This window comes from Hyphomicrobium sp. CS1GBMeth3 (assembly GCF_900117455.1).
Lineage (GTDB): Bacteria > Pseudomonadota > Alphaproteobacteria > Rhizobiales > Hyphomicrobiaceae > Hyphomicrobium_C.
In genome coordinates this window covers 1,811,393-2,034,717 of record NZ_FPHO01000003.1, presented here as the reverse complement: position 1 = coordinate 2,034,717, position 223,325 = coordinate 1,811,393, and the positions used below count along the sequence as shown (strand labels likewise).

Annotated in this window: 210 protein-coding genes, 4 tRNA genes and 1 pseudogene (2 of these 215 running past the window's edge); 110 read left to right on the top strand and 105 right to left on the bottom strand. The window is 64.7% G+C overall.

Features of this window, described 5'->3' with window-relative positions; genetic code table 11:
* The 4 genes from rsmH to CS1GBM3_RS16915 form a co-directional block, all read left to right on the top strand.
* On the top strand, positions 1-932 hold the 3' portion of the coding sequence (rsmH, locus tag CS1GBM3_RS16930) for a 16S rRNA (cytosine(1402)-N(4))-methyltransferase RsmH (protein WP_072396711.1). Its footprint begins 61 nt before the window's first position; only the last 932 of its 993 coding nucleotides appear in the window; its start codon lies off the left edge, out of view; the stop codon is at positions 930-932.
* A 62-nt stretch (positions 933-994) separates the two neighbouring features.
* Complete coding sequence (locus CS1GBM3_RS16925) at positions 995-1,285, top strand: cell division protein FtsL (protein ID WP_072396709.1); 291 nt, start codon at positions 995-997, stop codon at positions 1,283-1,285.
* A gap of 20 nt (positions 1,286-1,305) precedes the next feature.
* A complete protein-coding gene (locus tag CS1GBM3_RS16920; RefSeq protein ID WP_072396707.1) occupies positions 1,306-3,018 on the top strand; it encodes a peptidoglycan D,D-transpeptidase FtsI family protein in 1,713 nt (570 codons plus the stop codon).
* An 81-nt stretch (positions 3,019-3,099) separates the two neighbouring features.
* The gene (locus CS1GBM3_RS16915; RefSeq protein ID WP_072396705.1) at positions 3,100-4,257 is read left to right on the top strand and encodes a GNAT family N-acetyltransferase; all 1,158 of its coding nucleotides are present in this window, start codon (positions 3,100-3,102) and stop codon (positions 4,255-4,257) included.
* A gap of 44 nt (positions 4,258-4,301) precedes the next feature.
* On the opposite strand, the gene CS1GBM3_RS16910 is transcribed toward CS1GBM3_RS16915, so the two are convergent.
* From CS1GBM3_RS16910 to CS1GBM3_RS16885, 6 genes are all read right to left on the bottom strand, one after another.
* Positions 4,302-5,282 (bottom strand): hypothetical protein, encoded by a 981-nt coding sequence (locus CS1GBM3_RS16910; protein WP_072396703.1) that lies wholly within the window; start codon positions 5,280-5,282, stop codon positions 4,302-4,304.
* On the bottom strand, positions 5,279-7,183 hold the full coding sequence (gene dxs, locus CS1GBM3_RS16905) for a 1-deoxy-D-xylulose-5-phosphate synthase (RefSeq protein ID WP_072396701.1): 1,905 nt from the start codon (positions 7,181-7,183) through the stop codon (positions 5,279-5,281). Before dxs ends, CS1GBM3_RS16910 begins: the two co-directional genes overlap by 4 nt.
* 272 nt (positions 7,184-7,455) lie before the next feature.
* Positions 7,456-7,716, bottom strand: coding sequence for an exodeoxyribonuclease VII small subunit (locus CS1GBM3_RS16900; RefSeq protein WP_072396699.1), 261 nt, complete (start codon positions 7,714-7,716; stop codon positions 7,456-7,458).
* 88 nt (positions 7,717-7,804) lie between these two features.
* Positions 7,805-8,755, bottom strand: coding sequence for a histone deacetylase family protein (locus CS1GBM3_RS16895; protein WP_072396697.1), 951 nt, complete (start codon positions 8,753-8,755; stop codon positions 7,805-7,807).
* A gap of 150 nt (positions 8,756-8,905) precedes the next feature.
* Positions 8,906-10,426, bottom strand: a complete 1,521-nt coding sequence (locus tag CS1GBM3_RS16890) for a hypothetical protein (RefSeq protein WP_072396695.1) — start codon at positions 10,424-10,426, stop codon at positions 8,906-8,908.
* Between the two features lie 15 nt (positions 10,427-10,441).
* Positions 10,442-12,223: an acyl-CoA dehydrogenase family protein gene (locus CS1GBM3_RS16885; protein ID WP_072396693.1), complete on the bottom strand. Its 1,782-nt coding sequence runs from the start codon at positions 12,221-12,223 to the stop codon at positions 10,442-10,444.
* Positions 12,224-12,327: 104 nt separating this feature from the next.
* Between CS1GBM3_RS16885 and CS1GBM3_RS16880 the strand changes: the two genes are divergently transcribed.
* The gene (locus tag CS1GBM3_RS16880) at positions 12,328-13,290 is read left to right on the top strand and encodes an L-threonylcarbamoyladenylate synthase (protein WP_072396691.1); all 963 of its coding nucleotides are present in this window, start codon (positions 12,328-12,330) and stop codon (positions 13,288-13,290) included.
* 455 nt (positions 13,291-13,745) lie between these two features.
* Entirely contained in the window at positions 13,746-15,185 is a 1,440-nt protein-coding gene (locus CS1GBM3_RS16875; RefSeq protein WP_072397612.1) for an FAD-binding oxidoreductase, read from the top strand.
* A gap of 6 nt (positions 15,186-15,191) precedes the next feature.
* Here the strand turns inward: CS1GBM3_RS16875 and CS1GBM3_RS16870 are convergent, their stop codons facing one another.
* The 3 genes from CS1GBM3_RS16870 to CS1GBM3_RS16860 all read right to left on the bottom strand — a co-directional run bounded on the left by CS1GBM3_RS16870 (position 15,192) and on the right by CS1GBM3_RS16860 (position 17,898).
* Positions 15,192-15,536 carry a hypothetical protein gene (locus CS1GBM3_RS16870; protein ID WP_072396689.1) on the bottom strand — a complete coding sequence of 115 codons (345 nt, stop codon included), beginning with the start codon at positions 15,534-15,536 and terminating at the stop codon, positions 15,192-15,194.
* 186 nt (positions 15,537-15,722) lie between these two features.
* The gene (locus CS1GBM3_RS16865; RefSeq protein ID WP_072396687.1) at positions 15,723-16,322 is read right to left on the bottom strand and encodes a response regulator transcription factor; all 600 of its coding nucleotides are present in this window, start codon (positions 16,320-16,322) and stop codon (positions 15,723-15,725) included.
* Entirely contained in the window at positions 16,297-17,898 is a 1,602-nt protein-coding gene (locus tag CS1GBM3_RS16860; RefSeq protein WP_072396685.1) for an ATP-binding protein, read from the bottom strand. Before CS1GBM3_RS16860 ends, CS1GBM3_RS16865 begins: the two co-directional genes overlap by 26 nt.
* A 226-nt stretch (positions 17,899-18,124) precedes the next feature.
* On the opposite strand from CS1GBM3_RS16860, the gene CS1GBM3_RS16855 reads away from it, so the two are divergent.
* Positions 18,125-18,343, top strand: coding sequence for a hypothetical protein (locus CS1GBM3_RS16855; protein WP_072396683.1), 219 nt, complete (start codon positions 18,125-18,127; stop codon positions 18,341-18,343).
* Between the two features lie 173 nt (positions 18,344-18,516).
* Here CS1GBM3_RS16855 and CS1GBM3_RS16850 read toward each other — a convergent pair whose 3' ends face one another.
* The gene (locus CS1GBM3_RS16850) at positions 18,517-19,425 is read right to left on the bottom strand and encodes an SGNH/GDSL hydrolase family protein (protein ID WP_083567700.1); all 909 of its coding nucleotides are present in this window, start codon (positions 19,423-19,425) and stop codon (positions 18,517-18,519) included.
* On the bottom strand, positions 19,386-20,468 hold the full coding sequence (locus CS1GBM3_RS16845; protein WP_072396679.1) for an OpgC family protein: 1,083 nt from the start codon (positions 20,466-20,468) through the stop codon (positions 19,386-19,388). The genes CS1GBM3_RS16850 and CS1GBM3_RS16845 overlap by 40 nt, the downstream gene beginning before the upstream one ends.
* A 232-nt stretch (positions 20,469-20,700) precedes the next feature.
* On the opposite strand from CS1GBM3_RS16845, the gene CS1GBM3_RS16840 reads away from it, so the two are divergent.
* Positions 20,701-21,528, top strand: coding sequence for a tellurite resistance TerB family protein (locus CS1GBM3_RS16840; RefSeq protein ID WP_171946518.1), 828 nt, complete (start codon positions 20,701-20,703; stop codon positions 21,526-21,528).
* 32 nt (positions 21,529-21,560) lie between these two features.
* Here the strand turns inward: CS1GBM3_RS16840 and CS1GBM3_RS16835 are convergent, their stop codons facing one another.
* Positions 21,561-22,472, bottom strand: coding sequence for a hypothetical protein (locus CS1GBM3_RS16835; RefSeq protein ID WP_072396677.1), 912 nt, complete (start codon positions 22,470-22,472; stop codon positions 21,561-21,563).
* Positions 22,473-22,606: 134 nt separating this feature from the next.
* Here CS1GBM3_RS16835 and CS1GBM3_RS16830 point away from each other — a divergent pair, with 134 nt between their 5' ends.
* Positions 22,607-23,038 (top strand): low affinity iron permease family protein, encoded by a 432-nt coding sequence (locus tag CS1GBM3_RS16830; RefSeq protein WP_072396676.1) that lies wholly within the window; start codon positions 22,607-22,609, stop codon positions 23,036-23,038.
* A 24-nt stretch (positions 23,039-23,062) separates the two neighbouring features.
* Here the strand turns inward: CS1GBM3_RS16830 and CS1GBM3_RS19870 are convergent, their stop codons facing one another.
* Entirely contained in the window at positions 23,063-23,212 is a 150-nt protein-coding gene (locus CS1GBM3_RS19870) for a hypothetical protein (RefSeq protein ID WP_171946517.1), read from the bottom strand.
* Between the two features lie 150 nt (positions 23,213-23,362).
* On the opposite strand from CS1GBM3_RS19870, the gene CS1GBM3_RS16825 reads away from it, so the two are divergent.
* The 4 genes from CS1GBM3_RS16825 to CS1GBM3_RS16810 all read left to right on the top strand — a co-directional run bounded on the left by CS1GBM3_RS16825 (position 23,363) and on the right by CS1GBM3_RS16810 (position 28,470).
* The gene (locus CS1GBM3_RS16825; protein ID WP_072396675.1) at positions 23,363-23,719 is read left to right on the top strand and encodes a hypothetical protein; all 357 of its coding nucleotides are present in this window, start codon (positions 23,363-23,365) and stop codon (positions 23,717-23,719) included.
* A 517-nt stretch (positions 23,720-24,236) separates the two neighbouring features.
* Entirely contained in the window at positions 24,237-24,998 is a 762-nt protein-coding gene (locus tag CS1GBM3_RS16820) for an HAD family hydrolase (protein WP_072396674.1), read from the top strand.
* Between the two features lie 14 nt (positions 24,999-25,012).
* Complete coding sequence (gene ggpS / locus CS1GBM3_RS16815) at positions 25,013-26,539, top strand: glucosylglycerol-phosphate synthase (protein WP_072396673.1); 1,527 nt, start codon at positions 25,013-25,015, stop codon at positions 26,537-26,539.
* 200 nt (positions 26,540-26,739) lie between these two features.
* A complete protein-coding gene (locus CS1GBM3_RS16810; protein WP_072396672.1) occupies positions 26,740-28,470 on the top strand; it encodes a bifunctional protein-serine/threonine kinase/phosphatase in 1,731 nt (576 codons plus the stop codon).
* A gap of 193 nt (positions 28,471-28,663) precedes the next feature.
* Here the strand turns inward: CS1GBM3_RS16810 and CS1GBM3_RS16805 are convergent.
* From CS1GBM3_RS16805 to CS1GBM3_RS16770, 8 genes are all read right to left on the bottom strand, one after another.
* A tRNA-Pro gene (locus CS1GBM3_RS16805) sits at positions 28,664-28,741 on the bottom strand.
* A 37-nt stretch (positions 28,742-28,778) separates the two neighbouring features.
* Positions 28,779-29,516 carry a 4'-phosphopantetheinyl transferase family protein gene (locus CS1GBM3_RS16800; RefSeq protein ID WP_072396671.1) on the bottom strand — a complete coding sequence of 246 codons (738 nt, stop codon included), beginning with the start codon at positions 29,514-29,516 and terminating at the stop codon, positions 28,779-28,781.
* Between the two features lie 136 nt (positions 29,517-29,652).
* Positions 29,653-30,198 (bottom strand): MerR family transcriptional regulator, encoded by a 546-nt coding sequence (locus CS1GBM3_RS16795; protein WP_072396670.1) that lies wholly within the window; start codon positions 30,196-30,198, stop codon positions 29,653-29,655.
* Between the two features lie 412 nt (positions 30,199-30,610).
* On the bottom strand, positions 30,611-30,937 hold the full coding sequence (locus CS1GBM3_RS16790; RefSeq protein WP_072396669.1) for an integration host factor subunit alpha: 327 nt from the start codon (positions 30,935-30,937) through the stop codon (positions 30,611-30,613).
* Between the two features lie 188 nt (positions 30,938-31,125).
* Complete coding sequence (locus CS1GBM3_RS16785) at positions 31,126-32,103, bottom strand: beta-ketoacyl-ACP synthase III (RefSeq protein ID WP_072396668.1); 978 nt, start codon at positions 32,101-32,103, stop codon at positions 31,126-31,128.
* 48 nt (positions 32,104-32,151) lie between these two features.
* Complete coding sequence (gene plsX, locus CS1GBM3_RS16780) at positions 32,152-33,201, bottom strand: phosphate acyltransferase PlsX (protein WP_072396666.1); 1,050 nt, start codon at positions 33,199-33,201, stop codon at positions 32,152-32,154.
* A gap of 161 nt (positions 33,202-33,362) precedes the next feature.
* Positions 33,363-33,893: a YceD family protein gene (locus CS1GBM3_RS16775; protein ID WP_072396664.1), complete on the bottom strand. Its 531-nt coding sequence runs from the start codon at positions 33,891-33,893 to the stop codon at positions 33,363-33,365.
* Complete coding sequence (locus tag CS1GBM3_RS16770; protein WP_171946516.1) at positions 33,890-34,390, bottom strand: ubiquinol-cytochrome C chaperone family protein; 501 nt, start codon at positions 34,388-34,390, stop codon at positions 33,890-33,892. The genes CS1GBM3_RS16775 and CS1GBM3_RS16770 overlap by 4 nt, the downstream gene beginning before the upstream one ends.
* Before the next feature lie 192 nt (positions 34,391-34,582).
* Between CS1GBM3_RS16770 and bamE the strand changes: the two genes are divergently transcribed.
* Together bamE and CS1GBM3_RS16760 are read left to right on the top strand one after the other, a co-directional pair.
* Positions 34,583-35,083 carry an outer membrane protein assembly factor BamE gene (gene bamE / locus CS1GBM3_RS16765; RefSeq protein ID WP_244534680.1) on the top strand — a complete coding sequence of 167 codons (501 nt, stop codon included), beginning with the start codon at positions 34,583-34,585 and terminating at the stop codon, positions 35,081-35,083.
* Positions 35,084-35,132: 49 nt separating this feature from the next.
* On the top strand, positions 35,133-35,756 hold the full coding sequence (locus CS1GBM3_RS16760) for a DUF6891 domain-containing protein (RefSeq protein ID WP_072396660.1): 624 nt from the start codon (positions 35,133-35,135) through the stop codon (positions 35,754-35,756).
* Between the two features lie 82 nt (positions 35,757-35,838).
* Here CS1GBM3_RS16760 and CS1GBM3_RS16755 read toward each other — a convergent pair whose 3' ends face one another.
* From CS1GBM3_RS16755 to CS1GBM3_RS19630, 6 genes are all read right to left on the bottom strand, one after another.
* On the bottom strand, positions 35,839-37,995 hold the full coding sequence (locus CS1GBM3_RS16755; protein WP_072396658.1) for a sodium-translocating pyrophosphatase: 2,157 nt from the start codon (positions 37,993-37,995) through the stop codon (positions 35,839-35,841).
* A 307-nt stretch (positions 37,996-38,302) separates the two neighbouring features.
* A complete protein-coding gene (locus CS1GBM3_RS16750) occupies positions 38,303-38,641 on the bottom strand; it encodes a hypothetical protein (RefSeq protein WP_072396655.1) in 339 nt (112 codons plus the stop codon).
* A gap of 174 nt (positions 38,642-38,815) precedes the next feature.
* Positions 38,816-39,163 (bottom strand): RidA family protein, encoded by a 348-nt coding sequence (locus CS1GBM3_RS16745; RefSeq protein WP_072396653.1) that lies wholly within the window; start codon positions 39,161-39,163, stop codon positions 38,816-38,818.
* An 86-nt stretch (positions 39,164-39,249) separates the two neighbouring features.
* The gene (locus tag CS1GBM3_RS16740; RefSeq protein WP_072396651.1) at positions 39,250-39,819 is read right to left on the bottom strand and encodes a GDYXXLXY domain-containing protein; all 570 of its coding nucleotides are present in this window, start codon (positions 39,817-39,819) and stop codon (positions 39,250-39,252) included.
* On the bottom strand, positions 39,816-40,910 hold the full coding sequence (locus CS1GBM3_RS16735) for a DUF2157 domain-containing protein (RefSeq protein WP_072396649.1): 1,095 nt from the start codon (positions 40,908-40,910) through the stop codon (positions 39,816-39,818). Before CS1GBM3_RS16735 ends, CS1GBM3_RS16740 begins: the two co-directional genes overlap by 4 nt.
* A gap of 210 nt (positions 40,911-41,120) precedes the next feature.
* A complete protein-coding gene (locus CS1GBM3_RS19630; protein WP_072396647.1) occupies positions 41,121-41,354 on the bottom strand; it encodes a hypothetical protein in 234 nt (77 codons plus the stop codon).
* Between the two features lie 204 nt (positions 41,355-41,558).
* On the opposite strand from CS1GBM3_RS19630, the gene CS1GBM3_RS16725 reads away from it, so the two are divergent.
* The 5 genes from CS1GBM3_RS16725 (at position 41,559) to CS1GBM3_RS16705 (ending at position 47,174) form a co-directional block, all read left to right on the top strand.
* Positions 41,559-42,956, top strand: coding sequence for a cytochrome ubiquinol oxidase subunit I (locus CS1GBM3_RS16725; RefSeq protein ID WP_072396645.1), 1,398 nt, complete (start codon positions 41,559-41,561; stop codon positions 42,954-42,956).
* A 3-nt stretch (positions 42,957-42,959) separates the two neighbouring features.
* The gene (gene cydB / locus CS1GBM3_RS16720; protein WP_072396643.1) at positions 42,960-43,973 is read left to right on the top strand and encodes a cytochrome d ubiquinol oxidase subunit II; all 1,014 of its coding nucleotides are present in this window, start codon (positions 42,960-42,962) and stop codon (positions 43,971-43,973) included.
* Positions 43,974-44,055: 82 nt separating this feature from the next.
* Positions 44,056-45,459, top strand: a complete 1,404-nt coding sequence (gene trmFO, locus CS1GBM3_RS16715; protein WP_072396641.1) for a methylenetetrahydrofolate--tRNA-(uracil(54)-C(5))-methyltransferase (FADH(2)-oxidizing) TrmFO — start codon at positions 44,056-44,058, stop codon at positions 45,457-45,459.
* Complete coding sequence (locus CS1GBM3_RS16710) at positions 45,426-46,640, top strand: GNAT family N-acetyltransferase (RefSeq protein WP_072396639.1); 1,215 nt, start codon at positions 45,426-45,428, stop codon at positions 46,638-46,640. The genes trmFO and CS1GBM3_RS16710 overlap by 34 nt, the downstream gene beginning before the upstream one ends.
* A 105-nt stretch (positions 46,641-46,745) precedes the next feature.
* Positions 46,746-47,174: an HIT family protein gene (locus CS1GBM3_RS16705; RefSeq protein ID WP_072396637.1), complete on the top strand. Its 429-nt coding sequence runs from the start codon at positions 46,746-46,748 to the stop codon at positions 47,172-47,174.
* 107 nt (positions 47,175-47,281) lie between these two features.
* Here CS1GBM3_RS16705 and CS1GBM3_RS16700 read toward each other — a convergent pair whose 3' ends face one another.
* From CS1GBM3_RS16700 to CS1GBM3_RS16690, 3 genes are all read right to left on the bottom strand, one after another.
* Positions 47,282-47,494, bottom strand: coding sequence for a hypothetical protein (locus CS1GBM3_RS16700; protein WP_072396635.1), 213 nt, complete (start codon positions 47,492-47,494; stop codon positions 47,282-47,284).
* A 290-nt stretch (positions 47,495-47,784) separates the two neighbouring features.
* Entirely contained in the window at positions 47,785-48,270 is a 486-nt protein-coding gene (locus tag CS1GBM3_RS16695) for a hypothetical protein (protein WP_072396633.1), read from the bottom strand.
* A 117-nt stretch (positions 48,271-48,387) separates the two neighbouring features.
* Complete coding sequence (locus CS1GBM3_RS16690) at positions 48,388-49,809, bottom strand: alpha/beta hydrolase (RefSeq protein WP_244534679.1); 1,422 nt, start codon at positions 49,807-49,809, stop codon at positions 48,388-48,390.
* 234 nt (positions 49,810-50,043) lie between these two features.
* On the opposite strand from CS1GBM3_RS16690, the gene CS1GBM3_RS16685 reads away from it, so the two are divergent.
* The gene (locus CS1GBM3_RS16685) at positions 50,044-50,730 is read left to right on the top strand and encodes a pyroglutamyl-peptidase I (RefSeq protein ID WP_072396631.1); all 687 of its coding nucleotides are present in this window, start codon (positions 50,044-50,046) and stop codon (positions 50,728-50,730) included.
* 20 nt (positions 50,731-50,750) lie between these two features.
* Here CS1GBM3_RS16685 and CS1GBM3_RS16680 read toward each other — a convergent pair whose 3' ends face one another.
* Positions 50,751-51,407, bottom strand: coding sequence for a hypothetical protein (locus tag CS1GBM3_RS16680; RefSeq protein ID WP_072396630.1), 657 nt, complete (start codon positions 51,405-51,407; stop codon positions 50,751-50,753).
* A gap of 323 nt (positions 51,408-51,730) precedes the next feature.
* Between CS1GBM3_RS16680 and CS1GBM3_RS16675 the strand changes: the two genes are divergently transcribed.
* From CS1GBM3_RS16675 to xrtE, 6 genes are all read left to right on the top strand, one after another.
* Positions 51,731-53,830, top strand: a complete 2,100-nt coding sequence (locus CS1GBM3_RS16675) for an AsmA family protein (RefSeq protein ID WP_072396629.1) — start codon at positions 51,731-51,733, stop codon at positions 53,828-53,830.
* Positions 53,831-53,928: 98 nt separating this feature from the next.
* The gene (locus tag CS1GBM3_RS19360) at positions 53,929-55,392 is read left to right on the top strand and encodes a M23 family metallopeptidase (protein WP_139247956.1); all 1,464 of its coding nucleotides are present in this window, start codon (positions 53,929-53,931) and stop codon (positions 55,390-55,392) included.
* A 63-nt stretch (positions 55,393-55,455) separates the two neighbouring features.
* Positions 55,456-59,547, top strand: a complete 4,092-nt coding sequence (locus CS1GBM3_RS16660) for a M4 family metallopeptidase (protein WP_072396628.1) — start codon at positions 55,456-55,458, stop codon at positions 59,545-59,547.
* 26 nt (positions 59,548-59,573) lie between these two features.
* Positions 59,574-60,584, top strand: coding sequence for a hypothetical protein (locus CS1GBM3_RS16655; RefSeq protein WP_210186220.1), 1,011 nt, complete (start codon positions 59,574-59,576; stop codon positions 60,582-60,584).
* A 208-nt stretch (positions 60,585-60,792) separates the two neighbouring features.
* Complete coding sequence (locus tag CS1GBM3_RS19625) at positions 60,793-61,032, top strand: hypothetical protein (RefSeq protein ID WP_139247955.1); 240 nt, start codon at positions 60,793-60,795, stop codon at positions 61,030-61,032.
* A gap of 5 nt (positions 61,033-61,037) precedes the next feature.
* Positions 61,038-62,729, top strand: a complete 1,692-nt coding sequence (gene xrtE, locus CS1GBM3_RS16650; RefSeq protein ID WP_072396627.1) for an exosortase E/protease, VPEID-CTERM system — start codon at positions 61,038-61,040, stop codon at positions 62,727-62,729.
* 52 nt (positions 62,730-62,781) lie between these two features.
* Here xrtE and otnI read toward each other — a convergent pair whose 3' ends face one another.
* Together otnI and arfB are read right to left on the bottom strand one after the other, a co-directional pair.
* Positions 62,782-63,558, bottom strand: coding sequence for a 2-oxo-tetronate isomerase (gene otnI / locus CS1GBM3_RS16645; RefSeq protein WP_072396626.1), 777 nt, complete (start codon positions 63,556-63,558; stop codon positions 62,782-62,784).
* A 36-nt stretch (positions 63,559-63,594) separates the two neighbouring features.
* A complete protein-coding gene (arfB, locus tag CS1GBM3_RS16640; RefSeq protein ID WP_171946515.1) occupies positions 63,595-64,017 on the bottom strand; it encodes an alternative ribosome rescue aminoacyl-tRNA hydrolase ArfB in 423 nt (140 codons plus the stop codon).
* A 138-nt stretch (positions 64,018-64,155) separates the two neighbouring features.
* Between arfB and CS1GBM3_RS16635 the strand changes: the two genes are divergently transcribed.
* Complete coding sequence (locus tag CS1GBM3_RS16635) at positions 64,156-64,515, top strand: hypothetical protein (RefSeq protein WP_072396625.1); 360 nt, start codon at positions 64,156-64,158, stop codon at positions 64,513-64,515.
* Here the strand turns inward: CS1GBM3_RS16635 and CS1GBM3_RS16630 are convergent.
* The 4 genes from CS1GBM3_RS16630 to CS1GBM3_RS16615 form a co-directional block, all read right to left on the bottom strand.
* Complete coding sequence (locus tag CS1GBM3_RS16630; protein WP_072396624.1) at positions 64,512-64,847, bottom strand: hypothetical protein; 336 nt, start codon at positions 64,845-64,847, stop codon at positions 64,512-64,514. The genes CS1GBM3_RS16635 and CS1GBM3_RS16630 overlap by 4 nt on opposite strands.
* A complete protein-coding gene (gene rfbD / locus CS1GBM3_RS16625; protein ID WP_072396623.1) occupies positions 64,844-65,746 on the bottom strand; it encodes a dTDP-4-dehydrorhamnose reductase in 903 nt (300 codons plus the stop codon). Before rfbD ends, CS1GBM3_RS16630 begins: the two co-directional genes overlap by 4 nt.
* Before the next feature lie 157 nt (positions 65,747-65,903).
* The gene (locus tag CS1GBM3_RS16620) at positions 65,904-66,326 is read right to left on the bottom strand and encodes a hypothetical protein (protein WP_072396622.1); all 423 of its coding nucleotides are present in this window, start codon (positions 66,324-66,326) and stop codon (positions 65,904-65,906) included.
* 164 nt (positions 66,327-66,490) lie between these two features.
* On the bottom strand, positions 66,491-68,089 hold the full coding sequence (locus CS1GBM3_RS16615; RefSeq protein ID WP_072396621.1) for a phytoene desaturase family protein: 1,599 nt from the start codon (positions 68,087-68,089) through the stop codon (positions 66,491-66,493).
* 524 nt (positions 68,090-68,613) lie between these two features.
* On the opposite strand from CS1GBM3_RS16615, the gene CS1GBM3_RS16605 reads away from it, so the two are divergent.
* A complete protein-coding gene (locus tag CS1GBM3_RS16605; RefSeq protein ID WP_072396620.1) occupies positions 68,614-69,078 on the top strand; it encodes an AAC(3)-I family aminoglycoside N-acetyltransferase in 465 nt (154 codons plus the stop codon).
* A 342-nt stretch (positions 69,079-69,420) separates the two neighbouring features.
* Entirely contained in the window at positions 69,421-70,128 is a 708-nt protein-coding gene (locus CS1GBM3_RS16600) for a class I SAM-dependent methyltransferase (protein WP_072396619.1), read from the top strand.
* Positions 70,129-70,221: 93 nt separating this feature from the next.
* Here CS1GBM3_RS16600 and CS1GBM3_RS16595 read toward each other — a convergent pair whose 3' ends face one another.
* Together CS1GBM3_RS16595 and CS1GBM3_RS16590 are read right to left on the bottom strand one after the other, a co-directional pair.
* Entirely contained in the window at positions 70,222-70,635 is a 414-nt protein-coding gene (locus CS1GBM3_RS16595; protein ID WP_072396618.1) for an SRPBCC family protein, read from the bottom strand.
* A gap of 210 nt (positions 70,636-70,845) precedes the next feature.
* Positions 70,846-71,742: a branched-chain amino acid aminotransferase gene (locus CS1GBM3_RS16590; protein WP_072396617.1), complete on the bottom strand. Its 897-nt coding sequence runs from the start codon at positions 71,740-71,742 to the stop codon at positions 70,846-70,848.
* Between the two features lie 147 nt (positions 71,743-71,889).
* On the opposite strand from CS1GBM3_RS16590, the gene CS1GBM3_RS16585 reads away from it, so the two are divergent.
* From CS1GBM3_RS16585 to CS1GBM3_RS16570, 4 genes are all read left to right on the top strand, one after another.
* Entirely contained in the window at positions 71,890-72,489 is a 600-nt protein-coding gene (locus CS1GBM3_RS16585) for a MarR family winged helix-turn-helix transcriptional regulator (protein WP_083567692.1), read from the top strand.
* On the top strand, positions 72,486-73,211 hold the full coding sequence (locus tag CS1GBM3_RS16580) for a response regulator (RefSeq protein ID WP_072396616.1): 726 nt from the start codon (positions 72,486-72,488) through the stop codon (positions 73,209-73,211). The genes CS1GBM3_RS16585 and CS1GBM3_RS16580 overlap by 4 nt, the downstream gene beginning before the upstream one ends.
* Before the next feature lie 6 nt (positions 73,212-73,217).
* On the top strand, positions 73,218-74,657 hold the full coding sequence (locus CS1GBM3_RS16575) for an ATP-binding protein (protein WP_244534678.1): 1,440 nt from the start codon (positions 73,218-73,220) through the stop codon (positions 74,655-74,657).
* A gap of 82 nt (positions 74,658-74,739) precedes the next feature.
* A complete protein-coding gene (locus tag CS1GBM3_RS16570) occupies positions 74,740-76,002 on the top strand; it encodes an MgtC/SapB family protein (RefSeq protein ID WP_072396615.1) in 1,263 nt (420 codons plus the stop codon).
* A 360-nt stretch (positions 76,003-76,362) separates the two neighbouring features.
* Here CS1GBM3_RS16570 and proC read toward each other — a convergent pair whose 3' ends face one another.
* The 3 genes from proC to CS1GBM3_RS16555 all read right to left on the bottom strand — a co-directional run bounded on the left by proC (position 76,363) and on the right by CS1GBM3_RS16555 (position 78,368).
* Positions 76,363-77,187: a pyrroline-5-carboxylate reductase gene (gene proC, locus CS1GBM3_RS16565; RefSeq protein ID WP_072396614.1), complete on the bottom strand. Its 825-nt coding sequence runs from the start codon at positions 77,185-77,187 to the stop codon at positions 76,363-76,365.
* Positions 77,188-77,279: 92 nt separating this feature from the next.
* Positions 77,280-77,777 carry a type III secretion system chaperone family protein gene (locus CS1GBM3_RS16560; protein WP_072396613.1) on the bottom strand — a complete coding sequence of 166 codons (498 nt, stop codon included), beginning with the start codon at positions 77,775-77,777 and terminating at the stop codon, positions 77,280-77,282.
* A 303-nt stretch (positions 77,778-78,080) separates the two neighbouring features.
* Positions 78,081-78,368 (bottom strand): accessory factor UbiK family protein, encoded by a 288-nt coding sequence (locus tag CS1GBM3_RS16555; RefSeq protein ID WP_072397602.1) that lies wholly within the window; start codon positions 78,366-78,368, stop codon positions 78,081-78,083.
* A gap of 239 nt (positions 78,369-78,607) precedes the next feature.
* Here CS1GBM3_RS16555 and lgt point away from each other — a divergent pair, with 239 nt between their 5' ends.
* From lgt to CS1GBM3_RS16530, 5 genes are all read left to right on the top strand, one after another.
* On the top strand, positions 78,608-79,459 hold the full coding sequence (lgt, locus tag CS1GBM3_RS16550) for a prolipoprotein diacylglyceryl transferase (protein WP_072396611.1): 852 nt from the start codon (positions 78,608-78,610) through the stop codon (positions 79,457-79,459).
* Positions 79,456-80,565: a class I SAM-dependent methyltransferase gene (locus CS1GBM3_RS16545; RefSeq protein WP_072396609.1), complete on the top strand. Its 1,110-nt coding sequence runs from the start codon at positions 79,456-79,458 to the stop codon at positions 80,563-80,565. The genes lgt and CS1GBM3_RS16545 overlap by 4 nt, the downstream gene beginning before the upstream one ends.
* Before the next feature lie 81 nt (positions 80,566-80,646).
* Positions 80,647-81,420 carry a peptidoglycan editing factor PgeF gene (gene pgeF / locus CS1GBM3_RS16540; RefSeq protein ID WP_072396607.1) on the top strand — a complete coding sequence of 258 codons (774 nt, stop codon included), beginning with the start codon at positions 80,647-80,649 and terminating at the stop codon, positions 81,418-81,420.
* A 202-nt stretch (positions 81,421-81,622) separates the two neighbouring features.
* Entirely contained in the window at positions 81,623-82,651 is a 1,029-nt protein-coding gene (locus tag CS1GBM3_RS16535; protein WP_072396605.1) for a hypothetical protein, read from the top strand.
* A gap of 186 nt (positions 82,652-82,837) precedes the next feature.
* Positions 82,838-83,770, top strand: a complete 933-nt coding sequence (locus tag CS1GBM3_RS16530; protein ID WP_072397601.1) for a ribose-phosphate pyrophosphokinase — start codon at positions 82,838-82,840, stop codon at positions 83,768-83,770.
* Between the two features lie 150 nt (positions 83,771-83,920).
* Here CS1GBM3_RS16530 and CS1GBM3_RS16525 read toward each other — a convergent pair whose 3' ends face one another.
* Complete coding sequence (locus tag CS1GBM3_RS16525) at positions 83,921-86,260, bottom strand: TonB-dependent receptor (protein WP_072397600.1); 2,340 nt, start codon at positions 86,258-86,260, stop codon at positions 83,921-83,923.
* 397 nt (positions 86,261-86,657) lie between these two features.
* Positions 86,658-86,891 (bottom strand): hypothetical protein, encoded by a 234-nt coding sequence (locus CS1GBM3_RS16520; RefSeq protein WP_072396603.1) that lies wholly within the window; start codon positions 86,889-86,891, stop codon positions 86,658-86,660.
* Positions 86,892-87,072: 181 nt separating this feature from the next.
* Between CS1GBM3_RS16520 and CS1GBM3_RS16515 the strand changes: the two genes are divergently transcribed.
* Complete coding sequence (locus tag CS1GBM3_RS16515) at positions 87,073-88,005, top strand: hypothetical protein (RefSeq protein WP_072396602.1); 933 nt, start codon at positions 87,073-87,075, stop codon at positions 88,003-88,005.
* Here the strand turns inward: CS1GBM3_RS16515 and CS1GBM3_RS16510 are convergent.
* Both CS1GBM3_RS16510 and CS1GBM3_RS16505 read right to left on the bottom strand, forming a co-directional pair.
* Entirely contained in the window at positions 88,002-89,027 is a 1,026-nt protein-coding gene (locus tag CS1GBM3_RS16510; RefSeq protein WP_072396601.1) for an aldo/keto reductase, read from the bottom strand. The two genes, CS1GBM3_RS16515 and CS1GBM3_RS16510, sit on opposite strands and share 4 nt — an antisense overlap.
* A 45-nt stretch (positions 89,028-89,072) precedes the next feature.
* Positions 89,073-90,602 carry a P-loop NTPase gene (locus CS1GBM3_RS16505; protein ID WP_072396600.1) on the bottom strand — a complete coding sequence of 510 codons (1,530 nt, stop codon included), beginning with the start codon at positions 90,600-90,602 and terminating at the stop codon, positions 89,073-89,075.
* Between the two features lie 180 nt (positions 90,603-90,782).
* On the opposite strand from CS1GBM3_RS16505, the gene CS1GBM3_RS16500 reads away from it, so the two are divergent.
* The 3 genes from CS1GBM3_RS16500 (at position 90,783) to CS1GBM3_RS16490 (ending at position 94,408) form a co-directional block, all read left to right on the top strand.
* Positions 90,783-91,397, top strand: coding sequence for a TRAP transporter small permease subunit (locus tag CS1GBM3_RS16500; protein WP_072396599.1), 615 nt, complete (start codon positions 90,783-90,785; stop codon positions 91,395-91,397).
* A gap of 52 nt (positions 91,398-91,449) precedes the next feature.
* The gene (locus CS1GBM3_RS16495; protein WP_072396598.1) at positions 91,450-93,381 is read left to right on the top strand and encodes a TRAP transporter large permease; all 1,932 of its coding nucleotides are present in this window, start codon (positions 91,450-91,452) and stop codon (positions 93,379-93,381) included.
* Between the two features lie 274 nt (positions 93,382-93,655).
* Entirely contained in the window at positions 93,656-94,408 is a 753-nt protein-coding gene (locus tag CS1GBM3_RS16490; protein WP_072396597.1) for a M48 family metallopeptidase, read from the top strand.
* Between the two features lie 4 nt (positions 94,409-94,412).
* Here the strand turns inward: CS1GBM3_RS16490 and CS1GBM3_RS16485 are convergent, their stop codons facing one another.
* Positions 94,413-96,545, bottom strand: a complete 2,133-nt coding sequence (locus CS1GBM3_RS16485; RefSeq protein ID WP_072396596.1) for a transglycosylase domain-containing protein — start codon at positions 96,543-96,545, stop codon at positions 94,413-94,415.
* Positions 96,546-96,672: 127 nt separating this feature from the next.
* Positions 96,673-96,954 (bottom strand): hypothetical protein, encoded by a 282-nt coding sequence (locus tag CS1GBM3_RS16480; protein WP_072396595.1) that lies wholly within the window; start codon positions 96,952-96,954, stop codon positions 96,673-96,675.
* 184 nt (positions 96,955-97,138) lie between these two features.
* On the opposite strand from CS1GBM3_RS16480, the gene CS1GBM3_RS16475 reads away from it, so the two are divergent.
* Both CS1GBM3_RS16475 and CS1GBM3_RS16470 read left to right on the top strand, forming a co-directional pair.
* Entirely contained in the window at positions 97,139-97,696 is a 558-nt protein-coding gene (locus CS1GBM3_RS16475; RefSeq protein WP_072396594.1) for a DUF4112 domain-containing protein, read from the top strand.
* Positions 97,697-97,759: 63 nt separating this feature from the next.
* Entirely contained in the window at positions 97,760-98,092 is a 333-nt protein-coding gene (locus tag CS1GBM3_RS16470; RefSeq protein ID WP_072396593.1) for a hypothetical protein, read from the top strand.
* Positions 98,093-98,136: 44 nt separating this feature from the next.
* Here the strand turns inward: CS1GBM3_RS16470 and CS1GBM3_RS16465 are convergent, their stop codons facing one another.
* Positions 98,137-99,654: a DUF2779 domain-containing protein gene (locus tag CS1GBM3_RS16465; RefSeq protein ID WP_072396592.1), complete on the bottom strand. Its 1,518-nt coding sequence runs from the start codon at positions 99,652-99,654 to the stop codon at positions 98,137-98,139.
* A gap of 138 nt (positions 99,655-99,792) precedes the next feature.
* Between CS1GBM3_RS16465 and msrP the strand changes: the two genes are divergently transcribed.
* From msrP to CS1GBM3_RS16445, 4 genes are all read left to right on the top strand, one after another.
* Positions 99,793-100,743, top strand: a complete 951-nt coding sequence (msrP, locus tag CS1GBM3_RS16460) for a protein-methionine-sulfoxide reductase catalytic subunit MsrP (RefSeq protein WP_072396591.1) — start codon at positions 99,793-99,795, stop codon at positions 100,741-100,743.
* Positions 100,744-100,810: 67 nt separating this feature from the next.
* Positions 100,811-101,425: a protein-methionine-sulfoxide reductase heme-binding subunit MsrQ gene (msrQ, locus tag CS1GBM3_RS16455; RefSeq protein ID WP_139247954.1), complete on the top strand. Its 615-nt coding sequence runs from the start codon at positions 100,811-100,813 to the stop codon at positions 101,423-101,425.
* On the top strand, positions 101,422-101,808 hold the full coding sequence (gene msrB / locus CS1GBM3_RS16450) for a peptide-methionine (R)-S-oxide reductase MsrB (RefSeq protein ID WP_072396590.1): 387 nt from the start codon (positions 101,422-101,424) through the stop codon (positions 101,806-101,808). The genes msrQ and msrB overlap by 4 nt, the downstream gene beginning before the upstream one ends.
* Positions 101,809-101,886: 78 nt before the next feature.
* Positions 101,887-102,312 carry a nuclear transport factor 2 family protein gene (locus CS1GBM3_RS16445; RefSeq protein ID WP_072396589.1) on the top strand — a complete coding sequence of 142 codons (426 nt, stop codon included), beginning with the start codon at positions 101,887-101,889 and terminating at the stop codon, positions 102,310-102,312.
* A gap of 156 nt (positions 102,313-102,468) precedes the next feature.
* On the opposite strand, the gene CS1GBM3_RS16440 is transcribed toward CS1GBM3_RS16445, so the two are convergent.
* The 6 genes from CS1GBM3_RS16440 to CS1GBM3_RS16415 all read right to left on the bottom strand — a co-directional run bounded on the left by CS1GBM3_RS16440 (position 102,469) and on the right by CS1GBM3_RS16415 (position 107,109).
* Complete coding sequence (locus CS1GBM3_RS16440; RefSeq protein WP_083567690.1) at positions 102,469-103,053, bottom strand: YcgN family cysteine cluster protein; 585 nt, start codon at positions 103,051-103,053, stop codon at positions 102,469-102,471.
* Positions 103,054-103,064: 11 nt separating this feature from the next.
* Positions 103,065-104,102, bottom strand: a complete 1,038-nt coding sequence (locus tag CS1GBM3_RS16435; protein ID WP_072396588.1) for a P1 family peptidase — start codon at positions 104,100-104,102, stop codon at positions 103,065-103,067.
* A gap of 152 nt (positions 104,103-104,254) precedes the next feature.
* On the bottom strand, positions 104,255-104,641 hold the full coding sequence (locus CS1GBM3_RS16430; RefSeq protein ID WP_072396587.1) for a DCC1-like thiol-disulfide oxidoreductase family protein: 387 nt from the start codon (positions 104,639-104,641) through the stop codon (positions 104,255-104,257).
* The gene (locus CS1GBM3_RS16425; RefSeq protein ID WP_072396586.1) at positions 104,625-106,259 is read right to left on the bottom strand and encodes a hypothetical protein; all 1,635 of its coding nucleotides are present in this window, start codon (positions 106,257-106,259) and stop codon (positions 104,625-104,627) included. The genes CS1GBM3_RS16430 and CS1GBM3_RS16425 overlap by 17 nt, the downstream gene beginning before the upstream one ends.
* A 377-nt stretch (positions 106,260-106,636) precedes the next feature.
* Positions 106,637-106,723 (bottom strand) — tRNA-Leu (locus CS1GBM3_RS16420).
* Between the two features lie 77 nt (positions 106,724-106,800).
* On the bottom strand, positions 106,801-107,109 hold the full coding sequence (locus CS1GBM3_RS16415) for a hypothetical protein (protein WP_072396585.1): 309 nt from the start codon (positions 107,107-107,109) through the stop codon (positions 106,801-106,803).
* Between the two features lie 756 nt (positions 107,110-107,865).
* Here CS1GBM3_RS16415 and CS1GBM3_RS19865 point away from each other — a divergent pair.
* Positions 107,866-108,030, top strand: a complete 165-nt coding sequence (locus CS1GBM3_RS19865; protein WP_171946514.1) for a hypothetical protein — start codon at positions 107,866-107,868, stop codon at positions 108,028-108,030.
* 14 nt (positions 108,031-108,044) lie between these two features.
* On the opposite strand, the gene CS1GBM3_RS16410 is transcribed toward CS1GBM3_RS19865, so the two are convergent.
* Positions 108,045-108,395, bottom strand: a complete 351-nt coding sequence (locus CS1GBM3_RS16410) for a hypothetical protein (protein WP_072396584.1) — start codon at positions 108,393-108,395, stop codon at positions 108,045-108,047.
* A 74-nt stretch (positions 108,396-108,469) separates the two neighbouring features.
* Positions 108,470-108,886: a Fur family transcriptional regulator gene (locus CS1GBM3_RS16405; RefSeq protein ID WP_072396583.1), complete on the bottom strand. Its 417-nt coding sequence runs from the start codon at positions 108,884-108,886 to the stop codon at positions 108,470-108,472.
* Positions 108,887-109,137: 251 nt separating this feature from the next.
* On the opposite strand from CS1GBM3_RS16405, the gene CS1GBM3_RS16400 reads away from it, so the two are divergent.
* From CS1GBM3_RS16400 to CS1GBM3_RS16380, 5 genes are all read left to right on the top strand, one after another.
* Complete coding sequence (locus CS1GBM3_RS16400) at positions 109,138-109,836, top strand: 50S ribosomal protein L25/general stress protein Ctc (RefSeq protein ID WP_072396582.1); 699 nt, start codon at positions 109,138-109,140, stop codon at positions 109,834-109,836.
* 72 nt (positions 109,837-109,908) lie between these two features.
* Complete coding sequence (gene pth / locus CS1GBM3_RS16395; RefSeq protein ID WP_072396581.1) at positions 109,909-110,655, top strand: aminoacyl-tRNA hydrolase; 747 nt, start codon at positions 109,909-109,911, stop codon at positions 110,653-110,655.
* Between the two features lie 108 nt (positions 110,656-110,763).
* Positions 110,764-111,588 (top strand): hypothetical protein, encoded by an 825-nt coding sequence (locus tag CS1GBM3_RS16390; protein ID WP_072396580.1) that lies wholly within the window; start codon positions 110,764-110,766, stop codon positions 111,586-111,588.
* A 96-nt stretch (positions 111,589-111,684) separates the two neighbouring features.
* Complete coding sequence (gene ychF / locus CS1GBM3_RS16385; protein ID WP_072396579.1) at positions 111,685-112,782, top strand: redox-regulated ATPase YchF; 1,098 nt, start codon at positions 111,685-111,687, stop codon at positions 112,780-112,782.
* A 96-nt stretch (positions 112,783-112,878) separates the two neighbouring features.
* Positions 112,879-113,154 carry a hypothetical protein gene (locus CS1GBM3_RS16380; RefSeq protein WP_072396578.1) on the top strand — a complete coding sequence of 92 codons (276 nt, stop codon included), beginning with the start codon at positions 112,879-112,881 and terminating at the stop codon, positions 113,152-113,154.
* 22 nt (positions 113,155-113,176) lie between these two features.
* On the opposite strand, the gene CS1GBM3_RS16375 is transcribed toward CS1GBM3_RS16380, so the two are convergent.
* The 6 genes from CS1GBM3_RS16375 to prmB all read right to left on the bottom strand — a co-directional run bounded on the left by CS1GBM3_RS16375 (position 113,177) and on the right by prmB (position 117,300).
* Positions 113,177-113,545 (bottom strand): PilZ domain-containing protein, encoded by a 369-nt coding sequence (locus CS1GBM3_RS16375; RefSeq protein ID WP_139247953.1) that lies wholly within the window; start codon positions 113,543-113,545, stop codon positions 113,177-113,179.
* A gap of 123 nt (positions 113,546-113,668) precedes the next feature.
* Positions 113,669-114,496, bottom strand: a complete 828-nt coding sequence (locus CS1GBM3_RS16370) for an SDR family NAD(P)-dependent oxidoreductase (RefSeq protein ID WP_072396576.1) — start codon at positions 114,494-114,496, stop codon at positions 113,669-113,671.
* A gap of 46 nt (positions 114,497-114,542) precedes the next feature.
* On the bottom strand, positions 114,543-114,983 hold the full coding sequence (locus tag CS1GBM3_RS16365) for a hypothetical protein (RefSeq protein WP_072396575.1): 441 nt from the start codon (positions 114,981-114,983) through the stop codon (positions 114,543-114,545).
* A gap of 122 nt (positions 114,984-115,105) precedes the next feature.
* Positions 115,106-116,107 (bottom strand): TRAP transporter substrate-binding protein, encoded by a 1,002-nt coding sequence (locus CS1GBM3_RS16360; protein WP_072396574.1) that lies wholly within the window; start codon positions 116,105-116,107, stop codon positions 115,106-115,108.
* Between the two features lie 11 nt (positions 116,108-116,118).
* Positions 116,119-116,346, bottom strand: a complete 228-nt coding sequence (locus CS1GBM3_RS16355) for a hypothetical protein (RefSeq protein ID WP_072396573.1) — start codon at positions 116,344-116,346, stop codon at positions 116,119-116,121.
* An 18-nt stretch (positions 116,347-116,364) separates the two neighbouring features.
* A complete protein-coding gene (prmB, locus tag CS1GBM3_RS16350; RefSeq protein ID WP_072396572.1) occupies positions 116,365-117,300 on the bottom strand; it encodes a 50S ribosomal protein L3 N(5)-glutamine methyltransferase in 936 nt (311 codons plus the stop codon).
* Positions 117,301-117,602: 302 nt separating this feature from the next.
* Here prmB and CS1GBM3_RS16345 point away from each other — a divergent pair, with 302 nt between their 5' ends.
* Positions 117,603-119,279: a formate--tetrahydrofolate ligase gene (locus CS1GBM3_RS16345; RefSeq protein WP_072396571.1), complete on the top strand. Its 1,677-nt coding sequence runs from the start codon at positions 117,603-117,605 to the stop codon at positions 119,277-119,279.
* A gap of 22 nt (positions 119,280-119,301) precedes the next feature.
* Here CS1GBM3_RS16345 and CS1GBM3_RS16340 read toward each other — a convergent pair whose 3' ends face one another.
* On the bottom strand, positions 119,302-120,207 hold the full coding sequence (locus CS1GBM3_RS16340) for an EamA family transporter (RefSeq protein WP_072396570.1): 906 nt from the start codon (positions 120,205-120,207) through the stop codon (positions 119,302-119,304).
* A 69-nt stretch (positions 120,208-120,276) separates the two neighbouring features.
* Complete coding sequence (locus CS1GBM3_RS16335; RefSeq protein ID WP_072396569.1) at positions 120,277-121,956, bottom strand: acyl-CoA dehydrogenase family protein; 1,680 nt, start codon at positions 121,954-121,956, stop codon at positions 120,277-120,279.
* Positions 121,957-122,351: 395 nt separating this feature from the next.
* On the opposite strand from CS1GBM3_RS16335, the gene CS1GBM3_RS16330 reads away from it, so the two are divergent.
* Positions 122,352-123,203 (top strand): YihY/virulence factor BrkB family protein, encoded by an 852-nt coding sequence (locus CS1GBM3_RS16330; RefSeq protein WP_072396568.1) that lies wholly within the window; start codon positions 122,352-122,354, stop codon positions 123,201-123,203.
* Between the two features lie 77 nt (positions 123,204-123,280).
* Positions 123,281-124,537, top strand: coding sequence for a signal peptidase I (lepB, locus tag CS1GBM3_RS19620; protein ID WP_139247952.1), 1,257 nt, complete (start codon positions 123,281-123,283; stop codon positions 124,535-124,537).
* A 46-nt stretch (positions 124,538-124,583) separates the two neighbouring features.
* Here lepB and ccrA read toward each other — a convergent pair whose 3' ends face one another.
* On the bottom strand, positions 124,584-125,903 hold the full coding sequence (ccrA, locus tag CS1GBM3_RS16320) for a crotonyl-CoA carboxylase/reductase (RefSeq protein ID WP_072396567.1): 1,320 nt from the start codon (positions 125,901-125,903) through the stop codon (positions 124,584-124,586).
* 594 nt (positions 125,904-126,497) lie between these two features.
* Here ccrA and CS1GBM3_RS16315 point away from each other — a divergent pair.
* A complete protein-coding gene (locus CS1GBM3_RS16315) occupies positions 126,498-128,504 on the top strand; it encodes a protein meaA (RefSeq protein WP_072396566.1) in 2,007 nt (668 codons plus the stop codon).
* A gap of 188 nt (positions 128,505-128,692) precedes the next feature.
* Positions 128,693-129,043 (top strand): hypothetical protein, encoded by a 351-nt coding sequence (locus CS1GBM3_RS16310; protein ID WP_072396564.1) that lies wholly within the window; start codon positions 128,693-128,695, stop codon positions 129,041-129,043.
* A 76-nt stretch (positions 129,044-129,119) separates the two neighbouring features.
* On the opposite strand, the gene CS1GBM3_RS19985 is transcribed toward CS1GBM3_RS16310, so the two are convergent.
* The gene (locus CS1GBM3_RS19985; protein ID WP_072396562.1) at positions 129,120-129,464 is read right to left on the bottom strand and encodes a hypothetical protein; all 345 of its coding nucleotides are present in this window, start codon (positions 129,462-129,464) and stop codon (positions 129,120-129,122) included.
* Positions 129,465-129,704: 240 nt separating this feature from the next.
* On the bottom strand, positions 129,705-131,996 hold the full coding sequence (locus CS1GBM3_RS16300) for an AsmA family protein (RefSeq protein ID WP_072396560.1): 2,292 nt from the start codon (positions 131,994-131,996) through the stop codon (positions 129,705-129,707).
* Between the two features lie 412 nt (positions 131,997-132,408).
* Here CS1GBM3_RS16300 and CS1GBM3_RS16295 point away from each other — a divergent pair, with 412 nt between their 5' ends.
* The 4 genes from CS1GBM3_RS16295 (at position 132,409) to CS1GBM3_RS16280 (ending at position 134,778) form a co-directional block, all read left to right on the top strand.
* On the top strand, positions 132,409-133,125 hold the full coding sequence (locus CS1GBM3_RS16295) for a thermonuclease family protein (RefSeq protein WP_072396558.1): 717 nt from the start codon (positions 132,409-132,411) through the stop codon (positions 133,123-133,125).
* Between the two features lie 115 nt (positions 133,126-133,240).
* Entirely contained in the window at positions 133,241-134,050 is an 810-nt protein-coding gene (locus CS1GBM3_RS16290; protein WP_072396557.1) for a quinoprotein dehydrogenase-associated SoxYZ-like carrier, read from the top strand.
* A gap of 196 nt (positions 134,051-134,246) precedes the next feature.
* Positions 134,247-134,420 (top strand): DUF1328 domain-containing protein, encoded by a 174-nt coding sequence (locus CS1GBM3_RS16285; protein ID WP_020084680.1) that lies wholly within the window; start codon positions 134,247-134,249, stop codon positions 134,418-134,420.
* Between the two features lie 160 nt (positions 134,421-134,580).
* On the top strand, positions 134,581-134,778 hold the full coding sequence (locus tag CS1GBM3_RS16280) for a CsbD family protein (protein WP_072396556.1): 198 nt from the start codon (positions 134,581-134,583) through the stop codon (positions 134,776-134,778).
* A 99-nt stretch (positions 134,779-134,877) separates the two neighbouring features.
* On the opposite strand, the gene CS1GBM3_RS16275 is transcribed toward CS1GBM3_RS16280, so the two are convergent.
* The gene (locus CS1GBM3_RS16275) at positions 134,878-135,288 is read right to left on the bottom strand and encodes a hypothetical protein (protein WP_072396555.1); all 411 of its coding nucleotides are present in this window, start codon (positions 135,286-135,288) and stop codon (positions 134,878-134,880) included.
* A gap of 124 nt (positions 135,289-135,412) precedes the next feature.
* Between CS1GBM3_RS16275 and CS1GBM3_RS16270 the strand changes: the two genes are divergently transcribed.
* The 3 genes from CS1GBM3_RS16270 to CS1GBM3_RS16255 all read left to right on the top strand — a co-directional run bounded on the left by CS1GBM3_RS16270 (position 135,413) and on the right by CS1GBM3_RS16255 (position 138,012).
* The gene (locus CS1GBM3_RS16270) at positions 135,413-135,943 is read left to right on the top strand and encodes an adenine phosphoribosyltransferase (protein ID WP_072396554.1); all 531 of its coding nucleotides are present in this window, start codon (positions 135,413-135,415) and stop codon (positions 135,941-135,943) included.
* Positions 135,944-136,192: 249 nt separating this feature from the next.
* Positions 136,193-137,296 carry an S-methyl-5-thioribose-1-phosphate isomerase gene (gene mtnA / locus CS1GBM3_RS16260; protein ID WP_072396552.1) on the top strand — a complete coding sequence of 368 codons (1,104 nt, stop codon included), beginning with the start codon at positions 136,193-136,195 and terminating at the stop codon, positions 137,294-137,296.
* Positions 137,293-138,012, top strand: a complete 720-nt coding sequence (locus CS1GBM3_RS16255) for a class II aldolase/adducin family protein (RefSeq protein WP_072396551.1) — start codon at positions 137,293-137,295, stop codon at positions 138,010-138,012. The genes mtnA and CS1GBM3_RS16255 overlap by 4 nt, the downstream gene beginning before the upstream one ends.
* A gap of 45 nt (positions 138,013-138,057) precedes the next feature.
* Here the strand turns inward: CS1GBM3_RS16255 and CS1GBM3_RS16250 are convergent, their stop codons facing one another.
* Positions 138,058-138,456, bottom strand: coding sequence for a YbbN family protein (locus tag CS1GBM3_RS16250; RefSeq protein WP_083567686.1), 399 nt, complete (start codon positions 138,454-138,456; stop codon positions 138,058-138,060).
* A 139-nt stretch (positions 138,457-138,595) separates the two neighbouring features.
* On the opposite strand from CS1GBM3_RS16250, the gene CS1GBM3_RS16245 reads away from it, so the two are divergent.
* Positions 138,596-138,937: a cupin domain-containing protein gene (locus CS1GBM3_RS16245; protein ID WP_072396550.1), complete on the top strand. Its 342-nt coding sequence runs from the start codon at positions 138,596-138,598 to the stop codon at positions 138,935-138,937.
* 98 nt (positions 138,938-139,035) lie between these two features.
* On the top strand, positions 139,036-139,353 hold the full coding sequence (locus tag CS1GBM3_RS16240; RefSeq protein WP_139247951.1) for a hypothetical protein: 318 nt from the start codon (positions 139,036-139,038) through the stop codon (positions 139,351-139,353).
* Positions 139,354-139,499: 146 nt separating this feature from the next.
* Here the strand turns inward: CS1GBM3_RS16240 and CS1GBM3_RS16235 are convergent.
* Both CS1GBM3_RS16235 and CS1GBM3_RS16230 read right to left on the bottom strand, forming a co-directional pair.
* A tRNA-Ala gene (locus CS1GBM3_RS16235) sits at positions 139,500-139,575 on the bottom strand.
* 133 nt (positions 139,576-139,708) lie between these two features.
* Positions 139,709-140,095 (bottom strand): TIGR02300 family protein, encoded by a 387-nt coding sequence (locus tag CS1GBM3_RS16230; protein WP_072396547.1) that lies wholly within the window; start codon positions 140,093-140,095, stop codon positions 139,709-139,711.
* Positions 140,096-140,301: 206 nt separating this feature from the next.
* Between CS1GBM3_RS16230 and aroA the strand changes: the two genes are divergently transcribed.
* The 11 genes from aroA (at position 140,302) to CS1GBM3_RS16175 (ending at position 151,638) form a co-directional block, all read left to right on the top strand.
* The gene (aroA, locus tag CS1GBM3_RS16225) at positions 140,302-141,636 is read left to right on the top strand and encodes a 3-phosphoshikimate 1-carboxyvinyltransferase (RefSeq protein WP_072396545.1); all 1,335 of its coding nucleotides are present in this window, start codon (positions 140,302-140,304) and stop codon (positions 141,634-141,636) included.
* Entirely contained in the window at positions 141,633-142,268 is a 636-nt protein-coding gene (locus CS1GBM3_RS16220) for a (d)CMP kinase (protein ID WP_072396543.1), read from the top strand. The genes aroA and CS1GBM3_RS16220 overlap by 4 nt, the downstream gene beginning before the upstream one ends.
* A gap of 211 nt (positions 142,269-142,479) precedes the next feature.
* Positions 142,480-144,201 (top strand): 30S ribosomal protein S1, encoded by a 1,722-nt coding sequence (gene rpsA, locus CS1GBM3_RS16215; RefSeq protein ID WP_072396541.1) that lies wholly within the window; start codon positions 142,480-142,482, stop codon positions 144,199-144,201.
* A gap of 178 nt (positions 144,202-144,379) precedes the next feature.
* Positions 144,380-145,351, top strand: a complete 972-nt coding sequence (gene sppA / locus CS1GBM3_RS16210; protein ID WP_072396539.1) for a signal peptide peptidase SppA — start codon at positions 144,380-144,382, stop codon at positions 145,349-145,351.
* A gap of 30 nt (positions 145,352-145,381) precedes the next feature.
* Positions 145,382-145,666, top strand: a complete 285-nt coding sequence (gene ihfB / locus CS1GBM3_RS16205; RefSeq protein WP_072396537.1) for an integration host factor subunit beta — start codon at positions 145,382-145,384, stop codon at positions 145,664-145,666.
* 49 nt (positions 145,667-145,715) lie between these two features.
* Positions 145,716-146,078: a hypothetical protein gene (locus tag CS1GBM3_RS16200; protein ID WP_072396535.1), complete on the top strand. Its 363-nt coding sequence runs from the start codon at positions 145,716-145,718 to the stop codon at positions 146,076-146,078.
* A 77-nt stretch (positions 146,079-146,155) separates the two neighbouring features.
* Positions 146,156-146,818: a phosphoribosylanthranilate isomerase gene (locus CS1GBM3_RS16195; RefSeq protein ID WP_072396534.1), complete on the top strand. Its 663-nt coding sequence runs from the start codon at positions 146,156-146,158 to the stop codon at positions 146,816-146,818.
* Between the two features lie 43 nt (positions 146,819-146,861).
* Complete coding sequence (gene trpB / locus CS1GBM3_RS16190) at positions 146,862-148,133, top strand: tryptophan synthase subunit beta (protein ID WP_072396533.1); 1,272 nt, start codon at positions 146,862-146,864, stop codon at positions 148,131-148,133.
* Positions 148,130-148,960: a tryptophan synthase subunit alpha gene (gene trpA, locus CS1GBM3_RS16185; RefSeq protein ID WP_072396532.1), complete on the top strand. Its 831-nt coding sequence runs from the start codon at positions 148,130-148,132 to the stop codon at positions 148,958-148,960. Before trpB ends, trpA begins: the two co-directional genes overlap by 4 nt.
* Positions 148,961-149,104: 144 nt before the next feature.
* The gene (gene accD / locus CS1GBM3_RS16180; RefSeq protein ID WP_072396531.1) at positions 149,105-150,166 is read left to right on the top strand and encodes an acetyl-CoA carboxylase, carboxyltransferase subunit beta; all 1,062 of its coding nucleotides are present in this window, start codon (positions 149,105-149,107) and stop codon (positions 150,164-150,166) included.
* Between the two features lie 170 nt (positions 150,167-150,336).
* On the top strand, positions 150,337-151,638 hold the full coding sequence (locus tag CS1GBM3_RS16175; RefSeq protein WP_072396530.1) for a bifunctional folylpolyglutamate synthase/dihydrofolate synthase: 1,302 nt from the start codon (positions 150,337-150,339) through the stop codon (positions 151,636-151,638).
* A 76-nt stretch (positions 151,639-151,714) separates the two neighbouring features.
* Here the strand turns inward: CS1GBM3_RS16175 and trxA are convergent, their stop codons facing one another.
* The 12 genes from trxA to CS1GBM3_RS16115 all read right to left on the bottom strand — a co-directional run bounded on the left by trxA (position 151,715) and on the right by CS1GBM3_RS16115 (position 169,844).
* Positions 151,715-152,059 carry a thioredoxin gene (gene trxA / locus CS1GBM3_RS16170; protein ID WP_072396529.1) on the bottom strand — a complete coding sequence of 115 codons (345 nt, stop codon included), beginning with the start codon at positions 152,057-152,059 and terminating at the stop codon, positions 151,715-151,717.
* A 75-nt stretch (positions 152,060-152,134) separates the two neighbouring features.
* The gene (gene addA / locus CS1GBM3_RS16165) at positions 152,135-155,713 is read right to left on the bottom strand and encodes a double-strand break repair helicase AddA (protein ID WP_072396528.1); all 3,579 of its coding nucleotides are present in this window, start codon (positions 155,711-155,713) and stop codon (positions 152,135-152,137) included.
* Positions 155,714-155,715: 2 nt separating this feature from the next.
* Positions 155,716-158,817, bottom strand: coding sequence for a double-strand break repair protein AddB (addB, locus tag CS1GBM3_RS16160; RefSeq protein ID WP_244534712.1), 3,102 nt, complete (start codon positions 158,815-158,817; stop codon positions 155,716-155,718).
* Positions 158,818-158,907: 90 nt separating this feature from the next.
* Positions 158,908-159,633, bottom strand: a complete 726-nt coding sequence (locus tag CS1GBM3_RS16155) for a nucleotidyltransferase family protein (RefSeq protein WP_072396526.1) — start codon at positions 159,631-159,633, stop codon at positions 158,908-158,910.
* Positions 159,633-161,210 (bottom strand): tRNA (adenosine(37)-N6)-threonylcarbamoyltransferase complex ATPase subunit type 1 TsaE, encoded by a 1,578-nt coding sequence (gene tsaE, locus CS1GBM3_RS16150; protein ID WP_139247950.1) that lies wholly within the window; start codon positions 161,208-161,210, stop codon positions 159,633-159,635. Before tsaE ends, CS1GBM3_RS16155 begins: the two co-directional genes overlap by 1 nt.
* The gene (locus tag CS1GBM3_RS16145; protein ID WP_244534676.1) at positions 161,164-163,623 is read right to left on the bottom strand and encodes a sensor histidine kinase; all 2,460 of its coding nucleotides are present in this window, start codon (positions 163,621-163,623) and stop codon (positions 161,164-161,166) included. The genes tsaE and CS1GBM3_RS16145 overlap by 47 nt, the downstream gene beginning before the upstream one ends.
* Before the next feature lie 390 nt (positions 163,624-164,013).
* The gene (ahcY, locus tag CS1GBM3_RS16140) at positions 164,014-165,420 is read right to left on the bottom strand and encodes an adenosylhomocysteinase (RefSeq protein ID WP_072396521.1); all 1,407 of its coding nucleotides are present in this window, start codon (positions 165,418-165,420) and stop codon (positions 164,014-164,016) included.
* Between the two features lie 284 nt (positions 165,421-165,704).
* A complete protein-coding gene (locus CS1GBM3_RS16135) occupies positions 165,705-166,010 on the bottom strand; it encodes an HPr family phosphocarrier protein (RefSeq protein WP_072396520.1) in 306 nt (101 codons plus the stop codon).
* A 19-nt stretch (positions 166,011-166,029) separates the two neighbouring features.
* Entirely contained in the window at positions 166,030-166,434 is a 405-nt protein-coding gene (locus CS1GBM3_RS16130) for a PTS sugar transporter subunit IIA (RefSeq protein ID WP_072396519.1), read from the bottom strand.
* 196 nt (positions 166,435-166,630) lie between these two features.
* Positions 166,631-167,110: an HPr kinase/phosphorylase gene (locus CS1GBM3_RS16125; RefSeq protein WP_072396518.1), complete on the bottom strand. Its 480-nt coding sequence runs from the start codon at positions 167,108-167,110 to the stop codon at positions 166,631-166,633.
* Entirely contained in the window at positions 167,085-169,049 is a 1,965-nt protein-coding gene (locus CS1GBM3_RS16120; protein ID WP_083567682.1) for a stimulus-sensing domain-containing protein, read from the bottom strand. Before CS1GBM3_RS16120 ends, CS1GBM3_RS16125 begins: the two co-directional genes overlap by 26 nt.
* Positions 169,050-169,136: 87 nt before the next feature.
* Complete coding sequence (locus tag CS1GBM3_RS16115; RefSeq protein WP_072396516.1) at positions 169,137-169,844, bottom strand: response regulator transcription factor; 708 nt, start codon at positions 169,842-169,844, stop codon at positions 169,137-169,139.
* 141 nt (positions 169,845-169,985) lie between these two features.
* Here CS1GBM3_RS16115 and CS1GBM3_RS16110 point away from each other — a divergent pair, with 141 nt between their 5' ends.
* From CS1GBM3_RS16110 to CS1GBM3_RS16100, 3 genes are all read left to right on the top strand, one after another.
* Complete coding sequence (locus CS1GBM3_RS16110; protein ID WP_072396515.1) at positions 169,986-170,765, top strand: HugZ family pyridoxamine 5'-phosphate oxidase; 780 nt, start codon at positions 169,986-169,988, stop codon at positions 170,763-170,765.
* A gap of 126 nt (positions 170,766-170,891) precedes the next feature.
* A complete protein-coding gene (locus CS1GBM3_RS16105) occupies positions 170,892-172,697 on the top strand; it encodes a phosphoenolpyruvate carboxykinase (GTP) (RefSeq protein WP_083567680.1) in 1,806 nt (601 codons plus the stop codon).
* Positions 172,698-172,878: 181 nt separating this feature from the next.
* Positions 172,879-173,271, top strand: coding sequence for a hypothetical protein (locus CS1GBM3_RS16100; protein ID WP_072396514.1), 393 nt, complete (start codon positions 172,879-172,881; stop codon positions 173,269-173,271).
* A gap of 39 nt (positions 173,272-173,310) precedes the next feature.
* Here the strand turns inward: CS1GBM3_RS16100 and CS1GBM3_RS16095 are convergent, their stop codons facing one another.
* Positions 173,311-174,123: a pentapeptide repeat-containing protein gene (locus CS1GBM3_RS16095; protein WP_083567678.1), complete on the bottom strand. Its 813-nt coding sequence runs from the start codon at positions 174,121-174,123 to the stop codon at positions 173,311-173,313.
* A gap of 118 nt (positions 174,124-174,241) precedes the next feature.
* On the opposite strand from CS1GBM3_RS16095, the gene CS1GBM3_RS16090 reads away from it, so the two are divergent.
* The 5 genes and pseudogenes from CS1GBM3_RS16090 to CS1GBM3_RS16070 form a co-directional block, all read left to right on the top strand.
* Entirely contained in the window at positions 174,242-174,976 is a 735-nt protein-coding gene (locus CS1GBM3_RS16090; RefSeq protein ID WP_072396513.1) for a peroxiredoxin family protein, read from the top strand.
* 116 nt (positions 174,977-175,092) lie between these two features.
* On the top strand, positions 175,093-175,551 hold the full coding sequence (locus tag CS1GBM3_RS16085) for an Rrf2 family transcriptional regulator (protein ID WP_072396512.1): 459 nt from the start codon (positions 175,093-175,095) through the stop codon (positions 175,549-175,551).
* Positions 175,544-176,455 carry an NAD(P)/FAD-dependent oxidoreductase gene (locus tag CS1GBM3_RS16080; protein WP_072396510.1) on the top strand — a complete coding sequence of 304 codons (912 nt, stop codon included), beginning with the start codon at positions 175,544-175,546 and terminating at the stop codon, positions 176,453-176,455. The genes CS1GBM3_RS16085 and CS1GBM3_RS16080 overlap by 8 nt, the downstream gene beginning before the upstream one ends.
* A gap of 100 nt (positions 176,456-176,555) precedes the next feature.
* A complete protein-coding gene (locus CS1GBM3_RS16075) occupies positions 176,556-177,524 on the top strand; it encodes an HAD family hydrolase (RefSeq protein WP_083567899.1) in 969 nt (322 codons plus the stop codon).
* A gap of 586 nt (positions 177,525-178,110) precedes the next feature.
* Positions 178,111-178,587 (top strand): annotated as a pseudogene (locus tag CS1GBM3_RS16070) (FRG domain-containing protein); the annotation flags it as partial.
* Between the two features lie 18 nt (positions 178,588-178,605).
* On the opposite strand, the gene CS1GBM3_RS16065 reads toward CS1GBM3_RS16070, so the two are convergent.
* Positions 178,606-179,478 (bottom strand): hypothetical protein, encoded by an 873-nt coding sequence (locus CS1GBM3_RS16065; protein WP_072396508.1) that lies wholly within the window; start codon positions 179,476-179,478, stop codon positions 178,606-178,608.
* Positions 179,479-179,676: 198 nt separating this feature from the next.
* Positions 179,677-180,066 carry an SH3 domain-containing protein gene (locus CS1GBM3_RS16060; protein ID WP_139247948.1) on the bottom strand — a complete coding sequence of 130 codons (390 nt, stop codon included), beginning with the start codon at positions 180,064-180,066 and terminating at the stop codon, positions 179,677-179,679.
* Between the two features lie 207 nt (positions 180,067-180,273).
* Between CS1GBM3_RS16060 and CS1GBM3_RS16055 the strand changes: the two genes are divergently transcribed.
* The 4 genes from CS1GBM3_RS16055 (at position 180,274) to CS1GBM3_RS16040 (ending at position 182,002) form a co-directional block, all read left to right on the top strand.
* The gene (locus CS1GBM3_RS16055; protein WP_072396506.1) at positions 180,274-180,477 is read left to right on the top strand and encodes a hypothetical protein; all 204 of its coding nucleotides are present in this window, start codon (positions 180,274-180,276) and stop codon (positions 180,475-180,477) included.
* Between the two features lie 221 nt (positions 180,478-180,698).
* A complete protein-coding gene (gene pqqA, locus CS1GBM3_RS16050) occupies positions 180,699-180,788 on the top strand; it encodes a pyrroloquinoline quinone precursor peptide PqqA (protein WP_020087993.1) in 90 nt (29 codons plus the stop codon).
* A gap of 501 nt (positions 180,789-181,289) precedes the next feature.
* Positions 181,290-181,379 carry a pyrroloquinoline quinone precursor peptide PqqA gene (gene pqqA / locus CS1GBM3_RS16045; RefSeq protein WP_020087993.1) on the top strand — a complete coding sequence of 30 codons (90 nt, stop codon included), beginning with the start codon at positions 181,290-181,292 and terminating at the stop codon, positions 181,377-181,379.
* A 185-nt stretch (positions 181,380-181,564) separates the two neighbouring features.
* Entirely contained in the window at positions 181,565-182,002 is a 438-nt protein-coding gene (locus tag CS1GBM3_RS16040; RefSeq protein WP_072396505.1) for a GNAT family N-acetyltransferase, read from the top strand.
* Positions 182,003-182,008: 6 nt separating this feature from the next.
* Here CS1GBM3_RS16040 and CS1GBM3_RS16035 read toward each other — a convergent pair whose 3' ends face one another.
* Complete coding sequence (locus CS1GBM3_RS16035; protein ID WP_072396504.1) at positions 182,009-182,527, bottom strand: hypothetical protein; 519 nt, start codon at positions 182,525-182,527, stop codon at positions 182,009-182,011.
* Between the two features lie 369 nt (positions 182,528-182,896).
* Here CS1GBM3_RS16035 and CS1GBM3_RS16030 point away from each other — a divergent pair, with 369 nt between their 5' ends.
* The 3 genes from CS1GBM3_RS16030 to CS1GBM3_RS16020 all read left to right on the top strand — a co-directional run bounded on the left by CS1GBM3_RS16030 (position 182,897) and on the right by CS1GBM3_RS16020 (position 187,726).
* Complete coding sequence (locus CS1GBM3_RS16030; protein WP_072396503.1) at positions 182,897-185,599, top strand: SEL1-like repeat protein; 2,703 nt, start codon at positions 182,897-182,899, stop codon at positions 185,597-185,599.
* 229 nt (positions 185,600-185,828) lie between these two features.
* Complete coding sequence (locus CS1GBM3_RS16025) at positions 185,829-186,758, top strand: sulfite exporter TauE/SafE family protein (RefSeq protein ID WP_072396502.1); 930 nt, start codon at positions 185,829-185,831, stop codon at positions 186,756-186,758.
* Positions 186,755-187,726 (top strand): TIGR02186 family protein, encoded by a 972-nt coding sequence (locus CS1GBM3_RS16020; RefSeq protein WP_083567675.1) that lies wholly within the window; start codon positions 186,755-186,757, stop codon positions 187,724-187,726. The genes CS1GBM3_RS16025 and CS1GBM3_RS16020 overlap by 4 nt, the downstream gene beginning before the upstream one ends.
* A 9-nt stretch (positions 187,727-187,735) precedes the next feature.
* Here the strand turns inward: CS1GBM3_RS16020 and pdeM are convergent, their stop codons facing one another.
* Positions 187,736-188,476: a ligase-associated DNA damage response endonuclease PdeM gene (gene pdeM / locus CS1GBM3_RS16015; protein ID WP_244534675.1), complete on the bottom strand. Its 741-nt coding sequence runs from the start codon at positions 188,474-188,476 to the stop codon at positions 187,736-187,738.
* On the bottom strand, positions 188,421-191,126 hold the full coding sequence (locus CS1GBM3_RS16010) for a ligase-associated DNA damage response DEXH box helicase (RefSeq protein WP_083567898.1): 2,706 nt from the start codon (positions 191,124-191,126) through the stop codon (positions 188,421-188,423). The genes pdeM and CS1GBM3_RS16010 overlap by 56 nt, the downstream gene beginning before the upstream one ends.
* Positions 191,127-191,380: 254 nt before the next feature.
* On the opposite strand from CS1GBM3_RS16010, the gene CS1GBM3_RS16005 reads away from it, so the two are divergent.
* Positions 191,381-191,653: a DUF6460 domain-containing protein gene (locus CS1GBM3_RS16005; protein ID WP_072396499.1), complete on the top strand. Its 273-nt coding sequence runs from the start codon at positions 191,381-191,383 to the stop codon at positions 191,651-191,653.
* Positions 191,654-191,720: 67 nt separating this feature from the next.
* Here the strand turns inward: CS1GBM3_RS16005 and CS1GBM3_RS16000 are convergent, their stop codons facing one another.
* Genes CS1GBM3_RS16000 through CS1GBM3_RS15990 form a run of 3 tightly spaced genes read right to left on the bottom strand, consistent with a single transcriptional unit; the run spans position 191,721 to position 194,678 of the window.
* Complete coding sequence (locus CS1GBM3_RS16000) at positions 191,721-192,803, bottom strand: HlyD family secretion protein (protein WP_072396497.1); 1,083 nt, start codon at positions 192,801-192,803, stop codon at positions 191,721-191,723.
* Positions 192,796-193,548 (bottom strand): ABC transporter ATP-binding protein, encoded by a 753-nt coding sequence (locus CS1GBM3_RS15995; RefSeq protein ID WP_072396495.1) that lies wholly within the window; start codon positions 193,546-193,548, stop codon positions 192,796-192,798. Before CS1GBM3_RS15995 ends, CS1GBM3_RS16000 begins: the two co-directional genes overlap by 8 nt.
* Positions 193,545-194,678, bottom strand: coding sequence for an ABC transporter permease (locus CS1GBM3_RS15990; RefSeq protein ID WP_072396493.1), 1,134 nt, complete (start codon positions 194,676-194,678; stop codon positions 193,545-193,547). Before CS1GBM3_RS15990 ends, CS1GBM3_RS15995 begins: the two co-directional genes overlap by 4 nt.
* A 377-nt stretch (positions 194,679-195,055) precedes the next feature.
* Here CS1GBM3_RS15990 and CS1GBM3_RS15985 point away from each other — a divergent pair, with 377 nt between their 5' ends.
* Positions 195,056-195,571, top strand: a complete 516-nt coding sequence (locus tag CS1GBM3_RS15985; protein ID WP_072396491.1) for a DUF2147 domain-containing protein — start codon at positions 195,056-195,058, stop codon at positions 195,569-195,571.
* A gap of 79 nt (positions 195,572-195,650) precedes the next feature.
* Here the strand turns inward: CS1GBM3_RS15985 and CS1GBM3_RS15980 are convergent, their stop codons facing one another.
* A complete protein-coding gene (locus tag CS1GBM3_RS15980; protein WP_072396489.1) occupies positions 195,651-196,529 on the bottom strand; it encodes an alpha/beta hydrolase in 879 nt (292 codons plus the stop codon).
* A gap of 928 nt (positions 196,530-197,457) precedes the next feature.
* Between CS1GBM3_RS15980 and CS1GBM3_RS15975 the strand changes: the two genes are divergently transcribed.
* The gene (locus CS1GBM3_RS15975) at positions 197,458-199,173 is read left to right on the top strand and encodes a hypothetical protein (RefSeq protein ID WP_072396487.1); all 1,716 of its coding nucleotides are present in this window, start codon (positions 197,458-197,460) and stop codon (positions 199,171-199,173) included.
* Positions 199,174-199,300: 127 nt separating this feature from the next.
* Complete coding sequence (locus CS1GBM3_RS15970) at positions 199,301-200,983, top strand: lysine--tRNA ligase (RefSeq protein WP_072396486.1); 1,683 nt, start codon at positions 199,301-199,303, stop codon at positions 200,981-200,983.
* A gap of 3 nt (positions 200,984-200,986) precedes the next feature.
* Here CS1GBM3_RS15970 and CS1GBM3_RS15965 read toward each other — a convergent pair whose 3' ends face one another.
* Complete coding sequence (locus CS1GBM3_RS15965; protein WP_083567672.1) at positions 200,987-202,636, bottom strand: DUF262 domain-containing protein; 1,650 nt, start codon at positions 202,634-202,636, stop codon at positions 200,987-200,989.
* A gap of 308 nt (positions 202,637-202,944) precedes the next feature.
* On the opposite strand from CS1GBM3_RS15965, the gene CS1GBM3_RS15960 reads away from it, so the two are divergent.
* Together CS1GBM3_RS15960 and CS1GBM3_RS15955 are read left to right on the top strand one after the other, a co-directional pair.
* Entirely contained in the window at positions 202,945-203,286 is a 342-nt protein-coding gene (locus tag CS1GBM3_RS15960) for a DUF952 domain-containing protein (protein WP_072396481.1), read from the top strand.
* A complete protein-coding gene (locus CS1GBM3_RS15955) occupies positions 203,283-204,368 on the top strand; it encodes a quinone-dependent dihydroorotate dehydrogenase (protein WP_072396480.1) in 1,086 nt (361 codons plus the stop codon). The genes CS1GBM3_RS15960 and CS1GBM3_RS15955 overlap by 4 nt, the downstream gene beginning before the upstream one ends.
* Before the next feature lie 2 nt (positions 204,369-204,370).
* Here CS1GBM3_RS15955 and CS1GBM3_RS15950 read toward each other — a convergent pair whose 3' ends face one another.
* The 4 genes from CS1GBM3_RS15950 to bcsS form a co-directional block, all read right to left on the bottom strand.
* A complete protein-coding gene (locus CS1GBM3_RS15950; protein ID WP_072396478.1) occupies positions 204,371-207,475 on the bottom strand; it encodes an efflux RND transporter permease subunit in 3,105 nt (1,034 codons plus the stop codon).
* A complete protein-coding gene (locus CS1GBM3_RS15945) occupies positions 207,472-208,725 on the bottom strand; it encodes an efflux RND transporter periplasmic adaptor subunit (protein ID WP_072396476.1) in 1,254 nt (417 codons plus the stop codon). Before CS1GBM3_RS15945 ends, CS1GBM3_RS15950 begins: the two co-directional genes overlap by 4 nt.
* The gene (locus CS1GBM3_RS15940) at positions 208,722-209,393 is read right to left on the bottom strand and encodes a TetR/AcrR family transcriptional regulator (RefSeq protein WP_072396474.1); all 672 of its coding nucleotides are present in this window, start codon (positions 209,391-209,393) and stop codon (positions 208,722-208,724) included. Before CS1GBM3_RS15940 ends, CS1GBM3_RS15945 begins: the two co-directional genes overlap by 4 nt.
* A gap of 200 nt (positions 209,394-209,593) precedes the next feature.
* Positions 209,594-210,433, bottom strand: a complete 840-nt coding sequence (bcsS, locus tag CS1GBM3_RS15935) for a cellulose biosynthesis protein BcsS (protein WP_072396472.1) — start codon at positions 210,431-210,433, stop codon at positions 209,594-209,596.
* A gap of 584 nt (positions 210,434-211,017) precedes the next feature.
* On the opposite strand from bcsS, the gene murA reads away from it, so the two are divergent.
* Positions 211,018-212,310 (top strand): UDP-N-acetylglucosamine 1-carboxyvinyltransferase, encoded by a 1,293-nt coding sequence (gene murA / locus CS1GBM3_RS15930; protein WP_072396470.1) that lies wholly within the window; start codon positions 211,018-211,020, stop codon positions 212,308-212,310.
* A 61-nt stretch (positions 212,311-212,371) separates the two neighbouring features.
* Here the strand turns inward: murA and CS1GBM3_RS15925 are convergent, their stop codons facing one another.
* Positions 212,372-212,743, bottom strand: a complete 372-nt coding sequence (locus CS1GBM3_RS15925) for a Crp/Fnr family transcriptional regulator (RefSeq protein ID WP_072396468.1) — start codon at positions 212,741-212,743, stop codon at positions 212,372-212,374.
* Between the two features lie 223 nt (positions 212,744-212,966).
* On the opposite strand from CS1GBM3_RS15925, the gene CS1GBM3_RS15920 reads away from it, so the two are divergent.
* From CS1GBM3_RS15920 to CS1GBM3_RS15900, 5 genes are all read left to right on the top strand, one after another.
* Positions 212,967-213,434 (top strand): DUF992 domain-containing protein, encoded by a 468-nt coding sequence (locus CS1GBM3_RS15920; RefSeq protein WP_072396466.1) that lies wholly within the window; start codon positions 212,967-212,969, stop codon positions 213,432-213,434.
* 81 nt (positions 213,435-213,515) lie between these two features.
* Positions 213,516-213,959, top strand: a complete 444-nt coding sequence (locus CS1GBM3_RS15915) for a DUF2948 family protein (RefSeq protein WP_072396464.1) — start codon at positions 213,516-213,518, stop codon at positions 213,957-213,959.
* A 137-nt stretch (positions 213,960-214,096) separates the two neighbouring features.
* Complete coding sequence (gene hisD, locus CS1GBM3_RS15910; protein ID WP_072396462.1) at positions 214,097-215,392, top strand: histidinol dehydrogenase; 1,296 nt, start codon at positions 214,097-214,099, stop codon at positions 215,390-215,392.
* A gap of 3 nt (positions 215,393-215,395) precedes the next feature.
* Entirely contained in the window at positions 215,396-215,905 is a 510-nt protein-coding gene (locus CS1GBM3_RS15905; protein ID WP_072396460.1) for a UPF0262 family protein, read from the top strand.
* 4 nt (positions 215,906-215,909) lie between these two features.
* Complete coding sequence (locus CS1GBM3_RS15900) at positions 215,910-216,371, top strand: arsenate-mycothiol transferase ArsC (protein ID WP_072396459.1); 462 nt, start codon at positions 215,910-215,912, stop codon at positions 216,369-216,371.
* Positions 216,372-216,400: 29 nt separating this feature from the next.
* Here the strand turns inward: CS1GBM3_RS15900 and CS1GBM3_RS15895 are convergent, their stop codons facing one another.
* On the bottom strand, positions 216,401-217,735 hold the full coding sequence (locus CS1GBM3_RS15895) for an adenylate/guanylate cyclase domain-containing protein (RefSeq protein ID WP_244534673.1): 1,335 nt from the start codon (positions 217,733-217,735) through the stop codon (positions 216,401-216,403).
* A gap of 200 nt (positions 217,736-217,935) precedes the next feature.
* Positions 217,936-218,631 (bottom strand): Crp/Fnr family transcriptional regulator, encoded by a 696-nt coding sequence (locus CS1GBM3_RS15890; protein WP_072397588.1) that lies wholly within the window; start codon positions 218,629-218,631, stop codon positions 217,936-217,938.
* Between the two features lie 213 nt (positions 218,632-218,844).
* Between CS1GBM3_RS15890 and CS1GBM3_RS15885 the strand changes: the two genes are divergently transcribed.
* From CS1GBM3_RS15885 to CS1GBM3_RS15875, 3 genes are all read left to right on the top strand, one after another.
* Positions 218,845-219,591, top strand: coding sequence for a Maf-like protein (locus CS1GBM3_RS15885; protein WP_244534672.1), 747 nt, complete (start codon positions 218,845-218,847; stop codon positions 219,589-219,591).
* Positions 219,592-219,691: 100 nt separating this feature from the next.
* Entirely contained in the window at positions 219,692-219,910 is a 219-nt protein-coding gene (gene yacG / locus CS1GBM3_RS15880) for a DNA gyrase inhibitor YacG (protein WP_072397584.1), read from the top strand.
* A gap of 102 nt (positions 219,911-220,012) precedes the next feature.
* A tRNA-Phe gene (locus CS1GBM3_RS15875) sits at positions 220,013-220,088 on the top strand.
* Between the two features lie 55 nt (positions 220,089-220,143).
* Here CS1GBM3_RS15875 and CS1GBM3_RS15870 read toward each other — a convergent pair.
* The 3 genes from CS1GBM3_RS15870 to CS1GBM3_RS15860 form a co-directional block, all read right to left on the bottom strand.
* A complete protein-coding gene (locus tag CS1GBM3_RS15870) occupies positions 220,144-221,262 on the bottom strand; it encodes a tyrosine-type recombinase/integrase (RefSeq protein ID WP_072396457.1) in 1,119 nt (372 codons plus the stop codon).
* On the bottom strand, positions 221,259-221,498 hold the full coding sequence (locus CS1GBM3_RS20180) for a hypothetical protein (RefSeq protein WP_072397581.1): 240 nt from the start codon (positions 221,496-221,498) through the stop codon (positions 221,259-221,261). The genes CS1GBM3_RS15870 and CS1GBM3_RS20180 overlap by 4 nt, the downstream gene beginning before the upstream one ends.
* 104 nt (positions 221,499-221,602) lie before the next feature.
* Positions 221,603-223,325, bottom strand: the 3' portion of a protein-coding gene (locus tag CS1GBM3_RS15860) for a hypothetical protein (protein ID WP_072396455.1). It continues 722 nt past the right edge of the window; the window shows 1,723 of its 2,445 coding nt (coding positions 723-2,445); its start codon lies beyond the right edge, outside the window; its stop codon occupies positions 221,603-221,605.

The following is a 223,325-nucleotide window of genomic DNA, read 5'->3' as shown; positions in this document are numbered from 1 at the left end:
TGCTGCTTTCAGAAGTGCTGCAGGCGCTCAAGCCGGCGGACGGCGAGACCTACATTGACGGCACGTTCGGCGCGGGAGGGTATTCCCGCGCCATTCTCGAGGCGGCCGACTGCCGCGTGATCGCGATTGAGCGCGATCCCACAGCCTTCTCCAATGGACAGCCACTCGTCGCCGCGTTCGGCGGACGCCTGAGCCTCGTTCCCACGACCTTCAGCGACATGGAGCACGCGGCGCGCGAAGAAGGCGTCGATCGTGTCGATGGCGTCGTGCTCGACATTGGCGTGTCGTCGATGCAGCTTGACGATGCGGCGCGCGGATTCTCGTTCCTGCGCGAGGGTCCGCTCGACATGCGCATGTCGCAGGAAGGCCCCTCGGCGGCCGACGTCGTCAATCACGCCGAGGAGGAGGATCTCGCCAACATCCTCTACGAGCTCGGCGAGGAGCGGCGCTCGCGGGCCATCGCGCGGGCCATCGTCAAGGCGCGCGCAGAGAAGCCTTTTTCGACCACGAAAGAACTCGCCAATCTCGTCGAGCGCGTGCTCGGCCGACCGCGCGGCGACGAGAAGCATCCGGCCACACGCACGTTCCAGGCGTTGCGCATTCACGTTAACGACGAGCTGGGTGAACTCGAGCGAGTGCTCTCGGCAGCCGAGAGGCTTCTCAAGCCCAGCGGACGGTTAATTGTGGTTACTTTTCATTCTCTTGAGGACCGTATCGTTAAGCATTTTCTGCAGGAGCGATCCGGAAAAAGTGCTGGAACTTCGCGGTATTTGCCGGGTCCGAGCACGCCGGAGCGCCCGCCGAGTTTCCGAATTGTTAACACTCGAGGCGTTAAACCTAACAAAATGGAAACGGATGCGAACCCGCGGGCCCGCTCAGCGCGATTGCGCGTTGGGGTCCGAACGGACGCTCCAGCGTGGGACGCGCGTTAACGAAAGCCCCCACGCACCTGCCGTCGTCTTGACTTGGTATTTCGTTGGTTGAGGTCGATCCGATGCACCCGATTACAGTCTCGGCCGCGTTTCTGGCCATCTCGAGCGCCTTTCTGCTTTACGGGCTCAGCTACGAGACCCGCCAACTCGAGGCACGCGTTACGGCGCAACAGCGGCTCGCCGACCGCACCCGCTCCGATATCTCGATCCTCAAGGCGGAGCGCGCGCATCTGGCGAGGCCCGGGCGCATCGAGCCGCTGGCACGGGCTCAGGGTCTCGTGCCGATGGCAGACGGCCAGATCGTCGATCCGGCCGGTGAAAGCAACATCCTGACGGGCGCGATCGCACGCTGATCGCAGAGCCGAGGGCGAACATGAGAGGCGCGACGCGGGCAAGGCGGGACCAGGGCTTTTCCGAGCCGGTCTCCCATCGTGCGCTTCCGCTCCAACCGCGACACCGCGAGCCCGGCGCCGGTTTGCGCACGCGCCTCGTCATGCTCGGCATGGCGTTGATGTTCATGAGCGTCGCGGGGCAGCTCGCGCGTCTTGCGGCGAGCAACACCAGCGACATGGTGGTGACGCTCAGCGAGCCCATCGCGCGCAGCTATGTGCGGCCGGACATCCATGACCGCAATGGGCGCCTGCTCGCGAGCGATATCGAGATGCCGTCGCTCTATGCCGATCCCTCGCTCGTGCAGGGGCTCGACAATACGATCGAGCAGCTCAGCACCGTGCTGCCGGACATCAACCGGAACGAGGTGCGCCAAGTCCTCTCGGATCGCAACAGGCGCTTCGTGTGGCTGAAGCGCGGCATTGCGCCGAAGCTCGCCCAAGAGGTTCACGATCTCGGCTTACCGGGCCTCGAGTTCCGCAGCGAGCTGCGGCGAGCCTATCCGCTCGAGCGCCTGGCCGGGCACGTGCTCGGCTCGGTCAACGTCGACAATAAGGGCACCGGCGGCATCGAGCGCGCCATCGACGAAACCGTTGGCGTCGAGGCAACGCACGGCGCTCCGACGGACGCGGGCCTGCCGGTGGCACTGTCACTGGACCTCGGCGTGCAGTACGCGCTCGAGGACGAACTCGCGCAAGCGATGGCGCGCTACGAATCGAAGGGCGCTGCCGGTCTCGTCATGGATGTCAGGACCGGCGAGATGCTGGGCGCCGTTTCGCTGCCGGGCGTCGACCCGGCGCGGTCGTCAGAGATTCTCGATCCGGCGCGGCTCGACAAGATCCAGGGCGGCACCTACGAGCTCGGCTCGGTGTTCAAGATCTTCACCGTGGCGATGGCGCTCGATGGCGGCAGCGTGAAGTCCGATACCGTGATCGACGTCACCAAGCCGCTCACGGCCGGGCGCTTCACATTCAAGGATACGCACCCCAAACGCCGGCCGCTCACCGTTTCGGAGATCTTCATCTACTCCTCGAACGTCGGCTCGGGCATGCTCGCGCTCGCGGAAGGTCCGCAGAAGCAGCGCGCGTTCCTCGACAAGCTCGGGCTGACGACGCCCATGCGCACGGAGGTCGGTCCGGTTGCGGCGCCGCAGCTTCCGCCTAAGCTCGGGCGCGCGGAGCAGATCACCGTCTCCTATGGCCACGGCATCGCACTGACGCCGATCCAGTTCGCGGCGGCAACGGCCGCACTCATCAACGGCGGCACCACCGTGACGCCCACCTATTTCCGCAAGCGCGGCGAGGCTCCGGATGCCGGGCGGCGCGTGGTCAGCGAGGAGACCAGCCGCAGTCTGTCGGTGCTGTTCCGACGTAACGTCGCCGAGCAGGGTGGCACAGGCCGGCGCGCCGACGTGCCGGGCTACCGCGTCGGCGGCAAGACGGGCACCGCGGAGATGCCGGGCCGCGGCGGCTATCAGGAAAAATCCGTCGTGGCTTCGTTCGTGGCCGGCTTCCCGATGGACGAGCCGAAGTACCTCGTGATGGTTCTCATCTTCGAACCGAAGGGCACGGATGCCGCGGCCGGCGAGGTCTTGGCCGGACGCAACGCGGCGCCGACTGCCGGCAATGTGATCAAACGCATCGCGCCGCTGCTCGGCGTCAGACCCGTCAATGACGTGGCGCAGCTCTCGGACTGAGCTTAACACAATCGACACTGCTCATACGGATAGTTCTTCTCGGTCCTCACATAACGCCGAGTTGAAGGCACAATCTCCGCCATGGACGCCCTGGAGATCGCATCCGGCCTCGATGCCATCACGCGCCTGCGTCCGCTTTGGATGGACGCGGAATCCCGCGCACAGGTTGGCGCGTTCGAAAAATTCGAGCTGGTCGTGGCGGCGGCGGAGCTTGCCGAACGGCAGGGCTCCGAGCCGCTGGTCGCCGTCGTTCGACGGGACTGCAGCACATCGCTGATGCTTCCACTTCGCCGCGAGCGGCTGCTTGGCGCGCGCACCGCAGTGCCACTCGTCCATCCGCTGTCGCAATACACCGACGTCGTCGGCGGCGCGCTCGAGGCAGACGAGCTCATCAGGATTTGCAACGCGCTGCGCCGCAGAGGCATCGATCTCATCCTGCTGCGCAAGGTCCGGCAAGATGGCGGGCTGCACATGGCCCTCGCACGCCATGGCACATCCCAGTCTGCGCGAGAAACGTCGCATTACATCGATCTCGCCGGCTATGGAGCGTTCGCGGCCTACGAGGCTTCGTTCTCGAGTCGAACGCGGCGTAACCGCCGTCAGAGGCTGCAGCGTTTCGAAGCGCAAGCCGGACCGCTGTCGTTCGAGGTGCTACGCGGCGCAGAGGCAGCGACCGCGTTCGATACGGCCGTGCGCTGGAAACGCGATTGGCTCACGCAGCGCGGTGTCTCAAGTCCGGTGTTCAACGGCGGAGAGTGGGAGCGGATTCTGCGCGGGGCGGTTCTTGCCGGCAGCACGATCGTCACCGCGCTCAAGGCGGGGCAAGCCCTTATCGGCGTTGAAATGGGGTTTGCGAACCGGTCTGACTATATGGCCTATCTCGGTGCGTACGACGAGACGTACAGTTCCCTGAGCCCCGGGCAGGAGCAGATGCTGCGCACCATCGCATGGTGCTTCGAGCAGGGTTTCCGTCGCTACGATCTCCTGGCACCGAGCGACGACTACAAGCGTCACTGGACGCGAGCGAACACGGGTGTCGAGATCGACGACTATGCCCTTGCGCTAACGCGCGTCGGGCGTGGCGTTGCCGAGGTGCGCCGACGCGTGCGGCCGCTGGCGCGGGACTTCTATCATTGGCTGACGCCGGAAATGCGCGTCGCGGGCGGTCGCTACGGCGTTCCGGCCGCTGCTGCGGTAGCAGCAGCCACTGCGAGCGCTCTGATCTCATCCATCGAATAATGCCAGGAGAGATCGGTAGAACGCGGCCTGACCGCGAGACGGACCTATGTTCGGCGCGGGTAGACCGGCACTTCGAATGCGCACGCGAACATGTTCGCATCCGGCGCTGTGGTTTCGACGTGCAGCGTCCAGCGGATGCCGTTGCCCTGGCTGTCCAGGCTCGATTCTAAACCACGCTCCGGCAGATCAATCTCGACGGGAATGCGCACGCTACGGCGCGACACGAGCAGGCGCGACGGCGGAATCTCCGCGGAGGCGCGCACCAGCTCCTCCACCTTGAGCTTCGATGTCTTCTTGCCCCCGCTGAGCTGGCGTATCCACTCCAGACGCTCGCACACAAGCTCCGCCTTGAGGGGATTAGCCGGGCGTCCTGTCAGCCGCGCCTCGACTGTGCCGCGGAACCGATCGCCGAAGTAGGCCGGCAAGGAATCGAGCAAGAGTGTCGTTCGCCCAAAGCGCCAGTAGGTGCGCGTGGCCGCGAACGCAAAGTGCAATCCCAAGAGCCCGGCGCCGAGGAAGATCGCAGCTACGATCCAGCTTCCCCACGACTCCGCGAGCGCGGCCTCGATCTTGGCTCGATTGACCGTGCCGATAAAGGCAATCCCACCCCACCAGCCGATATTCCAGATCCAGAGGAGCGCGGCGACGCCGGCATTCGAATGAACGATGCGCCGGGCCGCCCAGTCCTTGCGCAGCATCCATGGCTGGCCCGGATATCGGGCGGCGAGGCGTCGCTCCTCAGCGTCCCACAGCGGCTTCTTGACGAAGCGGAAATAGAAGAAGCCGAAGCCGATTGTTGTAAAAATCGACCCCATGGCGACCAGGAACAGCGCCATCGGGAGCGAGAAATCGCCCGCGAGGAAGCCACGGGCGCCGGACCACAGCGTGAGGAGCCCGACAAGCCCCGTGATGGCGAACATGGCCAGCACCAGCGCAACGCCGATCCACTCTCCAATGGTCTCGGGCTTTGCGGGAGGCTCGGGCGCGTCGCTCTTGACGGGCCCAGCGCGAAGTTTTGAGATCACGCGCGGCTAGCCAGCACGTCCCGGCCGAGAGCGGCGAGCGCAGTCTTGACGATGTCCGGTGCAGCGAGGCCCGCACGCTCGTACATCTTCGCAGGAGCATCGTGATCGATGAAGGCATCGGGTAGCACCATGGTGCGCACCTTGAGGCCGCGATCGAGCAGCCCGGCCTCCGCCAATTCCTGCAGCACATGGCTGCCGAAGCCGCCGATCGAGCCCTCCTCGATCGTGATCAGCACCTCGTGCTCCTTGGCCAGACGCGCGATCAGATCGCGGTCGAGGGGCTTCATGAAGCGCGCGTCCGCGACCGTCGTCGACAGACCCATGGCGGCAAGCTGGTCGGCGGCCTTCGTTGCTTCGCCGAGCCGCGTGCCGAGCGACAGGATGGCGACGGCAGTGCCTTCGCGGACGATGCGGCCCTTGCCGATCTCGAGCGGAACACCCTCCAACGGACGCTCGATGCCCATGCCCTCGCCGCGGGGATAACGGAGGGCGGACGGGCGATCGTCGATTGCAGCGGCGGTGGCAACCATGTGCACAAGCTCGGCCTCGTCGGCGGCGGCCATGATGACGAAGTCCGGCAGGCAGCCGAGGTAGGCGAGATCGAAAGATCCGGCGTGGGTCGGGCCGTCGGCGCCGACGAGGCCGGCGCGGTCGATGGCGAAGCGGACCGGCAGGCGCTGGATGGCGACGTCGTGCACGACCTGATCGTAGGCGCGTTGCAGGAATGTGGAATAGAGCGCGCAGAACGGCTTCAGGCCCTCGGTGGCAAGACCGGCGGCAAACGTGACGGCGTGCTGCTCGGCGATGCCGACGTCGAACGTGCGGTCGGGAAACTCCTTCCCGAACAGGTCGAGCCCCGTACCGTCGGGCATGGCTGCCGTGATGGCGACGATGCGCTTGTCCTTGCGGGCCTCCGCGATCAGGCTGTCGGCGAACACGCGCGTGAACGTCGGCGCGTTCTGCTGCGGCTTGATCTGGGCGCCGGTGACGATGTTGAAGCGCGCCACGCCATGATACTTGTCGTCGGAAGCCTCGGCGGGCGCGTAGCCCTTGCCCTTCTTGGTAACGACGTGGACGAGGATCGGCCCCTGCTTGGTGTCGCGCACGTTCTTCAGCACGGGCAGAAGCTGGTCGAGGTCGTGCCCGTCGATGGGACCGACGTAATAGAAACCCAGCTCCTCGAACCACATGCCGCCCTGCCACAGGTGGCGCGTGTATTCCTCCATGCGGGCGGCGCGCCGCTCCCAGCTCTTCGGCAAGCGCTTGGCAAGCTGCTTGGCGAAATCACGGAGTTGCAGGTACGTGCCGCTCGACGTGACGCGGGCGAGATACGACGAGAAGGCGCCGGTCGGCGGCGCGATCGACATGTCGTTGTCGTTCAGGATGACGATCAGGCGCTCGTCGCGGGCGCCGGCGTTGTTGATGGCCTCGTAAGCCATGCCAGCGCTCATGGCGCCGTCGCCGATCACGCAGATGACGTTGTTGTCGCCGCCCTTGAGATCGCGCGCGACGGCCATGCCGAGGCCGGCGGAGATCGACGTCGACGAGTGGGCGGCGCCGAAGGGATCGTATTCGCTCTCGGCCCGCCTGGTGAAGCCTGACAGCCCACCGCCCTGACGGAGCGTGCGGATGCGGTCGCGGCGGCCGGTCAGGATCTTGTGCGGATAGGACTGGTGGCCGACGTCCCAGATCAGGCGGTCGCGCGGCGTGTCGAAGACCCAGTGCAGGGCCACCGTCAGCTCGACCACGCCGAGGCCAGCGCCCAGATGGCCGCCGGTCACGGAAACGGCGTCGATGGTCTCGAGGCGCAGCTCGTCCGCGATCTGCCGGAGGGCGGTTTCGGGTTGCTGGCGGAGATCCTCGGGGGTCCTGATCGTATCGAGGAGCGGGGTCTTGCTCACGGCAGGGCATCATCCTTCCAAAGCGGAGCCGTGGCCCCGGCGGACCGCCACCTCTCCGGCCGTATCCGCATTCAAACTACTCTAGCGCCGAAAGGGTGGCGGATGAAGGGCCGAGACCGGACGTTCGTGTCGCGGTTCCTGCGGCAGAAGATGCGCCCCCGGAGCCCTTGCGGGCGGTGAAGGGCGCATCGAACGGCCAAAGATCTTGGCTTCAAAGCGGGCTCCGCCGGAACGCCTGTTATTCCAGGCTCGTGCGGCCTCGCCGGTGGTTCCTATTCCGGATCGAGGGGCTCTGTGCCGCGCGGGGTTCCGTCGGCGCCGACAGTCAGCTTCTCGACACGGGCCTCCGCCTGCTTCAACAGGCGGTCGCAATGCTCGCGCAGCGCCTCGCCGCGTTCGTAGATGGTGATGCTCTCCTCGAGCTCGACATCGCCCCGTTCGAGGCGGCTGACGATGGTCTCGAGCTCCTTGAGCGCCTTCTCGAAGCTCAGCTCCTTGATGTCGGCGTGATTCTTGTTCGTCAGCTTGCTCATTCCTTCTCCGGATCATGATTCTCGGAGCCAAGTCTAGAGCCTCGGACGCCGCCGCGCACGCCTCGTTTCATTGCGTATAAACAGTAGCTTAGCTGCCGAGGTCCATGAGCGTGCGCACGTGCACCGCAACCGATGTCGCCAGCGCGTCGAGGTCGTAGCCGCCCTCCAGCATGGAGACGATGCGCCCGCGGCAGTGCTTCTCGGCGATCTTGCCGAGCTCCTCCGTCGCCCACATGAAATCGGCTTCGACCAGGCGCAGGCCGCCGAGCGGATCGCGCTTGTGGGCGTCGAAGCCAGCGGAAATCACGATCAGGTCCGGGCCGAAGTCGTGTAGCGGTTGCAGGATGCGCGAGGTGAAGGCATCGCGGAAGGTATCGCCGGCATCGCCCTCACGCAGCGGCGCGTTCCAGATGTTGCCGACGCCGGTCTCCGACAGGGCGCCGGTGCCAGGAAACAGCGGCATCTGGTGCGTCGAGCCGTAAAAGAGATCCTTGTCGGACCAAAAGATATCCTGCGTGCCGTTGCCGTGGTGAACATCGAAATCCACGACGGCGACGCGCTCGGCGCCGTAGCGCGCGCGGGCGTAGTAGGACGCGATCGCCGCGTTGGAGAAAAAGCAGAAGCCCATGGCCCGGTCGGGCTCGGCGTGGTGGCCTGGCGGGCGTACCTGACAGAAGGCGTTGGCCACGCGATTGTCCATGACGGCATCCACGGCTTCGAGGCCAGCGCCCACGGCGCGCAACGCCGCCTCTATGCTGCCACCTGACATAACCGTGTCGCCATCGACCGGAACGCCGCCGTTGCGCTTCTTGGCGATCTCGCCGGCGTTCTTCATACGATCGAGGTGATGCTGCGGGTGAACGAGCAGGATCTGCTCTTCAACATCTTCGCGCAGCGGCGCCTCCGCCCGCTTCAGGGCGTTGTAGCTCTCGTGGGCGAGAACCTTGTCGATTGCGCGCATGCGATCGATGCGCTCCGGGTGGCCGAACCCCGGATCATGATCGAGAAACGCCGAATGCGTGATGAGAAGAGTTGCCATGTTAACCGTAAGTCCTGAGCGTTTCCGAAGTTTCTTGTTGCGACCATGATAGCGAAGTCGCGCGAGCTGACCAGCCTGGAATGCCAGCCCCCTTGCACGCCAAGGCTGCGTGCGTCGCGCCCTTATCGCGTGGGTCTCATCTAGATCGCTTCAGGCGCTCTGGTGGCGGACGTGGCCCCAGAGCCAGCGCACGGCCCGGAACGGCGCCGTGATCAACCCCCAGACCTGCAGCATGCCAAGCCACATCAGTGCCGGCATGCCGGCAAGCGGAAGGAATATGACGATCGCCACCATAACGCGTGCGAAGCGCGCCGCGACGTAGCCAAAGCGGCTTGCATACTCGTGCCGCTGCTCGGGCGGCCAGATGCGGCGCCACCAGGCGAACGAGACCTGCCACGCCAAGAGCCCCGCCACGAGCGAGCCCAGGTAGACGTACTGGATCGCCGATGGGATGCCGGGCACGATGCGCGCGTCCAGCTCGCGCTCGTGGGCTTCATCGCGCGCGAAGACCTGGATCGCGTTGACGGCCACGTTGCCGGTGATCTCACCGATCCAATTGCTCAGGCCGATCCAGCCGCTGACCGTCTCGCTCAGGGGGGCGGATGCGGATGGTGCGGGCGTTGCTGAGAATACGACGCGGCCGGTCGAGCCCGGCGTAGCGCGGACCGTAAGCTCGCTACCGGCGCCGCCGAGGGCGCTCAGGAAATCGCCGAACGTGGTGCGCTTCATCGCATCGTCGAGGCCGGAGACGGAGACAGTCTGCCAGAGCCAATTACGCCCGCCCGGCTGGTGGGTCGATGCCGTCTGCAAGAGCACGAGATTGACGTCGGCGTCTTCCGCCGCTTTGACGAGCGTCGCAATGTCGAGCGTCTGCTCCGGCCCGCGCGAGGCGCGGAAGACCAGCCGGTTGCCGTCGATGCGGCCCGTGACGAGCGCCGTCTGCCCCTTGAGCCCCGCGAGGGCTACAGGAAGCGCTGCCGGCTCCACATGATCGACGAGTGCCGCCTTCGTCGCCGGATCGTAACGCGGCGCGGAGGACAAGCGCGTCGGTCCGCCGGTCTCCAGCGCCAGGACACGGATGTTGGAACGGTTCAGCGGTTTCGCGAGCCGGTAGACGGTTTCCTCGAACAGGGCGCGGTTGTCGATCGCGGCCACAAGGCCCGGACGAATCTCGGCGGCGAGGCCGGCCGGCGCATCGGAGCGGCGCAGGCGGTAGGCGTCCTTGCCGACAACGACATGCAGGTCTGCATCGCGCGGCAGATCCTTCAAGGCGCTCCGTTGCGCAAAGATGGTGTCCTGGCTGAGGTAAAGCGCGAGCTTGCCGCCGGGCGCCGCCTCGGGCGTGAGCGTCGCGCTGACACGGGCCAGCTCGTCGGGCGTGGCGGCGGTGAAGACTTGGCCTTCGCGGTTGACGAACTTCCAATGGCCTTCGGGCGTCACATGCGCGGCGAGTGCCGCGGCGCTGCCCGGCATTTTCGGCAGCGTCGCGACATGGGCCGCCGCGTTGTCGAGCGCGCCAAAGCCGGACTTGCCGACTTTCGAGACGACGCCTCCGCCGCCCGCCTCACCGGCCTCGCGCAAGATCCGCGACAGCCAACCGGCGTCCGCCGAGCCGATGCCGGCGGCCAACACCAAGACCCACCCGAGAGCCGCCAGCCGGCCGAGCCGCATCCCCCACCTCCCCTGCTATGCCGGCGTTGTCTCCGGCAGCGCATCCAATACCGCGTCACCACCCGAGGTCACGACAGCCGCGAGGCCCGGCGCCGTCACTGACAGGTTCTCGGCAAAGAAGCGCGTCAACGCTACGGCCTCCATTCCCTCCGCGCCACCCTGCTCGAGACCAAACAGCGCGCCTTTTGCAAGATAATGACCGCCCGCTACGATGCCGAACAGCCGCAGGTAGGGTGTCGCGCCGGCCAAAGCCAGATTGGGGGTGTGCTCAAGGGCCTCGCCCATCCATGCGGTGGCCTCGGAGAAGGCGACGACCGCGGAGGCCAAGCGCTGGCCCGTGCGACCGAGCTCGAGCCTGTTGATCGCCTTCACCTCACGCGCCGTCGCCTCGTATTCGGCGATGACGTCCTTGATCAGGCGTCCGCCGGCAAGCGGCAGCTTGCGCGTCACAAGGTCGATGGCCTGGATGCCATTGGTGCCTTCGTAGATCGGCAGAATGCGCGCGTCGCGATAGAACTGCGCCGCGCCTGTCTCCTCGATGAAGCCCATGCCGCCGTGCACCTGCACGCCGAGGGACGCAACCTCGCAGCCGATGTCGGTAGAGAAGGCTTTGGCGACGGGTGTCAGGAGCGCGGCGTGATCGGCTGCGGCCTCGCGCTCGGCTTCCGTTTCGGCGTGATGCGATTTGTCGATCTCGGCGGCCGTCGCGTAGCAGATGGCGCGGGCCGCGCGCGTCAGCGCCTTCATGGTGAGAAGCGTGCGGCGAACGTCAGGGTGCTCGGCGATGGGCACCATGCCGGCGGTGCGCGTAGCCGTGGAGCGGCCCTGACGGCGCTCCTTGGCGTAGGCGACCGCGTGCTGCGTCGCGCGCTCTGCGATCGCGACGCCCTGAATGCCGACGGCGAGGCGCGCGGCATTCATCATGATGAACATGGTGTTCAAGCCGCGGTTCTCCTCGCCGACGAGGTAGCCGACGGCACCATCCTTCTCGCCGAACTTCATGACCGCGGTCGGGCTGCCGTGGATGCCGAGCTTGTGCTCGAGCCCAGCGCAGACGACGTCGTTCTCGGCGCCGATCGAGCCGTCCTCGTTGACGAGACGCTTCGGCACGAGGAACAGCGAGATGCCACGCGTGCCCTCGGGCGCGTCGGGCAGGCGGGCGAGCACGAGATGCACGATATTGTCCGTCAGGTCGTGGTCGCCGTAGGTGATGAAGATCTTGGTGCCGAACAGGCGATAGGTGCCGTCGGACGCGCGCTCCGCGCGGGTGCGTATGACGGAGAGGTCGGAGCCCGCGTGCGGCTCCGTGAGGTTCATCGTTCCGGTCCACTCGCCGCTCACCATGCGCGGCAGGTAACGCTGCTTCAGCTCCGCCGAGCCGCCCGCGCTCAAGGCGTCGATAGCACCCTGGGTCAGAAGCGGGCAGAGGCCGAACGACAGGTTGGCAGCGTTCCACATCTCACAAACGGCGACGGCCACGGTTTCCGGCAAGGCCTGGCCGCCGAACGCTTCGGGGCAGGGCAGCGCGCTCCAGCCTGCCGCACAGAAGGCCTCGTAAGCGGCCTTCCAGCCGGGCGGGGTGACTACGCGGCCATCTGTCCAGCGGGAGGGCGTGCGGTCGCCGGCCGTGTTCAGCGGCGCCAACTGCTCCGCCGCGAACTTCCCGGCCTCCTCCAGGATCGCCTGCAGCGTGTCCGCATCCAGGCCGCGCACCGGACTTTTATCCATCTCGCCCGAAACATCGGACACCGACTTGAGTGCGAAGAGGATGTCGTCTACTGGAGCCACGTAGCTCATGGATTTCCCTTCCGTGACCCGCGTCGATTCGGATGATGCCAAGCAAATCCGATCATCGTGCGGAAGCCGTGTCAGCGTAACGGACCAAGCGCCGAACCGCCAGAATGCCAATACGACCCGCTGATCAGGCCGCAATCGAAGACGCGGGACGTCTCGTCCGTGCCGGCGCGCTCGTGGCGTTTCCGACCGAGACCGTTTACGGGCTCGGGGCGGACGCGACTAACGGGCGGGCGGTCGCAGCGATTTTCTCAGCCAAAGGACGGCCGCAGTTCAATCCGCTCATCGTGCACGTGGCCGATCTCGCGGCCGCAGAGCAGATTGCGGTTTTCACGCCTGTTGCGCGGGCTCTCGCCAAGGCCTTCTGGCCGGGTCCGCTGACGCTGGTTCTGCCGCGGCGGGCTGAAGCCGGCATTTCCGATCTCGTCACGGCGGGGCTCGACACCGTCGCGGTTCGCGTGCCGGCGCAGCCAGTTGCACAGGCTCTGCTGGTGGCCGCGGGGCGACCGCTCGCAGCACCTTCGGCCAATCGCAGCGGTCGTGTCAGCCCAACGACCGCGCGCCACGTCGAGGAGGATCTCGACGGCAAGGTGGCGATGGTGCTCGACGGCGGCCCGACGCAGCATGGACTCGAAAGCGCCGTGGTGGCCGTGACGGCCGAAGGAGAGGTGCGGCTTCTGCGTCCCGGGGCCGTTGCACGGCAGGACATCGAAGCCGTGCTCGGTGCGTCGCTAACGAATGAGCCTCTTAGCGACGACACGCATCCGACGTCGCCAGGGCAGCTTGCGAGCCATTATGCTCCGAACGCGAAGCTGCGGCTCAACGCTTCCGACGTTCGTTCCGGAGAGGCGCTGCTCGCGTTCGGCTCGGAAGCGCCGGTGACGGACGGGCCGTCGTTCAACCTCAGCCCGAGCGGCGATCTCGCCGAGGCGGCGGCAGCGCTATTTGCGGCGCTGCGCGATCTCGACCGCACGGGCGTCAGGACCATTGCCGTCATGCCGATCCCGGAGCACGGGCTCGGCGAAGCGATCAACGACAGGCTGCGCCGTGCCGCCGCGCCCCGCCCTTAGTGGGCTCAGCACCGAGAGGAGCAGGAGGCACGGCAGTTTTGCCGAATGGACGCGCAGCGAGATACATTGAGACCGGAGCAGTCCACCATCTGACAGCGCGCGCCACAGCTGGAGTAGCAGTTGGGGCCTCTCGTGCCCGGGCACACCATCGAAGGGCCGATGCCAATACCGCCCGGCGGGATGCGCCTTGGGATGACGCCGGGCGCGGGCCTCGGAGGGATTTTCTGGGGCGCGATGCCGGTTGGCGGAGGGCGGACGCCTGGAACCACCGGCTCAAGTCTTTGCGCGGCGACCGGTGCGCCCAGAATCGCGGCAACGGCCAGCACACCGAAGAAGGCCAGCCAACCGGCGCGTCCCGTTAACTGCGATTTTTGCTTCATGGCGCGAAAGCCTGATATGCACAGCCGGACGCGAAGATGCTTGCGCCCCATACCGATGCCAGCGGCAGCCCGTTCATGACGTCGACCTCCGATCGCCGTACCAAGATGCCCGACGCCGACTTGATCGCCCGCTTTGCGGCAATCGTGGGCGCCGACCATGCAATCACGGATGCTGCCGAGCAAGCCCCGCACCTCCGCGAATGGCGCGACCTCTATGTGGGGCGTACGCCACTGATCGTGAAGCCCAAGACTACGGAAGAGGTCGCGCGTCTTCTCGCTTTGGCTAACGCAGAAGGTATCGGTGTGGTTGCCCAAGGCGGCAACACGGGTCTCGTCGGTGGGCAGATCCCACGCGAGAGCGGACACGAGATCGTGTTGTCGCTCACACGCATGCGGCGCATCCGCTCCGTCGATGCGGCCGGCGGCACGATGACGGTGGAAGCGGGGCTCACACTCGCCGAGGCTCAGGTTGCAGCACGAACCGCCGGACGACTGTTTCCCCTGAGCCTCGCCTCAGAGGGCAGCGCCACCATCGGCGGCACGCTTGCGACCAATGCGGGCGGCGTGGCGGTGTTGGCCTACGGCACCGCGCGCGCGCTTGTCTCCGGGCTCGAGGTGGTGCTCGCCGACGGCCGTGTGTGGGATGGATTGCGCGCGCTCAAGAAGGACAACACCGGCTACGACCTGCGCGACCTGTTCGTCGGATCGGAAGGAACGCTCGGAATCATCACGGCGGCGACGCTGCGCCTCTTTCCACAGCCCGAGGAGCGGGCGACTGCGTTCGTCGCGCTGCCGAGCCTCGATGAGCTCTTGCCGTTCTTCCAGCTCGCAGAGGCGCAGGCGGGCGGCGCACTGACCGTGTTCGAGTTCATGAGCGGCGAGCTTCTCTCGTTCGTCACACGGCACATCCCGGGGACTCGCAAGCCGCTTGCCGGGGAGGTGCCATGGTACGTGCTGCTCGAAATCTCGAGTGCTGCCGGGCGCGCTTCGCCGCTGCTCGACGAATTGCTGGTGAAGGCCGCCGAGGGCGGTCTTATCAGCGACGCGGCGGTGGCAACGTCGCTCAATCAAGCCGCGGAGCTGTGGCGCCTGCGTGAGGCCGCGTCAGAAGCGCAGAAAGGCGAAGGCGGCTCCATCAAGCACGACGTTTCGGTGCCCGTCGGCCGCATTCCGGAGTTTCTGGTGAAGGCTGCCGCGGTGGTGCAGCGCGTATGCCCCGGTGCGCGTCCGGTTCCGTTCGGACATTTTGGCGACGGCAACGTGCACTACAATGTCTCGCAACCGCCGCCGATGGCACGCGATGCATTCCTGGCGTTGTGGGAGGAGATGGCGCGCGCGGTACACGATGTCGTGGTTTCGCTCGGCGGATCGATCTCCGCCGAGCATGGCATCGGTCAGTTGAAACGTGAGGAACTCGTGCGCGTGAAGAGCGCGGTCGAGATCGAGCTCATGCAGAGCATCAAGGGCGCGCTCGATCCAAAGGGCATCCTCAATCCCGGTAAGCTCCTCAGCTAGTCGCCGCTACCTGCGGCAGGGACGCGCCTCGACCTGACAGCTATAGCTGCCACCCGACTGCGAGCAGCTCACGCGCTTAGCGGCCGCGTTGCTGAAGCGCGCCCAGGCGCTTCCGTACTCGAAGTCGGTGAAGCTCTGCCACGACCCGATGGCGGAACGCTGCGCCAGCGCCTTGGTGCGGCCCGTGCCGCTGCCGTAGTGATAGTGATCTGTCATGCACAGCTTCCCTCCGACGCGCGCCTGATTGTGCATCGATGCAAAGCCGGTTTCAGTGCTGGCCAGCGCGGGAACAAGCCCTGCGCCGAGCACGATCGCGGCAAAGCCCAGGCGGAACGCCGCATCCTTTGTCATGTCGACTCCTCCATCTTTCCGGGCTCATTTTGGCAGATTCAAATCGCGCTCTCGACGGCGCTCGAGAGAAATGCCCACAGGAGAGGTAATCGCATCACACCGTTCACGCGCGCGCCGTTACCCTCAGGAAAAACCCTTCTGGGTTCGGCGGGCAGGAGCTGTGTTTTTGCGGAAATGCGGTGGAGATCACTCGATGCCGAGCGCCATCGCCATGCGCACGAGATCGGCGATTGAGCGGGCCGACATCTTGGTCATCACCCACGTGCGATGGATCTCGACCGTTCGCGGACTGATGCCCAGCTGCTGGCCGATTTCCTTGTTCGAGAGGCCGCGAACAAGCAGCTGCATGGTGTCGCGCTGACGCTCGGAAAGCGCTGCAAACCGGGCTTTCAGATCGTCGAGCTCGAGGCGCTCCTTGAGCGAACTCTCCGAAGCCACGAGTGCATCCTCTACGCTCGCGATCAGGCGCTCGTTGGAAAACGGCTTCTCCACGAAATCGAAGGCGCCGAGCTTGATGGCCTGCACGGCGAGCTCGACGTCGCCATGGCCCGTCATCAGAAGCAGCGGACGCGGATCGCCCGAACTTCTGAGCGTGCGCAGAAGATCGAGCCCCGAAATCTCCGGCATGCGCACGTCGCTGACGATGCAGCCGGCCGCAAACGGCGCGTCGAGGAAGGTCTTCGCGCTCTCATAGCAGGAGACGGCAAGTCCGTGCGTCTCGAGCAGCATCGCGACGGCATCGCGCACCGAGGCCTCATCGTCAATGATGCTTACGGTCTTGCTCATCGTCCTCCCTTTCGATCGGCAGCTTCAGGACAACCCGCGCGCCGCGCGGCGATGTCGCGATGGACAGGCTGCCTCCGTGCGCTTCGGCGATCGATCGCGCAACCGCCAGGCCAAGCCCCGATCCTTCCGGCTTCGTCGTCGTGAACGGTGCCGGCTCGTTGACGTCGAACCCAGGCGGAAATCCGGGGCCATCGTCCTGCACCTCGATCAGCACCTCATCGCCTCCAGACAGGCGGAGGTGCGTCGCGACTGTGCCGACGCGGTCGGCTCCCAGAATGGCCTCGGCGGCGTTCACGATCAAGTTGTGCATCGCCTGCTGCAGCTGAACGCCGTCGGCACGTATGATGGGAAAACCCGGCGCGATGTCGACGGTGAGGCGGATTCCCTTCTTCTGGAGATCCTCGCGGAGCAGCTCCTCGAGCTCTTCGAGCTTGGCCTTGAGGTCGACATAGCGCTTCGACAGCGTGCCTTGGCGCAGAAGCTCGCGAATCGAACGCAGCACCTCGTTGGCGCGCATGCTCTCGGTGCCGATCTTGTCGATGGCCCTTTTCACAAGATCCGGTTTTCCATCCTCGAGGGCCTTGGCTGCTATGCCAGCATACGTGTTGAGCGCCGTCAGCGGCTGGTTGATCTCGTGGGCAATGGTCGCTGCGACCTCGCCCGCTGAGCGGATGCGCAACGCACGATTGATCGACGCCTGCTGGTCGCGCAGGCGGGCCGCGGCGTCCTCACGCTCGGCAACGATGGTGCCGACGATGAGCCCGGTGATGGCGAGCGCGATCATCAGAACCTGCAGGGCGCCAAGACCTGGATCGGGCCCGAATCGGATCTCGGCACCGACGATCAGACCGACCTGGATGCACAGCAGACTGACCGCGGCGCCGGGCGGCCCGTAGCTCAGCGCGATCCACAGCAACGGCAGGAACAGAAGGTAGAAAAGCTGGAAGGCCGTTGCTTCCTGATATCCGAAGACGACGGCCAGCGCGCCGAACAGGGCCGCGAACTGGACGAACACCATGGTATCGGGGTTTGGCCAGGGCTTGAAGGTGAAAGCCATGAGCACGAGCGGCGCGATGACGAGGATGCCGATCAGATCTCCCACGGCAGCGCGCCAGGCGACGGCCACGACCTCATTCTGAAAGATCGTGCCGGAGAAGCGCAGGATACCCACATAAAGCGCGGCGGCCACCAGGGAGGCCGATATCGCTACGCCGATCAAGGTCAACGCATCGCGGACGTAGCGGAAGCGCGGATCGAAGTTCGCAATACGGCGCAGCGCGAGCCCGCCCGCGAGATAGGTGCTACCGAGCGCAAGCGACAGAACGATCTCAAGCTTGGGGCCGAGAGCGCCGCCGCGCACGATCAAATCCGCGACTGCGGGCGCAACCAAAACGAACGGTGCAAAAATCCATCCGCCGAGAAACACGGCCGCGATGCTGAGGCCCGGCGGCGGGTTCCAAGGCGTGATTCCCAAGCCGCGGTAGGGCTTAACGTAGCTCAGGTAATCCATCGCCACGTAGGCCGCGACGAACGCGCAGCCGATCAGAATCCGGCGGTAGAGGCGGGCGTCCGTCATGGGGTCCGGGATCGGGCCGTCCTTTATTGCTCGCCCTGTGCGCCGAAGTTGATCAACGGCGACAAGGCCTTGGCCATATTCCATCGATGCGGAGCGGGGGCGATACGTAGTTTACCGTATGTGATGTTCCTACGTACTCATGCCAATTGCCGCCCAGGGGCAATCGCAGCAATGTCCTCCGTGTCGCAAACATACCTCTGGCAATAGAAAATTAACGGAGGACACGATGATCGACCATCCCTCCACGTCCGGGGGCGAGCTTGAGCAACGGCTTCCCGCAGCTTCCTCGCAAGGCTTTGCGCACGTCCGTATCCTGACGGCCATCAATCCTGATGATCCTGGCCCGCTCGGCGGTCCGGATGATGATCTTGAGCTGGGTTTGCCCTCGGCAGCGATCGAGATTGCGCCCCGCGCGCCGCTCGATGACCTGCTGCGCGCAGACTGACCTCGTCATGGCCATTCGGAGACGTCTAGCGATGCCGACCGGTACGAAGCTTTTCGACCTGTTCCTAGTGGCTTCGGCCATCGTCATCATGACCGTCGTCCACCTCGCCTAAGCTTCGGCGGCTCCTACTACATCGGAGACAAGAAACGGACGCCTCGCTTGATCGCGAGGCGTCAGTGTGTGGCGCCGTTCTCGGCGTCAGCCTGCAACACGCCGGCCACGATGGCGCGGGCCGCGTACTCGGCCATGCAGCGATAGCCGAGATCGTTCAGATGAAAGCGGTCGTTGGACAGGTACGACGAGCCAGGATGCTGGCGCGCGAGGTCCGCCATGGCGTCATAGCGGTTGACCAGCAGTACGCGCTTTTCGCTAGCGACAGTCGCCACCTCGTTCACGATGCTGGTGTAGCGCGTGTCTTTCGCGAGACGCTCGACATACTGCGGGTCGATCAACACGACGTCGATCTTATGGCTCGCGAGCCATGACAGCGACTCACGCAGGAGATCGCCGAACGTTTTGGCATCGATCCGCGCCAGGGCATCGTTGGTGCCGGCCTGCCAGACCACGAGATCGGGTCTGATGGCAGCAACCTCTGCCTTGATACGCTCACCGGCTTCCTCCGCCACCTCGCCAGGCAGGCCCCGCGTGAACATCTCGACGCGCAGGCCTTCGATGGTGCTTTCAAGATCCTTCTCAAGTCGGACAGGATAGCTGGCGCGCGGCGAGGATGTGGCGGTTGCGCCCGCGGTCGATACCGCGCCGAGCGCCATCACGCGCACAGGCCGTTTCTGTAGCAGGGCGCGACGTACGGCCCGCAGGGGTGCGCGGCCTTCGTAAGCCGGGCCCTTGACCTTGCATTCGACGGACGTATGGCGCGTCGCGACGCGCAGCGCATTGCGCTTTACCGTCTGCGCCGCAGCACCCGACGACCCGGGTGCGGCGAGCGGCACGACGCGCGCTGGCGTTTCCTTCCGAGCGCCCTCAATCGGCTTTGCCTGCTCGGCTGCCCCAGCATGCGTCACCAGTGCGGCCGACAGGCCGATCAAGATGACGGCGGAGAATACTGATACTCGGCGACCCATGCTGTAACCCTCAACACAACCAATCCGAATATGACGATCGCCGTGTCGAGTAAAAAAGTGGGCTCGCCGATATAGCGAATGATCTGGCCGGTCAGCGCGAGCAACGATGCGACACAGAACACAGGCAACGAGTTGCGGCCCAAGCAGCTAAAATAACGCACGGCGGATCCTAACCACTCCGAAAGTACAGGAAAGGCTGGATAGAATGCAATCGCGATCGCCAGCATGTTTATAACACGTGCAGGTGAGAGAAATTCTTTATCAAAGATGAAGAAATAATGGGGCTGCGGGACGCGCATCGGGTCCGGACGGTAGCCAATCCATACGATGACAGCGCCGATGGCGACAATTGCGACGGAAAACGGCCATAGACGGCGCAGCATTGCATCCCAAGCCGGGTAACGGCGCTTCGCAACCATGGAAACGAAGCCCAGCATGATCAGGATCTGCCAGGACAACGGATTGAAGAACCACGCGCCACCGACGGGCCAGCTCGGCAACTTCCACATAAAGGCGAGCGTCGCAGCATAAAGCGCCACCGAAGCCGCAACGGCCAGCAGCAGCGACCACCGCGAGAGGACGACGAGCGCGACGGCCATCAGCATCAGGACCACGTAGAGCGGCAGAATATTGAAATAGCCGATCTGATAGGTGAGCAGCACGAGGCCGATCGATGACCGCACGGTATCGGAGAATGCCGGCCCGGCTCCATGCCAGTCCAGCAGCAGCGGGTCGGTGAAGTAGATGGCGCTCGCGGCCAGAATGGCGATGGCCACCGAAATGGTCGCGATCTGCGCCTGCCAGATCTCGAAGGCGCGCACCAGGAGACGCATCACAACCGCGCCGAGCGGCTTCACAGTCGCCTGTCCATTGGCGACGAACGCCACCGAGCAGCCTGCCAGGAAGACGAACAGCTCGGCAGCATCGGAGATCGCGTAGTTGCGCAGTGTGAGGATCGAGTAGTCGAGTCCCGGAATGTGGTTGATGAAGATCATGACGAGTGCGACGCCGCGCCAGAAGTCGATCGCATTGGGGGGTCGCATGGGCGTTCTGTCGTCTTTTTATGATAATCTCAACCCTCGTTGAGGCCAGTGCCTTAAAGCCTACCTCGCGACGCGAGACAAGCGGATGATCGCGTTCATTCATGCCGTTGTGCAGTGCGCCTCACAAGTGATCATTGCTGCGCCCATTTTTTGCACTGCACCTTGTGCTCTCGGCACCGATCCCCATCTACGGCGCGTTCAGGAGATCAACTCAATTTGGCTGGAGACCTCAATGATCGATGCCTCAAAGCTTCTCGACTTGCTGGTGGGAGGCTCGGCCGCAGCACCAACGACGGGCTCAGTGCCTGTAACGCACCCTCGCGGCGATGTGGCGTCGGGCGACGTGGCGCCGGGCGACACCGCTGCGCCGCAGGGCGCCTCTCCCGACCTGCTCGAACAGGCCAAGAGCTTCCTCGGCGGCCGCGCCGGCAGCTTTGCCGGCGGTGCGGCGGCGGGCACTCTGGCGACGCTGTTGCTCGGCAGCAAGGATGGGCGCGAAGTGGCCGGCGACGTGTTCAAGCTCGGTGCCGCTGCCGTGATCGGCGGCCTCGCCTATAAGGCGTATACGAACTACAAAGACGGCAAGCCGGTGCTCGGCACGCGCGCGGCCGAATTTCTCGCTGCCGCGCGCCAAGGCGCAACGGTTCCCGGCGCACCGCCCGCGGATGCGCATGCCTTGCTGCTTCTGCGCGCCATGATCGCCTCCGCTCTTTCCGACGGCCTCATCGACGCCGACGAGCGCCATCGTATCGTTGGCCGGCTTTCGGCGCTCGGTGTCGGCTCGGAGGAGCAGTCGTTCCTGGAACACGAGATTGCCGCTCCCTGGTCTCCGCAGCAATTCGCGGCTGCAGCCGCGACGCCAGAGGTCAAGAGCGAGATCTACCTGGCGTCGCTGGTCGCCATCGAAGCCGACACACCGGCCGAGCAGGCCTACCTGCGTTATCTGGCAGCTACGCTCGGCCTCGAAGACGGGCTCGTCGCGCACCTCGAAACGGCGGTTGCCTCGGCGAAAAATCCGGAGGCAACGTCTTCCGTACCGGCCTCCGGAACCCGCGCCTGACGCGTCGTCCGCTCGTCGTTGCGCGCGGGCGCTCAGATTTCCTCATCGGCGTGGACCTCAACCACGCCGCCGGCGGCATCCATCACGTAGATCATCAGATCCGGCCGCTCGCGCGCGAGGCGGACAGCGAGCGGCCGTGCCTTGGCCTCATGGGCGCTGTTCTGGTCTGCGCTCCATAGGCTCGCGGCGGGATCGTCCGGATCGAGAGAAGACGTGTAATCCTCGGCCCATGCGTTGAGGTCTCGCGTCAGCTCGGGCGAGAGACCGAGGGCCTCTGGCGGAAAGTCGCCGTACGAATGCTCGTCGAGCGTCCAAAGCGGATGTGCGTAATAATCCGTCATGACCTTGACGCGTTTCGATTTGGAGGGGTCGAGCCCGGGGGGTGTATCGCCGCTCGTCGCCTTACCCGCGGACTTTGACGCGCGTGACGCAGGCGTACCGACCAGGATGCGGATCACGTAGCCCACATGCGCCGCCAGGACGACGGCAAGCCCTGCGAGTGGAAGCCAGCCCGCGTCCTGCCAGTTCGTCAGTCTGTCGGTCGACAACGCCCATAGGACGAACGCGGTTGCGAGTACATAGAGAACGAACGCGTTCGTCGACTGGCGGCGGCCCCGAGGATCCGGCGGGTCCTCGGTGTCGAAGTACCTCGGGGCGACGTAGAACAGATAAAGCGCCTGGCCGATGGCCGACGCGAGGAACAGCCACGCGGCGATGTCGAGCAGAAAAACCAGCGCGACGCCGCCGGCCAGCACCACCGTGGCGGCCGCTAGCAACCACATGCTCTGTGCGGTTTCTCTGTTGCTCGGCCTGGTGCTCGCGATGGCGGCGATGGCGCGATCCAGAATATGCGAGGTGAGCGCTGCCCTTGTCGCTACGTACCCCGCAAAGGCATAGAACGCCCCGACCACGCAAAGCGTGATCTGTACCCCGTCGACCGACATCTACGCCCCCCTTGGCAGCGGGAACCCGGCACCCCGCGTTGTACTTATGAGCTGGCTGACGGCGGCGCCCGTTCCGGCTGCCGTCCAGCCCAGAAAAACAGGTCCGCGACCAGCGGCAGCTTCGGGAGCATGCGATGAATGATTTTTTTCGTCGATTTGCAGAGAGCACCGCGCACGCGGTCGGCTCTTATTGGTCGTTTCTCGCCGCGCTTTCAATCGTCGTCGTGTGGGCCGCGTCCGGGCCAATCTTTGGCTACTCCGACACGTGGCAGCTCGTCATCAATACCGGGACGACCATCATCACGTTCCTCATGGTGTTCCTGATCCAGAACACGCAGAACCGTGACGCCCGCGTGGTGTCGCTCAAGCTGGACGAGCTTTTACGCAGCATCGAAGGAGCACGCACGTCGATGGTCGACCTCGAGCAGTTGTCCGATGAGGAACTCGAGCATGTGCACGGCGAATTCGCGCGTTTGCGCGAGAAGTACGCGCCGCTGATCGACGACGACCTTGCTCACGTGGCGAGAGAACTCAAAGCTCGAAAGGGATCGCGTCGATCCAGGTGATAGAGGGACGTGTTGCGTGGCACGTCAGCCCGGCGTCTGCAGGTAGAAATACGCATACACGATCGCGGCCGCGATGATCGCAATGAGCAGAGATCGCGTCAGGACGCGATAGTTCGTGCGCTGCGGCGTAGCCTGACGCGACTCCGTCGGATTTACGGTTTTGCGATCAGACATACCTTTTTCCTCCTCGTGAGTTTGATTTGTGAACGCCGCCCGATCGGGTTGAGTTCCGGATTCCGGCCGGGGTGAGGGCCTGGACTTAGCGGTTTATTCACCACGTTCAGCCATCCTCCCGATGGCTTTTTGTCAAAGGAGGGGAAGGCAATGGCCCTATGGAAGACGCTCGTGTCCTCCCTATCCGGGGAGGCGCCGCGCAGGCACGAGGCGCGCTCGCTCACGCCATCGGACTTCCGCACGCCGCGACGCATGCAAGAGGGCTATCTGTGGGGCGAGAGCCTGATCATGCCGCGCCCGTGCACGATCCGTGACGTGTCTCCGCTCACGGCGCAGATCGTGCTTTGGCACGACGACATCAAACCGCAACTCCTGGCTCGTCCGCTCAAGCTCTTCACGAGTTCCGATCGCAAAGAGGCCGACTGCGTGGTTACAGGGCGTGACAACAACATTCTGTCGCTGCGGTTCACGAGCGCGTTTCGCGCACCGACGCGGACATATCCGTAGCAGCTTCTCATCCAACGACAGACGCCATAGCCATCGCGCAGAATGTGATGGTCTCTCCTCGTGCGCAGAGCTGAATGCGCCGATCTTGTCCGTATGCGATCATTCATATCCGTGACGCTTTCGCTTACGAGACCGCCGAACGCCGCAATTTGTGGTTGCTCGAGGGGTTGTAATCATTTGCCACTTGGGGCACGCTCACGGTCTAGATCATCCGACGCTATCCGCTTGAGCTGGATAGCGTCTTCAATCTCTCCCAACGACAAAGAGGTGCTCGCGCATTGAGAGGCAACAGGCGCATCGTGACGGGAAATTTTCGCACTCGATCATCAGAAATCACGCTTACCGGTTGGACCAAGACGGTCAGCGGCATCGACGCAGCAGCAGCTCCCCGCTCTGCACGAGACTCGCAGCTCACTCCCCCGCGCGTCCGATGGGAGTCGCTCTTTCAAACTGGTCCGGACCCCACATCCAGCAGGTTTCCACCCGAGGTCGTCCGACACCTGGTCGCACGTTCGAAATGACATCGGACGTCATCAGAACGCTCGCGTCGCGACGGCTGTTTCTTGCCGTTGACCTGGACGGCACCTTCCTTGGGGGCTCGGACTCCGATCGCCAGGCGCTTTACGGCCTCATTAGCGCGCGACGCAATGATATCGCGCTGGTGTTTGTGACCGGCCGTGACATCCCCTTCGCCTCCAATGTGCCGACCCTCTTCGGCACGCCTCAGCCAGACCTGATCGTCGGCGACGTTGGCACGTCCGTCGTTGTCGCTCCGGGCTGGGAGCCCCATCCCGAGATAGAACGCTGGATCGATAGCCGCTGGCCGGGGCCGGAGCGCGCCAGCAAGATCATGCTCGAGCGGCCGGAGATCGAGCTTCAGACCGCATTCGGCGGACGGCGGCTCTCCTACTTCTATCGCGATCGCATGTTGGCCAGCGCAGCCGCTCGCGAGATCGAAGAGGCGGGCTACGCTGCGTTGATGTCGGCCGATCTTTTTTTCGACGTCCTGCCGCGCGGCGTCGACAAGGGGCAAACGCTGCTCAAGCTGTTGGCGCATGAAGGCATCGGGCACGATCGCGTGCTCTGCGCCGGCGACACACTGAACGATTTTTCACTCTTTTCGACCGGCCTCAGGGGTGTCGCAGTCGCGAACTCCGAGCCGTATCTGAAGGCTGCGCTTCAGGCGTTCACCAACGTCTACATGGCAACGCGAGAGGGAGCCGGGGGGATTCTCGAGGCAATCGAACATTTCGAGCTCCTTTCCCCTGGGCCGGGATAAAGGGAACACGCTGCATGGCTCAATCCATCAAAAAATCGTCGTTCGTCATTGTCTATCACCGGCAGCCCTATGAGGAGGCCGTGGAGAACGGCAAAGTCGTCTACAAGGAGAACAAGAGCCCGAACGGCATCGTTCCTGCCCTGAAGGGGTTTCTGGGCAGCGCCGAAGATGCGGTGTGGGTGGCGTGGAAGCAGGTGCCCTCTTCAGGCTCACACGACTTCCCGCGCTCCGTTCGGATCAACGATTCCTATGGAAGCTACGACGTCGTGCGGCTGCCGCTCAAAGCCGAGCAGGTGAAGGCGTTCTATCACGTGACGTCGAAGGAGGCGCTCTGGCCGATCCTGCATTCGTTCCCGAGCAAGTTCAATTATGCGCCTGTCGATTGGGACAACTTCCGCAACGTCAATCGTCTGTTCGCGGAAGCCGCATGCGAGCAGGCCAGCGACGACGCCTTCATCTGGGTGCACGACTATAACTTGTGGCTCGTTCCCCATTTCATTCGTCAGATAAAGCCCAATGCGCGGATCGCGCTGTTCCATCACACGCCGTTTCCGTCACCGGACGCGTTCAACGTGCTTCCCTGGCGTGAGGAGATTCTGGGCAGCCTTCTCGACTGCAACATCGTGGGCTTTCACATCCCTCGCTATGCCGAGAACTTTGCGTCGGTCGCCTGCTCGCTGATGGGCGCGGAGCGCCACCACGTGCGCGACGTGAAGGGCCCGTTCAGTCCGACAGGCACGGCTTTGTCAGAACCGCAGGTGACGACGGCCCTCAAGTACAAGGGCCGACTCGTCGAAATCGATGCCTGGCCGATCGGCACCAATCCGGCTGTCATCGAAAAGCACCTCTCGAGCTTCGAAGCCGGGCAACGCGTGGCGGAGATCCACTCCGAGATCGGAGACCGCCGCCTCATCATATCCGTGGGCCGTGTCGACTACGTCAAAGGCACGAAAGAGATGCTCGAAGCGTTCGACCGACTGCTTCAGCGGCGCCCCGATCTCAAAGAGAAGGTCAAGCTCTTCTGCATTTGCGTTGCTCCGGCCGACGGCATGAGCGCCTATCGCTCGGCGCAGCGCGAGGTCGAGCGTCTGGTCGGTGCGATCAATGGAAAATATGGAAATCTGCGCTGGACGCCGATCATGCTGTCGACCCGCGGCGTGCCATTCGACGAGCTCGTCTGCTACTACCGGGCCGCGGATGTTTGCTGGATCACGCCACTGCGCGACGGGCTCAACCTCGTTGCGAAGGAGTTCATCGGCGCCCAGAACGGCGATCCGGGGGTTCTCATTCTTTCGGAATTCGCCGGCGCCGCCGTGGAGCTAACCGAGAGCGTCAGTGTCAATCCTTACTCCGAGCGCAGCATGGACGCGGCCATCGATGCCGCTCTCAACATGCGGGAGGACGAGCGCGCGCGGAGGCTTGCAAAGATGAAAGAGCGCGTGCGGACGTGGGATGTCGAGCATTGGGCGCAGCACGTTCGGGGACGCTTCGAAGGATTGAAGGTGGTCAAGCCCGGGCAGGTGCGCAACGTCGCTAGTTGAGGCTGTCGCGCGGCGAGTCGCTGCCCCCCCAGTGCCCCAGAGAGTATCTAATTAATACGAACAGGGGTGCTTCAGTTTCGGTCAACAAACCGACCTGCGGACGCTGAGTTCGCCTGCGGCGGGAGACAAGGCCTCATTGACGAACAACAGCACCCTGTCACATTGCGGGAGCCCAGCCTGTTGCCTCGAAATGGAGCTTCATGTTGACTCGATCTTCCGCTGCCGGACTTTCTTTGGCGATCGGTCAGTGTTCCGAAGCCGGGGCAAAACCCACCAATCAAGACTTCCACGGAGCACTTGTTCCAGACGGAACCGACCGCGCTTTGAAGGGGATTGCAGTTGCTTTGGCAGACGGCATCTCATCGAGCAAAGTCAGCCAAGTCGCGGCGGAGATCGCCGTCAAGAGCATCCTGACAGATTACTACTGTACCTCTGATACCTGGTCAGCAAAGACGGCCGGCGAACGCGTCATCCGTGCCGTGAATGCATGGCTCTACGCTGAAAGCCAGCGCAACTGGCTCTATGACAATCAGGGCTACATCTGCACCCTCAGCGCGATCATCTTCAAAGGCAGAACCGCGCACATCTTCCACATCGGAGACAGCCGCATCTGTCAGGTTTCCGGCGACAACTTCGAGCAGCTGACGCGGGACCACCGCATGGCGGTCTCGAAGACCGAGAGCTATCTCAACCGCGCTTTGGGCGTCGAACCCAATGTGGAGATCGACTATCTCGCCGTCGATTTGCATCCCGGCGATGTCTTTGTCTTGAGCACCGACGGTGTGCACGAGTTTGTGAGCCCCCGCGAGATGGCGGCCCTCATCACCTCGGCTAATAACCTCGACGCTGCTGCCGGCGAAATCGTGGCCCACGCCCTCGCCAATGGCAGCGACGATAATCTGACGTTCCAAATCGTACGTGTCGACAGCCTTCCTGAAGAGAGCGCGCAGGACGTTCTCCTGGGTGCCGAGCAGGCGCTGGCAGCCGAGGTGCCGCGCATCCCCTATGATCTCGATGGCTTTCGCATCGTGCGCGAGATCCATGCCACGAGCCGCAGCATCGTCTACGTCGCGATAGATAGCGAAACCGGGGAGCGTGTCGCTCTCAAGGTCCTGTCATCGGATCTGCGCGACAACCTGGGCGCTCGCCGTCGGTTCGCCATGGAAGAGTGGGTTGCGCGCCGGTTGAACTCGCCCCACGTCGTCAGATCGGTAAAGGCGCAACGCCAGCGTAACAGCCTGTACACGGTCTCCGAGCTGATCGAGGGGCAAACGTTGCGGCAATGGATGCATGACAATCCGCAGCCTAGTTTGGAGACGGTGCGTGACATCGTCGAGCAGATCGCGAAGGGACTGCGCGCCTTTCACCGGATGGAAATGCTGCATCAGGACATCCGCCCCGACAATATCATGATAGACGCCTCCGGCACCGTGAAGATCATCGACCTCGGCTCGGTGCGTGTTGCAGGGGTCCGCGAGGCCATGCCCGAGACCGAAACGGGCGACATCCTCGGAACGCATCAGTATGCAGCGCCCGAATATTTTCTAGGTCTTCCGGGCACCGAAAAGTCCGACCTCTTTTCTCTTGGTCTCGTCGCCTACGAGTTGCTCACGGGTAGTCTGCCTTACGGCGACAGCGTGGCCGGCGCGACGACGCCGAAGGCGCAGGCATCGCTTTTCTACATTCCTGCCTCCGAGTTTTCGTCCCGCGTGCCCGAATGGATGGATTTGGCGATCCGCAAGGCCGTGAGCATCGATCCATCGCGGCGCTATGAGGCCATCTCGGAGTTTGTTGCCGATTTGCGCCGGCCAAGGGAAGCCCCCAAACGCCGATCGGTCACGCCGCTTATCGAGCGCAATCCACTGCTGTTTTGGAAAATGCTGTCCGGCGGGTTGGTTCTGATTGTCCTATGGCTACTCGCAACGAGATAGGAACAATACTTCAGCAGCTACCGTCACTGATGGCCGCCCGCGCTGAGGCTCCTCGACAACCACGGCATCGTTGAGATCTCAGCTGCCGGCTTACGTTCCCAACAATGCGCGTGCAACCGGCCGTTTGCGGCACTCGGTTGGCACCTAGCCTAACCGGCGGCGCCCTGGAGATCGATCAAAGCCTTGAAAATATTGGTCGGAGCGAGAGGATTTGAACCTCCGACCCCCAGTCCCCCAGACTGGTGCGCTAACCAGGCTGCGCTACGCTCCGACTTCGGCCCCCCTTATGTCCGGCAACGGGGCTCCGGTCAACGCCTCGTTCCCTGCTTCGCTAAAAGAAGGCCGTCGAGGCCGGCCGCGGTGTCCGGCAGATGACGCAACGGCGGCGGAGAAACGCCAGCCGCGAGGGCCAAGGCTGCATATACGTTACGCTCGGTCGGTACGTCGTGGACGATGACCGACGGCGGACTGTTCTTTTTCGGCGCGGCTGCGCTGGCTGCCATCGCCGCTGCACGGCTGGGCCTCAGAGGCTCGAGAAGGGCGCCGATACCGCGGCCCTGGGCCTTGGCCGCCGCCTCGAGGCGCACCCACGCTCTCAGAAACCGCGCGTCCGGACCAGCGCCGTCGAGTGGGGCGCCTCCGGCCAGGGCAATGGCTTCCGCCTCGATCGGAGCCCGCCGATGGGTGGGCATGCGCACCGGCCTCGCCACCTCGATATCGACGCCGAGCGGGTCACGGTCGGCGAGCGCGATCAGGGCCAACCCTCGTGTGTGAGAGAGGCTAAAGGCGGTCTCGCAGCCGGCCAGCAGGGGCTTGTCCTGCGGGGTTCTTATGAAGGGCGTCACCCGAATGCCGGGGCCGAGCCGCGCCTCGAGCAGGATGCGCAGGGCGATGTGCGCGAGCCGCCGCTCGCGGCGCGTTGCAGTGTCGGCCATGCGGTCGATGCGTTCTTGGACATCGATGGACAGGCGCGGTGTCGCTGCCTCGAGCGTTTCGAGGGCACCTTCAGTCCTGTCCAGATCAACGAGCCAGAGCTCCGTCGCCATCACCAACCTGCCCTAGGGGCCTCGCAACAGACGCGCGTGGTTTAGCGCGCAACTGCCGAAGTTAGAAGACGGTGGCACGCGTCGAAGCGCCAAGATCGCCCAAGCTGATTCGTCTCGGGCGATCAGACCTGCGCGGCTAGGCGCCAACGGCGCGGGCGCGGCGTGGGGCACGAACGGGCTCGGCCTTGCCGAGCGTCTCCAGCAGGATCGCGCGGCACTGCTCAAGCTCCTTGATCGCGGCCTCGACGACGGCGAGGTGCTCGATGGCACCTGCGCGGGCGCGTGCGCCGCCGCGGCGCGAGGAGACGGGAACGGGACCCGAAGGCCGTGCCGCTCCGATCGCCGGAACGTTTGCCGGCAGAGCGCGTGCATCCGGCCGGGCGCCGCGCGTGGTAGCGCGCGGTTCAACCGCGACGCGACCGTGCTGCTTGACGTGGTCAATCCCCTGCTCGCGCAGGATCTTCTGGACACCCTTGATGGTGTAGCCCTCGGCGTGCAGCAGATGACGGATGCCGCGCAGCAACTCCATGTCTTCCGGCCGATAGTAGCGACGGCCGCCACCGCGCTTCATGGGCCGGACCTGCGGGAAGCGCGCTTCCCAGAATCTCAGAACGTGCTTTTGCACATCGAGCTCATCAGCGACCTCGCTGATGGTTCGAAAAGCCTCCGCTGCCTTGCTCATCGTTACCCCTCGATGCCATGGCCATCGACGATCCGGATCGCTCCGGCCTGCGCTTCGCTGATGTACGGCGCCGGCCCGATAGGCCGGACGGCACAACCGAGCCCCCTCTGCATCTCGAACTGAGTGAAGATGCGCGAACGCCAACGCTACAGCTTGCTTCAACAAGCATACCGCCAACACTGCACGCCGTCTCGATCAATCCGAGTGAAAGGCCACAGCTTTTTTTTCGACGCTGTGCAGAACTCCCACACAGCACCGATCAAAGCTTCACTGTTGTCTCGCGGTTTTTTCGCGGCGACGCGCCGATTGCGTGAGAACTTTTTTCGTCTGTGTGCTCATCGCATCGCGCAGTGCGCGTGGTTGCGCGCGCGGCAGCGCCGACTACGCTGCTCAATGCTCGAAATGAAGGGAACTACTCGGCGGCCTTGGTGCTGGCGCGGCGCGTGCGACCGGAGTTGATCCGGTCCTTCATGATGTTGCTGGGGCGGAAGACGAGAACACGACGCGGCGTGATCGGCACCTCTTTGCCAGTCTTCGGATTGCGACCGATGCGCTCGCCCTTCTGACGGATACCGAAAGAGCCGAATGAGGAGAGCTTCACCTGCTCGCCACGCGCCAAGCTGTCCGAGATCTCGTTCAGCACCAGCTCAACGAGCTCTTGAGACTCGTTTCGCGGCAGACCGACCTTACGGACCACTGCCTCGGCCAAATCGGCACGTGTCAGTGTTTTCCCGCTCATAACGCACGCCTCCCCGTAGCTAGGTATTGTTCCTGATGCTACCGGGGGATGAGCGCGCGGTCAATGCTAGATCGCAACAACCGCCTGAAATCGCACAAGGAATTAGCGCTACCTTTAACCGCAAGTTTTGCAACGTTCAGTTGGCAGATTTGTGCGGCGCACCTATGTGCGATTTCGCATCTGCGAGATCACCAGCGGGCCAGCGCAGCACCCCATGTAAAGCCACCGCCCATGGCTTCCATCAGCACGAGGCTACCCTCCCGCACACGGTGTTCCTCAAAGGCTTGGTTAAGAGCCAGCGGAATCGACGCAGCCGATGTGTTGCCGTGCTTTTCCAGCGTCTTGACGATCTTGTCCTGCTCGATGCCAAGCTTCTTGGCGATGCCGTCGAGAATGCGGATGTTGGCCTGGTGGGGAATGAACAGATCGATCTCGTCTGCGGTGTACCCCGACGCGACCAAAGCCTCCTCGATCACGCCGGAGATTTTTTGCACTGCATGACGGAATACCTCGCGCCCGTTCATGCGCAAATGGCCCACGGTTTTCGTCGAGCCGGGACCGCCATCCACGTACAAAAGATCCTCGAAGCGGCCGTCCGAGCGGATCAGCGTGGTCAGAACCCCGCGATCGTCGCGCGCGCCGTGTTGAGGCTGCGCCTCGAGCACGACGGCGCCGGCGCCGTCGCCGAAGAGGACGCAGGTTGCGCGATCCGTCCAGTCGAGGATGCGCGAGAACGTCTCCGCGCCAACTACCAGGGCGCGGCTCGACTGGCCCGTCTTGATGAAGTTGTCGGCGACGGCCAATGCGTAGACGAAGCCAGAGCACACCGCCTGGACGTCGAAAGCCGCACCCTTAGTAATGCCAAGCCCCGACTGAATACGAACGGCAGTCGAAGGGAATGTACGGTCGGGAGTTGCCGTGGCGCAGACAACGAGATCGATATCAACCGGGTCGATGCCAGCGCGGACCAGGGCCTGATGGGATGCAGCGATACCGAGCGTCGAGGTCAGCTCATCGTCGGCGGCAATATGGCGCTCGCGGATACCGCTGCGCTCGACAATCCATTCGTCGGATGTGTCAACGATCTTCGCGAGGTCGGCGTTGGTCATGATGCGTTTCGGCAGATACGCGCCGACACCGCGGATGACCGATCGAATGACTGCCAAGGTGGCCTCTTCTTTCCTGCTTATTGCGGCCCCTTTTGAGCCCGTACGCTAGCTCGATGAGTGCGTATCGGCGCCGAGCCGGTGGTGGAAGGTCTCTAGATCGGCGGCAAGCCGCTCGATCAGTCCGCTTTCCGCCATTTCGTAGCCGAGATCGACGGCGCTCGCAAAGCCCAGGGCATCGGTGCCGCCGTGGCTCTTGACCGCAAGCCCGTTTAGGCCAAGAAACGTGCCACCGTTAATGCGGCGCGGGTCCATTTTCTCTTTCAAAACCCGAAAGCCTCCGCGCGCAAGGAACGCGCCCAGCTTCGATAAGGTCGTGCGCATCATGGCGTCTTTCAGATAGTAGCCAATCTGCTTGGCGGTTCCCTCGGCGGTCTTGAGAGCGATGTTGCCGGCAAAGCCCTCGACCACCACGACGTCGACCTTGCCCTGTCCGATCTCGTCGCCTTCGATGAAGCCGCGATAATCGAGCGGCAGTTCCTCGCCCTTCTTGAGCTGGGCGTTGGCCTCCTTGACCTCCTCGGCACCCTTGATCTCTTCCACGCCGACGTTCAACAGGCCAACCGTCGGGCGCTCAACGTGGAACAGCGCACGCGCCATGGCGGCGCCCATGAGGGCGAAGTCGGTCAACTGGCGCGCGGAGGCGCCGATGTTTGCGCCCACGTCGAGCACAACGCATTCGGCCGTTGTCGTGGGCCATAGAGCCGCGATGGCCGGACGCTCGATCCCAGGCATGGGGCGCAGGATGAGCTTTGCCATTGCCATCAGGGCGCCGGTATTGCCGGCCGAGACGGCCGCGTGGGCCTCGCCCTTCTGCACGGCTTCGAGTGCGAGCCACATGCTGGAGCCCTTGCCGCGGCGCAGCGCCTGGCTCGGCTTCTCCTGCATGGAGACGACCTGGCTGGTGTGCACGACGCGCGAGCGAGCGGCGAGAGCAGGATGGGCAGCAAGCACCGGCGCAATGCGCGCCTCGTCTCCGAAAAAGATAAAGCTCTGCGCCGGATAGCGTTCGAGCGAGATCGCAGCGCCAGGCACCACGACCTCCGGGCCGTGATCGCCTCCCATGGCGTCGAGCGCTAATGTCCGCGGCTGAGCCATGTGGCCCTTCTTGAACCTGTCGACAAAGGTTCCCGTCTCCAAAGAGGAATAGGGCTGCCGTCCCCCCGGAGGCAAGCCGACGGGAAAATACCCGTTTGGATCGCTGAAACAACAGGCTTCCGCGTCGCAACCGGGGACAAGAAGGCCCTGTGGCCGGGCGGTCAAGAGCCAGGTTTCAACTTGGCCAATGCCGCGAAGGGGTTGGTTGCCTCCGCGCCAGCCTCGATCTTGGGGTCGACCCAATCGAAGGCGGCACCATCTTTACGCGGATAGGGGGGCAGCGCCGACGACAGGACGCCGAACACGATCGTGCCGACATCGATGCGGCCGTCCTCGATGGGTTCGATGTCCGGAATGGAGGACACGACGCGATCGCCTGCGACCGATGGCTCGTCCTCAAGGTCACCAGCAGGGGCCAGCTCGACGGAAAACGGCTCGGAAAGCCGGGCGGGAACCGGCTCGAGCGTCACCACGCACGCCTGTGTGATCCCGGCATCAAGCGTGCCGGAGAGGCGATAGCGGCCCTTGCCGAGTCCCTTGATCTCGTAGGCGACGCTCAAAGCTTCGCAAGCAGGGATATCGAGTTCACGCGCCAACTCGACGCGCTCCTCATCCGTCGCTTGGCGGCGCTCGCTGAGGCCACGCTCCGGGATGTCCGTTACGAGGTGCGTCCAATCGCGAAGGGCTGTCATCGGACACCTCCAATCTCTTCTCTGGTCATGCCGGGAAAATCGGGCAACGCGCTTGGCTCGGCCAACAGCTTCTCGGTCTCTATGCCTTGCAGGGCGGCCCTAAAGCTCAGCGTTGCGTGGGCGATAGCCTCGGCGCCGCTGGTGCGCGAGTCGAGCCCCGGTATGGTTATCGCGAGCTCGTGGCTGAGCGCCTCAGGGGGCTCTTGGGATGCGACGGCGCGACTATAGGCGAGGCACCGCTCGCCGAGCGCTTGCGCGGCGCGCTTGACCTTTTTGGGCACGGACAGATCCCCGACGCCCATCTCGCGCAGGCTATCGTCGACGTCGGTGATGAACGTCTCGCACAATAGACGCGCTGCGTGACGCTCTCCCGTGCCGGCACCCTGGAGGCGCTCCAACACGGGAAACATCGCGAGGATGATCAAGGCGGTGCGGCCTTCCGGGGTATCCTGGACACCATGAACGTCAAAAAACGCAGGCTGGCGGGCGCGGGTCACGATCGCGCCATAAAGGTCGATTGCTGTGCGCCGATCTTCGGCTCTGCGTCTAAACCAGGAGAGCACGCGGGTTTTTCAACCTCTTACGAAAGGGGATTGGGACGATCCCGGCGTTGCCTTGCGGCCTCCTTTTAGCTAAGGGCGGGACTTGAGCACAGGGGTTTCATGAGTCTCCGAGGGGGTCATCGCAGCATGCGCCGTCACCATGCGCCAGGGAGAGATGGCGAGCCGACGCGCGCCCGCGACGTGGCGCTCCGTGCGCTGATGCCCGTTCTGCTGGCCGTCATGGTCGGCATATCGGCCTGCAGCGAGCAAATCACCAAGCACGGCCACCTGTTCCGCGAATCCGATATCGCCCAGGTACAGCCCGGCATGGGGCAGGAGCAGGTCAAACTCATCCTCGGCACGCCGACCACCACTACGACCTACGGCAACGGCTCGGCCTACTATTACATCTCGAGCACGTCGAAGCGCACCGCCTTCATGAAGGGCAACGAGGTCGATCGGCAGGTGCTTGCGGTCTATTTCTCGCCAAACGCCACCGTCGACCGGGTTGCCAACTACGGTCTCAAGGACGGCAAGGTGTTCGACTTCGTGTCGCGCACGACGCCGGCGCCGGGCGGAAAAGAGGACGGCATCTTCAAGCAGCTGTTCCGCAACCTCGGCACCAAGCAGATCTTCGGCGAGGACTAAGCGGAGGCCGCGCGGCGGTGCGCAGCGCCGTCTGCTCGAAGAGTACGGAATGGACGAGAAAGACGACGCAGCGTTCATCGAGGAAGTTCAGGCGTTCGCGCGGCCACTCGTAGCGCGCGGTGACCGGACATTCGCGGAGGTCGTCGAGGAGGCGGTGGAACACCTCCTCGAGGAGAACGAAGACGCGGATCCGACCGCGGTGGAACGCGTGTGCGAGACGGAAATCGACAAGATCTTCGCCGCGCATCTCGCAGCGCAGGCGACGTGGCCTCAGGTTACCGACTGCGACCGGCTTGACCGCGCGTTTGATGCGCTGAACGGCAGTGGCATCGTCGCGCGGCAGGACTTCACCTGCTGCCAGAACTGCGGGCTTGCCGAAATCGGAGACGAGATCCAGGCCGCGGTCAACGCTGGCTTCGACGTGTCGGGGTTCACGTTCTACCACGCGCAGGACACGGATCGTGCCACCGAAGGACACGGCCTCTACCTCACCTACGGCCACGTGGACGGCGACGAAGCCAACAGCGTCGCGATCGGACGGACGATCGTCGCCGCACTTCGCGAAGCCGGGCTCGAAACGGACTGGGACGGCACGATCCGGCAGCGCATCGGAGTGCGCCTCGACTGGCAGCGCCGCATCCCGGCCTCGGCCGTCATCCGTGTCGTAAAATAGGATCGCGCTGCATCGTAGGAAAAGAAAGGCCCCGGCAATTGCCAGGGCCTTTCGCTTGTCAGGGCGATCCTGGTGCGCGCGCTTAGCCGTGGGCCAAGACGGCGAGCAGCAGCAGCGCCACGATGTTGGTGATCTTGATGGCCGGGTTGACGGCTGGGCCGGCGGTGTCTTTGTAAGGATCGCCGACGGTGTCACCGGTCACGGACGCCTTGTGCGCCTCCGAGCCCTTAACGTGCTTCACGCCATCCTTGTCGACGAAGCCGTCCTCGAATGCCTTCTTGGCGTTGTCCCAGGCGCCGCCGCCCGAGGTCATCGAGATGGCGACGAACAGGCCGGTGACGATGACACCAAGCAGCATGGCGCCGACGGCCGAGAAAGCTGCGCCGCGTCCGCCGATGGCCTCAATGACGAAGAACAGAACGATCGGCGACAGCACCGGCAGCAGAGACGGGATGACCATTTCTTTGATCGCCGACTTGGTCAGGAGATCGACGGCGCGGGCATAGTCCGGCCGCTCCGTGCCTTTCATGATGCCGGGCTTGGCCTTGAACTGGCGGCGCACCTCCTCGACGATCGAGCCCGCCGCGCGGCCAACGGCGGTCATGGTGATGCCGCCGAACAGATACGGGATCAGACCGCCCAGCAGCAGACCGACGACGACGTATGGGTTGTCGAGGCCGAAGTTGGTCTCCACGCCTTTGAAGAACTGGTAGGACGTCGAGCCTGCCTCGTTGGCCTTCTGGATGAAGTGCTGGAGGTCGTAGTTGTAGGCGGCGAACAGCACCAGCGCGCCGAGGCCGGCCGAGCCGATCGCGTAGCCCTTGGTGACGGCCTTGGTCGTGTTACCGACCGCGTCAAGCGCATCGGTCGAGCGGCGGACCTCCTTCGGCAGGCCGGACATCTCGGCAATGCCGCCTGCGTTGTCGGTCACGGGACCGAAGGCGTCGAGCGCAACGACGACGCCAGCGAGGCCGAGCATGGTCGTCGTGGCAATGGCGGTGCCGAAGAGGCCCGCCAAGTTGTAGGTCACCAGGATGCCGGTAACGATGACGAGGGTCGGCAGCGCGGTTGCCTCGAGCGAGACGGCGAGACCCTGGATCACGTTGGTGCCGTGGCCGGTGACGGACGCCTGGCTGATCGAGCGCACGGGGCGATAGCCGATGCCCGTGTAGTACTCGGTAATCCAGACGATAAAGCCCGTCACCGCGAGGCCGACGAGGCCGCTGATGAACAGGTTCTGGCCCGTAATCGCGAAGCCGGCTGCTGTGCCGACCTCACCCCAGGTGCCAAGCACGTACTCGGTCGCGATCCAGAGGCCGCCGATCGACAGCACGGCTGTGGCGATGAAGCCCTTGTACAGCGCGCCCATGATCGAGTTGTTGGCGCCAAGCTTGACGAAGAAGGTGCCGATGACCGAGGTCACGATGCAAGCGGCGCAGATGGCGAGCGGGTAGACCATCAGAGACTCGAAGTTGGCCTGACCGGCGAAGAAGATGGCGGCAAGCACCATGGTGGCAACAACAGTCACCGCATAGGTCTCGAACAGGTCGGCCGCCATGCCGGCGCAGTCGCCGACGTTGTCGCCGACGTTGTCGGCAATCGTCGCCGGGTTGCGCGGATCATCCTCGGGAATACCGGCCTCAACCTTGCCCACGAGATCACCGCCGACGTCTGCGCCCTTGGTGAAGATGCCGCCCCCGAGACGGGCGAAGATCGAGATCAGCGAAGCGCCGAACCCCAGCGCCACGAGCGCGTCAATCACCGTGCGGTCGGACGCAGCGTAGCCCAACACTTGCGTCAGGATGTAATAGTAGATGGAGACGCCGAGCAGTGCGAGGCCGGCAACGAGCAGGCCGGTCACAGCACCTGACTTGAAAGCAATGTCGAGGCCCTTGCCGAGCGAAACGCTGGCGGCCTGAGCGGTGCGGACATTGGCGCGCACAGAGACGTTCATGCCGATGTAGCCGGCAAGGCCCGAGAGGACGGCGCCAAGGAGGAAGCCGGCGGCGACAGCCGCTCCGAGCAGGACCCACGCGAGGATAAAGATCAGGACACCGACGACGGCGATGGTCTGATACTGGCGGTTGAGGTAGGCCTGCGCGCCTTCACGGATAGCGCCGGCGATCTCCTGCATGCGCGCATTGCCGGCGTCGGCTTTCATCACGGATTGGATTGTGAAAACGGCGTAGACGATCGCCAACGCCCCGCAGGCGATAATCCCCCAGAGTACCTCTGTCATCGATCCTTCCCCTGTTTGGCCAGCTTTGGCTGCGGCCTTCGTGTGTACGCCCGCTCGCGGCTTAGAGCCCAAAGCGGTCTCGCCCCGATTCAGAGACGCGCGCGGGACCATGCCAAAAGAGCGCAGGCGTTGCAACACAGGCACAGGAGGTAAAAAAGGCGAAGACGCGTGCTGCGGCTTATACACACCGCTGCCTCGCGTCTTCGTTATGCCTGACGTTGCCCCCCAAAGAGCCCAGCAAAGATCGTACGCAACCCACTCCGTGGCTGCGCTTCAAACGCTTCCGAACGGTGGCTATCCGGCCGAGCTATTTACAGGGGCGTGCCTGGATCTGGCAATCAATGGAGCCGCCGCCTTGCGAGCAACTGATCCCCTTGCTTGCCGCACGCGAGAACCGTGCCCAGTCGCTACCGTACTCGAAATCGGTGAAGCTCGCCCACGAGCCGATCGCCGCTTTCTGCGCAGCCGCCTTTGTTTTCCCGGAGCCACTGCCGTAGTGGTAGTGGTCGGTGAAGCACGTCCTGCCGCCTTCGCGGCGCAGGTCGTGCATATAGGCGAAGCCGGTATCATCCGCCAACACAGGTGCCACGCTAGCGACCAGCAGAGCAGCTGCAGCCGCCGTTTTCAGAATTCCGATTGCCGACATGTTAGCCTCGTTCGCATTCAGCCGTGCGCGCGGATTCTGCCCGATTCAGAGACAAGCCTCGATAGGCGTCGCGCCGCAGCGCTGCGAATCATGAGCCGCCGCGGCAAACGAGTTACAGGGAAGGTTAACTGGAGTCAGGAAGTCGGGAAATTCGCCCCCCCCCTCGCGCACCGCCTATTTGACGGCGACAACGCTGATCTCGACCAGCATGCGCGGATCAACGAGCTTGGCCTCGACGCAGGCGCGCACAGGCGTGTCCTTGCCGCCGGTCCAGGCTTTGTAGGCCTCGTTCATCTGCTCGCGGTGGCGGATGTCGTTGAGCCAGATGGTCGCCTGCACGACCTTGGACTTCGAGGTGCCGGCGAGCGCGAGCAGCCGATCGATCTCACGCAGCACCTCCTCGGTCTGGCCCTTGACGTCGCGGGAGAGATCCGACGGCACGATGCCGGCCGTGAACACGAAGCCGTTGGCCTCGGCGGCCTTGGAGTAGATTTCCGTTTCCTCGTGACGCGTGATGCTCATGGCGCGGCGGGCTCCTTTTGTTTGTGAAAGCCCGTCCGCTTAACAGAGCGGAGCGCGTGGCGCCAGTGCGCGCGCGTGATCGGCACTCAGAGCAGCGGTTCCACGGCGACGCGCTTTCCGTCCACGACGAGGGCCTTGATGGCGACGTTGCCCGTATCGCCCACGGCGAGAACAGCCGAGATCTTCTTGTCACGGACCATCGTCTCGAGCTCGCGGCCCGTTCCTTCCGGCACGAAGTAGCTTTCGATGCCGTAGCGCACGGAGGCCGTGGGCTGGGCGTCGCCGGTGGGCCGATAGATGTAGTCGACGATGCCCTTCAGCACGACCTCGGATGGGTTTGCGGTCGCCTCGTAGTGGGTGGCGGCTTTTTGCGCCTCCCACTTTTCAGGCTCCGTCTCCTTGAGCGTGACGTAGATCGTGTCGCCTTGGACGACGCCCTCCGGCACCGGCACGTTGGTGCGGCTGAAGGCATAGCCCAGGATGACGTAGTCGCCGCGGAACAGGTCGCGCGGATCGACAGGGATGACCTCGGCTACGATCTCGCGTCCGTCGCGCAGCAGCGCGATGCGGCCGTAGACCATGCTGGCGAGCGCCACGGTCTGCACCAGCGCGACGATGGCAATTGCGATCCAGGACAGGGGAGACAGCTTGATCATGGCGTGGCCCCCTGCGGCTCGACACGGCTGCTTAGCCTGTAGGCGACGGCGGCAAGGCCGGACACGATCAGGCCGGCGACCAGGAAGAAAAGCGCGCTATTCAAGAGCGTGCCGATGGTCTTTGTGTAAACCGCCATGACCTCGATCGAGAAGCCCGTGTAGCCGAGCCACAGTGCGCCGCGGTTGCCTGCCTTCAGGCCCCACCAGATGGTGGCGATGAGCAGCGCGAGCGCCAGCACGGCGAGAAGGATGAAAACGTCGAGCTTCGGCTCCTCGAAGAACTGCAGCGCCAGCAGGCCGGCGAAGGCGATGATCAAGCCGTAGTTCAAGACGCCGGCCCAGAGTGCGGGCAGCTCAGGCTTCAAACGCTCGCCAGCGACGGAGGCTGCCATGACGACGAGGCCTGCCGCCACCACAAGGCCGTGGGCGTGGCCGTCATTCAACCGATAGCCGAGGCTGATGATGAAGCCGGTGAGCGCGATGCCGGACAGATGCACGCCGGGGCGCCAGCGCTGCCAATAGAATGCGGCCGAGATCAGCGCCCAGGGGATCAGGAACGGCCAGAACACTCGCTCGAGGCGAATCGCCTCGCTGATGCCCCAATAGACGACCAGCACCATGGCAAAGGCGAGCGATGGATTGGAGCGCAAGACGACACCCGCGAGCAGCGCGCCGCCGGCCCAGAGCAGCACCGCATCGGCCGGGTTGCCGTCCATGTGGTACATCTGCGAGACCAGCATTATGGAGCCGCCGAAGATCGCGACGCCAAGTAAGATCGCCGCGCTGGCGAACCCCGGCATACCGCGCCGCGCAAGGAAGCCCGCCAAGCCATAGGCTGCCCACAGCGCCGCGACCAGCATGCCGAGGCGCATGATGCGCGGCATGTCCTGCCAGTTGGCGGCGACGAAGCTCATGATTGCGAAGCCGATCAGTACTGCGGACAGGATCGCCAAAGCGTTGGCGAGACCGATGGTGTGCACGCCGCCCTTCTCGACGTCGCGCCGGATTGCTGCTTCGCCCTCGGGCGTGATCCAACCGGCCTCGCGCCAGCGCGTGAGGTCTTGGTCAATGCGTTTGCGGTAGCTCCACATGGAGGGAAGGGGTCCTGGGCTAGCGTCGTAGGTGGGCGGTCTGCGTTCTTCTCATGGATGCATCTCTCTCATGGGACGCATCCGACCGAACCTAATCGCCGGAAATATTTATGTCATGAGCATGACCGGGACGCAGGTATACTTACCCGCGTCCCGGAATCGTAAACCGGGATGAACAGCCCAAATCTCAATCCATTCCCTCGAAAAAGATCAGGGACTGGGCGACGGCGGTGTCTCTGGCGACGGCGTTTCTTCCGGCGCAGGGGTCGGAGCGGGCTCCGGTGCTGGTGTTGGCTCGGGCGCAGGCGACGGGGCCACCGACGGAGCCGGCGATGTCGCCTCGGGCGTTGTCGTAGTAGTGTCCGGTGCCGGCGAGAACGCCGTATAAGCGATCACCGCCAGAGCGATCGCAGCTGCAATTGCGACGACGACTTTTGTATCCATGGGTTTTCTTTCCTCCTTCGTGCTCCTGAACAACACGAAGCGGGGGTCATATCATGCTTTGTACTTTCAAGCCAGAAACGCAGCATAAATGCTTATCGTCCGGAAGGGCTCGACGGCAGCGGCGACGCACGCCACAATGCGCTTCGGATCGATGATGCTCCGTGTTGCGCTGCATCAATAACTTTTCGTCAAGAATGGTGCTCCATGGATCTCGACGCAACGTTTCTGGCGCGCATCCAATTCGCGTTTACGGTCTCGTTCCACATTATCTTCCCGAGCTTCACAATCGGGCTCGCCGCTTTCATTGCGACGCTGCTCATTCGCTGGCGCATGACAGGGGAAGATCATTTTCACCGGCTGGCCCGCTTCTGGACGAAGATCTTCGCCGTCTCCTTTGCCATGGGCGTGGTGTCGGGCATCGTGCTTTCCTACGAATTCGGCACTAACTGGAGCGGATTTTCGCGCGTGGTCGGCAACGTGCTTGGGCCACTGCTCGGCTACGAGGTGCTGACCGCGTTCTTCCTCGAAGCCTCTTTCCTCGGCATCATGCTGTTCGGCTGGAATCGCGTGCCGCCCAATCTGCATGTGGCGTCGGCGGTTCTCGTCGCCATCGGCACCTCGATCTCGGCGTTCTGGATCCTGTCGGCCAACAGTTGGATGCACACGCCTGCGGGCCACGAGATCCGTGACGGAATCGTGCATCCTGTGAGCTGGCTCGAGATCATCTTCAATCCGAGCTTCCCCTATCGGTTCGCGCATATGTTCACGGCGGCCTTCCTCACGACGTCGCTGGTCGTGGCGGCGGTGGGGGCGCGCTATCTGCTCAAGAACCGTTACGCCGTGGAAGCGAAGACGATGCTGCGCATGGGCATCGGGATGGTGGCCGTGCTGGCGCCGCTGCAGCTTTTCATCGGCGATCAGCATGGACTCAACACGCTTGAGCACCAGCCGGCGAAGGTCGCGGCGATGGAAGCTCACTGGGACGGCAGCGAGCCCGCAGATTTGGTGCTGTTCGCATGGCCCTCCGAAAGCGAGGAGCGGAACCTCTACGAGCTTTCCATCCCCAACGTCGCCAGTCTGATCCTTACGCATCAGCTCGACGGCCGCATTCAGGGTCTCAAGGATTTCGCGCCTCAAGACCGTCCGCCCGTGAAGCCGGTGTTCTTCGCCTTCCGCGTCATGGTCGGCCTCGGCATGCTCATGATCGCGGCGGGCCTGATCGGCGCCTTCCTTTGGTGGCGCGGCAAGCTTTTCAGCTCGCGCTGGTTCCTCACGCCGCTCGCGTTCTCGTGGCCGGCGGGCTTCATCGCCATCCTCGCCGGGTGGTGGGTGACGGAGACGGGCCGGCAGCCGTGGCTCGCGCACGGCATCCTGCGCACGGCGGACGCGGCCTCGCCCGTGTCGGCCAACGCCGTGCTGACGACGCTGATCCTGTTCGTGGTCGTCTACTCGATCGTGTTCTCGATGGGTATCTACTACATAAACCGGCTGATCGAGAAAGGACCAACAGGCGCCTCCGTGAAGCCGTCGGAAGGCGTGCCGTCGCGGCCGCTTTCGGCTGCCGAGGAAGCCGCCCACGAAGCCATCGAAGGGACGAGGTGAGCCATGGAAGGTCTGGCCTACTGGCTGCCGCTCGTCTGGGTCGTCGTGCTCGGCGTCGCGGTGGCGCTCTATGTGGTGCTCGACGGTTTCGATCTCGGCATCGGCATCCTGTTTCCCGCGAACCCGGAGGAATCCCATCGCGACCAGATGATGAACTCGGTGGCACCGTTCTGGGACGGCAACGAGACGTGGCTCGTGCTCGGCGGTGGCGGGCTGCTGGTCGCCTTTCCGCTTGCCTACTCGATCATCATGCCGGGCGTCTATCTGCCGGTGCTGATCATGCTGCTCGCGCTCGTGTTCCGCGGCGTCGCGTTCGAGTTCCGCTGGGTGGCGAAGCCGCGCCACCAGATCTGGGATCTGGCGTTCGCCGGCGGCTCGATCACGGCAGCATTCATGCAGGGCATCATTCTCGGTCACATCCTCGAAGGCATCATGGTCGTCGACAACGCCTTCGCGGGGGGCACGTTCGACTGGTTGACGCCGTTCGCCCTCTTGACCGGCGTGGCGGTGGTTGCGGGCTACGCGCTGCTCGGCGCGACCTGGCTCGTCATGAAGACCGACGGCGAGGTGCAGGCTCGGGCGCGAGAACACGCCAAGTGGCTGCTGCCGGTGGTGCTGGCGGCGCTGGCTATCGTCAGCGTTTGGACGCCGCTCGCGATCCCGCGCATTTTCGAGCGCTGGTTCACGCTGCCGAACTTCTTCTGGCTGGTGCCGGTGCCGCTGCTCACGGCCTATGCCGCGTGGCGCTGCTGGTCTGGGCTACACAAGAGCGAAGACACGACGCCGTTCGTGGCGACGATCGCGCTTTTCCTGCTCGGCTTCATCGGGCTCGCGGTGTCGAACCTGCCGTATATCGTGCCGCCGACGCTCGATGTCTGGCAGGCGGCGGCGCATCCGTCTTCACAGCTCTTCATGCTGGTCGGCGTGCTCATCCTGCTGCCGATCATCCTCGCCTACACGGTGTTCGTCTATTACACGTTCCGCGGCAAGGTACGGCACGGCGAGGGCTATCACTGACCTGCCGGCCTTGCGGAGCGGGCGGTCTGTCGCAGGGGCGCCGCTTGACGTATCCCGGCGCGGGCTGTGATAGGCTCGGCCCATGACAACCATAAAACCCATCCACGTCATCGGCGGGGGCCTCGCCGGCTCGGAGGCCGCTTGGCAGATCGCCGAAGCGGGCGTTCCCGTCGTGCTGCACGAGATGCGGCCAACTCGCATGACGGATGCGCACAAGACCGAAGGTCTCGCCGAGCTCGTGTGCTCGAACTCGTTCCGCTCCGACGAGTGGGAAACGAATGCCGTCGGCCTGTTGCACGCCGAGATGCGCCGGCTGGGATCGCTGATCCTCAAGGCCGGAGACTTGCATAAGCTGCCGGCGGGCGGCGCGCTTGCCGTCGATCGCGACGGCTTCTCGGCCGAGGTGACGGAACGGCTCGGCACGCATCCGCTGGTCAGCATCGAGCGTGGCGAGGTTGCCGGGCTTCCTCCCGGCGAGTGGGACAGCGTGATCGTGGCGACGGGGCCGCTGACGTCGCCCGCACTCAGCGACGCCGTGCAGAAACTCACCGGCGAAGGCGAGCTCGCGTTCTTCGACGCCATCGCGCCGGTCATACATCTGGACAGCATCGACCAGTCGATCGCGTGGCGCCAATCGCGCTACGACAAGGCCGGGCCGGGCGGCACGGGCGCGGACTATCTCAACTGCCCGATGTCGAAAGAGGAATATGAGGCCTTCATCGACGCGCTGATCGCGGCCGAGAAGACGAGCTTCAAGGACTGGGAAGCCTCGACACCCTACTTCGATGGCTGCCTGCCTGTGGAGGTGATGGCCGAGCGCGGGCGCGATACGCTGCGCTTCGGGCCAATGAAGCCCGTCGGTCTCACCGATCCGCGCACCGGGCGGCGGCCCCATGCCGTGGTGCAGCTCAGGCAAGACAATGCGCACGGCACGTTGTGGAACATGGTCGGCTTCCAGACCAAGATGAAACACGCCGAGCAGGTGCGGGTGCTGCGCATGATCCCGGGGCTCGCGGACGCCGAGTTCGCGCGGCTCGGGGGGCTGCATCGCAACACCTTCCTCAACTCGCCGAAGCTCATGGACGGCGCACTGCGCCTCAAGGCCGAGCCGCGGCTGCGCTTCGCGGGCCAGATCACCGGCGTCGAGGGGTATGTCGAGAGCGCGGCGATCGGGCTGCTTGCGGGGCGCTTCGCGGCTCAGGAGTGCAAGGGCGAACCGGTTGGGCCGCCGCCTCCAACGACGGCGCTCGGTGCGCTGCTCGCGCACATCACGGGCGGACATATTGAATCGGGCGCCGGTTCGTTCCAGCCCATGAACATCAACTACGGCTTGCTGCCACCGCTCGACGAGACGCCTACAGCGGGCGCAGACGGACGCCGGCTCAAGGGCAAGGAGCGCGGCCAGCAGAAGAAGCGCCTCATGTCGCGGCGCGCGCTCGCGGACCTCGATCAATGGCTCGCCGAGCGGGAGCCGGCGGAGGCGTAACGAGGAGCAGACACCTGGGCGACGCCGAACAGACCATCGTCAAAGTCGTGCCGCGTATCGATCTTGTCGGGGCGCAAGCGTGGGAGGCGTGTGCTAACCCCGATCCCGCGACGTTCAATCCGTTTCTAAGCCATGCTTTTCTCGATGCGCTCGAGAAGTCCGGTGCGGTCGGGAAAGGAACGGGCTGGGTTCCGCAGCATCTGGTGCTCGAAGCGCCCGGCGGCGACGTGCTCGGCGTGATGCCGCTTTACGCCAAGACCAACAGCCAGGGCGAATACGTCTTCGATCACGCCTGGGCCGAAGCGCTTCACCAAGCGGGCGGACGATATTATCCGAAGCTGCAGAGCGCGGTGCCGTTCACGCCGGTGCCGGGGCGGCGCCTGCTGGCGCGGCCTGGTCTGCTTGAGACGGAGACGGAACGGCTGCTTGCGCACGCGGCCGTGGCGTTTGCCGACCGCATCGAAGCCTCGTCGGTGCACATCACCTTTCTGACCGAGGGCGAGTGGCGACGGCTCGGCGCCGACGGGTTCCTGCAACGCACGGGCCAGCAGTTCCACTGGCGCAACGAGGGCTACCGGAGCTTCGACGATTTCCTGGCGACACTCGCGTCGCGCAAGCGCAAGCAACTCCGCAAGGAGCGGGCGGAGGCGCAGGCGGCCGTCGAGATTTTCTCCGTCACAGGGCGCGAGATCACGGAAGCGTATTGGGACGCGTTCTATGCGTTCTACATGGACACCGGCTCGCGCAAGTGGGGTCGGCCGTATCTCAACCGCCGCTTCTTCTCGCTGCTCGGCGCGACGATGGCGGATCGCTGTCTTCTCGTCTTCGCGCGGCGCGCGGGCGAGCTCGTGGCTGGCGCGCTGCATTTGATCGGCGGCGACTGCCTTTACGGGCGCTATTGGGGCGCCACCGAGCATCACCCGTCCCTGCATTTCGAGCTCTGCTACCATCAGGCGATCGACTATGCGATCGCGCACGGGCTTGCGCGGGCGGAAGCAGGCGCCCAGGGCGAGCACAAGCTTGCCCGCGGGTATCTGCCGGAGACGACCTATTCGCTGCACTGGCTCGCCGACCCGCGGCTCGAGTCGGCGGTGGCGCGCTATCTCGCGGAGGAGCGCGGCGAGGTCGCGGAGATCAACGCGCTGTTGCGCGACCACGCCCCATTCAAGAAGGACGGCTGACTTCCGCCGTCCAACTTCGGCGGATGTGACAGTCGGACAAGGAGCTTGCCGTCTGCGGCATGCAATGCTTTTAGAAGGCGGCAACCGCAGACGGGGATACGCACCATGGCCTACGATGACAATAACGTCTTCGCCAAGATCCTGCGCGGGGAGGTCCCGGCGCACAAGTTGCTCGAAGACGACGACGTGATCGTGTTCATGGATGTCATGCCGCAGGGGCCGGGCCATACGCTTGTTGTGCCGAAGGCGCCGTCGCGGAACCTGCTCGATGCGGACCCCGCTGTGCTGGCAAAGCTGCTACCCGTTGTCCAAAAGGTGGCCGCTGCCGTGAAGAACGCCTTCGCAGCGGATGGCGTCAGCGTCTTCCAGTACAACGAGCCAGCCGGCGGGCAGAGCGTGTTTCACCTCCACATCCACGTGGTGCCGCGCTTCGAGGGCGTGGCGCTGAAGCCCCATTCCGGAAAGATGGAAGACCAAGCCGTGCTCGCCGCCAACGCAGAGAAGGTGCGCGCGGCGCTGGCGGGCTCGTCATGAGCTCGTAAGGCCGCACCCCGTGAGGGCTGCGCCGTGGCTTCGGCTGTCGGAACACGGTGGGAATCCAGCTCGCTCTTCGTTGGCCGCTCCGCAGTTGAGGGGGCAGGTCAGACGCCGCTACGGTCGCGCCGCGGTAGTCGTTTTGACCGTTTCTCCTTGCACTCGGCAATGAGCCGCTGCTCGTCCTGCCATCCCATCTCCCAGCGGCACCGGCGAAACCAGCCCTGGTAGGGATTTTCTTGAAATGGCTTGCCTTCGCGGCTTGCCTTCCGGCCGGCCTCGTAATCACGCATGGCGGCAGGGTTTCCGTGATAGTTCATGACACCGCTCCTTCGGGTGGAGCCGTCGCTGGATCAGGCCAGTCGGCTCGCTCGGTGCATATTTCGGGTCAACGCCATAGGTTTTCGAGATGGATAAACCGGCGCGAACATAAGAATCCCATAAAGAAAGGAAGGCACCTTGTGCGGCTCGCACATATGGCGGCCTTTAAGGACGCAACCTTACCCTATGCGCGCATGGGCTAATGTGTCGAAGCCTTGCGGTCGGCATTTCGGGCGAGCCCAAATTTTTCAATCCTCTGCAGGATTAGCGCAACGCGCGTCAGCGGCTCTTACCGGACGGGGGACAGTGCGTCGCGGACTGGCGGGTCCATGCGCTCGACCTCGACCTTTGCTCGCGGCGACGGCGCGGCATAAACTGCGGCTTTCTCGCCGTAGCACCCGGCGATGCAGGTGATGCTGGCCGCTTGGCTCGCGTCCGACAGCGAAGCGGAGGTCGGCACCATGATGGCTTGCCGTTCCTCGGTCGCGACCGGGCGCTCGCGCGAGAATACGACCAGTGCGCCTGAGCCATCGGCGCAACCAGCCTCGCAAACGACGATATCTTGATCGGGATGCGCAGCCGCGAGCGGATGCGGCTTTGCCAGCCTGGCCTTCTCTCTGTCGAGGATGGTCCTGGCGCGGCGCGTGTAATAGTCGGCGGTGTCTGCTCGGGCCGCAGACACCGGCTCGGCGCGGGCTTCTTTGCAATCGAGAGCTAGAACGACGAGCGCGCCAAGGCTCGCAAGCAATGACGCTCGAATTCCGACGGCACGCATGACTTCCCCCACGCCACAACGCTTTGCGAACCCGGACATTCGCAAGGTGGAGTTAAGGAAGGCTTGCGCGATACAGTACCCTCGCCCGCAAAGCCGGTTCGCGCTCTTCCGGACGCCCTAACGTGCCAAGGCAGGGTAGCGCCAATAGGCGCCGTGGTCGGTAACGACTTCCTCCAGGGCCGGCGTACGCAGCTTGGGCGGCCTGACGCCGGTCGCGATCAGCGCGGCAATATCCTCGAGCAGCTTGTTGTTCTCAGCATATCCCGAGTGGTTGAGCCCCAGGCTGTCCATACTCGCGGCCGAGACGTCGATGGTGTCGATGCCCGGTAGCACGAGAGGTCCGGTCACCGGCACGTCGCCCGCACGCGGGATGCCACCGTAAAAGTTGCGCGAGACGATGAGCGCGCGATCGTTGCCGGCGGCATAGAGCGTCACGCCGCCGGCGAGACCCTTTATGTCGGCTGCTATGTTGGCGAAGTTATCACGATCGACGTCGGGTGCAGCGAGGATCACCTGGCTGATGCGGACGCTGTCGGGCGTCGAGCGGCGCAGGTCGCGCAGAACCTGCAGCGTCGGCTGGTTGCCCATGCTGTGGGCGATGATGCTGACCGACTGGGCGCCGGTTTTCTTGATGACGAGCTCCATGAACTGCTTGAGGTATGGCTCGGACTGACCCGAGCTTTCGCGATCATAGGTGTAGCTCGCAAGGCCGCCGCCAGAGGGCCAGCTGTAGGAAAAGGCCGCGCCGTCGAACTTCAGGTCGTAGGCGATCTGCGCCGTGCGATAGATGGCGTAGTCGAAGCTCGTATTGTAGCCGTGCACGAAGATGAAGGCATGGTTCTTGTAGCGCTCGGACACCGCCAGGCGATCGCGCACCAGGGTCAGGAACTCATCCTCGGAAAGAGACTTGATCTCCTCCATCGTGAAATGACGGTTCGGATCCTCCTTCTCCTCGTACAGCGTGATGTTGAAGACGCGGATGGCCCACGGCCGCTCGATGGCCGGCACCTGATGTACCTTCGGGACCGTGACGAGCGCACGGCCAAGCTCCAGCCGGCGGCCGCGATCGCTGCCGTAATCGAGCCGATTGCCGTCCGTCTTCCTGGCGCGATCGGTTCCGTAATATACCGGAACGACATCCCACGCGCCGCGCGGCGCAGGGGGCGCTGCCGCGGCCGGAGGCCCGCTGCCACCGCCGCCGACGGCATCGGGCGCGGACGCGGCTGGCGGGGGAGCAGGCGCAGGAGCAGGCTGTGGTGGCGGCGCAGCGGAGCGCGGAGCGCCGTAGCGCCGCCGTTCCAGCGCGCGCCCGTCGTCCGCCGCGGGCGGAGTTTCGTACTCGAACGTGTCGGATCCAGGCGCCGCGCTCTCCTCGGGCGCGCCGTCCCCGTTCGCGGCCGCGGGAGGTGCGCCGGCCGACGGCACCTCTTCCTGAGGTGCGGGGGCGGACGGCGCTTGTCCACTCTTTTGAGGGGCTTCCCCACAAGAGGCCAGCGCCATTGCCGTAAAGCAGAGCGCAACCAGACAGACCCTACGCACTCTCGCCTCCCCCGATCGCCTCCCATGCGCCATTGAAGGAGCGCTCCGGCGTTCCCACTTTCCAAATGGTACAAAGGCGGCCGAAGCGTAATTCCGATCCTGAGCGGGATCAACGAGGCCGCTCGCGAATTTCTGGTATCATTCTGTGGCGAAATCGTGCGGCCCGGCTACCCCTCGAGGCGAGCCAGAAAGCAGAGGCACGGCGCATTTTTACAACTGGCTATCACTCGAGTGATGCGGAGGCGTGACACCATTCTCCTGACGGGCTTCGGCCCTTTTCCGGGCGTTGCCGAGAACGCCAGCGAGAGGCTTGTGCCGAAGCTTGCGCATCTCGCTGCCCGTCGTTTCAGCGCGCACCGTGTCGTGTCGCGCATCCTGCCGACGGAATGGGAGCGAGCGCCGGCCCGCCTGCAAGACCTTTATGAGCGCGAGCGGCCGAAGCTCGTCCTGCATTTTGGCGTCTCGGCGGGCGCCAACTCCTATGTCATTGAAACACTGGCACGCAACACGCGTAAGTCTGCTCAGGATGCGTCGGGGGCATTGCCGCGTGACGATGTCGTCGTCAAAGGCGGTCCGGAGGAGCTCAGCGCGCGCATGCCTGCAACGCAGATTGTCGAGCGTTTGCACGCGATCAACGTGCCGGCCGTGCTCTCTCGCGATGCCGGCAGCTATCTCTGTAACGCCATCCTCTACCGCTCGCTGATCTTCGCCGAGCAGATCACGGAACCCGAGGCCGTCGGGTTCCTGCACATCCCGGCTTCGATCCCGCCGGCGCTTCTCAAGTCGCAGGCTACTCCGGGCGAGATGCGGTTCGACTGGGGCACGGCGCTGATCGGCGGTCTCGAGATCATCCGCACGTGCCTCGGCAGGCCGCCGCCGTCGCGCCGCCACGTCAGGGGCCGACCGCGCGCGGATGCGTGAGGACGCTACTCTTCTGGGGTTTACGGCGCGGGCGGCGTGGCACGGATCAGCTTCAGGAGCTCGCTGTCCTTGGCGATCTGCGTGGTGTCCTTGCACTCGGCCTTGGCGACCTCGCTACACTCGACCGTCACCGTGTAGGGCACGCCATATTTGACGACCGTGTACTCGGCGAGATAGCCCTCCTCGCCACCGGACTCGCGATCGTCGAAGACGGATACGGTGGGGCCGGCCTGAGGAGCCGCGCCGCGTGTTTTGTTCTCGTAGATCGGGAACTTATCCACCGCAAACTCGTGCTGCACTCGGAGATCGGCTGAGACCGAAACCGTGACATCACCGTAGTTTTCCACAATCTGGTACCAGACCGGGTTTTCCTCATCCATGACGACGTCACGCTCGGTCGCCGGGCGCGGTCCGAGACGGAACGTCTGCTCGACAACGCCGGGCGTTGCCTCAAAAGCGAGCACAGGCAATTTCAGCTTCGAAAGCTGATCGTCGGCTGTCGGACCGAGAGAGCGCGGCGGCGCGCTCGAGGCGACGAAGTTCTTGATCTCGGGATCAGACCACTGGACCTCGATGAGCTTCTCCGACGCCGCGGCGGGTGAAGCAGAGAGGACAGCAAGCGCTGCGAGGAGCGCGGAGTGGGAAGCCGCCAGAGAGGACAGGCCCGAACGCGACATGGAACACATCCTTGTTTCTCAAGCCAATCTTCGCCAACCCGGTGCGATCTGAAACGACTTTAGCTGATGATTGCGGCGGAACCTTACCCGGCGCCGCGCAAGCCAATCAAGTCCACTCCCGCCAAGCGTAGCACACGCGCAACGCACCTAGGCGCAAGCGCGTCGGGGATGCCGTGCGGGTTGAACAGTGTGCCTTCCGATAGTATTCCGCTCGGAGCCTGCTCCCGTGGGGGGAGGACCACGACCTGTGGACGGAGCCGTCATACTCCAGACAGTTCCTTCCCAGACGATCTCGTGGTCAGACGTGTTGCGTGGAGACCCGCATGGCAACGGATCCTGGGACGCCGGCTCAACCGCCTCGACGGCGCAGCACGGCTTGGCGGACGGTCCGTCTGGTGCTGATCGGCATCGCCGTCTCGCTGGCGCTTCTCATCGCGTTTCCACCGACGGGCTTGATCAAGGATCAGCTTGCCGCCAGCATCGGCCAGTCCATCGGGCGCACAGTCGCGATCGGCGGCATGCATATCCGCTACTGGCCGAAGCTCGAAGTGGCGTTCGACGCGGTCGCCGTCTCCAATCCGCCGAACCTGCCGGCGCGTGACGTGTTCCGTGCCGAAACGGTCAAAGTCCAGGTCGAGCCGCTGCCACTGCTCAAGGGCCGGTTGCGCCTCCAGGCTCTCGATCTGATCAAGCCTACGATTGCGCTCGAGGAAGGTGCGGACGGAACGAAGAACTGGGTGTTCGATACCGCGGGAGCGGCCGATTCCGGTGCCGTGCCGGCCGAATTCAGCCTTCCGCCGGTGTCTACGATCGCGGACGGCACGCTGACGTTCCAGAGTGCCGTCACGGGGGCGTCGTACGCGGCGAGCACCATCAACTCCGCACAAACGCTGGATCTCGTGTCGGGTGCGCTGGTCGCGAAGGGCAACTTGGCGGCAGGGGGCGAGATGGTGACGTTCGACGCGACCGTCGGCGACTTCAACGCCATTACGTCCGGGGCATCGACCACACTCAAGGCGACTGTCGATGCGCGGCCCTTGCGGGCGAGCCTCGATGGCGATGCGCTCTTTGCAGCAGCGGCTGAATTCAAAGGTGCGCTCACGGCTTCATCACCTTCGCTGATCCAGCTCGCGCGCTGGCTCGGCTCGGACATCGCCGAGCAGGGCACGCCGCTCAGAAGCTCTCTCGAGGGCAAGATCGTCGCCACCACGCGCGACGTGACGTTCTCGGAGACCAACGTACAGGTCAACACCACCAGCGGGCGCTTCGATGGCACCCTGGACCTCGGCGGAGTGCGGCCGAAGCTCGCCGGAGAAGTGGCAAGCGAGCACCTCGATCTTGCGCGCATTGCGGGCGCCGTGCCGCGGACCTCGTTCGCGCCGACGCCGGCTCCCGATTTCGATCCTCTCGTGACCTCCGGCTGGGAGCAGCTGCTCGGCGACCTCACGGCGCTCGAGAAAGGCGCGCAGGCGGCGCCTGAACCGGCGCCGGCCGCGGCGAGCCCCAGCGCCGCGCCGGGCTGGAGCGAGCAGCCTTTCAATCTCAAGGCGTTGCAGGCGTTCGATCTCGATCTCATCATCCAGGCCGCGGCTATCACGTATGGCGGCCTCGATCTCAAGCAGGGACGCGTCAAAACGGCGGTCGCCGATGGGGTGCTCGACGCCAATATCGAGCAGCTGGCGGTCGGGGCCGGTGCGGCGGTCGGCACGGTGAAGGTCGACAGCCGAGCAGAGCCGCCGCGCGCTGCCGTGAACCTCACGCTCACCAACGTCGCCGCCGAGCCGATCGTCACCGAGTTCACCGGCAGGCCGCTGCTCGCCGGCACGTCCAACGTGGAGATCACGGCGACGGCCGCGGGACAGAATCAGAGCCAGCTCGCGCAGACGCTCGACGGCAAGGCGCATTTCCGCATGGGACAGGGCGCACTGCGCGGCTTCGACGTGCGGCGCATGATCTTCGAGTGGTGGAAGAGCTGGAAGTTCGACCTTGCCTACAAGACGGGCTTCGAGCGACTCGAGGCGAGCTACGACATCAAGAAGGGCGTGCTGCGCAGCCAGCCTGGCCTTTCGCTTGGCGGATCCGAAGTCGAGATCGACTCTCAGGGCACGGTCAGCGTGCCGAGCCGGCAGCTCAACCAGGAAATCCGCGTTAAGGCGATCCCGCCGCCGACCGCACTTCCTATTCCGGTGCGCATCTCGGGAAGCTGGGAGAAGCCGTCGGTCGGCATCGACTGGTGGGGACTTTTCTCGGCGGGACCGAGCGTTGGCGGACCTCAGGCTCTTGCTGCGGCGCCGGAGCCGCCGCCGGCGAACGTGCAGGCGGCAATCCGGCGCGTGCTGGATGCGGATCTGCCGCAAAGCCGGCTGACGCCGGAAGCGCGCAGCATGTTGGAGTCGCTGCTCCCTCGGGAGACGGCGCCGTAATTATGCTCGGCGGGTTCGTTGCCAGATAGGGCCCCGTTGGGCATTATCCGGCAGGGACCCGGTGCACAGTGCGTTGCAACGGATACGGGGGTGTGGGCGTGAAAAAAGCTGCTCTACTGGCGTCGTGCGCCGTTATCGCAGCCGGCGTCGGTCTCCTCGCAAACGCCCCCCATCCTTCCGCGCAGGAGCCTGTTCAGCTCGCTCAGGCTTCGCCGCTGATCGGGCGCGACATCGCCACCTACGCTTTTGTCAGAAGTCTCGCCGGCCCGAGCCTCGGCTCCGGTGCAAACCGGCGCGGGACGATGCCCGACGCGTCGTGTCTTAGCCGCGATGCGGGGGGCAATCTCATCCAGCTGGCGCGTTGCAGCCTCCTTCCCGAGGAAGGGCCTGCTCCGACGCCAACGCCCGAAGAGCCGACGACCGGCGAAGGGCCGACGACCCCGGAACAGCCGCCGGCAACAGGCGGCGGCACGATAACGGATCCGGCGAAAGCGGGCTTCGCCTACTACCCGCCTGGCGACCTCTTCGAGCGCGACAAGGGCCGCGGCCGCGAAGACCGCTACGTCTATATGCCGAACATCATCTTCCCGCTGAAGCTCAGCGACGGCCTGTTCCCGCATATGAACTCGCAGATCTGGGGCTACGGCGGCGGCGGCTACGGCGGCAAAGGTGCGGCTGGCGGCAGCGAGAACGATCCACGCAACTTCGATCCCCTGAAGCAACGCGACAACTATTGCGAAGTCCGAAGCTGGGACATGCCGCTTTGCCCCGGCGGCGCGGGCCATCAAGGCCAGGACATCCGTCCGCCCTCCTGGAAGGACAATCATTGGGAGGCAGTGGCGGTCGCCGACGGGCAGATCGTCAACGTGACGAGCAACACCACGGTGCAGCTCAAGGCCAATGACGGCACCGACTACTATTACCTCCACATGCACCCGAAATCGATCACCGTGAAAACGGGCGCCAAGGTCAAACAGGGCCAGGTGCTCGGCAAGGTGTCACGCTACATGGGTGGCAAGGTGGCTACGAGCCTGCATCTGCATTTGCAGGTCCGTCAGCGCGTCAAGGTTGGTGACAAGACGCTGCAGGTCTACGTGCCGACGTTCACGTCGTTGATCGCGGCGCTGCGGCGAGAGAAAGGTGTGGATCCCGGGATCGGCTCCGACGGCAATCTGATCGTGGACGCTGGCCTAGAAATCGGCGCGCCGCAACCACCGCCGGCACCGGAGCCCACCCCGCAACCGGAACCGACTCCACCGCCCGCGCCGGAGCCACAGCCCGAGCCGACGCCGACGCCAGAACCCGCTCCCGTGCCGGAACCCGCGCCCCCGCCGGAGCCCACTCCGGCTCCCACGCCGACGCCTGAACCGGCGCCTGCTCCTACGCCCGAACCGACGCCTCAGCCCGAGCCGGAGCCCGCACCTGCTCCTACGCCCGAGCCAGAGCCCACGCCTCAGCCTGAACCGGAACCTACGCCGGCTCCGCAGCCGGAGCCTGCTCCCGAGGCCGAACAGGGGTGGTGGGATTGGGCCAAGAGCAAATGGAACGACTGGTGGCAGTAGCCTGCAAAGATCCGCCGTGAAGCTGATGTTCAGTTGCGCCTATTGCACGAGTGAGGAACCGTCATGATGCCGAGACATACGCCAGCAATTGCCGCGGCGGTGCTCTTTGCACTTGCCCCGCCGCTCACCTCTGTGGCGCAGGCCCAGTTGCCGCCATCGCAGTACGACCGGCTGCAACGCACGCTCGAGGACAAGTTCGCGCCCAAGCCAGCCCCGCCGAAACCGTCGCGCAGCACGGGCAGCGGAACGGGCGGCGGACAGAAAGACGATTTCATTTTCGTCGATCCTAAGGGCGACAAGACAACCACCACACCGACGCCAAAGCGCTCCGACGCCTCCTGGAGCGAGTCCATCTCGACGTTCATCACCTCGGCGCTAAAACGCACGCCGGCTCCTCCGACGACCGAGCCAGCCGGGGCGTTCAGCGGGGCGGCGACGGAAGCCGACCTTTTCGCGCGCATCAAGGAGCGGCGCCGTGAGCGGCGGCGTGCCCGCATGGGCAAAGGACCGCATGACAGAGCCGGAAAGCCGGTGCCCGTCGCCAAGCCGAACAGCTTCGTGATCCAGCTCAGCCCCAACGCGACCGAATCCGACATCGAGGCGCTGCTCAAGAAGTACAATCTTACGATCACCAAGATGATCGCGCCGCTCGGCGTCATCACGGTCGAGCAGGCTGATCCGGCACGGCAGCGTAGCGTGCAGCCCACTCCAGCCGCGGCGGCTCAGGACAGCAAGGCGCAGTTACAGAACGTGCTCGAGCCGCCGATCATTCGCGAACTCCGCGAGGAGAAGATCGTCGACGGTGCGTTCGTCAACTCGACGATGGAGGCCAAGCAGCTCCGCAAGACGACCGGCGCGGCGATCACCGTCGACGACGAAGTGTTCGCGTGGCGCTGGAATGCCGGCGACAGCCTGGACGGAAACTGGGGTCTCAAGGCGATCCGCCTGCCACCGGTGTGGACCATCCTCGACCGGCATCGTCAGGCGAACCCCAGCGTGACGCGTCCCAAGATCGCCGTCATCGACAGCGGCTTCGCCACCCATCCCATGGTGCCCTTCGCGTCGGTCGAGAACGTCAAGCCGCGCATTTTCCATACGCCGGGATGCGGCACGCACCACGGCATGCATGTGGCCGGAATCATCGGTGCCGCCGCAGGGTCGCAGCCGGGCATCGATGGCATCATTCCGGACGCGCGCATGGATGCCATTGCCGTCGACGACGCGATCGTGGGCGATTCCGGCATCGTCGGCGTGGATGAGGGTTGGCAGGTACACGCGCTTCTGTTCGACGACGTGCTCGCTAAGACGCTCGACTATGTTTATGCGAACCTCATCACGCCCGATAACCTGCGCGTCATCAACATCAGCCTCGGCTACAATTTCGTGGCATCTAACCTGCTCGGCGACGACGAACCGGAGGAAGTGCCGGGGCTCGCCTTGCATATCATGCATCAAGCGAACCTTATCCGCCTGATGGCGAGCCGTGTGCAGGATCATGTGCTGTTCGTCGTAGCGGCCGGCAACGACTCCGACGACCGCGAATCACCGATTGCGGCCAAATGGGCTTCGCCGTTCGCGTGGGCCGGCACACAGCCTTCGGCGGCTGGTGACAGCCCGACCAACATTCTCGTCGTCGAGGCCGTGGACCGCGACGGGCTGCGTGCCGAGTTCTCGAACACGGGCGGCCACGTGTCGGCGCCGGGTGTCGACATCATGAGCACGCTCGCTGCCGACAAGCTGCCGCTCGGTGTCTGCAGCGGCACCTCGCAGGCGGCGCCGCACGTGGCAGCGCTTGCCGGCATCCTGTTCGAGCTTGCCCCCGACAAGTCGCCGGCGGAGATCGCCGAGGTGCTACGCGCAAGCGCCCACGCGCCGGGCGGCACGACGGGTCAGGCCCCGACGGTCGACGCGCTGGAAGCCGTGGCCGCCGTGGCGCCCGAGCAGATGAAGCTGCTGGGCGATCTCGACGGCGACGGCACGGTGGATGCCAGCGACCTCGCCATCTTCGCGCGCCAGCTTGAGACGCTGAAGGCCGCGGCCACTGCCAATGCAGCTTTCACCGAAGACCTCAACGGCGACGGCGTCATCGACGACAACGAGTGCTTCTGGCCGCGCATCGACCTCAACGGCAGCGGGCATGGGACGCTGTCGGCCACCGACGCACGGCGCGTGCGCGGAGCCGATAAGACCGATCTCGCGGCGATGGAGCTTTTCTGGTCGGAGACGGCGACACCCTTCCCGATCGCCTCGGCCTATGCGGGCCTTTCGACTCCAGCGGAGGTGATCGCGGCTTCTGATGTGGCGCCGGCGCCGATCCGGCAATGCCGGGGCCTCGCTCCCGGTGTGATCAATGTGGCCGACGGCGCGGGGGCCCAGCCATCCGGCGCGAGCGGCAGCGGTGCGGGTCAGCCGCGCTCACCCATCGCGGCGACCACGGCCAGCGGCACCGAGGCCGGGAGCACGCGGGCGGAAGTCCAGCGTGCCGTCGAGGAGTTGCGCAAAACTCACCCCAACCTGCGCGTGACGATCAATCCCGCTACAGGTATGCCGGGGTCGGTAATGGGAATCTCCCCGCAACCGGGAGCGGGCGCCCCTTCGATCGGCGCCTCCGGCGCGAGCCGCGAGCAGACGGAGGAAGAGACCAAGCGCGCGGTCGAAGCCTTCTTCGGCAGCGGCGGTCTCGGATCGCTCTATCCCGCGAGGAACAAGGGTGCGAAGCCCGAATACGTGCGACGGCGCAAGGATCCCGATCTGCCGAACCGGTATGTCGCGGACGTGGAGCAGCGCGTCGACGGGGTGCCGGTGTTCGGGTCGACGGCCAAGCTCAGCGTTGACAGCGTGCTCGGCGTCACGAAGTTCAGCGGCACGGTCTCGTCGGTGTCGATCGACGACACGACGCCGAAGATCGCCGAAGGGGAGGCCATCGCAGCGGCCCGGCTCAAGCTCGGAGACGTTCTGCGCAGCTCACCCGACGCCTCGCGCGCGTTCCCCCTGGCCCCGAACCCGGATAAGGCCGAGGTCGGCAAGCCATCGCTCGTGGTGTTCGACCCGGCGCTCATCGGCAAGGCGCCCTCGGGCAAGACCCGGCTCGCGTGGCTCATCTCCATCGACTCGTTCCGCATCTTCGTCGACGCGGTCACGGGCGAGGCCTTCTACTACTACCGCGATCAGCCGTCGGGCGGCATGCTAAGGCGGATCTACGATCTCGGGCAGGCGACAACCTTCCCGGGGACGCTGGGCATCGACGAGGAGAAGCGGCAGCGCGCGGATAAACTCGAGGTCGAGGCGCTGATCGCGTTCCGCAACGCGGGCATCGTACGCGATTACTTCTTCCTCAACTTCGGACGCGACGGCTTCGACGATAACGAAGGCGAGGGTGGCTCGCCGATGGAAGCCTACGTGCGCCACGGCCGCACGCAGAACGCCTACTGGTGCATGAGCAAATCCTATGACTGCCCGAAGGGCAACGTCATGGTCTACGGGCCGGGCTATGCGGGCGCGCTCGACATCGTGGCGCACGAGATGACGCACGGCATCATCGCGCACGAGAAGAACCTGCTCTATCTCAACGAGCCTGGCGCGGTGAACGAATCTCTTGCCGATATCTTCGGAGCGCTGATCGAACTCGATGCGCGCGGGGATGCGGGCAATTGGCTGATCGGAGAGGCCTCGCCCGGCTTCTCGGTCACGGTGCCGCTGCGCAGCCTCGCCGATCCCAACCTGCGCGATACCAACGGCCGCTCGATGTTCGACCGCGCCGCGCGTTTCTCGCTCAGCAACCGGGGCCAGCCCGATCACTATTCCGAAGTGCTGACGCCGGATGACGCGATGTGCGGTTCGACGGCCTACAACGACAACGGCTGCGTGCACTTCAACAGCGGGATCCTGAACAAGTTCGCTTACCTAATCTCGGAAGGCGGCACGCACCGGGGCGCCACGGTGACCGGTATCGGGCGGGCAAAGCTCGCGCGCATCACCTACCGCGCCATGACCGTGGGGCTCAACCAGAGCTCAACGCTCTCGCACGCGGCGAATGCGTTCGTCGAGAGCTGCTATGAGCTCGCGAGCGGCGAGATCGCCGGCATCACGCTTCCGAATTGTGATCAGGTGGTCGCTGCGCAGCGGGCGGTCGGGCTCGAAGTACCTTCGAGCTGAGCGATCAAGTGAAGGGAAGGCGCGTCATGACGACGGGGGACGACAGCATGAAACGGGTCACACTCACGCGCCGGCAGTTCGGCACCGGTGTCGCTGCCGCGCTGGCCATGCCCTACGTGCTCCGGTTCAACACGACGGAAGCCACGGCGCAGATTGTGCGCGGGACGTGGTCGCAGCTCTACTCGCTTTCGGAGGAAGCGCAGCGGCTCGGCCTTTCAGTGCCGCGCATGGGGCTCGCGCCGGCGGCGGCGGAAGAGGATTTCACCGAGCTGCAGCCCGCGATCGTCGACTTCATGGATGCGATCACGGCGTCGGCGCCCGATGCGCCCGGCGCGACGTCCGTCGAGATCGACGGCCTGCTCGATCGCGCATCCGAGCTTCTGCGCACGTCGCGCAATGCGGAGCGCCCGCCGCGCGACATTCCGGAGGGTCCGCAGGCTGCCGCCGTGACGCCGCCCAAGTTCGAGGACGTCGCGGACGACTACCGCCGGCTGTTCGAGACGTGCCAGATCCGCTCCGAGAACCGCTCGACGGTGCAGTGGTACGTGTCGAAGATCGTGGATGCGGCGCGGCGCAAATCCTACGAGCAGGTGTTCGAAGAAACCTGCGTGCCCTGGTATGCGGTGGCGATCATCCACGGCATGGAATGCAGTTTCGATATGACGTCGCATCTGCACAACGGAGATCCGCTGAAAGCCAAGACCGTGCAGGTGCCGAAGGGCCGCCCCAATCCGTGGCTGCCGCCATCCGACTGGGTATCGAGCGCCGTCGACGCGCTGCGCTACGACAAGTTGCACGAGCAGGCCGACTGGAGCCTGCCGCGCATGCTCTATCGCTGGGAAGGCTACAACGGCTGGCGTAGCCGGCTGCTCTATAAGATCAACACGCCGTACCTCTGGAGCTTCTCGAACCACTATTCGAAGGGCAAGTTCGTCCGCGACAACGTGTGGGATCCGAATGCCGTCTCGAAGCAGTGCGGTGCGGCCGTGATGTTGAGAGCGCTGGTGGAAGCCGGGCACATCGCGCCGCCGGCTTGAGCGGCGCGGGCTGCAAAGGCTGCCCCGTCTGCAGGTGTGTTGGCCACGGGCCAGAAGTTGCCGCGGCTGGGCCCGCTGCCGCGGCAAACTTTAAGATTAATTAACCGGATTTTACCTGTTCGTCGTCTTCGGTGCTACGTTCAGACATCAGACCAAATCGCGATAAGTGCACCGCGACTAGGCCATTGATGACGGGAGAGATGACCCAATGAAGACCAAGTTCACACCGTCTGTTGCAATAGGCGCAATTCTGGTGAGTTCGACCTGGTCGTACCCTGCTGCTGCGGGCCCACTCGGCGACATCATCTGTGGCATTTTCAGTTGTGGCGGTGGCGGAACCGGCGGCGGAACAGCCGGCGCGCCTGAGATTGATGGCGGAGCAGGTCTTGCTGCAATGGCCCTCGTGGCCGGTATTGCCGCGATTATCTACCGGAAGATTAGAAACTAGGCCGGATGCCCGACGAGGCTGCTGGGAGCGCCATTAAAACACAGCCATCTCATTTCGAGGTGGTTGTGCCGAGATCGGTCCCAGCCATCCCCGGTGCGCGCGATTTCCAGCTGGCGCGCCGATTCATGCTCTTTGCATTAATCGCCGCGAGCGAGATTTTTTTCGCGTCGTTTCTCTTCGGTTTTGATACGGGGCTTCCCTTATGGCGAAGCCCTCACTTTTACGCAAACTCGTTTGCGCAACTCGCGTTTCTCGCCTTTCCTTTGTTTGTCATGATGGCGTGGCCAATACGCACGCAAATCTTGGCGATATATCAGACGCGAGCGACCGAGCACGCTTGGCGCGCGTGCCTTTCGGCGAACGTCGCTCTATTCGCTGCGTTGCTTCTAACCCGGCATGCCCTGTCAAGCATGGAGCAGCCGTCTCCCTACATCATGTCGGCATACAGCGGGCTTCTTCTGGCAACTGGCGTGTCCCTGGCCCTGGTAGCCGCGCCCATGTCGTTTTGGCGACCGCTCGTCAAGCTAGCCCCAATGGAGATCGCGCTGGCGGCGGCCGGCGCAGCTTTCATTCTTGCCGCGAGCCGTTTTAGCCAGGACGGCTGGAATTCCCTCTCTTTTGCGACACTTACGCTCTCGTATTGGTTTCTCACCCTCTACGAACCTAATGTGTTGCTCGACAGCGAGCATCACATTCTCGAGGTGAACGATTTTAGAGTCGAAATCTTTGCGCCTTGCTCCGGCTACGAGGGGATAGCGCTCATCCTTGCCTTTCTCTCGATTTACACTTGGGTGTTCCGTCGTGAATTACGGTTTCCGAATGCGCTGCTGCTCTTTCCGATCGGTATCGCCGCAATCTGGATTTTGAATGCCGCCCGGATCGCTGTGCTTGTAAGCATAGGCGGACACATCTCCCCGGCCATCGCTCTCGAAGGATTTCACTCACAGGGTGGATGGATCGCATTTCTGATCGTCACGCTAACGGTCATCTGGGTCTCAAGGAGCGCATCTTTTTTCACCGCCACGGCGGTCCCCATAGCAAGTCCCGTGGCAGCGGCGAGTGAGAATACTGGAGCGCGAATTACTCTCGAATATCTGGCTCCCTTCCTAGCGCTCATGGCGGCGAGTGTCATAGCTTCCGCCTTCGCGCCACACGAGGAAGGGCTGTACGCGATCAAGGTTGCGGCTATTGCGATAGCGCTGTGGTGGTTCCGCGACGCATATGTCTCGATGGTTACGAACGTTTCTCCGCTCTCGATCGCCGCCGGCGTTGGAATCGGGATCGCCTGGATCGCAACTGATCCAGTTCAGGGAACTGATACAGCGCTTGGCGCATGGATCACGTCACTGCCCGTTTGGCTGGCCGGCGTGTGGCTGGCACTGCGTGTAGTCGGGGGAGCTGTGCTCGTACCCGTTGCCGAGGAGCTAGCCTTCCGCGGCTTTCTCAGCCGAGCGCTCATCTCTACACGGTTTGAAACCGTTGGCATTGGCGAGTTTCGGTTGTTGGCGTTCGTGGGATCGTCGCTGGCATTTGGACTCATGCATGAACGCTGGGTAGCTGCTTGTCTCGCTGGCGCCGTCTACGCTCTGCTCATGTACCGAACAAAGCGACTGTCCGATCCTATCGCGGCCCATATGGCTTCAAATGCCATGATCATAATTTGGGCGGTCGCGACACGACAGTGGTCGCTACTTTAGTGACGACCTTGACCACACTGATTCCTCTGAGGGTCAAAAGCGCTGTTGATGCTCATCCCAGCGTGACGCCGCACGCAGCGGTCCACGCGAGGCCGTCTAGGGTCGCGCCGCGCGGCTTGTATTCGCAGCCAATCCAGCCCGTGTAGCCGGAGGCGTCGATCAGGCGGAAGATGCGCGCGTAATCGAGCACCGACATACTCGGCTCACCGCGGTCGGGCGGGTCGGCGCATTGGTAGTGCCGCGCGAGCGGGCCGAACTCGGCAAGGGCGTTCTCGATGTCTCCTTCCATCAGATGGCGGTGATAGAGGTCGAACTGGAGCCCCAAGTTCGGTGCGCCGACCTCGGCGATCACATCGCGCGCCTCCGCCGTGCGCGTCAGGAAGTAGCCCGGAATGTCACGCGTGTTGATCGGCTCGATCAGAATGTCGATACCAGATGGTGCTGCCCAATCGGCTGCGAGGCGCAGGTTGGCAATGTAGGTTTCGCGCGTGGCGCCGTGTGTCGCGAGGCCAGCCATGACGTGCAGGCGCCTGCAGCCGAGCGCTTCGGCGTACGTTAGCGCGAGATCGACTGCGGAGGCGAACTCGTCCTCGCGACCGGGCAAAGCGGCAAAGCCGCGCTCACCCTTGTCCCAGTGGCCCGGCGGCAGGTTGAAGAGCACGAGCTCGAGGCCCGTCGCGTCGAGGCGGGCACGGATCTCGTCGGCGGGCACCGCGTACGGAAACATGAACTCGACGCCCTTGAAGCCGGCGCGCGCAGCGGCCTCGAAGCGATCGAGGAACGGCAGGTCGGTGAACAGGAAGCTCAAGTTTGCGTCAAAGCGCGGCATCGGTCGTCCGGTTGCTTAGGGAGTGTGGAACGAGGCTTAGTCGAAGGATGGGCGGGATTGACGAAGCTTTTTCACTCCGCCACGCCGCACCTTGGCATCGACGCGGCGCGCTCTTGCAGCGCGGCTCGGTTTGGTTGCGACGCGCTTCTTCGGCACATGCAGCGCTTCGCGGATCAGCTCGATGAGGCGCGCGCGGGCATCCTCCCGGTTGCGCTCCTGCGTGCGAAAGCGCTCGGCGCGGATCACCAGCACGCCCTCGTCGGTGATGCGCCGGCCGGCGATGCGCACCAGCCGATCCCGGACGGCCAGCGGCAGGCTGCCGGAATGGCGCACATCGAAGCGCAGCTCGACCGCTGTCGAAACCTTGTTGACGTTCTGCCCGCCTGGCCCCGAGGCGCGGATGAACCGCTCCTCGAGCTCGCGCTCGTCAATCGCAATCTTGTCCGTGATCTCCAGCATGGCTGGGATGTAGCAGATTTCGCGGGCTCATACAGTGGCGCTTGTGTCCCGCTTCCGCGTTCCGGCGGGAACTGACGCTCGGGGAACCCCGCCGTATTTTTGCTTCCTCCGCCGGATCACCCCCCACGAGGTTCAGCCATGCTGTCGCCCTTCGAACTCGTCATTTATGGCTTCTGGGTGCTCGTTCTTCTGCCCATCACCGTCGTGTCGCTGTTTGCCGGCCCCAAGCAAGCGGAAAAGACCGTCTTTGCGGATTACTACAAGGCCCAGCCTCTCCTGAGCCTGGTCGGCGGGTTGTTTTTGCTCACGCTCTGCGCGCGCGCGATCGCGAAGCTCGCAGCGCATTTCGGGGCCGTCTCTCCTCAACGCGCGGCGGAGATCATCGACTGGATCAACGCTCCGTTTCTGGTGCTGCTCTTGGCCGTGATTGTGCTGTGGTCGTGGGCCGCGCTGAAGGTTCGGCGCGCCCGCCGGGCTGCGAAAGGCGACCCCACCTAAAGAAGTGCGAAGATGGCCAACGCGACGGCGAGGACGATCGCGGCGTCGTACCAGACTTCACCGCCCTCGGTGAGGGCCAACGCAGAGGCGGCTAACACCAGAACCGGCAACACCAGCTCGGCCGCGATGAAGGCCGACGTGCGAAGGGTAACCGGCCGTTGATACCGTGTGTGACGCTCGCTCCAGGCATCGACGAATACGACGAGCGCGAGCGCGGCACCGAGCAGCACCATCCACCACCACGCGGGCGAAGCGCTTTCGCCATAGGCGAAGATGCCGAGGGCGAGCACAGCAAAGGCCAGCACCATCTCGAGCGTCAGTCTCTCTTTCATGCGGGGCGCGTCTCCGCCGGGATCAACCGCTCGACGCAGGCTGCCGCTCCTTGCTGCCAGGCCGGCAGGCGCAACCCGAACGTGTCCTCGAACCTGCTGCAGTCGAGCTTGGCATTGGCAGGACGCGGTGCCTTGGCCGGGTAATCCGCCGAAGCGATAGGCGTCAGCTCGGCGCCGGGGCGGCCGCGATCGGCGGCGCGGGCGAGGATCTCATCCGCGAGGCCGTGCCAGGACGCGGCACCCGTGCCGGCCGCGTGGTAGGTCCCCCACACACTCTCGCCCAGCTCACCCGCCGTCAGCATGCGCGCGACATCAAGGATCGCCGCCGCCAGATGCGGTGCGTAGGTGGGGTTGCCGTGCTGGTCCGCCACGATGCGCAACGGCGCGTCGCCGGCTGCAGCATCTAGAATGCGAGCTGCAAACGTTTGCCGCATGGGGCTGAACACCCAGCCGGTGCGAATGATGATGTGGCGCGGGTTGGCTTCGCGGACCGATTCTTCGCCTGCGAGCTTGGAGCGGCCGTAGACGGTCGCCGGCGATGGCGAATCCTGCTCGCCATAGGGCTCCGATTTGGTGCCGTCGAAAATGTAGTGCGTCGAGAGGTGAATGACGGGAACGTTGCGGCGCGCCGCGGCCTGGGCCAAGAGCCGCGCGCCATCCCGGTTCAGCGCAAAGGCGTTTTCTGCATCAGTCTCGGCCTTGTCGACCGCAGTGTAGGCCGCGCTGTTGACGACGATGGTCGGCTCGAGATCGCCAAAGGCGCGTTCGATCGAGCGCGGATCGCCGACGTCGAGCGCCGGGCGACCGGCCGCGAGGGCCCTGATCTCCGCGCGCGACGGCGCCGCCTCGATCAGCGCGCGGGCGACTTGTCCGTGCCAACCGGCAATCAGCAACCGCATCGAACTCTAGACTCTCCCGGAGTTGCGGGGTAGACGACATCATAACAGGTTCGTGGCCATGCGATGATCGGGGGCATCGCCGCGCCACGCAAAAATGAAACGGCGCGGCTCGGCCGGGGTTCCGGGAAAGCCGCGCCGCGTATCCTTACAAATCCCGTCAGGCGGAGAAGGCAAGGCGCACGCTGTTGCCGGCATCCGGCATCGGAACATGCTGATGCGGCGGCTGGACGTGCTGCTGCGGTTGCGGCTCGCGCATGGGACGCATGTTCTGGAACGGCGCGTGACCACCGAGCGCGCTGCTCACCGTTTCCTGGTCCATGCCGTGCTCAAGGCACTCGTGGGCAAGGTCGTGCGCGTATTTGACCAGTGCCTCATGTGTGGCGGCATGGAACGCCTCGATGAAAGCGGCACGTGCGCGGCTGCCCGCCACGAAGCCCTCGTTGCCCACCATCTCGATCGTGTACTCGGAGCCGGACAGGCGGGTGACGCCCAGGATCAGATTGCGCACCGCGCGCAGCTCGCGCTCGAATTCGAAGGCCAGATCGCGCTTCATGGCCATGTAGACGGAAAGCTTGCCCATCTCGCCGCTCCTCAGAATCGTCCCGATTCATTTGGATACAGGCTCGACCCATTCGCTTTATAAAAGGTTAAGCTGCGGCCCGTTTCGGGACGCGGCGCGGTTGTTTATTTTTTGGCGATTTTTCAGTTGCTTGGTGTCGATTAGCAAAAGATGAAGACCGCTTCTCAGCGCCACAAGCCCTTGAGGTCGCGGACAATCTCGCGCGCCGCGTTGTGGCCGGGCGCGCCAGTGACGCCTCCTCCGGGATGGGCGCCGGACGCGCAGAGATAGAGGCCCGGCAGGGGCATGCGATAGTCCGCGTGACCAAGCACGGGGCGGAACGCGAACAGCTGATCGAGCGACAACGCGCCGTGGAATATATCACCGTCGATCATGCCAAAGCGCTCCTCGATATCGAGCGGCGACAGGATCTGGCGCGCAAGGACGCTTGATTTGAAGTTCGGCGCGTGGCGCGTCACGGTATCGATGACGAGATCCGCGAAACGCTCCTTCTCCGTCGGGTCGGCCCAGGAGCGTGGTGTCGGCAAATGCGGCGCGACGTGTTGAACGAACAGGCTCGTCACGTGACGGCCGGGCGGCGCCAACGTGTCGTCGAGCGTTGACGGGATCAGCATCTCGACGACCGGCTCCTTCGACCAACCGTCGGTGCGCGCATCGAGCCAGGCGCGCTCGAGATAGTCGAGTGTCGGTCCGATGACGATGCCGGACGCCAAATGATTGGTGCCGCCGCTGTTCGGACGGCAGGTGAAGTTCGGCAGCTCCGAGAGCGCGACGTTCATGCGAAACGTGCCAGATCCCGATTTCAGCGTCGTGAGGCGGCGGTGCAGCTCGGGCGCGACGGCGCCTTCGGGGACGAGACGCGAGAACAGGAGCTTCGGCGGCACGGCAGCGGCGATGGCAGCCGCGTGCACGACCGTACCATCGGCCAGCAGCACACCCGCGGCGTGGCCCTTCTCGACGATGATCTTGCTCACGGGCGCATCGGTCCGGATCTCGGCGCCCTTCTCGCGCGCGGCGCTTTCTATGGCGGCGCTGATGGCGCCCATACCACCGATGGCGTGGCCCCAAACGCCGGTCTTACCGTTCACCTCGCCAAAGCAGTGGTGCAAGAGCACATAGGCGGTGCCGGGCGTCGATGGCGCGGCATAGGTGCCGACGATGCCATCGAACGCAAAGGCCGCCTTGACGGTGTCGTTCTCGAACCAGCGGGCGAGATAATCGGCGGCGCTTTCGGTGAAGAGGCTGGCGAGATCACGCTGCGTTTCGCGCGGCAGTTTCAGGATCGAACGCGAGAGGCGGGCGGACTTCCAGAGCGCGGCGAGACCGTCGCCGGCGTTGGGCGGCGTTTCGAGGACGAGACCCTTCAACACGCTCGCGGCGCGGTCGAGCGCGGCGTCGTACTCCGGCAGGCGCGCGGCATCGCGCTCCGAGAACGCGGCGATAGCGCACTGACGGTTGGCGAGCCCGTAGGGCATCAGCAGCGCGCGGCTCTCGTCGACCGGCCAGAAGTTGGCCACGGGTCGCTCGACGACGCGCAGCCCGTGACGGGGCAGCTCGAGATCACGGATGACCTTCGGATTGAGCAGGCTCACGGTGTAGGCGGCGACGGAGTTACGAAAGCCCGGCGCGAACTCCTCCGTGTACGCGGCCCCGCCCACGTGCGCGTTCTTCTCCAGCACGACAACCTTCAAACCGGCGTCTGCCAGATAAGCCGCCGCCGTGAGGCCGTTGTGTCCGCCACCGATGATCGCTACGTCGTGCACTTAAGCCGCCCTCTCGTTTCGTTTGAAGAGAGGACTACATCGGGCTCAGCCCCAAGTGCAAACAGATGTGTGGCACCGCCGACGCGTGTTGCCGATCGCGCAGTTGGCTGGCACGTAGCGGCAGACCCGACAGCTATACGACGACAGGCACCCACGATAGCTGCCCCCTTTTGTAAAGCGGCAGGTGAGGATGGTCTGGCAATCGCGTCCGGGATTGATGGATCCGCCGGGACCCTCCTGAGTCCTCCCAGGGGTGGCGGTCAGTGTTGCCGCTGCGAGAAGAAGCATCGCGCCCGCGGCACTCATCGTGGCATTGCGCAGGATCGGCATGGCTCAGCCCTCGGCTTCATCCACGCTGCCCAGTTTCTGCCACTTTTCAGGGGCTGGCAATCGCGCATCGGTGCGGAGCGGTGCATGCCCGCGCTTAAGGTAACCGGATGGTGACGCACGAAGCGGCTCCCAACAACCGCCCGACTGCGCGTCTTCAATTCCGGCGCAGTTGAAACAGCAGTGGATTTCCGAAAATGGCGCCGGTTCTTCCCGCACTCGTCCGTCAGCTCGAGGCGGATGACGCCGACCTATTTCGGGCGATGCTCGCGATGTTCGGCGATGCTTTCGGCGACGCGGATACTTATACGCGCGCGCAGCCGGATGACGCCTATCTGACAAAGCTCATTGGCGGCGATACGTTCATTGCCATTGCTGCGCTGCGGGACGGCGTCGTGATCGGCGGGCTTGCGGCCTACGAACTCAAGAAGTTCGAGCAGCCGCGCAGCGAGGTCTACATCTACGATCTCGCGGTGCGCGATGACTTTCGCCGCCAGGGCGTTGCTACTGCGCTCATCTCGCGTCTCAAGGAGATCGCGCACGCCCGCGGTGCCTACGTCATCTTCGTGCAGGCGGATCTCGTCGATGATCCGGCGATCACGCTCTATACGAAGCTCGGGCTGCGCGAGGATGTGCTGCATTTCGACATTTCCGTGCCGTAGCTCGACCGGAGCGGATATGGGCTCGATCAGCACATCGTCGTTCAAATTTTTCATCTGAACGGCGGCATCGGAATTGCCGCGCCCGCTGCATGAGATCGCGGCTCAGGTGGGCGGAACTTTACCGGATCGGTGCCGTTCAGCCGGCATCGCCCGCCGGAGGGGTAACGGCGTCCTACCCGACCAGATCTCGACATACTTCGAACTTGAACGCTGACGATGGCATGAAGGACAGCACCCATGCAGCTAAGGCGTGCCTTGAAAACTTTTGCGTCGCGGACTCTGCCTCCGCACGTTTCCGCAAACCTGCAGCGTCGTCTCGACCCGTATCGCGGGAACGGGCCGTTGCTTTCGCTTTTCGCGGGACGCACATTCCCCGCCTGGTTCGATGCGTGGCACCGGCGGCGGGCGTTCCAGGGTGCTTATGGCCGCCGGCAATGGGGCGAGGGAAAAGATGGGGAATTCTTCTCCGGCGCCGGCTCGCGCGGCGCCTGCGCAAATACGTATGTCGAGTGCATCTCGCGAATAGTTGAGAGCCGCAGCAAAGAAAGCGATCGACCACTGGCCGTGGTCGATCTTGGATGTGGAGACTTTTCTGTCGGCCGTCGACTGATCGAGCGCACGGCGAACGTGAGGTACATCGGCTGCGATATCGTTCCGGAGCTCGTTCAAGCGCATCGGGCGAACGTGAGCGATACCCGCGCTTCCTTCCAGGAGCTCGACATCGTCGCGGGCGACTTGCCGGACGGCGACATTGTTCTCGTGCGGGAGGTTTTGCAGCACCTTTGCAATGCCGACGTCAGCCGTGTCTTGGAAAAGCTCGGCAAGTACAAAGAGGTCTACATCACCGAGGCGCGTCCCCTGTTCCTCGAGGGGCCGTCCAATCCCGACAAGCCAAGCGGACCCGGCGTCCGCTGGGATTGGAGAACCGGGCGAGGACGCGGCATCGATCTGGACAAGCCCCCGTTCGAGCTCAAGATCGAAGAGGTCTGTCGCAGCAGACATAACGACCTTGAAGAGGTGGTGACCTTTCGCGTCAGCTGCGCGTCGTGACGATCGCGACTTGCAGCTCTTGCTGCGGCGACTGGATGTAAGCGGCGCCCGCAACAATTCAGATGTTGCGGGATGCCAGCTCTCTCCCGCACGTCAGCCCCGCCCTTTCGCCTCAACATGGCGCGCGAAGTTGTTCAGAATCGCCTGCCAACCTTCGCGCTGCTGATCGACGGAATGTGTCGACTCGCTATCGAACGTAACACGCACGCCGACACCGTCCGGACTGGGTGCAAACTCAACCTGGGCCGTGCGGTCGCCGAACGCATATTCGATGAGCTTGTGCGGAATGATCTTTGTGTAGGTTCCGGCAAAGTCGAACCCCATGCTTCCGTCCTTTGCTTCCATGCGGGAGGAAAAGGCGCCGCCCTCGCGTAGATCCACGGTCGCCGCGGTCGTGTGCCAATCGTCGGAGGCCGCGTTCCACTGCTTGATGTCCTCAGGCGACGTGTAGGCCTGCCAGACCTGCTCGATGGGTGCAGCGACTTTCGTATCGACGGTGATCTTCATGGCGTTCCTCTCGTCTGGAGCATGGATTGTGGTTCCACGTATGTAACCGGCGGGTGTGACCAACAGGTGCCACGCTCCGAGGACGAGCGTAGGATCTCTATCCCGACATTACGCGCGGAATTTAAAAGACGGCGGCCCTTTGCGGAAACAAAAACCGGGGCGCCTCGCGAGAGACGCCCCGATTGAAACTCTGCGTTTTCGGTGCCCGCCCTATTCGGCGGCGAGCTTCTTGTCCGGCTGCACAAGCGCCATGTAGTCGTTGAGCAGCGTTTCAGAAATCTGTCCCGGCTTGAACTTGTACTGGCCGATCTCGGAAACCGGCGTCACCTCGGCAGCGGTGCCCGTAATGAAGCATTCCGAGAAGGAGGGCAGCTCCTCCGGCATGATGGCGCGCTCGCGTACCTCGTAACCGCGCTTCTTTGCCAGCGCGATGACCGTGCGGCGCGTGATGCCGTCGAGGAAGCAGTCTGCCTCTGGCGTATGGATGACGCCGTCCTTGATCAGAAAGATGTTTGCGCCCGTGCACTCCGCGACGCGGCCGCGCCAATCGAGCATCAGCGCGTCGGCATAGCCCGCGCGTTCGGCGCGATGCTTCTCGATGGTGCAGATCATGTAGAGGCCGGCGGCCTTGGCGCGGGTCGGCGCCGTGGCAGGATCCGGGCGGCGGTACTTCGCGAAATCGATGCGGATGCCCTTGAGGCGCTGCTCCATCGGGAAGTAGGAGCCCCAGTCCCAGGCCGCGATGGCGAGGTGAACCTTCGTCTTCTGCGCCGAGACGCCCATCTGCTCGCTGCCGCGCCAGGCGATCGGGCGCACGTAGCAATCGACGAGCTTGTTGGCCGCCACGACGTCACGGCAGGCCTGATCGATCTCTGCCACGCTCTGGGTGATCTCGAACTCGAGGATGCGAGCGCTCTCGACGAGACGCTCAGAGTGCTCGGTCAGCTTGAAGATCTCGCCGCCGTAGGCGCGCTCGCCCTCAAACACCGCGCTGCCGTAATGCAGGGCGTGGGTGAGGACGTGGATCTTGGCGTCGCGCCAGGGAACAACCTCGCCATCAATCCAGATGAAACCGTCGCGATCGTGAAAGGGAACGATCTCAGCCATGATGACGTCCTATTCGGTTCCGTATTCGGGCTGGCCGACGCATGCCTTGCGTTGCGCGACCCTGCGGCCGCGCGGGAGCTTCTGGCCCCTCGGTTTCCCGGATCAGACCGGGCAGCCTTCCTTGAAAATGACTTGCCAGGAGTATCAATGGCCTTCAAATATGTCAACATGACTGACATAACTCGCGACCCTTCCGTAGTTCGGCGTCCTGGGCGCCCTCGCACCGGCCTCGAAGCCGACGAGGCGGGCGACGGAGCCGCCGGACGGGCGGATCTCATCGCCCACGTCGAGCTCCTGTTCTTTGCCTACCGCGATTTTACTGGGGATCCCGATGCCGTGCTCGCCCAGTACGGCTTCGGGCGCGCCCATCACCGGGTGCTGCATTTCGTCCACCGCAATCCCGGCCTCAGAGTTGCCAACCTTCTCGAGATTCTGAAGATCACGAAGCAGTCGCTGGCACGCGTGCTGAAGCAGCTCATCGGAGAGGGCTTCATCACGCAGAAGGCCGGGGCCGAGGATCGGCGCGAGCGGCTTCTTTATGCTACGCTTAAAGGTGGTCGGCTCGCAGAGCGGCTCACGACGCTGCAGGTGAAGCGTATCGAAGCGGCGCTCGATGCCGCCGGCCCCGAGGCGGAAATGGCGACCAAGAAGTTCCTCTTGGCGATGATTTCGGACGAGGACCGCGCGCAGGTCGAGGCGCTCGTCCGCATGCTGCAGCAGGGAGGGAGCGAGGAGAGCAGGTCATGACCTCGTTATCCGGCCAACGCGCCGAGCCGCTGCCTGACGACGCTCCGCATGTGCTGATCGTCGACGACGACCAGAAGATCCGGGACCTCCTGGCGCGCTATCTCTATTCGCAAGGCTTTCGCGTCACGACGGCCGCGGACGCGGAAATGGCGCAGGCATCCCTGCGCGGCCTCGACTTCGACATCGTGCTGCTCGACGTGATGATGCCAGGCATCAGCGGGCTCGAGCTTGCGCGCGAGATCAAGAGCCAACGCGACATCCCGATCTGCATGCTCACCGCGCGCGCCGAACCGGAGCAGCGCATCGAGGGGCTCGAGGTCGGCGTTGACGACTATGTGCCGAAGCCGTTCGAGCCGCGCGAGCTGCTGCTGCGGCTGCGCAACATCCTGCGGCGCGGGCAGACGGCGCAGAACGGCCCCGCCCCGCAGTCCGACGAGGTGCGCATGGGCACGATGGTGTTTCATATCGCACGCGGCGAGCTCAAGCGGAACGACGAGACGGTCAAGCTCACCGAGCGCGAGCGCGACCTGCTGCGCCAGTTCGCGCAGAAGCCGGGCGTGCCCATTCAAAGGCATGAGCTTTCGACAGACGAGACGACGGGCAACGACCGCGCCATCGACGTCCAGATCAATCGCTTGCGGCGCAAAATAGAAACGGATCCCTCGAACCCGGTCTACCTGCAGACCGTGCGCGGCAAGGGATATATCCTTTACTCCGACTGAGGGACCGTGGATCTCCTAGGCCCCTTCACCAACGCCTCAGGCCGCGCCGGACAGGCGTTTCGGTCGTTCGCCGATGCGGCCAAGCCGGTGCTCGTGCAGCTTCGCGAATGGCACAAGAGCTTCGTGGGGCTGCTTGCCGAATCCATGCCCAAGGGCCTCTACGCCCGCGCGCTCATTATCATCATCGCGCCGATCGTGGTGCTCGAGGGCGTCATCGCCTTCGTGTTCATGGAGCGGCACTGGCAGAACGTGACGCGGCGCCTCTCCGAGACGACAGCGCGCGACATCGCTGCGCTGATCGATTTCTACGACAAGGCCGAGACCTCCGAATACGACGACATCATCCGCATCGCGCGCGAGAAGCTCAACCTTTCGATGCAGATCCTGCCGCCGGGGAACCTGCCCGAGGCGCGGCAGAAGCCGTTTTTCGACCTGCTCGACCGCGCGCTCTCGAAGGAGATCTCGCGGCAGGTGAAGCGGCCGTTCTGGATCGACACCGTCGGCCAGTCGCGGCACGTCGAGATCCGCGTGCAGCACGCGGACTCGATCCTGCGCTTCCTGGCCGTGCGCACGCAGACCTACGCTTCGAACTCGCACATCTTCCTGCTCTGGATGGTGGGTTCGAGCGTCATCCTGCTCACCGTCGCCATTCTGTTCCTGCGCAATCAGATCCGTCCGATCCTCAGGGTTGCGGAGGCAGCCGATGCATTCGGAAAGGGGCGGCCGGTGGTCGACGACTTCGAGGTGCGAGGCGCGCGCGAGGTGCGCCAAGCGGCAATTGCGTTCATGGAAATGCGCAACCGAATCCGCCAGCACGTCGATCAGCGAACCACGATGCTTGCGGGTGTCAGCCACGATCTGCGTACCGTGTTGACGCGCTTCAAGCTTGAACTAGCGTTCCTCGGCGAGGGGCCCGAGGTGCGATCGCTCAAGGCCGACGTCGACGAGATGCAGCACATGCTCGAGGATTACCTCGCGTTCGCGCGCGGCGACGGCGGCGAAGAGGCGACAATGACCAATCTCACCGAACTGCTCGAGGAAGTGCACGAGGAGAGCGAAGTCTACGGCACGTCGATCGACCTCAAGCTTCGCAGGCGGCGCGGTGACATCGTGCTGCCGCTCAAGCGGCAGGCCTTCAAGCGGGCAATCACCAACCTCGTATCCAACGCCGTGCGCTACGGGGACCAGATCGTCATCCGGGCGGCGACGGAGGGGTCGTGGCTCCGCGTCGAGGTGGACGACAACGGGCCCGGCATTCCGCCTTCCGAGCGGGCCAACGTCTTCAAGCCGTTCTATCGGATCGACCGGTCGCGCAACCAGGACGACGGCAACAGCGGCCTCGGCCTAGCCATCGCGCGCGACATCGCGAAGAGCCACGGTGGCGATATCACGCTCGGCGAAAGCTCCATGGGCGGCCTGCGCGCCATCATCTCGGTGCCGCTGTAGGCCGAGGCGCGACAGCCCGATTCAATTCACGAACAAAAGGCGCTAAGGAGTTCATCGACTCAGCACTGATGGACCTTGGCACATGGACCAGGAAGAACTTTTCCGCCGCCTTGCCGTCGCGCTCGCCATCGGCCTCCTGGTCGGGCTGGAGCGCGGCTGGCAGACGCGTGAGGACAGCGACCACCAACGCGCCGCGGGCCTGCGCACGTTCGCTCTCACCGGATTGCTCGGCGGAATCTGCGGGCTGCTGTCGCTCACCAGCGGGCCGATTATCCTTGGCGCGGGGCTTCTGGCGCTCACCGCCGCAATCGGGTCCTTCAGCTATCTCGAAGCCAAAAGCGAATCCAACTTCAGCGCCACCGGCGTGGTGGCGGCCATTCTTACGTTCGTGCTCGGCGCCTACGCGACGCTCGGCAACGAGGTCGTGGCGGTGGCGGCGGCCGTTGCCATGGCGATCCTGCTTGCGCTGCGGGAGTCGCTTCACAGCTGGGTGCGCAAGCTGACCTGGCTCGAGATACGCAGCGTGTTGATGCTGCTGGCGATGACGTTCCTTCTCTTGCCGATCCTGCCCAACCGTCCAGTCGATCCCTGGAACGTTCTCAACCCGGCCGAGATCTGGCTGCTCGCCATTCTGATCGCCGCCATCTCGTTCGCCGGCTACGTGGCGGTGCGCGTGTTCGGCGAGACGAAGGGCGTCGCCGTCGCGGCCGTAGCCGGCGGGCTCGCTTCCTCGACGGCAACGACGCTCTCCTTCGCCCGGATGGCCCGTGAGCACCCGGAGAGCACGCGTCTCCTCGCCGGCGGCATCCTGCTTGCGGGCGCGACCATGCTGGCGCGGCTCATAACCCTTGCGGTCGTGCTTAAGCCGGCCCTGCTTCTTACGCTGCTGGGGCCGGCGGTGGCTGCCGGCGCGGTTCTGCTGGCGGGCAGCGGCTTTCTTCTGCGAAACAGTTCCGGCGAGGGCGGCGAAGCCCCCACGCTCACGCTGCGCAACCCGTTCGACCTCGGCACGGCGCTGAAGCTCGCGGGGCTCATCGCCCTCATCATGGTCGCTGCCAAGGCTCTGGCCGATCAGGCCAGTTCGGCAGGGATCTACCTGCTCGCCGCAGTGTCCGGTCTCGCCGACGTCGATGCGCTGACGCTTTCCATGGCGCGCTTCGCCGGATCACAGGTGAGCCTTGAAAGTGCCGGTTACGCCATCCTCGTCGCAGCCGGGGTCAACACCATCTCGAAAGCCGTAATGGCCGCCGGAGTCGGGGGCGCTCGGCTCGGCAAGATTGTCGGAGGACTGAGCGCGGCGGCTCTGGCTGCGCTCGTAGTCGTAGCGCTCTTATCCGCCAAATAATTTTTATGTTTCAATGCGTTAAGCGGCGTCTAGCGTCGCCGCTGCCGCGGCTACACAAGTCCGTGAGTGGGAAAAATGCCGCGTTGCGTCAACTGTTACAGTATAGCATAACTAGGTCGTGAGGGTGACGCTGCACTTGCGGCGGCGTCGAAACCCTCGGGGCCGGATCGGTGAGCCGCCACTCGCCCCCGGTCCCTGACGCGACGGGCGGTTGCAGCGCGACCTCAAGGGCTATCCTCCTTGCCTGGAAAGGTCCCCACCGCCCCGAGGTCAGAAGACCCGGTCGCCGGAGCCTTCGGGCTCATTCGGGTCTCGTAATGAGGTCACGTGGCCGCGGGCGTGCGATCTGACACGCCATGATCATTTCGCCAGCTCGCGGCTGCGCCCCTCACCTGCCAGCACAGCCTTCGTCAGCAGATCCTCCAGACCGCCGTCGGCCATCAGAACCGCGAGGGCGGCCGCCGTAGTGCCGCCGGGCGAAGTCACGTTCTGGCGCAACACGGCGGCGTCCAGCTCGGAACGCACCAGCAGCTCGCCCGAGCCCGAGACCGTCGCGCGGGCGAGCCGGCGGGCGAGCGCCGGATCGAGGCCTGCGCTTACGGCTGCTTTCTCCAGCGCCTCGGCAAGCAGAAACACGTAGGCCGGGCCCGAGCCGGAGACGGCCGTCACCGCGTCCATCAGCTCCTCGTTGGCGACCCAGGCGACGTCACCGACGGCGGCCATCAGGGCCTCGCAGAGTTGCCGATGCGCCTCCGTGACGTGCGCGTTGGGGGCGCAGACGGTGATGCCGCGCCCGATCGCAGCCGGCGTGTTGGGCATGGCACGCACGACGGGCGCGCCGGGCGCGAGATGGGCTTCGAAGCTTTGAAGCGTGCGGCCGGCCGCGATGGAGATCGTCAGCGTGCCCGGCCCGGCCAGCGCAGCGACGGGCGGGAAGACTGCATCCATGACCTGCGGCTTGACGGCGACGATTATGACGCCGGGCGGCTCGGACAGCGCCGCGATCTGAGGCTCTGCGGTAATTCCGTGACGCGAGAAAAGGGCCGCGATCTCCGCCGGCGGGGTCGGATCCTGGACGCGCACGCGACGCGGATCGAGGCCGCGCGCGATCAATCCTTCGAGCAGCGCGCCGCCCATCTTGCCCGCTCCTACAAGAAGGAGCGGTCCATCAAACGAAAATGCCATCACGATACCTGACCGGTTTAACAGCCCGCTGAGGTATCTCAGACAATGATCCGTTCGTCAGATTTTCAATCTGAGAAGATCAAGGCGCGGGCTCAGGCTTGGCCCTCGGTCTGGAACATCGTCGAAACCAGGGCCTCCCGGCTCTCCTTACCCGCCCAGACGACGAACTGGAAGGCCTGATAGTAGCGTTCACACGCCTCCAGCGCGGCCTTCAGGATCGCCTCGCACTGGCCCGGCGTCACAACGGCGCCGTTGAGCAGAAGTGCGTGGCGGAACATCACCAGCCCTTCCTGGGTCCAGAGGTCGAAGTGGCCGAGCCAGAGTTGCTCATTGATCTGAGCGATGAGGCGGTACATCTCGGGAAGGCGCGTCTCAGGCACGCGGAAGTCGAAGGCGCAGGCGAGGTGCAGCGCCTCGAGGTCGTCGCGCCAATTGAGCGACACGTGATAGTCGGTCCAATTGCCGCCGACGACCAGCGTGAGCTCATCATCGCCCATGCGATCGGTCGCCCAGTCGTAGGTGGCTGCAAGCTGCTCCACGAGATCAATCGGATGAATGATGCGCTCGTGGCCCTTTTCGGACGATGCCATTCTGGCTCCTTGAAAACCGGCGACGCTTCGCTACCGGCCCCCGCTTTTAGCCACCGACTGCACGCGCGGTCCATGACGGGATTGGGGCAGAACGCGACTTGTCCTTGGTTTCCTTCACCGGTGGCGGGACGAAAACAGACGAGGCCACGAGTCGCAAGGCGATGACGTTCTTGTCCACGAGCAATATGGCGGCGCGCAGCATTTGCGCATCGCTCCGAAATCAAAAACGAAATGGAAGCTTCGTGAATGTGGAAACTGCTGCGCGCTGCACTCGACAAGCGAGCACGAAGCAGTCTTGGCGGCTCAGAGACCGGGCTGCGGCGGCTTAGTAGCGCCTTCGAGGGCCGCAACGCGCGCCTCAAGCGCCGCGACCAGGCCGGCGAGCCGCTCGTTCTCGCTGCGCGCTTTCTCGGCCATGGTGCGGACAGCCTCGAACTCCTCGCGCTTCACAACATCCATGTTCTGAAGCATGCGCTCGGTCTGGGCCCGCATGAACCCTTCGGCCTCCTGGCGCAATCCCTGCGCCGCACCCGCCGCGTCGGTCATCAGCTTCGCGACCTCGTCCAGCAGGCGGTTCGACGTCTGTGTCATCAGCGTTCCTTCAAGCTCGCGTCGCCCAACGGCGATCGCCTTGTCATCTGACCGGACTATGGTGGCTCGCAGCTTGGCGTTCAAGCGCGCTGCCGCCGCCGCTTGACTCCCACCCCGATACCCGGCAGCGTCCGCGGCGAATTTCAAACGCTTAGAAGCATAAGAGGGGCGAAAGGTAACATTGGCTGCGTCCTGCCCAAGCGGCTGCCTGCCCGGTCCCTTCCAACCAGATCTGAGACATGAGCCTTCTCGCCATCCCGTTCCCAGACTTCGACCCGGTTGCCTTCTCGATCGGGCCTCTGTCCGTCAAGTGGTATGGGCTCGCGTACCTCGCGGGGCTCATTCTCGGCTGGATCTATATTCGCCGGTTGCTCAGGCTTCCCAAGCTCTGGCGCAACGAGACGCCACCGTTCGACGTCGCGAAGACGGATGACCTCCTGCTCTACATCACGCTCGGCGTGGTGCTCGGCGGACGCCTCGGCTACATCCTGCTGTACGAACCCAGCAGCTACCTCGCCAACCCGCTCGAGATCTTCGCCGTCTGGAAGGGCGGCATGAGCTTCCACGGTGCGTTCTTTGCCTCGGCGATCGCGATCCTGCTGTTCGCGCGGCGCCACGGCGTCAGCGTGCTTAGCACGGGGGACCTGGTCACGGCGTCGCTGCCGATCGGCCTCTTCTTCGGCCGCGTCGCGAACTTCATCAACGGCGAGCTGTTCGGCCGCGTTTCAGACGTGCCGTGGGCCATGGTGTTCCCCTACGCCCGGGCCCTGTATCCCGACGTCGAGCCTGCGACGCGCCACCCGAGCCAGCTCTATGAGGCGGCACTCGAAGGGCTCGTCCTGTTCATTATCTTACGTGTAATGACGCACAGCTTCGGCGCACTCAAACAGCCCGGCTTGGTGACGGGCACGTTCCTCACCGGATATGCGCTGGCTCGCTCGTTCTCGGAAGTGTTTCGCGAGCCGCACGAGGTTCACTTCTTCAACATCGGACCGTTCACGGCGGGGCAGGTCTACTCGCTGCCCATGCTGCTGCTCGGCCTCTACTTCATCTGGCGCGCGCGGCGTGAGGCGGCGCCGGCCGTTCGATGACGGAGACCGCGCTCGCCGCGAAGCTCAAGGCGCGCATCCGCTGCGACGGCCCGATGTCCGTCGCGGATTACGTCGCGGCCTGCCTCTACGATCCCGAGCATGGTTATTACCGGCGCCGTGCGGCGATCGGCGCCGCAGGCGACTTCGTGACGGCTCCCGAGATCAGCCAGGTGTTCGGCGAGATCATCGGGCTGTGGTCGGCGGTTGTCTGGGAGCAGATGGGGTCGCCGTCGCGCTTCAACCTCGTCGAGTTGGGGCCGGGACGTGGCACGCTGATGCGCGATGCGCTCAGAGCAGCGCGGGTCGTGCCGGGATTTCGCGCGGCGCTGGCCGTGCACCTCGTCGACAGCAACGCGACACTGAGGGCGGTGCAGGCCGAAACGCTGGCGGACGCGGGCGTGCCGCTCACTTTCCACGAGGACATCAACGTGCTGGGGTCTGCCCAACACGTGCCTGAGGGGCCGACGCTGGTGATCGCGAACGAGTTCCTCGACGCGCTGCCCATTTCGCAGCTCATCTATTCTGCCGGCGCCTGGCACACACGCCTGGTCGCTCTAGACGAGGAGAGAGGCGCGTTCAGCTACCAGCCTGGTTCAGAAAGAGCCCCAGAACCTAGCGCGCTCCCAACCGATCGGGCGCCACGCGACGGCGATATTCTCGAAACGTGCGCTTCGCATGCCGCGGTCGCTTACGTACTTGCCCGGCGGGCGGCGCTCGCTCCCTTCGCAGCGCTGTTCATCGATTACGGACATGCGGCGACCGGCTTCGGCGATACGCTACAGGGTGTCGCCGGCCAATCCCACGTCTCGCCCTTTCACGCACCGGCCGAGACGGACCTCTCGGCGCAAGTGGATTTCCAGCAGTTCGCCGACGCCTGCTGCGGCGTGGGGCTCGTCGTGGACGGGCCGGTGCCGCAGGCGGAGTTCCTAGGCCGCCTCGGCATCGTCGAGCGTGCCTCACGCCTCATGTCGGCTAATCCCGAGCGCGCGGCCGAGATCGAGGCCAGCGTGTTGCGCCTCATTGCGCCGACTGGCATGGGCTCCCGTTTTCTCGCGATCGGCGTGCGCTCGCCAAGCGGGGCCACGCTTCCCGGCTTGGAGCGGTGAACGGCGTGATGAGCGCATTGCCATAACGGCTCTCTCCACTTAGATGCCAGCCAACGCAATCCCGACCGAGCAGAGACATCCATGCTGAGCCCCTTGCAAGCCGATAGCCTCTCTATTCTGCCCGGCATCCGTCACGGCTTCTTCACGCGCCAGGGCGGCGTCTCGCGCGGGCTCTACGCCAGCCTCAACTGCGGGCCGGGATCAAAGGACGACGCCGTGTCTGTGATCGAGAACCGGTCGCTAGTCGCGCAGCACCTCGGCAGCTTCTCCGACGACGTGCAGACGGTTTACCAAATCCACAGCGCGACGGCGCTGACCGTGGATCGGCTCACGGCACGGGACGAGCTGCCGAAGGGCGACGCCCTCGTCACACGCGCGCGCGGCCTCGCCATCGGCGTGCTGACGGCGGACTGCGCCCCGGTGCTGTTCGCAGATCCCGAGGCGGGCGTGGTCGGCGCGGCGCATGCCGGGTGGCGCGGTGCGCTCGGGGGCGTGCTCGAAGCAACGGTCGCCGCCATGGAGGAGCTGGGGGCAGACAGGCAGCGCATCTTTGCCGCGCTCGGGCCAGCCATCGGGCCCAAGTCCTACGAGGTAGGGCCGGAATTCGTCACCGCTTTCGAGGCTGCTAGCGCCGACAACGCGCGCTTCTTTACCATACCGAAAGGGCGCGCGACGCCCCATTTCGACCTGCCGGGCTTCGTCATGGATCGCCTCGGCCGGCTTGGTCTCAAGCATTCCGAACGGCAATCACCCTGCACTTACGAGAACGAATCGATGTTCTTCAGTTTTCGGCGCACTACGCACCGAAAAGAGCCCGATTACGGGCGCCAAATCTCCGCCATTGTTGTGACCTAACTGCAAAATCCACAGCTGCGTTGTGGATGTTGCGGATAGAATTAGCCACGTCGCCGCTTTGATCTCGATTCCGGCTGGACGCTGGCCGGGCCTCTGGGTACACGAATCCAGAGGGTACCGGCAGCGTTACGCAGAGGGATGGCCGCAAAGTTTGTACGCCGGCCGCCGGAGAACAGCGGATCAGTCATAGGGGGACGTCATCGTGACGACCATTGATGCTGCTGCGGCATGGCGTGGAAACAAGTCAGTCGTGTTCGCAGTTGTCGCAGCTTTCACCGGGCTTGGACTCGGCGGGTGCGAGACGGGTGCCAGCCTTTTCGCGAACAGCTCTGAGCCCGAGTCGCTCTCGATAACCGGACAGCCCCCCGCGACAGCCTCGCAGGGCGCCAGGATCGCCGTCGCGCCCATCATCGGCGCGCCCGATAACGTCGCCAAGCAGCTCGAGGCCAAGCTCGCCAGCACCATCGAGGCGCAGCGGATCCCCGTGGCCAAGGACCCCAACGCGAAGGCCGAGTACACGCTGCGCGGCTACATCGTGTCGGCACGCGAGAAGGGCCGCACGAAAGTTTCCTATATCTGGGACGTCACCGATCCAGCCGGCAAACGCGTGAACCGCATCACGGGCGAAGAGGTGCTGTCGGGTACGCAGTCGAAAGATCCGTGGGCGTCGGTCACGCCGCAGGTCATCGACACGATCTCTACCAAGACTGCGGGCTCGCTCGCGACGTGGCTGCCGTCACAGGGTGGAGGGGCCGTTGCCTCGGCGGCGCAGCCGACCTCGGCAGGCGCCGCCCCGACCAGCTACACGCAGACCGCCGCCGTATCGGCTCAGCCGACGGCAACCGCCACCACCACCGGCAGCATCGGCCGAGAGGGCAAGGTTACTGCCATGGTCCCGAGCGTCGTCGGCGCCCCGGGCGACGGCAGCGTGGCGCTGACCAGCGCCATCCAGCGGGAGCTCAGCCGCAGCGGCGTGTCGCTCACGGATGCCCCCTCTGCGCAGACCTACAAGGTTGAGGGCAAGGTCGTCGTCGGTCAGGGTCAGAACGGCAAGCAGCCGATCCAGATCGACTGGGACGTCAAGGATCCGCAGGGCAAGAAGCTCGGCACCGTCTCGCAGAAGAACGAGATCCCGCAGGGCTCGCTGGACGGCTCCTGGGGCAAGACTGCCGATGCGGCTGCCTCGGCAGCGGCACAGGGCATCGTTAAGCTCCTGCCGAAGGTCAATTGATCCTATGGCCGGGCCGGCCGTTCTGATGGGCCGCGGCCACACCGAAACAAAGTCTGCTAAACATGCCGGGCTCGGGTGGTTTACACACCCGGGCCCGCACGTTATTAGGCGCGTCATCGAAGTGTCGCATGAGGAGCGTTCATGCCATTCGATGTGCGCGGTGAGAGTGGCAGGGACGGCCAGACCATGAAGATCGTTGCCGGAAACAGTAACCGGCCGCTGGCGGAAGCCATTGCAAAGTATCAGAAGATCCCGCTGGCCAAATCCCAGGTGAAGCGTTTCGCGGACATGGAAGTGTTCGTCGAGATCCAGGAGAACGTGCGCGGCCAAGACGCGTTCGTGATCCAGTCGACCTCCTTCCCCGCAAACGACAACCTGATGGAGCTGCTGATCCTGATCGACGCGCTGAAGCGCTCGTCGGCGCGGCGCATTACGGCGGTCATTCCCTATTACGGCTATGCGCGCCAGGATCGTAAACCCGGCCCGCGCACGCCGATCTCGGCGAAGCTCGTCGCCAATCTCATCGAGCGGGCCGGCGCCAACCGCGTGCTGACCGTCGATCTGCACGCAGGGCAGATCCAGGGCTTCTTCGACATCCCGACCGACAACCTGTTCGCGGCGCCCGTCATGGTGCGCGACATCGAGGAGCGCTACGGCACCGAGAACCTCGTCGTCGTGTCGCCGGACGTCGGCGGCGTGGTGCGCGCGCGCGCCCTTGCCAAGCGCATCGACGTGCCGATCGCCATCTGCGACAAGCGGCGCGAGCGGCCCGGCGAATCCGAGGTCATGAATGTCATCGGCGACGTGGACGGCAAGCGCTGCGTTCTGATCGATGACATCGTCGATAGCGGCGGCACGATCGTGAACGCTGCCGACGCGCTGCTCGAGAAGGGTGCCACCGAGGTGATGTGCTACGTGACGCATGGCGTGCTCTCGGGCGGTGCCGTGTCACGCATTCAGAACTCACGCCTCAAGCATCTCGTCATCACAGACTCGATCCTGCCGACCGCGGCCGTTCAGGCCGCGCGCAACATCCGTGTAATTTCCATCGCGCCCCTGCTCGGCGAAGCGATTCTGCGCACCTCGCGCGAGGAAAGCGTCTCCAGCCTGTTCTACTGAGGCTTTGCCTTTTCTCCTTCGAACCTGCAGGGCGCCCTCATCAGAGCGCTTCATGCCGGCGCATAAATGCGCCGACCTCCCCCCGGACGGGGAGAGGTCGGCAACGCGCGCAGCGGGGAAGGGGGTCGAGGCGCCGCGCAGTCCACGTTGTCAGTTGAGCGAGATCGAGCCGAACAGGCGCACGCTCGCCCCCGGGAGAAGCACGTCCTCGCGGCGCTTGAACGAGGCGTGGTTCAGGACCTCGTCGTCTGCCAGGTTCTCGCCCTTGAGGCCGATGGTCGCCACGGGCGCCACGCCATTGATGGTCTCAGCCTGGAACGTATAGCTCAGCTCTGCTGAGACCAGCGTGTAACCCGGTGTTGCGATCTCTTCCTCTCCAAACTGATCCTGATCGAAGGCGTGGAGCACTCCTGCGCGCGCGAACCAGTTGGGATCGCGATAGTAAATGCCGCCGCCGAGGCGATGCGGCGGAATCCGCGGAACATATCCACCCCCATCAAATTTCGCGTGGACGAAGTCATACTGGCCATCGATACCCCAGAGGCCGCGCCAGATCGGCGCCACGTCGTATTGGAACGCCAGCTCGACGCCGTAGAAGTTCGCATCCCGCTGCTGGAAGTACACGAGATCGAACATGTGGGTATGGTCATGGTCGTGACCATCGTCATCATCATCGTGCCCGGCCTCGACGCAGTTGAACTCGCCGCCGTGAGATACGGGGTCGCACTCGAGTCCCTGCAGCGCCCGGTAGATGAAGCCATTGTAGCGCGTGTAGTAGGCCGAGGCGTCGAACCGGAAGGCGCCGTTGGCTTTCTTCAGGCCGACCTCTGCGGTCGTCGCTTTCTCAACGTCGAGGAAGGGATTTCCCACCTCGAACGTGCCCGTCGCTTCGTGCATGCCCTTGGAGAACAGCTCCGCCGCGTCAGGCGCGCGCTCGACATACGAGCCCATCAGGCGGGCAACCGTGTCGAACGGTAGCTTATGGAGCAGCCCGAGGCTGCCGCTCACCGGCGTGAAGCTTCTCTCGCCCTCGAACGTGTGGGGATGAAAATGGCCGTGGTCGCCATGGACCTCACCGTGAAGCTCCTCCCAGCCGGTGCCGTCCACGGTCGTGTGCTCGATGCGCGCTGCGGCCTGCAGGCGCAGGAACGGGTTGAGCTCCAGCTCCTCAAACCAGAATGCGGCGATGCTCTGCGTGTGGGCCGGCTCGAGCAGCGATTCACCTGCGTCCGGATCGGGCACGATGCCCGATGTCTTGCGGTTGACCAGATGCACGCCGAGCGCGCCCGACGCGGGGCCGAACGATGTCGCGACGGGCACGTGCTGGACCTCGATACGCGCCTCCTGCTCCTTGTTCTTGAAGCGCGAATGGACCTCGAAATCTACCTCGTGCTCGTGGTCGTGATCATCATCGTCGTCATGGCCATGGTCGTGCTTTGCCCATTCGTTGTGCCTGTAGTCGGAGGCACCGAACCAGAAACGAATGGCGTCGATGCCGGAGTCGCGGACGCGCCATTCACCCTTGGCCATGATCCTGTCCTGGACCAAACCGATGTACGGATCGACACCCTCCTCGGCTTCCTCGCCCGGGATGCCATAGGTGCTCTCGATGCGCGAGTAGGACACGCCAAAGAAGCCGTCGCTGCCGATGATCGACGCGCCCAACGAGCCGCCTTTGCTCTCGACGAAGCTGTTCACCACCGTGCCGCGCGGCGAGTCGTAATCGTCGGCGTCACGCCAGAAGCCGTCGGCGTGCACGGCGAAGCCATTCGAGCCAGCCGTAGCTTTGAACGAGCCGTCCTTGCCTTCATCCACCGACGTGCCGGCGCCCCTGATGGTGCCGCTGAATCCACCCTTCGGGATGTAGGTCGGAATGCGCTGGTTCTCGACCGAGACGACGCCGCCGATGGCTTGCGAGCCGTAGCGCAGTGTCGCCGGCCCGCGCACGACCTCTATCTGATCGGCAGAGTTCGGATCGACGGGCACAGCGTGGTCCTCGGAGATGGCGGCCACGTCGTGGGTGCCGATGCCGTTTTCCTGCGTGCGCACGCGGTAGCTGTCGAGGCCACGGATGATCGGGCGGTTGGCGCCGGGGGCGAACGTCGAGCCGATGATGCCGGGTTTCGTCTGCAGAGAGTCCGTGATCGTTTGGCCGCTGGTTGCCAAGATCTCGCGTTCGGTGGCGACGGTGGTGGCGACAAACGCATCTTCGGACACGATCAGGGTGCCGGGCGGCACCTCGAGATCGGGCAGCGGCTCTTCCTCGATGCTGGTGCTTTGTGCTGCAGGTGCCGCGGGTGCTGCTTGCGGACGCGCGGCGCGACGCGCCGACTTCCGGACGGGGCTGTGCGTCGTCGTGACCTCGATGGCGGGCAACTCGGTCGCGGCCGCGGCTTCGCCAGCCTCCTGAGCGCGGGCCTCGCTGCTACCGATGACCGCGATCAGCGCGGCAGCAGCGACCGTGAGAAACAAGGGAGAGCGCAGCGACATCTGTACAGAATGCCGAGTCGGCGCCATTCCGGAATGCGTTGGTGAAGCTTGTTCACGGATATTATAGTATAAGTTCCGCTGCGAGCCGCGAGAAATGGCCGACCGTGCTTCGTTCACCGCGCCTTCTGAGACCGGCACCTCGTCACGCTTGCGCGCGGAACCAAGCGCCTCGCCCTGCTTGCTTTTTTCCACGCGGCCTACCTGCTTGCCCTCGTTGACCTTCGACACAGACAACCCCCAACGTCCTGCAACTGGATGTTATATTATCCGGATTACGGGAGCTTGAGGCGCGGGGCAACAACGTCCTGGGCGCAGACAGCTATTCGAGCTGAGGAGCGTGGCGCATCGGACACAGAAACGTCCTCCGCGGCATGCGTGGTAGGTTGCTCTGAGGTGGTTAGGCCTCGACTTCGGACACGTCGCTGATTTGCGGCGGATAAGATGCTCTGAGGTCGTCTGCATTCCAGACGCCTTCGGCGTACCGTGTGCCGCCCTCGCCTTTTACAATGACGTCGGCGAAACCGGCTGCGCGAAATTTCTCGGCAATCGTATCGTTGCTTGCGAGGCGTTCGACAAAGCCCAAGTTGATTGTCGTCTTGTAGCGTTTGCCGCGTTCGAGCTTAAAGATCATGGGCAGTGCCTCCCATTTATCTTCAATCGTTTATAGCAGAGATAGGTCTCCGCATCAGCACATACCAGACGACGGATACTGTTAACGCGCGTGCGATCTCGCGGGTCGCGTCCAAGATCTGTCGAACTGCGGTGCCTTGATAGGCCGTCTCGCCGCTTAGGGCCGAGTAAGAGTAAGAGGCATGGCAGATCAGTCTGCGGTCAGCGCGTGGTTGCTCGACGCGGATCCGTCGATCCGGTGGCAGGTGCTGCGCGACATCCTGCACGAGCCCGAGGAGGTCGTTGCTGCCGAGAGGGCGCGCGTCGCCAGGGAAGGCTGGGGTGCCGCGTTGCTGGCGCTGCAGACGCCGGACGGTCACTGGAACGATGACACGCAGCACGGCTGGATGCCGACCACGGACGCGCTTCATCTTCTCATGACTCTGGGGCCCGACCCGGCGGACGCCCACGTCACGCGGGCGATCGATCTCGTCAAAGACCGCATCACATGGTTCCAGCTCGACGGTCGTCCCTTCTTCGACGGCGAGACCGAAGCCTGCATCAACGGTCGCATTCTGGCTGCGGGCGCGTACTTCGGCGCGGATGTCGATCGGTTGCTCGCGCTCTTGCTCAACGATCAACTCGATGACGGGGGGTGGAACTGCGAGGCCCCGCCCAGCACGCGCTCCTCGTTCAACTCCACGATCTGCGTGCTCGAGGGATTGCTCGCTTATGAACAGGCGCGTGGCGCAACGCCCGCCGTGACGCAATCACGCGAACGTGCGCATGCCTATCTGCTCGAACGGCACATGCTGCGGTCGCTCACTTCGGGCGAGGTGATCAATCAGAGTTGGGCCAGGTTTTCGTTTCCGGTCGTCTGGTACTACGATGTGCTGCGGGGGCTCGACTATCTGCGCAGCGCTGGCGTCGCCCCCGACGAGCGCGTCGCAGAGGCCGTCAGTCTGGTGGCGGCGCGCCGGCAGCCGGACGGCTTCTGGCTGCTCGACGAAGCTCGGCGAGATCAGTCGCGTATCCCGGTCACGTTCGAAACGGAGGTCGGCGCGCCGAGCCGCTGGAACACGCTGCGGGCGCTGCGGGTGCTCGAGTGGTACGCGGGAAATGAGCCAGCACGCTAGACCGGCGGCGGATTGCGCTCGGCGAAGAACCGCTGGTGCCAGTAGGGATAGGGAAGCGTCGCCTCGCTTGCAGCGTCGAGCTTGGCAACCTGCTCCTTGGTGAGGTTCCAGCCCACAGCGCCGAGGTTTTGACGCAACTGCTCCTCGTTGCGGGCGCCGATGATCACCGTCGACACCGTTGGGCGCTGCAGAAGCCAGTTCAGCGCGATCTGCGGAACCGTCTTGCCGGTTTCCCTGGCGATCTCATCGATGACGTCGACGACCTTGTAGACGTGCTCGTCGGGGACTGGCGGGCCGCTTTCGGCCGTCGCGTGCAAGCGGCTCTTCTCGGGAAGCGGCTGGCCGCGGCGGATCTTGCCCGTGAGGCGGCCCCAGCCAAGCGGGCTCCAGATCACGGCGCCGACGCCCTGCTCGACGCCGAGCGGCATCAGCTCCCATTCGTAATCGCGGCCGATCAGCGAGTAGTAGGTCTGGTTGGCCACGTAGCGCTGATAGCCGTAGCGGTCGGCGACGGCCAGCGACTTCATCAAGTGCCAGCCGGAGAAGTTCGAGACGCCGAGGTAGCGGATCTTGCCGGCGCGCACGAGATCGTCGAGCGTAGACAGCGTCTCCTCGACCGGCGTCTTAGCGTCGAAGCCGTGCAGTTGGAAGAGGTCGATGTACTCGGTGCCGAGACGCTTCAACTGGGCATCGACGGTTTTCAGCAAATGGGAGCGCGAGGAGCCGACGTCATTCGGCTTGTCGCTGAAACGGAACGTCGCCTTGGTCGAGATCAGCACATCCTGGCGGCGGCCTTTGATCGCCTCGCCGAGGATCCTTTCCGACTCGCCTCCCGAATAGACGTCGGCAGTATCGAACATCGTCAAGCCGGACTCGAGGCAGATGTCGACCAAGCGCCGCGCCTCGGCAACGTCGGTGTCGCCCCAAGCGCTGAACAGCGGCCCTTTGCCTCCGAATGTGCCGCAACCAAAGCTCAGGGCGGGAACCGTCAAGCCGGATGCACCGAGTTGGCGATACTCCATGATCCTACTCCTCAATGCAGCTCGATGATGTCGGTGGATCTTGCTCTAGCGCGACAGGCCCTTGGCCTTGAGCTCGCCGAGGTATTCGCCCCAGCGCTTGTCCTTCTGCAGCGACAGCATGTGCAGGTAGGACCAGGTGAACAGCCCGGTGTCGTGGCCGTCGTCGAACACGATGCGCACCGCGTAGTTGCCGACGCCGCGCAGCTCGCGGATCTTGACGTTCTTCTTGCCGGCGACCGTGACGCGCTGCTCCCTCGAGTGGCCCTGAACTTCTGCCGAGGGGCTCAGCACGCGCAGGAATTCGGCCGGTAGTTCGTGCTCGTCGCGCGTTGCGAACGCGACGCGCAGGGCTTCGCCGCCATGCACGATTTCGAGCTTCGGCGGTCTCATGCCACGGCCCTGGGCCTTCTCCAGTTCGGCCCATGCCTTGGCCGCAATCTCGCGGAAGGCTCCGGCGCTCGGGCTCTCGGGCGCGGTGGCCGTGATCGGACGGCCGGCATCGGAGGTCTCGCGTACCTCCATGGTCAGCGGCACTTCGCCGAGGAATGGCACGTCGAGCTTTTCGGCCTCGGCGCGGGCGCCGCCGTGGCCGAAGATGTCGTAGCGGGCGCCGGTATCGGGCGCGATGAAGTAACTCATGTTCTCGACGATGCCGAGCAGCGGCACGCTGACCTTGCGGAACATGGCGAGCCCCTTGCGGGCGTCGATAAGGGCCAGATCCTGCGGCGTCGAGACGATGACGGCGCCCGCGAGCGGCACCTGCTGGGCAATGGTGAGCTGCACGTCGCCGGTTCCGGGCGGCATGTCGATCACCAGCACGTCGAGGTCACCCCAGGCGACCTCGCGCAGCATCTGGTTCAACGCGCCGACGACCATCGGGCCGCGCCAGACGATCGGCGTGTCCTCCTCAACCATGAAGCCCATCGACATGGCTTTCAGGCCGTAGCCCTCCATGGGTGCGAGCTTCTTATCGGAGGTTTGCGTGGGCTTGCCCGTTATTCCGAGCAGGCGCGGCTGCGAGGGGCCGTAAATGTCGGCATCGAGAATGCCGGCCTTGAGACCGATGGCCTGGAAGCCCAGCGCGAGATTGACCGCGACCGTCGACTTGCCGACACCGCCCTTTCCGGAGGCGACGGCCACGATATGGCGCACGCCGGGCACGCCCTGCGTCTGGCGCACTGGCGCCGCGGCTGGCGCAGCGGCAGGACGGCGGGCACCGTCGCCTGCTGTGCCGCGCGCGCGCGCCTCAGTCACGCGCGGGTGCTCGCGGCCATTGCCGGAGGAGGCTTGCGTCGGCTGCGGAGGGGGGGATTTGGCTTGCCCCGGCGCCGCCTCGGCCGTCAGAACGGCAACCACACCGGCAACGCCCTCGATTTCCTTCACGACTTTTTCTGCCGCGCCGCGCAGCGGCTCCAGCTCCTCGGCGCGCGCGGCCGGAACCGTGATCGAGAAATAGACGCGCCCGTCCTTGATCAGGACATCCGATACCAACCCCAGATCGACGATGTTGCCATCGAGATCCGGGCCCTTGACGCGCCGCAGCCGCTCAACGACCTGTGCTTTCAAATCGGACATCCGTTGCCTCTGGTTCTTTATCTCCCGACGGCGGCGATGCCGGACGCGGGGCCGGCCAGGCCTACGTCATGCGCCCCAAACCCGCAAGGTGGGTTCTCCGGAGTTCTCCCCTACCGCCCTTTGCGATATAGGAAGCCTGCCTAAGCTCCGCCACTGAGACCGGGGCACACGGGAGGACGCATGGAGAAGCTCTTGGCGCTGAGCCGCCTCATCGATCGCGCCACGGGCGTGGTCGGACGCTCGGTGGCGTGGCTGGTCGTCGTGGCGGCCGTCATCAGCGCTGGCAATGCGGTCGTGCGCAAGGCCTTCGACTGGAGCGCCAACGGGCTGCTCGAAATTCAGTGGTGGCTGTTCGCCGTCGTGTTCCTGCTGGCGGCGCCGTGGACGCTGGCCGTCAACGAGCACATCCGCATCGATATCGTGAACAGCCGGCTCTCCAAGAGCAAGCGCAACATCATCGAGCTCATGGGCCACGTGCTCTTCCTGCTGCCGATGGCAGGCATGATCGTCTATACGTCATGGCTCTTCTTCGCCTCCTCCTATGCGCAAAACGAGCAGTCTCCCAATGCCGGGGGACTACCGCTGTGGCCGATCAAGTTGCTGATCCCGATCGCGTTCGCGCTGCTCTTTCTGCAGGGCCTCTCGGAGTTGATCAAGCGCATCGCGATCATGCGCGGCGATCTCGACGATCCGACCTCGCAGGGCGGCTACCATGATGCGGCCGTTGCCGCCGGCAGCGATCTCGCGCCAAACGCAAACCCCAACAGGCCCAATATCGGGGGCGCGTCTCAATGAGCCGGAACGGGGAGACGGTAGGCGACGGGCGCGGCGGAGAGGGCCGGGGGCCATGACAGCGTTCCTGGCTCAAAACCTGGCGCCGATCATGTTTGCGTCGCTGGTCATCTTTCTCTTGCTCGGCTACCCGGTCGCGTTCTCGCTCGGCGCGGTTGGCCTCGCGTTCTTCTTCATCGGAGTCGAGCTCGCGCCTCACTCGGACGGGGCCATCACGCTATCCTGGCATCTCCTGCAATCCATGCCCGGGCGCATCTTCGACGTGATGCGCAACGATACCCTGCTCGCGATCCCGTTCTTCACCTTCATGGGGCTGATCCTCGAACGCTCCGGCATGGCAGAGGACCTGCTGGAAACCGTGGGGCAACTGTTCGGCACGGTGCGTGGCGGTCTCGCCTATGCTGTCGTCTTCGTCGGCGCGCTGCTCGCGGCGACGACGGGCGTGGTTGCCGCGAGCGTCATTGCGATGGGCCTGATCTCGCTGCCGATCATGCTGCGCTACGGCTACGACCGGCGCCTTGCGACCGGCGTCATCGCGGCGTCGGGGACGCTGGCCCAAATCGTGCCGCCGTCTCTGGTGCTGATCGTGCTCGCCGACCAGCTCGGCCGCTCCGTCGACGATATGTACAAGGCGGCTCTACTGCCCGGCCTGATGCTGGCCGGCCTCTATGCCGCTTATGTCTTTATCGCCTCCCTCTTCTATCCCGACTCCGCACCTGGATTGCCGGCTGAGGACGTCGGACACCGCGAGCCCGATGGCTCGCGCGGGCTGCTTTCGCTTGGCGTGCAGGCGCTACTCTCGGCCGGCTTTGCGGCCTGGATCATGCACGGCTCCCACTACGTCGGCATCGATCGCGGCATCCTCGCTATGGCGTGGGGAATTTCTTTCGCGCTTGTCGCGGCGCTGCTCAACCGCCTGCTCCAGCTTGTCTCAGGCAAGAGCCTACTGTCGGCCATCGCCGAGCGCGCAACCTTCGTCATGGTGCCGCCGCTCCTCCTCATCTTTCTCGTGTTGGGGACGATCCTGGTCGGTCTCGCGACGCCGACCGAAGGGGGCGCTATGGGCGCAGTCGGCGCGCTGGCCCTCGCCGCTGTGAAGCGCTACAGCGACGGCGACGCGCGGCGCTTCAACCTCTCGATCGTACGCCAGGCAGCGGAAGCGACGACCAAGCTCGCCGCCTTCGTCATGTTCATCCTGATCGGCGCCCGAATCTTCACCCTCACCTTTTACGGCGTCAACGGCCATATCTGGGTCGAGCACCTCATGACCTCGATGCCGGGTGGCATGTATGGCTTCCTGATCGCCGTAATGGTGCTGATTTTCCTATTGGCGTTCTTCCTCGACTTCTTCGAGCTGTGCTTCATCCTGGTGCCGCTCCTGAAGCCTGCCGCGGAGGCGATATTCCGCGTCTCGCCCGAAGCCGTGGCGATCGCAAAGAGCTTCGGATTCGCTGTGGTCAGCTCGACGGATGCCTCCGGCGCGGTGGTCGAGATGGTGGCGGATGTTACACCATTCATCGTCTGGTTCGGCATTCTGCTGGCCGTCAACATGCAGACGAGCTTCATGCATCCGCCCTTCGGGTTCGCGCTCTTCTACCTGCGCAGCGTGGCACCGCGATCGCCCTATCGCGACAAGGTTACGGGGCGGCTCATGCCTCCGGTCAAAACGGGCGAGATCTACTGGGGCGCCGTGCCGTTCCTGTGCATCCAGCTCTTGATGGTCGCCGTGCTCATCACGGTCCCGTCGCTTGTCATGAGCAGGCCGGAGGCGCGCCGGCTGCCGACACCGCCCGCGGCCTCTGCCCCGGTTTCCAAGCAACCCTCAGAGGTCTCCGGTCAGCGCGGGTTCTCGCTGCCATCGTCGCCGCCCGTGATCGAAGGCGCACCCCAAGTGCCGCTGAGCGGGCCCGGCGCGCCGACGCTCGACATGCAGGAGCTGCCGAGCTTCACCGCGCCGGAGCGCGCGCTTCCGCAACGTGTCCACTGACGCCGACGATGAGCCCCCTCGCCGCATTCAAATGCTTCTTATTTTTTCGGCTTTCGATCAGCAGCCGTATCATGGCCGGCGTGCCACAGTTGCGGGACCGGTTTGTGCCACGTCACAATTTCACGCTGGAGATGCGCTTCACTCTGTTGCTAAGTGGGTGACGGGATCGAGCGTGGCGCTAACTGCCTCCAGGATGAGGAGAAGCCGCTCAATCCGTAGCATCCAACTCAACGTTCCCGCGTCCCTAGCCTAGCGTGTGTTCCGAAAGTCATTCATGCGGAAGACGAGAAGAAGCGCGTCCTCGACGCTCAACGGCGACAACATCGGTGACATCGGCGCTCCGGTGGAAGTCCGTCGTCATCCGGCCGCGCGTCGGCTTACGTTGCGCGTGAGCCGGACGCGGCGCACCGTGATCGTTACGCTGCCCGTGCAGTGCGATCTCGATGAGGCGGACTCGTTCATCACGCGCAATATCGACTGGGTGCGAGCGCGCCTCGACAGCTTGCCCGATCCGGTGCCGTTTCTGGATGGCGCGTTCATCCCACTGCGCGGGGAGGCACACCGCATCGTGTTCGCCGGCCCCGGCCGTCGCGGGCCGGTGGAGCGCAAGGTCGCTTCTCCTTATCCCGAGCTGCGCGTCTCGGGCCATGTCGAGCATGCGCCGCGTCGGCTTAAGGACTGGCTGGCCAAGGAAGCCCATCGCTGCCTCGACGAGCGCGTTCGCTTCCACGCTGGCCGGCTCGGAGTCACGACGAAGCGTATCGCCGTGCGCGATCAGAGCAGCCGCTGGGGCTCCTGCTCGACGACGGGCGTGCTGTCGTTCTCCTGGCGGCTCATCATGGCACCGCCCGAGATCCTCGATTACGTGGCGGCGCACGAGGTCGCCCATCTGCGCGAGATGAACCATGGGCCGCGCTTCTGGGCGCTGGTACAAAAGACCATGCCCGACCTCGAGGAAGCCAAGCGCTGGCTGCAGATCTACGGCATGGACCTGCACCGCTACGGCGCGACAGCAGACGAGGCGTGAGCGCTCAGGGCTGCTGGGATTGCGGAGGCGGCATCACGAGGATGCGGCCTTCGGGCGTGACGCTGGATTCGCCGCGGGCCTGATCCGATGGTGGCTGGCTCGCCGGCTGCGTTTCGCTGTCCTGCTTCCGCTTGCGGCTCCGCGCCTCATCGAGGGCCTTGGTCACGGACTCGACGTCACCGACGGTTCCTGTCGGCGATGAAAATGGGTGCGTCCTTTCCACCGCTGCCGTCATGACCTCGCGCCAGATCTCGGCCGGCAGCGTGCCGCCCACGACCTTCTTCATGGCGCGCCCGTCGTCGTTGCCGACCCAGACGCCGGCGGTCAGCTCGTCCGTGTAGCCGATGAACCAGGCGTCGCGGTAGTCTTGCGAGGTGCCCGTCTTGCCGGCGACGCGGCGGCCGCGGATGGCGGCGCGGCGGCCCGTGCCGTCCGTCACGACGGCGCCCAACAGATCATCCATGGCCGCGACCGCGGCGGGGGATATCGCCGTCCCTGACTTTGCGTCGATACGCTGGAACAAGACCTTGCCGGCTCCTGTGCGCACCTGGCGTACGGCATAGGGCGCGTTGACGTAGCCACCGTTGGCGAAGGCGGCGTAGGCGCCGGTGAGATCCAACAGAGACACCTCGGACGTGCCGAGCGCGAGGGAGGCATCTCGGCGCAGCGGCGCCGTCATGCCGAGGCGACGCGCGGTGGCTAAGACGGCGTCCACGCCCGTTCCGAGCAGAAGGCGCACGGCGACGGTATTGATCGATTGCGCGAGGGCGTTGCGCAGCGTCGTCGGGCCTACGTTACGGCCGTTCTCGTTGCGCGGCGACCACGACCCCGCGGTGATCGGGGCGTCCTCGACGATGCTGTCGGGCGCGAGGCCCTGCTCGATCGCCGCCAAGTAGACCACGGGCTTAAATGCCGACCCCGGCTGGCGATGTGCTCTTGTGGCCCGGTTGAACTGGCTGTCCGCGTAGGAGCGGCCGCCGACAAGGGCACGGATACCGCCGTCAGGCCCCACCACGACGATCGCGGCCTGGGAGGCGTCGAGCGCCTCACCGCGTTCGGCCAGAGAGCGCTCGACGGTTTCAGCGGCGCGGCGCTGAAGCGCGGCATCGAGGGTCGTCTCGATCACGATCTCGTTGTTATCGGCGTTCTCGAAGCGCGAGGCGGCGTCGAGCACGAGGTCGACGGCGTAGGCCATCTCGGGTTGGCCGGGGACGCGCATCAAGGGAGAGAAGCGAATTTCAGCGGCAAGAGCCGCTGCCGCCTCGTCGTCGCCGATGAAACCGGCTTCGCGCATTTTCTCGACCACAACGCGTCCGCGGGCGATGGCCTGCACGGGGCTTGCGCTCGGCGCATAGCGGGAGGGTGCTTTCAGAAGCCCCGCGATCACCGCCGCCTCGGGCAGCGTCAGGTGGCGTGCCGACTTACCGAAGTAGCGCTGCGACGCGGCCTCGATGCCGTGCGCGCCACCGCCGAAGTAGACGCGGTTGAGATAGAGCTCGAGGATGTCGCGTTTGGACAGCCTGAGCTCGAGCCAGATCGCCATCAGAACCTCCTCGGCCTTGCGCTCGAGTGTGCGCTCGGAGGAGAGGAACAGGTTCTTGACGAGCTGCTGCGTGATGGTGGAGCCGCCCTGCACGACCCGCCCGGCACGGGCGTTGGCGACGGTGGCGCGGACGAGGCCGAACGGATCGACGCCGGGGTGATCGAAGAAGCGACGGTCCTCGATCGCAACCACCGCGTCGGCGGCGTGCGGCGGCAGCATGTCGAGCGGGATGTAGTCGCGCGAGACGCCGCGTTCGGCGAGCGGTGTGCCGTCGCGCGCCATGATGCGGATCACGGGTCCGGTGCCCTGCGGCCGCATGCCCAGAGGGTCCGGATAGGTGAAGGTGTAGTAGACGAACAGCGCGCCGATCAGGACGGCGGCGACGCAGAACACCCGGATCGTGACGGCGAGAAAGAAGCGGATGAGCTTGCGCACCCCGCGGCGCGGCCGGCGCCTAGGAGGCTCGGGCGGGGCAGGTCTCGGCGGCTCCGGCGGCAGCCACTCCGGATACGCGTGCGGATAGGCGTACCAGTGCGGATCCGGATGATCCTGCCGGTAATGGTAGAAGCGTGGATCGCGGCCGTCGTAGCCCATGCGCTTTCGGCCCCTCGCGCGAAGCGGATTGACGCGGCGTTGCGGCCGGCACCATGCGCGGCCCGCGGGGATTATCGGGCGCTCGCGCTAACGGGGCGTTAACCAGGATGGGGTGCGCCGACGCGCGTCAGCGGCTCGAGAACGGCGCGAACAAGAGCGCCAGAAAAATGCGCGCGGCGATGGTGAAGAACATGAAGAGCAGCTGGCGCTCCTCGAGCAGCAGCTCGACCCAGATGTTGTATTTAGGATCGAGGCCGGTCGAGGTGATGACGCTTTTGAGGTCGCGCGCCCAGCCCAGCATATCGGACAGCGTCTGGGGCCAGTTGTAGCCCACCACGGCCAGCGCGAATGCGCCGAGGATCATGGAAAAGAAAAGCGTGCTGGTGCTCAGCAGGAGACGCAGAAGCATAAAAGGCCGTCCTTCCCGCAGCATCGCTTCGTCGGCGCCATAGGCGCACGATGCCACCCACCCTTGACCGGGACCCCCGTTGTCCCAACATGAACCGGGCGTTTACCACGCCCGGATTTCACCCTAGGTCCCGGACTGGTCGGACACAAGCGCCCTTTGAAAGGGGGACGACGCCATCAACTCGATGAAGACCGACACTGTCGAGCGTTACGAGGATCCGGCGGTCGCGGCCGCCGTTGCCCGCATCGAGGGCGTGTCGAGGCTCATGGACGATCTGTTCGAGATCCCCGGCACGAATGTCCGGGTGGGCCTTGATGCGATCATCGGACTGGTCCCGATCATCGGCGACCTCATTTCGCAAGGCATCTCGAGCTACCTGATCTGGGAGGCGCGTCAGCTCGGCGTGTCGCGCTTCACGCTGGCGCGCATGATCGCCAATACCGCTGTCGATACGGTCGTCGGCATCGTGCCGTTCGCGGGCGACGCGTTCGACGTGATGTTCCGCGCTAACCGCAAGAACGTCACGCTGCTCAAGGCGCATCTGGAAAAGCACGGCCACGTGCGCCGTGCGGGGACAGGCGCGGCCCGGTTATCGACGTCAAGGCGCGGCGGGTCGGCTGAGCGGAACGCCGTTGTTGCCCTGCTGCGTCAGGCCTTGAATTTCGCATCCGCAAGCCTCGAAAAACACTGTGGATTCTTTGCCGGTTCCGTAGTTGCGCGCGTGCGACTCAGAGATGAGTAAAAGGGTTCATTCCAAATCCCGCTCGGACGGTGTTGCGTCGGCCCAGCCTACCCAAGGATCGCAATGCCAAGGCTTTCTCCTTTCATCCTCGTCGCGGTCGCGATCTTTGCGGCCGGGTGCACCCGTGAGGCGGTTCGCGAGATGGGATCGCTCAAGGACGACCAGATCGCACCCGCGAAGCGGAGCGCAGAAACAGCGTCCTCGCGGAAGACCGAGGCGGCTGAGGTCGAGGCGCAGGGCGACGGAGACGCGCTCGAGACCGGCTCTATCGACAAGATCGACTGCCAGGGCGAGCACCTCGCCTATCAGGCGACCAAGGAATACCTGAAGAACTTCGGACCGAAGCCGCAGGATCTGCCGGGCGAGCGCGGCCCTTGCCGCCCCGGCGCGCAGTGACTGATTTCTCCACACTGCCTCGGCCCAATTAAGGTGTAACGCTGTCAGCCGGCTTGGCGGATGTCGTGGGTGGCCGAGATGTCTTGCAACGCGCGCCAGATTTCCAGCATCGCGAGCGAGTCGAGCCCGCAGTAAGTCAGAAGATTCTTCGCCGCCGCGCGCGCTTCGTCCGGCTCGAGTTCGCCCGTCACCATCGCATTCCAGGTTTCGCTTGCCGTCGCGCCTTCCTGGATCGCGAGCCCCTTGTAGGAGAGGTCTGGCACCAGCGCCGGCAGCACCCACTTGATCGACGTGCGACCGCGGAAACCCGGATGCACGACCATCTGCTGCGTGAACACGTCCATCAGATCGACGACGCGATCGTTGACGGATGTGAGATAGGCCGCCTCGTGCGGCAAGCGCTCGGCGAGCTTGGCGTTGATGCCGCGTTCGAACGGCTTGTTCCAGACGACGACGGCGCCGTCTTCCGGCAGCGCGCTTCTCAACGCGCCAACGAACGGGACATCGGGACAGGTTGCCTCGGTGAACAGGAACTCGCGATGTACCGGCTCGGCGCCGGGAGCCTCGATCGTGTGCAGCGAGAACTGGAACGGGACGTGGTTGAACGGCGCGTAGCCTGCAAAGCGCGGCAGTGCGCAAGGATACGTCTCGTAGTCGAGGAACGCGATCGGATAGCGGATCTGATCGAGAAAGGCTGCGAGCGGCGGCAGATCAACGTACGGCTGGCGGCGACGCGCGGTATCGACCTGATGACGCTGCGGGATCGTCAGCTCGAAATCGATCGGCACGTCCGTGATCGAAAGAATGCCGTCGTCGATCAGCGCGCGCAGGCGCTTTGGCGAGGTGCCGATGCGCGTGAGATCATGGACGCTGTACTCCGGAACATCCGGATTGATGTGGGCAAACGACGTGCAGTGGCTGCTGCGACCTTTGTAGATGCAGGTGCAGGGCGGCGCGGGCAAAGCTGCGAGCTGGATCAAGTCGTGCGCCGCATCCATCTCGGACTCGACCTTCTCGAGGAGAGGCGTCACGCGGTCCGTGAAATCCTCACGCGTGAAGAGGCGCGCGAGATCGAGCGTGCCATCCGAGACGTAGTCACCATTCAAGCGCACGAGGTGCAGGCGGGCGAGCGGCAGGCCGTTGGCGCGCAGCACGAGCGCCTGGAACGCGATGTCGTGAGCGTAAAGATCATCCTTGGCCTTGCGGTCATCGCCGCTCGTCGAGGCCTTGACCTCGTAGAGGTCGTAGCCGCCGGCGGCCTCGTTCCAGGCCAGAACGTCGCAGGCCGTCGTGTAGCGCTCGGTCTCGAAGACCGGCTGATAGAGGACGGACGCGCGCTCGGAAACCATTTGCGCCGTGCCGACCGCATCGCCACGCCGGATCAAAATCCCGCCTGGGAACAGGTCACGGGCGCGCACGTCGACGTCGTTGCCGACCTCTATGATCGCACGCTCGAAAACAGAAAGCGGCTCGGCGTGATAGACGTCGGGCTTGTGAACCTTGACCCAGGCGTTGTGGGCGCAGTCGCGGTAGACGAGGTAGTTCGTCTTGCTGAGCTTCATGTCGTCCGGCCGCTTTGCGGCCGCCCCCGATTGAAACGCCCCCTCGCCATAGAAAATCGGCGACCCTATGTAACCAAAGCCACGGCGACAACGTACTAAAGTCAGTAAGATCAGCCAAACCCGTAAGGGGCTTTTCCCATGCTAATCCGCAAGGCGCGCGACATCCCGGCCTCCGAAATTACGCCAAGGAGCGTTTATTTCCGCCGCCGCGAGCTTTTGACCGGTGGTCTCGGGCTTGCGGCCCTGGCGCTCTTGCCGAAAGATCGGTCGCAGGGCGCGCCCATCGCCACACAAAAGAGTCCCTTCTCGACCGACGAGCCGGTGACGCGGCGCGAGGACGCCACGACCTACAACAACTTCTACGAGTTCGGCACCGACAAGGCCGATCCGGCAGCGTACGCCCACACGCTGACGACCAGCCCATGGTCGGTCAAGATCGACGGGCTTGTCGGCAAGCCGCAGACGATGGCGATCGAGGATATCCTGAAGCCTGTTGCGCTCGAGGAGCGCGTCTATCGGCTGCGCTGCGTCGAGGGCTGGTCGATGGTCATCCCGTGGATCGGCTTTCCGCTCGCAGACCTGCTTAAGCGCGTCGAGCCGCTCGGCAGCGCGAAGTACGTGGCGTTCGAAACGCTGGTGCGGCCCGAGGAGATGCCGGCGCAGAAAGGGCTCTTCCAGCCGCTGCCGTGGCCTTATCTCGAGGGGCTCCGGCTGGACGAGGCGATGCACCCGCTCACCATTCTCGCGACCGGCATGTACGGCGAGACGCTGCCAAACCAGAACGGCGCGCCGTTGCGGCTCGTCGTGCCCTGGAAGTATGGGTTCAAGAGCATCAAGTCGATCGTCCGCATTTCGCTCGTCGAGAAGCAACCGCCGACGACATGGCAATCCTCGCAGGCCAGCGAGTACGGCTTCTATTCGAACGTCAATCCGGAGGTTGATCATCCGCGCTGGAGCCAAGCTACGGAGCGGCGGATCGGCGAAGGAAGCGGGCTGTTCGCCAAGCGTCGGCCGACGCTGATGTTCAACGGCTACGGTGAGCAGGTGGCGCAGCTTTACGCGGGCCTGGACCTCCGTGCCAACTATTGAGCGCTCCCAGATTGCGGCAGACCCGGTGCGGACGCGGCCAGGCCGTGCGCGTTCGGGATGGTGGCGCGTGTGGTTTGGCCCGGGCGGCTGGGCGCTTTACGCGATCGGACTCGTGCCGGCTGTTTGGACCTTCCATCTCGCCGTTTCGGACCGGCTCGGCGCCGATCCGCTGAAGGTGCTGGAGCAGACGCTTGGGCTCTGGGCGCTGCGGTTCCTCGTTGCGTCCCTCGCCATCACGCCGCTGCGGCGCCTCGGCGGGCCGAACCTCATGCCCTACCGGCGCACGATCGGGCTGCTCGCGTTCTGGTACGCGCTGTTTCACGTCACGGTGTATGTGTGGCTCGATCAGGGGCTCGACACCGGTCTGATCTGGAAGGATATCGTCAAGCGACCCTATATTACGGTCGGGCTTCTGAGCTTTTTGATCCTGATCCCGCTGGCGGCGACGTCGAATGCGACCATGATCCGAAGGCTCGGCGCCGCCGCGTGGCAGCGGCTGCACCGCTGGGTGTATCTGGCGGCAGCCGCCGCGGCGCTGCATTTCATCATGCTAGTCAAGGCTTGGCCCGCGGAACCGTTCGTCTATGCCGCCTTCGTGGCGGCGCTGCTGCTTTGCCGCATCGCCGACGGCTGGCGCAGAACAAACCACAGAAACGTCAACACGAACCGAGGACGTCCATGACCGACCCCCACGACGAGGCCTATTGGCGTGAGAAGCTTTCGCCGGAGCAGTACCGCGTGCTGCGCCAGGGCGGCACCGAGCGCCCGTTTACGGGCGAGCACCTCAACACGCATGCGGCAGGCACGTTCACGTGTGCTGCGTGCGGCGCGCAACTCTTTGCGTCCGATACCAAATTCGAGTCCGGCACCGGCTGGCCCTCATTCGATCAGGCCCTACCGGGCGTGATCGAGTACCATCAGGATACGTCGCACGGAATGGTGCGGACGGAGGTGCGATGTGCCAACTGCGGCTCGCACCTGGGTCATGTCTTCGAAGACGGACCAACGGAATCGGGCAAGCGCTATTGCATCAATTCCGTCTGTCTCAACCATCAAAAAGAGTAGTCCGACAGCAGACGAGGTTGCCCAAGACCAAATGCCGTGCCAGCATCGGAGCAGTCTTTCCACTCGCTCCGGTGCCGGATGCAGTCTCCGCACGACGTCGTACACGCCCTTTTGCACCAATGGGCCGCCGATCCCGCAGGCGCAATGAAGACGAAAGTCGCGCCGGACGTGGTCTATACGTTGAACGTTTCACCCGATGCCTTGCCGCTCGGCGGGGAGACGGTGGGCTGGGATGCCGTGAACGAGATTCTGCTCGGCATCCGAAAGATCTTCGACTACCTCGTCTATAAGCCGCGGATCCTATCCGTCGATGGAAACGTCGTGCGGGCGCGCATCGAGCTGGTTTTACGCCACAGGCCGAGCGGCGAGGTGTTCACCGGCCAGATGCGAAGCGTCTTCACAGTACGGGACGGCTTGGTCACGCGCGTTGACGAGTATGTCGATGCGCCCATGGTCGAGACCTTCATGCGGCTCGTGTCGGGCGGAGAGGGCGAATCCGGCTAGACGTGCGCTTACCTATGCGCTTCCCCTAAAAAGACATACCCCGCCGAGGCGTCTTGCGACGCCGGAGCGGGGCAGCACCTTTCGGCGCCTGACGGTCCCCATTGCTGACGACCGTCTGCGGCTCTAACGCATTGCCGTCCCGGCGGGTTCCGCCGATCAGCCGACCTCGCCGATGATGTAGCGCTCGATCTCGTCTTGCTTGACGCCCTTCTCGCTGCGGGCCCAGCCGCGAACGGAGATGCCGGCCTGATGCACGGTTTCCGGATCGCCTGAAATCAGCGGATGCCACCACGTCAGCCCGCGGCCTTCGTTGAGGCGGCGGTAGGCGCAGCTCTCAGGCAGCCATTTCAGCTTGCGCACGGCCTTCATGTCGATGGAGAGGCAATCGGGCATGCGCGCAAAGCGGTTCTCGTAGTCCTTACAGCGGCACGAATTGACGTCGAGCAAACCGCAGGCGAGGCGCGTGAGAAAAATCCTGCCGGTGTCCTCGTCCTCGAGCTTGTTGAGGCAGCACTGGCCGCAGCCGTCGCAGAGCGAATCCCACTCTTCCGGCGTCATCTCCTTGAGACGCTTCGTTTCCCAGAACGGCTTCTCCTCGCCCTCCGCAGCCCACACGGCATCGTCGGTGAAGCGATCGGCCGGAACGTGACGCACCCTCCGCGCCGCGCGCCTGGCAGCGGCGTCGCGTTTGCGAGACGCCTCAGTCTTCGCCTTCGATGTCGGTCTCTTGCGGTTGCTCACGGCTCAGCCTGTCAGAGGGGATATTTCGACTTGTAGCTCACGGCATCGCCAAGGTCGGATGCGGCGTAAACGCCCCGGGCCACGGCGCGCGCAACCGTGTCAGCTGCGACCGCGCCAATTCGGAGGAGTTGCATCAGGCGCTCGAGCGGGGCTTCGGGAAGCACGTGGGTCCCGGTCGCCAACACGAAGATGGTATCACCATCCACCTGTGAGTGTATGGGGCGAATGGCGCGGGCGAGCCCGTCCTGCGCCATGATGGCGATGCGGCCCGCCTCTGCCTTGGTCAGCGCGGCGTTTGTGGCGACGACGCCGATGGTCGTGTTGCCGCCGGGTGCGGGCGGGGCGATGTCCAAGCGTGTGCCATGGAAAACGTCGGCGGCGGAGGCCGCAGGGAGCGCGCTCGGCCAGCCGCGGCGGCCGAACTCGCCATCTAGCTCGTAGGGTGCGGCCCAGAAGTGCCCCGTCGCCGGCATCACGACCGAGCCGAATGGGTTCACCGCGATCAGCGCGCCGACCTGCAGATCGCCGTCGCGCGCGCTCGCGGAGCCTAGCCCGCCCTTGAGATTGCCGGCCATGGCGCCCGTGCCGGCACCGACGTTGCCGAGCGCAAACTCGCGTGCTGCCGACGCGCACGCTTCGCGGCCCCAGTCGCGGTAGGGCGGGGTCTCGCCCCAATCCTTGTCGCCGCCGTTCGGCAGGTCGAACAGCACGGCGCCCGGCACCACCGGGGAAACGACGGGCGTTTCGCCGAGCGCGAAGCCGCGCTTGCGTGCGCCGAGCCAAGCGACGGCGCCGGACATGGCTTCGAGGCCGTAGACCGAGCCGCCGGAGAGTACCAGGCCCTCGACGGCATCGACGAGGCAGGTCGGATTGAGCGCATCCGTCTCGCGCGTGCCAGGCGCGCCGCCGCGCACGTCGCAGGCCGCGACCGCGCGCTGGTCGGGCAAGACGACTGTGACGCCGCTGCGCACGGTTTCCGACTGCGCATTGCCGACGGTGATGCCGTCCACGTCTGTGATGAGGTTCAGCGGTCCCGGGCGGATGGCCATCGGGATCGATCCTTCCGGTCAACGTTTCAACACCAGCGTCTGTGCCCGACTCGACCGGACGCCAGACCTGAACGTTCTTCAGGCATGTTTGGGCACGAGAGGCAAGCCGTCATCGCCCTGCTGACGTGTCCGTCCCCGGTGTTTCGCCGGCACTAGGACGCGCTCAGCGGCTCGCGACCGAGCAGGCGCAGCGTCAAATTGCGGAAGGTCCTGAGGATGGGATACGCAAACCGCGAGACGGTCGGCGATGAGAACGCAAGCGCGTTGAGCCTGTTGAAGACGCCCGAGCGCGTGCTCATCAATGCCAGGCGATTGATGCAGGCTGCCCCGGAGTAGACCTCGCCGCCTTGAATGAGCGCCATCTCCTGGTCGAGGACAACGCCAGCACGCGCCACGTAATCGACTGCGGCATGAGGCGTGCGCGCATCGATGAGCTCGACGTGTCCGAGCGTATCGCGCAGCCGAAGCAGCTTCACGTACTGCGAACAGAACGGGCACTGGCCGTCGTAGACGATGTAGGTTTTATCGGTGGGCAACATCAAAGCGTTCAACCGTCCTGCCGACGACCCTTTTCACCACCTGGCCCTCGCGCAACTGATAGCACGCGGATTCAATTACAAGATTGTAGGCACGAACGTCCTTCAGGTCCAGGCGACCGAACTCGGGAAAGAGATAGGGATTGCTCGGGTGATGGTGAATGCGGAAATAGAAGTTATTTTTTCCGAGTGCCGCCGCCCGGTCGAGCATTTTGTCGTGATGGGCGCGGACAAAGCCCCCAAGCTTGGCCAGCCGCATCTCACGCTGTCCCGCTGTCTCCTCGCCTTTGGCAGGACCGCTTTCGGGGGCAGGGCACGTGCCCGACGTTAACTGTCGCGTGTAGTCGCGGACCGTGTTCCAGTTGCTAGGTCCGTAGTGGCCGGAGCGGGGGAGCGTATCGACGTACCCTAACGAGACGCCGTACGAATGGCTGAGGAAGAACGATGCCGGTACTCGGACCTCGCCGTTGTCGGTGACTGCCTCGAAATAGATCTGCCGCGCGTCGGCGACGTCGAACCATCCGAGCCGCGCCGAACCGTAGAGCCCGGCCCATGGGTTGCCGAGCAGAATCGTGAATACGCACGCGGCTTTTGCGGCTTGCGAAATTCTTTCCTTGAACGCATTTACGGCAAGCAGGATCGTGAAGTTGTTCCAGATCCAGGTCCAGAAAAGGATGCCACCGAGGACGTAGATCCCGATGTGCATCAAGTCATAGAACAGGGTGGTTACGACCAACCAGCTTCGCCGCAGCACACACGCGATGGCAAACAACTGGAACCCGACGATCAGGATATTCAGCGGCACGATCATCAGCGCCGAGCCGGAATGCGCGACATCGACGAGAAACGGAAACTGGCCAAAGACTAGCGTTCCCTTGTCGATCGCATAGGGAATTAGGTTGTGCGTCTTGTTTTCAAGCGGCCATGTCCAGAAGTAGGGGCCGACTACGATCTTTGCCACGCCCGACCAGAAATAATTGCTGAGATGCAAACCGAAGCCGATAAATGCCAGCGTTTGCTGGTGTCGCTGCTGCTCGAATGATGCTCCGAGACGGCTCGCGATCAGGCGAAGGCCGATCGGAAAAACGGTCAGATAAACGGCCATGTCGACCATGTACCGGATATCGAGCGTCGAGGAGGGAATACCGGATATCGGCGCGATCAAGGCCGTCGTCGAGATGATGTAAATCGCGACCGGGATGTTGAGGGCGGGAAAGACAACGCTCGCGACCGCCAAGCCGACCACGAGGTAGTAGGCATAGCCGATGTAAGCGGCCGCGCCGGAGAAAGCCGGATCCGAGAGGGTGTAATCTGGCCGCTCGAACAGAAGGTACGCGAGCATCCCCAAGCTTGAAGAAATCAGAGCTATCCTCAAGAGCGGGATGAAGTGCGTCCCGCGGACGCGTAAGAAAGGTATGGCCATCAGGGTCGCCGCGCCGATCGGCAGAAATCCGACAGCCGCGCTTTGCGTCGCCGCGAATTTGTAGAAGGCCTTTACGGAGCTGTTGAACAGACCAATCGACAGCAGCGAGACAATAACCAAGCCAGCGATACACGCGAGCTCGATCGCAGCCCGCCTTTTTTCATCGGGGGCTTCGAGTTCCAGCACGCCAGAAGACATGGATCCCCTCCGTTCCGCAGCCTCCGGTGCTTGCGGCAACATGCAGAACGCTTCACCGCATTCGTTGCTAGGCAGATTGAAAGACTAGCGGGCGGATCATCGGCGGGCAAAGATGAAGAGTTGCCCAGAAGTCAAACCGTTCGCGGGTGTTGCAAAGCTGCGCGCCGCCTTGGCACGGTGCTTGTTCAGTAAAGGTTCGGAATTTTGGGGGGCAACCGGTCTCTATTTAAGGCAGCCCAGCCAATACGGACTGGCGCTCGGCGCCAAATAAGACGCCGTTCAAACTGCTACATAAAACGTTTGGTGTGGTGGTGCCCCTGGCCCGACTCGAACGGGCACGTTGTTGCCAACAACAGATTTTGAGTGTTCTGCGAGCGTGGTACGGGCGGCCGGACTCGAACCGGCATGTCTTTGAAGGACAATGGCTTTTGAGGCCACCGCGTCTACCGTTCCGCCACGCCCGCCTTCCACACAGCGGGGCAAGTGCTACAGCGTTTGCCACGGCTTGAAAAGGTCTACCGTGCAGGTAGATAGTTTTAAATCAGCGGACGTGAACGGGCAGGCCAAACACACCTGTATCAATCTCGACCTTGTTCCCAATGTCGACGGTTCCGGTGACATTGACGGTCCCTACCACCCCGACATCGTTGCCGATGTCGACAGTGCCTTTCACATCAACGGTATCGCTAATCTCCACCGTGCCTTCCACGTAGCAGGGGTTCATGATGCTCTCTCCGCACGAACTTCCTTGAGCGATTGCGGGGCCGAAAACGGCAGAGCCCCTCACTGCGATCAAGCAAAGGGCGACGGCAATCACGGTAAGCACGGCCTTGGTGTAAAGATCGATCATGGCAACTGCGCCTCCCTCCTGGCAACTTGAACGCTTCGTCGTCTCGCTCCGTCGCGGCATTTCGCAACTTGTGGTATTTTAACGAGAATCATGGAGGCGGCTATGTCCATTCCACGCGATCTACTTCACGGCTTAGCGGGCTGGTGCGAAGACGAACGAGACCAATTGCAGTTCTATGCGGATCGAATTGCAGGCGGCAGCATGAAAACAGGTCACAATGATGGGTCGGGTTATCGCGACACCTCGGAAGCGACGCTTGCTGACTGCCAAGCCAGGGTCGCTTACCTGACAAATTTCATTTTGGAATTACGGAATCGATCCGCATGTGCGCGAACCCTGTAGTTAATCTGCCTCTACCAATCGCGTTTGCTACACGATTTGCCACAGGAAGCGGGGTGCACGAAAATTTGCTCGATTAATTCAACAGTTCGACCGTCCGCTAAGTAGATAGGGACGAAAGACTTCCAGTCTGCTTGTGGCAAGATCGCTGAAATAACTGCGGTAGATTGCAAATCTTTTTGAGTCTGCCGCGTCTACCGATTCCGCCACAGAGGCCCTCGCATCAAGCCTCTGCCTCTAGCCGGGCTCCGCCAGGGATGCAAGCCTTGCCTCGGGCCGCCCGGCGATGTCCCACGCCGTCTCAGCATCCTCGGCCCAGAGCGGAGTCTTAACGGCCGGGCACTCGGCTTATCAGGAGGCTGTCAGGCACGGGCCGCTATCGATCCTCCCACCCGACACTGCGGAAGGAGGCCGATCATGAACGATACCTACGCGCCGCACGCGCAACCGATCAACAGCACGCGCGAAGAGCCGCGCGCCGCCCGGCGCGACGAATATGTTCTGCGCTTCGACCGGAGCACCCCTCTCGTCGCCGCTGCGGCGTTTGCCGTCGGCGTGCTCGTCGGCTTCGTGCTCGACTAGGGCTTGCCGGCCGTCTACCGCCACGAATAGGTGACGCGGCCGGTGCCGTGCACGTGCTCGGCGATCTCCACCCGATCGCCGACGTGCGGGTCGGTCTTCTTCATCGCCATGACATGCACCTGGCGACCGTCGTCGAGCTTGACGTCGACGGAGAGGCCTTCCTCGTTGGCGCGGATCGTGCCGCCCACCAGCGGCCCCACGGCGGAGACGATGCCCGGCACGTGGCGCGTCTCCACGGTGGCGTCGAGACCGGTCGCCCAGATGCCGCCCGCGATGCACACCAGAATGGCAAGGCCGGCGGCCGCCCACTTGGCCCGGTCGAGCCAGAGCTGCCGCTCAAGCCGGCGTCTCGTTTCCTCGCGCATGCGCGTCCCCCTGCGGGGCCGTTCCAGCCCCTTGTCCTTATCGCGAGGTCATATAATCGGGATTGCCCGCTGCGTCACGTGATCCGTGCGGAGCAGGTGGCGCAGCGCCCCCGCAGCTCGAGCGTCATGGCCCGCACCGTGTACTTGGCCCGCTTCGCCCAGCCCGCCAGCGCCTCGACCGCGCGCGGCTCGGAGAACTCGGACACCGTTCCGCACTCGTCGCAGATGGCGAATACCGCCGCGCCCTGGTGCTGGTGGTCCGACTGGCCGCAGGCGACGAAGGCATTCAACGACTCGAGCCTATGGGCGGAGCCGGAGGCGATCAGCCGGTCCAGCGCGCGGTAGACCGTCTGCGGCGCAAGCGTTGCCTGATCGCGCAGCCGATCGATGATCTCGTAGGCGGAGACCGGGCGGCCGGATTCGCGCAGGGCGGCAAAAATGAGCTTGTCCTGCTCCTGCGCCGGGCGGCGCTTGGTGACTTTCCGGGCCATGCGTTTCCCTTCGAGGCGGTCGCGTTTAATAAGTGTACCATAGGCGGTCAAGGCGGGTCAGAGACCCCGCCCTCGGCCCGGGGGGAGGCCTTAACTCTTTGGCGGGCAAAGCGGCTCGATTGCCATTCCGGGGCGGGACGGCTATAACCCGCCGATCTCAAGCATGAGCGTGAGACCTGCCCGGCACCCTTGGAGGCCGTGCGCAGTAGGTGGGCCTATCATAAGGCCCTTTTTTCATTGGAGAAAATGCCATGACCGAGATCATTGAGATCAAGGCCACGGCGCGCCCGCGTGCCGGCAAGGGGGCCGCACGCCAAGCCCGTCGTGAGGGGAACGTTCCCGCAGTCATCTATGGAGAGAACGAGCCCGCAGAGATCATCGCCATCAACGGCAACGATCTGTGGAAGCAGTTCATCAAGGGCCATTTCACCTCGACAGTGCTCGACATTGCGGTCGGCGAGCGGAAGGTCCGCGTCATTCCCCGCGATATCCAGGTGGATCCGGTCAAGGATCACCCCATCCACGTCGATTTCCTGCGCATCGGCAAGGACGGCATCATCCGCGTCGCCGTGCCGGTCCGCTTTACGAACCACGCTCTTTCGCCCGGCCTCAAGCGCGGCGGCGTGCTTAACATCGTCGCCCACGACATCGAGGTCTTCTGCCCGTACGACCGCATTCCCGATCACTTCGAGATCGACCTCGAAGGGCTTGAGATCGGCCGCTCGATCCACGTCTCCTCCATCGCGCTGCCCGACAACGTGCGGCCGGTGATCGGCAACCGCGACTTCACCATCGCGACCATTGCCGGCGCCAAGAAGGAAGACGAAGAGGCCGCCGGCGCTGGCGGCGCAGAGGCTGCGGCTCCGGCCGGCGATGCCAAGGCTGCGGCGCCCGCCAAGGGCGGTGCCGCTCCGGCCGCGGGCAAGGCTGCACCGGCCGCCAAGAAGTAAGACGCCGAACGAGAACAGGCCGGCGGCGCCAGAGGCGTTCGCCGGCCTTTCCTTATCATCCAAGGCTTTGCCATGAAGCTATTCGTCGGCCTCGGCAATCCCGGCAGCGAATACGCCGGCAACCGTCACAACGTCGGCTTCATGGCCGTCGACGAGATTGCGAGCGCGCACGGCTTCGGCCCCTGGAAGCGCAAATTCCAGGGTCTCGCCGCAGACGGCGAGATCGGCGGCCGGAAGGTGCTGCTTCTCAAGCCCACGACCTACATGAACGAAAGCGGCCGCTCGGTGGGCGAAGCCGCGCGCTTCCTCAAAATCCCGGAAGCGGACATCGTCGTGTTCTACGACGAGATCGATCTCGCGCCGGGGAAGCTCAAGGTCAAGACGGGCGGCGGCAACGCCGGGCACAATGGCCTGCGCTCGATATCAGCCCATCTCGACAACGATTACGTGCGCGTGCGCATCGGCGTCGGGCATCCCGGCACCAAGGAGTTCGTGGCCCGCTGGGTGCTGTCCGATTTCGCCAAGGCCGACCAGGAGTGGCTGGCGCCTCTTCTCGCGGCGATCGCGGCTGCCGCGCCGCGGCTCGTGCGCGACGATCAATCCCGCTTTCTGACCGATGTCGCCAAGGCGCTTGGCGAAGAGGCTGACCCGCGCAAGAGCAAAGCGCGAGGAGATGCTGGAAGCGACACGGCAAAGGACGCGCCGGCCGCGCCCAAGAAGCCGCGCGCGCATCCCGCGGGCGAGCGGGCCGGCAAGAGCGCCAACGCGCTCGCCGAAAATCTCAAGAAATGGCTCGCCGGCCGCAAACCGGACGCTTGATAACTGCGCGGGCTGCGCGGCGGCTGTCTCGTCTCTGCTGTAAACTCAGGCTATATCCGATGTGGAGCCGGTGGGGCCTGTCGAAGCAGCAGCCAGGGGGAGCGGCGCATGTCTCTTGATGCAGCGGAGTCCCAGGACGAGTCTCAGAAGTCTAAGAGACTTCGCCAAGCGTGGGGCACCTACAAATGGTACGACCGCATCGCGAGCTGGAACGACTGGTATAACTGGATCGCCTCCTTCTTTCAGACCAAGGCCGGCGCAGCCGTGGTGCTCGGTTCGACGGCGGTGATCACGACGTCCGCCGTGCTGGTGCACAATGCGGTCATTGATCCCTACGCGGAGCCCTACGTTCAGACCGAGATCGCGCCGCTCGCCGAGCCCATGCGGCAGACGCGCGGCACGCTCATCTACGCCATCGAGGGACACGACAAAGCGGGCCGGCGCGGGACCTTCGACGTGGTGGTGGCGCGCAAGCAGTTCCTGTGGGTGCGCGGCAGTGCCGACCAGCTCGAGAAGGACGGCCGCGTGATCAGCGGTGACGAGCTTGCGCGCGACGTGCTCGATCAGGAGGTGCGGGATGGGCTTGCCAACGCGCAAGAGATTGTCGCTGTCGGCACCGCGTCGCAGGAGGGCGATCCGGCGACCGAGAAAGCACGCGCGGGGCGGCGCGCGGCACGGACAGCCGATATCGTCGACACCGCCATCGACGCCGAGATCCCGATCTCGACATTGAACCTTGGGCAATACCGCGAGGCCCGAGCGGCGAGCGCATCCGGCACCACCGACTGGCAGCGACCCTTCATGGTCATCGCCGTCAAGGAGCTCGAAGACGACGCGGTCCTCGCCGAAGCGCTGGCCGACGCCATGAGCGGCAAGGAGCAGCTGCCCAGTCCCGCGAGCTATTCCGCCTTCGAACTCAGCAAAGTGCACTGAGATGCGGGCGTCTGCCGATCCGCGTCCCTTTACACGTTGATCGGGGCGCCCTCTCGGTGTAGGGCGACCCCAGACAAATCGAAGGCAATTCTCTCCATGGGCTTCAAACTCGGGATCGTGGGCCTGCCGAACGTCGGCAAGTCCACCCTCTTCAACGCGCTAACGCAGACCGCGGCTGCGGAAGCCGCCAACTATCCGTTCTGCACCATTGAGCCGAACGTCGGCGAGGTCGGCGTGCCGGACGAGAGGCTCGACAAGCTCGCGTCGATCGCCAAGTCCGGGCAGATCATTCCGACGCGGCTGACCTTCGTCGACATCGCGGGCCTGGTGCGCGGCGCGTCGAAGGGCGAAGGGCTCGGCAACAAGTTCTTGTCGCACATCCGCGAGGTGGATGCGGTGGCTTACGTGCTGCGCTGCTTCGAGGACAACGACATCACGCACGTCGAGAACCGCATCGATCCTCTGGCCGATGCCGAGGTGGTCGAGACCGAGCTGATGCTCGCCGACATGGAGAGCCTTGAGAAGCGCGTCGCGACGGTCGAGAAGAAAGCCAAGAGCGGCGACAAGGATGCGAAGGCGCAGCTCGCGCTCATGGAGAAGGCTCTGGCGCCGCTGCGCGAGGGAAAACCGGCGCGCATGGCTGACATCACGCCCGAAGAACGCCCCGCGTTCGCGGCGCTGCAGCTTCTGACGTCAAAGCCCGTCGTCTACGTCTGCAACGTGGAGGAAGCGTCTGCCGCGACAGGGAACGCCTACTCCGCGAAAGTCGAGGAACAGGCAAAGGCGGAAGGCGCGGTCACGGTGGTCATCTCGGCCAAGATCGAATCCGAGTTTGCCGGTCTGCCGGCCGAGGATCGCGCCGAGTTTCTCGCCGAGATGGGCCTCTCGGAGCCGGGCCTCAACCGGCTGATCCGCGCCGGATACCAGCTTCTCGACCTCGTTACCTATTTCACGATCGGCCCCAAGGAGGCACGCGCCTGGACCATTTCGCGCGGCACCAAGGCGCCGCAAGCGGCGGGCGTCATCCACACGGATTTCGAGAAGGGGTTCATTCGCGCCGAGACCATCGCGTACGAGGACTACGTGGCGACCGGCGGCGAGGTGGGCGCGAAGGACGCCGGCAAGATGCGGCTCGAAGGCAAAGAGTACGTCGTCCGCGACGGCGACATCATGCACTTCCGCTTCGCGAACTAGAGCAGCCCCACTCTTCCGGCGGGCCGCTCGTGGGCGCGCAGCTCGCGATCCGGCGACGTTTCGTGATAACATCTCCCAAAAACTCGGGAGGTTACGATGAAGCTCAGCCGCACGCTTTATCTCGTTGCCGCGCTGTCTCTTTCCGCTGGAGCCGCGTTGGCCGAGGCTGCCAACCCAGCGCTCAGCGCGGACGACTGCCGCGCCATCTGGAATACCGCTGCGGGACGCAGCGATCTCTCGGCCGATGGCGCCAAGCCCTATATCGACGACTTCGAGGCCGTCGATACCAACCGGGACAAGAAGATCTCGAATGCCGAATTCAAGGCTGGCTGCGCGGCCGGCCTAGTGCACGCGTTCCGCAAGCAGCAGTAGGTGCGCGGCGCGGGTGCCGAGCCTAGCGATACCTGCGTGACGGCGGACGCGGGCGGCCTTCGAATTTGAGCCCCATCATGCGGCCTTTCATCCAGGCCACCGAGCAGGGCACCTCGTGCTTCTCGGACTCGAAGTAGAGCCTCAAGCCGTCGATCAGCAGGCTCGGCTTGATCGGCTCACCGAGAACCTCGACGCGTGCGCCGCCTACCGACAAGTCGCGGAACATGCAGGCGCGCGGCGTGATCAGCTTATCGGTGTAGACGTAGCCGCTGCGCATGCGCTGCGGGATACGCCGCACCCTGCGATTGTCCGGCCCGGCCGTGCCTCGGGCGCGGCTCGCGCGCGTTTCCTTGCCGAACAGAACGCGCCTTATGGTGTCGAGAAACGACATTGGCGACAAAATCCACGTCAACATGACGGGACGCAGCGTGAGCGAGCGCCCGCGTCCCTGTGTACTATCAGCTAACGAATTATATGCGCCGCAGGTTGAAGATTGGTGAACCGAGTCCGGCGCTTAGATCCGCTGGACCAGCCAGTCGGCAAGCGGCCCCGGCAGCAGGCGCCGGCCAGCCGCGGCGAGGTAGGTCGGCACCGTCACCATGTAGTGGCGCCTGGGGCGCGGGCTCTCGACCGCGTGGACCAGCTTCTGCGCCACCGCTTCCGGCTCGAGCTTAAAGGTGGATTTGCCCCCGTTTTCCATTGCGGCAAGGCGAGCGCGATACGTCTCGCGGTGCGGTGAGCCCTCGATATCGATCGAGGTGCGGAAATTGGCGAGCGCGTGCTCGACGAAGCGCGTGCGGATCGGGCCGGGCTCGATGACGGACACGTGGATCCCGGTGCCGGCCAGCTCGTGGCGCATGGCGTCGCTCAGGGCCTCGAGTGCGAACTTCGAGGCGCAATAGGCCCCGCGATAGGGTACCGACACGAAGCCCAGCACGGACGAGCATTGCACGATGCGGCCGCGGCCGGCTGCGCGCATGGCCGGGATCAGGCGGCGCGTGAGGTCGTGGGTGCCGACCACATTGACCTCGAGTTGCCGGCGCAAGAGATCCGGCGTGATGTCCTCGACGGCGCCGATCTGGCCGTAGGCTGCGTTGTTGAAGAGCGCGTCGAGATTGGCGTCGACAAGCTGCAAAGCGTCGAGCGCGCAACGCGCGATCGAGTCCGGATCGGCAAGCTCGAGGTGCAGGGTCTCGACACCGACTTCACGCGAAAGCCGCTCCCGATCCTGCTCCGTGCGTGCGGTGGCGAGCACGCGCCAGCCGCGCGCCTTCATCACGCGCGCCGCAGCAAAGCCGATGCCCGACGAGCAACCGGTCATGAGGATGGATTTCTGTGTCATGAGGCAGCATTAGCGGCGCTGCCGCGCGAAGGGAAGCTTTCGCGCGCTATTCCGGCGGGCCGCCCATGAAGAAGTAGACCGATCCCGTGAGGGCCATCACGCCGGGGCCGAAGGTGAGCTTGGACGGATGTCCGTAACAGCGGATCTTCTCGGCCGCGTGAGAGTCGAACGACAAGAAGATGCCGTTGACGCGGAAGCTGTCCTCGGGGACCTCGAATGTGCAGCCCTTCGAGACAAACAGGTCGCGCATGAAGGCCTGCAGCGCCTCGCCCGCGGTTCCCTTTCCGGGATTGGCGATGGCTTCGAGAATGGGACGCGCGGCGTTCTTGCAGCTCACGTAGCGACCGGCCTGCAGCTCGCACGAGGAAAACCAGGTGCGGCCAGCGCCCGGCTTGAACGGGTCGGCGCCCGTCAGTCCCTCCTGGGCTTGTGCGGATGCGAGGGCGAGCGGGAAGAGCGCCGCGACCAGGACAACGACAGCGCGCATTGGAACTTTTCCTCGTTGGCGGGGAACACTTGGAAGCGATCCGTTCATGATAAGCCATTGCTTAGGAAAGGAAAATCAACTGCGCGCGAGCTGATTTCCAGGGTCGCGAAGACGGCCGGCGCCTACTGGGTCAGGCGGCCGGTCGCCGCGTAGATGCGGTCGATCAGGTCGCGGCCGACGCGGCTCGCCATCTCGTCGTGGACCGGCGTCAGGGCCGCGATCCAGGCGGCGCGTTCTTCAGGCGTTGGCTCGTGGAACGTCGTGTGACCGTCCGCTTTCATCTCCTCAAGCGCCTGCGTGTTCTCCTCCAACGCGAGGCGGTTGGCGACCGGTGTCGTGTCCGCGATCGCGCGCTCGAGCTGTTCCCGGATGTCGGACGGCAAACCCTGCCAGAAGCGCGCGTTGGAGATCACGGCGTAGCCGAGGTAGCCGTGGTTGGTCATGGTGGCGTGTCTCTGAACCTCGAACATCTTCTGCGTGTACATGTTGGCCGGCGTGTTCTCTGTGCCATCGACGACGCCGGATGACAGGCCATGGTAGGCCTCGGAAAATGCCATCACCTGCGGCAGGCCACCCATCGCCCACATCTGCGCCTCAAGCACCTTCGAGGCCTGGATGCGCATCTTGAGGCCCAAAACGTCGTCCGGACCGTAAAGCGGGCTGTTGGCGGACAGGATCTTGAAACCGTTGTTCCAGTACCCGAGCCCGACGAGCCCCTTGGATTTGAGCTTGTCGAGCAGCTCGCGGCCAATCTCGCCTTCGGTGATTTTGGCGAGCGCCTGATAGTCGGCGAAGATGTACGGCAGATCGAACACCTCAAAGGCGCGGATGCCGAGCGGGCCGAACTTCGAGACCGATGGGGCGAGCATCTGCACGGCGCCGAGTTGCAGCGCCTCTAGCTCCTCCTTATCCTTGTAGAGCTGCGAATTTGGATAGAGTTCCACGCGCACTCGTCCGTTCGTGTAGCTCTCTGCGAGCTTCTTGAAGTGCTCGGCCGCACGGCTCTTATGCGCCTGCGGCGCGGCGACGTGGCTGAACTTGATGACGATGGGCGGCGCCTCGGCACGCGCCGGCGAAGAGAGCGCGAGCCCGAAGCTGGTTAGGATCCACAAGGCACGACGCATGGCGGGCTCCCTCACTCGCGGTTGACGATTCGGCTCTCGACCTGGGCTTTCTCCTGGACCCTGCGCCCTCGATCCCAGTCGCGCTCCAGGCGGCGCGTGACGCGAAAAACACGCTTGGCGCGCCGGCGATCCTCTCTTGAGAGGCGTATGCAGCAGCAGGAGAACTCGGGGCTCCGCGCAACCCGTACCATCAGCTCGCGCTGTTTGCGAATGACGTCCTCGGGTATCTCGCGGGGCATGGAGCTCAAATCCTCTGGTCAACGCCGTTTCCTTAGGGATCGGACTGCGTCAGCCGTAAGCGCGAACAGCTCGCCTTCGCTTTGCTCCGTGTCCAGCCAAAGAAACGGCAGATCGGGGTATTCGGTTTCAAGCGCCTCGCGCGCCTGACCGACCTCGACGACGATCGTGCCCCAGGGCTCGAGATGCGCTGAGGCACCCGACAGAATGCGGCGCACGAGGTCGAGCCCGTCCTCACCACCCAAGTGCGCAAGCTCAGGCTCGGCGCGATGCTCGGGCGGGAAGGCCGCGACCGCTGCGGCCGTTACGTAGGGGGGATTCGAGATGACGAGGTCGTAGGCCCTGTCACCGAGGGCAGAAAAGAGATCCGACTTGTGCAGTGCGACGCGGTCGCCGAGCCCATAGTCGGCGACGTTGCGCTTCGCGACCTCCAAGGCATCGGGCGAAATGTCGACCGCATCGACGGTGGCGTTCGGAAAGGCCAGCGCGGCCAGAATTGCGAGGCAGCCAGATCCGGTGCAGAGGTCGAGCACGCGCGTGACGCCCTCCGGGTCCGCGACGACAGCCGACAGGCTGTCCTCGCTCAGGAGCTCGCCGATGTAGGAGCGTGGGACGATCACCCGCTCATCCGTGTAGAAGCGGTGGCCCTTGATCCAGGCGGCGTTAACCAGATAGGGCGCGGGCTTGCGCGTCGTGATGCGTGCGTCGATCAGGGAAGCGATGCGCGCGCGCTCGGCGCGCGTCAGGCGGGCCTCAAGCCAGGGCTCGAGCTGGTCGATCGGCAAATTGAGCGCGGTCAGGATCAGAAACGCCGCTTCGTCGAGCGGCGTCTCGGTGCCGTGCCCGAAAACGAGGCGCGCTTCCGTGAAGCGGCTCGTCGCGTAACGCAGCCAGTCGCGGAGCGTTACTAGATCCTCCAGGTCGGCGCTCGCGGGGGGACTCTGGGACTGGCTCATAGGTTCTCTGGTGTTCACGTGTTCGCAAATTGAAGCCCGATGTCCGGCCTCGCGATTGGCGTCCATTTAGAGCGGAACCCCGCACCCTGCAAACCCCGCAGATGTGCAGGTTGCCGCGGCAATCGCCAATAGATTCACCTTCATTCAATTACGCACCTGCGAAGCCACCTTCGCCTCGCGTCATCGTGTCCCCTTCTCGCGACCCGCTTGGCGAACCACACACAAACGGCCAATATCGCCCGCAGCTTGGCCCGCCTTGCAATGGGGCCGGGTCAAAGAAACGTCCATTCGGAGGGAAGCCCGTGACGGTGAAATCAGATATCGAGATCGCACGCGAAGCCAAAACGAAGCCGATCGCGGAGGTGGCGGCCAAGCTTGGCATCCCGGCCGATGCACTCGTCCCTTACGGGACCACCAAGGCCAAGGTCTCGTTCGATTTCATCAACGCGCTGAAGACGCGTCCGGATGGCAAGCTGATCCTCGTCACGGCCATCAGCCCGACGCCCGCCGGCGAGGGCAAGACGACGACGACCGTCGGCCTCACGGATGGCCTCAACCGCATCGGCAAGCGCGCCATGTGTGCGTTGCGCGAGCCGTCGCTCGGGCCGTGCTTCGGCGTCAAGGGCGGCGCGGCCGGCGGCGGTTATGCGCAGGTGGTGCCGATGGAGGACATCAACCTGCACTTCACCGGCGACTTCCACGCCATTACCAGCGCGCACAACCTGCTCTCGGCGCTGATCGACAATCACATCTACTGGGGCAATGCGCTCGGCATCGACAGCCGCCGCGTCGAGTGGCGCCGCGTGCTCGACATGAACGACCGCGCGCTGCGCTCGATCGTCAACTCGCTTGGCGGCGTCTCGAACGGCTACCCGCGCGAGGATGGCTTCGACATCACCGTCGCGTCGGAAGTGATGGCCATCCTGTGCCTCTCGTCGGATCTCGCCGATCTCGAGAAGCGCCTCGGCAACATCATCGTCGCCTATACGCGCGACAAGAAGCCCGTTCGTGCGCGCGACGTGAAGGGCGACGGCGCCATGACCGTGCTGCTCAAGGACGCGCTGATGCCGAACCTCGTGCAGACGCTCGAGAACAATCCGGTGTTCATCCACGGGGGTCCGTTCGCCAACATCGCGCACGGCTGCAACTCCGTGCTCGCGACCCAGAGCGCGCTCAAAGTCGCCGACTATGTAGTGACGGAAGCGGGCTTCGGTGCCGACCTCGGCGCCGAGAAGTTCTTCGACATCAAGTGCCGCAAGGCCGGGCTCGCACCGTCTGCGACCGTGATTGTCGCGACCGTGCGCGCGCTCAAGATGCACGGCGGCGTCGCCAAGGACGACCTCAAACACGAGAACGTCGCGGCGGTCGCCAAGGGCTGCGAGAACCTCAAGCGCCACATCGAGAACGTGAACAAGTTCGGAGTGCCGGCTGTGGTGGCGATCAACCGCTTCATCACCGATACGGACGCCGAGATCCAGGAAGTTATGAAGGCCGCCGAAAGCCTCGGCACGCGTGCCTTCATGTGCACGCACTGGGCCGACGGCGGCGCGGGCACGGAAGCGCTGGCGCAGCACGTGGTCGAGGTCGCGGACTCGGGCAAGGCCGCATTCAAACCGCTCTATGCGGACTCGATGCCGCTGCGCGACAAGGCCAAGACGATCGCCACCGAGATCTATCGCGCCGCCGACATCTCGTGCGATTCCGCCGTCGAGAAGCGCTTCAAGGAGCTCGAGGATATGGGCTTCGGCCATCTGCCGGTGTGCATGGCGAAGACGCAGTACTCGTTCTCGACCGATCCGACGAAGCGCGGCGCGCCGACCGGGCATATCGTGCCGGTGCGCGAGCTTCGACTCTCGGCGGGCGCCGAGTTCGTGGTCGTCATCACGGGCGAGATCATGACCATGCCGGGCCTGCCGAGGGTGCCGGCTGCCGACAACATCCGCCTTAACGCGGCGGGCCAGATTGAGGGCCTATTCTAAGCGGTTGTTCGGGGGGCGGCGCTCACACCGTGTTGAGGAGCGCCGCGACACCCGCGACCAGCAGAAGAATACCCAGCGCCTCACGACCTCCGAGGCGCTGGTCGAATATCCGGCGCGAGACGAAGAGCGCGAACAGGATCTCGACGAGCGCCACCGTGCGCACGAGCGCAGCGCTCTGAAGCGCAAACGCCAAAAACCAGAACTGAGACGCTAAGGCCCCCATGAAGCCCGCGAACAGCGAGGGGCGCCAGGCGCGTGCGATCGCCACCAGCGTCTGCCGATCGCGCACGGCGAGATAAGCAGAGAGGACCGCGGTCTGGAACGCGAGCGCGATGGCGAGCGCCACGGTCGCCGCTGTCAGGAACGACGGTCCGCCGAGGGCGCCGATGCCGCCGCGATAGCCGATGGCGGCGAACCCGAACAAAGCGCCAGCGCCGAGGCCAAGCAACGCCGACTGCAACGACGGCGCGCGTCCGCCGTGGCTCGCGCGCGGCCAGGACATCAAAAGCACGCCCAGCGTCGCGACGGCGATGGTGGCCATCATCGGTGCCGTCAGGGGCTCATGCAGAAACGCGGCGCTCGCGAATGCAACCCACACCGGTTCGACCTTGGCCAGTGCCGTCGTGACGATGAACGAGCGCTCGCGCATGGCCGCGAGCATCAAGGCGGTTGCCGCGACCTGAGACAGTGCGCCACCGCCGATCCAGGCGAGCGCGGTCGCATTCGGCGCAGGCAGCGGATCGGGCGAGACGATGGCAATCAGCGCAAGGAAAAGGAGCGAGAATGGAAGGCCGAACAGGAAACGGACGTGGGTCGCGCCGATGGTGCCGAGCGTCTCGATCAGCTCGCGCTGCATGGCCGTGCGCGCCGTCTGCGCGGCAGCGCCGATGACGGTGAAGACGATCCACAGCCAGGCAGGCGCGACCATGCGAGCATTTCCATAAAAAAGGGGCCAGACCGGTTGGCCTGACCCCGATTGGTGCAACCGATCCTAAGATCAGCCTTTGTCCTCGAGCAGGCGGCGGGCGATGACCTGGGCCTGAATCTCGGCCGCGCCCTCGAAGATGTTCAGGATGCGGGCGTCGCAGAGGACGCGCGAAACCGGATACTCCAGTGCGAAACCGTTGCCGCCGTGGATCTGCAGCGCGTTGTCGGCGTTGGCCCAGGCGACGCGGGCGCCGAGCAGCTTCGCCATGCCGGCCTCGAGATCGCAGCGATGACCTTCATCCTTCTCGCGGGCTGCGAAGTAGGAGAGCTGGCGCGCGATCATGGTCTCGACCGCCATCATCACGACCTTGTTGTAGACGCGCGGGAAGGCATAGATCGGCTTGCCGAACTGGTTGCGCTCGAGCGCGTACTTGAGGGCCAGATCCATAGCGCACTGGGCAACGCCGACGGCACGTGCGGCCGTCTGGATGCGCGCGCCCTCGAACGTGTTCATGAGCTGCTTGAAGCCTTGGCCCTCGACTCCGCCGAGCAGGTTCTCGGCCGGCACCTCGAAGCCGTCGAAGGAGATGTCGTACTCCTTCATGCCGCGATAGCCGAGCACCTCGATCTCGCCGCCCGTCATGCCCTTGGCCGGGAACGGCTCGTCATCCGAACCGCGCGACTTCTCGGCGATGAACATCGAAAGACCCTTGTAGCCCTTCTCATCGGGGTTCGTGCGCGTCAGCACGGTCATGATGTCGGCGCGCACGGGATGCGTGATCCAGGTCTTCTGGCCGGTGATCCTGTAAACGTCGCCGTCCTTGACCGCGCGCGTTTTCAAGGACGCGAGGTCGGAGCCCGTGTTCGGCTCGGTGAAGACAGCCGTCGGCAGCCACTCGCCGGTGGCGATCTTCGGGAGATACTTCTCCTTCTGCTCGGGCGTGCCGTTGTTGTGGATCAGCTCGCCCGCGATCTCGGCGCGGGTGCCGAGCGAGCCGACACCGATGTAGCCGCGCGACAGCTCCTCGGAGACGACGCACATGGCGAGCTTGCCGAGGCCGAGTCCGCCGTACTCCTCCGGCAGCGTCAGGCCGAAGACGCCGAGCTCGGCAACCTTCTCGACGATCTCAAGGGGGATGTAGGCGTTGGCGAGATGCCACTCGTGCGCATGCGGCACGACCTCGGCCTCCGAGAAATCGCGCATCTGCTCGTGAATGGCAGACATCGTTTCGTCGAGACCGGAGTTGCCGAACGTCGTCGCGCCCTGGGCGTGCTCGATCAGCGTTGCAAGCTTGGCCTTCACGCTCTCGGCGCTGCCTGCTGCGACGACATCCGCCACGGCGTCTTCGTATTTACGGATCTCAGACTTCGGGACGCCGAGCGCCTCGGGCCGAATGATCTCGAGCTGGCTCATGGGGATGCCGCTCGCGACCTGGGCGCCATACTCGCCGAACGCGGCGAGCAGGATCAGCTGCTCGAACTCGCCGAACGAGCCTTCCTCCTGAAGCCTCGCGGCCCACAGGTTCATCTGACGCAGCGCCTCTACCGTGGTGGCGAGCCAGGCGAGGCCATGCGCCGCATGCTGGGCCGCGTCGACGCCGCCCGCCTCGCTGACCTTGCCGCGAACACCGTCCTTGGCGAGAGCGAGAATGCGGTCCGCGGCCTCGACCACCTCGGCTGTCCGCGCGATCAGACGCTGCGGGCCGGCTTCGAGAAGGTTGTTGTCCGCCTTGACCTCAACAGCCGTCATCGCTTTCGTCTCCTCCGCTCGCCACGTTTCGGGCAATGCTTCCCTCGGCGGGCCCTGCCCTGCCGTTTTTCACGACGCCATCTGCAAATTTCCGAGCCCCGGCGTCAAGACACTCTCGCGCCCCAGCGACACAACGCACGCGCACCGAGCATGTTGCCCGTGCGGGCGCCAGGTTATTAACGGCTCGGGGCATTTCGACGCCAGGCGTTGCCTTCAGGACATGGACCTCGAGGTGCGCCTTGGACTAGGGTCCTTTCGCTTTCATTGTATCGCGAAAAAGACCCTAGCGCGTTGTTTGACCGCGTTTCTCGTCGGAAAAGCGGTTTCCACTTTTCCGGAAGCGCTTTAGGGTCGCGACCCGAAACCTGACCAAGTCCCCATCAGATTGCCCGTCGATGAAGCGTTATCGAACCCTGCTGACCGCCATCTACCGCCTCTACGAGCACTCGGGCTTTGCCATGGCGGGCGCTGTGGCCTTCTCATTCGTGGTCTCGCTGTTCCCGTTCTGCATTTTTCTCGGTGGACTGGCGGGTCTCTTCGGTGGACGGGAGCTGGCAGCGGTGGCCGTTGCGCAACTGTTCCAGAACCTGCCGCCTGCGGTGGCGGAAGCGCTGGCGCCGCAGGTCGACGCCATCATGGGCCGCACGCGCATCGACCTTCTGACCTTCGGCGGGTTTCTTGCGCTCTTCTTCGCGACCAGCGCTGTCGAGACGCTGCGGGCGGCGCTCAACGGCGCCTATCGCGTGACGGAAACGCGCTCCTATCCCGCGTGTCTCGCGCTCAGCATGTTGCTCGTGCTGATCAGCGGCGCCTCCATGCTGGTTCTGACCTGGGCCGTGGTCGTGGGGCCGGCGTTCGCCGCGCAGTTCGAGCCATCGTGGGTGGAGCCTTCGTTGATCCGATCGCTCCTCGATTCGACGTGGCTCGCACCGGTGGTTCGCTACACCCTTGGCGCGGCCGTGATCGGCGTCCAGCTTCTCGCGTTCCATCTCTGGCTCGCGGCCGGCAAGCGCCGCCTCGCCGACGTGTGGCCCGGCGTCGCGCTCTCCGTCGTGCTCTGGCTCGCGATCGCGGGCTTCTATTCCTACTATCTCTCGATCAGCAACTACGCGCGCTTCTATGCAGGCCTGTCGCAGCTGATGGTGGCGATGATCTTCTTCCAGGTTACCGCCGTGATCATCCTGTTGGGTGCCGAGCTCAACCGCGGCATCATGGAGTTCAAGAAGCTCGCAAATGGGAACCACTAACCTTATCGGCTTTCGTTGAACCGCGGACGTAGGGACGCGAGCGTGGGGCGGAGCTGAGACATGCAGGGGAAGGCACAATGGAGACCAACCGAGAATCCTCTGCACAGACCCTGACCGCCTGGTACTCGATCTGGTGGCGACCTCAAGCGACTATCAAGGCTCTCCTGCGACGCGATGTCAGAACGACTACGCTGATTCTGGCCGCGCTGGCGGGAATCGCTACGACGATCGGCATCGGCAGCATGGCCCCCAATCTTCACTGGTTCGCCTTGACTACCGGCGCCGTTCTGATCGGTTCTGTCTTCGGTCTCTTGGCGCTTTATGTCGAAGGCGCTCTCCTGGCGTGGACAGGCCGTCCCTTGGGAGGTAGGGCGAGCCAAAGTGCCCTACGCATGGCGATTGCCTGGGCAGAGCTGCCGAATGTCGCGGCGCTCTTGATCATCCTCGCAACGTTCGCTGTATTCCACCAGGAGTTCCTGCGCGCCTACGCGCGTGTGTCGGGCCTAGGGAGTCCGATCCTCGACGCCGTGATCGTTGTCCTGGCTCTGCTGTCGCTGTGGGCCATCCTTCTCCGCGTCCGAACCGTGGGCGCAGTACAGCAGTTCGGTCTTGTCCGCTCGGTCACCAATGTGGCTGCAGTCCTGCTCATGATGGCTGCGGCAGCCCTCTCGATCCGGACCTTCCTGTTCCAGCCGTTCGTGATCTCGGCTGGTTCCATGGAGCCGGCGCTCCGCATTGGAGACTACGTTTTCGTCGACAAGCGCAGCTACGGTTACAGCCGTTATTCTTTTCCGATCGATGCGCGCTTCGAGGGCCGGCTCGGCGGCAAAGCGCCGGCCCGCGGTGATCTCATCGTTTTCAAGCTGCCGAGCGATCCCAGGATCGATTACGTCAAGCGCATCATCGGACTGCCGGGCGACGAGATCCTGATGGAAGGCGGCGTGTTGCACCTCAACGGCAAGCCGGTGCCAAAACAGAGGTCCGCAGACTTCGCATCCTCATCATGGCACGGGGCGAACGATACGATCCTGGCCTTCGAGGAGAGCTTGCCCGAAGGCAAAACAATCACTGTCCTCGACAGTGAGCCGGACGGCCCCTTCGACACCGCCGGGCCGTTTCGCGTTCCGGCCGGCCACTATTTTGTCATGGGCGACAACCGCGACAACTCCGTCGACAGTCGGGACCCACAACAGGTCGCTCTCATCCCCGCCGACCTCGTCGTGGGGCGCGTGTCTCTGATCTATTTTTCCGCGGACGAACCGCGCGAGACGGAGTCTATCGCGAACGCGTTCGCCAACATCCGCTGGAGTCGGATGTTCCTCGCTCCAGAATAAGAAAGCGCGGCAGTGACGCCGCGCTTTCCTGTCGTTCCTTGGTTTCTCAGGCGGCGCCGAAGCGCGCCTGGCTTGCTTCCAGCACGTCCTCGAAGGTGCGCAGGCCCGTGGTCGGCGCGGAAACCAGCACCGCCATGTTGCCCGGCTTGTGCTCGTTTCTCATCATGCGCATGTGCGCTTTCGGAATCTGAGCCCAGGAAAAGACCTCCGACATGCACGGGTCGATGCGGCGCTCGACGACGAGCTTGTTGGCTTGGCTTGCCTGCTGGAGATTCGCAAAGTGCGAACCCTGTACGCGCTTCTGGTGCATCCAGAGGTACCGCGCGTCCATGGTCAGGTTGTAGCCCGTCGTGCCGGCGCAGATGACGACCATGCCGCCGCGCTTCACGACCTGCACCGAGACCGGGATCGTCGCCTCACCCGGATGCTCGAACACCATGTCGACGTTGACGCCCTTGCCGGTGATGTCCCAGATCGCCTTGCCGAAGCTACGCATCTCCTTCAGCCACGTGTTGTACTCGGGCGTGCCAACCTTCGGCAGCTGGCCCCAGCACTTGAAGTTCTTGCGGTTGATGACGCCCTTGGCGCCGAGCTGCATTACGAAATCGCGCTTGTCATCTTCGCTGACGACGCCGATGGCGTTGGCACCCGACGTTGCGCAGAGCTGCACGGCGAACGAGCCGAGGCCGCCCGATGCGCCCCAGACGAGAACGTTATGGCCCGGACGCAGCACGTGCGGACGATGGCCAAAGAGCATGCGGTAAGCGGTGGCAAGCGTCAGCGTGTAACAGGCCGCCTCTTCCCAGGTCAGATGCTTCGGACGCTCGAGGAGCTGGCGGTCCTGCACACGGCAGAACTGCGCGAAGCTGCCGTCCGGCGTCTCATAGCCCCAGATCCGCTGCGAGGGCGAGAACATCGGATCGCCGCCGTTGCACTCCTCGTCGTCGCCGTCGTCCTGATTACAATGGATGACGACCTCGTCGCCCACCTTCCAGCGCTTCACCTTGGAGCCGACAGCCCAGACGATGCCCGACGCGTCTGAGCCAGCGATATGGTAAGGGTGCTTGTGCACATCGTTGATCGGCGAGATCGGCTGACCGAGCGATGCCCATACGCCGTTGTAGTTCACACCCGCGGCCATCACGAGGACGAGCACGTCGTGGCTATCGAGCTCCCACGTGGGAAGCACCTCGACCTGCATGGCCTTGTCCGGCTCGCCATGCCGCTCGGCGCGAATGGCCCAGGCGTACATATTTTTCGGCACATGGCCGAGCGGCGGAATCTCGCCGATCTCGTAGAGATCTTTTTTGGCCTCAACCACGTTCGGCGCAGCCGAGGCGGCGGTTGCGGCGCTTTGGCTTGACATGCTCTCGTCTCTCCCTGACGCGAATATCCGGTTCCCCTGAAGGCCGGCAGAGCTGCCCGTCCGGCGCTCTCCCGTACCTTTCGGCGACGTTTCAAGCACTTTTTCGCGGCGCAATAAAGGGTTTGTGACAGCCGCAGCCGGGACGCGCCCAGCAAAATTGAGCCGTCGCCGCGAAAATGCGGCTTCGGCGGCGCTTCGGCCCGCAGCCGCGATCGCGGGAACAGTTAAGATGGCGCAGCCAGAATTACGAGATGCGCGGCGTTCAGTATGGCGCGCGGTCAAGCGGACCCGCCGTTCGATGTTCTCACCGACACTACAGCGATCGATGACGACGGAGACGGCACCGCAGCCCGTGCCGGCGTCCCTCTCGCACGTCATGCCGCCGCTCGATGGGAGTAGCCGCCGTCTTCACGCACTTCATTTTTCCGGTAGCCTTACTGGCATCTACACTGCGAGCCGCATCATCTCCGGCAGCCAAACGGCGGCCATCCTCGCCGTCCCGATATCTCGCCCCCGTGACGAATTAGACTTTTGCCTTGCGCGCCGTGGCCGGTACGCTATGGGGACACAAAAGACTGCGGGCGAGGATTAGGCATGTCGGAAAAAAAGGCCAAGGATGGGGTAGGCAAAGGGCCGCAGCGGGATAAGCCCTGGCTGTTCCGCACCTATGCCGGCCATTCGACGGCCGCCAAGTCGAACGAGCTGTACCGGAAGAACCTGGCCAAGGGCCAGACGGGTCTTTCGATCGCCTTCGACCTGCCGACGCAGACCGGCTACGATTCCGACCACGAGTTGGCCAAGGGCGAGGTTGGAAAGGTCGGCGTGCCGGTTTCGCACCTCGGCGACATGCGCCGCCTGCTGGAGGGCATCCCCCTCGACCAGATGAACACCTCGATGACGATTAACGCGACCGCGGCGTGGCTGCTTTCGCTCTACATCGCCACCGCGGACGAGACCGGGGCTGCTCGTACGAAGCTCACCGGCACGATCCAGAACGACATCATCAAAGAGTACCTTTCGCGCGGGACCTACGTGTTCCCTCCGGAACCGTCGCTGCGGCTGATCAAGGACACCATCGTCTTCTCTTACCGGGAAGTTCCCAAGTGGAACCCGACGAATGTCTGCTCCTACCATCTGCAGGAAGCGGGTGCGACGCCGGTGCAGGAGCTTTCCTACGCGCTCGCCACCGCGATCGCCGTGCTCGATACCGTGAAGGCCTCGGGCGAGGTGCCGGCGTCCGAGTTCGGCGATGTGGTCGGCCGAGTGTCGTTCTTCGTCAACGCCGGGATGCGCTTCATTACCGAGATCTGCAAGATGCGCGCATTCAGCGAGCTGTGGGTCGAGATCTGCCGCGAGCGCTATGGCGTTACCGACGAAAAGCAGAGCCGCTTCCGCTACGGCGTCCAGGTCAACAGCCTCGGCCTCACGGAGCCGCAGCCGGAGAACAACGTTTACCGCATCCTCATCGAGATGCTGGCGGTGACACTCTCCAAGAATGCGCGGGCGCGTGCCGTGCAGCTTCCGGCCTGGAACGAGGCGCTCGGCCTGCCGCGCCCGTGGGACCAGCAGTGGTCGCTGCGCATGCAGCAGATCATGGCCTACGAGACCGATCTTCTGGAATACGGCGATGTCTTCGACGGCTCGACCGAGATCGCGCGCAAGGTAGATGCGCTCAAAGAAGAGGCGAAGGCGGAACTCGCTACCATCGAGCGCATGGGCGGCGCGATCGCCGCTATCGACTACATGAAGCGCCGCCTCGTCGAGAGCAACTCGGCACGGCTGCGCCAGATCGAGACCGGCGACCAGATCGTGGTCGGCGTCAACCGCTGGACGGAGACGGAGCCTTCTCCGCTCACCGCTGGCGAGGGCGCGATCATGGTCGTCGATCCGGCCGTCGAGGCGGAGCAGGTCGAGCGGCTCAAGGCTTGGCGCGCCTCGCGTGACGCGAAGGCCGTCGAGAAGGCCATCGCCGATCTCGAAGCGGCGGCCAAGGAAGGCCGCAACATCATGGAAAGCTCGATCGCCTGCGCCAAGGCCGGTGTCACGACGGGCGAGTGGGGCACGACGCTGCGGCGCGTGTTCGGCGAGTACCGCGCGCCGACGGGAGTTGCGCAGGCCGCTCCCGAGAAGCCGGGCACTGAGCTCGAAGGTGTGCGGGCGTCGGTGGAAACCGTTTCCAACAAGCTCGGCCGGCGCATCAAGTTCCTGGTCGGAAAGCCGGGACTCGACGGCCATTCGAACGGCGCGGAGCAAATCGCTGTGCGCGCGCGAGATGTCGGCATGGAGGTCGTCTACGAAGGCATCCGCCTGACGCCGACGCAGATCGTGCGCGCGGCCGTGGACGAGAGCGTGCACGTCGTGGGCCTGTCGATCCTGTCGGGCTCGCACCTGCCGCTGGTCGGCGAGGTCATGGAGCGGATGCGCAAGGAGGGCCTGTCGGACGTGCCGCTGGTCGTCGGTGGCATTATTCCGCCCGAGGATGAGGTCAAGCTCAAGGGATTCGGCGTCGCCGCTGTCTATACGCCTAAGGACTTCCAGCTCAATGATATCATGGCCGACATCGTGCGCCTGGTCGATGGCCAGCAGGAAAAAGCCGCCTAACGCGGGCGGGGCCGCGGAACCAGAACGCGATCGCGGCGTTTGGGGGAACAGTTCGCGGCCAGACTTTGGCCAAGAATCAGGAACATCATCGCCTGGGTCGGGGGGCGACTCCAGGGAAGAGCTATCACCGCTCTGGGGGAGGGGTCATGCGAAGCTCGCACGCGCGGCTCGACCGCAGACATCGATTTATGCGCAGTGGAGTGATTACCGCGCTTGGCTTAGCAGCCATCGCGCTCGGTGGCGCGTTCGTCGTGCATCAATCCGGCCGCGATGCGCGCCATATCGCCGGCACCGTCGAAACCGCCGACTGGCGGCTCAATGACGAGACGGGCCACGTCTATCCCTTTATCGAGGTCAGGCTTGAGGACGGCTCGGCGGTTCGCGTGGGCAATGCCGCTCCGGTGCTTCCAGCCATTGGCGATCGCATCACGCTGCGTGAGCGGGGCATGCTGTTCGACACCATGACCGTCTACGAATGGGATGGCCCCGAGCAGGGTGAGGTCCAGCGGGCCACCTACACGCAAGCCTCAGCGCCCTGATCGTCTCGTCGTCAGCAGAAACAGGCGCGTGCCTCGCGGCACGCGCCTCCATCTGATCGCTGGTGTCGCTTGGCGCCTAGGCGGCTACCCTCGCCTTACCACGCTTCGCGGGCTCACTGGCCACGCGCTTTGCCGTCCCCGCAGGCTCAGCGCCGCGAAGCTGCATGGTGACGCGCACTTCGGCGGCGCCGAAGGCTTTGCGCAGGGTTTCTTCAACGCGCTCGATGTCGTCGAGCGTCCGTGCGTCGAATATATCGACACTCAAGTGCTGGCCGGCGTTGCCGCTCCCAGCACGGTTCCCAGGCGTCTTCCTAAGAGCGGCGCGAGCACCCTCGGCGCGCGCAGCGAGATCTTCCTTTTGGGCGGGGCTTGAACGAGTCAAGTCCATCCCCAATTGGAAGAGGGTGTCATTAAAGGCCATATGACCCTCCCCAACCAGCAGACAGATGTGACCCGTCCGCTCCTTACCTGGGGGTTTGGGGATTGTGGTCCTTGACCTTAAGGGCAGGTGGACGAACGGAGACCGCTCATATGATGCAAGCGCCCCCCTGTCGCAAGTGAAAAATGGGCGCGCGGCACCAATTATTTGCGTTCGATCGTCACATCCATTTCGATGCCGTGGCGGAGGCTCGCCGCTGGTAAGCTTCTCGCCCTTTGGGCGCTAGTCCTGTTTCAAGAACTGCTCCAGCAGCTCCTTGCCTTTCGCCTTGCGCGTCTTGCTGTCGCCGCTCAGGAGATCGTTGACGATCTCGTCCGTTTTCTTGCCCTTGAACTGCTTTCCGATCTCCTTGATCGCCTCGACGGTCTTCGGGTTGTTGAGCGCGCCAGCGACGTCCGGCTTGAAGTTCGGATTGTCCCACGGCCCCTGCACGTGGACCGGAATCTCGACGCCGCCTGCATCCGGCTTCGCGCTGCCCTGGCCTTCGAGGCTCGCCACGATGCGCGGGCGCAGCGTGTAGTCCAGCTCGCGCGTTGGAAGCGTGACGCGGCCAGAGCCCGCGAGGCGCAGCAGCGGGCTCACGAGCTTCAGGTCCTGGTTCTCGGCGACGCCGCCATTCACGGTCCAGGTGGACGTCATCTCGCTGAAATCGGTCTTGTCGGTCGGGGCCGTGCTGAGGCCGCCCAGATTGCCCTTGCTCAAGTTGCGGATCATCTCCGGGACGTTGATGCCGATGATGGCACCATCCGCGAACGCGAGCGATGCGCGGCCGTTCAAGGTCTCGATGATCTCGCGCTGGTTCGTGCCCTGGCCGACGAGCGTCAGCGCGACGCGCCCTTTGCCGGCCAGCCGGTCGATTTCGAGCATGTCCTTGAACAACGGCTGGGCGGAGACGCCCTCGAGCTTCACATCCACGGCCAGGTTGGCGCGCGTCCCAGCCGTGCCGTCGAGCATGACGGTGCCGATGCCGGCGCCCTCGTAAAGACTGACGCGATCCAGCGTCGTCGTCATGACGCGGTTCTTCAACGCAACGTTCAGGTCCGATTGCCCGAGGCGCAGCGAGCCAACCGTGAGCTTGTCGACCGAGAGGCGCGCGTTGGCATCGACGGCTCCGAGCAAGGCAAGATTGAACGCATCCTCATCCCATCCATCACGCTTGGTGTAGCCCTTGACGCGTGGACCTGGTGGCGCCGTGTTCCCGATCAGGTCTTCGATCGAGCGGGGTGATCCTTCGCCCGAGCTTGCGGGGGCCGTCGGCGCGGCGCGCGGGGGCGCGTCGCCCTCTGATTCGTAAATGTTGAGGTCGAGCTCGGTAAGCTTGAGGTCCGCCTCGATGAAGGGGCGGGCGCCGCGCGTGTCGAGCTTGATGTCGCCAACCGCCGTCGTGCTGTCGAGCACGATCTCGGCCGTCGTGAAGGTGTAGCTGTCCGGCGCGCTGCGCCACAGGCCTTTCGCGGTCAGGGCACCGAAGCCCCGCGACGGCGGCAAGTCGGTACCAAGCCAGCCGAAGAGGGCTCGCGCCGAGGACGTGTTCGCCGACAGGATGCCCTCGGTCGAGAGTGTCTCAAACGTTGCCTTGCCTTCGAAGGAGGCGTCGAGCACGTCGGCGCCGAGCGCGAGCCGCAGCTTGGCGGGACGCTCCTCAAGCACATCGGAGAGGGAGGTCAGCGCGCCGTTGAAGTGCACCGTCTTGCCTTTCCAGGCGGCGTTGCCCTCGAGATCGAGAGGTGCGGTGAGCGCCGGCGTGGCGAGCTGCATGTTGATCGCCGAGAACTCGGATGTGCGCCCTGTGCGCGCGTCGGAGTAGGTCACGCGGCCGTTGTCGACGCGCACGTTGTCGAGCTTGAGATCCGAAACGCGAAGCGTCGTCGTAGAGGCGCCGGAGGAGGCCGCCGGATCGGCATCCGAAACCGTGCCGGTGGACGCCTGAGCCATCCTGATACCCGAGCTTTGGCGCGCGGCGGCGAAATCCCATGAGCGGCGGCCCTCGGCGTCGACCTCGAGGTTGATCTCAGGTTCGCGCAGGGTCAGTGCGTTGACGCGGATCTCGCGCTCGAGCAGCGGCCAGAACGCGACGCTGACGTCGAGGTTTTTCGTCGTCAGGAGAGGCTTGGCCCCGGATCCGGGCATGCCGGACAGCGTGACGTCGGAGAACGAGATCGCGAGCGACGGGAAGAGCGAGAACGACGTCGGGCCGGCGATGACGAGGTCACGGCCCGTCGCCTCCTTCACGGCTGCGACGGCGCGGTCGCGCACGAAGCCAGCCGGCAGCGCCATGACGGCGAAAGCGGCGGCGCCCGCCACCATCGCGCCGAGGCCGAGACCTGTGTAGAGCAGGATGGTGCCGAAGCCTGCTTTTCGACGCGGTTTCGCCGGGCCGCCAGGATACGGGTGTGCCGGAGCGCGTTGCGAATGGGCGGGCATCGGCGGCGGTGGAAGACCTGGACCGCGTCTCGGCGGGTACGGCTCTCCCGGGAGCCCGTGCGGCGGGTAGCCCGGCGGCGGAGCCTGCATCGGATGGCCTTGCAGGGGTCCCGTCGGGGGGCCGCTCCGCTCGTCCGAGGGGCGATAGCTGTCCAAACGGGGCGGCGGCCCCGGGGGCGGTCGTCTGGTGGTCATCAGGTTCCGGACCTCGTGGCGGCCGCAAACGGGCGCGGCCGCAGCATAAACTCCTAGCCAGAAATTGTGTCAGCGCGGCGCCGTTCGCGTGCGTTCCTGGCCCCTCTTATCCCCAAGCGTCACGACCTTTCAACTCGGCCTCGCGCCGCCCTCGCAACCTTCGCGAGCATATCCCTGACACGGCGGTGAGTTGTATTTAATCCTTTAAATATTCGTAACTTAGCCGACAGATTCGAACACAGCATTTCCGAAATGGCGTCACGATGGGGTCCGCTTTCGGTCACGCGACTCTGGCATACCGCAACCTATGAGTGAGCATATCCGCACCACCCGCCTCCGGCCCGTGGCGCTTGCGCTGGCCGCGATTCTTTCGCTTCAGATGGTGCCCCAGGGCGCCGCCCTTCCCCCAGGCAACACCGGATCCTTGATCAGCGGCCGCGCGACCGTGATCGATGGCGATACGATCGAGATTGCCGGCGAGCGCATCCGCCTCGAAGGCATCGACGCGCCCGAAACCGGACAGACCTGCGGTGGCGGCTGGTTCGGCACCTGGGCCTGCGGACGCGCGGCGACGGACCAGCTCCGCTGGCTCGTCGGCGGGCGCCGTGTCGACTGCTACTCGGCCGGGCGCGACAAGTACAATCGCATCCTCGGCTGGTGCGCGGCGGACGGCCGCGACATCAGTGCCGAAATGGTCCGCACCGGGCATGCCTGGGCGTTCGTCCGCTACTCGACGCGCTATGAGGGCGTCGAAGCCGAGGCGCGGCGCGCGAAAGTCGGCATCTGGAAAGGCGAGGCGGAACCGGCCTGGGCCTACCGCGCGCGACAGTGGGAGGTTGCCGAACCCAAGGCGCCGAAAGGCTGCGCCATCAAAGGCAACGTGTCGGCGAACGGGCGCATCTATCACATGCCGTGGAGCCCCTGGTACGCCAAGGTGCGCGTCGAGCCCGCCAAGGGCGAGCGCTGGTTCTGCAGCGAGGCAGAGGCCGCGAAAGCCGGCTTTCGTCCGGCGAAAGGGCCATAGCGCGGTGCAATAGGCACGGAGCGGCGATTGACTTCCCTCAGGGGCGAGGAGAAAGTCCTGCCAGTAATATGCATATTGCTGTTTCGCTGCGCGGGTCTCGAGAAGGGAAAGCCCCATGGTCCGTCGTCCGGCCCTCCATGCCTTCTTGTGCATGCTCGTTGCTGTGGGCGCGCCAACTACCGCACTTGCCAGCGATAGCTGGCCCGGCATCCACGCCGAGGCATTCGCCAACCGGCCGATAGAGGACGGGCGCAGCGTTATAAAACTCACCGCGCCTTATCGTCCCGACGACGTGCGCAGCGTGCCGCTCGCGGCCGACATTACGCTTCCGGCCGGGCGCACGATCAAGGCGGTGTCGTTTGTCGTCGATGAAAACCCTTCGCCGGTCGCAGCCGTGTTCCGGCTCGGCGAGGCCCGCAACAGAGCGCATCTCGGCACGAACATCCGTCTCGACCAGCAATCGGACGTGCGCGTCATCGTGGAAGCGGACGACGGGGCGCTCTACATGGCCGAGCAGCTCGTCAAGTTCGCCGGGGGACAGGCTTCGTGCTCGGCGCCACCCGTCGGCGATCCGGCCGAGATCGCGGCGAACATGGGCAAGATGGATTTCGCGAGCGAGGGCCAAAAGCCCAACGGCTCACGCCAGGTCGGCCGCGCCCGGTACGCGCTCAATCATCCCAATCACACGGGCATGGTGCTCGATCCGGTCACGCTGCTCTACATTCCGCTGCTCATGGTGGAGCGGATCGAGGCGCGCCAGGGCGACGCGGTCGTCTTAGAGATGACCGGATCGATCACGCTGGCGCAGAATCCGACCATCGTCTTCGATTTCATGACCAACGGTGCAGGCGAGATCACCATGACCGCCCGTGACACCAACGGTTCGCAGTGGACGAGCCGCTTCCCGATTGGCCCGGCAGGCTGACGCGCTTTTCTCCGCAAAGTCCCGTTCGCGGTATTCCGTGTCCTGGAACCAAATTTTGGGACCGGCGTTTTTTTGGCACCTAGGGTGCTGACAATTCGTTTCAATTTTGTGCAGCGCCCACGCCTTGATGGCTGACGCAATTGCGTACGGCGATCAGGCGACAAAACAATAAACGACGAACGCTCGGGAGTTCTAAATGGGCAATCTCTTGCATTGGGCCGTTGTTTTTCTCGTGGTCGCGCTCGTCGCCGCATTCCTGGGCTTCGGCGGAGTTGCCGGCACGGCAATGGAAGGCGCGCGGCTTCTGTTCTGGGTGGCCATTGTCTTCCTTGTGATCTCGCTCGTCCTTGGCCTTATTCGCCGAGCGTGACGAGAGGGAGAAGCAGGCCTTCGCAGCAGCACGGCCTGCCTCTCCCGGCCCAGGTTTCTGCCCGGTCGCGCGCGATTGACGGCGTAGCAAGTTATGCGCGGCACAGCTCGGGCACCCGTTCACTACGCACGTTCCATCCACCCAAGAGAAGGAGTTCGCAATGAACTGGGATCGCGTTGAAGGTAACTGGAAGCAGTTCTCGGGCAAGGTCAAGGAGCGGTGGGGCAAGCTCACCGACGACGACCTCGACGTTATCAACGGACGCCGCGAGCAGCTCGAGGGCAAGCTCCAGGAGCGTTATGGATACGCCAAGGATCAGGCAAAGAAGGAGCTCGACGACTGGTCGAACTCGCTTTGATGACCCGAACCTAAATAAAGATCCGGCATTAAAGCCGGGCATTCGAAAACTTCAGCGTCGGCGAACCCTCTTCGCCGGCGCTTTTTTACGCGAGAGAGATCAGGAGCCAAAGGCGATCAAGATCTTCATGGTTGCAAGATCCGGATAAAAGATCGCCACGCCCTTGCCGATGTAATAGAGGGCTGCCGCCAGAAAGATCAGCGCCGGAATTGCCGCGATGGCCGCCTTGAAAAAGAAGGTAACGAGGTGAAGGAACGACACGTCGAACCGCTGCACCGCCGCTGCGATCGGCTCATCGCCATAGGCGGGCGGACTCGGTCTCTGCCGCGACAGGTATGACGGGAGATCGCCGAATGTCGGCTCGAGCCGCGCCTCCTCATCGTGATCGCGGCGCGCCCGCTCCCGAGCAGCCCGGGCTTCTCTTGCGCGCGCCTCTTTCTCGCGCCGGACTGTTCGAGGAAGGTCGTCAAAGTCTGCGTCCGCAGTCAGCGGAAAATGCACATCACTCATTTTTTACACCTAAAAAATACAGGGAGTTGCTGCCAGAAGCGTGGGCGCTTTCCCTGTGCGCACCTTCTGTTCCCCGGCACGACTTGTTGTTAAGTTGCCCCGCGATTTTGGCCGGGAGGTGTCCGTGAGCGCGCTTGAGGGGTTGATTCGTACTATTCCTGACTATCCAAAGCCCGGAATTCTGTTCCGGGACGTGACGACGCTGCTTGGCGATGCACAGGGCCTCAAGGCGGCGATCACGCTCATGGCCGAGCCGTTTCAGGGCACGCCTATCGATGCGGTTGCGGGGATCGAGGCGCGGGGGTTTATCCTCGGCGGGGCCATTGCCGACCGGCTCGGCTGCGGGTTCATTCCCATTCGCAAGAAGGGCAAGCTGCCGTGGAAGACCATCGGGCAGGAGTACACGCTCGAATACGGGATCGACGTCATCGAGATCCATGAGGACGCGCTCAAGCCTGGGCAGCGCATCCTGATCGTCGACGACCTTATCGCCACCGGCGGCACGGCCGAGGCTGCCGTCAAGCTTTTGCGGCGCAGCGGCGGTGAAATCGTGGGCGCGACCTTCATCATCGATCTGCCCGACCTCGGCGGCCTGGCGCTGCTCAAGAGCCACGACATCGCCTGTCATGCCCTGGTCGCTTTCGAAGGCCATTGAATGGCACTCTCGGCCGACGAGCTTCGACAAGCCCTGGACGTCATCGCGCGATGGCGCAATGATCAGGAAGCGGACTGTACGTGTCCGCGTTGCTCTTCGGCCGGACTCTCACTTGTGGATCGGTCGGCCCGTCCCTATGCGGAGTGGTACCAACTCTCTTGCGCAGGGTGCGGGCTGGACGAAACGATCCACATCCCGCTGGCGCCACCCCCGATGGGTGGCCTCGATTAGCACTTGAGATGCTTGGTCATGAAGATCAACGGAACGCCCTACCGGACGATCTGGCCCAGCGCGAACGACGCCGAGGTCGTCATCATCGATCAAACGAAGCTGCCACACCGGTTCGAGACGGTGACGATCGGCACGGTGGAGGACGCAGCGCGCGCGATCCTCACGATGCAGGTGCGGGGCGCACCCTTGATCGGCGCGACGGCGGCCTTCGGGCTGGCGCTGGCGCTTCGCGCCGATGCCTCCGATCAAGCACTCGCCGATGCGATTGCGCTCTTGGCGCGACAACGGCCGACGGCGATCAACCTCCGCTGGGCGTTGGAGGAGGTGCGTGTCACCGTCGCTCCGCTTCCGATCGATGCGCGCGCGGCCACGGCGTGGGCCAAGGCAAAGGCCATCGCAGATGACGACGTCGAGACGTGCCGGCGCATCGGAGAAAACGGGCTCGCGCTCATCCGCGCCATTGCCGAAGCGAAAGCGCCGGGCGAACCCATCAATATCCTCACACACTGCAACGCTGGCTGGCTCGCCTGTGTCGACTGGGGCACGGCGACATCTCCGATTTATCAAGCGCACGATGCCGGCATCGCCGTCCACGTTTGGGTGGACGAGACGAGGCCGCGCAACCAAGGCGCAGCGCTGACAGCGTTCGAGCTCAAGAGCCACGGCGTGCCGCATACGTTGATTGTGGACAATGCAGGCGGACACTTGATGCAGCATGGTAAGGTTGACATGTGCATTGTCGGCACGGATCGCGTGGCCGCCAATGGCGATGTAGCCAACAAGATCGGGACCTATCTCAAGGCACTCGCTGCGCACGACACCAGCGTACCGTTTTATGTCGCGTTACCATATTCGACGATTGACTGGACGCTCGCCTCCGGACGCGACATACCGATCGAGGAGCGGGGAGCGGACGAAGTGCTCAATATGTATGGTCAGCATGCGGACGGATGTGTAGCGTCGGTGGCTATCACCGCGCCCGGAACCGCCGCGGCCAACCCGGCATTCGACGTCACGCCGGCGCGGCTGGTCACCGGCCTCATCACAGAGCGCGGCGTCGCGCCAGCGACCCGCAACGGGCTTCTTTCTTTGTATCCGGAACGACGTGAGACGGCGGCATGAGTAAAGGCGTAAAAACAAAAAACAAGAAAAGCGGCAAATCTCGCAAGGTGACGGGCAAGGCCAAGCTCCGCGAGGAGCTGGAGCTGCGCAAGCTCGTCGTCGAAACGGCGCGCGCCATGAGCCGCAGCGGGCTCACACCCGGACGCACGGGCAACGTCTCGGCGCGTTTCGACGGCGGCATGCTGATCACGCCAACCGGCCTTCACTACGAGGACATCACCCCACAGGACATCGTGTTCGTCGCAAAGGACGGCACGGTGGGGAAGAAGCAGAACAAGCCGTCGAGCGAGTGGCAGTTCCACCTCGCGGCCTACAAGCAGCGGCCCGACATGGGAGCCGTCGTGCACACGCACTCGCTGCATGCCGTGGTGCTGGCGTGCGCCGGCCGGTCGATCCCGGCCTTTCACTACATGGTCGCGGTGGCGGGCAACGTCGACATCCCGGTGATCCCATATGCGACGTTCGGCAGCGACACGCTTGCCGCCAACGTTGCGCGCGGGCTCGCAGACCGCCAAGCGTGCCTCATGGCGCACCATGGCGCGATCGCGCTCGGAAAGACGCTTCCGGAGGCGCTGGAGCTGGCGCAGGACGTCGAAGTGCTGGCGGAGCAGTACACCAAGATCCTCGCCATCGGTCCGCCGGTCGTGCTGCCGGAGGAAGAGATGCAGGTCGTGCTCGAGCGGTTCAAGACCTACGGGCAGCACGCGCACAACTAGCGGCACATGTGCGTTCGAAGGCCGTGCGCCACATCCGGCGCGCGGTCATTCCGCAGGCAGCATGGTGGCCAGGATATGGTGCATGTTCTCGCGGCCGACGTAGCCCGCGATGCGACCGATCTCGACGCCGTCACGGACCAGCACCAGCGTCGGCACCAGCGTTACCGGGCTTGCAAGCTTGAGGCTTTCGGCGGCGGGATCGTTCAAATCAACGAACCGCAACGGCGCCGCCTTCCCCGCCGGCGTTCCCGCATAGGACGGCGCCACGTCCCGGCGGAAGATCGGGCAATAGGCGCACCCTGGGGCCTCGAATGCGATCAGCTCGACGCCGGTCGGCGCGGCCCCGATGCCAAACAGGCCGCCGTCACCGTGCGCGACAGCCCCTCCGGACGAAAACAGTCCCAAGGTGAGGCACGCGCACGCGACTTTCACATACGAGATCATACGCATGGCCCCATAAATGCAGCTTTGGGGCCAGCGATCCACTGCCGGAACCGGCATCCGGTCGACAGGGTAAATTCGAGCGCACGAACCATCGGTCCGCGCAAGGCGTTTTCCCTTCATCCGCTAGCCCGGGATCGCCATGAAGCGTGCTTCAGTTGCCTACAAGAGAGGATTTCACGTGCTCGTGGGCGACGCTCGCTCGCAGGCGGCGACAATGGTCATAGCGCCTGGCGGATGCGAGGGTGGGCCGGACAATCTCCACGGCGGGGCGGACCAGTGGCTCTACGTCGAGAGCGGGGCCGGAGAAGCGGTGGTCAACGGCAACACTTATCCGCTCGAGGCCGGCACGCTGGTCCTGATCCAGCGCGGCGACACGCACGAAATTCGCAACACCGGGCGCACGGATCTGAAGACGCTGAACTTTTATCTCCCGCCGGCGTACACGGCGGGCGGAGATGAGCTGCCACCGGGCAAGCCGTGAGGCACAATCGTTCCCGTAGGGAAAATTAAGGGGAACGCGATCCGCAATTTAGATGTTACATTTGCATCAAACTGTAATGACTGACTGCGGTGTTGATGGTGGCTGACGAAACGACTGACTTCTCCTTTCTGCTCTCCGGCTCCGTCCTGCTCCTGGCATTGATCGTGTTCTATATCGCCCGGGCGCTATGGATCGCACGCCACGAGTGGGGTCAGTGCCGTGCCGACACCAAGATCCTCTATCTGCTCGTGGCGCCGCTTTTGACGCTCGGCGTGGACGTGCTGACATTCACGGATCGTCTGTTCTGGAGCCGGAACGAGAAAGATGGGGCGCAGAGCCCTCAGATGCAGCGTAGGCCCGCGCCGCAAGGGTTGCGAACACTACGTACCACGACCGCCCTGCGCTCGGACGGCTGATTCCTCCGCTATTGCAGATTCCTTCCGGCCCGGCGACGCTGCCCGCGCAGGTCAGGCGGCGGGTTACGGTTGCGCCGCGCTCGACGTCGTCCGCAATGCGTAGGCGTACTACTTCAGAAAATTTCTTGGAAATCGGTCTTGGGAATTGGTGGAGCCAAGCGGGATCGAACCGCTGACCTCTTGCATGCCATGCAAGCGCTCTCCCAGCTGAGCTATGGCCCCTGACCTTTGGGATCTTTGCCAGGAGGCCCTGAGGCCTCCTCGGAGACCGGCTCATTAGGCCGATCGTCTCAAAACTGCAAGCGGGAAGTTAACGCCCGCCCCACGAAAAACCGGTGCCGCGTGGCACAGCCCTTCAGCGCTCTTCGTCGCCTTCGGAGACCGGGCCGCCGATGATGTTCGACACATCGCCGCCCTCTTCCTCTTCCTCCTCGAGGAAGGTCTCGTCCTCGTCGGAGCCGATGGCCTCGCCATCCTCCTCGACGTCCGGCAGCGCCTCGTCGTCCGCGCCCTCGGCGGTCGCGTCGACCGGTGCCTTCTCGCCGTAATCGGCCTTGCGGCCGCGCCGGCTTGGCTTTTCCTCGCCCACAGCCGCCGCTAGGGCCAGCGGAGACGATGCCAGCTCATAGATCGAGCCGCAAATCGGACAAATAATCGGGTTGCGGTTGAGGTCGTAAAACCGAGCGCCGCATTCGCCGCTCTGGCAGGTACGCTTCGTCCCGCGCGCTTGCTTCGTCGCCATGGCTATTGCTCACAGTCAAAATTGGGATAGCGGGGTCTGCCACAGCACATGTCGGCTGTCAAAACGAAATCCGCAAGGCAGCACCCATTCCGTCCGCCTGGCGTTGACAGCCCCCGCGTCCGGCGGCTCTATGCCCGGGACTTTCCCGCAAATCGCGAGAGCCGGCGTCATCGGCCGCTCGCCGCATCGTTCAGACGAAGCACCCTGTGACACACGCCGATCCCGCGCCGCTCTCAGCCTTTTCCTCATGTGCGCTCAAAGGCACCCTTAGGGTGCCGGGCGACAAATCGATCTCGCACCGGGCGCTGATGCTGGGGGCGCTGGCCAGCGGCCGGACGCTGATCCGCGGTCTGCTCGAGTCCGAGGACGTGCTGAACACCGCTCGGGCCGTAACCGCGCTCGGGGCGCCGGCGCAGAAAACCGGCGATGTCTGGGAGGTGCTGGGCCGCGGCACGGGTGGGCTCACCCAGCCGGCCGGGCCTATCGATTTCGGAAATTCGGGCACGGGTGCGCGGCTCATGATGGGCGTCATCGCGCCGCACGATGTCTCGGTCAGCCTCGTCGGCGATGCCTCGCTGTCGAAGCGGCCGATGGCGCGGGTCCTCGGACCGCTCAAACAAATGGGGCTCGAGGTCGAGGAGAAGCGTGACCGGCTGCCGCTCACGATCCGCGGCACGTCGCGGCTGGTGCCGATCACCTACACGCTGCCGGTGCCGTCAGCACAGCTCAAGAGCGCGATCCTGCTCGCGGGGCTCGGTACGGCGGGAGAGACCACTGTCATCGAGCCCGAGGCGACGCGCGACCATACCGAGCGCATGCTCAGGCATTTCGGTGCCGAGGTGACGACGGCGGCGGACGGAAACGGAACGCGGATCACGATCAAGGGCGAGGCTGAACTCGAGGGCCGCGAGGTGACGGTGCCGGGCGATCCCTCGTCGGCGGCGTTTCTCATCGCGGCGGCGCTGATCGTTCCGGGCTCCGACATCACCATCGAAGGCGTGCTCGTCAATCCGACGCGCACGGGCTTCTATACGACGCTCAAGGAGATGGGCGGGGACGTGTCTTTCCTCAACTTGCGGCAGGAAGGCGGCGAGCCGATCGCCGACATTCGCGCGCGGTTCTCCGAGCTTTCCGGCGTGACGGTGCCGGCTGAGCGGGCCCCTTCGATGATCGACGAATATCCGATGCTGGCGGTCGTTGCTGCTTTCGCGCGGGGTGCCATGCGCATGGACGGGCTCGCGGAGCTGAAGGTCAAAGAGAGCGACCGGCTGGCGGCAACGGCGGCCGGTCTCGTCGCGAACGGCGTCAAGGCGGACATCAACGGCGATACGCTGACGGTGCACGGCACGGGCAGCGTTCCCGGTGGGGGGACGGTCGCCACGCATCTCGATCACCGCATGGCGATGAGCTTTCTGGTCATGGGGCTCGCGAGTGCAAAGCCCGTGAACGTGGACGACACAGCCATGATCGCGACCAGCTTCCCGCAGTTCCGCCCGCTTATGGAGCAGATCGGCGCGCGGTTCGGCGAGGGCGCGGCATGATCATCGCCATCGATGGGCCTGCAGCCTCGGGCAAGGGTACGCTCGCCAAGCGGCTCGCCGAGCATCTGGGCTTCGCCTGTCTCGACACGGGGCTGCTCTACCGGGCCGTGGGCCGCGATGTGAGGAGCCGAGGCTTTCGGCTCGACGACACCTGGGCGGCCGTCGCGGCGGCCCGAGGCCTCGATCCTGTATCGCTCACGGATCCCGGCCTCAGGGGGACGGTGGCGGGGGACGCTGCCTCTATCGTGGCGCGCATTCCGGAGGTGCGGGCGGCCCTGCTGGCCTATCAGCGCGATTTCGCCCGCCAGCCGCCCGGAGCCGTGCTCGACGGCCGGGACATCGGCACCGTGGTCTGCCCCGAGGCGGATGTTAAGATTTTCGTGACTGCGAGCCCGGAGGTGCGGGCCAGGCGCCGCTTTAGCGAATTTCAGGCGTTCGGCATGGATGTTGCCTATGAAACGGTGCTCGCCGACATCCTGACGCGGGATGCCCGGGACGCGGGGCGCCCCAACGCGCCCATGGTCGTCGCGACCGATGCGATGTTGCTAGACACCAGCAACTTGAGTATAGAAGCCGCATTCGACGCCGCCGTTGGATTGATCAAGAGGAAGATCGGCCAACCGGGACGCTGATACAGCGTCTCAATTTTTGCTGGCGGGCCTGAGGCCCATCGCGACGGCGCCGGAGACAGATCACAAGATTCATGCCGGTTGAGGACCGCCCGAGCGTGCGCGAATGCGCATTCGGCGGGGCTCGCGGCTCGATCACTTCGCGCCTGCCGGACTGCTCCCGCGAGCAGCCAGCGGGCACATCCGCCATTCAATCCACTTTCCAGGAGTTTTGATGTCCACCGAGATCAGCAAAGACTACACCCCGTCGCGCGATGAGTTCGCGGCGCTGCTTACCGAGAGCCTTGCCAAGGACGACGTGTTCGAAGGCAGCGTCGTCAAGGGCAAGGTCGTCGGCATCGAGAAGGACCTCGCCGTCATCGACGTCGGCCTCAAGATGGAAGGCCGCGTGCCGCTCAAGGAGTTCGGCGTTGGCGGCAAGCCGGGCGATATCAAGGTCGGCGATACGGTGGAAGTCTATCTCGAGCGCATCGAGAACGCGCTCGGCGAGGCTGTTCTCTCGCGCGACAAGGCACGCCGCGAGGAGAGCTGGACCCGCCTCGAGAAGCTTTCCGAAAAGGGCGAGAAAGTCACGGGCGTCATCTTCAACAAGGTCAAGGGCGGTTTCACGGTCGACCTCGACGGCGCCGTGGCGTTCCTGCCGGGCTCGCAGGTCGACATCCGCCCGGTGCGCGACATCGGCCCGCTGATGCATCAGCCCATGCAGTTCCAGATCCTCAAGATGGATCGCCGTCGCGGCAACATCGTCGTCTCGCGCCGCTCGGTTCTCGAAGAGACGCGTGCTGAGCAGCGCGCCGACATCGTGGCCCGCCTCGCGGAAGGCCAGATCATCGATGGCCTGGTCAAGAACATCACCGATTACGGTGCGTTCATCGACCTCGGCGGCATCGACGGCCTCCTGCACGTCACCGATATGGCTTGGCGCCGCGTCAACCATCCGTCGGAGATCCTCAACGTCGGCGACACGGTCAAGGTGCAGATCATCCGCATCAACCCCGAGACGCAGCGCATCAGCCTTGGCATGAAGCAGCTGCAGTCCGATCCGTGGTCGGCCATCGAGGCCAAGTATCCGATCGGCGCACGCTTCACCGGCACGGTGACGAACATTGCCGACTACGGCGCGTTCGTTGAGCTCGAGCCGGGCGTCGAGGGCCTGATCCACGTCTCCGAGATGAGCTGGACGAAGAAGAACGTTCATCCTGGCAAGATCGTCTCCACGAGCCAGCAGGTTGAGGTGCAGATCCTCGAGGTCGATCCCGCGAAGCGGCGCATCTCGCTCGGCCTCAAGCAGACCCAGGACAACCCGTGGGATGCTTTCCTTGCGCAGCATCCGAAGGGCTCGGTCGTCGAAGGCCCGATCCGCAACATCACCGAGTTCGGCCTGTTCATCGGCCTCGACGGCGGCGTGGACGGCATGGTGCACCTGTCGGATCTCGACTGGCAGAAGCCGGGCGACGAGGTCATCAAGGACTACAAGAAGGGCGACACCGTCAAAGCGGCGGTGCTCGATGTCGACAGCTCGAAGGAGCGCATCTCGCTCGGCATCAAGCAACTCGGCGGCGACCCGGCCGACGCGCTCGGCAAGTACAAGAAGGGCGACCAGGTGACCTCGGAGGTCGTCGCGGTGCAGGAGAACGGCATCGAGGTGCGCATAGCCGACAGCGACATCACGACGTTCATCAAGCGCTCGGATTTGTCGCGCGACCGCTCGGAGCAGCGCGCAGAGCGCTTCACCGTCGGCCAGAAGGTGGACGGGGCCGTTCTCTCCGTCGACAAGGCGGCGCGGCGCATCCAGGTCTCCATCAAGGCGCTTGAGATCGCCGAGGAGAAGCAGGCTGTCGCTCAGTACGGCTCGTCGGATTCGGGCGCCTCGCTCGGCGACATCTTCAAGGCCGCGATCAAGAAGCGCGACGCCGAGGCCGGCGACGAGGAGTAAGCGCTGGCGCTTACGGTTACCGAGACGTGAAAAGGATGCGCGGGGTGGAAGCCCCGCGCATTTTTTCTGCGCTTACGCTCCCCGCGCCATGGATTGGCCAAGCCCAGGGGTTTACGTTGCGCGACGCGTGGCAGTTTTATAATTTGGCCGCAATAGCTTAACTCATGGAGCATCCGGCATGTCGCTTGAAACCGAAGCCGTTCTCGATCGGCGTCGCATGCGCCGGCGTCTCACCTTCTGGCGGAGTGCGGCGGTTCTCTTCGTCGGCCTCCTTCTCGGAGCGCTGATGTTCGGCAACGGCAGCCTCTCCACACTGCCGGGAACCAAACAGATCGCGCGCGTCGCCATAGAGGGGACCATTACCGACGATCGCGAGCAGATCGAGCTTCTGAAGAAAATTCGCAACGCCAACAACGTCGAGGCGCTGCTCGTGTTCGTCAACAGCCCCGGCGGCACGACGACCGGCGGCGAAAGCCTCTACACAGCGCTGCGCAACGTGGCGGAGAAGAAGCCGGTGGTGGCGCAGTTCGGCACGGTAGCGGCGTCGGCCGGCTATATCGTCGGACTCGGCACGGACCATATCGTGGCACGCGGCAACACCATCACGGGCTCGGTCGGCGTGCTGGCGCAATGGCCCGAGGTCAGCGAGATGCTCGGCAAGCTCGGCGTCAAGTTCAACGAGGTAAAGAGCGGCGCGCTCAAGGCCACTCCGAACCCCTTCGAGCCGGCGAGCGAAGATGCCCGCCGCGTCATGCAGGAGACGATCGACGACGGGTTCCAGTGGTTCCTATCGCTTGTCGAGACGCGCCGTGGGGTTGCCGCGCGGGACATCGCGGGGCTTGCCGAGGGGCGGATCTACTCGGGGCGGCAGGCGGTCGCGCTCAAGCTTGTCGACGAGATCGGCGGCGAGGCGGAGGCTGTCCGCTGGCTCGAGACGAACCGGAATGTCGCCAAAAACCTTAACGTCGTCGATTGGAAGCCCGCCTCTCAGACGACCTGGGGCTCGGTGACGGGACAGGCCACCCAAGCGGCGGGGGCTGTGCTGGCTGCCGCGCTCGGTAACCTTTTGACGGTAGCCACAGCTACCCCAAATCTGGGTGGTCTCGGCCTTGACGGCCTCGTTTCAGTTTGGCAACCTTCGGAAAACTAAAGGAAATAATTTCGTCGGGAGGTTAGTGTTTTGATCAAATCGGAACTCATTCAAAAAATTGCAGCCTCGAACCCGCACCTTTATCATCGGGATGTCGAGCGTATCGTCAATGTTGTGTTCGACGAGATCGTTGATGCGCTGGCGCAAGGCGATCGTGTAGAGCTGCGTGGCTTCGGCGCATTCACCGTCAAGCATCGCGCAGCACGCCAGGGCCGCAACCCCAGGACCGGAACGCCGGTGCCGGTTGCTGAAAAGTATGTGCCGTTCTTCAAGACCGGCAAGGAGCTTCGGGACCGGCTCAACACGGATACCTGAGCCCCACAAGGCTTCAGGATATCGGCGCTGCCGGTCGAGAGGATATATCGTGCTGAGACGCATTCTCTGGCTCTTGACCGCCTTCCCGGCTGCGGCGCTGCTCATCACGCTCGCCGTGGCGAACCGGCATTCGGTGCGTCTCGTGCTGGACCCGTTCCGGCCGGAAACGCCGGTGCTCTCCATCGTGATGCCGTTCTACGGCTTCCTGTTCGGCGCTCTGTTGATCGGCGTGTTGATCGGCGGCGCGGCGACATGGCTGTCGCAAGGGCGATGGCGTCGTGTCGCGCGCGTGCGTGCGGTCGAGGCCAAGCGATGGCGGTCCGAGGCCGACCGGCTCATGCGTGAGCGCGACGCCGAGGTCAGCGCCCGCAACAAGGCGCTGGCGGCGCCGGACAAGCGCAACGCAGCCTGAGCCTCTTTCATCGCAGGCCGTGCTCCCTAAATGGAGCCGGTGCGCGATATTTTCCGACGTTTCAGACCCGAAAACACATGTCCACACGCGTGAAAATCTGCGGATTGCGCAGCGAGACGCAGCTCGATGCGGCGCTCGACGCCGGGGCAGATCTCGTGGGCTTCGTGCTCTACGGCAAGAGCCCGCGGAACGTCAGCCTCGACGAGGCAGCAGCCCTCGTGCACCGCGCGCGAGCGCGCGCGGGCGTGCAAGCCGTGGTGCTGACCGTCGATCCCGACGACACGCTCGTCGACCGCGTGGTCGCCGAGGTGAAGCCCGATATCCTGCAGCTTCACGGGCACGAGACGCCGGAGCGGACGGAGGCCATCCGTCGGCGCAGCGGCCTCATCATCCTCAAGGCCGTGCCGGTGGCCGACGCAGGCGATGTCGCCGACGCCTTCACCTACCTCGAGCCCGAAGGCGGCGCGGACATTCTCCTGTTCGATGCCAAACCACCGGCTGATCCTGCAGCGCTGCCGGGCGGGAACGGGCTTACCTTCGACTGGCATATTCTCGAGGAGGCAAAAGCGCCGTTCGCGCTCGCGGGCGGGCTGACGCCGGACAACGTCGCGGCCGCGATCCAGCTCACGGGTGCGGCTATCGTCGATGTGTCGTCGGGTGTGGAAACGAGCCCGGGCCAAAAGGACCCGGAGTTGATCCGCCGCTTCCTTCGCGCCGCAAAGGCCGCTAAGCAGTCCTGAAAAATCTGCCCCCTGCGGGGCACGTGAAAAAAGGAACAGGCCAATGGCCTCCAATGAGCAGAAGACGGGCGAAGGGCGGCTCAACACGCTCGCCGGCGGGCCCGATCCGCGCGGCCATTTCGGCCTCTACGGCGGACGGTTCGTCGCCGAAACGCTGATGCCGCTGATCCTCGATCTCGAGAAGGCTTACGACGCGGCCAAGGCGGACCCCGCATTCCAGGCTGAGCTGACGGATCTCATGCTGCATTACGGCGGCCGGCCGAGCCCGCTCTATTACGCCGAGCGGCTGACGCAGCATTTCCGCGAGATCGCAAAAGCGCAGGGCGGCACGGGCGGCGCCAAGATCTACTTCAAGCGCGACGAGCTCAACCACACGGGCAGCCACAAGATCAACAACTGCCTCGGCCAGATCCAGCTCGCCCGGCGCATGGGCAAGACGCGCATCATCGCCGAAACCGGCGCGGGCCAGCACGGCGTTGCTGTCGCGACCGTCTGCGCGCGGTTCGGGCTTCCGTGCGAGGTCTACATGGGTGCGACGGACGTGGCGCGGCAATCGCCGAACGTTGCGCGCATGCACATGCTCGGCGCCAAGGTGAATCCCGTCACGGCGGGCGCCGGCACGCTCAAGGACGCCATGAACGAGGCGCTGCGCGACTGGGTCACCAACGTGCACGACACCTACTACCTGATCGGTACGGCGGCCGGCCCGCACCCCTATCCCGCCATGGTGCGCGACTTCCAGTCGATCATCGGCAAGGAAGTGCGCGAGCAGATGGTCGAGCGCGAGGGGCGGCTGCCGGATACGCTGGTCGCTTGTATCGGCGGCGGCTCGAACGCGATCGGCCTGTTCCACCCGTTCCTCGACGACGAGGGCGTCGCGATCTACGGCGTCGAAGCCGGTGGCCACGGGCTCGAGGTCGAGAACGGGCACGCGGCCTCGATGAGCGGCGGGCGTCCCGGCGTGCTGCACGGCAATCGTACATACCTCTTGCAGGACGGAGACGGGCAGATCCTGGAAGGGCATTCGATCTCGGCCGGTCTCGATTATCCGGGCGTGGGACCCGAGCACGCGTGGCTCAAGGATACGGGCCGCGTCAGCTACGTGCCGATCACCGACACGGAAGCGCTCGAGGCGTTCCAGCTCTCGGCGAAGCTCGAAGGCATCATTCCGGCGCTCGAGCCCTCGCACGCGCTCGGCTGGGTGACGAAGCTCGCGCCGACGCTGCCCCAGGACAACCTGCTCGTCATGAACATGTGCGGACGCGGCGACAAGGACGTGTTCGCGGTTGCCGGCTATCTGGGGATCAAGCTTTGAGCAAGACACAATCGCGGATCGATCGGCGCTTCGCGGCGCTCGCGGCGGACGGGCGCGCGGCCCTCGTCACCTTCATCACAGCCGGCGATCCGGACCTCGAAACCTCGAGGGCCATCCTCACCGGGCTGCCGAAAGCGGGCGCCGACATCATCGAACTCGGTATGCCGTTCTCGGACCCCATGGCCGACGGGCCGGCGATCCAGGCTTCGTCGCTGCGCGCCCTCAAGGGTGGGCAGACGATGCGCAAGACGCTCGATCTCGTGCGCGATTTCCGCAAAACCGACGCCGATACGCCGATCGTGCTGATGGGCTATTACAATCCCATCTACGTCTATCCGAACGAGGCCTTCCTTGACGAAGCCGCCGCGGCGGGCGTCGACGGGCTGATTGTGGTGGATATCCCGCCCGAGGCGGACGACGAGCTTTGTCTGCCGGCGGTCGAACGGGGGCTCAACTTCATCCGCCTCGCAACGCCCACGACCGACGATAAGCGCCTGCCGGCCGTACTTAAAAATACCTCGGGATTCCTCTATTACGTCTCGATCACGGGCATCACGGGCGCCGCATCGGCCAATCCGGACGACGTTCAACTTCAGGTGGCGCGCCTTAAAAGCGCGACAACTCTTCCCGTGGCGGTTGGATTTGGCGTAAAAACACCTGAGCAGGCGCGCGCCCTGGCCAAGGGCGCCGACGGCGTGGTCGTCGGATCGGCGCTCGTGCGCGCCATAGAAGCAAGCTTAACCGAGGACGGCCGTGCGACTGGCGAGACGGCCGGCGCTGTCCTAAGTTTGGTTGAAAGCCTCAGCGCAGCCCTCAAGACGTCGTGAGCGAGGGCGCCGGCGATGATGCGACGCTTCGTTTCGGCCTCGGCATCGACGGCGCTGCCCCAAAAGGGGCAAAATAAGCTCTGACGAACCGGGTCATTGTTGCATGTGCCTGCCGCAGGGTGGGCACCTTTGGAGCGGTCAAGAGTGAACTGGATCAACAACGTCGTCCGGCCCAAGATCCGCAGCTTCCTCACCACGAAGCGCGAAGTGCCGGAAAACCTTTGGGTCAAATGCCCGGAGACGGGCCAGATGGTCTTCTACAAGGACCTCGAGGCCAACCAGTTCGTTGTGCCCGGCTCGAACTTCCACATGAAGATGAGCTCGCGGGCGCGGCTCGCGAGCCTGTTCGACGGCGGGACCTTCGAGCAGGTGGCCGTGCCTGGCGTGGCGCAGGATCCGCTACGCTTCCGCGACGGGCGCCGCTATACCGACCGCCTCAAGGATGCGCGCGCCAAGACGTCGCTCGACGATGCGGTGCTGGTCGGCGAAGGCACGGTCGATGGTCGCCAAGTCGTGGCCGCGGCGCAAGACTTCGAATTCATGGGCGGCTCGCTCGGCATGGCGGCTGGTGAGGCCGTGATCACGGGTATGCTGCGCGCCGTGCATCTCAAGACGCCATTCATTCTGTTCGCGGCCTCGGGCGGCGCGCGCATGCAGGAGGGCATCCTGTCGCTGATGCAGATGCCGCGCGCGACAATCGCCGTCCAGCGCCTGCGCGAGGCCAAGCTGCCCTACATCGTCGTGCTGACTGATCCCACGACGGGCGGCGTCACGGCGTCCTACGCGATGCTGGGCGACGTGCACATCGCCGAGCCGGGCGCGCTCATCTGTTTCGCCGGCCCGCGCGTCATTCAGCAGACCATTCGCGAGCAGCTTCCGGACGGCTTCCAGCGCGCCGAGTATCTGCTTGCACACGGCATGATCGATATGGTCGTGCATCGCCACAAGATGCGCGAGACGCTGAGCCGGCTCTGCGCTTTGCTCGCAGACGGCGGCACGGCCACGGTCAGCAAGCCAGCACGGAAAGGCAACGGCAAGGCGCCGACCAACGGCTCCGTCGTGGACGGCCGGCTCATCGAGAGCACCGCCATCGAGCTTGAGCCCGTCGACGACAGCCAGCGCTTCAAGGCCGAGGCGGGGGGCACCCGGGACGACGACACGACCGGACCGGTTACCACCGAGCCGCGGGACCAGCCGCGAAGCTGAGGCAGGTGTCGAACCATTACTGGAAGCGGTCAGCTAGCCCGCGCCTAGAACCTCCAAATATCATTTCATGAGTTGACCCCTGTGCTGGCCAGGGCTTTGAGTACAGTATCCTGCGTGGCCTCGAACAGGAGGGGCGTGACATTCTGACGAGCGACCAGCTCCTCGCCGACATGAAGCTCTTGCACCCGAAGCTCATCGACCTGTCGCTGGGTCGCGTGGAGCGACTTCTCGCAAAGCTCGGCAACCCACATAAAGCGCTGCCTCCCGTCGTTCACATCGCGGGCACGAACGGCAAGGGATCCGTCACGGCCTATCTCAAGGCGATGCTGACGGCCGCCGGGCGGCGCGTGCATGTCTACACCTCGCCGCACCTTGTACGCTTTCACGAGCGCATCGCGCTCGCCGGGCCCGATGGCCTGACGCGGCCGATCTCGGAAGAGGATCTGGTCGACGTTCTGTCGCGGACGCAGACGGTCAACGACGGCGACGACATCACGCAGTTCGAGATCACGACGGCGGCCGCGTTCCTCGCCTTCGCTGAGCACCCAGCCGACATCGTGCTGCTGGAGGTCGGTCTCGGCGGACGGCTCGATGCGACCAACGTCATCGAGACGCCGGCGCTGACCGTGCTGACGCCGATCTCGCTCGACCATGCAGAAAAACTCGGCAGCACGATCGAAGCCATCGCCGGCGAAAAGGCCGGCATTTTGAAGCGTGGCGTTCCCTGCATCGTCTCGCAGCAGGAAGACGCCGTGCTCGACGTTATTGCGCATCAGGCCGCGCGGACAGGCGCGCGCCTCGTTGTCTGGGGCCAGGATTACGATGCCTACGAGCAGCGCGGGCGCCTCGTCGTGCAGCAGGCCGACAGGCTTCTGGATCTGCCGCTGCCGGCGCTCGTCGGGCGGCACCAGCTCATCAACGCAGGAACGGCGGTCGCAGCGGCGCTCGAGCTCAGGGCGTTCAACATCGATGAGCACGCCATCGAGCGAGGGCTGACAACGGCGCAGTGGCCGGCCCGCATGCAGCGTATCGACAGCGGACCGCTGCCGTCTCTCCTGCGTCCCGGCTCCGAGCTTTGGCTCGACGGCGGGCATAATCCCGCGGCGGGGCTCGCGCTTGCGCAATCGGTCGCCGATCTTGAGGAGCGTGCGCCCAAGCCGCTCTATCTCATTGTCGGCATGCTCGGGCTCAAGGATGCGGCCGGCTTTATCGGCTCGTTTCGCGGGCTCGCACGGCATGTGATCGGCGTGCCGATCCCGGGCTCGCACGAGGCGCCGTTTACGCCGGACGCGCTTGCGGACGCCGCGCGGTCGGTGTCGCTCAGCGCTGAGGCGGCGCCATCGGTGGAAGCGGCCTTGAAGCGCATCGATGCAATCGAGCTAGGTGCGAAACGCATCCTGATCACGGGGTCGCTCTACCTCGCAGGACACGTGCTGGCACTGCAGGAAGGCGTCGAGCCGCAGGCGAACTGACACACGCCGATAACGAACGCAAAAAGGGCTCCGACGAAATCGGAGCCCTTCGTAATTCTGTGCCGCGCGGCGTGCGTTATGCCTTGGCGACGAGGCTCTCGCCGATCTGCGAGCCGAGCCACTCCTCGAGCTTGCGCTTCTGCACGAGCGCGCCGACATGCTGGCCCGCGACCTGACCGTTCTTGAACACGATCAGAGTCGGCATGGCACGGATGCCATACTTGGTAGTGATGGCCGGACTCTGGTCGACGTCGATCTTCACGATCTTGACCTTGCCCTTCTGCTCGGCGGCAACCTGCTCGAGCGCGGGAGCCATGGCCTTACACGGACCACACCACTCGGCGAAGAAATCGACGAGCACCGGCTCGCTCGACTTCAGCACCTCTTCGTCGAAAGTCTTGTCGGAAACGAGTGTGGTCATAGTATCTCCTTTGCTCGGCGAGCGCCGATCGGTTCCATGCCCTCCCAGCGGTCCGTGAAGGTAGGAATGGGGCCTTCAGGCGTCAAGTCGCAGGGTATCCAGGCGCCAGAGTTCATCCGCATATACGGCCAGGGTATCCTCTTGGATCTCCATGAGATGCGGCCCTTGTGTCCACAGCAGGGCCGCCCGGACCCGCTTTCCGGGGGCGATTTCACGCACCGCCAGGGCATAGGCCGCAAGCTGGAAAAGATAGGCGGGCGCTACCGCCTCGGGGCTCCGGGGCGCGCCGCGGTTGGTCTTGTAATCGACGATCAGAACCTCGTCCCCGGACAGCGCCAGCCGGTCGATCTGCCCCGTTATGCGCAGCGGCGGCCCGGCGCCCTCGGGGCGGGGGATGACGGCCACGATCGGCACCTCGGCCTGGCTATCCGGCCCGAAGACCGGGGCGAACGCCGGGTCGGAAAGAATAGCCAGCGTCTCGGCCTCTATGCTCGCCAGCGTAGTGCGCGGCAGGCCTCTCCCGCGTTCCGCGAGAAATGCCTTCGCCACCTTGCCCCATGCCTTGCGCTCAACGGAGGGTAGATGCTGGAGAAGCGCATGGGTCAGCGTACCGCGCAGGAAGCGGCTCTCGTCGGAGAGCGCGGCGGGGCTGAGCACGGCTGGCTCGGCTTCACGCGCGCGGGGCGGCGGCGCAGGCAGCGGCTCGCCCTCGTCATCGGTGTCGTAGGGCGCCAGTCGCGACGGCGCGAGGGGGATGGTGAGTTGCGGCTCCTTCGGGACGGAGGTCATCGCCCAGGGTGGCAGCGGGGCATCCGCCTTGACGGCGGCGCGCGTTGCCTTCGGCGCCTCTGTCGGCGCGGTCTGTAGGGTTACGAGGCGCAGCACCTCGCGGCCGTCCGGCTGCTGCACCCGCTCGAGCAAACCATCCAGGCGCTCTCTGATCAGCTCGTACCAGCAGCCTGCTTCCAGCCCCTTTCGGCCCTCGAAGCCCGCCACGTAGAGGCGATCGCGCGCACGCGTCAGCGCCACATAAAGCAGGCGGTTGAGCTCCTCGCGCTCGCGCCGGCGCAGTTCGTCGCGCGCGTCGCGCATCTGCTCGAGACTGCCCGTGTCTTTGATCGGCCAGACGAACGGCGTCGGCGATCCCGGCGCGCGTTGCATCGTCTGGAGCTTGATCGGCCGGCCAGCCTGACCTGCAGCGGAGCCGGCGCTGCACGTATCGGGCAGGAACACGATCGGCGCCTCTAGTCCCTTGGCGCCGTGCACGGTCATGACGCGCACTTCATCGCGGCCGTGCTCCATGTCGCGTTTGATGTCGCGGGTGCCTTCGCGCATGAAGGCGAGGAAGCCGGCGAGCGACGGCGGCGCGCCATCGTCGTAGGTCAGCGCGAGGTTCAGGAACTCGTCGAGCGGATCGGCCGCGTCGAGGCCGAGGCGGGCGATCAGCTTCTTGCGCACGCCATCGCGGTCAAGGATGTCGGCGAAGAACTCGAACGGCGGGCGGAAGTCGGCCGCCTTGCGCCAGCGCTTCAAGGTTTCGGCCGCTTCGACGAACCGCGCGTTCTCCTTGCTTCTTTCGAGTAGAGCCTTCCAGAAGGTGCCTTTGCGCTCCTGGCCTGCTTCCTCGCGGTTCCAGAATGCCAGGTCCGTGAGATCGGCATCGTCCAACCCGAAGATCGGGCTTTTCAAGACTTCGGCCAGCGCGAGATCGTCCTCGGGAAGCGTCAGGAAATCGCCGAGCGAGAGCATGTCCTGCACCGCGATCTGCTCGGTGAGGCGCATACGGTCGGCACCGGCCACGGGAATGTTGCGAGCTTTGAGCGCCTGCACCATCGGCGCGGCAAACGGCGCGCGCTTGCGCACGAGGATCAGAATGTCGCCCGGCGCGATGGGGCGACCGGTGGACGCCAGCACCTCGCCGGACGCGAGCCAGCCTTTGATGGTGTCGGCGATGCGATTGGCGATTCGCACAACGGGCGGCTCGGTCGACTGCTCGTCGAGCGGCGACCAGGCATCTGCGGGCGCGACGTCCTCGTGCGCTTCTGTGTGCCAGATCTCGACCACACCGCCATGGCCGGCGCGTTTTGCGGCGTGTGGCGCGGGCGTGACGCCGGGCGTGCGCTCGCGGTCTGCGAACACGCGATCGACGGCTGCAAGGATCGGCGCAACGGTGCGGAACGACAGCGTCAGCGGCACGGTGCGCCATGTGACGCCCGCGGCGCGGCCGAGGTCCGCGAAGCGCCCGCCCATGGCCGAGAACATCTCAGGTGCCGCGCCCTGGAACGAATAGATCGATTGCTTCTCGTCGCCCACGGCAAAGAGCGTGCGCACGATGTCATCGCGCGCGCCGGTGCCGGAGAAGAACTCGGTGGCGAGCGCTTCCACGACGCGCCACTGCGACGGGCTCGTGTCCTGGCTCTCGTCGACGAGGATGTGGTCGAGGCCGTTGTCGAGCTTGTAGAGCACCCATTCGGCGGAGCTTTGCTCGGAGAGCAGCGCTTTGGTGCGCGCGATCAGGTCCTCGAAGTCGAGCGCGGCGCGGCGGACTTTCGCGTCCGTATAGCGTTGCTGCACGGCGCCCGCGAGACGCAGCAAGGCCATTGTGGCTTCGACGACGGCGGCACCCTGTTGCTCGGCGTGGAGTGAGAGAAGGCGCGATTGAGCGCGAGATAGCATCGGCTCGATCTCGGGGTTCTTTTCCCCGAGCGCCTTCGTGACGAGCTTCTTGCGCGGTTCCTTGTCCTTGGTCAGCAAGAGATCACAGAGAGCGTCCATGCGCGCGCGGTCGGAAGTGGCGGACAGCACAGCGGCTGCTCTATTGGCGCCGTCGACGTCCGTCTTGGTTCCGCCGATGAGCACATTGCGAATGTGGGCGACGTCCGCTGCCGAAAGGACGGTTGCCGCCTCGGCTTCGATCGCCGCGCGCGTGACGTCCTTGCGCACGCCGAAGTGACGGCGGTAGAGAACGCCGGCTTCATCGAGGCCACCGGCTAAGCGATGCGCTTCATCGAGCCAATCGCGGTGGCCGAGCGCATCGGCCAGAATCTCGTCGAAACGGTCATCGGCGGCGTAGGCGATGGCCGTTTCGAGCGCGCGGCCGAGCGGGCTCGTCCGCTCGCGTGCCGCTGTGCCGATCACCTGGTCGGTGGCTTCGCGCATCAGCTTGCGCGCTGTCTCCTCATCCAGGATTGCGAAGCCCGGCGTGACGCCCGCCTCCAGCGGGAAGCGTTGCAACAGCCGCTCGGCGAAGGCGTGGATGGTCTGCACCGAGAGACCGCCCGGCGTTTCGGTTGCCCGCGTGAACAGCGTGCGTGCGAGCGCCATCTCGGACGATTGAGGTTCTCGCCCGAGAAATTTGAGCAGTGCGGCTTCAAGCTCATCCTCGGGCAGCATCACCCACTTCGACAGGCTTTCGAAGACGCGCTTCGACATCTCCGCTGCCGCGGCCTTCGTATACGTGAGGCACAGGATGCGCTCGGGCGGCGTTCCGGCCAGCAGCAGGCGCAAGACTCGCATGGTGAGCACGTGCGTCTTGCCGGTGCCGGCGTTGGCGCTGACCCAAACGGACGCGGCAGGATCCGCCGCCTCGGCCTGCAGGCCGGTCGTGCGCGCAAGCTCGACCTCGATCGATTTGAACTCGACGATCGCTGTCATGGTCAGGCTTCCTCCTCGGCAACGGCGCCTGACGACCATTCGGCGACGCGTGCCAAGTGCGCGTAGTCGTCGTAGGCGTAGCCGAAGCGAGCGCGACGCAGCGGACGATAGGGCGTTGCCTCGTCATCGAAGCGGGCGACGTGACGCTTCAGGCCATCGAGCGCCTGATCGGCGAGCGCGCCGACGTCCGGAACCTTAACGTCGCGCTGGTCTCCCGGCGGCTCTCCGCCGGAGGCGCGGATGTAGCGCAGCGTCGCGACAGGCCGCTTCGGGATCTTTTCGAAGCCGAGCGCGACATCGCGAGCGATTGCAGCTTCCAGCGGGAGCTGCGGCGAGACGCCTTCCAGCACTTTCTTGTCGGGCGGCGGCGCGCCCGTTTTGTAGTCGGAGATCACGAGCGAGGCGTCGGCGATGTCGATGCGGTCGGCGCGTGCGGTGAGCTTGAACGGACCGGCCGGGGCGTCCAGCACAAGCTCGCCTTTGACCTCTGCCATGACCTGCGTGATGCCGGCGCGGCGCGCGGGCTCGGTGGCCGCGAACCACTCGGCGAAGCGCTCGAAGCGCGGGATCCAGAACGCGGCGATGCGCGGATGCGCAGCGTAGGCTTCCAGAGACGCGCGCGCGAAACGCACCAGCTCGCCTCTGACGTCGTCCGGAAGCGACGCCGGATAGGCCGCCGCGAACTTCGAGAGCGCGTCGTGAATAATGCTACCGCGCAGCGCAGGCCCTGGCGGCTCGCCGAGTGGCGGCAGCGGCGTGAGCTTCAGGATCTCGCTGGCGAAGATCGCGTATGGATTGCCGATCCAGGTCTCGATGCGCGACACGGAGAGCTTGCGCGGGCGCTGCGCGACGGCGGGGCGCGGCTCGGGCACGGGAAGCCGCGGCATGGGGCGCGCGGTGTCGCGCTGGCGCGCCCACGCGAGCCAGGGTTGATTCGGCTCGAGCGCCGATTTCACGCCCATGCCGTCAAGCAGCGCCGTCAAGCGCAGGAGCCAGCGCGAGGGCACCGTCGGCACGCCATCCTTCTTCTCGGCGCGCGTCAGGATCACCTCCGGCGCGGCAAGCAGCGTTGCGAAGTCGTGCGCTGACTGGCCGATCTTTTCCTCGGGCGAGGGAAGGCCTAGGGCGGTCCGCATGGGGCGGTTCAGCCAAGCGCCGGGATCGGACGACTTCGGCCACGTGCCTTCGTTGAGCGAACCCAGGATCACGACGTCGGTCTGCTGCAAGCGCGCTTCGAACGGTCCCCAGATCGAAAGGCGCGGATGCACGGGGCCCCGCGGGCGCACGGTCTCGGCGGACGCGAGGCTGCGGTAGAAGTCAGCGTAATCGGCGGCTGGCAAGTCGAGCGGCGGCAGGCGCGTATCGAGCAGGCTCGCAAAAAAGCGCGCGGCGGTCTCGCCCGCCTCGTCGCGCCAGAGTGGACTTTCGTCGTTGTCTTCCGTGTCGGGTAAGCGCGCGATGGCTTCGGCGGCCTTGCAGTGCGCATCGACGAGATCGCGGAGCGCAACTGGATCTTTGCTGTCAAAGAGAGCGAGAAGCGGCGTGAAGGCCGCGCGCAGACGCACCAGAAGATCACGCGCCCGCTGCCAGTCCTCGTCCCAGAGGCGGCGCGCGGCGGGGTGGGCGCGCAGGCCGTTGGCGCGCTCTTCCGCTGCGCGCTCGAAGGCCGCCTCGACGCCGTCGAGCCCTTCGCCGAGATAGGGCGCGCGGAACGTCACGATCTCGAGCGCACGGGCGCCAAGGCGCGCGGTAAACGGATCGAGACCGAGGCGCGCCAGAGGATGCTTCAGAAGCGCGACCGTATCGGCCGGGGCGAAGCGCGTTGCAGCCGCGTTGATGACGAGATCGAGCAGGGCCCCTGGCGGCGTTTTGCGCAGCGGGCGGCCGGCCGAGTCATCGACCTTGATGCCCCAGGCTTCGAGACGCACGGCAACACGGCGGGCGAGGAAGCGATCCGGCGAGACGAGGGCGGCCGTCTTGCCCGGCGTTTCGGCCGCTTCGCGCAAGATCAGCGCGATGGCTTCGGCCTCGTCCTGGGCCGTCGGCGCCTCGATCAGGCTCAAGCCCTCGGGGGCCGCGCGCGACGTATCCTTGCGGGCGGCGGCGGCAAAGCTCTCCCACCGCTCCGTCGTGCCGGCTGGGCGCGTCGCCTCGGCAATCAACTGCGCGCGGGCCTGTTCCGGCGCAGGCAACGGCTCACCAAGACGTCTGACGTCGCTACGCGCGCAGCCGAGCGCATCAAGCAGCTTCTTCAATCCGAACTGCGGATGCTCGGGGTGCTCGGGGCCGATGGCTTTCCAACTCTCGGCGTCGAGCGCGAGATCGAGCGCCGGCAGCACGATGGCACCGTTGGCGAGACCCGCCACGGCGCGCATCAGCTCCACCGTGGCCGGGATCGAGCCCGTGACGCCAGCGACTATCACCGGCCCCGCAGGCGGGTTTGCAGACAGGCGCTTTGCCTCGGCACGGATGACGGCATTGCGGCGCGCGGCCGCTGACAGGAGCCCGCCCTCGGCCAGATACGCGGGCCAGAACTGCGTGACGATCTCCAGGAACTTGAGCGTCTTCTGCCAGTGCTCCGAGAAGGTCTCGGGTACGAGGCTGGCGAGACCGTCGAGGCTCACGTCCTCGGTCTCGACCATGTCCATGAGCTGCGCCAGCTCAGCCGCAAGGATCGCCGCCTGTGCGGTGGTGGCCGCGCCGACGGCGGCGAGCGGCTCCTTGCCCTCGCGCGCGCTCTGCATGGTCTCGGTCCAGCGGCGGATCAGGCTCGTCAGCACGAGGCGGCGTTCAAGCTCGCCAATGGCGGGTGGGATGGCGCCCGTCAGCGCGTCGGCGTCGGACGCGGCCGCCGCGATCAGCGACAGATCCTCCTCGCCTTCCGAAACAGCCGTGATCTTCGGCAACAGAAGCGCGCGTCTACCGGATGCGCGCAGAAACGCGTCCTGCAGGGCGCGCGTGGCGCGACGCGTCGGCAAGTAGAGCGTGATGCGGGGCAGATCCAACGGACCGGACGCGCGGCCGCTGCCCGCGGGCAGCGTGCCGTCCAGGATGGCGGCGGCGAGGCAGTCGAGGAACGGGCGGCCGGCCTCGACGGTGTAGATGTTCGGGTGGTCTCGCAGGGGTCGCGCTCTCGGATGGAATCGGCCCAGATTCGGGTTCGTTGGCCGGGTATACCATCCGAAAGGGGGCGCTCAGGCGGTCGCCGCGCGGGCTATCCACCGTTCCGCGTCTTCGATGGCCTGTGGTGTACCAACGTGCATCCACACGCCGTCCAGTCTGATGCCGTAAAGCCGCTTTTTCTCGATGGCCCGATCCCATAACACGTTGAGGGAGAATCGTCCGTCCGGGGCCCCTTCGAACATGCGGGGATGCGCGATCGAGACGCCGGTGAAGGCGAACGGCGTCTCGCCGCGCTCGGGGCGGCGCGTCAACGTGCCGTCGGCGGCCATCAAGAAGTCGCCGTGGCCGTCGTAGCCGAGGCTCGTTGCGCCGAGCGCCAGCAGCATCAGGCTATCCATGCGCTCTGGATCGAATGCGGAGATCAGGCGGGCGATGTTGGCGCCGACGCCCTCGGCCCAGACCGAATCGGAGTTGTGGATCAGGAACGGCGCGGGTCCGAGCAGCGGCAACGCCTTTACGATACCGCCTCCGGTATCGAGCAGCTGGCCGCGCTCGTCGGAGACCGTGATGGCGGGCCTCGTGCGCCCCGAGAGACGAGCTTCGATCTGATCGGCGAAGTGATGGACGTTGACGACAACGCGCGGGATGCCGGCGTCCGCGATGCGGTCGAGCACGTGATCGAGCAACGGCTTGCCGTCGAGCGGCACCAGCGGCTTCGGCAGGTTGTCGGTCAGCGGGCGCATGCGCGTACCGAGGCCGGCGGCCAGCACCATCGCAGTCGTTACAGCTTCGTTCATCAGAGACGACTCTCGCGGTGAGGGATGTCAGGCGGGGCGTGGCGGACCGCGTCTGGAAAATGACGGTCGTACCAGCGCGCGAGCGCGGACAGATCAGGATGCGTCAGCCCGCGCGCCAGATATCGCCATAGGCGGGGGATGTGACGCAAATACGTACGCTTTCCGTCGCGCATGGTGAGGCGGGCGAAAATGCCGAGGATCTTGGTGTTGCGTTGCGCGCCGAGCGCCGCGTAGGCGAAGCGGAAGGAGGCGGCGTCGAAAGCCGGCTCGGAGCTGCGCTTCTCGAGATAATAGGCGAGGAGTTCGTCCTCGAGCGCGGGCGCCACGTCCACACGCGCGTCCTGCAGCAAAGAGACGAGATCGTAGGCGGGCGAACCTTGCAGCGCGTCCTGGAAATCGAGAAGCCCCGTGCGACGCGCCCCTTCGCGGTGCGGCAGCCAGACGAGGTTCGGCGAGTGATAGTCGCGCAGGACCCATCCCTTGTGCCCGTTGGCAAGGCGAGCAAACACACGATCCCATGCGGCGACGAACTCAGCGCGCGCGTCGGCAGGGACAGGCGTGCCGTAGACCGCGGGCCAATACCAATCCGGCAGCAGCTCGACCTCGATGCCAAGCACGCCCGCATCCTGCGGCGGGATGCGGTGTGACGTGCCATCGGGGAGCGCGATCTTGTCCGGCACGGGGAGGGGGGCAAGCGCCACGAGCGTATCGGTCGCCGCGCGCCACAGCTCGGCTTGCGACGTACCTGTCGCGACCTCGGCGCCGAAGATGCGATCACTGAAGTCTTCGAGCAGGAGGAAGCCGCGCTCGAGATCGGCGGCATAAACCTCGGGTGCGCTGAAGCCCGCCTCGCGCAGCGTTCCGGTTACGGCTACGAAGGGCCGCACGTCCTCGGCCAAGCCGGCTATGCGGCTATAGGGCAGGCCATTGCGAATGGGAGGTCCGTCCGGCTGGCGCGCCTGATCCATCAGAATAGCGCTGCGGCCGGCGTCCCAAAGACGCGTGTAGGCGCGCGTCGAGGCGTCGCCCTGCAGATAGACCGCGCGCGCCGTACCCCAAGGCGGATGGCGTTCGAGGAAATCCGACATGGCGGAGAGACGCGCCAGACGCGGACCCCACGTGCCGTACCCCTTGAGCGCCAGCGTGCGTTGCTCGGGCGAGGCACCCTGCGCAAGATGAATATCGAGGCGGTTCACGGCGAGCAGGCTCGGCGCGCGCTCGGGCCACTCGACAATCGCCGCGCCGGTCGCGACGAGCTCGTCGAAGCCGAGCTCGATCAGGTCGTCGTCGCCAGCGATGCGATAAAGATCGAGGTGGGCCAGCTCCAAGCGCGGCGATGTGTACGTCTGCACGAGCGAGAAGGTCGGGCTCGGGATCTCGGCCTCGGCATCGCCCAGGGCAGCGCGGATCAATGCGCGCGCGAGGGTCGTCTTGCCGGCGCCGAGATCGCCGGAAAGGGCCACTAGGTCGCCCGCGGCGAGCTTCAGCGCGATGCGCTCCGCCAAACGGCCAACGGCCGCCTCATCGGCGTCAGCCACGCGCCAGTCGTGTTGCATCGTTGCTTGCGGAAGGGACATGTCTTTGCTCAAGGCCGCGCTCGGGGAAACGTACCGTGACCTTTGTCCCTCTTCCAGGCTCGCTTTCGAGCATCATGTCGCCGCCGTGAAGCTCTACCAGACTCTTGACAACAGAAAGGCCGAGGCCGGCGCCACGATGCTTGCTGCCCTGGCTTTGGCTCTCAAAACGCTCAAAAATGCGGGCCTGCTGCTCTTTGGGGATGCCGACGCCCTGGTCCTCGACCGAGAACACCACGGTCCCCCCCTCGCGCCAGCAGGAAAGGTGTACCACACCCTCCGGCTTCGAAAAGCCGACCGCGTTCGACAGCAGGTTGTAGAGCACCTGGCGAACGCGATGCTCGTCGGCCACGAAGGAGGTAGCGTCGTCGGCGACGGCGATGTCGAGGGTCAGGCGGGCGCGGGCGGCGCGCTCGCGCACGCCGTTGATGGCCTGGTCGATGACGGCCTGGACGTCGACACTGGCGAGCTTCAGCTCCAGCCCGCCGGCGTCGATCGCGGAGAGATCCAGGATGTCGTCGATGATAGCGAGCAGGGTCTTCGACGAGAAGGAGATGTCGTCGAGATATTCGCGCTGGCGCGGCGTCAGCGTGCCGAAGATCGGGTTGGCGAGCAGCTCGCTGAAGCCGATGATATTGGTGAGCGGCGTTCTCAGCTCGTAGGAGATGTGGCCGATGAACTGGTTCTTGAGCTTGTCTGCCGTGACGAGTGCCTCGTTGCGCTCGATCAGCGCGCGCTCGTAGCGCTTGGAGTCGGTCACATCGACGAAGGTCAGCAGCGTGCCGCCGTCAGGAAGCGGCGTCACCGCGTAGTCGATGACGCTGCTATCAGGGCGCACCATCTGGCCCTCGATCGGTTCGCGATCCTCGAAGGATGTGACGGAGCGGCTGATCTCGAGCCAGGTCGACATCTCGCCGTGAAGGACCTGCGTAACGCGGATGAACTCGTCGATGTGCGGGCTCTCGGCGAGCTGCTGGCGTGACAGCTTCCAGATCGCGGCAAAAGCGGAGTTGTGCAGCTTGAGGCGGCCGTCCGTGCCGAACACCGCGACGCCTTCCTTGAGGCTGTTCAGGGTCTCGGTCTGCACGCCGATCAGCGCGTTATAGCGGCTTTCGAGCGCGAGGCGCTCGGTCTCGTCCTTGTAGAGATAGGTGACGCCGCCATCGGGCCGCTGCGCGGCCATGACGTGCAAATCGCGACCGTCAGGGAGGTGCCACCAGTCCTCTTGCTCGGCCTCTTCCTTGTAGCACTTCAGGACCTTGGCCTTCCATTCGCGGTAGTTCACGACCTCGGGCAGGCGGTCGAGCTCGCGCAGCCGGTCAAGCACGGCGCCGTCGCTTGGGCCGGTCGCGAGCCAGTCGGCGTCGAGCTGCCAGAGCCTCTGATAGGCGGCGTTGAAGAAGGTCAGCTTCTGGTCGGCGTTGAAGATGGCGACGGCGGTGGCGACGCGGTCCAGCGTGCGGTCGTAGGCGGCGATCTGCCGATCGAGCTCGCCCTTGGCAGACTCGATATCGGCGACGTCGATCGCTGCGCCGGCCGTGGCATCGCCGAGCGGCAGCACGGTCACCTCATGCGTCTTGCGCTCGGAGCCGATGACGAGCGGCACGCGCTCCTTATAGGTCTGACCCATCTTCAGCGCGCGCGCGACCCGCTTGCGCTGGCGAGATTCCAGGAGCTGGATCTGGCCGTCGACGACCTCGGTCTCGCTCTCCGCATCGACCGCGCGGATGTAGGCGCTGTTGACCCAGGTCATGCGTCCGCTCACATCGCAGAGCCAAGCCGGGTGGGGCAACGCGCTCAACAGCGCGCGGCTCGAGCGCACGTCGCGCGCGAGGCGCATATGCTGATCGAGGATGACGGATAGGTCACGCTTGTAGCCCGCCACGTCCTTGAAGCGCAGCACGGCGCGCCCGCCTGCAGCGCGGCCGTCCGCCTCGACGTGGCCACCGGCCGCCGTCTTCAGGATCAGGTTGAAGGCGCGGCCCTCGGAGAGGAGCCCATCGAGCGACGATCGCAGCGCCGCGTTGCTTTTCTGGTCGAGCCAGAAATTGAAGCGGACCAGCTCGCCGGTGTTGGTGGGCAGGCCCGGCACGCCGGTCAGCGTGTTGGTGACGACGGAGAGGCCGCGGCCCTGCTCCCAGTGCATCAGCACCTGGGGCTCGGCCTTGATCAGTGCCTCCGCAGCAGCAAGAGCGCGGCGCAGCTCGCGCGACTCGTCCTGGGCGCGGCGCGCCTGGCGGCGCATGGTGGTAATGGCCTGGTAGAGCAGATAGACGGTGCCCGCGCCCGCCGCTGCGACGAGACCAGCCAGGATCCAGGTGCCGCCCGGAAGCCCGCCTTGCTCCACCAGCCGCCGTCCCGAGGCGAGCGTCGCCGTCAGCACCGTGACGCAGGCCAAGCTCGCCAAGGCCAGCATGGCCAGCTCTACGCGTGTATTCTGTCGTTCTGGCGTAGGGCTCTTGGTCGACATCGATCTCGGGGTTCGATCTCCAGGGGCTTTCCGCTCATCCGGCGGATCGCAGAAAGACCCTAGCTCCTTAGTTCTCTCGTGCTTCTCGTCGGGAAAACCGCTTTCACACTGCTGCGGAAGCACTCCGGCGGCAGTGTCCGCGCCCTTCGCCCAGAAGAGCGAATCGCAACTTGAATTATGGGGACCTTAGGGGACCTGTGCCAGCCCTGGCGAATACGCATCCGGCTCCCGACACGGGTCGGGAGCCGGCGATATGTAGCCCTGCGCGATACAAGGCCGCTTGCGAATCATTTTTGGTGCCGGATCCGCCATGGGCGGCGCCCGGCTCCGCGCCACTTAGTATCGGTAGTGATCCGGCTTGAACGGGCCTTCGACCGGGACGCCGATGTAGTCGGCCTGGTCGGGGCGCAGCTTGGTCAGCTTGACGCCGAGCTTGCCGAGGTGAAGGGCCGCGACCTTCTCGTCGAGCACCTTCGGCAGCGTGTAGACCTTGTTCTCGTACTTGCCGGTGTTGGCCCAGAGGTCGATCTGCGCCAGCGTCTGGTTGGAGAACGACGACGACATCACGAACGACGGGTGGCCCATGGCATTGCCAAGGTTCACGAGGCGGCCTTCCGACAAGAGGATGATGCGGTTGCCGGACGGGAACTCGATCTCATCGACCTGCGGCTTGATGTTGGTCCACTTGAAGTTCTTCAAGCCTGCGACCTGGATCTCGTTGTCGAAGTGGCCGATATTGCAGACGATGGCGCGGTCCTTCATCTGGCGCATGTGGTCGACGGTGATGATGTCCTTGTTGCCGGTCGCGGTGACGTAGATGTCGGCGCGGGAGAAGGCATCCTCGATGGTCGCGACCTCGTAGCCTTCCATCGACGCCTGGAGCGCGCAGATCGGATCGACCTCGGAGACGATGACGCGGGCACCGGCCTGGCGCAGAGAGGCGGCCGAGCCCTTGCCGACGTCGCCGAAGCCCGCCACGAAGGCGACCTTGCCGGCTAGCATCACGTCGGTGCCGCGGCGGATGGCGTCGACCAGCGATTCACGGCAGCCGTAAAGGTTGTCGAACTTCGACTTGGTGACGCTGTCGTTGACGTTGATGGCCGGGAACAGGAGCTTGCCCTGCTCGGCGAGCTTGTAGAGGCGGTGCACGCCCGTCGTGGTCTCCTCGGAGACGCCCTTGATCGCCTTCGCGACCTCGTCGAACCAGCCCTTGGGCTTCTCCTTCAGAAGGCGCTTGATGAGGGCGAAGAAGATCTCCTCCTCCTCGGAGCCCGGCTTGTCGAGGAACACCGTGTCGCCCTGTTCGGCCTTCAGGCCGTAGTGGACGAGCATGGTGGCGTCGCCGCCGTCGTCGAGGATCAGGTTGGGCACGCCGCCACCGTGCCAGTCGAACAGGCGGGCGGTGAAGTCCCAGTACTCGGTCAGCGTCTCGCCCTTGAAGGCGAAGACCGGCGTACCGCCGGCGGCGATAGCGGCTGCGGCGTGATCCTGGGTCGAGAAGATGTTGCAGGAGACCCAGCGCACGTCGGCGCCGAGGGCCTTCAGCGTCTCGATCAGAACCGCGGTCTGGATCGTCATGTGGAGGGAGCCGGCGATGCGGGCGCCCTTCAGCGGTTGCTGGGGGCCGTACTCGGCGCGGATGGCCATGAGGCCCGGCATCTCCGTTTCGGCGAGATCGATCTCCTTGCGGCCGAAGGCGGCGAGCGAGATGTCCTTGACGATGTAATCGGTGTTGGCGGTCATGGGCGTCCTTCTATGGGTGCTTTTTCGAGCAGATCCGGGCGCAGAAATCGGAGCGCAGTCCGGCCCGGGCGCGCAAAGTCGCCCCTCCTATAGCGGCCTGGGGCGCCGATCGCAATAAGATATAAACAAGTCCTTATGTCCGCGGCGGCGTGCGGCAAAATGGCTTGCGGGCCTGAGGCCGGCAAGCGCGGGGGCTTTTGGGCCCTGCTTTCGGATGACGAAGGTCAGCGCTTGTGACGGATCGAGGTGGTCGGGGGGCGGTCTCGAAGGTTGCGCGTTCCGGCTCAGTCTTCCTCGGCGAGCTCCTCGCCGAAGCCCGTCTCGACAAGGTCAACCAACGCCGCGAGCGCTTCGGGTCCTTCGTTACCCTCGGCCGTGATGTAAAGCGTCGAGCCGGGGCCGGCGGCCAGCATCATCAGGCCCATGATCGAGGTGCCGCCCACAGTCTGGCCGTCGCGCGTGACGGTGACCGTCGCCTCGAAACCCTCGGCGAGCTTTACGAACTTGGCGGATGCGCGCGCGTGCAGACCCTTGCGGTTGACGACGGTGACGACGGCCTCGGGGCGCTTGCTGTCTCTGATCTCGGGCATCGCGCGCGTCTCGCCGACCTCACTGCTCGCCGGACAATTCCTGGCTCGCAACCTTGATGTACTTGCGTCCCGCTTCGCGCGCCAGCGTCACCGCTTCGTCCAGCGGCACCTCGGCCCTGAGGCCCGCAAGCTTGACGAGGATCGGCAGGTTGATGCCTGCAAGAATCTCGACATGCGCCTCGTCCATGACTGAAATGGCGAGGTTCGATGGCGTGCCGCCGAACATGTCGGTCAGGATGATGACACCCGATCCGGTCTCCGTTCGCCGCACGGCGTCGAGGATCTCGGCGCGGCGCGCCTCCATGTCGTCCTCAGGTCCGATCGAGATCGTCTCGAGCTGTGTCTGAGGTCCGACGATGTGCTCGAGCGCCGCGCGGAACTCGACTGCCAAGCCGCCGTGTGTGACGATCACAAGTCCGATCATCTAGTCCGAGCCGAGTTGTTTCGCTGCCGGATGATGCGCTTTGTCCCGGTCACAGGACGGCGCTCCAAGTCTCCAAGGCGTCACGACATTCTCCGTGGTGTCATGAGCGTTCCGGATGCCGCGGCCCCCAGTGTTGCGCGGCGGGCCGGAGACTTACAGGGGTTCGCGGGCAAAGCAAGGACTTTCCGACCACCGCTCACGGCGCAGTTAATGTCCCAGGGGCCGCCTCCAGGGCCAGAATAAGCTTGACAGGCGCAGAGGCTTCAAAGGGCGCAAGCCGCACGACGGGGAGCACGATCCCGAGGTATTCAGCGGTGAGGGATTCCAGTGGATAGCGTTCCACCGCCTCGCTCGCCACGAGATCGACGACGAGGGCAAGGCGTGCGGACGGCCGATACGTCAGCGTCAAAATGCCAAGCCCGCGCACCTCGATCTTGCCCGCGAGGGTTGCGGGCGGGCTTACCACGAGACCGTCTTCCCTTCGCACGCATTGAACTTGATCATCGGCGACAAGCTCCGCACGCAGCGGACTATGCGCGAGGGGCGGCAGCGCGATACAGCGCAGGGTGAGATCCGATTTGCCAGAGCCCGAGGGGCCGCGGATCAAAACCGCCTTGTCGCCGAGCGCCAGCGCGGTTGCATGAACGAGTTCAGTTGCGCTCGGCGACGGGCTCATGTTGGCGATCCATTGCCTGTACGCGACGTCCTCCCGGCAACCCGGAGCGCGCAGAGGTCACGAGCGCGGGCAGACGCACGACGAAACGCGCGCCATGCGGGCGCTCGGCCAGCGTGCCCGGCGGAGAGGAGAGAAGCCCCGGCTCTCTGTTCTCGGCAGTGATCTCGCCGCCGTGCGCGCGGATGATCTCGCGCGAGATCGAGAGGCCGAGACCCGAGTTCTTGCCGCGCACGGCCTCCGTATCGGGCCGATCAGTATAGAAGCGATCGAAGATGATATCGAGGCGATCCTTGGGGATACCCGGCCCCTCGTCCTCCACCACCAGCTCCACGTGGCCGCTGACGCGACGCAGGCGAACGGTGACCGCGCATCCCGGCGGAGAGAAAGAGATCGCGTTGTCGACGAGATTGGTCAGCACCTGGCCAAGGCGGCCCGCGTGTCCATCGACGAGGAAGGCGCCATCGAATGGAGCAATTGCGACCGTCGTCTCCACGCGGCGCGTATCGCCGACCAGGATGTCCTTGAAGATCTGGGTCACGCTCGCAACCACACCCGTGACGTCGACGGGACCCATCTGCTGGCGGGCAAGCTCGGCATCAAGGCGCGAGGCGTTGGACACATCGGTGATCAGCCGATTGAGGCGCATGAGCTCGTTCTGAATCTGCTTCACGACCTCTTTGCGCTGCTCTTCCGTCTTGGCGTAGGCGAGCGATTCCGCCATCGAGCGAGCGGCGGTCAGCGGGTTCTTGAGCTCGTGTGCGACGTCGGCAGCAAAGCTCTCGCTCGCCTCGACGCGGCGGTAGAGCGCAGCCGTCATGGCCGCGAACGCGGACGCCATCTGGCCCACCTCGTCGGTCCGGTGCGCAAAGTCCGGCAGCTCACGGCGCGCGGTGATGTTGCGGCTCACGTGCTCGGCCGCGGCGGACAGCCGGCGGATCGGACCGGCAACGGTGCGGGCGAGAAGAAGGGCGCTCAAGAGCGACGCCAACAGGGCAAAGGCCGCGAGCAGCCAGATCTGATCCTGCTGATCGGAGACGATCTTGTCGATCTCGCCGGGGCGCGTCGACATCAGGAGCACGCCCTGGACGCCCGAGGCACGCTGGATGGGAACGGCCGTCGAGACGATCTGCTGGCCCTTCTCGTTCAAGAGCAGCATCGCCGTCGCCTTGCCCTCGAGGGCTTGGCGGACCTCCGGATATGAGGTGCCGTTGGCGTTGCCGATCTCCTTGTAGACGGGCAGATCGTTGTTGGCGAGCATCCAAGCCCTGAGGCGAGTCCAGAAATCCTTGGTGGTGGTGCGGCCGCCGTCGGTCACCTTAGGCTCGTGACGCGAGAGCTGGCCACGCTTCAGAAGCGTCGCCGAGTCCATTACCAGCGTTCCGTCGCGGCTGTAGACGCGGGCGCGGCGCGTGGTCGGCTCGATCAGGCGGCGCAGGATCGGCGCCACACGCTCAGGGCGAATGGACAGCTCGTGGGCGGTGAAGGCGTCGTCGTAAGACGAGACCGGTTCGTCCTCCGCAGCCGGGTCGGCGTGGATGACGAGACGGCCGGTCTCGACGCGCGCGTCACCCGCAATCGCGGCCGCGATGATCTCGCCCTGCACACGCAGCGACTCGCGCTTCGCGTCGATGAGCCAGGCGTTATTCTGGTTGAAGTAGAGAATGCCGCCGATCATCACGACGAGACCGCCGAGGCTCGCCACCAGGATGCGGCGCAGCAGGCTGCCGGCGATGAAGCGGACGGGCGAGGGCAAACGCAGCGGCACGTCGCTTGCCTTCGGGCGGCGACGCAGCATGTAGCGCAGGCGAGCGGCGAGCATGATGAGCGAGCGGCGCGCCCCGGTGAGGAGTCCCTCGAAGCCGGTGCCAGCCGTTGGCCTCCGCTCGGTCTCGAGCGCCATTGCCCCTCCCTGCGGACCGATGCGTTCCGGTCTGCCCATGCGTGTCACTTCTCAAGAGCGACCCGTTTCAAGAGCGGCATCGGTGCGGACACCTGCGCTTGGTCCGCTACGCACTCACGAGCCGCGTCATGCTTCCTTGAAGCGGTAGCCTACGCCATAGAGCGTCTCGATGACGTCGAAACTGTCGTCGACCTGCTTGAACTTCTTGCGCAAGCGCTTGATATGGCTGTCGATCGTGCGATCGTCAACATAGACTTGGTCATCGTAGGCGGCATCCATCAGCGCGTCGCGCGTCTTAACCACGCCGGGGCGATGGGCGAGGGCCTGAAGGATCAGAAATTCGGTGACAGTCAGAGTGACCGGCCGATTGTCCCAATGGCAGGTGTGCCGCTCGGGATCGAGCCGGAGCTTGCCGCGCTCGAGGATGTGGGCGACCTGGGGCTCGGCTGTCTGCCCATCCTTGGGCTGCAAGCGGCGCAGGATGGCGCGCACGCGCTCGACGATCAGGCGCTGCGAGAAGGGCTTCGCGATATAGTCGTCGGCGCCCATCTTGAGACCGAACAGCTCATCGATCTCCTCGTCCTTCGAGGTGAGGAAGATGACCGGCATGTCGGACTGCTGGCGCACGCGACGCAGAAGCTCCATGCCATCCATGCGCGGCATCTTGATATCGAAGATGCCGAGATCGGCAGGGTCCTCGGTCAAGGCCTCAAGAGCAGAAGCCCCGTCGCTATAGGTGCGCACCTTATAGCCCTCTGCCTCGAGCGCCATTCCCAGCGAGGTCAGAATATTGCGCTCGTCATCTACGAGCGCGATCGTGCTTTTCTCTTTCATGGTCCCCATTATCCTCGCGGCAACCCTATATCACGCTCTTGGCGCTTTATGGTCCCAAGGTGGATCAATTGTGGCAGGGCTCTCTATATGAGAAGGGGCCTGAACGCGAACTGAACAGTTCACAACAGACGGATGATATAGATGGCAGACACCGACCGCGGCACGGATCCCGGCGTTCCTCAGGCGTCGCAAGGCTCCCCGTCAACGCCTGGGCAAGCCGCACGCAAACTGATGCGCCAAGCCCTCAAGGGGGCACTTGCCACGCTCGAGGCTTCGAGCGGACATCCTTACGCCTCGCTGGTCACCGTCGCAACCGATGTGGACGGAACGCCGCTGCTTCTTATCTCAACCCTCGCACTTCACACGCAGAATCTCAAGTCCGACGGCCGCGCCAGCCTGCTCTTCGACGGAACCGATGCGGCTGGAGACCCCTTGGCGGGCGGGCGCGTTACGGTTATCGGCCGGGTCAGCAAAACCCAGCGCACCTCCGCCCGCGAACGGTTTCTGGCCCGTCATCCGCTTGCCGGCGGCTACGCCGACTTTCCCGATTTCGCCTTCTACGAGCTTACGCCCGAGCGGGCACATTTCATTGGCGGCTTCGGGCGCATCGTGGATCTCAAACCCGATGACTTTCTGCTCGACGTGTCCGACGCAGCAGGACTCGTCGCGGCGCAGTCGGACATTGTCTCACATATGAACGAAGACCATTCGGCGGCGATCGCGCTCTACGCGACCGTGTTGGCCGGTGCGCCGGGCGGCCCCTGGCGCATGACCGGCATCGACCCCGAAGGCTTCGATCTCGTTTGCGACGGCATGACCTGCCGGCTCCTGTTCCAAAACAGGATCACCACTCCGGACGATGCGCGTCGCGAGCTTGTGGCACTCGTTTCGCTTGCGCGAGATCGTCAACCGATACGTTAGTGCTGCCACATCTGACGCCCGTGCGTGCTTGTACGGATGAACCCTTCCATGTAGCCTTTGCGCGCGCTCAATACAAAAGAGGAAATTTCTTGGCTAAATCAAAGCCTGCCGCGCGGAGGAGCACCCATGAACGCTATGCCCCCACTGGAGGTCAAAACGACTAATCCGGCCGTCCTCGCCTTCGTCGAAGACTCCCGGGCCCTGTTCAAGCCCGAACGCGTTCGATGGTGCAACGGCAGCAAATGGGAATATCAGGAGCTTCTCAAGTCCCTTGTGGATGCGGGCACTGCCCAATGGCTCAACCCCGCCCGACGCCCTAACTCGATCCTTGTGCGCTCCGACCCTGCGGATGTCGCCCGCGTCGAAGACCAGACCTTCATCTGCTCCCTCTCGAAAGAGGACGCCGGCCCGACCAACAATTGGGCCGACCCCGCCGAGATGAAGGCGACGCTCACCCAGCTCTACGACGGCGCCATGGCAGGGCGCACGATGTACGTCGTGCCCTATTCGATGGGGCCGATCGGCTCCCCGATTGCCGGTATCGGCGTCATGGTGACGGACAGCGCCTACGCGGTCGCCAACATGCACATCATGACTCGCGTCGGCGACAAGGTGCTCGAGGCGCTCGGCCAGAGCCCGGACTTCGTGCGCGGGCGCCATACTGTGGGCTATCCGCTTTCGACACCATCCACCGCAGACGTGCCCTGGCCGTGCGACAAGACCAAGTACATCTCGCATTTCCCGGAGACGCGCGAGATCTGGTCGTACGGTTCCGGCTACGGCGGCAACGCGCTTCTCGGCAAGAAGTGCCACGCGCTGCGCATCGCATCGGTCAAAGCCCGCGACGAGGGCTGGATGGCCGAGCATATGCTGATCCTCAAGCTCACCAACCCGGAAGGCCGCGTGAAATACATTGCCGCTGCCTTCCCGTCGGCCTGCGGCAAGACCAACCTCGCCATGCTGGTGCCGACCATTCCCGGCTGGAAGGCCGAGACGATCGGCGACGACATCTGCTGGATGAAGTTTGGCGCCGACGGGCGCCTTTATGCCATCAATCCCGAGACCGGCTTCTTCGGCGTCGCGCCCGGCACGTCGAACGAAAGCAATCTCAACGCGATGAAGACGCTCGGCGCCAACATCATCTATTCCAACGTGGCGCTGACCGATGACGGCGACGTCTGGTGGGAGGGCATGAGCGAGCCGCCAGCGCACGCTATCGACTGGATGCGCCGCTCGTGGACGCCTGCCTCGGGGCGGCCTGCCGCGCATCCTAACGCGCGCTTCACGGCACCTGCCGCGCAGTGCCCGGTCATCGCCAAGGAGTGGGACGACCCGGCCGGCGTGCCGATCGATGCCATCCTGTTCGGCGGGCGGCGGGCCTCGGTTGTGCCGCTCGTGTCGGAGGCTCTCTCCTGGCGGCATGGTACGTTTCTCGGCTCCATCATGGCATCCGAGAAAACGGCGGCGGCGGCGGGCAAGGTCGGCGATCTACGCCGCGATCCGATGGCGATGCTGCCGTTCTGCGGCTACCACATGGGCGATTATTTCCAGCACTGGATCAATATCGGTGAAAATGGCGGCGGCCGGATGCCGAAAATCTTTTATGTGAACTGGTTCCGGAAGAGCCCGGAGGGCAAGTTCCTTTGGCCGGGCTATGCCGAAAACAGCCGCGTCCTGAAGTGGATCTTCGAGCGCTGCGACGATGCGGCCCAAGCCGTCGAGACGCCCATCGGGCGGCTGCCGGCCGACGGCGCACTCGACGTCGCGGGGCTCAACATATCGAGCGAGGCGCTCTCGGAGCTCTTGCGCGTGGACGGTGACGGTTGGAAGGCAGAGCTTCCGTCCATCCGCGAGCATTTCGCGACTTTCGGTGCCAAACTGCCCGCTGGGCTCTCCGAGGAGCTTGCGGCGCTCGAGCAGCGGCTCGGCTGAGAAGCCACGCTTAGAGCCTCGAAAGATCCCCGGTTCTCACCGGGGGTTTTTCATGTGCGGTTTCGCGCTTATGGCTGATGCTCGTTCTCCCGTATGATTCGATCTACAGGAGCGGTGCGGCGAGCTCTGTTCGAGGTGAATTAAGCCTCGCCGCATACCCCGGCTCGGGACACGTGGTGCGATGCTGGACTGGCTTTCCAAGCTGTTCGGACGACGCCCAGAGGCTCTGCCTCAACGCCGCGTCACGTCTCCCGTGTGCGTCTCGCATGACGACAAGATCATCAGCGTCGACGACGGCGCGGGAAGCGCGCTGACGCTCGCCTGGGCCGAGCTTGGAAACGTTGCCGTGCTGACGACGGATGCGGGCCCGTTCGAACCGGACCTGTTCTGGATCCTCACCAACCGCGACGGCCGCCAGTCGATCGCGATTCCCATGGACGCGCGCGGCGAGCACGCCTTGCTCGTCGCCATGCAGTCGCGCCTCGCCGGCTTCGACAATATGGCCGTCGTCGAGGCCATGAGCACCACGAGCAGCGGGCTGTTCCAGGTGTGGCCGGCCGCCGATCTGCCGTAGCCAGCCAGCCTGACGCCACACGGCACCGCGCCCCTGGCCTCAGTTTCGGAATGCCCGGTCGACGTTCTTCGCCTTGTCGATATTGAGAGCCTTGTCGGCGTTCCTCATGGCGCCGATGTGGGCGCTATTGAGGTCTGCCTCGGCGAAATCAGCGCCGGCCACGTTTGCTTCCGTGAAGTCCGAACCGCCAAGCTCGCTGCCGGCGAGAGAGGCGCCCGTGAGATCGGCGTTCCTCAACGAGGTGTACTCGATCAGCGCGCGGCGCAGGTTGGCGCCCTTGAGCGAAGCGCCTTCGAGGTTGGCGCTGCGGAACGTGCCTCGCATCAGCCCCATCGACTGGTTCTTCTCGTCGGCGGAGAGGTCGGCCCCGTCGAGGTTGGCGCCCGTCATGCTGGCTTTAGAAAAGTCGCCCGCAACTCGGGCGCCGCTCATGTCGGCGCCGTCGAGCTTGGCACCAATCAGCTGGGTGCCGAACAGGCTCGCGCCTTTGAGGTTGACGCGTGTCCAATTGGAATTCAGCGCCCAGGCGGAATCAAGGTTCACACCTTCGAGATTGGCGCCGGAAAGATCCGAGCCCATGAGGCGCGCCGCCTGGAGGTTGACGCGGCGCAGGTCCATGCCGGAGAGATCAAGCTTGTTCAGGGCCTTGCCGAAAAGGTCAAGCTTCTCGCCCTCGGGCAGGCCGGCGATGGCCTTTTCGATGTCGGCACGGCTCATCTCGGCCTGCGTGAAGGCCGGGGACATCAAATCGACCATGTCGAGCATGGATTGGGCACGCGCCGGGGTCGCAACGGGGATGCCGGCTGTCGCGCCTGCGATCGCAAGCCCCAGACATAAGCCCCGCACCGACATAGCGCCGTCTCCCAATTTTCGCGCCCTGGCCGGCTGGGCAGCGCAGCAATGACGCTCCCCCTGCCGCAGGGCACGCTTTCCAGATATGGTAGCGCAACTCCGTTTAGAAAGGACCCTGATGTTCGATCCTGAGAACCCGCCAGAGTTTCAAGCCGCAGCCTGGTTCAACGCGGACACACCTCCGACGTTCAAGAGCCTCAGGGGCAAGGTCGTCGTGGTCGCCGCGTTTCAGCAGCACTGCCCCGGCAGCCTGAAGCATGGCCTGCCGCAGGCGGCGCGCATCGCCGGCGCGTTCAGCGACGACGAGGTGGTCGTCATCGGGCTCAACACGCCGTTCGAGCAGACGGACAAGCAGGACAAGGCCGTGCTCGAAGCTTTCATCGCCGAGCAAGAGCTGCCGTTCGCAGTGGCGCTCGACACAGCCGACGGCAAAGGCCTGCCCAAGACCATGGAGGCCTACGAGATCCAGGGCACGCCGACGGTGCTGCTGTTCGACCGCCAGGGGCGGCTGCGGCGCCACTACCTCGGACAGGTGCACGACCTGCGGCTCGGAGCGGAGATCATGGCGCTCACCATCGAGGCGCGCGATGCGCCGCGCGAGCAGTCGATCGCGCTCGAGCGGCGACTGGCAGCGGTGCTGACCGATCCCAGCGAGCACACCCATGACGGATGCGGGTGCGGCCACGATCATGGACATGACCATGATCACGAGCACCACCATGATCATGAGCACGACCATCATCACCACCATGGTGAGGGCGGCTGTTGCGGCGGCCACGGGCACAGCCATGACCATGACCACGATCACGACCATGCGCACGGCAAGGGCTGCGGGTGCGGCCACAATCACTGACTGAGTGGTGCTCGGCGCGCGCAGCTCGCGCGCCACACATCGGCATGACGTAGCTCGCTCCCGAGCTATTTCACGCCCCCTTGTCATTTGCACCATCATGTAACATATGTTGTTGCATGAGGCAGGACAGCAAACTCTCGGGCGTGCTGCACGTGCTCTTGCACATGCTCGGCATGAAGACGCCGGCCACGTCCGAACAGCTCGCAAAGATGATGGACACTAACCCCGTCGTCGTGCGGCGCGTCATGGCGGGGCTGCGAGACCAGGGTTTCGTCGAGTCGGCAAAGGGTCACGGCGGCGGTTGGGCGATCGCGTGCGATCCCAAGACCGTGACCCTGGCCGACATCTACAAAGCCGTCGGCGAGCCGCCTCTCGTCGCGCTCGGACATCGCAGCGAAAATCCCGAATGTCTCGTCGAGCAGGCCGTCAATCACGCGCTCGAGTCCACCTTCCGCGACGTCGAGGCGCTGTTCTTTGCCAAGCTCGGCGCTGTGACGCTCGCCGACCTCTCCCGCGATTTCAATCGCCGCCTCGCCAAGCGCGGCCCGACCCACAAGGAGCATCCGCATGCGTAACGACGCCATCATCATCGGCGGAAGCTTCGCCGGTCTCTCGGCTGCGATGCAGCTTGCCCGTGCCAACCGTTCTGTGTGCGTCATCGATACGGGCACGCCGCGCAACCGCTTCGCGTCGGCCTCGCACGGCTTCTTCGGTCTGGATGGCGTCGCCCCGTATGAAATGCTCGCGACGGCGCGCGCGAAGGTGGCCGCCTACCCGAGCGTCCGCTTTGTCGATGGCGCGGCCGTGGACGCGGCGGCCGACGAAGACGGCTTCGCGCTGACGCTTGCCGACGGTCAGCGGCTCATGGCGCGACGGATCGTGCTCGCCTTCGGCCTCAAGGACACCTTGCCGGCCATCCCTGGCGTGCAGGACCGCTGGGGCAAAACGGTGCTGCATTGCCCCTACTGCCACGGCTTCGAATTCCTCGGCCAGCCGCTCGGCGTATTGAGCGTGCTGCCGCACTCGACGCATCAGGCCGCGCTTATTCCCGACTGGGGACCGACGACGTTCTTCCTCAATGGCGGGCCGATGCCGGACGCGGAGACGCAAGCGCGACTTGCTGCCCGGCAGGTCACCCTCGAACCGGCGCCGATCGCTGCGTTGGAAGGGCAGGCGCCAAAGCTCGACGGCGTGCGGCTCGCGGACGGGCGGCTGGTGCCGATCGCGGCGCTCTACCTCACGCCGCGCACGAGTTTTCAGAGCGACATCGCCAATCAACTGGGATGCGCGATGGAGGATGGCCCGTTCGGTCCCGTCATCAAGACCGATGCTGCGAAGCAAACCAGCGTTCCGGGTGTCTATGCCGCCGGAGATATCTCGCGGCCCATGCACAATGCGACGCTGGCCTCGGCCGATGGCGTCATGGCGGGCGCGGGCGTGCACCAATCGCTCGTATTTCCGCCCGCAGCGGCGGCTTGAGAGCGACGCTCAAGTTGTGCATGCCGCCGCGCGCCGCCTTCAGCGCGCCACCCGAATCGGCCGACTGTCCGTCAAGATATTTGATGGACAGGAGCCGGCGATGACCGAGCGCGCGACAGGGCGGGACAGAGAGCGGGACGCGGATGAGGCGTCCTCGCACGTGGACGCGCCGCCTGCGAAGGCGAAGAAAAAGCCCGCCAACCCCACCGAGGTTTTCGAGAAGAAGACCATCGCGCTCGTCTACGATTTCGACGGCACGCTCTCGCCGCGCCCGATGCAGGAGTATTCGTTCCTGCCGCAGCTCGGCATCGAGCCCGCCCAGTTCTGGGCCGAGTGCTCGCGCCTCGCGCGCGAGCAGGGCGCCGATCCTCTAATCACCTACATGCACCTGATGTACAAGATGGCGCGCGAGAAGGGGCTGCGCATCGACCGCGATGATCTCGTCAAGCAGGGTGCGAAGGTCGAGCTTTATCCGGGCGTCGCGGAATGGTTCGACGCCATCGCCGAGTGGATCAACATCCGCTCGGAGTCGAAGGGTGTCGAGCTTCGGCACTATCTGGTGTCGTCGGGGCTGACCGAGATCATCGACGGCACGTCGATCCGCCATCACTTCCACAACGTGTTCGCATCCGAATACTGGTTCGACGCTTACGAGCTGCCGTTTCCGAAGCGCGTCATCACCGACACCGGCAAGACGCAATACCTGTTCCGCATCAACAAGGGCATCGAGGATCTCGGCGACAGCATCAACTCGCACATGCCCGAGGAGCAGCGGCCAATCCCATTCCGCAACATGATCTACTTCGGCGACGGCGAGACCGACGTGCCGTCGATGGCGCTGATGCGCAAGAGCGGCGGGCACGCGATCGCCGTGCATCCGGAAGAGCGCGGCAAGGGCTTTGAGACGTGCGTGGAGCTGTTCCGCGCGGGCCGCGTCGACTTCTTTGCGGCGGCCGACTACCGGCGCGGCTCGGATCTCTTCAAGCGGACGTGTTTGCTGCTCGACCGCATCCTCGCGGACATTCGCGTGCAGGAAGAGGTTTGGAAGGTTGGGCGGGGTGCGGGGTAGCCACGACTACGATGAAAGGGCAATGGCGCGGACAATACGAGGGCAGTCAGCGAGGCAACATCATTGTCGAGATCGACGAGTTTGACACCTATTATCGCGGTTGCGCATATCTCTATGGCCCTGACTCAACTCTTCCGGGGACCTGGGCGGTCATTGTGACGCCCACGAAGGAGACACGGGGAACCTTTCAATCACCACTATTGCCGCTCCATCCGGACACCCTCGAACCGACTTCTTGGGACGTTATCGCCAGTCGCTATCCAGATGCGAATTTCGCCAGTTACGCCGACGTGAAATTCAATGCGACGGACACGCGGTTAGAACTCACATGGCGCACAGAGCACGACGCTGAGGGATCGGCAACAATCGAGCGCGAAGATCCATCGAGGCCATCCGAGCTGATACCGCGAGCAGATGTTACCACATGGGAAGCGTTCAAGGACTTCGCTGTCAAACTGGACCATGGCCGCTATATCTTCCGAGGACAGGCTAAGCCATGGAGACTTCGAACGTCCTTTCACCGCACGGGACGGGCTGATCTACATCGCTATAGTATGAGCCGCTTCAGACTGGCGCGTTCTACAATCTCGTCCAGCATCACGGTTACCCTACGCCTTTAATGGATTGGACATTGTCGCCGTTTGTCGGCGCGTTCTTTGCGTACAAGAGCGTTCCAAAAGCTGCAGCAGTTCGGGCCGCGAACGACGCCAAGGTTAGAATTTTCGTTTTCGACGAACGGCGCTGGTGCGAGCATTTCGGTCAGATTCAGAACTTGGTGACGCGCCACCCACATTTTTCGGTTTTACGGGCATTAGCGATCGGCAATGAACGCATGGTGCCGCAACAAGCCTTATCGACGCTGACGAACGTTGATGATGTTGAGGCATATATTCGCGCACGTGAATTTGAGCGAGGCGTCACTTATTTGGAAGCGATTGACTTACCTGTTTCGTCGCGCGCCCGCGTCATGCAGGAACTAAGCCTGATGGGCATCACGGCAGGATCTATGTTTCCGGGACTCGATGGCGCGTGCGAAGAGTTGCGAGAACGCCTTTTCTCCTAATAAAAAATCACGCGGCGATCAAAAGAGCTTGTTGAGGTCGCGCTGAAGTTGGCGGAAACCGCGCGAGACTTGGCGCGCGATCGAGGGCTGCCGATACTTGCGTGACGTCGAGCGACGCTCGGGCTTCGCGGCCTTCGACGCGGCGGCTCCCGCTGCAGCGGCCGTGGCGGCTGTGCCTGCGGCGCTCGTTGCGTCGGACTCGGCTGTGTCCGGCTCGGCGGCCGCAAGCGTATCCAGAGAACGCCGATCTTCATCCGAATAGCTCAGGTGCTCGGCGCGGCCTGCTGCCTCTCCGGAAACGGACGACGTGTGCAGCTCGGCACGGCGCTCGGCCCGTTGTCCCGATCCGCTGCGTTGCGTTTCGACGCCTGCCGCCGCCTCGGCGCTCTGCGCGGACGGTGCTGCATCCGTGCACGAGGCCTCGTGATGTGTCTCGATCAACGCCAGCAGCACGGGATCAGCGCGGTTGACCGGCAGGCGTGCATTTACGCGCGCGGTGAACTCTCGCATTGCGGCCTGCGTCGAGGCCGTCCAGATGCCGTTCACGGGGCCGCTGTAGCAGCCCGCGCTTTTCAGCTTCGTCTGCACAGCGTGGGCGACGGCTCGCGGATCGTCCAAGTTACGTGCGACCGGCGCATCGGCGGAAGATGCCCGCGCGGCAGTGGTTTCAACCGTTTGCGGTTGCGTGGCTGTGACGGGCTTGAACACGGAGCCTTCGACGGCGACTGCATCACCGCGGGATTCAGCCTCGGCTGCGATCTCGCCTGTGCCGACCAGGGCGCCGTAGGCGACGATCAGCGTGGCGAGCGCAACGCCTCCGCCCGCGAACACGGTGGTGATGGAGGTCAACTCCGGGAACAACTGGCGGAACGCCTCAAAATCGAAACGCATTACGCAAACCCCACACTGCCAGCTCGGCGCGTACCGCGGCCTCACCTTCCTCCTACGTGCCATCCCCCCGTTCGTTCCGCACGGGGCGCAGCATAACACAGGCGAACGTCACTAAACCGCTAAGCTTTTGTATTTCTCGGGCGCTGCGTGAGAAAAGCTACGCGTGAGCACACCTTCGTTATGCTCACGTCCGCCCGATCAACGCGCGCCGGCGTCGGGTTTCAAAAAGCGCGCAGCGACCCAGCCCTGACGCCCCCTGTACTCGACGCGGCACCATTCGAGCTTGGCGTTGCGGCGCTCGTCCTCCGTCATCTCCATCCAGCGATCGAGACTCGGCTCGGGACGCAGACAACCAAAGTTCTTGAGGCCGCGCGCGTCGGGCGGGATGCCGGCGAGCTTCCTACTGTCGCCGTGCGGGACGTCGCGCATGTTGAGGACATCGTCGGTGGCGACACCCGTGACCGCCCAGTACTTCGGCGGGTCACCGGCAACAGCGGTGCCGACAGCGAGGCCCATTGCCATCGCGGTCACGGTGAACAGACCGGCTCTCCGGGTGATGAACCGTTCCCCCATTGCTCCCCCACTCATGTTCCCGTTCTCGGGTTACTCCCGTTCCACCTTGCTTCGGAAGAGCCGCTGCCCCGTCTGCTCACTCCGATCCTCGCACCGACCGATTGAGGTCCAACAATTGTGCCGACGCTATGGCAGACTATGCTCGGCGGCGGGTCTCGCACCTTGCAACCGTGCGAACCGCGTTCCTATTTCAGGCATACGTTGCGCGAAAAGGAGAGCCCCATGGCGTTCGAAGATGTCAAGGCGGAGATCGGCGTTCTGCTCACGCGGATGCAAAACGAGCCTGAGGACGCCCACGAGCTCTACCTTCAGCTATGGGAGAAGCTCAACGAGCTGAAAGCCTATGGGCTTCCAATTCCGGAGGACCTGAAAGAGCTCGAGGAGGCGCTTTCGTCGGATCTGGACGAACCCAGCCCTCCGGCTTGAAAAATCCCGCCAACCACCTGATATCAGGCCACTTTCTACCTCCTCTTGTCGGCTGCCTCGGGCCGCCTTGATAAGTTTATCTTTGCCTGTCGATAATTTTCTCTGATCCTCCGATCACACACTTGCGATTTGTCGTTATCAAGCTTGTTGCCTATATACGGAGCAGCATCAGTTGGGCTGGCGGCCCGCTGGTTGTTGGAACACTCTAAGGAGGAACTGCCATGAAGACCTGGATGAAGCCTTCGGTTCGCGAGCAGGAAGTCGGCCTCGAGGTTACCTCGTATCTGCCGGCTGAGATCGACATCATCTAAGTCGAACGGCTTTTAAAGCGAATTCGACGGCGATCGCGAAAGCGGTCGCCGTTTTCTTTTGTGGCCTATCGCGGCGGCGCTTGTCCTATTCCGGACTCCGTATAGTTCATTCGCTCGCATTTCTCTCCGGCGAGCTCGGTCTCGCTATTTCGTGTGAGCATTTTTTTTCAGCTCCTTACTTCGCCCCTCCTCGGTCGATCGTTTCGCTGCCCCTTATGAGAGACGACGCATAAAGCGCGATAGAATCGGCCTTGCCGCGCATACGTCTCTCACGAAAGGTTCATCTCGGCGTGAGCAGGCGACTAGAGCGTGCGGCATGCGCGAAGCAGTGTCGAAAAACGCGCTAAATTCCTGCAATTTCGGCATTTTGGTACACAGTAGCATCAGTCCGACTGATAGAACGCGAATGAAAATACGATTGGTCAGGCAGACGGCGCGAACCTAATTAGTCAACGTGCAGAGACGTGCTTCGTCTCGCATCTACAAAAGGAGGAACTACCTATGAAGACTTGGATGAAGCCTTCGGTCCGCGAGCAGGAAGTCGGTCTCGAGGTCACCTCGTATCTGCCGGCCGAGATCGACATCATCTAACCGTCGATCTTCCGAACTTTCGGTCTTTGGCGCGACGGTCGCATCCGCGACCGTCGCGTTAATTTTTTAGACTGCTGCAATTTGCTACTGTTCCTCAGGGGGTTGTTGGCTCATACATGTTCGCCCCTTACCTAAGCGCACGGTCGCCCGGCGGCGATCCTCCGCTCCCACTCGGACGCTTTCCCATGCTGATCCGCGACGCGTTTCCCAGCGACCAGCCCGCGTGGCGCAAGCTGTGGGACGGATACGTCGCGTTCTACAAGGCGGACGTACCGGAGGAGGTGACGGCGAAAACTTGGGAACGACTGATCCGCAAGCAGGACGGGCTGTTCTGCCGCGTGGCGGAAACCTCAGGCGAGGTCTGCGGCTTTACCCTGTCGGTGCTGCACGCCGGGACCTGGACGACGGCGCCGATCTGCTATCTCGAGGACCTGTTCGTGGCGCCCGAGCATCGCGGACGCGGCATCGGTGAAGCGCTCATCCGCGATCTGGTCAGCCTCGGAAAGACCAACGGGTGGTCGCGGCTCTATTGGCATACGCAGGCCGACAACGCGACGGCGCGCAGCGTCTACGACCGGTTCGCGAAGGCCGACGACTTCGTCCGCTACAGGCTCTTCCTCTAGGGCCGCTCAGAGCGGGACCTCGGGCTCCTTCTGGGCCTCGCGCTCGAGCCGCTCGATGCGCTCCTTGAACTTCTTCACCATGCCCTCGACGTAGTCGAACAACTTGTCGACGTCCTTTTCAGTGGGAACCGGCAGGTCGCCAGGCGGAGGCGGCGGGGCCAGCTCGCCTGCCGGCGGCGCCTGCTCCGTTGCGTCGGGCGCTTTCGCGGTCGGGCCGGGGGTGCCATCGCGCAGCCGGCGCTCCGCCTCGAGCGCCCGCTTATCCGCCTCAAGCTCCTCGATCCGCTTTTTCAGGGCGCCCTCGGTCTCCGGCATGGCCTTGCAGGTCCAGTTGCCCTCCGCGCCGCTGCAGAACGACATGGCGCCCGTCTCACGGTCGAGGCGGACAACGCCGCCTTCCGTGGGCTGTATAGTGTAGCGCCCCTGTCCCTCGGTTGCCCCCGCAGGCCCTGCGAGGAGTGCGACGAGCCCCGCCAGCAGAAGAGGGCGGGCGTCATTCAAGCGAAAGCGCGTCAAGGTCGGCACGGCAGCGTCTCCATTCCATCGGGCGAACTCGGCCCTGATCGTGGAGATATGATCTCGTGTGAGAATAACAAGCGATTGTGACCCGCGTTCGTGCCGGCGCGGCGCGCACGACGAATCACTTGGCTCCCGCGGTCGAAATCCAGCACCAATTGACCCGCAAAAATCTTCGTATTCCCGCGCATTACCTCGCATTCGCTGAGACTTAACTTAACGTTTACTCGCGACTGCGAGCCTCGCGAGGATCGGGTTTCTGGTTTGTGCTGCGTCTGACCCACATTGCGTCTCGGCCCGCACCGGGCGGCTTGTGTCGCCTTGCCCCATAGGGGGGCGGCCGGCCATCGGCGCCGCACTGCACCTTGGGGACCCCTCATGCTCCTATTCGACCAGGAGACTCAGCCCGCGCGGCGAAGCGCTTACGGCCCCGCCGGACAGGACGGGACGCCGAGCCTCATCGACGACCTCGCACGCGAGATCGAGAGCACGCAGCGCCAGCAGAGCGAGATCCTCGCCAACATCGTCGAGCGGCTGCGCGTGCTGCGAGCCGCCGCCCCGCCGTCCGCGCTGCCCCGGCGCCGCCACATGCTGCTCGATGAAGCCGGCGACGAGCCCTGGGACACCAACAGTGCCGAACAACTGATGCGCAGCTATGAGACGACGGCGCTGCAGCCAGCGGCTCGCGTGCAAGCGCAGGACCAACGGGACTGGTTCGGCTCGCGCCTCGATGACCTTACCGACAAGATCACGCGGGCGCTGCAGGACGTGAAGCCCACAGGCACAGTCTCGTTGCTCGAAGAGCGTCTCGACACGTTTCAGCGGCAGATGAGCGCCGCGCTCAAGGACGTCGTCAGGCTTGACGACCTCGAGGGCCTGCGGCTCATCGAGGTGCACGTCAACGATCTCGGCGACAAGCTCGACGAGCTCGAGCGTCATGTGACGCGCATCGACAGCATCGAGAGCGACGTGCGCAATGTCATGGCGCAGGTTTCGGACGAGCGCATCGGCAAGCTGCTCGACTACAACAGCCGGTTCACCGCCGACCTCGAGGCCGTCGCCAGGCGCACCGCCGACGAAGTGCAGAGCCGCCTCGCGCACCGCCCCGACGACGGCGCCGATGCAGAGGCCCGGCGCCACGAGGAGCTGCGGGCGTTGATCGAGGCGTCTATCACGGACCGGCGCGAAGCGGAGGCACAGGCCACGTCCCTGGTGACCGACCTCTCCGGGCGGGTGAGTGCGCAGGCCGACCGCTACGACGCGCTCAAGGGGCTTCTCGAGCAGGCAATCCAGGAGCAGCGCCAGAGCGAGCAGACCGCCTTCTCCATGCTGGATACGCTGCAGCAGGCCCTCGTCACGGTGCTCGACCGCATGGACGCGCTGGAGCTGCGGCAGAAGCGGGGGCCGTCGCAGGCTGCGGACATTCTGGCCGCGGTGCACGAGCCCGTTCTCGGTCCGCCGCCGCTCGAGGCCGCGTATGCAAGCGAAGGCTCCCGCATTGCGGAGCCGAACGCCTCCGCCGAAACGGCGTATGGGTTCCGGGATACCCGTTTCACGAGCTTCGGAACCAATGGCGTTGCGGAGGACGACGGCATGGCCTCCGACGGGTCGCCGCTCTCCGAACCAGCCTCGCACGTGGCCGACGCGCCGGAATCGCCGATCGACCGGCTGCGGCGCGATTTCGTGGCGGACGCACGCCGCGCCAAACTCAAGGCGGCCGCGAACCGCGCCGAGGAGTTCGGCAGCCACAGTCAGACCGGCGCGGGAGTGAACTCGTTCAGCGAAGCCCGTAGCATCGTCGACGAAACGCCGCGTCAGGCCCTCGGCACCGGCTCGGGCCGCCTGTTCGGCATGTCCACCAAGCTTCTGGCCAGCGTGCTGGTGTTGATCATCGCCATCAACGGCGGGCTGCTGTTCTTCAACCGCAGCTCCAGCCCGCCCGCAGCGCCAGCCATCGTCCCCAAAACGTCCGAGTATCTGTCTGACGCTCCGGCTCCGCCTTCGTCGGCGGCCGACGGCGGCGCCGTGCAAGATTATTTCGATGACGCGCCGCGCCTCGGGCCGCGCTCCGAGGCTGCGCCAGACGGCGCGCTCAAAGAGCCGTCCATGGCGCCTTACGGCTTCCATGACGACGTCCTCACGCCGTCCGAGCTGGCGGCAACGGACGTTGCGGCGCCCGCCAACGCGCCCCGCGGCATGACGATCGACGCGCAGGGTACCACGCTGCCCGTGGCGACCGCCGCCGGCATCTATGAGCAGCAGGTTCTCGCAAGCCTTTCCGGGCACCTCGGGCAGGTGGCAGCAGGTCATCCCCCCAGCGCCTTCCTGCCGGAGCAGGGCGGGCGCATGACGGCGGCCTATCCGGCTCCCGAGCTTTCGCCGCATGACGAAGGCGCATCGACCCGCAGCGCGCTCGAGCTGCCGCCTGCTACGGTGGGCCCGATGTCGCTGCGCGTGGCGGCGGCCAACGGCGATCCTTCGGCCGAGTTCGAGGTCGCCGCGCGGCTCGCGGAAGGCAAGGGCACGGGCCAGGATTACGCCGAAGCGCTGCGCTGGTATCAGCGGTCGGCCGCCAAGGGCTTCGCGCAATCGCAGTATCGCGTCGGCACGCTCTATGAGCGCGGTCTCGGCGTCGGGAAGGATATCGAGCGGGCCAAGATCTGGTACGCCCGCGCGGCCGAGAACGGCAACGTGAAGGCCATGCATAACCTGGCCGTGCTGATCGCCGGCGAACAGAGCCAGCCCGACTACAAGGCTGCGCTGCCGTGGTTCCTGAAGGCGGCCGAGCATGGGCTTGCAGACAGCCAGTACAATCTCGGCGTTTTGCTCGAGAACGGGCTCGGCGCCAAGGTCGACCGCGTCAGTGCCTATAAATGGTATGCGCTGGCGGCAGAGGCGGGCGACCCGGACGCCATTGGCCGTCGCGATGCCCTCAGGGGCGAGTTCGATGCGGCGGCGCTCGCCTCTGCCGACGCGATGGTTACGGAATTCCAGCCGCGCCGGGCCTCGCCACTCGCCAATGACGCCCGCACGGCGGGCGAGGATTGGAAGAAGCGCGTCAATAACGACACAAACATCTAGAAATCGCTTTCCAAGCCGGCATGCGCTGCCCGCATGCTGAAAATTCGCAAGCCGCGCATGCGGCTTGCGGCGACGCCGTACTGGTACTCGCGGCAAAGGTTCAATACGATAGTGGCGCGGGGGCCGTGGCTCGCTCTCGCGCCGTTTCGGCAGCCGGCAGCGCGGGGAGTGCACCGGCGGGCGGAACGGTTTCGGCTCACCCTTCCGTATCGGCGTACACCTCAGCGCAATGCACATCTACCTGCCGATCGCCGAGATGAGCGTCAACGTGCTTGTGTTCCTCGGCATGGGCGCGGCGGTGGGCTTCCTTTCCGGCATGTTCGGCGTCGGCGGCGGCTTCCTGATGACGCCGCTCCTGATCTTCTCAGGCATTCCGTCGCCGGTTGCCGTCGGCACGGGCGCGGCCCAGATCGTGGCGTCGTCGGTCTCGGGGGCGATGGCGCAGTACCGGCGCAACAACGTCGATATCAAGATGGGCGCGGTGCTGCTCGCGGGCGGCATCGTGGGATCGGTGATCGGCGTCAGGATGGTGCGCCTTTTGAGGGAGGCCGGCCAGTTCGATCTCTTCGTTGCCCTCGCCTATGTCACATTCCTCGGCGTGATCGGCACGCTGATGCTGATCGAAAGCCTCAATGCCATCCAGGCCGCGCGAGGTGGGCAGTCGCGCGCCTTACGGCGCTCCGGCCAGCACAACTGGATCCACAATCTGCCGCTCAAAATGCGGTTCCACCGCTCGAAGCTCTATATCAGCGCCATCCCGCCCATGGTGATCGGCGCGTTCGTCGGTTTCCTCGGGGCGATCATGGGCGCGGGCGGCGGCTTCATCATGGTGCCGGCGCTGATCTATCTTCTGCGCATGCCGACCAACGTCGTGGTCGGCACCTCGCTGTTCCAGACCGTATTCGTGGCAGCTGTGACAACGGTCATGCAGTCGACCGAGAACTACAGCGTCGACATCCTGCTCGGGCTCATCCTCATCATCAGCGGCGTGATCGGCGCGCAGTACGGCGCCGCTGCCGGTGCGCGTCTCAAAGGCGAGCACCTGCGCTTCCTGCTGGCGGGCCTCGTGCTGCTCGTCTGCGCGCGCATCGGCTGGGACCTGGTCACGACGCCGCGCGAGTTGTTCTCTATCACGACAACGCTCGGAGCGCCGCTATGACGCTGCCGGGCACACGCCATCGTTGGCTGCTTCTGGCGCTTCTCGCCGTGGCGAGCGCGTGGTGCCTCGGTGGTGGAGATGCGCGCGCGCAAAGCCCGGACAAGCCGGAGGCGGAGCTGCCGGATTGGGGCGAGCCCCTGCGTAAACGGGCGCAGCGCAGCAAGCGCCGGGCGGAACCGCGTGCGCCGGCCCCTCGGCCCGCGCGGCGCGCGGCTGAGCGCGACGCGGAGGCAACCGCCGCCAAAGAGACCGTCGAGGCCGACGTCTCGTCCCGCAACATCGCCATCACGTCCGCGTTTACGGGAACGGAAGTCGTGGTATTCGGGTCGGTGTTCAACAGCCGGCAGCCCAGCGCGGAAGCCGGCTACTACGACGTTATCGTCGTGCTCGAAGGCATGCCAACGCCGCTCGTGGCGCGACGCAAGTCCAATGTCGCCGGGCTTTGGGTGAACACGGACTCGTTCCGCTTCGAGAGCGTGCCAAGCTACTACGCCATCGCCTCGACGCGGCCGATCGAGGAAATCGCCGATCCGCCGCTGCTCGCGCGTCATGCCATCGGGCACGAGTATGCCCGTCTGGCGCCGGCCGCCCATTCCGCCAGCACGACCGAACCTGACGAGCTCAAGGCCTACAAGGATGCTGTGATCCGCATCAAGCAGCAGGAAGGCCTCTATATCGAGCGCGACTATGCGGTGATCTTCATCGGCAAGAGTCTGTTCCGCTCCTCGATCGCCCTGCCGGCCAACGTGCCAGTGGGTCCGCTGACGGCACGCGTCTATCTCTTCCGCGAAGGGGAGCTGCTCAGCACGTTCCAGTCACGCGTGCGGCTCGAGCGTAGCGGCGTCGAGCTTTGGATCTACCGTGCCGCCATGCATCACCCGTTCTATTACGGGCTCGCCGCCGTGGCTCTCGCGGCTCTGGCGGGGCTACTCGCGTCAATGCCGTTCCGGCGCAAGACGGCGTCGTAATAGGTAACGTCAGTCTTCTTTCAGAAGACGCGGCGCGATTGGGTAGAGCCCCTCCTGCCCAAGAACCAAGACAGACCGGCCGTCGTCGCCGAACAACGGCGTGAAAGCCTCGTCGAGCACGTTGAGCCCTCCGGCGTAGGTACCGAACGCAGGCAGCACGAGGCGCTTACCGTTGCCCACGAAGCAGGGGCGGCGAATGACATGGCCGTGGAAAGAGACGCGCGCCGCGGGATGCAGATGGCCCGCGATCTCATGCGTCACGCGGCCTGTGGTCGGTTCGTGGCGGAAGGCCAGGCCGGATACGGTCACCTCGTGCAGGACCGTGCCGCCCAAGCATTCGCCGATCACCGGATCATGGTTGCCGTTGAGCCAGATCCATTCGCGGTCTTCCTGCAGGATGGCAAGCGTCTCGCGATCGACCGCGCTCATGCGCTCGGCGGCGCCAGTGTCGTGGAAGCTGTCGCCAAGGCACAGCACGGTCTGGGCCGGATAGGCGTCGAGGGTCGCGGCAAGGCGCTCCAGAGTAGCGGCGGTGTCGTACGGCGGCAGCATGATGCCGCGGGCCGCGAAGGCCGAGCCCTTCTCGAGGTGCAGGTCGGCAACGACCAGGATGTCCTCGGCGGGCCAATAGAGGGCGCCCGAGACGTCGGCCACGAACGAACGCCCGGAAATCGAGACCGGCTGCCGGCTGAACTCACCGACGTCGAGGCGCTCGGGCTTTAGCGCCAGCATTTGAGTGGTGCTCGTCACGTGCGTCCCCGTCGTCCTTGTTTGAGACCGATGATGCACGCGGAAGGCTGGTGGGGCCTGACGCGATCATGGTGTCTTTACTTGAGACCGACGATTGACGCGCCGGACCGGTAAGATCCGTCGCGATCGTGGTCTCGTGCCCGTTCTCGACGCGCATCGCTTCCGCGATCAACTCTTCGGCGGCCTCGCGCAAGAGATCCTCGCGGGTCAACCGCCCGACCGGCTCGACGCCGATCTCAAGCAGGATCGGCACCGCCAATGGCGAGACCCGATCCAAAGCTTGATGCCTGATTCGACCCTGTGCGCGGGTCAGGAAGTCGCCCAGGCGCGCAATATCCAACAGACCCGTGGCTGCATCCTCCCAGGCGGCTTCCAGCAGAATATGGCCTGGATCGTGCCGGCGCAGCACGTTGTAGATGAGATCTGTCGACATCGTGACCTGACGGCCGCTTTTTTCGCTGCCGGGGTGACGGCGCTCGATCAGCCCAGAGATCACTGCCACGCTGCGGAACGTACGCCGCATCAGGCTCGATTCCGCAAGCCACGTCTCGAGGTCGTCGCCCAACATGTCCTGGTCGAAGAGGCGCGCGAGGTCGAAGCTGTCGTCGGCGATGCGCGCCGTGAGGTCGCCGAGCCCCCAAACGGCGAGACCGTAGTCGTTGGCGACGAAGCCCAGGGGCTGAGCGCCTGCGCGCTCGAGACGGCGCGTCAGCAGCATGCCGAGGGTCTGGTGGGCGAGGCGGCCCTCGAACGGATAGGCGACGAGGAAGTGGCGCGAGCGGCGCGGGAACGTCTCGACCAAGACGTCGTCGATGCCGGGCAGGGCCGAGTGCTCGAACTGGAAGCCGAGCCATTGGGCGACCGGCGTCGGCAGGTCCGCCCAACGTGTGCGGTCGGCGAGCATGGCGCGCACGCGGCGCGCGAGGTGCGTCGAGAGTGGGAACTTGCCGCCAGCGTAGCTCGGGATCATGGCGTCGGCGCCGGGGGCGCGCGTGACGTAAGCTTCCGTCTCCGACAAGCCTTCGAAGCGCAGGATCTCGCCAGCGAAGACGAACGTGTTGCCCGGCGCGAGTTGCTCGATGAAGTATTCCTCGACCTCGCCCAACACGCGGCCGCCCATCAGCGGGCCTTGCGTGCCGGGCCTGCCGGTTTTCTTCTGCACGCGACGCCGACCGACGAGGCGCACCTTGATCATCGGCGCTTCGACGATGGTGCCGGCGTTCATGCGGTATTGGCGCACGAGGCTCGGATGCGCGAGGCGGAGCGCGCCATCTTCGGTGGGACGCAGGCGAGCGAAGCGCTCGTAGGACTTCAGCGCGTAGCCACCTGTCGCCACGAAGTCGACGACGCGATCGAAGCGCGCGCGTGTGAGACCGGCATAAGGTGCGGCCGAGCGTACTTCTTCATAAAGCGCCTCGGGTTTGAAGGGTCCGTGACACGCCATGCCCATGACGTGCTGGGCGAGGACGTCGAGCGCGCCCGATCGCGAGATCACTGCATCCTGCTCGCCGGCCTTGGCGGCCTCCAGCGCGGCGCGGCACTCCAACACCTCGAAGCGGTTGGCGGGCACGAGCAGCGCGGCTGAGGGCTCGTCGAGGCGGTGGTTGGCGCGGCCGATGCGCTGCGCGAGGCGGGAGGCGCCCTTCGGCGCGCCGACGTTGACAACGAGGTCCACGTCACCCCAGTCGATACCGAGGTCCAGCGTGGATGTGGCCACGACAGCGCGCAGGCGGCCCTCGGCCATCGCAGCTTCGACCTTGAGGCGGCGCGCCTTATCGAGCGAGCCATGATGCAACGCGATGGGCAGTCCTTCCTCGTTGATGCGCCACAGCTCCTGAAACACCAGCTCCGCCTGCATGCGCGTGTTGACGAAGACAAGCGTCGTCTTGTGCGCGCTGATGGCGCAATAGATGTCGTGCATGGCGTAGCGGGCGGAATGTCCGCTCCACGGCACGGGCTCCTCGATCTCGAGAATATCGATCTCAGGATCGGCCCCGCCCGGCGCGATCACCAGATCGGCGAGCGCATGCACGCTCTCGGGCGCGCGTTGCGGCACGAGATAGCTCATAAGCTCCGAGGGGCGCGCAACGGTGGCCGACAGGCCGAGCGTCATCAAGCTTGGCGCGATTGTGTTGAGGCGGGCCAGACCAAGCGAGAGAAGATCGCCGCGCTTCGAGGGCGCCAGCGCGTGCAGCTCGTCGAGGATGATGGTGTCGAGATCCGAGAAGACGTAACCGGCATCAGGGCCCGACAGCATCAGTGCGACCTGCTCGGGCGTGGTGAGCAATATCTGCGGCGGCTTCACGCGCTGGCGGGCGCGCTTTGCGATCGACGTGTCGCCCGTGCGTGTCTCGATCGAGACCTTGAGGCCCATCTCGGAGACGGGCGCGAAGAGGTTGCGCGAGACGTCCTCGGCGAGCGCCTTCAGCGGAGAGATGTACAGCGTGCGCAGGCCGGCGCCCTGCTTCGCGCGCGGCGCGGCGGCGAGCGAGATCAGGCTCGGCAGGAAGCCGGCCAGCGTCTTGCCGGCGCCGGTGGGGGCGATGAGCAGCGACGAGCGGCGCGCGCGCGATTTTTCGATCAGAGCAAGCTGGTGATCGCGCGGCTGCCAGCCCCGACGAGCGAACCAACCCGCGAAAGGCTCCGGCAGACTTTGAGCGGGCGGCGGGTCGACGCGGCGCCTCGGCGTGCGCGGCCGCTTTCCCGCTTTCTCGGTTACGCCAGTCACGCGCCAGGGCTTCCTTCGCTACCCGCTATCCTTCAATTAGACTTCTTACGGAAAACCGGTTCCCACTTTTCCGGAAGCATCCTTTGACTTGCCGTGCTTCTTGCGGAAAACCGGTTCCCACTTTTCCGGAAGCACTTTAGATAGTGCAGCAACGTGCTCGTTCAGGGACCTTAGGCATGGACCGTAACACGATTTTCGGCGGAAACCCGCTTGGGGTCATTCTCCGCCTCGCCGTGATCTCGATCGTGGTCGGGATCGTGATGAAGGCGCTTGGCATCGACCTCGGCAACTTCTTCCAGCGCGTCAATGAGCTGCTGCGGAACCTCTATGACCTCGGGTTCGGCGCCATCGAATGGGTGCTCGAATACATGCTGCTCGGCGCCTTGGTCGTCATTCCGATCTGGATCATCGTACGTCTGGCAAACGCCGGCCGCTCAAAGTCGGAGTAAAACAACGCCCGCCCGCGCAAGACGAGCGGGCGAAACATTTGGCGCCCTCAAACTGAATGCCTAGTGCCTAACGAGCAGCGGAAGCGGCCTCGTTCCGGAAGAATGCGTCAACGCGCATGCCGGTCAGCAGGGGCGGGCTGCCATTGAGGGAGATCAACACCTCGAGCACCTCGACGTCGTTGGGACGGCGCGGACCGCGCGAGATGATGCGGGGCGAACCAAGCGCCGGCGCGACTTGTGTCACCACGCCCTCGAAATCCTTGTCCGGGAAAGCATCCGCGCGCACGATGACGCGCTGGCCCATGCGGATCTTGGTCACGTCGCGCTCCTCGACTTCGGCGCGAACCTGCAAGCTCGAGATGTCGCCAAAGAGCAGGAGCGGCGCTTCGAGCGACGGTGCCGACAGCTCGCCCACCTTGGCCCAGACGTTCAGGATGGATCCGTCCGCCGGTGCGCGCACACGCGTGCGCTCGATGGCGTTCTCGACCTGCGCAACGTCGGTGCGCGCGACCCAGAGCGCCGATTCCACCCGCGTCGGCGCCGGCAGATCCGCCTTGGCCAGGATCTCATCGAGCTTGGCGCGATCTTCCGTTGCCTTCTTGCGCGCCTCAACCAGCTTTTCGCGGGCGCTCTTCACGGCGTTGGTGTCGGCGTTGCCGTGCTTGAACTTACGATAGGTCTCGTCGAACTCCTGCTGAGCAGTGAAACGCGCGCGCTCGGACGTGTTCAGTGCGTCCTCCGCCTGGCGGCGCTCGAGCGCAATGCCGGTCGCGGGCTCCTCGTCGCGCTCAAGGATGCGGACCTCGGCTTCCGACTCCGCGGCCGAAAGCTTCACCTGCAGATCGTCGTCGTCCAAAACGACGAGCGGGTCGCCAGCGGCGACCTTGTCGTTGGTCTCGGCGAGGACGTCGACAATGCGGCCTGAAACTTCCGACGAGATACGGACCTCGCCGCCCTTGGGCTCGACGCGGCCGGTGGCGGATGCTGCCCATACCTGACGCGTGCGGCTCTCCTGCGCGGTTGCGCTTTCAATGGCCTGCGCCTCACCGCCGAGCCGCGGCGCGATCTGATTCAGCGCCACGCTGGTCACGATGGCCGCAACGCCAGCTGCCACCACAGCGGTGACGGTTGGATCCAACTTCTTAGCCATTTGCTTTCCGCCTCTTCGTCAGGTCGGCAATCTCAGGCGCATCGAGGCCCTGTGGCCGACGCTCCTCACCGACGATCAATCCATCCTCGATGCGCACAACGCGGTCGGCATAGCCGAGCGTGCGCGGATCGTGCGTCACAGCCAGAACGCTGCGGTTCTGCTCCTTGGCGATGCGCGCCAAAAGCGCCATCACGGCGTGTCCGTTCTCGCTGTCGAGAGCTGCCGTCGGCTCGTCCGCGAGAACGACAGACGGCGAGGCTGCGATGGCGCGCGCGACCGCGACGCGCTGCTGCTCTCCGCCCGAAAGGTTCGACGGGTAGTTCTTCAGCCGGTTGCCGAGCCCGACGTCGCGCAGCACCTCCTCGGCGCGCAACGCGGCCTGGTAGCCCTTGCGGCCAATGACGTCCAGCGCGATGCGGACGTTCTCGATCGCCGACAGCGTCGGAAACAGGTTGTAGGACTGGAAGATGAACCCGATGTGCTTGCGGCGGATCTCCGCGAGCTCCTCGGGGCTCTTGTCGGTCGTCTCCTCACCCTCGACACGGACCTTCCCGGATGTCGGTGTCAGGATGCAGCCGAGGATCGACAACAGCGTGGTCTTGCCGCTGCCGGAGGGGCCCATCAGCAGCGTCAGCTCGCCCTTGACCAGCGATAGGTTCACGCCTTTGAGCGCAACAACCTTGCCGGCGCCTTTACCGAGCTCCTTGACCACGTCTACTGCCTCGAGAACGGGCTGCTGGGTCATCTATTGAACACCGTGGCTGGATCGATGCGGGTGACCTTGATGATCGCCGAGATCGCGGAGACCGCCGACATGAAGAGCGTCAAGCCAAGCAGCGCGACCGCAAGCCCGGGCGTCATGACCAGAGGCAGTGGCGTGTTGCGACTGATGTAGAGGATGCCGAGCGAGATAAGAATGCCGAGCACGTAACCGATGACGGCGCTGAGACCCGCCTGGGCAAGGATGACCTTGTAGATGTAGCCCGACGACGAGCCAAGCGCGCGCAAGGTCGCAAACTCGTTCAGGTGGTCCTTGGTGCTCGAGTAGAGCGTCTGGGCGACGATGACGGTGCCGACCAGAATGCCGAGCAGCGCGCCACCGATCAGCGCCAAGCCGGCGCCTGTGCGGAACAGCCACTGGCGCAGGCTTCTGTCTTCGAACTCAGCCTTGGTCAGGACCTCTGCACCGCCTTCGAGGCGGTCGCGCAGTTCGCGGCGCACGGTCTCGACGTCGGCGCCGGGCTCGAGCTGCACGAGGAAGTACGTTGCCTTGTCGCTGTCGGCGCCGAGCAGGCTGCGCGCCCGCGAGAGCGTCGTGAACACGTACGGCGACTGCGTGAAGGAGCGGATGCGGTGCGTCAGCGCCTTGACCTTGACGCGACCCTGCGCGATCTGCGCCGTATCGCCGATACCGTTGATGCCGAGCTCGCGGAAATAGGTGTCGTCGGCCGAGATGGCATCCGGCGACTTGATATCCTGCCACGTCCCTTCCACGAGCGCCCAGGGCTCCAGTCCGCCATCCTCGGCATCCGTACCGACGAGCACGACGCGCGTGGAGCCACCCTCGGGCTTGCGCCACTCCGCGAACGATACGACGAGAGGGATCACCGCCTTGACGCCCGGTGTCGCAAGCGCCTGGTGCCGCTCAAGCGTCGAAAGCAGGATGCCGCCTTCCTCGAAGCTCTTGGCGCCGTAGGCCATGATCCAGAGGTCGCTGTCCGAGCGTTCGATCATCGACGTGATCATGCGGCTCGAGCCGAGATACATACCGAGCTGGATCGCAACGAGGACGATCGAGAACAAAATTCCGACCAGCGTCACGGCGAGCCGGATGCGGTCGTGAAACAAATTGCGGAACGCAAGAGTGAGGATCATCTCAAAAACAGATCTTTTGCAGCTCGGCACGCGTCAGCAAGAATCAGTGTTCGGCAACGAGCGTGAAGTAAGCGCAGCTCGAAAACTTACTCCCACAACGTCGCGCGCGTTTTAGCTCAGGTTGCGGGGTCGTATATAGGGCTTCCGGGCGGCTCACACTACCCTTCTAGCTCCAATGCTTGCAAAGCAAAGGGCTGGGGCAGAAAGATGGTAAGTCATTTTTCCTGCCCTTGATATACTTGAGGTCTTGGCAGACAAGGATTCACTTTCGTGTTTTCGCCTTTTTTTGTTGCAGATTAAGCGCCCATGCGACGAACGGCCCCCCGTCGGCGCGGACGCTTTTTACCGGAAGCTGCTCCTTAGCCATCAGGTTTCTCATGATCGAGAAGGTTTATGCCCCCGCAGGTGCCGCCGCGCGCCTCATTCCGGTTTTGGCCGTGGGCCTCGTCACTTTGGCCTCAGAGGCGGCTGCCGCCCGTCCCGAGCTCGGGACATGGTACGACGACAGCGGACAGGGCGCTGTCGAGGTTTACATTTGCGCCGAGGCTCCGAATAAGCTCTGTGGCCGCATTATCTGGCTAAAAGACCCCCTCAACGCCGAGGGCGAGCCCAAGCACGATCGCTACAATCCGAACCCGACCAACCAAGGGCGCCCGATCTGCGGCCTGCCCATGATCTGGGGTCTCGGCCTGATGTCGGACGGAACGTTCGACGGCGGCAAGATTTACGATCCGAAGACCGGCAAGACCTATGACGTGGCGCTGAAGCTCGCGCAGCCCGACAAGCTGACGATCACGGGCTATCTCGGCATGAAGATGCTCGGCAAGTCCTTCACCTGGACGCGCGCGCCCGACAATCTGCCCCGCTGCGAAGGCTCTCCTCCGCCAGCCTGATCACGAATCCTGTGAAGTAAAAGAAAAAGGCCGGGTTTCGCACCCGGCCTTTTTCTTGGAAATCTCTAGAAATCCGAGCTTATTCGGCGATGCCTTTGCCCTGGATCAGGCGCGCAACGGCAGCCTTCTCCTCGATCTTCTGAGTGAGGCGCACGACGAAATCGACCGTCCGATCAACGACGGTCGACCGCTGACGATCGAGCGTCACCATGTGATAGCTGTCGTTGAGCACCGTCATCTCGACCACGCCGCCGAGCTCGCGCTGCAGGCGGAAGGCGTTCGAGATGTCGCTTTGATCGTCCTCACGCGGGTGGAAGATGGCAGCGTGCTGCGGGATCTCGCGCAGGCGGCGCTTAACGTCACTCGCAAGCGACAGGAACTCCCACACGATTCCACCACCACGGCCGAACAGATCCTCCACGGGGCGGCCTTCGCTCTTGAAGCTCTCGATGACGAAGTTGCGAATGCGCTCGTCCTTGATGCCGAACGGCGCGCGCTGACGGAAGTGCATCAGCGAGGCAACCCACTTGTGATAAATCAGCTTGAACAGCGGGAAGTACCGCGGAATAGCCCAGCCGTTCGGCCACATCGTCGGAGCGAACAGCAGCAGGCCATCGATCTCTGATGCGCGCTCGCGGGCCAGCCGCAAGGTCAGCATGGCTCCGGCTGACTGACCGCCGACGATGACGACGTCGCAATGGGCCTTCAATTCGTCGTGCGCGGTCTCAAGAGCTGCGTACCAATCCTTCCAAGACGACAGGCCGGACGGATCCGTGCCACCGCTTAGACCGGGAATGAACGGGCAGTAGACGGTGCACCCCTGACGAGCGAGCCCCTGGGCAACAAAGCGCAATTCAACCGGATTGCCCCCAAGACTGTGCACGAGCAGCACGCCCACCCGGCCACCCGGCATCACCAGGCTACCCCTGTAGGCGTTGATTTTTTCCTTCTTATTCATGCAGTTACGTGAACTCGCTGTTACCCGTCAAAAGGAACTAAAGCCGATTAATAGCGAAATGCCAAGCTTGGAGTTTGCATTGCAATTAATCGCCGTTGCTTTAGCGGTTGTTGTTTTCTTCCCTCAGCACCATTCGTCCGGCGATCAGCTTCATCGATAATGAAGCAGGGCTTCCCTTGGGTTCCCTTAGCTCAGCCAAACGAAAATATTTCGCTAACCGGTCCCCGGGCATCGCTCATCCAGGCGACGCCATTCCGAAAGGTAGACCAGCTACGCCCTGCCCGCCGGAGCGGTCCGTCGGCACGGGGCTCTAAACCTTCTAGGGCCTTACCTGCAACTCCCGCACCACCTTTGCCTATGGGGCTATCGGTCGCAAGGTAAATAGATCTAGAAGCATCCAGACCTTGGCGGACAACCTTCTGATGAAATCTCACAAGGTTTCCGTTGCCGGAGCCCGGGGGTCGGGCGCCGACGGTGCCCTGATCCCCAGTGCGTGCGGCAGAAGTGTGACGACGCAAAACCCGCCGACTGACTTTCCGTTTGCTGTTCATCCGTTCTGTCGATTTATTACCTGACGAACAGATTGTGATATCGACGAAAACTTCGGGAATAAAATCATAACACGGTCAGATTGACGCACACCGTCAAATGGACCCGGAATGGCGGCGATAGCACCCTCCCAAATTGATCGCGAGAGGCTTCGGCGACGATCGGCGGAGGGTCCCCGAACGCGAGAAGTGTCGGAAATGTCACTAGTGCGTCCAGTTGGCCAGCGTATAGTAAACTTATGGGAGCGCAGATCTTCACGCCGTCGTGCGCATCCACTTGGAGTTGGTCGTTGCCTTCCCTGCCGCGTTCCGCCGTATCGCTTACCCTCGTCCTAGCGATTTTCACGCAGGCAGCGCACCCGGTGTTTGCGGCGCCTCCCATGACGCGAGCCGACTACGAGGCCTGCCAGAAGGCGGACGAAACGGGATTTCGCGGTTCCATCGAAGCGTTGACGCTCAAATCCCTCGAAGCGGGCGTAAAGACGTTTGATTACCGCGGCAGCGTCGAACGGCAATGGCGGCGCGCCGGCATGGACGATCTCCTGGCCAAGCGCATCGACGTCGCCATCGAAGAGGTGCGCAGCGAGACGAGCTGGGCCGGGCTCGCGCAATCTCTGATCAACTCCGAGAAGGCGCAGGAAATTTCCGCCGCGGTCGCCGAGCGCGTCTACACGTCGGACGTCATGAAGACCGCTATCGAGGGTCTCGCCACGGGCGTCGGCAATGAGGTTGGGCAGACACTCGAGCTCGCGAGCCAGGATGCGGTTGGTCCCTCGCTCGAGTGCTTGAGAGCGTTCCTCGGCGGCCGCTACGGTACGACGGTGGCGCGCATCGTCAGCGGCGATGTCGAGCATGATTTCGGCGTGCAGACGCAGGCCGGGCGCGCAGCCGTTTCTTCCGGCACGGTGCTGCAGCAGTCGAGCCAGGGCATCGCGGGCGCGGCGATGATTCTCATGCGCCGGCAGCTCGCCAACATCGCGGCGCGCGTCGGTCAGCGGCTTGCGGGCAGCATTCTTGCGAGACTGGTTTCGGTAGCGGCCGGCGGCGTCGGCTTGGTTCTCGTTGCGAAGGACATCTGGGAGCTGCGTAACGGCGTTTTGCCGATCATCGCCGAAGAGATGAAATCCGACGCCACCAAGGGGCTGGTGAAAGACGAGCTCGCCAAGACCATTGCCGAGCAGATCAACGCGCATTTAAACGAGATCGCAGCCAAGGCGGCCGAGCGCGTGATCGAGATCTGGCGCAGCTTCCAGAATGCGCACCAGAAGGCGCTCGATCTTGCGCAGCGCGACGAGGCTTTCCGCCGCTTCCTAGATACGGTCAAGCCTGAGCAGCTGGCGCGTCTCGACGAGGTGGTGGCGCTCATTCTGGCAAAGGATGGCGAAGCAGGCGTTCTGAAGCGTCTCGGTGACGGCGCGCTCAACGAGGCGGTGCGCTTCCTGCCCGAGCCTGCCATGATGATTGCACGCGACACGCGCTCGATCGATGCGGCGCTCGGCTGGTCCTCACTCGCGGGCGATCAGCTTCCGAAGGTTCTCGAGCACGAGGTCTACCGGCGCGCAGGGCCGGACGGCTTCACGCGCGCGACCTTGTCTGCTCTGCTCAAGCTCGACGATCATGTGGCGATCACGCGGCTTGCGGCACTCCCTGCCGATGCGCGCGACCGGCTGTTCGGCCTCGGCACCGAGGATCTCAAGCGGTTGGCGCGCGCCTTCTCGGAATCCGAGCTCGAGTCGCTTTCGCGCTATCTGGACGGGCTCGAGCCGGGTCCGCGGGCGCGCGTGCTGGCGGCCATCGCGGCGACGCCCGGAAAGATGCAGAGCCTCGCTACGCCGCGCGTACGCTCCGCCGTGCTCGCCAGCCGCGATCAGGCCCGCGCCGTGGACATGATGCTGCGCGAGGGCAGCGGTAGCCCGGAAACCATTCTCAACGACGTCGCGGCCGCTTGGGACGGCAACATCTCTCCCATCCTGATCTGGGAAAAGCATCCGCTTGTGGTGATCGGTGCTGGCGTGGCCGTCCTGTTCTTCCTGCTACTCCTGCGGCGGCTGTTCCGACCGCGCCGTCCCGCTGGCCCCGCTCAAACGACGGCGTGACGATAGCGTTTTCGACCTCCGATCACGTCCTCGCGTAAACTGGGTCGCGGATTTATTGACGCTTCCGGCCGCGCCTCATAGGTTGCCGGCCTCCGCTGATTTGCCGCGAACGCCGAAAGCCCCTGTCATGACCGAAGCTGCCGCCCTCGATCCCGATCTGTCCACCGCGCTTGGCGATGCCAAGGCGTGGCCGTTCGAGGAAGCGCGCCGGCTCCTCAAACGGCTCGACAAGATCCCCGGCGGTGCCGACAAGACCGTTCTGTTCGAAACTGGCTATGGGCCTTCGGGCCTACCGCACATCGGCACGTTCGGCGAGGTCGCGCGCACGACGATGGTGCGCCACGCCTTCAAGGTGCTGACCGAAGGCAAGATCAAGACGCGGCTTCTCTGTTTCTCCGACGACATGGACGGCATGCGCAAGATTCCGGACAACGTGCCGGATCGCGCCGCGCTCGAGCCCTTCCTGCAGTTGCCACTGACGTCCGTGCCGAACCCCTTCGGCGGCGACTACAAGAGCTTCGGTGATCACAACAACGCCATGCTACGGCGTTTCCTCGATACCTTCGGGTTCGAGTACGAGTTCGCGAGCGCCACCGAGTATTACAAGTCCGGCCGCTTCGACGAGGTGCTGCTGCGCACCGCCGAGCGCTACGATCAGATCATGGCCGTCATGCTGCCGACGCTCGGGGCTGAACGCCAGGAAACCTACAGCCCGTTCCTGCCCATCTCGCCAATCTCCGGCCGCGTGCTGTATGTGCCGATGAAGAAGGTCGACGCAAAGGCGGGCACGGTAACGTTCGCCGACGAGGATGGCACCGACGTTACCGTGCCGGTGACGGGCGGGCGCGTGAAGCTGCAATGGAAGCCGGATTTCGGCATGCGTTGGGCGGCGCTCGGCGTCGACTTCGAAATGTTCGGCAAGGATCACCAGACCAACGCGCCGATCTACGACAAGATCTGCAAGATCCTCGGCGGCCTGCCGCCGGAGCATTACGTTTATGAGCTGTTCCTCGACGAAAAGGGCGAGAAGATCTCGAAGTCGAAGGGCAACGGGCTCACGATCGACGAGTGGCTGACGTATGCCTCTCCCGAAAGCCTGGCGCTGTTCATGTTTCAGAAGCCGCGCACCGCCAAGAAGCTCTATTTCGATGTCATTCCGCGGGCCGTCGACGAGTACCTCCAGCTCCTCGCCGCCTATCCGCGCCAGGACGCCAAGGGGCGCCTCGACAATGCTGTCTGGCATATCCATGGCGGCAACCCGCCGTCGCACACCGTGCCGACAGGCGTTACGTTCTCGCTGCTCCTCAATCTCGTCGCGGCTTCGAACGCCGACGACAAATCCGTGCTGTGGGGCTTCATCAGGCGTCACATCTCTGACGCGAGCCCCGAGGTTTATCCGCTGCTCGACCAGCTCGCGGGCTATGCGGTGCGCTATTACGCCGACTTCGTGAAGCCGAAGAAGCGGCACCGTGCCCCCGACGAGGTGGAGCGGGAAGCGCTAAAGGCGCTCTCAGACGCCCTCGCAAAGGCATCCCAAGATGCCAGCGCGGAGGAGTTGCAGACTATCCTCTACGACGTCGGGCGAACCATTCCGCGCTATCAGGATTTCGCGGCGAAGGGAGCGACGCCCGAGAAGCCCGGCGTCTCGAACGCCTGGTTCAACAGCATCTACGAAATCCTGCTCGGCGAAAGCAAAGGCCCGCGTTTCGGCTCCTTCATCGCGCTCTACGGCGTTCCGGAGACGCGCGCGCTGATCGAGGCCGCGCTCAAGGGCGAGCTTGTCGCGGCCGACCCCAAGGCGTCGCCGTAACTCTCAGAGCTTGATATCCCAATCCTTGAACAGGATGCGGATCAGATCTTCGGTTCGGCTGAAGATTTCCGCTGCCGTCCACTCTGCAGCGTCCGCGAGTTGCCGCGACAGCAGATATTCGGAGCGTGCGAGAATGGCGCGCTTCTCGGGCCAGTCCTGCTGATCGGCCTTCTGGTTCTCCGCGGGAGACAGGAACGTCAGATTGCCGAGCCGATGGGCGTGCTGCTTCACGGCGCGTGGAGACGGGAAATGCGTTCGCCAGCTGCTCTTCGGTGCGAAGGCGCGCGGCAGGATATGCTCGATGGTCAGGCGATCGTGGGCGATCGGTCCCGGATCCTCGCCGATCGCGATGCTGATGCGCCGCAAAACGCGCGCACTGAAATGCTTGGCATCGAACGAAGGGCTGCGCAGGTTGGCCAGCGCCTTGACGCGCATCTCGGCCGTGACCTCGAACTCGCGCATTCCGCCCACAGGGCCGCCGCGGTCGATCTCGCCAAGGAGCTGCAGGATGCGATTGTGCTGGCGCGTCGGATCGAAGCCGGCGATGCGCATGATCCAGACCAGGCGCTCGAGCCTGCGGAAGAAGAGGCGCGTCTCCTCGGGGGCCCGCCGCTGCTGCAGCCAGAGCACGGCGGCCGGCACCCAAAGCTGCGTGTCGATCCAGCCTAACCGTTCGACGGAGGTGCCTGCTCCGAGCGGATCCTCATCCACGCGCCGGAGCGCAGCAAGCCGTTCGGCCGCCGGCCTGAGCTCACTTAGAAGAAAAGAGGAGCCGGCGCCGGGTACGTTGAATTTGTAGGTCTCGGCAATCTCGACCTCGACGGGCTTGCCGCTCTGCTTGCGCCGCTTCAGGGTGCGCAGATGACCGAGCAGCGCGTGCATGTCGGTGGCCCCGAGGAGCGCCTCGCAGGATTCCCAAACCTTTTGACATTCGGCACGCTCGGCGCCCGGCACGATGGACAACAGGTTGAACTTTGCACGGTCGGATTTCGAGAAGTCGACGCGGGTCTCTTCTTCAGTGCGCAGGAACGACCAGGCCTCATCCTCGTCCTCGACCGCAGAGACGATGACGCAGCACCGTTCGGCCAGGTAATCGATCAAGCTGTGGCGCAGCTCGGGCGGAAACTCCACGCCGGACAGCTCGGTGCGCAGGTAGTTGCGGTTCTCGATAAGATTGCGTTCGGTCTCGGATAGGTCGTCGAGCGCCTCGTCCGGCTCGAGCGCGGTTCCGCCCGGTGTCTGCACGAACTGCTCGCATGTGGCGGCAATCGCCTCCTGCGGGCTTAGCCGTAAATCGCGGCCGCGAATGAAGCCGTGCAGGCGCCTCTGTTGCTGCGGACTGCTCTCAAGGTCTCGCATCACGGCGAAAAGCAGCGTCAGCGACATGATCCGCTGATGGCCATCGACAAGCGAGGTCGCCGGCTGGCCCCTCTTCTTGCCGACCATCAATTTACCCAGGAAATAGCCGCGTTCGCCCTCGCTCGCCCGCATGGCGGCCGTGATGTCCGACAACAGCCGGCCCACTTGCTCCGTTTGCCACGCATAGGCACGTTGAAAATACGGGAGCCGGAAATGGAAATCGTCGGAGAAAAGATCTTTAAGTGGCAAAACGCTAACAGAAACCAAGTCGTGCACGCGGACTGTCCCCGTCATTCTTGTCGACGAAGTGCGACACGCATTCCCCGAGACCTCTGCCCCGGGCAAGACCTCTTAAAAACGTCAGTCGGTTCTTCAGTCGAAGTGTCGTCTATCAGGATTGCGCATTACCCCCCGCAATCCCGTGCTATTCCCCTGTTCGATACGGCCTGATCCCTCGCTCGGCCGAGCCTCCGCACAGCGTGAGCTTGCTCCTGTTGCGCGGGCGGATCACTCTAGCGCATGGCGGCGAGCGCGAGAACACGGCAGGAGGAATTGCACGCCAGGTGGGTAAAGAGTGAGTGAATGCGGACACACGAGGCACCATGATCTTCAAGATTGTCGACTGCGCAGCCTGGCGCGCTGCATGTGCCGAGGGCCTGTTCCGGGGCTCCGCCGACGACATGCGCGACGGCTTCATCCATTTCTCGGCGCCCCATCAAGTGCGTGAGACGGCGGCCAAGCACTTCAGGGGGCGCGACGATCTGTTGCTGGTTGCTATCGACGACGCTGGCCTCGGCGAGGCGCTGGTGTGGGAGCCATCGCGCGGCGGCGACCTTTTCCCGCACCTCTACGGGCCTCTTCCGACATCGTTGGCCATTTGGGAAAAAGCGTTGCACCTCGACACCGGCGGCCTTCCGATCATTCCCGAGGATGTCGCGGCATGATCGGCTTGCTGTCACGCTTCGCCCAGCCCTTCCTGCTGGTCCTCGACCCTGAAAGAGCGCATGAGCTGACCCTGCGCGCGCTCGAGCTCGGCGCCTACCCGCGGTGTGCCGGTGAACCGGATAGCGCCTTGCGCGCAACCATTTGGGGGCTGAACTTTCCCAATCCCGTCGGTATTGCTGCGGGGTTTGATAAGGATGCCCGCGTGCCGGACGCCCTGCTTAATCTCGGCTGCGGGTTTGCCGAAGTTGGCACGACGACGCCGAAACCCCAGACCGGAAACCCGGTGCCGCGGGTGTTCCGCCTGGTCCGGGATCGGGCGGTGATCAACCGGCTGGGCTTCAACAATGCCGGCCATGCCGCAGCGTTGAAGCGGCTCACGGCCCGGCCGCAGCTTGGCATCGTTGGCGTCAACATCGGTGCCAACAAGGACAGCGCGGACCGCGCCGGCGACTATGTGGCGGGGATCTCGGCGTTTTACGACGTGGCGAGCTACTTCACGGTCAACATCTCGTCACCCAATACGCCCGGGCTGCGCGATCTGCAGGCGCCAGACGCGCTCGATAAGCTGCTGGGCCGCATCCTGGCAGCGCGGGCGGAGAAGGTTTCCCAAGGCTCGCCGCGGCGTCCGATTATCGTCAAGATTGCGCCTGACCTCACCGAAACGGAGCTCGGCGAGACGGTGACGACGCTTCTTACTCACGGTGTCGACGGTATTGCCGTGTCGAATACGACGCTGGACCGCACCGGGATCGCCGATGCGGCGGCAAAGGAGGCGGGCGGATTGTCCGGGCGGCCTCTTTTTCACCGCGCGACAGTCATGCTGGCCCGCGTCTATCAGGCAACGGGAGGCAAGGTGCCCTTGATCGGAATCGGCGGCATCGGCAGCCCCGAAACCGCCCTGGCCAAGATCGAGGCCGGAGCTAGCCTGCTGCAGCTTTACACAGGGCTCATCTACGAAGGGGCTGACCTCGTTGCGCGGATCAACGCGCATCTTGCGCGCGTTTGCCACGAGCGTGGTGTGCGCTCGATCGCGCAGCTCAGCGGCATGCGTGCCGCTGAGTGGGCGGCAAAGCAGATCTAGCTTTACTCGGCGGGGGTGTGTGAGGGCGGCGGCAGCGCGAGCGGCGCGCTTTCCTCCGGCTCGTCAGCCTTGCCGACATACGGGCTGAACAGGCGCCATATGATGCTTCCAATGTCGTCCATCACCATGAAGACCGCGGGGACGAACACGAGGCTCAGGACCGTCGACGAGATGAGGCCGCCTATAACGGCGATGGCCATCGGAGCGCGGAACTCGCCGCCGGATCCGAAGGCCAGCGCCGAGGGCAGCATGCCACCCACCATGGCGATGGTGGTCATGATGATCGGACGGGCACGCTTGCGGCCGGCGTCTACGATCGCCTCGGCGCGGGGAACACCCCGGCGTATCTCTTCTACGGCGAAATCGACCAGCATGATGGCGTTCTTGGTCACGATGCCCATCAACATCAGGATGCCGATCACGACCGGCAGGCTGATCGAGTTGCCGGTCAACGCCAGCGCTGCGATGGCGCCGCCGATCGAGAGCGGCAGCGAGAACAGAATGGTGATCGGCTGCAGGAAGCTCGAGAATAGCAGCACGAGCACGGCGTAGACCATCATCAGGCCGGCGCCCATGGCCTGGCCGAAGCTCTCGAACACCTCAGCCATGATCTCGGCATCGCCGAACTGCTTGATCTCGACGCCGGGCGGCAAGTCCTTGGTTGCCGGCAGGGCCAAGACGGCGTTGACCGCGTCGCCAAGTGGCGTGCCGGTCACGAGATCGGCGCCGAGCACGATGCGCCGCGTGCGATCGTAGCGGTCGATGGCCGTCGGGCCTTGGCCATAGTCGAACGTAGCGACGGTCGAGAGCGGCACGGCGGTGCCGGATGCCGACGGGATTTTCAGCTCCTCGAGCAGCTGGCGGTTTTCGCGTGCGCTGGTCTTCAACTGTACGCGGATCGGGATCTGCCGATCGCCGACCTCGAACTTCGCCAGATTGGCGCCGATGTCGCCGATGGTGGCGATGCGCACCGCCTCCGAGATGGCTTCCGTGGTAATGCCAAGCTCAGCCGCCACCTCCGAGCGCGGATAGACGCGTAGCTCCGGGCGGTCTAACTCTGCGGTGGAGACCACGTTCTGCAGGAACGGGAGCCGCTTGGCCTGGCTTGTTAGCTCGGCCGCGACCTCGGTCACGGCCTTGCCGTCGCGGCCGGTCACTACGAGCTGCATTTCACGCTGACCGTTGTCCTGCATGAAGAAGTAGCGAATGTCCGGGATGTCGGCCAGCTCCCGGGTGATCTCGCCGTTGATCTGGCTTTGAGCGAGGGCGCGCTCGTCGCGCGGCTTCAGCGTGACGATCATCGTCGCCTTACGCACCTCCTCGCTGCCGCCGAGCAACGTGCCGCCGATCGTATAGACGCTTTCCACGTCCTGGCGGGCCGCGATGCGGCGCGCGATTTCATCGGTCGCGTTTTCGGTGTCGGCGAGCTTCGAGCCCGGGGGAAGCTCGACACCGAGCAGCATGCGTCCGGAATCCTCCTGCGGCAGGAAGCCAGACGGCAGCAGATAAAAGCTGCCGATGGAGCCAGCGAAGATCAGGAGGCCGAGCCCGACGGTTGCGAAGTGATGGCGGACGGACCAGCCCACGAGGCGCGTGTAAAGACGCATCAGCCGGCCTTCCTTCTCGACGTGGTCGTGAGCACGCATGAAGTAGGCGGCGAGCAGAGGCGTGACGAGGCGCGCCACGAGCAGCGAGAAGAAGACGGCGGCCGCGACCACGAGGCCGAACTGCTTGAAGTACTGTCCCGCGATGCCGCCCATGAACGACACCGGCGTGAACACAGCGATGATGGTCGTGGTGATGGCGATGACGGCAAGGCCGATCTCGTCCGCCGCCTCGAGCGAGGCTCGATAAGGCGATTTGCCCATATTGATATGCCGGACGATGTTCTCGATCTCGACGATGGCGTCGTCGACGAGGATGCCGGTGACGATGGTGATGGCCAGAAGGCTCACGAGGTTGAGCGAGAAATCCATCGCCGACATGGCCCAGAAGGCAGGGATGATCGACAAGGGCAGTGCAATGGCGGCAATGATCGTCGCGCGCAGATCGCGCAGAAACAGAAACACGACGATCACCGCCAACGCCGCGCCCTCCATGAGGGTCTTCATGGTGGCTTCATAGGAGCCCATCGTATAGTCGACGGTGTTGTCGATGCGCTGCAGCGTGACATCCGGATAGAGCTTGCGGATTTCGTCGATCCTCTCGGCGACGCGTTCCGCCACGCCCGTATCGCTTTCGCCTTTGGCGCGCGAGATCGCGAACGCGACGATGTCCTGGCCGTCGAGCTTCGCGAAGGTGCGCGGCTCCTCAACCTCGTCGGTGACGGTGCCAAGCTGATCGAGACGCACTTTGCGGTTGCCGGGCAGCGCAATCATCGTCTGCGCCAGCTCGGCAACTGTCTCCTTGCTCGCGAGCGTACGGATGGCCTGCTCGCGGCCGGCGATCTCGCCGCGTCCACCGGCCAGATTGATGTTCGACGCGCGCACCTGCCGGTTCACCTCTCCCGCAGTCGTGCCATAGGCAAGCAGACGATCCGGGTCGAGGTTGATGCGAACCTCGCGCAGCACGCCACCCATGCGTGCCACCTGGGAGACGCCTCTCACGCCCTGCAGCAAGCGAACCATGGTGTCGTCGACAAACCACGACAGCTCCTCGGGTGTCATGGCCGGAGCGCGGGCCGAATACGTGACGACCGGAAGGCCTTCGATCTCGATGCGCGTGACGACGGGCTCTTCGATGGTGCGCGGCAAATCGGTGCGGATTCGCTGCACGGCATCCTTGACGTCATTCAGAGCGCGGTCCGGGTCCACTTCAAGGTAGAACTCGACGGTCGTCAGGGACGAGCCTTCGGTGATGGCCGATGTGACGTGCTTCACTCCGGTGACGCCGGCAATGGCATCCTCGACGCGCTTGGTCACCTGCGTCTCGAGCTCGGACGGCGCGGCGCCGGACTGATAGATACGCGCCTGCACGATCGGCACGTCGATGTTCGGAAAGCGCGTGACAGGAAGCGACTGGAAGCTCAGCACGCCGAGCACCATCAGCACGAGAAACAGCACCAACGACGGTACCGGATGGCGGATCGACCAGGCCGAGACGTTCATTGGCTGGCCTCGCTAAGCTCGCCGGAGGCGGCTGCCTCAGGCTTCACGGCCCGGACCGCATCGCCGTTGCGCAGAAACGTGCCGGCTTTTGCGACGACGAGACCGCCTTCGGCAAGGCCGCTCTCGACGGCAATCATGCCGTTCGCCTCAAGCCCCGTCTTGATCGCACGCGTTGCAACCTTGCCGTTGGTGACGACCTGGATGCTCGGGCCCTCGGCCGTGTAGAGAACGGCGGAGAGGGGCACGGCGATGGCACGACCGCGACCGGTCTCGACCAAGCCGCGTCCGAAGGCGCCGACCTTGAGGGCAGGGTTGTCGCCCAGGAAGATGCGCACCCGGCCAAGGCGGGTTGCCTTGTCCACCTCGGGGGAGACCAGGCGCACCTTACCATCCACCTCGAGGCCGCCGGGCGCCGCGATGCGCGCCGGCTGGCCCGGCTTGATCTTCCACAGGTGCGTCTCGGCGACCTCCGCATCGAGCTCGATCTCGCCCTTTTCGATAATGCGGAACATGGTATCGCCGCCGGTCAGCGTGCTTGCGGTGGCGATGCCGCCGATGCGGCCCGCGCGCTTGCTTACAATGCCGTCTGCGGGGGCGCGTACCTCGGCGCGACCGCGACGCCAGACAAGCTCGCGGCGTTGCGCCTCGATCTGGCTTTTCTCTGCCTTGGCCTGCGCAAGCGCGCCGCGTGAAGATTCGAGCTGCGCCTCGGCGGATTTGAACGCAAGGTGACGCTGATCGAAGACCGCCTCGGACAGATACTTCGATTGCACGAGCGGGCGGGCGCGTTCGAGCTGTGCCTTCGCCTCCGCGACGCGGGCCTCCATCTCGAGGATCTGGCTTTTTGCGCGCTCTATGGACGCGGTGGCGCTGCCGAGCGAGGCTTCATTCGCCGCAAGCTGGGCTTCGATCTGCTCGGTGACCAGCACGGCGAGCAGATCCCCTTTCTTGACCTTGTCGCCTTCCTCGGCCTTCAACTCGAGCACGCGCAGGCCGTCGACCTCCGGCGCAACCAGGATCTCCTCGCGCGGCACGAACGACCCCGTGACGAGCACCGTCTCGACGAAATCCGCCTTCGCTGCCTCGACCACGGACACGGCCGGCGGCGGCTGCTCTTTGGCCGCGTTATGCTTGGCATCGTCCTGCTTGGCGGCAAATGACGCGAGGTAAGGCTCGACGAGGCCAGATTGATAGGCGGCTATGCCAAGCCCGACGAGGCTCGCGAATATAACGAGCGCACGCTTTCTCATGACGCAGCCTCGGACTTTTGGGGTTTTCCGGTTTCGGGTTGAGACGAAGACAGAGCGGTGTCTGTGGCTGCAGGATCCACCGGGTTCAACAGCGTGCTCACCATGCGCACGAGCACGGGCAGGATCTTCTGAATGTCGAAGTCCGGGTCGACGGCACGGCGCCAGAACAAGCCATCGCCGATCAGAGAGACAACCTCAGACAGCGTATGCGAATCATCCTGCGGCTTGATCTTGCCGTCCTGGCGCGCGCGTTCGAACACCTGCTCGAAGCTCTGGCGGCAGTAAGCATCGACGGAGCGGAACGTCGCGGCGACGTTGGGATTGCGCGTCGACTCGCCGCCGATCTCGAGGCCGAGCACACGCTTGTACTGCGGCTCCTCCGTCATGTAGTGCTCGCCGAGCTTGGCCATCGCGGTCAGCAGATCCGGCGCATCCGCGAGTTCCGCGAGCTCCGCGGCCAGCTTGGCACGGTCGCGCTCGACGATGCCCGCGATCAGATCCTCCTTTGAGGCGAAATACACGTACAGCGCGCCGGGGCTGATACCCGCCTCGCGGCAGATGTCCTGCATCGTGCAACGGTGGAAGCCCGCGCGGGCAAAGCAAATTTCCGCCGCGTCGAGAATGCGCTCGCGGCGGGCCTTCTGGGTCTCTGGTTTGAGCTTGGGCATGGGGTCTTCAGACGACGGATGCCGAGTCGGTTCTAGCCTTCGCAGGTCATTTATAAAACGAACATTCGTTTTATTTGTTTCCCAAGATTGTGGTGGCGTCAAGGCGGATCCAAGCCTTGCGGCGATGAATCGACTCGCTTGAGTCCCGATAAAAATTTATGGAATATCAGAATGTTAACGCAATCCCGTAGGGAACAGGCTCAAAACTGGGTCAGCCAGTTGAGCGTCACGTACGGCGCAACCTCGTTATCAGCAAAGGCGTTGCGCAGCGCGCCAACCGAAACCGACACTTCGCTGACGCCCCATTCGTAGCGGGCGAAGGTTCCGCCGCGGGCGTAGTCGAGGAGCTCGGCGCTATCGAAATCTCGAACAACCGTGCCGTCATCGGAGACGATGACGTGTCCGCACTCGCGGCTTCTCTTGCCGCTCAAGCGGCACTCAGCGCGAGCATCGACGTTGATGCCGCCTTCGAGGCCAATTGAGAGATTGGGCCAAACGCGATAGCCGACGCGCGCCCTGGCTGCGCGGGTGTCGTGGGCCGATGACCACCATAGGTCCAGCGAGCCCCATCCCCGCTCGCCGATGTTCAGCCACAGCTCCAGCGCACCCTTGATGCCGACCTCGTCGCCGATGGCGATCACCTCCTCGGCCATTCCGAGATTGTGGCTGATGATCGAGGCCCCCACGAACGCCTTCGCCGTCAGCTCGCCGTAGCGCTTCAGGTAGCCGATCAGCACCTCGCCGTAGTAAGTGCTCACGTCCAGCTCGCGCTGCGTGAACCTGTCAGCGTCGGTGGTGAGGTCGATCGAGTGTTGCGTGTAGGACTGCTTGTAGCCGCCGTACCCGCCTGCGGCGCGGACGCGGATACCATCCTCGTAGATGCTGCTCCACGGCGCCACCGTGACGCCGGAATAGACGAGCCAGACATCGCTCGAAACGTCGGCACCGGCCCAGACCTGCCGGCCACCGGATTGCTCAGCCGTGTCTGCCGCTGCCGGGTTGCAGAGGATACCGGCGATCAGAAGAGCCGCAGTCGCCATGGACCACGCGCCAAGGCGCCGGCCGAGCCGGACTCGAACTGAACGCATCCCCGCCGACATAACGCACACACAAAGCGAGCACCGCGATCAGACAAGACGCTAACGTTAATAGTGTCAATAATGAATATCAGATGGCTGTCAAATATACCACCTAAGATGGCACTGCATCCTTAAGTGTATAATCTTCAGTTGTTGAAACGAGGTCTTGGCGCTGAGCCTCGCCGTGCTTAGCCTACGGGCGTAGTTCTCAGCATGGTAAATATCATTCGATGACGAGCAAATCTCCCCCGTCCACGCGAGAAGATCGGCTCGCCAAAGCGTTGCGCGACAACCTCGCGCGGCGCAAGGCGCTCATGCGGTCGAAGCGGGCGCGCTCCGACGCTCAAGGTGCAGATACCGCCCCGGAGCCCCTAGAGGACGTGCGGCGCGAAAAAGTCTCGTCCTGACCAAAACGAACTTCGATTGCCCTTAGGGTTCGTCAACGCTTAATCATCATCATTCGATGAGCGGGGGCTCACCACACCTTTCGCGCGAGATCCTTCCTTCCTCTCGGCGACCTTATCTCGCAAGGACATTGACCATTCATGGATCGCATCAGGATCATCGGCGGCCAGCCGCTCAAGGGGACTATTCCGATCTCGGGCGCGAAGAACGCCGCGCTTCCCCTCATGATCGCCTCGCTGCTGACGGAAGACCGACTGACGCTCAAGAACGTGCCGAACCTCGCCGACGTGAACCTGCTTGCGCGCATCCTGCGCAACCACGGCGTCGACCTTGCCGTCGACGGTAAGCGCGCCGGCGGGACGCCGCATCTAGGCGAGACGTTCCATCTCACGGCGCGTGACATCTCGGATACGACGGCGCCCTACGAGCTCGTGTCGCGCATGCGGGCGAGCTTCTGGGTGCTCGGCCCGCTGGTGGCGCGCATGGGCGAAGCGAAGGTGTCGCTGCCCGGCGGCTGTGCCATTGGCACGCGGCCGGTGGATCTGCATCTTTCGGCTCTGCGCGCGCTCGGTGCGGAGATCGAGATCGACGCCGGCTACGTCATCGCGCGGGCGCCCAAGGGGCTCGTTGGCGGACACATCACCTTCCCGAAGGTCTCGGTCGGCGCGACGCATAACGCGCTGCTCGCGGCTGCGCTCGCAAAAGGCGAGACGCTGATCGAGAACGCGGCGCGGGAGCCGGAGGTCGGCGACGTGGCCGCGTGCCTGGTCAAGATGGGCGTCGTCATCGAAGGCATCGGCACGTCGACGCTGCGCGTGCAGGGCAAATCGCGGCTCGAAGGCACCGTGCACACGGTGCTGCCGGATCGCATCGAGACGGGCACGTTCGCGTTTGCCGTTGCGGCGACCGGCGGCGACGTGGTGCTCGAGGGCACGCGGCGCGAGCTTCTCAAAACGGCGCTCGAAACGCTGTCGGAGACCGGGGCTTCGGTGACGGATACCGAGACCGGCGTGCGCATTCAGCGCAACGGCAATGGCCTCGAGCCGATCGACGTCGAAACGCAGCCGTTCCCGGGTTTCCCAACCGATCTGCAGGCCCAGCTCATGGCGCTAATGACGCGCGCGCACGGCACGAGCGTGATCCGCGAGACCATCTTCGAGAACCGCTTCATGCACGTGCAGGAGCTGGCGCGGCTCGGTGCCGACATCAAGCTGCACGGCGATACCGCGACTATCAAAGGCGTGAGGAGCCTGCGCGGGGCCCCCGTGATGGCGACCGATCTGCGCGCGTCCGTCTCGCTGGTCATCGCCGGGTTGATGGCCGAGGGCGAGACGATCATCAACCGCGTCTACCACCTTGACCGCGGCTTCGAGCGGCTCGAGGAGAAGCTTTCGCGTTGCGGCGCGCAGATCGAGCGACTGACCGCGGGCTGAGCGCTTTCGATGAGACCGATGATTCACGCTTCGGGCTGATGAGGCCCGAAGCGATCATGGTCTAGAGGCTCTTGTTCATACGGCGAATGCGGGTGGCGAGCTGCCGCATGACGTAGAGCGAGAACGCCGGGTTGTGGCGCACGAGTTCAAGGAACGTTTTGCGGTCGATCAGGGCCACCTCGGTTGCCTCGGCGGCAAGCGCCGCTGCCGAGCGCGGCGAATTGTCGATCAAAGCCAGCTCACCGAAGATGCCGTTGAGCCCCACCTTCTCGAGCACCGTGCCATAGGTCACGATGCTCACCTTGCCCTCGACCACAAGGTACATGAAATCGCCGGGATCCTCTTCGAGGAAGATCTTCTCGCCGGCAGAGTAACGCTTTAGCGGAATCTTGAACCGCTCAAGAAATTCGAAATCAAACGGGGCGCCCAGCATGGTCTTCGGTCCGGCAGCCGTTTTGAAAAGCAGATCATAGCGCGAAAGGCGGCCTATGTCCCCGCGGGCCGCGACTTCTTCTCTCAGCGTAAAGATCCCGAGAACTTGCCGTCCTGCCCGCGGAAGGTCACATTTAGGTTCAAATGAGGGGGATCAATGCGTCGAGTCGGGCGGGCGACTAATCGGCGGGGACGAGTTTCACGGGGGAAAGGGGAGATCTGACATGAAAACCATCGGGTTCGTTGCCGCCATCGCGGCGGCGGCAGCATTCTGTGTATCTGCACCGGCCTTGTCGCAACCGAAGTTCAAGGCCGGAACGCTGACCTGCACGGGCGGTGGGGGCGTGGGGCTCATTCTTGGCTCCACGAAGAGCTACGACTGCAAGTACGTCTCGGCCTCCGGCTCCTATTACGAGCGCTATACCGCTTCGATCACCAAGATCGGCCTCGACGTCGGCGTCACCAACAACAGCGTGATGGTGTGGGCCGTGCTCGCTCCGTCGGAAGTGCGCAAGCGCGGGCTCGCCGGCAGCTATGCCGGTGCCACGGCCGACATCGCCATCGGCATCGGCGGCGGCGCGAAGGTGCTGCTCGGCGGCTCGAACAACTCGATCGCGCTGCAGCCGGTCAGCGTGCAGGGCCAGACGGGTCTTAACCTTGCCGTCGGCGTTGCCGAGCTCAGCATCCGCTAGGCTCCTTGTCTCCAGGTTGCGTAGCCGGAGCGTCCCCGCTATCTGTCGCCAACATGGCCGCCGTAACGGGAACGACCTTGCATGTCCGACCTGAAGCTTATTGCGCTCGATACCGAAGACCTTTCGATCCTGGCCGCGCACCTGCAGGATGCAGTGCTGCACGTCGAGGACATGGTCTATCTGAAGGCTGAACGGCGCTTCGCGCTGCTCGTCAATCGATTCGACTGGAGCGACGCGGTCGCCTCCAACGGGGACGGCAAGCCGTTCGTTCGCCGCCGTACCGGCGTGCGGTTCGAGCATGTCACCGGCGCGCAGGTGCAGGGGCTCGACCTCCTGAACAAGACTCTGGCGCTGTCGCTTCTGACGCTCACGTTCGAGCCGAGCGAAGCGCCGCAGGGCACCGTAACCCTCACCTTCGCCGGCGGGGGCGCTGTCCGTCTCTCGGTCGAATGCATCGAGGCGGCGCTGACCGATCTCGGGGCCGCCTGGGCAACCTCGCGCAAACCGGAGCATGCCGGCGATTAGCCGGGGCCTGCGACCTCACAACCCACAGTGCAAGGACCGTTCTTTGGGGCCAGCGCGCTTTCGCCATCGGCACTGCTCGCCTATAAGGGCCCATTCGCCAGGAACCCCGTTTGCGGGGACCGCCACCGGAGACCTTCATGCCCGTGCGGCTTTCCACGTCTGAGCCCGATTTCGCCTCTCATTTCGATGCCCTGCTTGCGGCCAAGCGGGAGGTCTCCGAGGATGTGGACGAGGCCGTGCGCGCCATTATCGCCGAGGTCCGGGCGCGCGGCGACAGGGCGCTCGTGGCTCTGTCGCAGAAGTTCGACCAGGTCGACCTTGCTTCCATCGGCATCCGCGTCAACGAGAGCGAAGTGGACGCAGCGGTGCGGGCCTGCAGCCCCGAGACGCTCGAGGCGCTCGGCTTCGCGCGCGACCGCATCTGGGAGCACCACGTACGGCATGTGCCGCACAGCGAGACCTACACCGATCCGCTCGGAGTCACGCTCGGTCATCGCTGGACGGCCGTAGAATCAGCCGGGCTCTATGTGCCGGGCGGGCTCGCCTCCTATCCGAGCTCGGTGTTGATGAACGCTGTGCCGGCGAAGGTCGCGGGCGTCGAGCGTCTCGTGATCGTGGTGCCGACACCCAAGGGGCAGCTCAATCCGCTGGTGCTGGCCGCAGCCAAGCTCGCCGGCGTTTCCGAGATCTATCGCGTGGGCGGCGCGCAGGCCGTGGCGGCGCTGGCTTACGGGACCGAGAGCATCAAGCCGGTGGCCAAGATCGTTGGGCCTGGCAACGCCTACGTGGCGGCGGCCAAACGGCAGGTGTTCGGCACCGTCGGCATCGACAGCATCGCCGGGCCGTCCGAGGTGCTCGTCATCGCCGACAAGCACAACTCGCCGGACTGGATTGCCGCCGACCTCCTGGCGCAGGCCGAACACGACACGGCTGCGCAGTCGATCCTCATCACGGACGATGCGGGCTTCGCCGACGCGGTCACGGCCTCGGTGCAACGCCAGGTGCAGCAACTGCCGAAGGCCGACATCGCGGGCGCGAGCTGGCGCGATTTCGGCGCCGTCATCGTCGTTGGCTCTCTCGACGAGGTGCCGCCGCTCGCCGACCGTATTGCCGCCGAGCACCTTGAGATCGCGACGCGCGACCCCGATGCGATGGCCGCTGAAATCCGCAATGCCGGCGCCCTGTTCCTTGGCGCCTACACGCCGGAGGTGATCGGAGACTATGTCGCCGGCCCCAACCACGTGCTGCCCACGGCACGCAGCGCGCGTTTCTCCTCAGGGCTCGGCGTGCTCGACTTCATGAAGCGTACGTCGATCCTCAAGCTCGACGAAGCGTCCCTCGACAAGCTCGCGGCGCCTGCCATGACGCTGGCGCGCGCCGAAGGGCTCGAAGCTCACAGGCGGTCGGTAGAGATCCGGCTTTCGAAAGGATAGGGCATGACCGAGACATCGACCGACGAGTCCGTGCAGACCAATCATCGCATCGCCGAGATCGTGCTCGATCCCAACTCGATCGCCCGCGGCAACGCGAACATCGAGCATGAGCGTGAGGTGGCGATCTACGACATCCTCGACGGCAACTCGTTCGAGCTCGAGGGGTGCGACGAGGGACCGTACAAGCTCACCATCGGCATGGTGGAGGACCGGCTGGCGCTGACCGTCTACAGCGCGGGCAAGGACTCCGAGGAGCCGGTCGTGGCGCACTTCCTTTCGCTCACGCCGTTCAAACGCATCATGAAGGACTACTTCCTGGTGCTCGACAGCTACTATCAGGCCATCCGTTCGGCCCAGCCCTCGCGCATCCAGGCCATCGACGTCGGCCGGCGCGGGCTTCACGACGAAGGCAGCCGCGTGCTGATGGAGCGGCTCGAAGGCAAGATCAAAATCGATCTCGATACCGCACGGCGTCTCTTCACGCTCATCTCGGCCCTTCACTGGAAGGGGTGAGTCCGTGTCAAGCGAGGGCGATGGACCTCGGTCGGTGCTCTTCACGTGTGCCTTAAACACCGTGCGCAGCCCCATGGCCGCGGCGATCCTTCGCCATCTCGCCGGTGAGCGGATTCGTGTTGCCTCTGCCGGCGTGCGCGCCGGTATCATGGATCCGTATGCCGTTGCCGTCATGGACGAGATCGGCATCGACATTTCCGAGCACGAGCCGGCGACGCTCAAGGAGCTCGATGACCCGGATTTCGATCTGATCGTCACGCTGTCGCCGGAGGCGCATCACCACGGCGTCGAGTTGACTCGGCTGGTGCCGGCCGACGTCGAGTACTGGCCGACGCCGGACGCGACAGTACTGCTCGACAGCGTCAGCCGAGAGGAGGCGCTGGCCGCCTATCGCGACGTGCGCGATCTTCTGTTCCGGCGGATCAAGGAGCGCTTTCTGCACACAGCGGGTGGCCCGACGGTGTGAGCTCACATTCCCCTCGCGTGTGGGAGCGGCTAGGGATGGGAGGAATTTCGACGGCCAGCGTTCCGGTGTCCTTCTCTTCGGGCCTCTCCTACAAGGGGGGAGGGAAGTTCCTCGGCCGCGTTGGCGGCGATCAGGAACCAGGTACTCCTCTCGCCGACGCCCTTGATCTCCATGGGACCGCGGGGCTCCAGCTCGAAGTGTTCGGCCAGCTTCTCGCTCGAGACCGGGCAGATGTGAATGCGCCCCGGCGTGGACGCGCTTTCGAGCCGCGCCGCGAGGTTCACAGCGTCGCCCCAGATGTCATAGGTGAACTTCTGGCGCCCGATGACGCCGGCCATGACCGGGCCCGTTGCCAATCCCATGCGCATGGTGAGGTCGTAGCCGGTCTCGGTGCACAACCGGCGCACTGCATCCTGCATGGCAAGCGCCATGTGGGCCAGGCGGGCGGCGTAGTCCGGCACCGGTTCGGGAACGCCGGAGGCGACCATGTAGGCATCGCCGATGGTCTTGATCTTCTCGACGCCGTGGCGCTCGGCGAGGTCGTCGAATGTCGAGACGAGCGTGTTCAGCAGTGCGACCGTGTCCGCGGCGCCCAGCCTGCGCGCCAGCGGCACGAAGCCCGAGATATCGGCAAACAGGATGGACGCTTCGGGGAACGTGTCCGCGACGGGCTCCGCGGGCCGAACCTTCAGACGCTCAACGACCTTGTCCGGCAGGATATTGCGCAGCAAGGCTTCCGTTTCCGCCTTGGCGTTCTCGGCAAGGCGGAACGCATAGTAGACCGCGGCGGCGATGATGCCGAAGGTGGTGATGGCCGCCTGTGCGTAGAGGGAATCGAGCACGTCCTGCGGAGCGGGAATCGCCGCTTCGGACTGCGGGAACCAGAACCAGCACAGGATATGCAGGCCGAGCGCGATCGCGATTGCCGGAATGATCATCCATAGCCGGCCGAGGCCGAGAACCACGAAGGCGCCGGCCGAGAACGCGACATACTGGATGTGCAGGCCCGACTCGCGGCCGAGATAGTATGTGAAGGCGAAGAGGGCCACGTACTCCGTGACGAGAATGAGCAGCGCCGCCGCGACAGGTCCGAAGCGATGCATCAACGGGACGGTCGCGACGATCACGACGATCGCGAAATTGATGTAGATGATCGGCCAGTAGCGGTCGTGATCGAGGAAGGTCTGCTGCAGGGCATAGATCAGCGTCGTGACCACGATCAGGTAGGCGATCATGTTCAGGATCATCAGCCGCCGCTTGGTTTCGAGCGGATAGCCGTGCGTACCCGCCTCGACGAGGCGTGACAGCCAGGCCCCCAGCGCAGCGAAACGCGGCTCCTGCCACAGCCAGGCCAAGCGTTTCACGAAGCTTGGCGCGGCCCTCGCTCCAGACTCTTGCAGCCGCGGCACGATCGGCAGCCTCCCAAATACGGTCGCGGGGACCGTAGATCATTTGTCGTCGGATGTGGATACGAAGTCAGGTCTCTGGTTACGGCCACCGACCCGGCTCGGCTGTCATGCAGGAAACACGAGATGGATTTGCGAGCGGCGCGCCCGGCCGTGCCTCAGGCGCCGGCGGTTGCTTCCAGTTCGTCGATGTCGCACGTGAAACGGGTTTCCTTGCGGGAGATGGCGCCGCTGCCCTCGAGCAGGGACAGCGCGGCGTTGACCTTCGGGCGGCTGGCTCCGATCAGCAGCGCCAGCTCGCTCTGCGAGATCGGAAGGTCGATGACGATCTTGGCGCCGGGCTTCAGCTCGCCCTTCTGGCGGGCAGCGGCCAGGAAGAAACGCGCGAGCCGCACCTCGATCGGATAGAGCGCGATGCCTTCGAGCTGGTGGTCGGCCTCGCGCAGCCGGTTGCAGAGAAACTTGATGATGGCATCGCGCACTTCGGGGCGCTGCTCGATCAACCGCGTCAGGGCGCCCTTGGACAACGTGAGCGCAGAGACCTTTGACACGGCCGTGGCGTCGGCGCTGCGCATGCCGCCGTCGAGCACGGCGATCTCGCCGAAGATTTGGCCGGGCTCGGCGTGTGCAAACGACAGCTCGCGGCCCTCGGCCGTCAGCACTGACAGGCGGACACGGCCGCTCGTCACCAGATACACATCGCGCCCTGGATCGCCGCGGGCAAAAATGGCCTGGCCGCCGTCGAAAGACGTCTCGCGCATCTCCTGCAGGACCGCCTTACGGTCGGCCTCGGCGAGCGCGCCGAACAGCGGCGTCCGCTCAAGCATCTCGAGCAGCGCTTCCTTGGTGATCATTCCTGCCTCCACGACGGCCGCGCGGGCCAACGGCGATTTTCGCGGGAACGGGGCTTCCTGGCAACGAGCATCTTGCTTTTCGCGGGGGGGCTCTGCATTCTCCGCTCTGGTTTTTTCAGGCCCCGCGTGGCCTTGGCACTGCCGGCAAGCCGGTCCTTCGCGTTTCGCGTGCGGCGCGGCACCCACCACCCTTCGTTGCATCGGCACAGAGACATGAGCTCCGTCAAGGCTGCCTTCTTCAGCTCCTTCAAACGCACGGACAGCCCACGCCGCGAAACACTCCGGCGCGAACTCGCCCGCGAGCGGGCGCGCGAAGGGGGGCCGCAGCACACGCCCAAGCTGGTGCTGGCGAGCGCCAGCCCCCGGCGCCTGACGCTCTTGGCGCAGGCCGGGATCGAGCCCGACGCGCTGCGCCCGTCGAGCGTCGACGAGACGCCGCGGCTCGCCGAGATGCCGCGCTCGCTCGCCTCGCGCCTGGCGCGGGCCAAGGCGGAAGCGGCGCGCGACCAGATCGCCAACGACACCGACATTGCCGGTGCCTACGTGCTGGCGGCGGACACGGTGGTGTCGGTGGGGCGGCGCATCTTCGGCAAGCCCGAGCACATCGAGGAGGCTGTGGCGACGCTGGAGCGCCTTTCCGGGCGCTCGCACCGCGTGCTGACCGGCGTTTGCCTGATCACGCCCGACGACCGTATCCGGACGCGGATCGTCGATACGCGCGTGCGCTTCAAGCACCTTTCGAAACCGGAGATCGAAGCCTACATCGCCTCTAGAGAGTGGCGCGGCAAAGCGGGCGGCTATGCCATCCAGGGGCTTGCCGGCTGCTTCGTGCGCACGATCACCGGGTCGTACACCAATGTCGTCGGCCTGCCGCTGACCGAGGTCGTGAGCCTGCTTATCGGCGAAGGCTTCCCGGTGCATTTCAACTGGCTGCGCGCGGCAGAGACCGACGCGGAATGAGGTCGCGATGACCGACACGAAATCCAAAGCCAAGTCCCCGTCTGGCGCGGGAGGTTCTGCCGCCTCCGGCAGTGTTGGTGATTCTGCCGCCTCCGGCAGCGTGGGCGGCAAATGCCCGATCTGCGGCAAGCCGGCCGTCCACGCCGTGCGGCCGTTCTGCTCGTCGCGCTGCGCCGACATCGACCTCGGCCGCTGGGTCTCGGGCGCGTACGTGATCGCCGGGGGCCAGTCCGACGCCGACGAGGATGGCGACGAGGCGTTTGCCAAGGAGGCGGATCTGCGCCATCCCGGGCCCGGGAAGGACCAAGAGCCGCAATAGGTCCATGTCCGTTCGGTGACGCTGGACACCGGGAAGCGCACCCCCTATAAAGCGCGAGCTTTGACGGCAGGCCGCGTTCTCGGCGGGTCTCGCAAGCAAAAAGCCCAGGTAGCTCAGTTGGTAGAGCATGCGACTGAAAATCGCAGTGTCGGTGGTTCGATTCCGCCCCTGGGCACCATCCCTCCTAGCAGCTCAATAAACTCAACACCTTAGCGCCGGTGGGAAACCAACCCTCAATTTGGGTGGGAAACTTTGTTCGGCTTTTGCTCTCCTAGAAGCCCCATCGCATCGCCCGCCATCTTCTTGCGATTTGCCGCGCGCGTGTAGCGTTCAGCCTCCTTGCTCGTCTTCCAACCGAAGATTGCCATCAGCTGCTTTTCGGTCGCTCCGTTCTCCGCGGCTATCGTTGCGCCGGCTTTGCGCAGTCCGTGCGCCGAGCAATGCGGCAGCTCCGCTTCGTCGCACCATTGGCGCATCTTGTTCCCGAGGCCGGCAATCGAGAATGGGCGGCCGAACTCCGTGACGAGATAGGTCAGGTCCCCCGTCGGGCTCGCGTCGATGACGCGCTGGAGCTCCGGCAGGATGGGAATCTCAATGTCGACGGGATGTCGATTGCGGTTCTTGAACTGGCGCAGCTTCAGCCAGCCGTCGCTGGCATGCTGTCGACCCACCCTTGCCGCGTCAGAGCGGCGGAGGCCGGTGAAAAGGAACAGCGCGAGGGCGAGACGCGCCTTGGTGCCAATGGGATGGCGTTTCTCATACTGGCGCACTTCGTCGACCGTCCAGCTGTGATGGCCGTCGCTCGCGGTTTTCAGGTAGGGCACGTCCCGGGCCGGGTTCGCACGAACAAGCTCCTCCTCTAGCGCCCAGGTAAACACGGCGCGGATCGCCTTCACGCGGCAGTTGGCGGCTTCTGGCTTCTCAGCCTTGCGGTCGCGCAGTACCCGCACGGCCTTGGCTGTCATGCGCGCCAACGGGAAGCCGGCGAACGTTTCCTTCGCGCCGGGATACACAGGCTCCAAAAACGTGGCTTCAAGGATGCCGCGGCGCGGGCGTTGGGTGGCGGACGGGTCGAGTTGCTTCCATCTGGGCGAACTCATGTACGCCACGCACAGCCACCGCCACGTGCCCGAGATGGGCGTCCCGTGCGCCGGATCGACGACGAGGGCACCGGTTTCGCTCTGCTCGATCAATTCGCGGTAGCGGGCGTCGAACTCAACGGTGCCTGGCGTTTCGCGGACCCGGACCTTTCGCTGCCCCTTGCGCCAGAAATACAGGCGCACGTTGCCGTGGCGATCGACGTCCTCGTAGACGTAGGGGTATCTCACGGTGACCATGGCAGCGTCCGTCATACGCGCACATGGCTCCAAGGATCAGAATCGGCTGAGCCAAAATCATCGTCAGAAGGGAGCGCATCGAACGCGGTGTCAAGGCGTCGACGGTCCCACACTTTTCGCCCATCGATTCGCTTCGGGCCGGGCATGTCGCCCCGCTGCACCAACTGGTCGAACTTTGTCGCGCCGATTCCAACATATGCGGCCGCTTCCTCGCGCGAGAGCCCGCGTGGTGGAAGGCTCGCCGGCAGAATTTCTGCTCGAACGCGAGATCGTGGCGGACGAGCACTCGCGGGTCGCGGAGGGCGGCTCCCTAACGGTCGGGTACGGACTCCCGGCTCTCTGTCCGGACGGGCGTTCATGGAGTGCCCTGTTCGCTGGCGGGCGCCTGCCGGCCGTATGTCGCGCCGGCGGCTGATGTGAACGGTAGGACATTTCGGGGAGTTTGCCGGAGCTGCTGATCAACCGCCCGCCGCGCAGCGACAGAATGAACGGCCTTCGGAACACCGCTGTACTCGTAAAGCGGTCGCGCCATCGGAATGGCATCGAGAAGCTTGCCGAAGAATTGCTTGGCGAAGGCTGCAGCCGTGTAGCCCGACCCCGACGGGTTCGGATCTTTGTACGTGATGCGCTCGAGTTCGTTCGCGAGGCGCCGGATCTGCGTAATTTCGGCCGGCGAGTAAAGCTCGGTGACGAGGGAACGCTGACTGGATAGCGCGGCCTTGATGTTGTTGAGCATCACCTGCGGCGAGTGAGCATTGCCCTTGTTGTTCTGCACCAGGCGGGCCCAATAGGCGACTTTGAGATCCGCGATGGTGTCGCTTGCTATGCGCGGGTCCGCGTACTTCTTGAGCGCGGTCTTCATCGAGCGCAGCGCCTCTACGGCACCGTTTTTGATCGTCGACGGGTTTTGAGCAGATGCCGGGCCGAAGAGGATCTGCACGGCCCGCTCGGGGCTGTCTGATGTCTCGAGTTCGCGCATGAGCTTCGCGGCGGGGGTGTTGCGGCCCTTCACGCTCGGGCTGAAAAGGTTCTGCATCGTGCGCGTGGTGTCACGCGCGATGAGAAGGTTTGCCGCTGCAGCCGCGTCACCGGCGAGCAAGGATTGTCGTGCTGCCTCGTCGATCCAATCGTTGAATCCGTCGTAAATCGCTTTGGCAGCCGCCTGATCGGTCGGATCAACGGCACCCTTGTACATGCCGAGCAACTGGCGCCGCATTTCGTCGACCGTTTTGACTGGCGACTGTTGTAGCACCTTGGCGACGGGATCTGAGAACGCCCGGCCGCCAATATAGTCGTCGAGCCCTCGTGCCATCGAGGCGGCCTTCGGCATCTCCGAAGTGACGCGAAGTGTGCCAAGCCTGCCAGCGAGGGCATTAGGCAGGAGGTCGAAGGCGGCCTTGGTCGGAAGGATGTCTGTCACCGCTCCCCATGCGGCATCCTCGCCCGCTTCTGCCATCTCGCGCGCGTGCCGCATGCCGCTTTGAATGCCAACGCCGAGGTCGGCAGCATTGTCCGCCATCTGCTGAACATTGGTGATGCCGGCGGGGTTCATGGTCCCGTCCTGCCGCGCGGCCTGCGCACGGAAATCGCTCGGCATGCGCGTGCGCGAAGCAAAGTCGACGGCCTGGCTCTGGCGCGCGTCGAAAGCCTGCATGGTGTCGCGTGCACGCTCGCCATAGAGGTTGCGACGCATGGCTTCCTCTTGCGTGAGTTGCCACGAATCCTTGCTGCGCTGGCCGACCGTCGAGGGGATGCCGAATTCCCCTTCCTGCGCCTTGATCGCGGCCTGGCTGGCATCTCGGGTCCGAGAATACGTCTGAGCGAACGTGCGCGCGATGTCGCCGTTTACGGCCGCCGGGTCGAGCCCCTGTGACTTGGCCAGCGCTTCGCCTTTGGGCGTGAGCTTGCCCGTCGATCGGTTGAACAGGCTCGGCTCGATCACGAAGCGACCCCAGGCTTTGGACGCGAGAAATTCAAGGGGAACGCCCAACCCACCGGCGCCGGCGGCGAAGAGTGCCTTGCCGATCTCGACGCCCTGCTCTGAACCGAGCGGGGCCTGCGCCAAGTCGCCGGCCACG

Coding starts and splice junctions, on each gene's coding strand:
- CS1GBM3_RS16925 (WP_072396709.1), top strand. CDS start 995: ATGCACCCGATTACAGTCTCGGCCGCGTTTCTGGCCATCTCGAGCGCC.
- CS1GBM3_RS16920 (WP_072396707.1), top strand. CDS start 1,306: ATGAGAGGCGCGACGCGGGCAAGGCGGGACCAGGGCTTTTCCGAGCCG.
- CS1GBM3_RS16915 (WP_072396705.1), top strand. CDS start 3,100: ATGGACGCCCTGGAGATCGCATCCGGCCTCGATGCCATCACGCGCCTG.
- CS1GBM3_RS16900 (WP_072396699.1), bottom strand. CDS start 7,716: ATGAGCAAGCTGACGAACAAGAATCACGCCGACATCAAGGAGCTGAGC.
- CS1GBM3_RS16895 (WP_072396697.1), bottom strand. CDS start 8,755: ATGGCAACTCTTCTCATCACGCATTCGGCGTTTCTCGATCATGATCCG.
- CS1GBM3_RS16890 (WP_072396695.1), bottom strand. CDS start 10,426: ATGCGGCTCGGCCGGCTGGCGGCTCTCGGGTGGGTCTTGGTGTTGGCC.
- CS1GBM3_RS16885 (WP_072396693.1), bottom strand. CDS start 12,223: ATGAGCTACGTGGCTCCAGTAGACGACATCCTCTTCGCACTCAAGTCG.
- CS1GBM3_RS16880 (WP_072396691.1), top strand. CDS start 12,328: ATGCCAATACGACCCGCTGATCAGGCCGCAATCGAAGACGCGGGACGT.
- CS1GBM3_RS16875 (WP_072397612.1), top strand. CDS start 13,746: ATGACGTCGACCTCCGATCGCCGTACCAAGATGCCCGACGCCGACTTG.
- CS1GBM3_RS16870 (WP_072396689.1), bottom strand. CDS start 15,536: ATGACAAAGGATGCGGCGTTCCGCCTGGGCTTTGCCGCGATCGTGCTC.
- CS1GBM3_RS16865 (WP_072396687.1), bottom strand. CDS start 16,322: ATGAGCAAGACCGTAAGCATCATTGACGATGAGGCCTCGGTGCGCGAT.
- CS1GBM3_RS16860 (WP_072396685.1), bottom strand. CDS start 17,898: ATGACGGACGCCCGCCTCTACCGCCGGATTCTGATCGGCTGCGCGTTC.
- CS1GBM3_RS16855 (WP_072396683.1), top strand. CDS start 18,125: ATGATCGACCATCCCTCCACGTCCGGGGGCGAGCTTGAGCAACGGCTT.
- CS1GBM3_RS16850 (WP_083567700.1), bottom strand. CDS start 19,425: ATGGGTCGCCGAGTATCAGTATTCTCCGCCGTCATCTTGATCGGCCTG.
- CS1GBM3_RS16845 (WP_072396679.1), bottom strand. CDS start 20,468: ATGCGACCCCCCAATGCGATCGACTTCTGGCGCGGCGTCGCACTCGTC.
- CS1GBM3_RS16840 (WP_171946518.1), top strand. CDS start 20,701: ATGATCGATGCCTCAAAGCTTCTCGACTTGCTGGTGGGAGGCTCGGCC.
- CS1GBM3_RS16835 (WP_072396677.1), bottom strand. CDS start 22,472: ATGTCGGTCGACGGGGTACAGATCACGCTTTGCGTGGTCGGGGCGTTC.
- CS1GBM3_RS16830 (WP_072396676.1), top strand. CDS start 22,607: ATGAATGATTTTTTTCGTCGATTTGCAGAGAGCACCGCGCACGCGGTC.
- CS1GBM3_RS19870 (WP_171946517.1), bottom strand. CDS start 23,212: ATGTCTGATCGCAAAACCGTAAATCCGACGGAGTCGCGTCAGGCTACG.
- CS1GBM3_RS16825 (WP_072396675.1), top strand. CDS start 23,363: ATGGCCCTATGGAAGACGCTCGTGTCCTCCCTATCCGGGGAGGCGCCG.
- CS1GBM3_RS16820 (WP_072396674.1), top strand. CDS start 24,237: ATGACATCGGACGTCATCAGAACGCTCGCGTCGCGACGGCTGTTTCTT.
- ggpS (WP_072396673.1), top strand. CDS start 25,013: ATGGCTCAATCCATCAAAAAATCGTCGTTCGTCATTGTCTATCACCGG.
- CS1GBM3_RS16810 (WP_072396672.1), top strand. CDS start 26,740: ATGTTGACTCGATCTTCCGCTGCCGGACTTTCTTTGGCGATCGGTCAG.
- CS1GBM3_RS16800 (WP_072396671.1), bottom strand. CDS start 29,516: ATGGCGACGGAGCTCTGGCTCGTTGATCTGGACAGGACTGAAGGTGCC.
- CS1GBM3_RS16795 (WP_072396670.1), bottom strand. CDS start 30,198: ATGAGCAAGGCAGCGGAGGCTTTTCGAACCATCAGCGAGGTCGCTGAT.
- CS1GBM3_RS16790 (WP_072396669.1), bottom strand. CDS start 30,937: ATGAGCGGGAAAACACTGACACGTGCCGATTTGGCCGAGGCAGTGGTC.
- plsX (WP_072396666.1), bottom strand. CDS start 33,201: ATGGCTCAGCCGCGGACATTAGCGCTCGACGCCATGGGAGGCGATCAC.
- CS1GBM3_RS16775 (WP_072396664.1), bottom strand. CDS start 33,893: ATGACAGCCCTTCGCGATTGGACGCACCTCGTAACGGACATCCCGGAG.
- bamE (WP_244534680.1), top strand. CDS start 34,583: ATGCGCCGTCACCATGCGCCAGGGAGAGATGGCGAGCCGACGCGCGCC.
- CS1GBM3_RS16760 (WP_072396660.1), top strand. CDS start 35,133: ATGGACGAGAAAGACGACGCAGCGTTCATCGAGGAAGTTCAGGCGTTC.
- CS1GBM3_RS16755 (WP_072396658.1), bottom strand. CDS start 37,995: ATGACAGAGGTACTCTGGGGGATTATCGCCTGCGGGGCGTTGGCGATC.
- CS1GBM3_RS16750 (WP_072396655.1), bottom strand. CDS start 38,641: ATGTCGGCAATCGGAATTCTGAAAACGGCGGCTGCAGCTGCTCTGCTG.
- CS1GBM3_RS16745 (WP_072396653.1), bottom strand. CDS start 39,163: ATGAGCATCACGCGTCACGAGGAAACGGAAATCTACTCCAAGGCCGCC.
- CS1GBM3_RS16740 (WP_072396651.1), bottom strand. CDS start 39,819: ATGATCAAGCTGTCTCCCCTGTCCTGGATCGCAATTGCCATCGTCGCG.
- CS1GBM3_RS16735 (WP_072396649.1), bottom strand. CDS start 40,910: ATGTGGAGCTACCGCAAACGCATTGACCAAGACCTCACGCGCTGGCGC.
- CS1GBM3_RS19630 (WP_072396647.1), bottom strand. CDS start 41,354: ATGGATACAAAAGTCGTCGTCGCAATTGCAGCTGCGATCGCTCTGGCG.
- CS1GBM3_RS16725 (WP_072396645.1), top strand. CDS start 41,559: ATGGATCTCGACGCAACGTTTCTGGCGCGCATCCAATTCGCGTTTACG.
- cydB (WP_072396643.1), top strand. CDS start 42,960: ATGGAAGGTCTGGCCTACTGGCTGCCGCTCGTCTGGGTCGTCGTGCTC.
- trmFO (WP_072396641.1), top strand. CDS start 44,056: ATGACAACCATAAAACCCATCCACGTCATCGGCGGGGGCCTCGCCGGC.
- CS1GBM3_RS16710 (WP_072396639.1), top strand. CDS start 45,426: ATGGCTCGCCGAGCGGGAGCCGGCGGAGGCGTAACGAGGAGCAGACAC.
- CS1GBM3_RS16705 (WP_072396637.1), top strand. CDS start 46,746: ATGGCCTACGATGACAATAACGTCTTCGCCAAGATCCTGCGCGGGGAG.
- CS1GBM3_RS16700 (WP_072396635.1), bottom strand. CDS start 47,494: ATGAACTATCACGGAAACCCTGCCGCCATGCGTGATTACGAGGCCGGC.
- CS1GBM3_RS16695 (WP_072396633.1), bottom strand. CDS start 48,270: ATGCGTGCCGTCGGAATTCGAGCGTCATTGCTTGCGAGCCTTGGCGCG.
- CS1GBM3_RS16685 (WP_072396631.1), top strand. CDS start 50,044: ATGCGGAGGCGTGACACCATTCTCCTGACGGGCTTCGGCCCTTTTCCG.
- CS1GBM3_RS16680 (WP_072396630.1), bottom strand. CDS start 51,407: ATGTCGCGTTCGGGCCTGTCCTCTCTGGCGGCTTCCCACTCCGCGCTC.
- CS1GBM3_RS16675 (WP_072396629.1), top strand. CDS start 51,731: ATGGCAACGGATCCTGGGACGCCGGCTCAACCGCCTCGACGGCGCAGC.
- CS1GBM3_RS16660 (WP_072396628.1), top strand. CDS start 55,456: ATGATGCCGAGACATACGCCAGCAATTGCCGCGGCGGTGCTCTTTGCA.
- CS1GBM3_RS16655 (WP_210186220.1), top strand. CDS start 59,574: ATGACGACGGGGGACGACAGCATGAAACGGGTCACACTCACGCGCCGG.
- CS1GBM3_RS19625 (WP_139247955.1), top strand. CDS start 60,793: ATGAAGACCAAGTTCACACCGTCTGTTGCAATAGGCGCAATTCTGGTG.
- xrtE (WP_072396627.1), top strand. CDS start 61,038: ATGCCCGACGAGGCTGCTGGGAGCGCCATTAAAACACAGCCATCTCAT.
- otnI (WP_072396626.1), bottom strand. CDS start 63,558: ATGCCGCGCTTTGACGCAAACTTGAGCTTCCTGTTCACCGACCTGCCG.
- arfB (WP_171946515.1), bottom strand. CDS start 64,017: ATGCTGGAGATCACGGACAAGATTGCGATTGACGAGCGCGAGCTCGAG.
- CS1GBM3_RS16635 (WP_072396625.1), top strand. CDS start 64,156: ATGCTGTCGCCCTTCGAACTCGTCATTTATGGCTTCTGGGTGCTCGTT.
- CS1GBM3_RS16630 (WP_072396624.1), bottom strand. CDS start 64,847: ATGAAAGAGAGACTGACGCTCGAGATGGTGCTGGCCTTTGCTGTGCTC.
- rfbD (WP_072396623.1), bottom strand. CDS start 65,746: ATGCGGTTGCTGATTGCCGGTTGGCACGGACAAGTCGCCCGCGCGCTG.
- CS1GBM3_RS16620 (WP_072396622.1), bottom strand. CDS start 66,326: ATGGGCAAGCTTTCCGTCTACATGGCCATGAAGCGCGATCTGGCCTTC.
- CS1GBM3_RS16605 (WP_072396620.1), top strand. CDS start 68,614: ATGGCGCCGGTTCTTCCCGCACTCGTCCGTCAGCTCGAGGCGGATGAC.
- CS1GBM3_RS16595 (WP_072396618.1), bottom strand. CDS start 70,635: ATGAAGATCACCGTCGATACGAAAGTCGCTGCACCCATCGAGCAGGTC.
- CS1GBM3_RS16590 (WP_072396617.1), bottom strand. CDS start 71,742: ATGGCTGAGATCGTTCCCTTTCACGATCGCGACGGTTTCATCTGGATT.
- CS1GBM3_RS16585 (WP_083567692.1), top strand. CDS start 71,890: ATGGCCTTCAAATATGTCAACATGACTGACATAACTCGCGACCCTTCC.
- CS1GBM3_RS16580 (WP_072396616.1), top strand. CDS start 72,486: ATGACCTCGTTATCCGGCCAACGCGCCGAGCCGCTGCCTGACGACGCT.
- CS1GBM3_RS16570 (WP_072396615.1), top strand. CDS start 74,740: ATGGACCAGGAAGAACTTTTCCGCCGCCTTGCCGTCGCGCTCGCCATC.
- proC (WP_072396614.1), bottom strand. CDS start 77,187: ATGGCATTTTCGTTTGATGGACCGCTCCTTCTTGTAGGAGCGGGCAAG.
- CS1GBM3_RS16560 (WP_072396613.1), bottom strand. CDS start 77,777: ATGGCATCGTCCGAAAAGGGCCACGAGCGCATCATTCATCCGATTGAT.
- CS1GBM3_RS16555 (WP_072397602.1), bottom strand. CDS start 78,368: ATGACACAGACGTCGAACCGCCTGCTGGACGAGGTCGCGAAGCTGATG.
- lgt (WP_072396611.1), top strand. CDS start 78,608: ATGAGCCTTCTCGCCATCCCGTTCCCAGACTTCGACCCGGTTGCCTTC.
- CS1GBM3_RS16545 (WP_072396609.1), top strand. CDS start 79,456: ATGACGGAGACCGCGCTCGCCGCGAAGCTCAAGGCGCGCATCCGCTGC.
- pgeF (WP_072396607.1), top strand. CDS start 80,647: ATGCTGAGCCCCTTGCAAGCCGATAGCCTCTCTATTCTGCCCGGCATC.
- CS1GBM3_RS16530 (WP_072397601.1), top strand. CDS start 82,838: ATGAAGATCGTTGCCGGAAACAGTAACCGGCCGCTGGCGGAAGCCATT.
- CS1GBM3_RS16525 (WP_072397600.1), bottom strand. CDS start 86,260: ATGTCGCTGCGCTCTCCCTTGTTTCTCACGGTCGCTGCTGCCGCGCTG.
- CS1GBM3_RS16520 (WP_072396603.1), bottom strand. CDS start 86,891: ATGATCTTTAAGCTCGAACGCGGCAAACGCTACAAGACGACAATCAAC.
- CS1GBM3_RS16515 (WP_072396602.1), top strand. CDS start 87,073: ATGGCAGATCAGTCTGCGGTCAGCGCGTGGTTGCTCGACGCGGATCCG.
- CS1GBM3_RS16510 (WP_072396601.1), bottom strand. CDS start 89,027: ATGGAGTATCGCCAACTCGGTGCATCCGGCTTGACGGTTCCCGCCCTG.
- CS1GBM3_RS16505 (WP_072396600.1), bottom strand. CDS start 90,602: ATGTCCGATTTGAAAGCACAGGTCGTTGAGCGGCTGCGGCGCGTCAAG.
- CS1GBM3_RS16500 (WP_072396599.1), top strand. CDS start 90,783: ATGGAGAAGCTCTTGGCGCTGAGCCGCCTCATCGATCGCGCCACGGGC.
- CS1GBM3_RS16495 (WP_072396598.1), top strand. CDS start 91,450: ATGACAGCGTTCCTGGCTCAAAACCTGGCGCCGATCATGTTTGCGTCG.
- CS1GBM3_RS16490 (WP_072396597.1), top strand. CDS start 93,656: ATGCGGAAGACGAGAAGAAGCGCGTCCTCGACGCTCAACGGCGACAAC.
- CS1GBM3_RS16485 (WP_072396596.1), bottom strand. CDS start 96,545: ATGGGCTACGACGGCCGCGATCCACGCTTCTACCATTACCGGCAGGAT.
- CS1GBM3_RS16480 (WP_072396595.1), bottom strand. CDS start 96,954: ATGCTTCTGCGTCTCCTGCTGAGCACCAGCACGCTTTTCTTTTCCATG.
- CS1GBM3_RS16475 (WP_072396594.1), top strand. CDS start 97,139: ATGAAGACCGACACTGTCGAGCGTTACGAGGATCCGGCGGTCGCGGCC.
- CS1GBM3_RS16470 (WP_072396593.1), top strand. CDS start 97,760: ATGCCAAGGCTTTCTCCTTTCATCCTCGTCGCGGTCGCGATCTTTGCG.
- CS1GBM3_RS16465 (WP_072396592.1), bottom strand. CDS start 99,654: ATGAAGCTCAGCAAGACGAACTACCTCGTCTACCGCGACTGCGCCCAC.
- msrP (WP_072396591.1), top strand. CDS start 99,793: ATGCTAATCCGCAAGGCGCGCGACATCCCGGCCTCCGAAATTACGCCA.
- msrB (WP_072396590.1), top strand. CDS start 101,422: ATGACCGACCCCCACGACGAGGCCTATTGGCGTGAGAAGCTTTCGCCG.
- CS1GBM3_RS16445 (WP_072396589.1), top strand. CDS start 101,887: ATGCAGTCTCCGCACGACGTCGTACACGCCCTTTTGCACCAATGGGCC.
- CS1GBM3_RS16435 (WP_072396588.1), bottom strand. CDS start 104,102: ATGGCCATCCGCCCGGGACCGCTGAACCTCATCACAGACGTGGACGGC.
- CS1GBM3_RS16430 (WP_072396587.1), bottom strand. CDS start 104,641: ATGTTGCCCACCGATAAAACCTACATCGTCTACGACGGCCAGTGCCCG.
- CS1GBM3_RS16425 (WP_072396586.1), bottom strand. CDS start 106,259: ATGTCTTCTGGCGTGCTGGAACTCGAAGCCCCCGATGAAAAAAGGCGG.
- CS1GBM3_RS16415 (WP_072396585.1), bottom strand. CDS start 107,109: ATGATCGATCTTTACACCAAGGCCGTGCTTACCGTGATTGCCGTCGCC.
- CS1GBM3_RS19865 (WP_171946514.1), top strand. CDS start 107,866: ATGAACGATACCTACGCGCCGCACGCGCAACCGATCAACAGCACGCGC.
- CS1GBM3_RS16410 (WP_072396584.1), bottom strand. CDS start 108,395: ATGCGCGAGGAAACGAGACGCCGGCTTGAGCGGCAGCTCTGGCTCGAC.
- CS1GBM3_RS16405 (WP_072396583.1), bottom strand. CDS start 108,886: ATGGCCCGGAAAGTCACCAAGCGCCGCCCGGCGCAGGAGCAGGACAAG.
- CS1GBM3_RS16400 (WP_072396582.1), top strand. CDS start 109,138: ATGACCGAGATCATTGAGATCAAGGCCACGGCGCGCCCGCGTGCCGGC.
- pth (WP_072396581.1), top strand. CDS start 109,909: ATGAAGCTATTCGTCGGCCTCGGCAATCCCGGCAGCGAATACGCCGGC.
- CS1GBM3_RS16390 (WP_072396580.1), top strand. CDS start 110,764: ATGTCTCTTGATGCAGCGGAGTCCCAGGACGAGTCTCAGAAGTCTAAG.
- ychF (WP_072396579.1), top strand. CDS start 111,685: ATGGGCTTCAAACTCGGGATCGTGGGCCTGCCGAACGTCGGCAAGTCC.
- CS1GBM3_RS16380 (WP_072396578.1), top strand. CDS start 112,879: ATGAAGCTCAGCCGCACGCTTTATCTCGTTGCCGCGCTGTCTCTTTCC.
- CS1GBM3_RS16375 (WP_139247953.1), bottom strand. CDS start 113,545: ATGTCGTTTCTCGACACCATAAGGCGCGTTCTGTTCGGCAAGGAAACG.
- CS1GBM3_RS16370 (WP_072396576.1), bottom strand. CDS start 114,496: ATGACACAGAAATCCATCCTCATGACCGGTTGCTCGTCGGGCATCGGC.
- CS1GBM3_RS16365 (WP_072396575.1), bottom strand. CDS start 114,983: ATGCGCGCTGTCGTTGTCCTGGTCGCGGCGCTCTTCCCGCTCGCCCTC.
- CS1GBM3_RS16360 (WP_072396574.1), bottom strand. CDS start 116,107: ATGCGTCGTGCCTTGTGGATCCTAACCAGCTTCGGGCTCGCGCTCTCT.
- CS1GBM3_RS16355 (WP_072396573.1), bottom strand. CDS start 116,346: ATGCCCCGCGAGATACCCGAGGACGTCATTCGCAAACAGCGCGAGCTG.
- prmB (WP_072396572.1), bottom strand. CDS start 117,300: ATGAGCCAGTCCCAGAGTCCCCCCGCGAGCGCCGACCTGGAGGATCTA.
- CS1GBM3_RS16340 (WP_072396570.1), bottom strand. CDS start 120,207: ATGGTCGCGCCTGCCTGGCTGTGGATCGTCTTCACCGTCATCGGCGCT.
- CS1GBM3_RS16335 (WP_072396569.1), bottom strand. CDS start 121,956: ATGACGGCTGTTGAGGTCAAGGCGGACAACAACCTTCTCGAAGCCGGC.
- CS1GBM3_RS16330 (WP_072396568.1), top strand. CDS start 122,352: ATGAAGCGTTATCGAACCCTGCTGACCGCCATCTACCGCCTCTACGAG.
- lepB (WP_139247952.1), top strand. CDS start 123,281: ATGGAGACCAACCGAGAATCCTCTGCACAGACCCTGACCGCCTGGTAC.
- ccrA (WP_072396567.1), bottom strand. CDS start 125,903: ATGTCAAGCCAAAGCGCCGCAACCGCCGCCTCGGCTGCGCCGAACGTG.
- CS1GBM3_RS16315 (WP_072396566.1), top strand. CDS start 126,498: ATGTCGGAAAAAAAGGCCAAGGATGGGGTAGGCAAAGGGCCGCAGCGG.
- CS1GBM3_RS16310 (WP_072396564.1), top strand. CDS start 128,693: ATGCGCAGTGGAGTGATTACCGCGCTTGGCTTAGCAGCCATCGCGCTC.
- CS1GBM3_RS19985 (WP_072396562.1), bottom strand. CDS start 129,464: ATGGCCTTTAATGACACCCTCTTCCAATTGGGGATGGACTTGACTCGT.
- CS1GBM3_RS16300 (WP_072396560.1), bottom strand. CDS start 131,996: ATGCAGGCTCCGCCGCCGGGCTACCCGCCGCACGGGCTCCCGGGAGAG.
- CS1GBM3_RS16295 (WP_072396558.1), top strand. CDS start 132,409: ATGAGTGAGCATATCCGCACCACCCGCCTCCGGCCCGTGGCGCTTGCG.
- CS1GBM3_RS16290 (WP_072396557.1), top strand. CDS start 133,241: ATGGTCCGTCGTCCGGCCCTCCATGCCTTCTTGTGCATGCTCGTTGCT.
- CS1GBM3_RS16285 (WP_020084680.1), top strand. CDS start 134,247: ATGGGCAATCTCTTGCATTGGGCCGTTGTTTTTCTCGTGGTCGCGCTC.
- CS1GBM3_RS16280 (WP_072396556.1), top strand. CDS start 134,581: ATGAACTGGGATCGCGTTGAAGGTAACTGGAAGCAGTTCTCGGGCAAG.
- CS1GBM3_RS16275 (WP_072396555.1), bottom strand. CDS start 135,288: ATGAGTGATGTGCATTTTCCGCTGACTGCGGACGCAGACTTTGACGAC.
- mtnA (WP_072396552.1), top strand. CDS start 136,193: ATGAAGATCAACGGAACGCCCTACCGGACGATCTGGCCCAGCGCGAAC.
- CS1GBM3_RS16255 (WP_072396551.1), top strand. CDS start 137,293: ATGAGTAAAGGCGTAAAAACAAAAAACAAGAAAAGCGGCAAATCTCGC.
- CS1GBM3_RS16250 (WP_083567686.1), bottom strand. CDS start 138,456: ATGATCTCGTATGTGAAAGTCGCGTGCGCGTGCCTCACCTTGGGACTG.
- CS1GBM3_RS16245 (WP_072396550.1), top strand. CDS start 138,596: ATGAAGCGTGCTTCAGTTGCCTACAAGAGAGGATTTCACGTGCTCGTG.
- CS1GBM3_RS16230 (WP_072396547.1), bottom strand. CDS start 140,095: ATGGCGACGAAGCAAGCGCGCGGGACGAAGCGTACCTGCCAGAGCGGC.
- CS1GBM3_RS16220 (WP_072396543.1), top strand. CDS start 141,633: ATGATCATCGCCATCGATGGGCCTGCAGCCTCGGGCAAGGGTACGCTC.
- rpsA (WP_072396541.1), top strand. CDS start 142,480: ATGTCCACCGAGATCAGCAAAGACTACACCCCGTCGCGCGATGAGTTC.
- sppA (WP_072396539.1), top strand. CDS start 144,380: ATGTCGCTTGAAACCGAAGCCGTTCTCGATCGGCGTCGCATGCGCCGG.
- CS1GBM3_RS16195 (WP_072396534.1), top strand. CDS start 146,156: ATGTCCACACGCGTGAAAATCTGCGGATTGCGCAGCGAGACGCAGCTC.
- trpB (WP_072396533.1), top strand. CDS start 146,862: ATGGCCTCCAATGAGCAGAAGACGGGCGAAGGGCGGCTCAACACGCTC.
- CS1GBM3_RS16175 (WP_072396530.1), top strand. CDS start 150,337: ATGAAGCTCTTGCACCCGAAGCTCATCGACCTGTCGCTGGGTCGCGTG.
- trxA (WP_072396529.1), bottom strand. CDS start 152,059: ATGACCACACTCGTTTCCGACAAGACTTTCGACGAAGAGGTGCTGAAG.
- addA (WP_072396528.1), bottom strand. CDS start 155,713: ATGACAGCGATCGTCGAGTTCAAATCGATCGAGGTCGAGCTTGCGCGC.
- CS1GBM3_RS16155 (WP_072396526.1), bottom strand. CDS start 159,633: ATGAACGAAGCTGTAACGACTGCGATGGTGCTGGCCGCCGGCCTCGGT.
- tsaE (WP_139247950.1), bottom strand. CDS start 161,210: ATGTCCCTTCCGCAAGCAACGATGCAACACGACTGGCGCGTGGCTGAC.
- CS1GBM3_RS16145 (WP_244534676.1), bottom strand. CDS start 163,623: ATGCTGGCCTTGGCGAGCTTGGCCTGCGTCACGGTGCTGACGGCGACG.
- ahcY (WP_072396521.1), bottom strand. CDS start 165,420: ATGACCGCCAACACCGATTACATCGTCAAGGACATCTCGCTCGCCGCC.
- CS1GBM3_RS16135 (WP_072396520.1), bottom strand. CDS start 166,010: ATGCCCGAGATCAGAGACAGCAAGCGCCCCGAGGCCGTCGTCACCGTC.
- CS1GBM3_RS16130 (WP_072396519.1), bottom strand. CDS start 166,434: ATGATCGGACTTGTGATCGTCACACACGGCGGCTTGGCAGTCGAGTTC.
- CS1GBM3_RS16125 (WP_072396518.1), bottom strand. CDS start 167,110: ATGAGCCCGTCGCCGAGCGCAACTGAACTCGTTCATGCAACCGCGCTG.
- CS1GBM3_RS16120 (WP_083567682.1), bottom strand. CDS start 169,049: ATGGGCAGACCGGAACGCATCGGTCCGCAGGGAGGGGCAATGGCGCTC.
- CS1GBM3_RS16115 (WP_072396516.1), bottom strand. CDS start 169,844: ATGAAAGAGAAAAGCACGATCGCGCTCGTAGATGACGAGCGCAATATT.
- CS1GBM3_RS16110 (WP_072396515.1), top strand. CDS start 169,986: ATGGCAGACACCGACCGCGGCACGGATCCCGGCGTTCCTCAGGCGTCG.
- CS1GBM3_RS16105 (WP_083567680.1), top strand. CDS start 170,892: ATGAACGCTATGCCCCCACTGGAGGTCAAAACGACTAATCCGGCCGTC.
- CS1GBM3_RS16100 (WP_072396514.1), top strand. CDS start 172,879: ATGCTGGACTGGCTTTCCAAGCTGTTCGGACGACGCCCAGAGGCTCTG.
- CS1GBM3_RS16095 (WP_083567678.1), bottom strand. CDS start 174,123: ATGTCGGTGCGGGGCTTATGTCTGGGGCTTGCGATCGCAGGCGCGACA.
- CS1GBM3_RS16090 (WP_072396513.1), top strand. CDS start 174,242: ATGTTCGATCCTGAGAACCCGCCAGAGTTTCAAGCCGCAGCCTGGTTC.
- CS1GBM3_RS16085 (WP_072396512.1), top strand. CDS start 175,093: ATGAGGCAGGACAGCAAACTCTCGGGCGTGCTGCACGTGCTCTTGCAC.
- CS1GBM3_RS16080 (WP_072396510.1), top strand. CDS start 175,544: ATGCGTAACGACGCCATCATCATCGGCGGAAGCTTCGCCGGTCTCTCG.
- CS1GBM3_RS16075 (WP_083567899.1), top strand. CDS start 176,556: ATGACCGAGCGCGCGACAGGGCGGGACAGAGAGCGGGACGCGGATGAG.
- CS1GBM3_RS16065 (WP_072396508.1), bottom strand. CDS start 179,478: ATGCGTTTCGATTTTGAGGCGTTCCGCCAGTTGTTCCCGGAGTTGACC.
- CS1GBM3_RS16060 (WP_139247948.1), bottom strand. CDS start 180,066: ATGAGTGGGGGAGCAATGGGGGAACGGTTCATCACCCGGAGAGCCGGT.
- CS1GBM3_RS16055 (WP_072396506.1), top strand. CDS start 180,274: ATGGCGTTCGAAGATGTCAAGGCGGAGATCGGCGTTCTGCTCACGCGG.
- pqqA (WP_020087993.1), top strand. CDS start 180,699: ATGAAGACCTGGATGAAGCCTTCGGTTCGCGAGCAGGAAGTCGGCCTC.
- pqqA (WP_020087993.1), top strand. CDS start 181,290: ATGAAGACTTGGATGAAGCCTTCGGTCCGCGAGCAGGAAGTCGGTCTC.
- CS1GBM3_RS16040 (WP_072396505.1), top strand. CDS start 181,565: ATGCTGATCCGCGACGCGTTTCCCAGCGACCAGCCCGCGTGGCGCAAG.
- CS1GBM3_RS16030 (WP_072396503.1), top strand. CDS start 182,897: ATGCTCCTATTCGACCAGGAGACTCAGCCCGCGCGGCGAAGCGCTTAC.
- CS1GBM3_RS16025 (WP_072396502.1), top strand. CDS start 185,829: ATGCACATCTACCTGCCGATCGCCGAGATGAGCGTCAACGTGCTTGTG.
- CS1GBM3_RS16020 (WP_083567675.1), top strand. CDS start 186,755: ATGACGCTGCCGGGCACACGCCATCGTTGGCTGCTTCTGGCGCTTCTC.
- CS1GBM3_RS16005 (WP_072396499.1), top strand. CDS start 191,381: ATGGACCGTAACACGATTTTCGGCGGAAACCCGCTTGGGGTCATTCTC.
- CS1GBM3_RS16000 (WP_072396497.1), bottom strand. CDS start 192,803: ATGGCTAAGAAGTTGGATCCAACCGTCACCGCTGTGGTGGCAGCTGGC.
- CS1GBM3_RS15995 (WP_072396495.1), bottom strand. CDS start 193,548: ATGACCCAGCAGCCCGTTCTCGAGGCAGTAGACGTGGTCAAGGAGCTC.
- CS1GBM3_RS15990 (WP_072396493.1), bottom strand. CDS start 194,678: ATGATCCTCACTCTTGCGTTCCGCAATTTGTTTCACGACCGCATCCGG.
- CS1GBM3_RS15985 (WP_072396491.1), top strand. CDS start 195,056: ATGATCGAGAAGGTTTATGCCCCCGCAGGTGCCGCCGCGCGCCTCATT.
- CS1GBM3_RS15980 (WP_072396489.1), bottom strand. CDS start 196,529: ATGAATAAGAAGGAAAAAATCAACGCCTACAGGGGTAGCCTGGTGATG.
- CS1GBM3_RS15975 (WP_072396487.1), top strand. CDS start 197,458: ATGACGCGAGCCGACTACGAGGCCTGCCAGAAGGCGGACGAAACGGGA.
- CS1GBM3_RS15970 (WP_072396486.1), top strand. CDS start 199,301: ATGACCGAAGCTGCCGCCCTCGATCCCGATCTGTCCACCGCGCTTGGC.
- CS1GBM3_RS15965 (WP_083567672.1), bottom strand. CDS start 202,636: ATGACGGGGACAGTCCGCGTGCACGACTTGGTTTCTGTTAGCGTTTTG.
- CS1GBM3_RS15960 (WP_072396481.1), top strand. CDS start 202,945: ATGATCTTCAAGATTGTCGACTGCGCAGCCTGGCGCGCTGCATGTGCC.
- CS1GBM3_RS15955 (WP_072396480.1), top strand. CDS start 203,283: ATGATCGGCTTGCTGTCACGCTTCGCCCAGCCCTTCCTGCTGGTCCTC.
- CS1GBM3_RS15950 (WP_072396478.1), bottom strand. CDS start 207,475: ATGAACGTCTCGGCCTGGTCGATCCGCCATCCGGTACCGTCGTTGGTG.
- CS1GBM3_RS15945 (WP_072396476.1), bottom strand. CDS start 208,725: ATGAGAAAGCGTGCGCTCGTTATATTCGCGAGCCTCGTCGGGCTTGGC.
- CS1GBM3_RS15940 (WP_072396474.1), bottom strand. CDS start 209,393: ATGCCCAAGCTCAAACCAGAGACCCAGAAGGCCCGCCGCGAGCGCATT.
- bcsS (WP_072396472.1), bottom strand. CDS start 210,433: ATGGCGACTGCGGCTCTTCTGATCGCCGGTATCCTCTGCAACCCGGCA.
- murA (WP_072396470.1), top strand. CDS start 211,018: ATGGATCGCATCAGGATCATCGGCGGCCAGCCGCTCAAGGGGACTATT.
- CS1GBM3_RS15925 (WP_072396468.1), bottom strand. CDS start 212,743: ATGCTGGGCGCCCCGTTTGATTTCGAATTTCTTGAGCGGTTCAAGATT.
- CS1GBM3_RS15920 (WP_072396466.1), top strand. CDS start 212,967: ATGAAAACCATCGGGTTCGTTGCCGCCATCGCGGCGGCGGCAGCATTC.
- CS1GBM3_RS15915 (WP_072396464.1), top strand. CDS start 213,516: ATGTCCGACCTGAAGCTTATTGCGCTCGATACCGAAGACCTTTCGATC.
- hisD (WP_072396462.1), top strand. CDS start 214,097: ATGCCCGTGCGGCTTTCCACGTCTGAGCCCGATTTCGCCTCTCATTTC.
- CS1GBM3_RS15905 (WP_072396460.1), top strand. CDS start 215,396: ATGACCGAGACATCGACCGACGAGTCCGTGCAGACCAATCATCGCATC.
- CS1GBM3_RS15890 (WP_072397588.1), bottom strand. CDS start 218,631: ATGATCACCAAGGAAGCGCTGCTCGAGATGCTTGAGCGGACGCCGCTG.
- CS1GBM3_RS15885 (WP_244534672.1), top strand. CDS start 218,845: ATGAGCTCCGTCAAGGCTGCCTTCTTCAGCTCCTTCAAACGCACGGAC.
- CS1GBM3_RS15870 (WP_072396457.1), bottom strand. CDS start 221,262: ATGACGGACGCTGCCATGGTCACCGTGAGATACCCCTACGTCTACGAG.